Here is a 230,686-nt window from a genome sequence, read left to right on the forward strand (position 1 = left end):
CCGCGGACTTCGACCTGCGGCGGCAGTACGTGGTCACGCGCAACACGATGCGGCTGCGGCCGGGCCGATCGGGCAGCGACGAGGTGGTGAGCCGGGTCCTCGACCACCTCGGCACCGACCTCCTGGTGGTGGCGTTCTACATCAGCGCGCACCACACGAGCCGTGCCGTCCTGCTGGACCTCGCCACCGGTGGAGCCGACGACCTGTTCCTCGGTGAGGTGGACCAACCGTTGCGGGCGGCGTACGGCGACTACGTCTCCGCGCTCGCCGTCGCGGCCGAGGTGCCGGGATATCCACCACTGGCGGCGCGCAAAGCCTTGGACGAGTTCCTGGCGGTCGTCGAGACGCTCCTGCGGCCCGTCCTGACGCTGTTGTCCGGGTACGGCCGCGGACGCCCGCTCGTGGTCGTGCCGCAGATGCACCTGAACGCCGTCCCGTTCGCGGCACTGAGGGTGGAAGGCACGCACCTCGTCGACGTCGTGCCCAGCATCAGCGTCGTGCCGAGTGTGGGACTGCTCGCCGACCTGTTGGAGGACGGTCGTTCGTTCGGCGGGTCAGGGCTGGTGGCCCTGCACGAGACCGGCGGCACCCCGTTCTTCAGCGGCACACTGCGTCACCTCGCGGCCCGCCGTTCCGTGGCCACGTCCGACAACCCCACGCGACCCCAGGCGCTGTCCGCGTTGGCCGGAGCGGGCCCCGACCTGTTCCTCGCCTGCCACGGCCGGTTCGACAACGACGACCCCGCGGCAAGCTCCCTGCGCGTCGCACCCGGTGTGGAACTGTCCCTTTCGGACCTCTGGGCCGGCGTCGCCGGATCGGATCTCCGATCGGTGGTGCTGGGCGCGTGTGAGAGCGGATTGGCCCGTGCGGAGATCGGCAGCGAGCACATCGGCTGGGCGGGCGCGTTGTTGTCGGCGGGCGTGCGTTCCGTCGTGGGCAGCCTGTGGAAGGTGAACCAACTCGCCACGGCGGTGCTGCTCGCGGACTGCCTGGCTGACGCCGCAGACATGCCTGTGGCGCTCGCTGCGGCACAACGCGCGCTCCGTGCGACCGAACGTGACGATCTGAGCCACTGGATCGCCACGCACCTGCCCGAACTCGCCCGTCCCATCGCACCGATGATCGATTCGATGGCGGACCGACCGTTCGCGCACCCCGACGACTGGGCCGGATTCTTCGCGGCAGGTCTCTAATAGACCACACAGCGGTTCCGATTCTCTTGTCACGGACAAAAGCCATGCATCCGACGACTGCGGTGTGGTCCCCTAGTGATCGGTCGGGAACACCGTTGTGGGGGGCTTGGATGAGCGAAGACAGATCGAAGGCACAGCCACCGGCGGCGGAACCGCCGGACGAAGCGCTAGTGTCACAGCCTGTTGCCGAAGCGGCACAGCCTGAAACCACGGTCGTGGAACTGCCGACGGAGCCGACTTCGGCGGAGCAGGAAGCGACTGCGGAGCACGAAGCAACGGCGGAGCAGGAAGCAACGGCGGAGCAGGAAGCACCGACCACGGAAGCGGCAACCGCTGAACCGCCGGCCGCTGAACCGCCGGCCGCTGGACAACCAGCCGCCGAACCGCTGGCGGAACCCGCACCGGCCGAATCGGAAGCACCGCAAGCCATCGAGGCGATGGCGGCGGACTCGCTGGCCGCCGGATCGGATCCCGCTGGACCGCTGGCCGCCGAAGCGTCGGCCCCTGAACCGCTGGCCGCCGAAGCGTCGGCTGCTGAACCACCGGCTGCTGAATCGGCCGCTGGACAACCTGCCGCTGAACCGGCGACCCCCCACTCCTCCGACCCCACGGCGGCTTACCCCACCGTGGCGGCGAATCCGTGGGCGCGGCCGGGTGGGCCGGAGCAGCCGGCCGAGTGGGTCGACCCGACGCCGACCGACCCGATCCTGCGGATCCCGCCAACGCCGCCGACGCCGCCCGAGCCGAAGTCCACCGCGGCCGCCGTGCTGTTGAACCTGACCGGGGTCGGCGCCGGCTACTTCTACCTTCGCCGACGCTGGCAGGCGTGGACGGCCACCGTCCTCACCGTCGCGCTCGTCGTCGTCGCGTTCATCACCAACGCGGCGGCCAACCCGTGGTTGTGGCGGATCCTGGCCGCTGTCTGGCTCGTGATCCTCGTCCTCGACGCGCGGCGGATCGCGGTCAAGCACCCGCCGATCGCGAACCGGCGGCCCGTGGTGATCGGCGCGATCGCGGTGGTCGCTGTGGTCGGCGCGTACATCGGGTACGGCGTGCTGGGCCGTGGCACTTACGACGACGGGCTCGCCGCTCAAGGCCGCGGTGACTGCGCGGTGGCGACCGACCAGTTCAAGGCGGTGACCGGGCCCTACGAGCTGACGCTCAGCTCGGACATTTCCGCGGCGAATCGCGGCCTGGTCGAGTGCGCCGACTTCACCCACGCGGCCGACTCCGACGACGAAGCCACCGTCGTGCAGCGCTACGGCCAATTCCGCGTCGACCACCCGGACAGCCCGCTGCGCCCGTTCGTCCGCGACAAGCTCGTCGAGACCTACACGACGTGGGCCCGCGGGCTGCGCGACGAGGGCAAGTTGGCCGATTCGATCAAGGTCTACCGCGACCTGCTCTCCGAGGACGAGTCGTTCGCCCCGGAGGTCGCCGACGCCTACATGCGACTGGCGAAGAAGCTCACCTCCGAAACGCCGGTCAGCGCCAGCGCGGCGGCCACCGCCCTTGAGGCGATCGCCGACGAGTTCGGTGACACGCCGACCGCCAAGGAGGTGCCCGCGGCGTTCGACGCGCTGTACGCGGCGGCCATCGCGCCGATCGCCGCCGGCCAGCCGTGCAAGGCGGTGGACGTCCTCGCCTTCTTCGCGGGCCTGACCAACAAGGTCGCCGCGAAGGTGGCGGGCGAGGCGAAGAACCAGTACCCGCGCGCCATGCTCGACTGCGGGCTGAACGAGCTGCGCGACGGCCAGGCGGCGATCGCGGTCGGCACGCTGGACCGGTTCATCAAGACCTTCCCGGATCACGGCGACCTGCCGCAGGCCAAGTCGGCGCAGATCGCCGCCAAGGTGGCCATCGGCACCGGCGCGCGGGTGCCGGTGCCAGCACCCCTCGGCACGGGCGGCCCGATCACGATCACCTTCTACAACGTCGTCAACAGCTCGATCGACATCAAGTTGGCGGGCTCCACCGCGCACGAGTTCACCCTGCCTGCGTGTACGACCTGCCCGGAGGTTTACGCGCCCGGTGCCGGCGCCGCCGCCTGCGACTCGCCCATCGGGAAGCCTTTGTTCGCGGTCGGTCTGGGTGAGGGCGCCCACCACCTGCTCGCCGACTTCGAGCGCAGCGGAGACCTGGTCAAGCAGTTCGACGCCAGTGGCGGCGGGTTCGACATGTACTGCCTGTATTCGGAGCGCAACAGCTGATCCGGGGCGCGCCGCCGGACCCGGCAACAGGTCCGGCGGCGCGCCTTCACGGGATCACCGCACGACGCCGTCGATCTGGAAGGTCTGCACCTGGCCTTCGGCGAACGGGACGCGGAGGGTCTTGCCGCTGAGAGCGGCGCCCTCGCGTTGGGTGTAGCGGTCGCCGCTGCTTGCGGTCTCGGTGGACCAGCGGGGTACCGCGCCGTTGGTTCCGCCGGTGACCTGGGTGAAGCCGGACAGGTCGAAGGTGAGGGTCTGGGCGGTTCCGGTGTTGGCGGCGACGATGACGAGTCGGCGGGCGCCGGAGTCGTAGGCGGCGACGGCCAGGTCGCTGCCGGTGTCGAGGATGCGCATGCCGGGCCGGATGTGGCGGGTGAACTGGGCCAGCACGTAGTACTTGGTCTCCACCGCGCCCGACCGGAGGGTGCTGCCGTCGTAGCGGATGGCGCCCCAACCCGCGGTGGTGTCCATGACCTGCCAGTAGCACCACGCGGTGGGGTGCAGCCAGCGGAAGTCGAGCAGCAGGCAGCGGGCCGTCTGCAGGCCGGAGCCGGTGCCGTCGCCGTGCTCGGAGTTCCACAGCACCTTGCCCGCCGCGCGCACGTCGTTGAACAGCAGGTCACGGCGACCGCCGGTGCCCTGGTAGCCGTGCACGTTGACCTGGTTGACCAGGCCCTTGGTGGTCGAGTCGAAGCCGTTCCAGGTGGTGCGGGCCAAGTCGTAGCTGGTCTCGTCGGACGCCGAGATCCTCGTGCCGCTCAGGCCCTGCCGGTTCAGCTCGGCGCGCATGTGGGCCAGGACGCTGCGCTGGGTGGTGGCGTCGATCTTGCAGCCCTCTTGGGTGCCGTTGGCGTGCCAGTAGTTCGAAGACGGCTCGTTGAACGGGTCCACGGTGCGGAAGTTGACGCCCCACTGGTCGCGGGCACGTCGGGCGGTGACGGCGAGGTGGTGGGCGTGCTGGCGGTGGTTCCACGACTGGAGGTTGGTGACGGAGGCGTCGGCCGCGCCGGAGGGGTTGTGGTTGTTGCACATCCACCACATCGGAGAGTTCGCGAACAGCTCGCTCATCGCGCCGCGTTCAGTGGCCTTGACCAGCATCGCGCGCTGCTTGGCGTCGGCGTTCCAGTTCCACGCGGACGACGTCGGGTCCTCGTTGTTCCAGTCCTGCCAGAAGCCCTCGATCTGCTTGAACCGGGGGATGTTCGGCGAGGCCACCATGCGCGCGTTGCCGATGGCGTTCCAGCTGGACGCGCCTAGGTTGTAGCGGGCGATGTTCATGCCCAGACCCGGCAGGGCGACGCCGTTGTACGTCACCGTCTTGGTGGTGAAGAACAGGTCGGCGAAGTCGTCCCGATCGCCGAACACGTTGGCCCACCACGCGAGCGACGTGCCCCAGCCCTCCCATGCGCCGTAGTCGACATCGGGGTCGACTCCGATGGTCGCGTCGCCGCGCGCGACACCCGTGCCCAGCGCGCCGGCAGCGGCTGCGACGCCGGCCGCGGCCAGCACCGTTCTGCGATTGATCATGAGTTCTCCTTGTCGGAAGCCGCCGACGTGCCGCACTCGGGGGGTCGGCGGGTGAACCGCGTGCACGGTCGCCGAACCCGCCGTGCGGAGGGCGAGCGGCACGGTGCGGGTTGGCGTCGAGCAGGGGCAGTGAGGTACGCGGAAGGCGTGAGGTCAGCCGGGTGAGCGCTGACCGATCAGGCCGGTCCGGGCGCCCGCCGGCGTGTGCCGTTCCGGAGCCCTGGCCACAGTCTTGTGGAGCGCGGGGCCGTAGGCAGACCGCGACCGGTCACCTCATGGGTGCGCGAAAGGTGGAGCAGAGGCATGACAGCTTTCCTTCACCACGGTGTGAGAGGGGCTGGGCCGGGCTGCGAGCACCGGTGGGACCGGGTGCTCCAGGCGGAACGGAGGGCGTCGTGTTTGCGCAAACATCGGTGGCATGACCGTAACCCGGTGGACATGCGTGTGTCCAGTGCCGGTCAACGTTGTCAACGCGGGACCGGTGGCGATGTCGTTGCTGCGGCCCATCCCAGGGGAGCGCTGAGGCGATCTACCCGACCGACCTTCACATACCTCCGCGCAACGACTACAAGTTTAGGCTCGGCACCCGGTGACGTCCGGGTCGGTGCGCCTGGGAGGTGTGGTGATGCGTCGAAGTGATGTGTCTTCGGCGTGGCACGGTCGTTGGTTCCGGACCAGCTCACCCGTCCTCATCGGTCGCGGCGGGCACCTGGCCGCGTTGCGTGAGCTCGTCGTGCGCCGTCCCGCGGTCGTCCTGCTCGAAGGCGAGGCGGGGGTGGGCAAGAGCAGGTTGGTGTCCGAGCTGCTCGCCGGGGACCTCGGCGCGATGCCGCCGTTGGTCGGCTACTGCAGGCAGGTCGGCGAGCCGTTCTCCTACGGCGCGCTGTTGGAGGCGCTGCGGGGTGCGGGGCCGAGGCTGGCCGGGCGGCGGGAGCTGAATCCCGTGATCGGCGCGCTGGCCCCGTTGCTACCCGAGATCGCCACCGAGCTGCCCGCCCCGTTACCGCCGCTCGGCGATCCGCGGGCCGAGCGACACCGGCTTTTCCGTGCTGTGCGGGAACTCCTGGCCGCGCTTGGTCCGGTGCTGCTTGTGGTCGAGGACCTGCACTGGGCCGACGACGGCACCCGCCGGCTGCTGCGTTTCCTGGCCGACGGACCGCCGGCCAACCTCAGCATGGTCCTCACCTACCGGCGGGAAGACCTGCACGGTGGCAGTCCGTTGGGTGCGGAGTTCCGGTCCGCCATCGGCGGTACCGTTGCGGTGCTGGAGATCGAACCGCTCGACGTCGACGGGGTGCGCGGGCTGACCGAGGCCATCCTCGGCGCGGAACAGGTCTCGGCGGAGTTCGCGGCCCGGCTGCACGAGCGGACCGCGGGCATTCCGTTCGTGGTCGAGGAAACGCTGCGCGCCCTGCGTGACCCTGAAGGTGCCGTGTACGCGGGCAGCGTGCGTGCCAAACGGTTGCTCGACGCGGTCAAGGTTCCCGTGTTGCTGCGCGACGCGATGGCCGATCGCCTCGCCACGCTGCCTACCGCCACGGTTCGCCTGGTCGAGGCGGCTGCGGTGCTCGGCGCGCCCGCGCCCGCCGAGTTGCTTGCCGAGGTGGGCGGCGTCCCGGCGGACCAGGTGAGCGCGGCGCTCTCGCACGCCGTGAACGGGCACGTCCTGCACGAGGTGGACGGGTTGCGGTACGGCTTTCGGCACATGTTGGCCCGTCAGGCTGTCTACGACACGATCAGCGCTCCGGAGCGTGCCGCCTTGCACGGCCGCGCCGTGGACGCGTTGGAGCACGTGGAGCCGAAGCCTTTGGTGCAGTTGGCCGGGCACAGCGAGCGGGCGGGCCGGACGGCGGACTGGTTGACCTACGGGGAGGCGGCGGCGGACCGGGCGATCGACTCCGGTGACGCGGCGACGGCGACCACGCTGCTGCAACGGTTGCTCGCCGTGCCGGTGCTGCCCGCCAACGCGGTAGACCGGCTGGCGATCAAGCTCGGGCGCATCGCCAACACCGGGCTCGACCAGCGCGACCCGACCGAGACCCTGGAACGCCTGCTGACCGACCCGCGCCTGGCCACTCCGGTACGCGGCGAAGTGCGCCTGCAGCGGGCTTTCTTGCTGCTTCGCCTGATCGGCCGTATCCGGGAGGGGCGGGCCGAGCTCGAACGTGCTGTCGACGAGTTGGCGGGCAGGCCCGACCTCGTCGCCCGCGCCGCCGCGGGACTCGCCGTACCGTGCAACGGCACGGTCCCTCCAGAAGGGTTGCGGCGGTGGCAGGATCTCGCCAAGTCACACCGGATGGCCGCGACGGGCGAGCTGCGGATCCATCTACTGGCCAGCGAAGTCGGGTCCGCCATGTACCAGGGCCACCTCGAATGGCTGGACGAGGTGCCAGAGCACGCGGACACGCCCGGCGGGCAAATGCACCTCGCCCGGCTCCGGTGCAACGTCGCCGATGTATGCGTGTGGCTCGGCCACCTCGGCCTGGGCGCCCGGTTCCTGCGCGACGGGTTGCGGCTCGCGACCGAGAGCAGCGCGCCGTGGGTGGTCAGCACCGGCAGGACCACCGAGGCGCGACTCGACTGGATCACCGGCCGGTGGCCGGGCCTGGAGGAGCGGGCGAACAGGTTGATCGAGGAGTACCGCGACATCACCGTCAACACCGGTGAGCTGGATCTGGTGCTCGGCTGGCTCGCCGCGACCCGTGGCGACTGGGCGGTGGCGGAGGAGCACTTCGGCCGGACCGGGGCCCACGACCCGGACGACGCCATCGTTCCCGTGGCGATCAGCGGGATCGCGGGTCTGGCCTCGATCCTGCTGGAGCGGAAGGAGGCAGCCGCGGCAGCGGCGGAGGTCGACCGCGGGCTGACCGCCGTGCGGAAGTGTGACGGCTGGTCCTGGGTCGGCTCGTTGGCCCCGGTCGCGGTCGCCGGCTACTCGGCCACCGGACGGACCGCAGAGGCCGAACGGCTGGTGGACGAGGTCGCCGAAGGCATCGCCGACCGCGACGTGCCCGTCGTACTCGCTGCCCTCGCGCAGTGCCGGGGCGCGCTCGCCGAGGCGCGGGGTGAACCCACCGAGGCCATCGAGCACTTCCGGGAGGCCATCTCGCGCTACGAGGCGATGCCGGCGCCGTACTTCGCCGCCATCGCAAGGGAACGCGAGGCGACGGTGCTGGCGCCGTCCGATCCGGAGAAGGCCGTCGAGCTGCTCACCGAACTGGCGGCGTCCTTCGACGCGCTCGGTGCGTCGAAGGACGCCGCGCGCTGCCGCCACACCTTGCACACCCTCGGCAGCGCGAAACAGGCTCGGCGGGGACGGCGCGGGTACGGCAACGAGCTCTCGCCCCGGGAGGTCGAGATCGCGCGCATGGTCGCGGCCGGGAGGACCAATCGCGAGATCGCCGAGAAGCTGTTCCTGTCCTCGCGGACGGTCGAGCAGCACGTGGCTCGGCTGTTCCGCAAGCTCGGCATCAACTCGCGCGCTGAACTGCACGCCGACCGCCTCCACTGAGGTCGCATCGGGAACGAGCGGCGCTCCCGGATGGTTGCCGGAAGCGCCGCTCTACATGGGGGTGTGGCTCTAGAACATCAGCGGGATGCAGAAGGTCGGGAAGTTCGGGGACGGGGCGCCGTGGCACCGGATCTGCTTGCTGACGGTGCTCTTCTGGTCGAAGCTGTCGGTCACCGTGAGCTTGGCGGTGAAGGTGACCGTTTGCGACGTGGTCGAGTAGGTGTGGTCGGCCTTGACACCGGTGCCGGTCTTGCCGTTACCGAAGTCCCAGGCGTAGGAGACGATGTCGCCGTTGGGGTCGGTCGACCCGCTGCCGTCGAAGGAGCACAAGGCCTGCCGGCACATCACGCTGAACGACGCCCGCGGCGGCTGCGGACCCGCGACGGCCCTCCTCGACGTGGTGGCGGTCTTGCCGCTGTTGTCGGTCACCGTCAGCTTCACGGTGTACGTGCCGTTCTTGCTGTACTTGTGGGACGGCTTGACGCCGGTGCCGGTCGTGCCGTCGCCGAACTCCCAGGCGTACGAGGAGATCGAGCCGTCCGGGTCCGTCGAACCCGACGCGTCGAACGAGCAGTCCGGGGTCGTCGACGAGCACTTCGTGGCGAAGGAAGCCTTCGGAGCACCGGGATCACGGGCACCGAGGTCGTCCACGTACAGCAGCCGGTTCGGCGTGTCCGACGGGTCGGAGATCTTGTTGACGGTCGTCGTGTCGAGGACCAGGGCGTTGGCGTCGGCCACCGAGATGTCCGGGTCGGCGGCCAACACCAGCGCCAGGGCGCCGGCCACGTGCGGGGTGGCCATCGACGTGCCGTTCCACGCGGCGGTCTTGCCGTCCTGGGTGATGGAGGTGATGCTGCTGCCCGGCGCGAACAGTTCGACGCACTCGCCCCAGTTGGACCCGCCGTTGCCCCAACGGCTGCGACGGTCCTCGCTGTCCGACGCGCCGACGGTCAGCACGCCCGGCGCGGCGGCCGGACTGACTTCACAGGCATCCTTCGTGTCGTTGCCCGCCGCGACGGCCCACGCGACACCCGCCGCGACCGAGTTGGCCACGGCCTCATCGATCGAGGTGCTCCGGTTGCCACCGAGGCTCATGTTGCCCACCGCGGCTTGCGGGGCGTTCTTGGTCACCCACTCGATGCCCGCGATGACCTGGTCCCACGAGCCACTGCCGCCGCAGTTCAACACCCGTACCGCGACCATGTCCACGTTCTTCGCGATGCCGTAGGTCTTGCTGCCGATCGTGCCGGCCACGTGGGTTCCGTGGCCGTGGCAGTCACTCGCGTCGCTGTCGTTGTCGATGAAGTCGTAGCCGCTGACGGCCCGACCCTCCAGCTCGGGGTGGTCGAACGCGATGCCCGTGTCGACGACGTAAGCCGTGACGTTGGACCCGTCGTTCGGCGCCGCGTAGCTGTTGTCCAGCGGCAGGTCGCGCTGGTCGACGCGGTCCAGACCCCACGTCTCGGACGTGCGCACCACACCGTTCTGCTCGACGTAGCGCACCGCCGGGTCCGCGGCGAGCCGCTTCGCCTGCTGCTCGCTCATCCGCACCGAGAAGCCCCGCATCGCGGACGAGTACACGTGCGCGACCTGTCCGCCGTACTGACCGGCCAAGTCGGTCGCCCGCGCCGAGACCGCCGCCTGGGCGCTCACCGCCGTCGACGGCGCGCTGTTCAAGGCCACGATGTAGCTGCCCTCGACGGCATCCCGGGCGCCCGCGCCCAAGATCTGCCCCTCAGCCGCCTGCGCGACACCGACGACGCTCATCGTCAGCGCGATGGTCGAGACCACACCGGTACACAGCCCGGCCATGCGCTTGCCTGTCCTTTTTAACGTGGACATGCGTGATCAAACTCCTTCAGTCGTAGCAGGGAAACGACTCCAGGTAACGCCCCGTCACCCCGTCGGGCACCCCTCGCGTGCTGACCACGGGATGGCATGCAGGGACATCGCCTGCTTAGTGAGGATCGGCACTACGCAGCAGGCGAACAATCAGTATCGGAGTTCGTACGTATACGCAATTAATGGCTCCCTGCCACCGATCGTCCGCCTCGACGTCTGATGTACGGCCATTTACCGGATTTCATCCGAAAAGTTCCGTTGCTACGCTCCAAACCGGTTCCAGAGTGAACCTCCGATCGGCAGTGATCCCTCCCGCTCAATGCCTCCTTGCATGAGGGGTCACTCGCCGACCGCACGACTGGGAGCGCTCCCAGATCACAGGCCGGCCCTGACCGATGATGCGAAGGGATTACTGACGTGCGCTCTGCGTTTGTGGCCGCGATACTCCTGACGGCCTTGGCGCCACCGCTGCCGGCTGCGGCAGCCGATACCTGGCTCGAAGCCGAGACGGGTGTCCTGAATGGCACTGTGGTCGAGTCGAGCCTGGCGGGTTACTCCGGCACGGGATACGTGGCCGGATTCGACCAGGGTTCCGACTCGGTCACCATCACCATCCCGGACAGTCCCGGTGGATTGCACGACCTGGCCATTCGTTACGCCACCCCGTACGGTGCGAAGACTGCCTCGTTGTCGCTCAACGGCAGCGGTCTGGGTGACGTCTCGTTCCCCGAGAACCCGACGTTCACCACTATTCCCGCGGGCAAGGTGCTGCTGCGATCGGGTGACAACACGGTCACCGTGACCAACAACTGGGGTTGGTACCTGATCGACGCGATCAAGGTGACCCCCAGCGCGCCGCGACCGCCGCACCAGGTGACCGGCGAGCTGACCGACCCGGCCGCGACCGCGGAGGCCAAGGGCCTGATGCGGTACCTGACCGACAACTACGGCAAGAACATCTTGTCGGGACAACAGGATCAGGCGAGCATCGACTGGGTGGAGCAGAACATCGGCAAGGCGCCCGCGGTGGATGGCTACGACCTGATGGACTACTCGCCCAGCCGGGTCGAGCGCGGCACGACGGGTCGGGACGTGGACCACGCCCTGGCCTACGACGCCCGCGGCGGCATCATCACGATGGTGTGGCACTGGAACGCGCCGTCCGGCCTGATCGACCAGCCGGGCAAGGAGTGGTGGCGCGGCTTCTACACCTCCGCGACCACGTTCGACTTGGCCGCGGCACTGGCCGACACGTCCTCGACCGACTACAAGCTGTTGATCCGTGACATGGACGCGATCGCCGTGGAGCTCAAGCGGCTCGCGGACGCGAAGGTGCCGGTGCTGTTCCGGCCGTTGCATGAGGCCGAGGGCGGTTGGTTCTGGTGGGGCGCCAAGGGTTCCGGTCCGGCCAAGCAGTTGTGGCGGATCCTGCACGACCGGCTGGTCGGGCACCACGGGCTGCACAACCTGATCTGGGTGTGGAACTCGATCTCGCCGGACTGGTACCCCGGTGACGACGTGGTCGACGTGGTGAGCGCCGACGTCTACCTGCCGCAGGGCGACCACAGCGCGGCCGTGGGTCAGTACGACCGGTTGGTGCAGTTGGGCGGCGACGAGAAGTTGGTCGCGCTGGGCGAGGTCGGCTCCATCCCCGACCCCGACCTGGTCCGGGCCTACGAGGCTCGCTGGTCCTGGTTCGTCACTTGGAGCGGCTCGTTCATCCAGGACGGCGTGACCAACCCGCGCGACTTCGTGCAGCGCGTCTACAACCACGCCAACGTGATCACGCTGGACGAGCTGCCCGAGTTCAAGGACCCGGGTACCCAGCCGGAGCCCACGGACGGCTGTGCCGCGACCTTCCGCGTGACCAACCAGTGGGACAGCGGGTACCAGGCCGAGGTCACCGTGAAGAACCAGAAGACCACGGCCATCACCGGCTGGCAGGTCACCTGGACGCTCGCCGCCGGCCAGGGAATCCAGAACGCCTGGAACACCACCCTGTCCACCTCCGGCTCGACCGTGACGGCGAAGAACGCGTCCTGGAACGGGACCGTGAAGCCGGGGGAGAGCGCCTCGTTCGGCTTCATCGGCACCGGCACGCCGTCAGCGGCCGCGTTGGCCTGCACCACCGCCTGACCATTCCCGGTAGCGGCGGAAACGATCCAAGACTTGGACACCGACGTCCATCCCCGTCACTGGGAGCGCTCCCAGATGGTGGGTTCCTGGCAAGGAGAAGATGCATGAGTCTGCGCACGTTCGTACGTTCTCGGAAACTGGCCGGAGCGTTGGCGGTGACCACGGTGGCGGCGTTGTCCGTTGCCGGGGTGGTGGCTTCGACGGCCACCGCAAACGCGGCTCCCGGTTGCCGGGTGTCGTACCAGATCAAGACCAGTGGCAAGGGGGATTCGGCGCCAACGTCACGGTTACCAACCTCGGTGACGCCATCTCCGGCGGTTGGACGCTGGAGTGGGACTTCGCCGCCGGCCAGACGGTCCAGCAGGGTTGGAGCGGCGACTTCTCCCAGTCCGGGAGCCGCGTGACGGTCCGCAACTCCTCCTGGAGCGCCAACCTGGGCACCGGCGCGTCGGCGACGCCGGGCTTCAACGGCACGTGGAACGGGTCCAACCCGGTGCCCACGCAGTTCAAGCTGAACGGCACGGTGTGCACGGGGTCGGTCGACACGACGACCACGACCACGACCACCACCAGCAGCACGACGACCACAACGACGACCACCAGCGGCACCAACCCAGGTCCGAGGGTCGACAACCCGTACGTCGGAGCCGGCGTGTACGTGAACCCGCAGTGGTCGCGTCAGGCGGCTGCGGAGTCGGGTGGTTCGCGCATCGCGAACCAGCCGACCGGTGTGTGGATGGACCGGACCAGCGCGATCACCGGAAACGGCTCGCCGACCACCGGCTCCATGGGTCTGGTCGATCACCTGAACGAGGCCGAGAAGCAGCGCGCGGCGCGTGCGGACGGCCAGTTGGTCTTCCAGGTCGTCATCTACAACCTGCCCGGCCGCGACTGCGCCGCGCTGGCCTCCAACGGTGAGCTGAAGGCCGACGAGATCGGTCGCTACAAGACCGAGTACATCGACAAGATCGCCGAGATCGTGGCCCGGCCGGAGTACTCCAAGCTGCGCGTCGTCTCGGTGATCGAGATCGACTCGCTGCCGAACCTGGTCACCAACGTCTCGCCGCGCGTCACCGCGACGCCGGAGTGCGACACGATGAAGCAGAACGGCAACTACATCGAGGGCGTGTCCTACGCCCTGGGCAAGCTCGGTGCGATCTCGAACGTCTACAACTACATCGACGCCGGCCACCACGGCTGGATCGGCTGGGGCGACACGGATCCCCAGTACGACAACTTCTACGCCTCGGCGAAGCTGTTCGCGACGCTGCTGGGCAAGAACGGCGCCACCAAGGACAAGATCCACGGCTTCATCACCAACACGGCGAACTACTCCCCGCTGGAGGAGCCGTTCTGGAAGGTGGATGACAACGTCGGCGGCAAGCCGGTGAAGGAATCGGTGAAGTGGGTCGACTGGAACGACTTCAACGGTGAGGTGGGCTTCGCCACCGCGTTCCGCACCGAGCTGGTGAAGCAGGGCTTCGACAGCGGTATCGGCATGCTGATCGACACCTCGCGCAACGGCTGGGGCGGCCCGAACCGGCCCACCGCCAAGTCGACCTCGGGCGACCCGACCACCTACGTGAACGAGTCGCGCATCGACCGCCGTCACCAGAAGGGCAACTGGTGCAACCAGTCCGGCGCCGGTCTGGGCGAGCGTCCGAAGGCCGCTCCCAAGCCGGGTATCGACGCCTACGTCTGGATCAAGCCGCCGGGCGAGTCCGACGGCTCCAGCACCCTCATCCCCAACGACGAGGGCAAGGGCTTCGACCGCATGTGCGACCCGACCTACACCGGCAACATCCGCAACGGCAACAACATGTCCGGCGCGCTGCCCAACGCCCCGCTGTCGGGCCACTGGTTCTCGGCCCAGTTCCAGGAGCTCATGCGCAACGCCTACCCGGCGCTGTGACCATCAGCTGACCGGCACGACAACTGAATGATCTCTCCACACCTCGTAGGCGGCGTCCACCCTGGGCGCCGCCTACGAGGCGCTGCTGTCCGCGGTACGGGCGTCGAACCGTCGGCGGTACTCCGACGGCGAGGTGTCGAACGCCGCGGCGAAGAGCTGGCGCATGGTGACCGTGCTGCCGAAGCCGCAGGTGGCAGCGACCTGGTCGATCGGCAGGTCCGTCGACTCCAGCAGCCGGCGGGCCTCGTCGAGGCGCTGACGCCTGACCCACGCCGCCGGGGTGATGCCGGTGGAGGCCTGGAACGCCCGGATGAAGGTGCGTCGGCTCAGGTGTGCGACACCGGCCAGCCGCTCGACCGGCAGGGGTTCCGCCAGGTGCCGCAACGCCCACTCGCTGACGACGGCGATCGGATCGTTCACCGACTGAGGGGACAGCGGCCGTTCGATGTACTGCGCCTGCCCACCTTCGCGGTGCGGGGCCACCACGAGGCTGCGTGCGACCCGGTTTGCCGCCGCGGCGCCGAGCCTGCCGCGCACGAGGTGCAGGCAGGCGTCGATCGCCGAGGCGGTGCCCGCGGAGGTCAGCACGTCGCCGTGGTCGATGTACAACGCGGAGGCGTCCACGTCGATGTCGCGGTGGCGGGCGGCGAGCATGTCGGCGGCCTGCCAGTGGGTCACCGCGGTGCGCCGCGACAGCAGGCCCGCGTCCGCGACGGCGACGGCCCCGAGGCACAGCCCGGCGATCGTGGCGCCACGACCGTGGGCTTTCGTCAAGGTCCGTTGCAATGCCGGGCCGGCGACGCGATCGTCCTCGAACCAGGAGGGGACGACCACGATGTCGGCCTCCTCAGCCGCCGCGGGGCCCAGCACTTCGCCGATCGGGTGACCCTCGGCGGTGCGGATCGACCCGGCGCGGTCGGAGAAGAGCACCGTCGTCCAGTCGCCCAAGCCCTGCCGCGTGACCTCGTCGAAGACGAGCTGAGGCACGGACAGGTGGAACATCGTGACGCCGTCGAAGGCGTAGACGGCGACGCGCAGGGCTCCTGCGGAGGTTGGCACGATTTCATCGTAACATCGCACTTGTGCCAATGGCCCGCGGCGTGCCCAGCCCGCAGACTCGGTATGCCGCCCACACAGGCGGCGACACCGACATCAAGGAGCACACAGGTCATGACCACCCCGCGCCGCGCCCTCGTCGTCATCGACGTGCAGCAGGAGTACTTCGGCGGGCCGCTGGAGATCCAGTACCCGCCGCACGCCGACTCGCTGCCCCGGATCGCGCGGGCGATCGACGCGGCCACCGACGCGGGCATCCCCGTCGTCGCGGTACAGCACTCGGCGGGTGACGGCGCGCCCGTGTTCAATCCCACCCAGCAGGGTTTCCAGCTGCACCCGGAAGTCGCGAGCCGCCGCACGGACGAGTGGAAGTCGATCGTCAAGCAGTACGGCACGGTGTTCGCCGGCACCGACCTTCTCGCCTGGCTGCGGGAACGCGAGATCGACACCGTCACCCTCGTCGGCTACATGACGAACAACTGCGTGCTCGCCTCCGCCGCCGAAGCCGAGACCCACGGACTGGCAGCGGAGGTGCTCTCCGACGCCACCGGCGCGATCAGCATCGCCAATGAGGCGGGCTTCGTCGACGCGAAGACCGTCCACACCGCGCTGATGGCACTGTTCAACTCGAACTTCGCCGCCGTCACCGACACCGAGACCTGGTCCGACGCCGCCGCCGCCGGGCGGTCGCTGCCCAAGTCCGACCTCGGCACCTCCGCCGTGACGGGTGCGCAGCGCGCCTCGTCCACCTCGCGGTGAGGTGGCTCTTATGTGTCCTCTGTGTCCACGGTTGATCACGGGGAGTGTCGTAGCGGCTCGCGGGTGATGGCCTTGACGCTCCGGCACCGTGGGGAATGCGGGTATCAGTGGCGGCCCACGCGAGGTCGGCGACGCGAGGCGGCAGCGCACGATTCTTGATCGGACCAACTGTATCCGGGGTCACCCCGCGCTGATCTGTAGTGGTGACTGAGCCTGGGTGAGAAGGCTCTGACCGGATCGAGAGGACCGCTGAGCATGGGCGTGCACGTCATTGGCACCGGGGGATACCAGCCCGGGGAGCCCATCCCGACCAGCCGGATCGAGGAACTGGTCGGCCCGCTACCGCCGGAGGTGGCGGAAGGCCTGTCGATCCACACCAGGTACTGGATGATCGACCCGGTCACCGGTGAGCACAACGAGAACAACTCGGACATGGCGTACAAGGCCAGCAAGCAGGCGTTGGACACCGCCGGGGTCGATCCGGCCGAAGTGGACCTGATGATCCTGGCCACCGGCACCCCGGACTACCCGCTGCCCGGCGTGGTCAACATGGTGCAGGAGCGGCTCGGCCTCGTCCGCTGCGCCACCCTGGAGATCCGCTCCGGCGGCGCCGGCGTGGTGCAGGCACTCGACATCGCCAGGATGTACTTGGAAGCGGGCACCTACAGGACCGCGCTGATCGTCGGCAGCGAGACGATCTCGCCGGTGCTGGCGCCGGTGTTCCTCGGCAAGGACCCGGACAAGATCCGGATGCGCGAGCGGATGCCGGTCTACATGTTCGGCGACGGCGCCGGTGCGATGGTGCTGCGGGCCGATGACCAGCCCGGCGGACTGCTGCCCGGTGCGATGGCCGCGATCGGTGGCGACCGCAAGCCCGGCATCTGGTCGGTCGGCGGCGGCACGCACGCGCCCATCCACGAGCAGCTCAAGGCGAAGCGCCTGGTGGACCTGAAGGTCGACGTGGTCGGCGCCGGCGACTTCACCCCGCAGATGGTGATCGAGGCGATCGGCGAGACCATCCGGAACAGCAAGATCGACGTGCACAGCATCGACCTGTGCCTGGTGCCGGAGGGCAACGTCGGCTGGATGCTGGACTCGCTGATCGAGCAGGGACTCGACACCGAGGACTGGAAGGCGTTGGACGGCAAGGTGTTCGACGCGCTCAGCGAGATGGGCGCGGTCGGCTGCGCCGCGGTCCCGCTGTTCCTGGACGACGCCTGGCGCAGCGGCAAGATCACGCCGGGTCAGCGCGTGATGCTGGTCGGCGTCGAGAGCACCAAGTGGATCTACAGCGGCATCGTCGTGGACTGGACCACCCCGGCGCCGACCGGCGGTGCCTGATGAGCGGCGACAGTTACGACGTCATAGTCGTCGGCAGTGGCCTCGGTGGTGTGTCCTCGGCCGCGATCCTGGCCAAGGCGGGCTTCCGGGTGCTGGTGCTGGAGCAGGCGGACGGGTTCGGCGGCCTCGCGCACAGCTTCGAGCGTGACGGCAGGACGTTCGACTCGGCGATCCGGATCATGGCCGAGGGCGAGATGGTCATCGGCCTGCTCGACTTCCTCGGCGTCGGGGACGAGTGCGAGCTGACCCCGATCGACCACCTGTACCAGGCCGAGTTCCCCGGCATGAGCCTGTTCGCCCCGGCGGGCATCGACGGGTTCACCGAGGCGCACATCCGCGAGTTCCCGGCCGAGGCCGACGGTATCCGGACGCTGTTCGGGCTGCGGCGGCAGATGTTCCTGGAACTGGCCAGGATGCCGATGCGGGTGACCGACCCCCGGCTGATGGACCAACTGCCCGAGTTGGCCCCGACCCTGATGCGGTACCGGACGGCGACCTTGCAGCAGGTGCTCGACGAGCACCTGCGCGATCCTCGGCTCAAGGCGGCTTGCTCGGCGCTGTGGCCGTACATGGGCGCACCGCCGTCGCAGCTCTCGTTCTTCGCGTACTCGCAGTTCCTCGGCGTGCTGGTGGACGGCCCGTACTACTGCATGGGCAGCTTCCAGAAGCTGGTCGACGCGTTCCTCGCCGCGGTGCGCCGCAACGGTGGCGACGCGCTGACCAAGGCCGCGGTCGAGCGGATCGTGGTGACCGACGGCAAGGTCACCGGGGTGCGCACCGAGGACGGCCGCGAGTTCCAGGCGTCGGTGGTGATCTCCAACGCCGACGCGCGCCAGACGTTCGACACGCTCATCGGCGCCGAGCACCTGCCCGAGCGGTTCGTCAAGCGCGTCAACCGAATGGTGCCGTCCATGTCGGCCTGTTGCGTCTACGCCACCACGACCCAGGACGTCACCGAGTACCTGCACGCGCACGAGACGTTCAAGTACAACCACTGGGACCACGAGGACACGTGGCGCGACGTGCTCGGCGGCGCCCGCCCGGCCGGGATGTCGTTGAGCGTCATGACCATGATGGACGAGTCGCTGGCGAAGCCGGGCGAGCACATGCTGATCGCCACCGCGGTCGCGCCCTACCGGCGTGGTGACGGCAAGAACTGGTGGGAGGAAAGGGATCGCTACGCCGACGCGCTGCTCGGCGAGTTCGAGACGCTGGTACCCGGGCTGCGCGACAACCTGACGTCGTTGCAGGCCGGGACCCCGCTGACGATCGAGCGGTTCACCCGCAACTACCAGGGCGCGACCTACGGCTGGGCGTTGACGCCGAACCAGATCGGTGGCAAGCGCCTCGCGCACGAGGCGCCGGTGGACGGGTTGTTCCTGTGCGGGCACTGGACGGAGGAGGGCCCGGCGTCATTCCGGGTGGTGCTCTCCGGGATGAACGCCGCGCGTGAGGTGCTGGCCAGGTTCGGCTCGTCCCTCGAGGTGCCGACGTTCAAGCCGGACGACGTGCCGGCGCTCGCGCTCTAGCCAGGAATTGAGGGGAACGACATGTCGTCAACACTCGCCCCACCGAGTCCGCGCGGCGCGCCGATCATCGGCAACATCAGGGAGATCCAGCGGGACAACATCGGGGCGTTCATGTCCGCGTTCCGCGACCACGGCGACGTGATCCGGTTCAAGGGGCCGCTGAAGATCGACCTGTTCGCCCACCCCGACCACGTCAAGCGCGTGCTCCAGGACGAGCACCGCAACTACCCGCGCCCGGTCAAGGTGCAGGGCTGTCTCCAGACCATCGTCGGCACCGGGTTGGTGGCCGCCGAGGGCGGGTTCTGGCGGCGCTCGCGCAGGCTCGCCCAGCCCGCGTTCCACCGGGAGGTGCTGGAGCAGTTCGCGGACACGTTCGTGCAGGGCACCGCCGAGCTGATCGAGTCCTGGGAGCGCAAGGTCGACTCCGGGACGCCGATCGACGTCAAGTCGGCGATGATGAACCTGTCGCTGACCAACCTGGCCAGGGCGCTGTTCCGCACCGACTGGTCCACCGAGTTCGGGCAGATCGAGCCCGCGGTCGCGGAGGCGTTGCGGTACACGCACAAGCGGATGACCTCGCCGGTGGACCCGTACAAGATCCCCGGCCCGGCGCGTAACCGGTTCGACGGCGCGCTGAAGACGATCAACTCGGTGCTGTACCCGCTGATCGAGGAGCGCCGGCGCAACGGCGGCAGCGACGACCTGGTCAGCCTGCTGCTGAACGCCAAGGACGACGAGAGCGGCACGACGTTCACCGACGACCAGATCCGGGACGAGGTGAGCGGGTTCTTCGTCGCCGGGCACGAGACGGTGTCCTCGGCGTTCACCTGGACCTGGTACCTGCTCTCGCGCAACCCGGACGTGTGGCGCAAGGTCCGCGCCGAGGCGATCGAGGTGCTCGGCGACCGGACACCGACCGTCGCCGACCTGCCGAAGCTGACGTACACCACCATGGTGTTGCAGGAGTCCATGCGGCTGTACCCGCCGATCTTCGTCTACATGCGTTGCGCGGACCAGGACGACGAGGTGGGCGGGTTCCACATCCCCAAGGGCCGCTGGGTCGTCGTCTGCCCGTACGTCACGCACCGGCACCCCGACTTCTGGGAGAACCCGGACGGGTTCGACCCGGAGCGGTTCACCCCGGAGCGCATGGCGGCCCGGCACCGGATGGCGTACCTGCCGTTCGGCGCCGGTCCGCGCAAGTGCATCGGGGACAGCTTCGCCATGGTGCAGATGCCGTTGGCGGTGGCCATGATCGCCCGCCGGTTCCGGCTCGACCTCGTCGACGGGCAGACGGTGGTGCCGGAGCCCGCGATCTCGCTGCGTCCGCGTGACCCGCTCTACATGCGACTGCGATCCGCCGAGGAGGCGCACTGATGGCCAGGCAGGCACCGGGGCCCAGGGGCGAGCCGATCCTGGGCAACGCCCGCAGGTTCCAGAAGGACATCCTCACCGCGTTGCAGGAGGGCAGGCGCGAGCACGGCGACGTCGTCCGGTTCGTCGGGATCGGACCGCTGTTCCCGGTGTTCCTGGTCGCCGGGCCGGAGGGCATCAAGCACGTCCTCCAGGACAAGCACCAGATCTACCCGAAGACGCCGTTCGTCAGCGACCGCTGGCGGGCGCTGGTCGGCGACGGGCTGATCTGCAGCGAGGGCGACTTCTGGCGGCGGCAGCGGAGGCTGGCGCAGCCCGCGTTCCACCGGCAGTTGATCACCAGCTTCGGTCAGGTGATGGTCGACACCACCGAGGAGATGCTCGGCGAGTGGGACCGCTCGGAGCGTTCGGGCGCCACGGTCGACATCACCTCGGAGATGACCAGGCTGGCGCTCGGCGTGCTCGGGCAGGCGCTGTTCGCGGCGAACTGGCGGGCCGACGCCAAGGTGATGGAACACGCGGTGCACGTCGCGATCGGTGAGGCGTACCGCAAGTTCGAGAAGTTCGTCAGCTTGCCGGAGTGGGTGCCGACCCCGGCCAACCGCAAGTTCCGGGAGGCCAAGGCCGACCTGGACAAGATCATCTACCGGGTCATCCGGGACCGGCAGGCAGACAAGGGCGAGCACCCGAACGACCTGCTGGAGTCGCTGATGCTGGCGACTGAGGACGACGGCACCGGGATGACCGTCGAGCAGGTGCGCAACGAGGTCATGACGTTCATGTTCGGCGGCCACGAGACGGTCGCCTCCGGACTGACCTGGGCGCTGTTCCTGCTGTCCCGCCATCCCGAGGTGACGAGGAAGCTGATGTCCGAAGTGGACGCCGTGCTCGGTGATCGGCAGCCGACGGTCGACGACCTGGCGGCGATGCCGTACCTGGAGTGCGTGGTGCGGGAGTCGCTGCGCCTGTACCCGCCGGTGTCGCTGATCTCCCGCACGCCGACCGAGGACGACGAGATCGCCGGGTACCACGTGCCGAAGGGGTCGATGGTGCTGCTGTCGGCGTTCGTCACGCACCGGCACCCGGAGCACTGGCCGAACCCGGAGGGCTTCGACCCGGACCGCTGGGCCGACGGCAAGGCCGACGGCAGGCACCGGTACTCGTGGTGGCCGTTCTCCGGCGGCCCGCGCAAGTGCATCGGCGACGCGTTCGGGCTGATGGAGATGCAGCTGGTGATCGCGATGATCGTCAGCAGGTTCCAGGTGTCGCTGATCCCGGGGCAGCCGGTCCTGCCTCGACCAGGGCTCACCCTGGGACAGCAGGAGCCGGTGCTGGCCACGCTGACCAAGCGGTCGGTGCGGGCCGACGCCGTGCCCGCACCGGTCCCGGTCGAGCCCGTCGCGGCTCGCTGTCCGGTCATGCACGACTGACGTTCCCCCTGGCACGATCCGGCGGATCGAGCACGACGGTGACGACGTCCTACTGGCCAATGTGGACGGTGAGATCCTGGCCGTGGGCGGCGAGTGCAGCCACGACGGCGTGCCACTGCGGACCGGCTCGGTGCTCGAATCGCCTGCCGTCAGCGCCATCGAGTCCCATTCCGTCCGGGTGGACGGGGACGACATCCATCTCGCCTGACAGCTGTATCCGGTGGCCCGGCGCCGGGATCTGGACAGGTAGTACTGGCGGAAGGGGATCGTTGTGGAGCTGATCGGACGGTCGCCCCGGTGACCGGGGGATCGCGCGGGGCGATGACGGCGTCGGGGCTCGGGTGACCGACGTGGTGACTGAGATCGACACCGGGACCTCGGCGGTTCGTTGGGTCCGGGACGGGTTGAACGCCGGTCGACTCGACGTGCTTCACGAACTCATCGCCGACGGGTTCACCCTGCATCTGCCACCGCACATCACCAAGCGACCACTCGTCGGTGTCGCCGGGGCGACGCGGTTCATCGAGGACTTCCACCGGACCTGGTCGTCGCCGCACACGGTGATCGAGGAGATGCTGGTCGGCACGGGCAAGGTGGTGCTGCGCCTGCGTACCGCCGCCCGCCACCGGGGGCCGTTCCGCGGCGCACCACCGACCGGCCACGCGGTCGAGTTCACCCAGACCTGCGTGTTCGAGCTGGCTGAGGACGGGCGGCTGACCCGAGGTTGGGTCGAGACCGACCACCTCGGGATCGCGATCACCGTGGGCCTCGCCCCGCCGTACGGCGTCACCGGGCCGCGCAAGGCGTTCGCCTGGGCGGTGCGGACCGGGTTCCGCAGGGTCGGCCGGCGGTTGGTGGCACCGAAGCCCGGCGAGCCGCCGGTGGGTGCGCCGGACGTCGATGCCGAGGTCGTCGTCACCGACGCGGGCGTGACGGACAAGCGGCGCGAGGCCAACTCGGTCGCGTTGCGCAGGTGGATTGCGGAGTGCGTCAACCAGCAGGCGGTCCACATCTGTCCGGAGATCTTCCACGCGGACTACGAGGGCCACTCGCCGCCGCACGCCGAGCCTGAGCCGGTGTTCGGGCCGGACGGCTACGCCAAGTTCGTCACCGGCATCCTGACCGGTTTCCCGGACGCGGTCGCGTCGATCGAAGACCTGGTCGCGGTCGGCGATCGGGTGGTGTGCCGGGTCCGGATGTCCGGCACCCACCTCGGCGAGTACCGCGAGCTGGTGCCGACCGGGAAGCCGTTCGCGATCAGCCAGATCGTGGTGTGCCGGATGCGCGATGGCAAGATCGTCGAAAGTTGGCAGGAGATCGATGCGCTCGGCCTGCTGCTCCAGCTCGGCTACGTCCCCACCAAGGGCTTCAGCCCGCTCGGCATCGTGCGCTGGCTCGGCGCTCTCGGCGCGTCCATCCAGCGCACCGCACGGAAGGCGCACCGATGAGTGAGCTGCACCAGAAGGTGTCCGACGCCTACCTCGCCGAGCGTTTCGCACAGGCGAGCACCGTCGAGGCCACCCTGGACGCCGGCGGCCTGCTGTTCGGCTGGAAGCGCGGCCGTGCCGGGCGGTTCACCGGGCTGCGCGTCGTGGCCGACATCGCCGAGCAGCGGATCCGGTTCCGGGACTTCCACGACGGCAGGGACGGCCTGCTCGCCGGTCACGACGTCTGGTTGGAGCCGGTCGACGGGACGCCGGACGTGCGGCGGGACGCCAGGTCCCGGTTCCCGTACCGGGGTCGGCTGCTGCGCTGGGACGAACTCGACATGATGTACTTCCTGGGCTACGCCCTGTGGAACTACTTCACCTTCCCCGCGCTGCTGCACCGGCCCGGCGTCGACTGGACCCAGTCCGGCGACCACGAGCTGACCGCGGTCTTCCCCGCCGACCTGGCGACGCACTGTCGGGAGCAGCGGTTCCGGTTCGACCCGAGCACGTCGTTCGTGGTGGAGCACGACTACACTGCTGAAGTCTTCGGCAGCTCCTGGGCACACGCGTGCCACCTCACCCAGGACTACCAGGTGTCCGACGGATTCCCGTTCGCGTCCCGCCGACGGGTACACCCGAGTCACCCGGTCAAGGGTGGGGCCATGAAGACGCCCCTCCTGATCTGGGCGGACGTTCATGAGTTCAAAGTCGGCTGACGGCGCGGCCGTCTACTCGCGATTCATGCTGAGCTGGTACGACACCGTCGTGCTCGGCGCGGTCTCCAAGTTCGCCTGGCGCTGCTCGCGTGAGCGGATGCAAGACCAGTACGACCGCAACGTCGGCGCAAGCCACCTCGACCTCGGGCCGGGCACCGGCTACTTCCTGGACCACACCAGTTTTCCGGTGCCGGACCCGCGAGTCGTCCTGGTGGACCTGAACGTCAACAGCCTCGCCGCGACCGCGCGCAGGCTGGAGCGCTACCGGCCGGTGCAGCTCCAGCGCGATGTCCTCGAACCGCTCGACCTGGGCGACGAGCGGTTCGACTCGGTCGGCCTGAACTTCCTGCTGCACTGCCTGCCCGGGTCGTTCGACGGCGCGGACGGCGGCAAGGGCGTTGTGTTCGAACACCTGCTGCCATACCTCAACCCCGGCGCAACGGTGTTCGGCAGCACCGTGGTCGGCGACCGTGAGGCGCACGCGAACCCGTTGTCCCGGACGCAGTTCTGGTGGCTCAACAAGCAGCGCGTCTTCAGCAACACCGATGACCGGCTCTCGGACCTGGATTCCCTGCTGCGTAGGCACTTCCCGCACGTCCAGGTCACCAGGGTCGGCGCCGTCGCGTTGTTCGAGGCCACCGTGGACTGACGCACGGGTGTATCTGCACCATCACCGCTCGGATCTATCCAGTGAGGGCCGAAACCGGCTGCATCGGATAGAGCGGTAGGGAGCATCCATGGTGCGCGGACTGAACGTGGTGATCGCAGGCGGTGGCGTCGGCGGCCTCACCTTGGCAGGGATGCTCACCCAGCGCGGCGCGCACGTGACCATCCTGGAACGAGCGCCCGAGATGCGGCACGGTTTCGGGCTCACCATGTGGCCCAACGCTTTCCGGGCGCTGCGACTGGTCGGCGGTGACAAGCAGTACGACGCCGTCGTCGAGGTCAGCCAGAAGCTGGACAACCTGGTGTACCGGCTCGGCAACGGCCTCAAGGTCGCCGACATCGACCTGGTCGGCACGCTGGTGAAGAAGTACGGCGAGCCTGGGTACGCGGTGCTGCGGGTGGAGCTGCTGGAAGCGCTCGCCTCGGTCGCGGGCGCCGACGTCCGCTACGGCGCGGAGGTCACGCGCGCGACCGCCGACGGCAGGGTCACCCTGTCCACCGGCGAGATCATCAAGGGCGACATCGTGATCGGTGCGGACGGCGTCGGCTCGATGGTCCGCAAGTCGCTGCTGCCGCCGGGGTACGTGGAGCCGAAGAGCAGGCAGTTGCTCGGCTGGCAGGGCGTGGTGCCCAAGGCGCTCACGCCCGGTCCCGGGATCGCCGAGGTCTACTTCGGACCGACCGGCTCGTCCGGCATGTTCCCGCTGCCGGACGGTCGGACGTACTGGTTCTTCCTGGACCCCGGCAAGGACAAGCCGAACCTCACCGGCTGGAACCCGATCATCCAGGACATGATCAGGTCGACGCCGCCGGAGACCATGCACCGCGACGAGGCCAGGGACCGCCCGGCCGACCCGCAGTGGGGCACCGGCCGGGTCACCCTGCTCGGCGACGCCGCGCACCCGTTCCTGCCCACCGCCGGCCAGGGCGCGTGCATCGCGATCGAGGACGCCGCGGTGTTGACCAGGCGGTTGGAGAGCATCAACGACCCGGTCGCCGCGCTGCGCCAGTTCGAGTTGGACCGCTTCCGCCGGGTGCGCAGGGTCGTCGGCATCTCGCGGCGCCTGCAGTCGATGCAGCGGACGAAGCCGGAATTCATGCGCAACTTCGGCCTGTGGATGACCCCGGCGTGGGTGATCACCCGCATGTACGGCGAGCCGACCTTCCCCATCAAGGAATTCCTCTGAACCGCTCGGGAGTCTGGTCATGTTGGTGCGCATCGCCAAGGCGATCGTGGGGAAGCCGAAATGGTTCCTGATGGGGATCATCGCGTTCCTGGCGGTGGCCGGCCCGCTGGGCGGCTCGGTCGTGGACAAGCTGGTCAACGGTGGGTTCGAGGACGCCGCCGCCGAGTCGAGCGTGGCAAGGGAACGCTTGCAGGCCGACTTCGGCGTGGCGGAGCCGAACTTGGTGCTGCTCGTGACGAGCAAGGGCGAGATCGATTCGTCCGACGCGACGTCGGCGGGCACGGAGCTCACCAAGCGGTTGGCGGCCGAGCCGGGTATCGGCAACGTGCTGTCCTACTGGACGGCCAACAAGAACCCGGCGTTGAAGAGCCGGGACGGCACGTCCGCGTTGGTGCTGGCCCGGGTCGACGACAGCGCGGGTGATCCGACCAAGCGGATCACCGATCTGCGGTCCGAGTTCGGCGGCGAGCAGGACGGGTTGACGGTCGGGATCGGTGGCAGCGTCGCGGCCAGTTTCGACACCGACGACACGATCCAGAAGAACCTCCAGGCGATGGAGCTGATCGCGCTCCCCGTGATGTTCCTGGTGCTGTTGCTGGTGTTCGGCAGCCTGGTGTCGGCCACCTTGCCCTTGATCATGGTGTTGCCGATGGTCGTCGGAACGCTGTTCATCCTCCGGCTGATCGCGGGCGTCACCGATGTGTCGATCTTCGCGATGAACACGGCGACAGTGATCGGGTTGGGTCTGGCGGTCGACTACAGCCTGTTCATCGTCTCCCGCTATCGCGAGGAACTCCGCCATCGCGGCGGCGACATCACGAACAAGGCGGACCGGTCCGAGGCCATCGTGGCGGCGGTGCGGACGGCGGGCCGGACCGTGGTGTTCTCCGCGGTGACGGTCGCGCTCGCCTCGGCGGCGCTGGCCGTGTTCCCGTTGGTCTTCCTGCGGTCCATCGCGTACGCCGGGATCGCCGTGTCCGGGTTCGCGGCGCTCTCCGCCATCATCCTGATGCCGACCCTGCTCGCCCTGTTCGGGTCGAAGATCAACAGCCTCGATCTCCGCAAGGGGTTCCGCAAGCTTCTCGGCCGTCCGGCGAAGGTGTCCGCCGACACGCCGGACGAGGGCGTCTGGTACCGGATCGCGACCGCCGTCATGCGGTTCCCGATCCCGGTCGCGACGATCGTGGTAGCCGTCCTGCTGCTCCTCGGCTCGCCGTTCCTCGGTGCCAAGTTCTCCCTGCCCGACGACCGGCAGTTGCCGGCGTCCGCGGAGAGCCGCCAGGTGCAGACCACCGTGCGCGAGGGGTTCGACTCGCGCGAGGCGGACGTGCTGACCGTGGTCGCCGGCGGTGTGCGTGACGAGGCCGGCCGGGCGGCCCAGATCCAGTCCTACGCCGAGCAGCTGTCGCGGATCGACGGCGTCGCCTCGGTGACCTCGTCGGTCGGCACCTTCACCGACGGCCGCACGACAGCCCCGCCGAATCCCGGCGCCGCAGCCATGGCCAACGAGAACGGCACGTTCCTGAAGGTCGCGCCCGATGTCGAACCGTACTCGGCCGAGGGGGAGCGACTCGTCGCCGATCTGCGGGCTGCCCAGGCCCCGTGGCCGGTGCTGATCACCGGCACCGCCGCCGCGCTGGTGGACACCATGACCGCGCTCGACGACGGACTCCCGATCGCGTTGCTGTTCATCGGCCTGTCCACCTTCCTCCTGCTGTTCCTGTTCACCGGGAGCATCCTGCTGCCGTTCAAGGCATTGCTGCTCAACCTGCTCAGCCTCAGCGCGACCTTCGGCGCCATGGTGTGGATCTTCCAGGAAGGCAACCTGGCATCGCTGTTCGGTGTCGAGGTCACCGGGACGACGATCGCGATCACCCCGATCCTGATGTTCTGCCTGCTGTTCGGGCTGTCCATGGACTACGAGGTGTTCATGTTGTCCCGGATCAAGGAGGAGTACGAGCGCACCGGGGACACCAGGCTCGCGGTTGCCAGAGGGCTCGGCCGGACCGGTCGGATCGTCACCGCCGCGGCCGGGCTGATGATGGTGGTCACGATCTCGAACCTGATCACCACGGAGATCGGCTTCCAGGTGATGTTCGGCTTCGGCCTGACCCTCGCGCTGTTCATGGACGCGTTCGTGGTTCGCGGCCTGCTCCTACCCGCGTTCATGCAACTCGCGGGCCGAGCCAACTGGTGGGCGCCCGGCCCGTTGCGTCGCCTGCACCGCAGGTTCGGCCTGTCGGAGGAGCCCGCGGTCGTCGGGACTCCGGTCAAGGAGAAGAGCCTGGTGGGGTGAGTTCCCGGTGGGGCGACTCACTGTGCCCAGCTGTATCCGCGCCTGTGCCGCGCGGATCTACCAAGTGAATGGCCGGACCGACCCATGACTGGACGGAGTGCGCTGGTGGACAGGGATACCGTGTACAAGAACCGCTGGAAGATACTCGCGGTGCTATGCCTGAGCCTGACGGTCATCGGGTTGGACAACCTGATCCTGACGGTGGCGCTGCCCAGCATCCAGTCCACGCTCAGCGCGACGGCCAGCGAACTCCAGTGGACCATCGACGGCTACACCCTGCCGTTCGGTGGGTTGCTGCTGCTCACCGGCAGCCTGGCCGACCGGCTCGGCCGCAAGCGCGTGCTGCTCGTCGGGATGGTCGTGTTCCTCGGCTTCTCGTTGGCCGCGGCCTACGCGAACTCGGCCGACCTGCTGATCGCGGCCCGCGCCGGGATGGGCATCGGCGGCGCGATGATCATGCCTGCGACGCTGTCCATCATCAGGAACGTGTTCCCGGCCGAAGAGCAGGCCAAGGCGGTCGGCATCTGGGCCGCCGCGGGCGCCATCGGTGTCCCACTCGGCCCGATCGTCGGCGGCCTGCTGTTGGAGAACTACTGGTGGGGCTCGGTGTTCCTGGTCAACGTGCCACTGGTCGCGCTGGCCCTGATCGCGGGCTTCCTGATGATCCCGGAGTCACGGGCGAAGTTGGTCGGCAAGCTGGACCTGGTCGGTGTCGTGCTGTCCGCCGCGGGTCTGTTCGCACTGGTCTACGGCCTGATCAGCGCTCCGCACGAGGGCTGGGACGACCCGACCACGCTGGCCGTGCTGATCGGCGGCGCGGTGCTGCTCGGGGTGTTCGCGCTGTGGGAACGGCGCATCGAGCACCCGATGCTCTCCGGTGAGCTGTTCGGCAACCGCCAGTTCTCCGGCAGCGCCGCGACCGTGCTGATGGTCAACTTCGGGCTGTTCGCGATGCTGTTCGTGGTCACCCAGTTCCTCCAGTTGGTCCTGGGCTACGAGCCGTTCGCCACGGGCGTCCGCCTGCTGTCCGCCATCACCATCGTGGTGGGTGCGGGCATGGGCATCAAACTGGTCGAGAAGGCCGGTCTGAAGGGCACGGCGACGCTGGGCCTGACCCTCACCGGTGTGTCCATGGTCGTGCTCGCCGGGGTGGAGACGGACTCGAAGACCGCGCCGCTGATCGCGTTGGCACTCTTCGGGCTCGGCATGGGCCTGGCGATGCCGGCGTGCGCCAACGCCATCCTGGCCGCGACGCCACCGGCCCAGGCAGGCGTCGGCTCGGCGGTCACCGACGCCGCCATCCAGGTCGGCGGCACACTCGGTATCGCGGTCACCGGCAGCGTGCTGGCCACCACCTACCGGGCCGCGCTGCCGGCCGAGAGCCCGCTGCCCGCCGAGGTGGACGCGGTGGTCCGCGACTCCATCGGCGGCGCCAACCTGGTCGCCGAGAAGCTCGGTGGCGAGGGTGGCGAGCAGTTGCGCCGGTTGGCGTCGGACGCGTTCGTGTCCGGGCTGGCCGACGCCATGTACGTCGGCGCCGGGGTGGCCGCGGTCGGCGCGTTGATCGCGTTGGTCGTGCTGCCCAAGGTCGTGTCCGACCGGTCGCGCGAGGAGGAGCCCGAACCCGAGCAGCGGGCGGTCCCGCAGAAGACGTGAGTGGGCGCGACCGCGCTCGTTCCAGATGTCGATGAAAGAGGTTTCGTGAGAAGGACATTGACGATCGGGGCGGTCGCGGTCGTGCTGCTCTCCGGCAGTGCGGCGCTGGTGCCGGTGACGGCCATGGGCGCGCCGACGTTCACCGTCGGCGCCGCAGGCGAGCGGCCGAAGGTGGATCTGGTCGGCGAGGAGACCAAGCGGGTCCTGGACGAGTTCTACGACGAGGTGGTCGACAAGAACGACCTCTCCGCCGGACCGAAGTACATCCACGACTGGTACATCCAGCACTCGATCCTGATGGACCAGGGGCTGGCGGGCTTCAACAAGTTCTGGAACCTGCTGGAGGGCATGTTCCCGGACTTCCACGCCGACCGGCACAAGATCCTGGCGCAGGGTGACACCGCCGTCATGCTGAACACCTTCTCCGGGCACCACGGGGTCACCGGGCAGGAGATCCGCATCGAGGTGATGGACATCTACCGGGTGCAGGACGGCAAGATCGCGGAGCACTGGGACACGATCGACTACTCGGTCGCGATGAAGTTCGGCTTCCCCATCCCGGCGGTCGTGCAGCCCGCCGACCCGATCGACTGGACGGGCACTCGCAAGCAGACCAGGAACGTCGCGCTGGCGCAGGAGTACGCCAAGCGGTTGTTCGGTTCCGGCGACGCCGATCGCTGGTCCGCGTTGTACGTCAGCCGTGACCTGGTGAACCACCAGCCGGGCGTCGGCAACGGCAGGGAGGCCTTCGCGGCCAACTTGCGCAAGTACCACCAGGAGTTCCCGGACCTGACCGTCGAGGTCACCCAGGTGGTCGCCGCCGACGACGAGTTCTACATCCGTTCGGTGTGGCGCGGTCACCGGGCAAGCGACGGCAAGGCGTTGCAGTTCTCCCGGGGCGACATGTTCAAGGTGCGCGGCTTCCGCGCGGTGGAGCACTGGAGCGCGCTGGAGTACCACAGCCTGATCGGCTTCGAGGGACTCGAGAACCGGCCGATCTGAGACGGACCGATGAGTGACTGGTAGGGAACAAGGACGGCGCCCAGGGAACGCGGGCGCCGTCCGTTTTTTTGGGGCCTTCCAGGTGATGCGGACCGACTCAGACCGGCGTTGTGCCGGAACCGGTGACGGCCGTCGCCGGTTCACCGCCGGGCTTGCCCGATGTCGCCGGTGATCCGACATCACGCAGCAGGACCGCCGCGACGGGCACGACCACCAGCACTACTGCCGTGCACACCACCGCGGTGACCTGCAAGCCGTCGGTGAACGCCGCGCGCGCCACCGTCAGCAGGCTCGCGCCGAGATCAGCGGGCAGCGTGGCGGCCACAGCCGCCGTGGCGGCGAGGGAATCACCGGCCGCCGCGGAGTTCGCGCCGGCAGCCAGGGAATCACCCATGTTCGACCGGTAGACCGCCGTGCCGATGCTCCCGAGGAGCGCCAGCCCGAGAGCGCCGGCGAGTTCGTTGCTCGTCGCCGACACCGCCGAGGCCGCTCCGGCCTTCTCCGGCGGCGCGGACCGGACGATCAGGTCCGTGCCGAGCGCGGCGGGCGGCGCCAACCCGGCCGCCATCACGCTGCCGCCGACGATCAGGGCGGTGAACCCGGACGAACCGTCGACCTGCGTCATGATCGCGATACCCACCGCGGCGACGAACAGGCCACCGGCCATGACGAACCCCGGCCGCACCCGCGCCGCGACCAGCGGCCCGACGACGAGGCCTACCACCATCGCACCGGTGATCGGCAACACCCACAGCCCGGCGCGGAACGGCGAAAGCCCGTGCACCAGCTGGAGGTACTGCATGATGAACAGGTTCAGGCCGATCATCACGAACGACGCCGTCGTCACGACACCGATGGTCACGCCGTACGAGCGCTTCCGGAACAAGGTCAGGTCGAGCAGTGGGTGGCGCAGCGTCCGCTGCCGCCGGACGAACAGCACACCGCTCCCGACGCCGACCACGACGGCGACGACCAGCGGCCAGCCGACCCCGTTCTCGACCGTCTTCTTGATCCCGTAGACCATCGGCAGGACCGCCGCCAGCAACAGCACCGAACTCAGCATGTCCAACCGGCCCGCGTTCGGGTCGCGGAACTCCGGCAGCAATACCGGTCCGGCGACCAGCAGCAGCACCATCACCGGCACGCCGACCAGGAAGACCGAGCCCCACCAGAACACCTCGAGCAACGCGCCGCCGACGAGCGGCCCGACCGACGCGCCGACCATGAAGCTCATCATCCACAACGAGACCGCGAGGGTGCGCTGCCGGTCGTCGTGGAACATGTTCCGGATCAGCGACAGCGTCGACGGCTTCAGCGTCGCGCCGGCGAACCCCATCAGCGCCCGCGCCGCGATCAGCATCTCGGGGCTGGTCGCGTACGCCGACAGCACCGATGCCACGCCGAACCCGGCGGCGCCGATGAGCAGCAGCCTGCGGCGTCCGATCCGGTCACCCAGCGATCCCATCGGGATGAGGAAGCCCGCGATCACGAAGCCGTAGATGTCGGTGATCCACAGCAGTTGCGACGCGGACGGCATCAGGTCGGCGCTCAGGTGCGGCACCGCGAGGTGCAGGACCGTCAGGTCCATCACCACGATCATCGCCGGGAGGGTCAACACGGCCAGCGCGATCCACTCCCTCGCGCCGGCGCGGGGCCGATGGTCGGTTGTCATACCCTGTGACTTCCCCTTCATCATGGACCGCCTCGATCGGCGAAAGCGCCCGGCGTGGTGCCTGGCCTATTTCGGAGCGGGGACCCGCAGCCCGTCCCACAGCAGCCGGCGTTCCCGGCGCGGGTCTGCCTCGACCCGTGACGGGTGGTCGATGACGCGGGTGTTCCGTTGCGCCGCCGTGTATTCCGGCCACGAGGAGCGCGGCCTGCCGGTGCGGGCGAAAGCCAGCCAATCACCCTGCACCTCGTCCTGCACGGCGCGGAACCCCTGCCGCCCACCGGTCAGCGTCAGCAGCCGCGCGGGCAGGCTGTCGACGCGACCGAACACCGGCAACAACTCCAACCCGTGGATGGCGCCCACACCGGTCAGGCGCAACGCGCGGGGCGCGAAGTCGAAGCGGTAGCAGAACGTCGGCGCCCGGTCGCCGTGGGCTTCGGCCACCGCCACCGTCGGCCGCCAGTACACGAAATCGGTGCTGACCCGCACTGCCGCCGCCCGTTTCGGGTAACCGGGGTAGGCCGCGACGATCCGCTCGTAGTCGTCACCGCAGCGTTCCAGCGCGGCACGCAGCACGGGGGCGGAGGTCGGCGTGCCCTCGTCGAACTGGAACAGGGTGCACTCGTCGTGATTGGTGCCGATCATCAGCGGCACCGGCGCCGCCCGGCCCGCGGCGAAGGCGTCCAACGGGTGCAGCGGCAGGAAGTCGCCGTCCGCGACCGGCGCCAGGGGATAACTGCCCGGACAAGCGCGCTGCGTCTCCGACAACGCCAGCCCGGCAGCCCGGCAGAGGTCCTTCTCGGCCGCCGTGCTCAACGCCTGCGCCGCGGTGTCCGGGGTGGCGCCGAGCCCGGCGACGAAGCGCCGGGCGAACAGCCGGGCCGCTTCCGGGTCCGCGGACTTGTCCGCGTTCGCGCTCTGCGCGATCACCCGGTGGAACAACCCGGTCGCGCTCGGGGTCGTCATCAGCGTCAGCACCGCGTGCCCGCCCGCCGATTCACCGAAGATGGTGACGTTGCCCGGATCCCCACCGAAGGCGGCGATGTTGCGGTGCACCCACCGCAACGCCGCCACTTGATCCCGCAACCCCAGGTTCGACTCGAAAGGCCTGCCGGTGGTGGAGAACTCGGTGAAGTCGAAGTAGCCGAGCGCGCCGAGCCGGTAGTTGATCGTCACCACGACCACGTCGCCGCGCGCCGCCAGCGCGTCACCCTCGTATCGTGCGGCGGTGTCGAACATGTAGCTGCCGCCGTGGACGAAGACCAGCACCGGCCGCGGCCGGTCCGCGGGACCCAGGGGCGCCGTCACGTTCAGGGTCAAGCAGTCCTCGCCGGTCCGCCGCAACCCCACCATCGGGTTGCGGGGCTGCACCGCCGCGTTCCCGAACCGGGTGGCGTCGCGCACCCCCGCCCAGGGCTTCGTCGGTTGCGGCGCCCGTAGTCGCAACTGCCCGACCGGCGGGGCCGCGTACGGGATCGACTGCCACCGCAACGCGAGCCGGCCCCGGCGACCCCGCACCACCCCGTCGGCGGTCTCGACATCGGTCGTGAGCATGGTGACCTCCTTCGTCCGGCACGCCAAGCTACTCGCGTCGACCGACCGCGCTTCGACGGCGGCGACCGGCCCGCTGCGCGCCGTCATTCCTGCGCTGCCACCAGCGCGGCGGCCACCTCCGACCACAGCGAACCGACCGTGGCGAACGTGACCTCGGCGACGATGTCGTCGGACAGCGTCACGTTGTAGGTGGTCTCGAGGACGCTCATCAGCTGGACGCCCCCCATCGAGTCCAGGCCGAGAGCGCCCAGTTCGTCGTCGGCCTTCAACGTCCCCGACTCGTTGTAGGGCAGGTGCGGCAACACGACGTCGCAGAACTCCTGCGGCACCGGGGCGGTGGCAGTCGTGCCCGCGTTGACCGCGTTGTGCCCGGTGCCGATGGTGATGAGCTCGCGGATCCTCCGGTCGAGTCCGTTGAGGACGGACTCCGGCAAGGTCGAGTCGATGTGGAGCCTGCCCTCGAAGATGCTGACCGCGAACATCGGGTTGTCGACGCCGTGCGGGGTGATCAGCTGCTCGAAGCGGTGGTAGTCCACCAGTTCCACGCCCGCCGGCCGGGCCAGGCGGGGGATCGCGCCGACGTTCGTCGTGCCGACGATCCGGCCCACCGAAGTCATGAACAGCTCCTGAAGGCTCGGCGTCATGCCGATGAACTTCAGCGACCGGCCGGTCGTCAGGTCGTCCCTGACGGTCTCGGTGATCGCCCGTGCCAAGGTGAGGAGATCGGCATCGGGGTCCGCGTCGCAGTACACCGCCGCGGCGATGCCGTTGGTGCACTCGGCGGGAGCGATGGGCGGGGAGAACTGCTGCCGCAGGTCGACCGCGGCGACGTGCACCAAGTCCTGGACCGCGATGCCCGTGTCCTCGGCGGTCGACAGCATCAACGCCGCCGAGACCACGCCGTTGACGGTGGTCCGCCCGCCGCGCGCCACCGCGGCCAGCGCCTGCGTCTCGACGGACGTCAACACCACCCGCCGCCACACCGGGTGGCCATCCGCGTCTTCGGCCTGCGGTGACGCGGTGAACCGCGGCATCGTGACCTCCGCCGCCCCGGCGCCTTCCTGCGCGGCTTCGAGGTCGGCGTCCGCGGTGAGTTCCTCTTGGTGATCTTCTGGGATCTCGACGCCGCGCTCGGTCAGCAACTCCTCCAGCGGCCGGGGAATCCCGTGGCTGCGAGGCTGCAGCGTCCTGCCCGCGGCTGCTTCCGTGTAGAACGACCAGAGGTCCGCCAGGACCTTCAACATGTGCCGGCCGTCGACCATCGAGTGGTGCGTCATCAACGTCAACGACCAGGTCTCGGCGTCATGGCGCACGACGTGCACCGCGCCTACCCGGACGTCCAACGGCGGCATCCCAGCCGTCCGGTCTTCACTGCGTCCCTCGTAGTGGGACAAGCGGAAGTCGCTGCCCGACCCCTCGACGAGCACCGGCTGTCCTTCTTCGTCCCGCCCGATCCGGCACGACAGCACGGGGTGTGCCACACCCAACGCGCTTACCGCCGCCGACAGCGCTTCCAGGTCCAACGGACCCGCCGCACGTACCGCTCGGCCGCTGTAGAGGCCGTTCATGGAGTGGTACGCCTCGCTCTGGGCGAGCATGCGGATGAAGTTCGACATCAGGTCCCCCCCGGGATACTAATTGTCCGGAATTCGTACCGCCGTGTTCGGCGGATGTTTTTGTGCGGCCGAGGACGCGTTCGTCGTCCACGTGCCGTAAATGGACACGGATCCCAGATCGAGTGGAATACGTTCGTTAGCCTGGGCTTCCGGTGATGGTCGGTACCGGTACGGCCGATGCAAAGCCGCAAATCGGACACCCCGCTTGGGTGGGCGGTGTCCGATGCCCTCCAGTACCTGGCCGGCACAGCGCGTGAGCTGTGGCGATAGGGTTCAGTCAGAGGGCTTGGCTCGCACGTGCCGGGCCGTTGGCACGCGGGCGGCGCTCTCGCCGGACCCGGCCTCAAGCTGAGATATACGCTGTAAGTCATCCTCCTCACTATGTACTTACGGTGTACGTCTGTCAACCGGTGGTGAGGAACGCCTCGGTCCTCGCGCGGCCTGTCGGTTAACCCGGTCCGGTGCACTGACTAATTCGTCGAGTGGAACGCTCGTTGATCTGGACGTCGAACTGGCGGCAACCAGCTGGGATGATCGAGCGAGACGCTCCACCTCCACCAACGGCCTGCGGCTGGTTGCTCTACGAAAGGTGATCAAGCGTGGAGACGTGCGACGACGTACCGGGGGAACAGCCCCACGGCTCATGGCGGATCCGGATGCTCGAGCAACTTCGTGGTCCTGACCTGCTTCTGGCCTCGAATGCCCTCCTGTCGCTCACCTACCACGAGGACGACCGCGATTGGCTTCAAACGTTGCTGATCGACTGCGTTGCGAGGGGATCGGACCGCCAGCTCCGGGCGTTGTCGGTGACCTGCATGGGGCATGTCGCACGGCTTGATGGAGTGATCCGGGACGATGTCCTTCAGCTGCTGCGTGACTTGAGGTCAGATCCTGACCTCGGTGGAACCGCTGAAGATGCCCTGGATGATGTGACCTCCTTTGCCGACCGGCGGTAGCCGTGCGGTGTGGACGCGATGTCGGGCGGGTGCACGGCGTTGTGGCGGGCGGTGGCCGCGGATCGTTCGGACAACGCCCGCGTGCTGGTCGCTGCGGGCGCGGATCCATGGCGGGACTGGCTGTTGCACTCCCAGTCGGGGACGGGTCCCCGGTATCGGTCGTTACGGTGCCCGCCATGTTCCGGATGATGCGCCGCCGCACGTTGGTCGGTGTCGTGGCTGTGGTGCTGGGGTTGGCCAGTCTCGGTGCTTATCTGCTGTGGCCTGCCCCGACTCTCGACGCCGCCGACATCGATGCGGCGCTTCCGACTGAGCGCGACCTGCCCGGATTCGTCGCGCACGACGGGCTCACCGGTTCACTGTCGGTGCCGTCCTCCAACAAGGACGGGCGGTCCGTGCTGACCGGCGCAGCCTTGGACGATCAGTGCCGAAAGTGGCGTGAGGAAGGCGACGGCTGGGCTTGTGAGCACGTTCATGGGGTGGGCATGGTCGTGCTCGAGCTGTCGGAGAACGTGTTCTTCCGGGTTCTGTCCAACGTCCTCGCCTACGACGACGAGAACGCGGCGGAAGTCGGCTGGAACGGGCTGGTGACCGACATCCGCGATCGCCTCGAGGAGGAGGGCATCCCGAAGGTCAAGGAGGGCTCTCCCGGGTGGGGTGACGCGAGCCTGTCGTTCGAGGTCCCGGGTTCCACGGCCATGGCGATCCGAGTCGGCACGGTCGTTGTGGCCGCCACTGTGTGGGACGGCAGCGACCAGGTCAGCGAGAACGAAGAGCGCGACATGGTCCAGAGGTGGCCGGCGTTGCAGATCTCGAAGATCGAGCAGCTTGTGGGCTGATCACCGCCCGTTCGATCAGCGTCCGCAGTGTCTTGACGACTGGCCACTATTGCTTCAGTGAAAGGTAAAACAAGCACTGGGGCATTCCTAGGCCCGGAACAGTTCCCAGCGGGGCATTAGCGCGAAGACGAAGAGGCCCACCCAGACCACCCGGCCGGCGGTGACCAGGCCTGACACTTCGCCTGCCACCGATCCGACCAGTCCGACGACGACACTGATCAGAAGCAGTGACAGGCCCCACCGCTGCCACAGCCACAGCCCCGTCAAGCCGATCGCCTCACCCAGCAACCCCAGGATCAGCAGCGCCACCGGGATGGGCAGCGTCCGCCCGTTGTCCAGTTCCTGGATGGCATGAACGACCAACATCACCCCGACCGCGAGCGCCCCGATGCTGTAGACCACCAGCCACGCCGTCAGCACGAACCCGCGCCCGGAAGGCTTCTCGACCACGCTTCCGCCCATTGCCACCCTGTCCATCCGGATCTCCGACGCGCCTACGACGCACCCGGGACCGCAACAGGTTCCCCGACGAAACCCGAATTGCCCGGAACGGAGCAACACCGGTGACGACCACCAGGCCGGCGGGAACCTGAGGGCTCCCGCCGACCGAGGTGATCAGGCGGTGGTGCAGGTTGGTGTTATTCCGGTGCGATGGAAGTCGGACTTGACGGAGTGCCCGCCCGGTGGCTTTCCGGTGGGCCCAGGTAGCTGTACTTGAGGCCGCCGGTGTCGACCACGAGGTTCTGTAGCACCACGGTGGGGTCGACCACCCAGAACTTCAGGGTGTGCACGCCGGGGGACGTGACGTTGAACGTGGTGGCGGTGCGGTTGACCGCTTCCAGCGCGTTGACCTCCCAGCCCTTGTTCATGGTCGTGTCATCGGCACGGGTGGCGGTGGTGATGTTGACCGTCTGGGGTGCCTGGTCGTCGATGGACATGGCGTACTTGACGCCGTCACCGGGCCGCACGTTGTTGCGCGGTGAGAGGTAGGCCCACACGGTGACCGGTCCGGTCGTGGTCAGGTTGACCTTGTACTCCAACCGCGGCCCGTCACCGCCTGGGGTCTGGTTGGGGGCGGTCACGGGGTTGGGCTGCATGCCGGAACCGGTGCGGCCGATGTCGGGGATGTGCGACCACGAGACGCCGTTGGCGTTGACGGCTTGGGTGTAGTGGTCGGCTTCGATGGAGACGTAGCCGTTGGCCTCCACGAACCCGTCAGCGGGAACCTCGGTCGGCTTGTTCACCACGGCCTGCACGGTGACGGTGCGGCCGGCGCCGGTGACGGTGATGGGTACGGTGGTCTTGCCGGTGGGTGCCTTGGTCCAGTCGACCCGCAGGGTGGCGCGGGCCTGTTGCGTCACGGTGCCGGCGGTGTCGGTGGCGGTCAGCCACGGCACGGACGGCGTGATCCGGTAGTCGAACGGGGTGGTGCCCCGGTTGAACACCTCGATGTGTTGGGCGGGTGAGGTCTGGTAGGGGCTGAACTCGGGCAGCACGGGCTGGTCGGTGGTGTTGGGCCACCAGTTGAGCGAGCCGTCGATGGCCACGCCCATCTCCGCCGTGGTCGGGACGGTGATGCGTTGCAGGGCGGGGTAGATCTGGTCGGGTGCGGGTGGTTCCTGCCAGCTGGCGTTGTTGCCGTAGCGGGCCTTGTCGCCGTAGCCGAACTTGGTCTGGGTCTGCCAGCCGGTCCACTTACCGCCGGCGAGGGTGGTGTTGTAGTGGTTCGACATGGCCACGTCGTCGGCGAGGCGTGCTTCGGCCGTGGCGGCGAGGTCGTTGGTGGCGGCGCGTCCCTGGGTGGCGTACCAGCGGTTGACGAACTGCGCCCGGCGCAGTTCGTACATGTTGGCGGTGGCCTTGGTCGCGTACAGCACGAGTTGGTAGTAGGCGTCGCGGTCGGCGGTCGGCAGGGTCTGGTTCACCGCCTCGGCCTTCGCCGCGAGCTCCCGCCACTCGGCGGTGACCCGGTCGAGCTCGCCGTAGTTCTCGATGCTGTACGGCGTCATCGCGTCGTCGGTGCCGTAGGTGCCGTTGGCGTTGCGGTTGTAGCGCCGGTTGGTGGCCTCGGGCTTGCGCCGCGCCTGCAACTGCCCATAGGAGTGCAGGACCTCGGCGATCCCCGGCGCGGCCTGGTTGCCGAAGTTCTGGGCGGCGTACTTCCGGGTCCAGTCGTCGATGCCGTCGGCGGGGATGGAGGACGGGTTCCAGGCGTAGTCGAGGAAGAACTGGGTGGGTGCTTCCTCGTTCTTGAGGTCGCCGACGTTGACCACCCACAGCCGGTCGATGCCGGACTTGTAGGAGAGGTTGAGCTGTTCGCGGGTGTTGGCCAGGTTGATCGTGTCGACCCACTTGTAGTTGCGGCCGCCGCCGACGTAATCGAAGTGGTAGTACAGGCCGTAGCCGCCGGCGCGTGGCGGCAGGGAGGCGTCGGGGACCTTGCGCATGTTGCCCCAGTTGTCGTCCGCGAAGACCACGGTGACGTCGTCGGGCGGGCGCATGCCGGCGTCCCAGTACTGCTGGACTTCCTTGTAGAGCGTGAAGACCTGTGGGATCTCGGTGATCGGCTTGGTGGTCTCCTCGTCGAGGATGCGCCGTTGGTCGGCGATGATCTGTTCCATGACGTCGCGGCCGGCGTCGGGGTTGGGGCGGTCGCCGTCGCCGCGCATGCCGAGGGTGACCACGCCCTCGAAGTCCTCCTGCTCCATGCGCTTGACGCCGTCACGCCAGTACTGCTGGAGCGCTGCCTTGTTGGTGGTGTAGCTCCAGTCGCCGTTGCCGCCGTAGGGGTCGGTGTCGGGCTTGGCGTGCCGGACCCACTCCTCGATGCCGCGCATCATCGGCGCTTCGTGCGAGGTGCCCATCACGACGCCGTACCGGCTTGCGGTGGCGTGGTTCTGCGGGTCGTCCTCGGCGAAAGCCCTACCCCACACCGTCGGCCACAGGTAGTTGGCCTTGAGCCGCAACATGGCCTCGAAGACCTTCTCGTAGTACTTGTGGTTCAGGCCGTAGGGGAAACCGGGCGCCAGACCCGGGCCGAAGGTCCTGGGGGCCCAGTTGCCGGTGGAGGGGTTCTCGTCGTTGATGAACACGCCCCGGTACTTCACCGCCGGCGTGCCCTGGGTGTGACGGCCGGGTCGGACGTACACGGCGCTGTGCTTGCGCGCGGGCACGTCGTCGAAGTAGTGCCACGGGGACACGCCGATGCGGCGGGAGAGGTCGTAGACCCCGAAGATCGTGCCGCGCTGGTCGCTGCCGGCGATCACCAGGGCACGGCGCACGCCGGGCAGCGGGTTGTTCACCACCTGCTGCAGCGAGGTCTCCCACTTGCCTCGGATGCCCTCGACGTCCAGCTTGCCGTTGGACACCAGTCGGTCGATGAGCGCGCTGCGCCCGATCGTGCCGACCAGGACCGGTTCGCCGGAGGTGGGGACGGTGGTGGACACGGTCGGCTGGACGTCGGTGACGCGCTTGACGTCGTCACGCAGGTCGCCCACCACCCGCACGACACCGGCGTGGTCACCGCCGTCCACGAACAGCGGTGCCGCCTTGCCGTTCGCGGCGAGCGTGAAACCGCCGCCGACCGGGCTGAACGAGACGTACTCGCCGTCGGGGGCCGCCGCCGCCTCCGGTGCCTGCGCGGCGATGAGCACCGGCGGTATCACCGCTGTCAGGAGCGCGGCGGCCATGAAGACGGACCTGGTGCGTGTCGACCTGGACCATCGTCGCCGTCGTGACACGGCGTTGTTCGGGCTCGGCAGGGATTTCATGGAACCTCCGTAGCGGCGTTGCTTCGGTGCGGTGTGGGCGGAATCCGGGCCGTCGGTGACGGCGGTTGCCTTGGGCTGACCAGCTCTGGAACGTCCTGGAATCGTTTCCAGCGTGTGTTGCGGGCTTCTGGCCTGTCAAGACGCGCGAAACTGTTTCGAAGGATTGACAACTTCGGGAATGGATTCCAGACTCGGTGGCGTGGCGGTGACGATCAAGGACGTGGCGCGGCTGGCCGGGGTGTCGGCCTCGTCGGTTTGTCGCACCCTCGCCGCGCCGGACGACGTCCGCCCGGACACGCGGGAACGGGTGCAGCGTGCCGTCGCCGAGCTGGGCTATTACCCGAACCGGGCCGCACGGGGTCTCATCACGGGGCGTACCGGGAACCTCGGGTTGATCGTGCCCGATATCGCCAACCCGTTCTTCCCCGACATCATCAAGGCCGCCGAGGCGAGGGCCCGCGAACTCGATTACGCGGTGTTCCTGGCCGACACCGACGAGGACCCGGCGGCGGAGATGGGGTTGATCCGGGCGATGTCCAAGCAGGTGGACGGATTCCTGCTGGTGTCCGCGCGGTGCAGCGACGAGGAACTGCGTTCGGTGTACGACGACATGCCCGTGGTCGTGGTGCAGCGCTGCGTCCGCCACGTGCCCGCCGTGACTTTCGACGACCACGACGGCATCCGGCAGGCGGTGGGGCACCTGGCGACGCTGGGCCACCGCCGCGTCGCCTATGTCGCCGGTCCGCGCACGTCGTGGAGCAACAAGGAACGACAGCGCATTCTGCGTTCGACCACCTCGGCGGCGGGCATCGAACTGGTCGACACCGGCCACGCCGCGCCGACCCTCGACGGTGGCACGGCGGTGGCGGACCTGGTCCTGGCGACCCGTGCGACCGCGGTCATGGCCTTCAACGACATGATGGCGTTGGGCCTGCTCAGGCGGTTCCGGGCGTTGGGCGTGGACGTGCCCGGCGACATCAGCGTCGTCGGGTTCGACGACATCCCCCTCGCCGAACTGGTCGACCCACCGCTGACCACCATCAGCCTGGCCAAGCAGCGGGTCGGCCGGGCGGGCGTCGACATGCTGATCGGCCTGCTGGACGGCCGGCTGGACCGCGCACCGCGCACGATCCTGCCGACCCAGCTCACCGTGCGCGCCTCCACCGGTCCCGCGCGCCGCGACTGACTGCCACGCACGCGGACAACGGCGGGATCGTTCGCCGATCCCGCTGTTGTCCGCGTGCCTTCCGGAGCAGCCCAGGCGACCGAACCGCTAGGAGGACACGTCCTCGCCCCGTGACGCGGCGGGCACGTCGGCCGGGCGCGGTGTCAGGGCCGCTTTCTCCTCGGTGGTGAACGGGGGTTCGGTCAGGGCGGGGGAGGGCTTGGCCCGGCGCGCGTCCAGGAGGATTCCCGGTTTCACCAGGGCCGCCCGTGGTCACCGTTAACCGGTGTCCACTAATGGTCCATATCCAGGGACTTCCGCTGACGCTTACGTTAGTGGCTTTGGAGGGAGAAGATCATGACCTTCCCTGCTGTGCGTCGGATGGCGGTGGCCGTGCTGGCGGCCGGTCTCGTGTTCGCCTCGGCCGGGCCGGTGTCCGGGGAGCCGGACGGGGTCGGGTCGGCGGTCGCCAAGGAGCGGTTGGACCGGGGGGCTGCGACGCGGCCTCAGTCGGTCACCGCGTGGCACGTCGACGCCGCGGCCAAGGCGGTGGTGGTGTCCGTGCACGGCTCCGCCGCAGGTGTCGTCGAGTGGGCCGGCGGACTTGGTGCCGGCGCGGTCACCGTCGAGCACGTCGCCGAGGCGCCCCGTCCGGTGTGGGATCTCATTGCCGGGCAGTCGATCCACAGCGTCGGTGCGCGGTGCACGTTGGGGTTCAACGCCCGTTCGGGTTCCGCTCGCTTCATCGTGTCCGCCGGGCACTGCGTGAGCGTGGGCAGCGATTGGCACGGCGTCGGCGGCTACATCGGCCCGAGCGGCGGCTCGTCGTTCCCGGGCAACGACTACGGGCTCATCAGGGTGGCGTCGGCCGCCGCGGTGTCCACCCCGCTGGTCGATCGCTATGCCGTCGGCGCCGACGTCACCATCACCGGCGTCACGAACCCGTCCGTCGGCATGTCCGTGTGCTACTCCAGCCCGGTCACGGGGTGGCGGTGCGGCAGCATCACCGGCGTCAACCAGACGGTGTGCTACCCGCAAGGCTGCGTGAACCAGCTCGCCCGCACGACCATGTGCCCGGAGCCGGGCGCCTCCGGGGCGCCGGTGGTCACCAACCCCGGCTCGGGCGCCACGGTTCGGGCGGTCGGGTTGGTGTCGGGCGGATCAGGGAACTGCACGTCCGGCGGCACCACCTGGATCCAGCCGGTTTCCGAGCCCCTCGCGGCGTACGGGCTGACCCTGTACACCGGTTGACCCACGTGTCCAGGCAGCTGCGGCAGATCAGAGACGGAACGGCTTGGCGCCCACCGGGTCCGGCTCGTCGGGGACCTCCTCGTCGGGGACCTCCTCGTCGAGGAAGCCGCCGGACTGGTGGCGCCACAGCTTCGCGTACGCGCCGTCGAGGTCGAGCAGTTCGGCGTGCGTGCCCTGTTCGACTATCCGGCCTTGGTCGAGCACGATCAGCCGGTCCATCCGCACGACGGTGCTCAGCCGGTGTGCCACGACGAGCGCGGTGCGGCCTTCCATGAGCTGCCACAGCGCCTGCTGGACCAACACCTCGCTTTCCGAGTCCAACGCGCTGGTCGCCTCGTCGAGCAGCAGGATCGGCGCGTCGCGCACGATCGCGCGGGCCAGCGCGACCCGCTGCCGCTGACCGCCGGACAGCTTGACACCGCGTTCGCCGACCATCGTGTCGAACCCGTCGGGCAGCGCGTCCGCGAACTCCGTGACGTGGGCGGCTTGGGCGGCGCGGCGGATCTCGGCCTCGGTGGCGCCCGGCCGTGCGAACGCGATGTTCTCGCGCAGCGTGCGGTGGAACATGGCCGGGTCCTGCGGCACGTACGCGATCAGGCTGCGCAGGTCGGCTTGGCGCAGGCGCGAGATGTCCTGGCCGCCGATGAGGATGCGGCCTTCGTTGATGTCCATCAGCCGCAGCAACAACCGGGTGAGCGTGGTCTTGCCGCCTCCGGAGCGGCCGACCAGTCCGACCCGGGTGCCCGCCGGGATGTCGAGGTCGAGCCCGGTGAACAGCGGCCTGCCGCCGTTGTGCGCGAAGACCACTCGGTCGAACCTGATCCGGGAGTCCTTGACGCGCAACGGTTCCGGCTGCTCCGGGTCGACCACGGTCGGCTGGTCGAGCAGCAGTTCGGTGAACTGGGCGGCCTCGGTGAGCGCGCTCTCGAACTGCCGGTAGATTTGGTTGAACTCGAACATGATCCGTGTCGCGTTGGCGAAGTAGGTGAACGTCACCACGGTCGCCTCCACGCCGAGCCCGCCGCTGACGCCGACGGCGATCGCGAGGCCCAACGCGCTGGTGAGCACGGACATCGGCGCGATGATGGTGTCGATGCGCAGGTTGCCGTAGTCCCACGACCTCATCGCCAGCGTCCGGCTCTCGGCGGCGCGGCTCCGGTGCTCCGCGCCCTCGCGCTGCTCGGCGGCGAACGCCCGCACCGAGTCCATGTTCGTGAGCGCGTCGGAGACGTGGCCGGCTACCCGCGCGTAGGCGGCCTCACGCTGGTCGACCAGCTGCTGGCGGCGGCGGACGAGCGGCACGACACCGAATCCCGTGCCGAGGATCAGACCGAGCAGCACCACGACGAGCAGCGGGTTGTAGCTCCACAGCACGACGCACGCGAAGCCCAGCGGGAGGAGGTTGCCGACGACCTTGAACACCGCCGTGTCCACGAACTGCTCGAAGCGGGACGCGAAGCTCAGCACCCGTTTGGTGAGCGACCCCGCGAAGTTGTCGTGGAAGAACGCCGCGTCCTTGCCGAGCAGCGCGTCCATGCCGAAGACGGACAGGTGCTCGATCCCACGCGCGTCCACGCGGTTGAGGCAGTGGACGCCGATGCGCCACAGCAGTTCCGCGAACAGCATCACGCCGCCGAAGGTCAGCACGTACGGCAGCACGGTGGCGAGGCTCGTGTCGCCGCCCTCCGCGAGCCGCCCGATGAGCGCGCCCACGGCCAGCGGCGCGAGGTACATCTGGCACGTGACGCCCAGCGCGGGCAGGGTGAGCGCGCCGACGGCGATGAACCGGTGCCGCAGCAACTCCTTGGTGTACAGGCGCAGGGCGAGCAACACCGCCTTCTTGCCGGTGCCGTGGGGTTTTTCCGAGCTTGGCGCAGCCATTCGACTCCCTCCCCTGGCACCTTGGCCGTGTCGATGTTGCCCTAGCGGGCCGGGTGACGGCGACCGATTAACGCCCGCACGCCCCCGTCTGGAGTAAAAGATTATTGACATGATGTCTGCTGAGCTTTACAGTCGGCGATGTCAAACTTGCTTTACATTGCGGACGTTTCCAGTGCCCGGACGGGGAGAGATCATGAAGGCGATCGTGTACGACAGGTACGGCCCGGCCGACGTGTTGCGGCTCGCCGACATCGACAAGCCGGAGCCTGGCGACGACGAGGTGCTCGTGCGGGTCCACGCGGCCGGGGTGGACTACGGGGTGTGGCACGTCATGACCGGGCTGCCGCTCTTGGTCCGTGCGGCCTTGGGCTTGCGCAGACCCAGGAACCCCGTGCTGGGGCGGGATGTCGCGGGGACGGTCGAGGCGCTCGGCGCCAACGTGACGACGTTCCGGGTCGGTGACGAGGTGTTCGGCACGTGCGGCGGCTCGTTCGCCGAGTACGCGTGCGTGCCGGTGGCGAGATGCGTGCCGAAGCCGTCGAACCTGACGCTCGAACAGGCGGCTGCCGTCCCGGTCTCGGGCCTCACCGCGCTGCACAGCCTGCGTGACGCCGTGCGGACCGGCGACAAGGTCCTGGTCATCGGCGCGGGCGGCGGGGTGGGCACGTTCGCGGTGCAGCTGGCGAAGGCGTACGGCGCCTCGGTGACCGGCGTGTGCAGCACCGGCAAGGTCGACCTGGTCCGTTCGATCGGCGCGGACGACGTTGTCGACTACACCAAGGCGGATTTCGCCGACGGGACGCGGCACTGGGACCTGATCCTCGACACCGGCGGGATGCGACGGCTGTCCCACCTGCGCCGCGCCCTCACCCCACGTGGCCGGCTGATCCTCGTGGGCGGCGAGGGAGGCGGCCGGTGGCTCGGCGGAATGGACCGCGCTCTCCGGGCGATCCTGTTGTCCCCCTTCGTGAGCCAGCGCCTGGGCGGCGTGCTCTCCGTGGAGCGCGGCGAGGACATCGAGGAACTGCGCACGCTCGTCGAGGCCGGCAAGCTGACCCCGGTAATCGACCGCACGTTCCCTCTCGCCGACACCGCCCAAGCCATCCGCTACCTGGCGGAAGGCCGCGCTCGGGGCAAGATCGTCATCACCATCTGAGAACGCTTGCGGTGCGGCCACCGAGATCTCCTGCTGCTCGGTTGGTCGACGGCGCGGAGCTTCTCAACGATGGGTGACGGCCGGCGGTGTCCAGCGGCTCAGGAAGGGGTCTCCCAGGGCGGTGAGTGGGCTGCAGAGGGTCTGGCCGTGAAGGGTGAACAGGTCGTCGCGTGAGGCGAACCGGCCGAGGTCGGTGAGCACGGTCGCGGACAAGTCGCAGGCCGACGGCATCCCCGGCGAGCAGGTCTGGCCGTCCCAGTCCACCGCGGTTCGCGCTACGGCGTCGAACAGCGTCTCACCGCCCGCGTTGCTGAACCCGGACCCGCCGGAGGACTCCATCTCCGACAACGTCCCGAACAGTTCGCTGACCTGGACCCACTCCTGCTCCACCCGGAACTCCGGCCACGCCAGGAGAACCCGTGCCGGCACGAGGAACGGCACCTGGGGGAACCGCGGATACCAGAACCGCCCGTCGACAACGAGCCCCCGTACGCGCGTCGCGATCCCGTGAGTGCGCGCGAGACCTTCGAGAACCGCCATCCGCTGGCTGCACGACCCCCGCCCCCGACTGAGAGTGCGCGAAATCGGCTGCACGTCGTTCACCGCGTACACCGGTCGTACCGTGCTCGCGACGAGCTGGTGCGCCTCCTTCAACGCGGTGACGGGGTCGCTGTGCCAGAGCGGTGTGATCTGCTCTGCCATCGAACGGACCAGCGGGTGGTCCCAGTCGAGAATCGGTGTCGGGTCGACGCCGCCGTCCACCGCCTCGGAGTCCTCCCCGGGCAGATGCCGACGCCACCAGGGAGTGACAAGTAAACAGGTCATCTTGTCACTGTCCTCCGCCCTTGGGACACGGGCAACGACAGTTGACATACGCCTCAATCGTGCAGTCGCGCTGAGAGTCGTCCAGAACGATGCCGAGACGGCGGCTACCGGGCCGGTGTGGCTCGGTAGCCGCCGTGCGAAGCGCTGCTGTTAGCAGCTGCCGTTCGACTCCTTCATGCCGGTGTTGGCGCCTGCGGTCTGGGCGACGATGGTCGGGACGCAGGAGGCCTGGTCGAGCGTGAAGCTGTAGGGGATGTTGACGGTGGTGGTGGACTTGACGTCCGGTCCGGCGGGCTTGTTCTCGCTGCCGGGGGCGGACCAGGTGACGTTGTCGAAGATGTTGCCGCTGACCTGCCAGTAGCCGGCCATGTCGGTGTAGAACGTGCCGAGGACGTCGCGGGAGTTCTTGAAGTAGTTGTTGTCGACCTTGGCCTTGGCGCCGGCCCGGGAGTTGATGCCGGACTCGTTGAGGCTCACGTAGTGGTTGTTGTACATGTGGCCGACGCCGCCGCGCAGCAGGGGCGCCCGGGAGTCGATGTTCTCGTACAGGTTGTGGTGGTAGGTGACGAACCCGTTGGAGAGGTCGCTCTCGCTGGACCCGACCAGCCCGCCGCGGCCGGAGTTGCGCAGGGTGCTGTAGGACAGGGTCACGTACTGGGTGTTGTTCTTCATGTCGAACAGGCCGTCGTAGCCTTCGGACTCGCCGCCCGACGCGAGCAGGGTGGTGTGGTCGACCCAGACGTTGCGGACGTTGCTCTCCATGCCGATGGCGTCACCGCCGTTGGAGGTGGGAGAACCGGACTTCTTGACGTTCCGGACCGTCACGTTCCGGATGATGATGTTGCTGGACTCGCGGATGTGGATGCCCAGCTGGTCGAAGACCGCTCCGCTGCCGACGCCGATGATCGTGACGTTGCTGATCTGCTTGAGTTCGATCACGCCCGAGGCGGTCGAGCAGCTGCCGCCCGACACCTGACTGGTGTTGCCGTGGTTGATCGTGCCCTCGACCTCGATGATGATCGGGGTGGAGCGGCTGGCCCGGCCGCACAGGGCCGCGTGGATCTGCGTTCCCGTGGTGGCCCGGACCTTCGCACCGCCCTGGCCGCCGGTGGTCCCGCCGTTCTGGGTCGCGAAGCCGGTCGCGGCACCCGTGGGCGGCGGGTTCGACGTCGTGGTGGTCGAGGTCGTGGTCGACGTCGAAGTGGACGTCGAAGTCGAAGTCGAGGTCGACGTGGAAGTCGACGTTGAGGTGTCGGTGGGCGAACCGGTGCACGCCACGCCGTTGAGCTTGAAGGAGGTCGGGACGGGGTTGGAGCCGGTCCAGGACCCGTTGAAGCCCGGCGTCACCGACGCGCCCGTGCCCAGCGAGCCGTTGTAGCTCGCGTTGCGCACCCGCACCGCGCTGCCTGACTGGGTGAACTCACCGCCCCAGAGCTGCGTGACCTGCTGACCCGCGGCGAAGTTCCACTCCAGGGTCCAACCCGACACCGCGTCACCCAGGTTGGTCACCGTGACGTTGGCGCCGAACCCGCCCTGCCACTGGCTCGTCACGGTGTAGTCCACCCGGCACCCGACCGCCGCATTGGCATTGGTGCCGGCCGCCATTACCAAGCCCCCGGTCAAAGCCGCCACCGACACGGCCGCGGCAATACCTGCGGTCCGACTTCTCGCGCGGTTACCAATGCGCAGACTCATGCGTCGCCTCCTTGCGAACAGCACACCTGGACAGCGGTCCTCCAACGACACCGACCGCTGCCGACTGTGGCGGAATCAGCGGCGGTCACCAGGTCCTGGGAACGCTCCCAGGGAGCATTGCGCAAGTTTGCGGAGCGGGCAACAATATTCACGGTGGTGAACCATCACGTTAGACGCGTGAAGTGAGAATTTCTCGGTACCACCGGTTCGATTCACGGACGTGAACAAAACGGGAACGCCGGGAGCGACACGGCCATTTCGTTTGGCGGAGAACAAGGACGGGGCGGCGGCACGCGGTGCGCGGTGGGTTCGCGTGCCGCCGCCCCGTCCTCGGTCAGTTCAGCGACACCTCGACGTCGTGCACGCCCGGACCGAGCGCGACGACGTCCGACTGCCCGCTGACGTTGCGGTAGAGCGCGCGCACGGTCCACTTGCCCGGCGCGGCGAAGAACCGGAAGTCGCCCTCCGCGGACGACACGACCTCGGCCGTGAACTCACCGGACGCGTCGAGCAGGCGCACGAACGCGCCACCGACCGGAGCTCCCTCGGTGAGCACCTTGCCGCTCACCACCACCGCGTTGGACCCGACTTCGACGTGGGCGCCCTGTGGGGGCGCGCCGCAACCGTCCAGGCTCATGATCAGGCCTCCTTGCCGCTGCCGAGCTCGACCGGCACGCCGACCAGCGAGCCGTACTCGGTCCAGGAACCGTCGTAGTTCTTCACGTCGTCGTGGCCGAGCAGCTCGTGCAGCGCGAACCACGTGTGCGACGAGCGCTCGCCGATGCGGCAGTAGGCGATCGTCTTGCGCGAGCCGTCGAACCCGGCCTCGCCGTAGATCTCGGCCAGCTCCTCGTCCGACTTGAACGTGCCGTCCTCGTTGGCCGCCTTGCTCCACGGCACGTTGATCGCGCTGGGGATGTGGCCGCCGCGCTGCGCCTGCTCCTGCGGCAGGTGCGCGGGGGCCAGCAGCTTGCCGGAGAACTCGTCGGGGGACCGCACGTCGACCAGGTTCTTGTTGCCGATCGCGTCGACGACCTCGTCGCGGAACGCGCGGATCGCGAGGTTCTGCTCCTGTGCGGTGTAGCTGGTCGCGTCGCGCTCGACCGGCTCCTTGTCCAGCGGACGCCCGTCCAGTTCCCACTTCTTGCGGCCGCCGTCGAGCAGCTTCACGCTGTCGTGGCCGTACAGCTTGAAGTACCAGTACGCGTACGCGGCGAACCAGTTGTTGTTGCCGCCGTACAGGATGACGTTGTCGTCGTTGGCGATGCCCTTGGCGGACAGCAGCTTCTCGAAGCCCGCGCGGTCCACGAAGTCGCGGCGCACAGGGTCCTGCAATTCGGTCTTCCAGTCGATCCTCACCGCGCCCGGGATGTGGCCCCCGTCGTAGGCGGAGGTGTCCTCGTCCACCTCCACGAACACCACGCCGGGCGTGGCGAGGTTCTCCTCGGCCCAAGCGGCCGAGACCAGGACGTCTTCACGGCTCATCGAAGCTGCTCCATTGTTGTTGTCCAGCGCTGCGTTTCGTGCAGCGCTGCCTTGACCTGCAGCGCTGTGTTCATGCGGGTGCGTGTCGCCGTCAGCCGGCGGTGGCCAGCGCGCAGGTGGGCGCGACGGTCGCCAGCTCGGCGACCGGGTCGGAGAGGACCTCGACGGCGTGACGCACCACTGCCGTGAGGGTGGGGGAGTTCGTCATCTCGGCACGCCAGATCGCGCGGGCGTGCACGTGCGCGCTGGGGAAGTGCGACACGATGGACAGCTCACCGCGGTCGATCTTCTCCTTGACCGCGACGTACGGCACGAACGCGACGTTCGTGGTGTCGCGCAGGTTGTCCACGGCGCTCGCGATGGAGCCGACCTCCAGGCTCGGCAGCGGCCGGCCGAAGCGGCGGCGGAACTCGCGCGCCATCACCTGCTGTGCCACGCACTCGGGGTCGTCCACCAGCACCACGTCGTCCACCCGGACCCCGGTCTTGGTGGTGGACACGGCGACGAAGTCCACCGCGCACAGGGTTCGCCAGTGCAGCGGGCCGTCGCGGAACTGGTCGTCGCCGCAGTCCTCGGTCAGCACGAAGCCGAGGTCGACCTCGCCCGCGCGCACCGTCTTCTCGATGTCGGAAGGGCGCAGGGTGCGGGTGCTCAGTCGCAACTCCGGGTAGACCTGGTGGCACTTGCGCAGCAACGGACCGAGGTAGTAGCTGGTCAGGACCGCGGGACCACCGATGGCGACCCGGCCGCGGACCGGTTCGGACGAGCCGACGGACCGCACCATGTCGTCGATGACCTCGAACAGGCGCGACGCGTGGCCGATGACCGACTCGCCCTCGTCCGTGAGCCGGACGCCCTGCGAGTGGCGGTGGAACAAGCGAACGCCCAGCCTGCGTTCGAGGGTGCGGATGTGCACCGTGACGCTGGACTGGGCGTAGCCGAGGCGGCTGGCCGCCTTGGTGAGGTTGCCGGTTCGCGCGACTTCCAGGAACGTCCGTAATTGGTGGATCGACAAGTCGTACCAGTTAGCGCTCACGAGTCTTCCCCCCAGGCACACTAATGCTATTCGCTCGTCACGAGTATTAGCTAGCAGAAGCATGGCTGTTACATCCGACTGCGACAAGCGCCCAAACCGCCGTAACCCGTACCGGCCGAAAGGGGCTTCGGCTTGCCGTAAGGCGCCCAAATCCGCGCGCGAGGGACCGCCGAGCGTGTGCGCACACGCTCGGCCGGCCACCCCGTGTCGGCTCAGCTCAGCGGCTGCGCCTCGGGGAAGTCGATCGGCGTCTCCGAGACCTTGTTGACGAAGTTGGTCAACACGTTCAGCGCGGTGTAGGCGACCAGTTCCAGCACCTCGCCGTCGGTGAAGCCGGCCGCGCGGACCTTCGCCAGCTCCTCGTCCGACACGGTGCCGCGGGTCTCCAGGAGGCGGAGTGCGAACGCGATCGCGGCAGCCTGCTTCGGGTCGGACGAGGTGCCGCGGCGGGCGGCGGTGATCTCGTCCTCGCTCAGGCCGGCCTTGGCGCCCAACGTGGTGTGCGCCGACAGGCAGAGGGTGCAGCTGTTGGCCTCGCCGACGGCCAGGGCCACCCGCTCACCGGTCAGCCGCCCGACCGAGCTGTTGGCCAGCGCGCCGTTGAGCCCGAGGTACCCCTTGAGGACGGCGGGGGAGTTGGCCATGACCTGGGTCATGTTGATCACGCGCCCAAGCCGGTCCTTGATCGCGGTGAACATCTCCGCCACTTCGCCCTGGGCCGAGTCCGGCTCGACCAGCGGGATGCGAGACATTCAGGCTCCTCATGGTTAGAGAGTCTTGTAAGTGTTAGTAGCAACATGATTGTCGAGTGGTTGGACACATGCCGTCAAGGCCCTGCTAGCGTTAATTAAGGCGGTCGGAGGATGGGAGTCACGCCGTGGACACTCAACTGGCGCTCACCCTGGTGAACACGGTTCGGGTCATCCGGCGGACCCGCGGCCGGGTGCGGGACGTCCTGCGCAGCCCGGAAGGCCTGCGCGACTGGCTCGACCAGGTCCACGAGCGCTGGCCGATGTTCCCGACCGACGCGGTCCCCGCCGACACCGCCACCGCCGACCGGCTGGTCGAGGTCCGCCAGGCGTTGCGCGCGTTGTTCGCCCACGCCGTCGCCCCGGACCCGCCCAGCGCCCCGGACGCGCACGAGCTGCCCGACCTGGACGTCGCGCTCGCGACGGTGAACCAGGTGCTGCGCGAGGCCGAGGTGACGCCGCACCTCGTCTGGCCCGGCGACGGCGAACCCGACCTGCACTGGTCCGTGCCGGTCGACCTGGACGAACGGTCGCGCGCGATCGCCTCGCTGACGTGGGTCGCGACCCGGTTCCTGGCCGGCCCGGCACGCGAACAGCTGCGTGCCTGCCCTGCGCCGCTGTGCGTGCTGTATTTCGTCAAGGAGCATCACCGCCAGCAGTGGTGTTCCTCGGCGTGTGGCAACCGTGCGCGCGTGAGCCGCTACTACTACGGGCGGCGCGAGAGCGACACCGTCGAGGAACCCGTCTCGTAGACCACGCGGGCATCGGCGGCACGCAGCCGCGCCCGCTGGATCTTGCCGGACGCCGTGCGCGGCAGGACGTCCACGAACTCGATCTGCGCCACCGCCTTCTCGGGCGGCAGTTCCAGCGCCATGTGGTCGAACACGCCCGTCGCCACGTCGGCGTCGGGCGTCGCCGAGGGCTTGCGCACCAGGAACGCCTTGGGCACCCACATGCCGATCGGGTGCGGCACCGGCACCACGGCCGCGTCCACCACCTCGGGGTGCAGGCACAGCACGCGTTCCAGCTCGTGCGGCGAGATCCGGTGGTCGAACGACTTGAACACGTCGTCCACCCGGCCGAGGCAGGTGATCGTCCCGTCGGCGTGCCGCACGCCGAGGTCGCCGGTGCGGTAGTGGCCCTCGCCGGTCGGGATGCCCGCCGGCCGGTTCGCCAGGTCCACGCTGATCTCGCCCTCGTCGCCGGGCACGCCGTCCGGTCCGAGCAGGACGATGTCGTAGCCGGGCAGGGGGCGTCCGAGCACGCCGGGCCGGGCGCGGTCGCCGGGCGTGGTGCCGATCATGCCGGTGGCCTCGGTCTGCCCGTAGCCGTCGCGCAGCGCGATGCCCCAGCGGTCCCGGATCGCGTGGAACAGGTCCGGGTTCAGGGGCTCGCCCGCCGTGGTGGCCTCGCGCAGCGCGGCGGGCCGGTCGCCCAGGCCGTGCCGGATCAGACCGCGCCACACCGTCGGCGGCGCGCAGACCGACGTGGCGCGGTGCGCGTGCAGGGCGTCCAGCACCGCGGCGGGTTCCGGTGTCGGCACGGCGAGGACGGTCGCCTCCGCCGTCCACGGCACGAACAGCGAACTCCACGGGTGCTTGGCCCAGCCCGGCGACGCCACGTTCAGGTGCACGTCACCCGGCCGCACGCCGTTCCAGTACAGGCTGCTGAGGTGGCCGACGGGGTAGCTGGCGTGGGTGTGCCGGATCAGCTTGGGCTGCGACGTGGTGCCCGAGGTGAAGTAGAGGAACAGCGGGTCGTCGCGGTGGGTCGGACCGTCCGGCGCGAACTCTGTCGGCGCGAACTCCGCCGGCGCGTCCGCCGAGTCCGGATAGGACGTCCAGCCCGCATAGGACGTCCAGCCCGCGACCTCGTCGATCGACACCCGGATGCCGGGCACCCGGACGTCCGCGAACCGCTCGACCAGCCCCGCCTCGGCGACCACGTGCCGCACGCCCGCGCGGGCGAACCGGTCGGCGATCTCGGAGGGCGTCGCGGTGGGGTAGGTCGGCGTCAGGACCGCGCCCAGCTTCATCGCGGCCAGCGTCACCTCCCACAGCTCGGGCCGCGTGCCGCACATCAGCAGCACCACGTCGCCGCGCCGCACGCCGAGGTCGCGCAACCGGCAGGCGACCTGACTCGACCGGCGGGACAGTTCCGCGTAGGTGAGCGCGCCGAGGCCCACCACGCGCAGCGCCTCGCGGCCGTTGTCACGGGCCACCACGTCGAACCAGTCCAACGCCCAGTTGAACTCGGGCGCGCGGGGCCAGCGGAACTCCGCCCGTGCCCGGTCCAGGTCCCCGCGGTGGGTCAGCAGCACGTCCCGGGCCGCGCGGAACTCATCGGTCGCGTCGCTCATCTGCAACCTCCTGGGTCATCTGTGCGCTGAATCAAGCGGGTCACCTGGGCGCGAGCACGGGGAAGGGGATGAGCAGTCGTTCGGCGATGGCGTCGGCGTCGCGCAAGAACAGCGTGCGCATGCCGGGCCGGCTGCTGCCGACCTGCGTGAACCAGCGCGTGTGCTCGGTGGGCAGGCCGAGCGCGTGCGCGCCGGGCACCTCCTCGCCGTGCCGGTCCAGCAACGCGAACGGCGCCGGGGTGACGTCGACCCCGCCGGTCTCGAACACCTCGCCCGTCACCGGGTCGCGCTCCACGAACTGCGTCACCAGGCCGCGCGCGACCAGGTCCTCGTACAGCTGCGAGGTGTCCCGACGCAGGTCCGGCTGGGGGATGCGGGCGTCGACCAGCGCCGCCACCTCGGTCCGCGAGTCGGTGACGTCGACCGAGGACACCACGAACGTGTCACGTGCCGGGTCGCACTCGTAGCGGACCTGCGGACCGACCACGGTCACCACGCCCACCTCGATCAACGCGAGCAGCTGCTCCACCCGCTCCACCGGCGGCCCCGCGGACAGCAGCGCGTTCATCGGCACGTACCAGCCGAGGAAGTCGTCCCGGTGCGAACGGACGGTCAGGCCGCCGAAGTCCACCGCCACGCGGATGGTGTTGCGGATGTCGCGCAGCACGTCGAGCGCCGCCTTGACGGGACCGTCGACGTTGCCGCGCCTGGCCTCGTCGATGTCCTTGGCCATCAGGTCGAGCAGCGTCGCCCGGAACGCGGCGGGGTGCGTGAACCGCTCGCCCCCGAACGGCCGCGCGAGCCGTTCCAGGTCCAGCCCGGCGTCCGGGGCCAGGCCGTGCTCGGCCATGAGCGCGGCCTTCGGTCCACCGTGGCGCAGGACGCGGGCGTGCCGGTCGGCGAACCGGGCGGCGACCGCGTCACCCTGCCGGGAACGCACCAGGGTGGTGAGGTAGACGTGGTCCACCTCCTTCTGGATCAGCGGCATGATCTGGCCGGTGAAGTCCAGTCCGGCCGCGCCGGCCCGCGCCTTCGCCTCGCGCACCGCGTCCGTGGTGAACACGACCGGCTGGTGCACGTGATCGGGTCGCTTCTGGTTCGCGCCGCGCGCCAGGATCGGCATCCCGCTGCGCGACCCGGCGAAGATCAGCGGTTCACGACCGCTCGCCACGTACCGCATGGCGCCGGCGACGTCCCGCCGGAACACCCCGCCACGCCCCACCGTCAGCGACAGCAGGATGTCGTAGAACCCGAGGCCCATGCCGATCACGCCGACGGGTGTGCCGGGCGCGATGAGGTCGAGCGGCAGGTCCGCGGCGGAATCCCCGCTCAGGTACGTCAATCCCGGCCGGGTGGCGGCGAAGTCGGCCAGCGCCAGCTCGGACGCACCGGGTCGGGACACCGGGTGACCGGTGGCCAGCACCACCCGGTCGACCACCAGCGGCTCGGAGCGGTCCGACAACGTCAGCGCGAACCCGCCGTCGGGCAGCGGCGCCATCGTGGTGACGCGCGCGGTGACCGGTCGCACGACCATGCCGTCGGGCAGGTGGTCGACCACGCTGCGGTACACGTGCCGCAGGTAGTGCCCGTAGACGACGCGCGGCGCGTAGCCGTCCGGGCCGATCGACGCCTGCTCCGGGTCGGGGGAGCGGGCCAGCCACTGCGCCACGCTGGGTCCGGCGCCCGCGCGGTCCGGTCCGCCGTCGGGCTCGCCGGAGTACATGGTCACCTGGCCCGCGACCGTGTTCATGGTGAACCACGGCTGCTGGTCGGTGCGCCAGATCCGGCCGCAGCCCACTTGGACGGCGTCGATCGCGAACACCTCCGGCCCCGATCCGTGGTGGTCGTCGGCGCGGAGGGCGAGGCGTTCGAGCACCGAGATGCCACGGGGGCCCATGCCGATGATGGCGATCCTGGGCCCGTGCGACACCGGGTCGTCGGCTGAGGACACGATCACTCCCGTCAGTCGGTCAGGTGCGGGCGTGCGGGCGTGCGGGCGAGCACGTTGTCGTAGCGGTGCTCGACGTGCGTGAGCATCGCCAGCAGGGAACGGGCGGTGAGCGCTTCGGGCGGCAGGGCGCGGGTCAGGCCCTTGATCGGCATCGAGCCGATCGACACCCACCGCAACCGGCCACGCTCGTCCAGCGCGGCACGCGTCCGGCCCGCGTTGTCCGGGTGCAGGCAGTACGGGACGTCGAGCCAGCCGCGCTGGAACGCCAGTTCCAGCGTGCGGCCGAGGTCGTCGTCCAGGCCGAGCACGGCCTCCACGAGGGCCCGCGCCTCCGCGAGCACCCCGGTCTGCGCGGGCCGCAGCTCTTCGGTCGGTGGCCGCACGGCGTCGAGGGCGTGGCGCAGCGCGGCGACGTTCTCCGCGGGCGTCGGGATGCGGTGCGCCTCGACCTCCGTCTTGACGATCACCCGCTCCGCGCCCGAGCGGACCGCCAGCTCGACGCTGTCGCGCAGCAGCGTGGTCGCGCCCGTCGTGCTGCGCGGGTACACGCCCATGTAGGTGTAGAGCACTACGTGCCACCGCACGTCCGGCAGCAGTTCGCCGGCCAGGGTGCGCAACGCCGCGATGGCCTCCAGGTCTTGTGCCGCGTTGGTCTGCTGCGCGTAGCTGAGCGACACGCTCCGCAGGCCGTGCGCGCGGAAGAACAACGCTTCCAGCACGGACAACGCCACGAGGAGGCCGGGCGGGCACAGCTGGCCGAGCATGCACCCGCCGAACGTCTCCAGGTGCGCGTCCGGGCTGTGCCCTCCCATCAGCTCGCAGGTGCGCCGCCACTCCCGCACCGAATCGCGCAGCGGGGTCCGGCTGTAGGGCAGGCAGTAGGACACGGGCCCGCCCTCGGTGGCGTCGAGCCCGGCGTCCAGCAGGGTGCGCACGATGTCGTACGGCGCGGGGCTGCCGTGCCGCACTTGGACCGGGAAGTCCGCCGCCACAACGCCTTCGAGCATCCGGCGGGTGACGTCCGCACCGTGCACGACGAGGGGGAACCCGTTGAGCGGCGCCCCGTCACGCAGGGCTCGTCGTGCGGCGTCGTGCACGCCCACTCTGGTGTAGCTGTCCAGGGTGATCGTGCCGACGGTGCGTCCCGGCACGGCGCGCACCGCCAGCAGCCCTTCCCGCATCCGCGCGGGTTCGGCGAAGCCCATGCGGGGCTGCACCACCAGCTTGCCCCGGGCCGCCGCGTCGGCGACGAACGCGGAGAACGACGTCACGACGTGGTCCTGCCGCTGGGCAAAGCCGGTCGGCGCAACCCTTCGACGTAGCCGACCAGCCGCTGCGGATCGCTGTCCTCCACCACCATGTCGAACCCGGCGGCGATCAGCGCGTGCCGCGACTCCGCCCCGCCGCCCACACCGAGCTTGCCGCCGATGACCAGCCGCAGGTCGGCCGTGTCCGGGTCGGCGCGCAGCAGGCGGGCCAGCCGCACACCGTCCAGGTGGCCGTGACCGTTCACGGTGCTGATCACGACGAGGTCAGGGCGGTGGTCGCGGCAGTGCTCCAGGAGCAGTTCCTCGGGCACGCACGCGCCGAGGTTCGTCACCAGGCACCCGTGTTCCTCCAGCAGCAGTTGGAGGAACACGAGGTTCCAGGTGTGCGCGTCGGAGAACACGCTCGACAGCACGACCCGGACCGGTCGGACGGCGAGCGCGGTCGGGGCGTTGCTCACCGGGCGTCGTTGGGCCGGGCCTCGGCGGGCCTGGTCCGGATGGCCAGCACGGTGCACCCGGCGGCGCTGGACATCTGGTGCTTGCTGCCGGGGCCCTCGACCACGAGCGCGCCCTTCTTGAACGAGTGGCCGTCGCTGTGGTCGAGCGAGCCGTCGAGGACGAGCATCAGCTCCCAGCCGAGGTGCTCGTGGAAGTCGCCGTGCGCCCCCGGGGGGAAGCGCAGCAGCAGGCCGACGGACACGTCGCCGGTCTCGGGGTTCGGCGCCCACAGCACGTGGTGCTCGACGCCTTCGCGGCCGGGCTCGACCCACTTGGTCCACTCGATGTCGGTCAGGTCGAAGCCGTTCCGAATTACGTCCTCGATGATTTTCATGTCAGACACGGGCGCGCTCCCAGTAAATAGGCTCCGCTGCGGTTCGATCGATGCGCCACGATGGTGAAGTGTTGCGGCGTAAAGGTTCCAGCGGTTTCACGCTAGCCGGCGGACGAAGGATCCGCGCTGTCGTCCTGACGATGTGCGACCATCGGAAAAATCGATGCGGCGTGGTTCGGCGCGACGGGCGGGTGCGGGAATCCGAATTCTCACACGTGCGCCGACAGGTGCAGTCCGTGTACGGCGGCGACCACGGACGGGTGCGCGCCGAGCGGCGCGGCCACCACGACGTCGGGGTGGACCCGCCGTGCCGCGTTCACGATCCGGTCCGGCAGCCGTCCGGGGGCGAGGAACCAGGACGCCACGGCGATGCGGCGCGCGCCGAGGTCCTTCAGCTCGGCGATCGCGTCGGTGACGTCCGGCGCGCAGGTGGCGAACGCGGGCCGGACACCGGCCCAGCCGTGCTCGCGTGCCCACCGGTCGGCGAGGTCCGCGACCGCCGCGTTGGCCGCCGCGTGCGACGAACCCGCGCCGGCGAGCACCACGCCCAGCCGGTCGTCACCCGGCCGCACACCGACCTCGGCGAGCCGTGCGAGCGCCGCGTCGGCGACCCGCGGGTCCGTCCCGATCACGTCGGTGACCCGAACCGACAGCCACGGCGCGCGCGTGGTCGCCGCGTCGACCATCTCCGGGATGTCGACCAGCGCGTGGTACGCGCTGCCGAGCAGCAAAGGGACTACCACCGCCTCGTCGTGCGGGCTCACGTCCGCGAGGACATCGGCGAGCAGCGGTTCGGACAGGTCGAGGAAGGCGTGCCGGGCGCCGGGCAGGGCGGCGACCAGTTGCCGGACAGCCGCCGCGGAACGCGGGTCACGGCTGCCGTGCGCGACGGCGATGAGCACCTACAGCGCTCCGCCGAGGCCGCGTGCCCGGAGCACCGACCGCTCCAGCGGGCGGAACAGCACCAGCTCGATGCCGACACCCACGAAGAAGATCAGCACGATGGCGGCCATGACCAGCGACATGTCCGACAACGACATGCCGTTGTGCAGCACCTGACCGAGGCCGACGCCCAACTGCGGCGACGTGGCGATCAGCTCGGCGGCCATCAGCGACCGCCACGAGAACGCCCAGCCCTGCTTGAGCCCGGACAGGAAACCGGGCAGCGCGGCGGGCAGCAGCACGTGCCGGATCGCGGCCAGCCTCGACGCGCCGAGCACCACCCCGACCCGGTGGAAGATGGGCGGGATCTGGTCCACGCCCGACACCAGGCCGTTCGCGATGGACGGGACCGCTCCCAGCAGCACCACGAAGTAGATGGCGTAGTCCGTCAGGCCGAACCACAGCACGCCCGCGGGCACCCACGCCACCGACGGCAGGCTCTGCAACCCCGAGATCAACGGGCCGATGGCGCGTCGCACCGGTGAGACGTTGGCGATCAGCAGGCCGAGCGGCACCGCCACCACCACAGCCACGGCGAACCCGATCACCGCGCGGTGCACGGACACCCACAGGAAGCCGACGATGTCGCCGCTGCGGATCTGCTGCGCGATCTGGTCCAACACCGTGGCGGGCGCGGGCAGCTGGTACTCCGGCCAGATCGCCGATGCCCACAGCGCCTGCCACAGGCAGCCGATGACGACCAGCGCGACCACCGGCGGCAGCACGCGGCCCACGAACCGCGCCCGCCCGTTCGGCGGCGCGGAAGTCGGCGACGTCAGCGCGTCCAGCCCGGCCTCGACCGCCGCGTCGTCCTCCCGCTCGACGGAGCTACGCGAAGACATGGCTGCTGATCACCTCCCGGAGCCTGGTGTTGATCTCGTCGACGAGGTCGTCCTGGCCGGAAACGGACCACTCCTGCATGACCCGGCCAGGCCGGGACGACAGCAGCACCACGCGCTGGCCCAGCCGCACGGCCTCGCGCACGTCGTGCGTGACGAACACGACCGCGGTGCCCGTCTCGCGCCACACCCGCAGCAACTCCGCCTGGAGCACGTCACGCGTGATGGCGTCGAGCGCGGAGAACGGCTCGTCCATGAGCAGCAGGGCGTTGTCGTCACCGGTGCACGCCAGCGCGCGGGCCAGCGCGACCCGTTGCCGCATCCCGCCGGACAGCTCGTGCGGCCGCTTGCCGCCCGTCCCGGCCAACCGGACCAGGCCCAGCAACTGCTCGGTGCGTTCCCGGCGGGCCCGCCGGTCCATCCCGGCCAGCCGCAACGGCAGCTCGACGTTCTGCGCCGCCGTCAGCCACGGCAACAACGCCGCCTCCTGGAACATGACGGCGGGCCGCCCGGTGGTCAGCTCCACCCGGCCAGAGGTGGGTGCCTCCAGGGTGCCGATCAGGTTGAGCAGGGTCGACTTGCCGCAGCCGGACGCGCCGAGCAGGCAGACGAACTCGCCCGGACGCACGGTGAGGTCGACGCGGTCGACGGCCGTGACGGCGGACTCGCCGTGGCCGAACGTCTTGCTGACCGCCGTCAGCCGGACCGCGTAATCCGTCGCGGTGGACAGCGGTTCGAGGGTGCTGGTCATTGGTTCCCCTGTGCGGTGGTGGGCAGGCCGAGTTCGGACAGCACCGCGGTCAACGGGCCTGGCTCGACGAACCCGGCCAGGTCGATCGGTGCCTTGAGGACACCCGTGGCGTGGGCGTCACGAGCCAACTGGTCGAACGCCGCCGCGTTGGGATCGGTGGTGAGCCGGATGTTGGCGAAGGCGCGCTCGGTCGTGGCCTCGGGCAATGCACGGCCCGTCGCCTTTCGCAGGTGGGTGTTCAGGTCCTGCTTGGCCCGCGCCGGGTCCCGGGTGGCGGACTGCTCCGCCCGCACCAGCCCGCGCAGCACCGCCCGCACGGTCTCCGGGTGAGCTTCGAGGAACGGCGTCCGCACCACGACCACGGTGGACGGGAACTCGCCCCCCGGCCACAGGCTCTGCTCGTCCACGAGGACGTGCGCGCCCGCTTCCAGCACCAGCCGCGACGACCACGGCTCGGGCAGCCAGGCGCCGTCCAACTGCCCCTTGGCGAACCCGTCGAGCGCCCGCGCGCTCTCCACGTTGGTCACGTTCACCACGTCGGTGAGCTGCGAGGCGGCCAGCCACTTCTTCAACGCGATGTCCTGGGTGTTGCCCAGGGCGGGGCTGGCGATCGTGCGGCCGATCAGCTGCTGCGGCCGGTCGATCCCCGGCTTGACCACCAGCTGCGCGCCGCGCGACGTGGCGCCGGAGACCAGCCGGATCGCCTCGCCTTCGGACTTGGCGTAGGCGTTGATGGCCGGGCCGGGACCGAGGAACGCCATGTCCAGCGACCCGCCGAGCAACGCGTTCACCGCCGCGCCGCCGTCGTTGAAGGTGACCGGGACGAACCCGGTCTCGCCCAGTTCGGCGGTGAACAGCCCGCGCTCCACCCCCAACAGCGCCGACGCGTGGGTGATGTTGGGGAAGTAGCCGAGCCGGACCTCGACGGCCGGGCCCTGGTCGGCCATCGGGGTCCGTTCCCCGCGGTCGGCCCTGGTGCAGCCGACCAGGACCAGCAGGAGCGCGAGCAGCACTCGGATCACGGCACGCCCGCCAGCGCGACATCCCGGGTGATGGTGCTGAGGGGGTCGCCGACCAGGCCGGCGGCGAGCGTGCTGCCGTCGGCCGCGTCGATGACCAGGAAGCTGCCCATGTGACGGCTCTTGGTGTAGTCGTCCAGCGGGACGGCGGTGGTGGTGCGGACCGTCACCTGGCCGATCTCGTTGAGCGTCAACGTGCCCGGGTCTTCGACCGTGGTCAGGTTCTGCTCGTCGAACCGTGTGTGCAGGTGGGTGACGATGGCCTGCACGGTCCGTGTGCCGTGTTTGACCAGGACGCGGGCGCCGGGGGTCAGGGCCTTCTCGGACAGCCAGCACACGGTGGCGTCGAATTCGTCGGTCACTCTGGGGGGCACGGCCGCGCCGGCGATGAGGTCGCCGCGGGAGATGTCGAGGTCGTGTGCGAGGAGCAGGGTCACGGACTGGCCGGAGGCGGCTTGGTCCAGTGGGCCGTCGGCGGTGTCGATGCCGGTGACGGTGGAGCGCAGCCCGTCGGGCAGCACGGCGATCTCGTCGCCGACCCGCACGGTGCCGGCGGCGACCTGGCCGGCGTAGCCGCGGTAGTCGGGGTAGTCGGCGGTGCGGGGCCGGATCACGTACTGGACGGGGAAGCGGAACGGGGCGTCGTGCGGGTCGACGTCGACCGGCACCGTCTCCAGGTGCTCCAGCAGGGTGGGGCCGTCGTACCAGGGTGTCCGGTCGGAGCGTTCCACGACGTTGTCGCCCGCGAGCGCGGACACCGGGATCGTCACGACGGCGTCGTCGGGGTAGCCCAGGGCGGTGGCGTGGGCGGTGAATTCCTTGGCGATGCGGGAGAACGTCGCCTCGTCGTGGTCGACCAGGTCGATCTTGTTGACCGCGAGCACCAGGCGCGGCACCCCGAGCAGCGCCAGCACGGCGGCGTGGCGGCGGGTCTGCTCGATGACGCCCTTGCGCGCGTCCACGAGCAGCACGCCGAGCTGCGCGGTGGACGCGCCGGTGACGGTGTTGCGGGTGTACTGGACGTGGCCGGGGGTGTCGGCGAGCACGAACGACCGCTTGGGCGTGGCGAAGTAGCGGTAGGCCACGTCGATGGTGATGCCCTGCTCGCGCTCGGAGCGCAGGCCGTCGACGAGCAGGGACAGGTCGGGGGTGCTCAGGCCGCGGTCGGCGCTGGCGCGGTGCACCGCGTCGAGGGTGTCGGCCAGCACGGATTTGGTGTCGTACAGCAGCCTGCCGACCAGGGTGGACTTGCCGTCGTCCACACTGCCCGCGGTCGCCAGCCTCAACAGGTCGCTCATCTAGAAGTAGCCTTCCCGCTTGCGGTCTTCCATGGCGGCCTCGGAGAGGCGGTCGTCGGCGCGGGTCGCGCCACGCTCGGTGAGCCTGCTCGCGGCGACCTCGGCGATGACGGTGGCGATGTCGGCGGCGTCGGACTCGACCGCGCCGGTGCAGGATCCGTCGCCGACGGTGCGGTAGCGGACGGTCTTCTCGACCATCGTCTCGTTCTCCCGCGGCCCGCCCCACGGGCCTTCGGCGAGCCACATGCCGTCGCGCAGGTACACCTCGCGCCGGTGGGCGTAGTAGATGTCGGGCAGTTCGATGTTCTCGCGGGCGATGTAGTGCCACACGTCCAGCTCGGTCCAGTTGGACAGCGGGAACACCCGCACGTGCTCGCCGGGGCGGTGCCGGCCGTTGTAGAGGTTCCACAGCTCGGGGCGCTGCCGGCGGGGTTCCCACTGGCCGAAGGAGTTGCGCAGGCTGAAGATGCGTTCCTTGGCGCGGGCGCGTTCCTCGTCGCGTCGGCCGCCGCCGAACACGGCGTCGAACTTGTGGCCGGTGATCGCGTCCAACAGCGGCACGGTCTGCAACGGGTTGCGGGTGCCGTCGGGGCGTTCGGTCAGGCGTCCGTCGTCGATGTAGTCCTGCACCTTCGCGACCTCGAGGCGCAGGCCGTGTTGGGCGACGACCTTGTCGCGGAAGGCGATGACCTCGTCGAAGTTGTGCCCGGTGTCGACGTGCAGCAGCGGGAACGGCACCGGCGCGGGCCAGAACGCCTTGACGGCCAAGTGGAGCAGGAGGGTGGAGTCCTTGCCGCCGGAGAACAGGATCACCGGCCGGTCGAACTCGCCGGCGACCTCGCGGAAGATGTGGACGGCCTCGGACTCGAGGCGGCCCAACGCGTCCAAAGTGGTGGTGGTGGTGGTCATCCGTGCAACCCGCATTCGGTCTTGGTCTGGCCCGCCCACCGGCCGCTGCGCGGGTCGGCGCCCGGCAGTGGCTTCACGGTGCACGGCGCGCAGCCGATGGAGGGGTAACCGTCCTGCACCAGCGGGTTCTCCAGGATCCCGTGCGAGGCGATGTAGTCGTGGAACTCGTCGTCGGACCACGCCGCGATCGGGTTGATCTTCACCAGGCCGTTGCGGTCGTCCCACTGCACGATCGGCGTGCCCGCCCGGGTCGGCGCGTCCACCCGACGCACCCCGGTCACCCACGCGTCGTAGTTCTTCAGCGTGCGCTGCAACGGGATCACCTTGCGCAACCGGCAGCACTCCGACGGATTCGTCTTGTTCAGCAGACCGAATTCCTTTTCCTGGTCCATGACGGACTGTTCGGCGGCGGCGTTCACGATCCGGACCCCTGAGTAGACGAGGTCCACCGCGTCACGCGTGCCGATCGTCTCGGCGAAGTGGTAGCCGGTCTCCAGGAACAGCACGTCCACGTCCGGCTTCACCTTGGTGGCCAGGTCGATGAGGACGGCGTCCTGCATGTTCGACGCGACGATCCAGCTCTCGCCGAACGTCCGGGCGGTCCACGCGAGCGCCTCTTCGGCACTGGCATCGGCCAACGCCACGCTCGCCGTTTCGGCGATCGCCTTCAGTTCCTCGACCCTGGTCGGGGCGGTCATCGCTGCACCTCCTGAGGAAGGTTGAGACCCGCGTTCACTCACTTCAGGTCCGCTTCGGTGGCGCGGACGACCCACTGCGCGAACCTTTCGTGCTCCTGCCGGTTCGCCACGAAGTTCCGCACGACGCGCTCGACGTAGTCCGACAGCTCGACGGCGGTCACCTTGTGGCCGCGCAACTTCCGCCCGAACCCGGCGTCCAGCCCGAGCCCGCCGCCCAAGTGCACCTGGAAACCCTCGGCCTGCTGCCCGTCCGCGTCCGTGACGATCATGCCCTTGAGGCCGATGTCCGCGGTCTGGATGCGGGCGCACGAGTTGGGGCAGCCGTTGATGTGCACCGCGATCGGCTCCGTCACCCCGGCCACGATGTCCGCCAGCCGGGTCTCCAACGTGGACACCAACTCCACCGCACGGGCCTTGGTCTCCACGATCGCGAGCTTGCAGAACTCGATACCCGTGCACGCCATCACACCCCGCCGCCACGGCGACGGCTCCGTCTGCAACCCCAACTTCGCCAGATCCGCCTGCAGGTTCTTCACCTCGGCCTCCGGCACGTCCAACACCACCAGCTTCTGCTGCGGCGTCAACCGGACCCGCGCCGAACCCGCCCGCTCCACCACCTTGGCCACCTCGACCAACGTGGACCCCGACACCCGGCCCGCGATCGGCGCCGCGCCGATGTAGAACAAGCCGTCCTTCTGCCGGTGCACACCGATGTGGTCACGCGGCACCGCGGGCACCTCCGGCGCCGGACCGTCGACCAGCTTCCGGTTCAGGTACTCGTCCTCCAGGACCTGCCGGAACTTCTCCGGACCCCAGTCCGCCACCAAAAACTTGATCCGCGCCCGGTGCCGCAACCGCCGGTAGCCGTAATCACGGAAGACGCTGATCACGCCCTCCCACACATCCGGCACCTCGGCCTCCGGCACCCACGCGCCCAACCGCTTGCCGATCATCGGGTTCGTCGACAGACCACCGCCGACCCACACGTCGAACCCCGGACCGTGCTCCGGGTGATCCACACCGACGAACGCCACGTCGTGGATCTCGTGCGCCACATCCGGCAGACCCGAGATCGCCGTCTTGAACTTCCGCGGCAGGTTCGAGAACCGCGGATCCCCGATGTAGCGGCGCAGGATCTCGTCGATCGCCCCGGAACCGTCGACCACCTCGTCCTCGGCGATACCCGCCACCGGCGAACCCAACACCACCCGAGGGCTGTCGCCGCACGCCTCCATCGTGGTCAGGCCCGCGTCCTCCAGCTTGCGCCAGATCGTCGGCACGTCCTCGATCCGGATCCAGTGGTACTGGATGTTCTGCCGGTCGGTGATGTCCGCCGTGTCCCGCGCATACGTCTGCGACAACTCGCCCAACAACGCCAACTGCTGCGTCGACAACCGGCCACCGTCGATGCGGACCCGGAGCATGAAGTACTCGTCGTCCAGCTCCTCCGGCTCCAACGTCGCCGTCCGCCCGCCGTCAATCCCCGGCTTGCGCTGGGTATAGAGGCCGTACCAGCGGAAACGGCCACGCAGATCGGCCGGGTCGATCGACTCGAAACCACCGTGGGCGTAGATGTTCTCGATCCGCGAACGCACGTTGAGCGGATTGTCGTCCTTCTTGCTCCGCTCGTTCGGGTTCAGCGGCTCGCGGTAGCCCAGCGCCCACTGCCCCTCACCTCGGCGCTGCTTGTCCCGGACTGCCATGGTCGAAATCCTCCAGTGGTGCGGTTTGCTGCTGTGGCGAGTCCTATGAGGACGATGTGGTCCAGGTGTCCTTGCCGTGGAGCAAGGCGGTCAGATCGACAGGCTGCGTTTCCGTGGCGCGCTTGACTTGCGCCCGTGCTTCATCGTCGTAGGTGGTCCGTGCGGTGTTGCGGAATACGCCGGTGACGGTGTGTTGGAGGTCCTGGGTGGACAGCCGGGACAGTGCGAACGACAGGTTCAGGTCGGTCGCGTCGTGCACCACGATGTCCTCGGGCGAGACGTCGGTCGTCTTCGCCACGCCCAACCCGAAGCCCTCGCGCACGACGGCGTAGTCGCCGCCGCCGAAGGTGATGGGTTGTCCGTGGACGACGTTGATGATCCGCCGTGCGGCTTCGGCTTCGTCCTTGAGGACGTCGAACGCGCCGTCGTTGAAGATGGGGCAGTTCTGGTAGATCTCGACCAGCGCGGTGCCGCGGTGTTCGGCGGCTTGGCGCAGCACCTCGGTGAGCCCGACCCGGTCGGAGTCGACGGCGCGGCCGACGAACGTGGCTTCCGCGCCCAACGCCAGCGACACGGGGTTGAACGGGTGGTCCAGTGATCCGAGGGGGGTGGATTTGGTGACTTTGCCCTCTTCGGAGGTGGGCGAGTACTGGCCCTTGGTCAGCCCGTAGATCCGGTTGTTGAACAGCAGGATCTTGAGGTTGACGTTGCGGCGCAGGGTGTGGATGAGGTGGTTGCCGCCGATGGACAGCGCGTCGCCGTCGCCGGTGACGACCCACACCGACAGGTCCGGTCGGGCGACGGCGAGGCCGGTCGCGATGGCCGGGGCACGTCCGTGGATGGAGTGCATGCCGTAGGTGTTCATGTAGTACGGGAACCGGGAGGAGCAGCCGATCCCGGACACGAACACGATGTTCTCGCGTTTGAGGCCGAGGGTGGGCAGGAACGACTGCACGGCGTTGAGCACCACGTAGTCGCCGCAGCCGGGGCACCAGCGGACTTCCTGGTCGGACTTGTAGTCCTTGGCCTTCTGCGGTTCGTCCGCGGTGGGCACGCCGACCAGGCCGCCGAGGGCGGGCAGGCCCAGATCCGTCGCCGTCATTCCGACACTCCCTTGATCACGTCGGCGAGCACGTCCTGAAGCTCTTCGGCCTTGAACGGCAGGCCCTGCACCTTCGTGTAGCTGATCGCGTCGACCAGGTACTTCGCGCGCAGCAGCATGGCGAGTTGGCCGAGGTTCATCTCCGGCACCACGACCCGGTCATAGCGGCGCAGCACCTCGCCCAGATTGCGCGGGAACGGGTTGAGGTGCCGCAGGTGCGCGTGCGCGACCGGCATCCCGAGCTTGCGCACGCGGCGGGCGGCGGCGCCGATCGGCCCGTAGGAGGAGCCCCAGCCGACGACCAGCACGCGGGCGTCGCCGGTCGGGTCGTCCACCACCACGTCGGGCACCGTGATGCCGTCGACCTTGCGTTGGCGCAGCCGGACCATGTGGTCGTGGTTGGCGGGGTCGTAGGAGATGTTGCCGGTGCCGTCGGCCTTCTCCAGCCCGCCGATGCGGTGCTGCAACCCCGCGGTGCCCGGCACCGCCCACGGACGCGCCAGCGTCTCCGGGTCGCGCAGGTAGGGCCAGAACGTGCCGTCGGGGGCGTTGGGTTCGGTGGCGAACGTCACGGTCAGGTCGGGCAGGTCGGCGACGTCGGGGATCAGCCACGGCTCGGAGCCGTTCGCGATGGCCCCGTCCGACAGCAGCAGCACCGGCGTGCGGTAGACCAGCGCGATCCGGGCGGCCTCCATGGCGGCGTCGAAGCAGTCCGACGGTGAGCGGGGGGCGACGACCGGCACCGGGGACTCGCCGTTGCGGCCGAACATGGCCTGCAGCAGGTCGGCCTGCTCGGTCTTGGTCGGCAGACCCGTGGACGGGCCGCCGCGCTGCACGTCGATGATGATCAATGGCAGTTCGGTCATCACCGCGAGGCCGATGGTCTCGGACTTCAACGCCAACCCCGGACCGGACGTCGACGTGATCCCGAGCGCGCCGCCGTAGGAGGCGCCCAGCGCGGCGCCGATGCCGGCGATCTCGTCCTCGGCCTGCAGCGTGGTGATGCCGAACTGCTTGTGCCGCGACAACTCGTGCAGGATGTCGGAGGCCGGCGTGATGGGGTAGGTGCCCAGCACCACCGGCAGCCCGGACTGCTGACCCGCGGCGACGATCCCGTAGGCGAGGGCGGTGTTGCCGGTGATCTGCCGGTAGGTGCCCACGTTCAGCTTGGCGGGGGCGACTTCGTAGGTGACGGCGAAGGACTCGGTGGTCTCGCCGTAGTTCCAGCCCGCCCGGAACGCCAGCACGTTGGCCTCGGCGATGTCGGGCTTCTTCGCGAACTTCTCCCGCAGGAACCGCTCGGTGCCCTCGGTGGGGCGGTGGTACATCCAGGACAGCAGGCCCAGGGCGAACATGTTCTTCGCCCGTTCCGCGTCCTTCTTGCCCAGGCCGGTGTCCGCCAGGGCGCCGATGGTCAGCGTGGCCATGGCGACCTTGTGCACCTGGTAGGTCTCGGTGAGGGAGTGGTCCTCCAGCGGGTCGGCCGCGTAGCCGACCTTGGTCAGGTTCCGCTTGCTGAACTCGTCGGTGTTCACGATCAGGATCCCGCCCTTGGGCAGGTCCTCGATGTTCGCCTTCAACGCGGCCGGGTTCATCGCCACCAGCACGTCGGGCCGGTCGCCGGGAGTGAGGATGTCGTAGTCCGCGAAGTGCAGCTGGAAGCTGGACACACCCGGCAGCGTGCCCTGAGGCGCCCGGATCTCGGCCGGGAAGTTCGGCTGGGTGGCGAGGTCGTTGCCGAACGCGGCGGCCTCGGAGGTGAACCGGTCACCCGTGAGCTGCATGCCGTCACCGGAGTCCCCGGCGAACCGGATCACCACGCGATCCAGCTTGACCACGTCGTGCACGTGCTCCTCCGATCAGGGGGGTGCGGAGCGGTTCCCGGGCGGGAACCGCTCCGCGTCGGTCACGCGTGGCCGTTGATGTACAGGTTCGCGGTGTTCCAGGTGACCTGGCCGATCGAGCTGCCGAGCGCCCGGCCGTGGAGGTCGCCGTCGAGGAAGTGGATGCCGCCGTAGCGACGCGAGATGCCCACCTGCGCGGCTGCCTCGCTGAACGTCGGCCACGACAGGGTGATCGGCGAGCTGGGCAGGTTGTGCTCGAACGTCAGCTGACCCGGCTGGATGGTCGTCGACATGCCGAACTGGTCGCTGCCGGTGAACCGCCGGAACACCTCGGCCGCCGCGAAGCTGAACGTGCTGTGGCCGGACACGTACTCCGAGAACGGAGGCGTCGGGAACGTGTCCTCCTGGTACGGACGCCACTGGCTGCCGTCGATCGTGACGGTGCCCTGGTCAGGGCCGCCCCACGCGGCGATCTCCTGATCCTGGAACAGGTAGCGGACCGCGGTGATCGGCCGCACGTAGTCGTAGTGCCGCTTGACGTACCAGCACGCCACGGCGGCGTCGGCCTGGGCGTTGCCCATCGCGAAGAACAGCTTCGCGTCCTCGTCCAGCGTGTTGCCGTCCCTGCGCGACACGTCCTGCGTCAGCACCATCCAGTGGCCGGCGGGCGTCACGGTGCCCGCGCCGTCGGCCCAGTACTCCGCGATGGCCTTGTGCTCTTCGGTCAGGTTCGCGCTGATGTCGACGAGGTCCTGCGCCTGCTGCACGTACTCCGGGGAACCGTACGGGACCGGGCCGGGGGTGGTGGACCGGCGCAGCGCTTCGAGGATGCCCTTCTGCGCCGAGTCCTGCCACGCCTGCGGCAGACCCTGCACCGAGAGGAGCTTGATCTTGCCCCACTGCGCGCCGACGAAGCCGTCCGTGATGGTCGGGCCGTTCTTCGTCGGGTGGATCAGCGGCTGGTAGCCGTTCGGGTCACGCACCGTCGCCGGGTCGAAGGCGAAGATGTCCATCGGGTCGTTGCGCGGGACCCAACCGGTGTAGTCGCTGTACGGCGCTCCACCGTTGAGGTTGCCGAGCTGGTTGGCGCCGTCGTGGTGCCGGAAGTCCAGCACGGCCTGGCACGCCTTGGTGCCGATCGCCGCCGGCGACGTGACGCCGCCCGGCACGGTGGTCGGGTCGTAGCCGAGCTTCACCATCAGCTGGTCGAACGCCGGCTTGCTCGCGGGGTAGAGGTCCTTGAGCGCGAGGTAGCCCGCGTAGCTGATGGCCTTGCTCTTGTTGGCGAGCGTCCGCTCGGCCACGGGGCGGCGCAGCTGGGAGCCGTAGCGCGTGCCGGTGGCCTTGCCGTCGTACGCCGCCCAAGCGTCGTACGTGCAGGTGTGCAGGACGCCGATGGCGCGGGCCACGTGCGGCGGGCCCAGCTTGCCGACCTTGACGGCCTCCATCAGGGCTTGGTCCCACTGGATGATCACGTTGTCGCCGGCGGGCACGGCGCCGCTCTCGGCTCCGGCGACCGGCGTGAACACGCTCGCGGTGAGGGCGGCGGCCAGCGCCACCGGCGTCAGCGTCGAGCGCAGACGGCGCCGACGGTTGTCAGTGCTCACAGATGCTCCAGGTGGAAAAGAACCGGGTAAGACCTGCGGGATTACTTCAGAGGCCCCGTCACGCGAACGTCACGCGACCGTCAACCACCCAGTTCAGCGGCCCGCACATCGGAAATCTTCATGGCGGGCCCGCCAGTTGATCTTGATCCGGGACCGCGGCGCACCCAAGCTTCAGGGTGAAGGACGCGATCCGCCAACCAGGTCGTGCGGGTCGTCATTCACGAGAGGCGTACTCGATGACCAAGCCAGCCGCCGATCCCACGCCCGTCGAGACGACGGCCAGCCGGTGGCGGAGCAAGGCGCCCGCTCAACCGAAGCCCGCGGTGATCGCACGGGCCACGGTGATCACCGCGGTCATGCTCCTGCTGCTGGTGGGTATCGGCTCGGTGACCAACTCGGTGCTGTTCACCGCACCGCTGGCGGCGACCGCGATGCTGCTCGTGGCGATGCACGCGACACCGCCCGCACAGCCGCGCAACGTCGTGCTCGGCCACCTGGTGTCCGTGGTGATCGGCCTGCTCATGGTCACCGCGTTCGACCACCACCTGTGGGTGGCGGCGGTGGCCGCGGGCCTCGCGGTCGGCGGCATGCTCACGCTGCGAGCCGCGCACGCGCCCGCGGCGGCAACCGCCGCGGTGGTCGTGCTCCAGCCGGTCGCGCCGCTGACCGCCGTGCTCGTCTTCCTGATCGGCAGCGTGCTGCTGGTCGCCGTCGGGTGGGTCGTCGGCAAGTTGATCCCCGCGCTGCGCTACCCCACCTACTGGTGGTGACGGGCGTTCCCCATCGCAATGAACACCGTAGAGAGCTGAGGACATGTCGAAGCACCAACCGCTCGTCGACTCCGCATGGTTACTCGCCCACGTCGAGGATCCCTCGGTCGTGGTGGTGGAAATCGACAACGGCACCGCCAACTACGAGTCGGGCCACGTGCCCGGCGCCGTGAAGATCGACTGGGAGCGCGACCTGCTCGACCCGGTGGTGCGCGACGTGGTGCCGCGTGACCGGTTCGAGCGGCTGGTGTCCTCCCTGGGCATCGGCAACGACGACACGGTCGTGTTCTACAGCGCCCAGAGCAACTGGTGGGCGGCCGTCGCCTACTGGTACTTCCGCATGTACGGGCACACCGACGTGCGGCTGCTCGACGGCGGACGTCGGGCGTGGATCGTCGGCGGGCACCCCCTGAGCAAGCAGTCGGTCACCCGCGCGCGCACCGAGTACCAGGCGAAGGACCTCGACCTGGCCACCCGGGCCTACCGCGACGACGTGCTCGACGCCTCGTCCGCGCTGGTCGACGTCCGCTCGCCCGAGGAGTACACCGGGGAGCTGCTGGCCGCGCGCGGCATGTCGCAGGAACACCCGCAGCGCCGGGGTCACATCCCGGGCGCGGTGAACATCCCGTGGACCGCCACGGTCAACGAGGACGAGACGTTCAAATCGCCCGAAGAGATCGCCGAGGTGTACCGGGCGCACGGTGTCGCGCTGGAGGACGGCGTCACCCTGTACTGCCGCATGGGTTGGCGCTCCTCGCACTCGTGGTTCGCGCTCAGCGAGCTGATCGGCGTCGACGGCGTGCGCAACTACGACGGCAGCTGGAACGAGTACGGGATGCTCACCGGCGTGCCCATCGAGCGCACGTCCGCCTGATTCCCCGCACCGAGCCTGAACTGATCGCCGCCGGTGGGCAGGCGTTCGGGGATTCTCCGCGAGTCCCCGAACGCCTGCCCGTCGCTGTCCGTACTTCTCGCGTCGCCGGGTCTGAGGAGCGCTTGACCATGTCCGAAACCGTGTGGTCGCACTACCTGGTGGCCGCCGGGTCGCCGCAGGCCCGCGGTCGCACCAGCGTGCGGCTCCTCGGCGGCTTCGAGTTCCGCCACGACGGCCACCGCGTCCAACTCGGCGCGAGCGCGGAACGGTTGGTCGCGTTGCTGGCGCTGCGCGGCGCTCCGGTCGGTCGTGCCAGGGTGGCGGCCGTGCTGTGGCCCGACGCGTCGGCGACCCGTGCGGCGGCCAACCTGCGGTCCGTGCTGTGGCGGATGCCGCCGGGCACCGACGCCAGGGTGGTGTCCACGCGGGAGCAGCTCAGCCTGGCCGATGACGTCACGGTGGACCTGCACGCGGCCGACGACCTCGCGTTGCGGGTGCTCGACGGTGACGTGGCGCCGGTCGACGCGGACAACCTCGGCGTCGCCGTGCGGCAGTTGCTGTTCCACGACCTGCTGCCGGAGCACACCGAGGACGCGTGGCTGCTGGAGGAGCGCGAGCGGTTTCGGCAACTGCGGCTGCACGCGTTGGAGACGTTGTGCCGCATGCTGTCCGCCAGAGGGTTGGGCGGCCTCGCCATCGAGGTCGGCCTCGCGGCGTTGCACGCCGACCCGTACCGGGAGAGCGCTCATCGCGCGCTCATCGACGTGCACCTCGCCGAAGGCAACCGCCGCGAGGCCGCCCGCCAGTTCGAGGAGTGCAGGCGGCTGCTGCACGACGAACTGGGGATCTCACCGTCGGACGTGCTGACCCAGCTGATCCACCAGACCTGCCTCTCGATGGACGACCGCCTTTTCCGGAGCCTTGCGGAATACTCGTAGGGCGACGTTCAGCAAGGCGCACACCAGTATCGCGTTTTTCACCACATACTGGCCGTTCAGCGTCGGGACACCCCAGGTGGCCCAGATTTCGCCGGGCAGGATGAACACGGTCAGGAAAATCCCGGCCATGTGCCCCAAGGCCACGATCACGGTGATTCGCGGCAACTTTCCGCTGATCAGTCCGATCCCGATCAGAATTTCCGCCACGGCCAGCAGCGGCATCGACACCGATGGCTTGACCAGCCCCATCGTGATCACCGACATCGCGTGACCGGCCAGGTCGTCCACCGGGCTCAGGCCGGGGATGACCTTCAGCCCGCCGAACCACACGTACAGCACCCCGATCACCACCCGCTGCACCGCGACCTGGTCGCGCTGGTAGCGATCAATGATTTCGATGGTGATTCTCCGCAGGTTCTTCCGCATTCCGCCCCCATTCCGTCAGCGAGCGGGTCCGACGTTAGCGAACGGGCTGTCGCCAACCCGTTACCCATTCGTCACGGAAGATTTCCGGGTGGCGTCGCCGGAGGAAGAAGAATCTTTCCCGCGGTGGGTATTTCGCGCGCTTCTCCCCGAGCTGCACGGACTTTGCGGTCGACGGGTCGTCCGGACGAGTGATCTTTCGGTCCCGGCGTTCTTCGTGCTGATGGCCTCGCCCGAGGCCGCCGCGTCGCACTGGGTGCAGCGGGAGATCCGCTACTGGCAGGAGAACCGGGACCAGGCGACGTTGCTGATCGTGGTCACCTCGGGCGAGGTGTCGTGGTCGGGTGACGACTTCGACTGGGACCGCACGACCGCGTTGCCCCATCAGCTCGGCGGGTGGTTCCGGGAAGAGCCGCTCTGGATCGTGCTCGACAAGGACCGGTCCGACGACACCCGGCTCTCCCTGCGCGACGCGGAGTTCCGTTCGGCGGCGTGTCGGCTCGCCGCGCCCGTTCACGGTATGGCGCCCGATGAGTTGGACGGCGAGGACGTGCGTCAGTTCCGGGTGGCGACCCGGTTGCGGCGGGCCGCGGTGGCGGCGTTGAGCATGCTGCTGGTGGCGGCCACCGTGCTGGGCTTGGTGGCGGTGCGGCAGCGTGCCGTCGCCATCGAAGAACGTGACCGCGCGGAGCGGCAACTGCGGATCGCGTCGGCGCGGGCGCTCGCGGCGGAGTCGGACGGACTGGCGTCGCGGGACCCCGTGCTCGCCGCCCGCTGGCCGTGACCGCCTACCGGGTGGACCGCTCGCCTCAGGTGCTCTCGTCACTGATGCGTGCCATCGACCGCCACCGCCACGAGGTCAGGTTCCTCGAACTAGCTGAGCCAGGAGCGGCCGTTGGGGCAACTGCCGTCCACGAGCGGCTACGTCGATGTCAACCACGACGGGTCGCTCGCTGTGGTGTCGGACGCCGTCGGCAACGTCCTGCTGCTCCGCCCGCACGAGGACCGCCGCTTCGACGTGCTGCCCGGCACGAGCGGTCGCGTCGACCCGAACGGCGACGCCGAGGAGCAGCGGCTGATGCCGAGCCCGGACGGACGGTGGCTGCTCGTCCACCGGACTCGCTCCGTGGCGCTGTGGCGGCTCGACGACCGGCGGCTCGTCGCCGAGTACCTGACCGACAACGACCACGGCCTGCGCAGGACACCGGTGGCGTTCACCGCCGACAGCACCAGGTTCGCCGTGGCGAGTCAGGGACGGGTGGTGGCGCGCGAGGTCGAGACGCTGCGGGAGGTCGCCGCGGAGCCCGGGAACGCGGATCCCGTCCAGGAGGCAGCGGCGTTCGCCCGAGTGCTGGGGGAGGAGCGGGTTGTCGTGCGCACCATCGGCTTCGAACGCATCGAGGTCTTGGTCGTCGGTCCGGACGGCGAGCGCTCGTTGTTCGAGACGACCTACGCCGCCGCTTCGGGGCCGAGGGGCCACGTGACGGTTCTCGCGGACAGTGTCGGCCCCCAGCGCGTCCACGTCTGGGACCTCCGCGACGGCGTCGCCGGCGAGTCGGTCGGGTTCGACTACGGGAGCGAACCGGAGGTCGTCGCCGCGAGCCCGGACGCCGACCGGGTGGTGATCAGCGGTGACGGGCCGGAAGCGGACGTGGTCGACCTCGACACCGGAGCACGGACCCGGCTCGCGGGTGGCAGCGGACCCGCCGCGCCGCTGCTGACCGAGTACGGGTTCCTCGGCGACTCCGGCCTGCTGGTGCAGCACACCATTTCGCACCGCGACGGCAACGACCTCCGCAACCGGCTGCTGTTGTGGCACGTCGACACGGGCGCGCTGCTCGGCGAGTGGCCCGAGCCGACCCGCCTGCGCATACCGGGACAACAGCCCCACCACGTGGCGATCGCGGCCGACCACACCGCGTTGACCGTCAGAGCGGATGGCTCGATCGCCGCCTGGCACGTGCACCCGGACGCGTGGGCCCGGAGCCTTTGCGACGCCTTCGGTGATCTCGACGGTGACCAGCGGCAGCGCTACCAAGCGGAAAGCGACCGCGGACCGGTGTGCTGATCGCCGCTCGCGCTGGACGGCCGCCGGAGCGCCATCGCGACGAGCGCCGCTGCACGCCCCGCTGCACGCCCCGCCGCACGCCCCGGCGTCGCCTGTCCGCCGCTGCCGGGGATCTTCGGGTCCCGGTGCTGTGCGGGGGGCGCGGTTGCGTACAGTCCGCGCCGGATCTGTCGTGACCGTGGGGGTTGTCGTGCGTGGTGTGGTGACGGTGGCGTGTGCCGTCGTGCTGGTGGCGGGGTGTTCGGCGCAGGCGGATCCTCCTGCGGCGCCGACCGAGGACCCGGCGGCGGTCGCGATGCGAGCGGTGGAGAAGTTGGTGTTGCCGGACCAGGTGACGTCGTCGGCGGGTCTGACGCCGGTGGGTGGGCCTGAGGTCGGGGTGCAGCCGTTGGTGTCGTGCCCGGATCCGGCGGCGGTGCCGGAGTTGGCGGCGGCGACGCCGGCGATCGCGGGCCGGACCCAGCGGTGGCAGTGGACCGCTCCGGACGGCACGACGGTCCCCTACAGCCTCTACAGCGCGGTCTACGACGGGATCCCCGCTCGGGAAGCGATCAAACAGGCGCGAGCGGTCACCAAGTGCTACCCGAACCAGCAGGACCCGGTTCCGTGGCTGGATCGGCAGGTCTACCGCACTGACGGTCTTCCCTCGACCAAACCCTTCGTCGACGACCGTTTCGCCTACTGCGTGCGTCGAGGCGCGATCGACTACACCGAGACGGTCGACGAGCACTTGGCGTCCCGCGTCGAGGTCGTCTGGGACTGCGCCGCGTTCATGGCCGAAGGGCAGAAGCTGGTGCGGTTGAACAGCGTCCAACACAACCGGAAGGCCAGCCCGCTGAACGCCCCGACCGTGGACACGGTGGGGCAGGCCATGGTCGACGCGCTCGTGGCTCCCTGATCCCGACTCCGGCGTGGTGAGGTGTTCCGGCGGTCCTTCGACTGCCGGACCTCGCCACCGGGCTCAGAACCCGGAAGTGAGGCCTTCCTGCCTGCCGTCGTCGAGTCCGTAGACTGACCGCGCGTGCCGTCCCAGCACCCGCTGTGCCCCACCAACGCTGGCCCGCACCCGCAGCGTGTGTCCCGCCGCGCCGAGCCACTCCTGCACGTCCGCGGGCATCGAGGAGTCGACCTGTAGGTGCGGCGGCACGCCTGCCTCGGTCTTGTCCGCTCCGGGCAGGTACGTCCACCGTGGACGGTTCAGCGCCGCCAGCGGGCCCGCTCCGTCCACCAGCATCGCGGCGAGCAGCTGCGTGTTCCACTGGCACTGGCCGTCACCGCCGGGTGTGCCGCCGAGCCAGCGCACCTCCTCGGCGTCGGCCGCGCTCCACGCGAAGATGGTGTTGACCGGACGCCTGCCGGGCGCGACGCCGTTCGGCTCGGTGGGGGAGAGGGTCGCGCTGCGGCCCAGCCGGTTGCACAGCAGCAGCCCCAGCTCGCCGACGCCGACACCGGAACCGAAGCCCAGCCCGAGGCTCTGCGTCCAGCTCACGCTGTTGCCCACCTCGTCCACGATCGCGAAGTGCGTGGTGTCGCCGTCGTTGTAGTGCCCGGCGTAACGGGTGGCGCTGCGCTTGTCCGGGTCGACCTCGCCCGCCAGCTCCGCGAGCACCGCCTCCGCCAACGGATCGGCGGGCGGCGTGCACGCCGGATCGCCCAGGTGCTCGATCCGCCACGCGTAGGTCTGGTGGAAGATCTCCGACAGCAGGTGCACGCCCGCCGCCGAATCGGCGCTGTCCCCACCCCTCAGCCGTTCGTAGAGCGAGAGGTTCTGCAGCAGCAGCACACCCTGCGTCGGCGCCGGGTTCGTGGCGACCCGCGCGCCTGCCACCGACACGGTCGCGGCGGGCACGATCTCCCCGACCCGGACGCGGCAGTCACCGGGTGCGAAGAACCCGTCCAACCGGTCGCTGAGCTTCGTCACGCTCGCGTCGAGCTCGGCTTCCAGCCCATCGACCGAACTCGCCATCAGCCGGTACAGCGCGGCCAGTCCGGGGTTCGGCAGCAGGCCGCCCACGGCCGACTTCGCCGCGTGCGGCCCGTACAGCCCGGCGAACTCCGGCTGGCTGAGCACCGCCAGGTTGTCCTGGATCCAACGCGCGGTCTGCGTGGTGACGGGAGTGCCCTGCTCGGCCAGCGCGATGGCCGGTGCGAGCAGCCGGGACCACGGCATCGTTCCGTGCGCCTCGTGCAGGGCGCACCAGGCGCCCAGCAGACCCGGTGTGGTGGCCGACTCGATTCCCCGGCCGGGCACGGTCCGGTGGCCACGCGCGGTGAAGTTCGCCGCCGTGGCGTGCGTGGGCGCCCGGCCCAGCCCGGTCAACGACCAGGCCTGGGCCGAACCCTCGACGTGGAACACCGCCGCCGCGTCACCGGCGGGCCCCGACGCCATCGGCATCGCCACCGTCAGCACCGCCGACGCCGTGATGGCGGCGTCGAACGCCGTGCCGCCGTCACGGAGCACGTCCAGCGCCGCCAGCGTCGCGGCCGAGCTGCCGGTGGACACCATCGCCCGCGCCCCCCACTGCTGGCGGTCGCGCAACACGTCACGCATGCTCTTCCTTGCGCAGCCGCAGGAACACGCTGGCGTGCACCAGCTCCACCTCACCTTCGCCGAGCACCGAGCACAGCGCGTCGACGGCGTCCTGCACGGGCACCTGCGCCGCCGTCCACGGCCCGCCACTGGCCACCCACCAGCGGGCGCGGACCTCCGCCGGGACGGACACCGTTCGTTCCAGCAGGAAGGCGTCCTGCACCGCGAACCCCGCCGCGCCCGCCAGTTCCTCCGCCCCCGCCACCGTCAGCCTGCGCGCCTCGAACGGATCCGGCTCGGACAAGCCGGTCAGCCGGGACAGCGCCGCCTGGGACTGCTCGGCGAACCGGTCCGTCGCCGCCGTGCGGCCCGCTGTCGCCACACAGGCCAGCCCGCCGTCGACCAGCAGCGCGTTCATCGTCGTGAACACCTCGGCGAAGCGCGGGTGCATCCAGTGCAGCGCGGCGTTGGAGAACACCGCGTCGTAGCGCCGATCCGTTGTCACGTCCGGAAAAGCGCCCTGGGTGAAGCGAACCCGATCCGGCCAGTCCTTTCGCGCCGCCACCGCGAGCATGTCGTCCGACACGTCGACGGCGTCGATGCGGGCCGAGGGTAACCGGTGCACCAGCGCCTCGGTGAGAGCTCCGGTCCCGCAGCCGATCTCGTAGACGGTCCTGGGCTCGGTGGGCCGGGGGTGCAGCCCGGCCACCAGCTCCGCGTTGCGGAACTGGACGCGTCGGGCCAGCACGTCGTAGTCGGCGGCGCTGTTCCAGCGGTGGCCGGTGACCGTCACGTGCGCACCACCTGCGGCAGGCCGATGATCTCGCGGACCTGCCGCGGGGTGGCGGGCTCGCGGCCCATCTCCCGCGCGATGCGCACGATGCGCTCCACCAGCCGGGGGTTCGTGGTCGGCTCCTTGGCCTTCCAGTCCAGGTAGGGGTTGTCCTCGAGGCCGACCCGGACGTGCCCGCCGAGGCTGAGCGCCAGCGTGTTCGCGGCCAGCTGGAACCGGCCGATGCCCGCGAACGCCCACGTGGACGGCTGGGGCAGCGCGCCCAGCACGGCGGCGGCGTTGGCCGCGCTCACGTCGGCGGTGCCGATCGAGCCGAACAGGATGTTGAGGTAGTACGGCGGCTTGAGGATGCCGCGCGAGATCAGGTAGTTGGCGTAGTTCACCATGCCGATGTCGAAGATCTCCAACTCCGGCACGATGCCGCGTTCGTGCATCGCCCGCGCCAGACCCTCGATCGTCTCCGGCGAGTTCACCGACGGCCCGGACACGAAGTTCATCGAACCCAGCGTCAGCGACGCCATCTCCGGGCGGGCCAGGTTGTCCACCGTCAGCGCCGCGGCGCGCTTGTCCAGGTCGGACCAGTTGCGGCCGCTCGTGGTGACCACGAGCACGATGTCCGGCGTCAGCGTCACCACCGCGTCCACGATGTCGGTGAACCGCTGCGGGCTCCAGGTGGGCTCCTCGTCGTCCTCCCTGGCGTGCAGGTGGACCATGCCCGCACCCGCCTCGTAGCAGCGGCGGACGTCCTTGGCGATCTCGTCGGGGGTGATGGGCACGTCCGGCACCTTCGCCCGGCGCGGCACCATCCCGGTGGGACACAGGTTGATGATGACCTGGTCGGGAAGACTCATACCCCTCGCCTCTCCTCGGTCGCGGAAAGCCGCCACACACCGGTCCACTGCCCGGGTGCGGGCGTCTGCCCCGCGGGTCGGCAGCGCAGCGTCGCGCCACCGTCGATGTCGATCAGTCCGTGGTCGTCGGCGGTGGGTTCGCCCGCACCGAGGACCACGGCGGGCCCGGGGGACAGGTCGCGCTCCACCGCCGGTTCCCAGCGATAGCGGCGCACGTCCGGATCCTTGCGCCACAACGGTTTCGCGGACACCCAGAAGCCGGTCAGCGCGGCGGGCGGATCTGCCCAGACCGCCTCCCTGTCCGCGAAGTCCCGCCACAGCCAGTACACGCACAGCTCGGTCTCGTCGTCCGAACGCACCAGCACCTGGTACCTGAGCAGGCCGGGCACGCTCAACGCCTGGCCCAGGACGACGTTGAGGCGCAGCAGTTCCGCGCCCTCGCCAGGACGCGCGAACTGCCGGCCCAACACCGCGACGGCGGCGCCGCTCATCCGACGAGCCCGCTGCCCGACGAGTCCAAGTGTCCCATGAGGATGTCCTTGACCCTCAGGTACTCGGAGTTGTGCGGGCTGACGAAACCACCGTGCGGCACCCGTTCCACGGTCAGTCCCGCGTCGACCAGCGCCTCGATCTTGCTCGGGTTGTTCGTCGCAAGGCGGAGGCCGGACACACCCAGCTGGCGCAACGCGTCGGCGGCGGCGCGGTAGTCGCGGGCGTCGGCGGGCAGCCCGAGGTGGATGTTCGCCGCCACCGTGTCCATGCCCTGTTCCTGCAACGCATAGGCCTTGATCTTGTTGACCAGGCCGATGCCCCGGCCCTCGTGCCGGGGCAGGTACAGCAGGATTCCGTGCGGTTCCTGCGCCATCAGCCGCACCGCGGTGACCAGCTGTGGTCCGCAGTCGCACCGAAGCGAGGCCAGGATGTCGCCCGTGAAGCACGCGCTGTGCAGGCGCACCAACGGTCGATGGAGCGCGTCCGGTCCTCCGTGCACGAGGGCGATGACGTCCTCACGTCCGTCGGCGTCGCCGAAGACGTGCAAGGTGAAGTCGCCGTAGGACGTCGGTAACTCGCAGCTGGCGAGCAACGCCGTTGTCAGCACTTGTCGTTCTCCCCCAGTAGCAAGCGTGTCGCTCAGTCTCGATAGCGGTCGATGCGCCCGATCGCTCCTTCCGGCTGCCACGACAGCAGGGGGATGTGGGCGTTGACGGTCTGACCGTCGTTCAGCAACGCCGACGACGGGTGGTACAGGTGCAACATGGGGTCGGCGTACTGGTCGAACGCCGTCGCCAGCTGCACCCTCAGCACGAAGTCGAGGTCTTCGCGGCCCCACCCCTCGAACCGCTCGTCCATGCCACCCACCGCGTCGAACACGTCCCGCCGCAGCCACACGCACATTCCGGGCGCACGATGAACCCGGAAGGCGCGCAACCGATCCGGATCCGCCTCGGCCCGACCCGTCACGCAGCGGTCCGCGATCGCACGCACGGACGCCGGTTCGTCGAGGTACGACAAGTCCCGGAACGGCATGAACCCACCAGAGCCGTCCAGGTCGAACCGGGCCACGTTGCGTGCGATGAAATCCTTGTCGACCAGGGCATCCGCGTCAAGGACGCAGACGAGGGGCGCGGGTCGGGCGCTGTTCACCACGCCGACGTTGGTGGCCCAGCACTTGTTGAACGGCCCGTCATGCGGTGCGAAAATGTGCTCGTCGGCGTACTTCTCCGCCAGCTCCCGCCACCGCGGCTCGTCGTCGGCCTCGACCACCGTGACCTGGTAGTCGGCCCGATCGACGCTCTGGTCGGCCAGGGACCTCAGGCAGGCGGCCAGGTTCCGGCTCCGGTACTCGTCCTGGCTCCGGTTCCGGAACGTGATCACGACCTGCGCCAGCGGTTCCGCTGATCCGCCGGTCGCCCTCGCCGCCTCCCACCGCTTCCAGTCGCCGCTCTCCGTCGCCGTCCGGTCGTAGGCGCTGCCCACGTGATAGCCCAACCGGGACCGCCGCACCAGGTCCAACGCCGCCCGCGTCAGTTCCTCCGTCTTGCGGCCGGGATCGTCGATGGCGGCCTTCGCCAGCCCGCGAGCCCGTTCCCAGTGGGCGGCACTGCCCGGATCGGCGTCCAGTGCCGCGACGGCGGCGGACAGCTCCGCGTCACCACAGGACTCGACCGCGTCCATCACCCCCGCGAGCGGGTCCTGCGTCCGGTGCCAGTAATAGGGGTTCGCGCCTCGCGCCCCGTCGTCCGCCTTCAGCACCACGGCGTCGGCGACGGCGCGGGCAGACTTGTCGGAGTCCACTGGCGGCCTCATGCGTCCTCTTCTCATGCGTGTACCGGTTGCTTCGCGTTCGTGTCCCGCCGGGGGATCTTGTCATCGATCTCGGCGGGAAGCCGCTGGCGCAGCAGGAAGAACACGAGCGTGGCGCCCGCGGCGAACGCGGCGAACACCTGCCACACCGCGGTGGCCGACGTCGCGAGCAGGACTCCGACGATCGCGGGCCCGGTGATGTTCGGGATCGACCAGGACAGCTGGAAGACCGAGACGAAGCGGCCCCGCCACACGGGCGGTGCCGCCGCGACGGCCAGGCTGGTCGCGGCCGGACCGGCGGCGGTCTCGCCGAGCGCGAGGAACACGACCCCGGCGAACACCAGCGCGACCGCGGGCGCGGTGCTGTCCACTGCCGACGCGCACGCCAGCAACACGATCGCGACGAGGAAGAACCCGGCCCCTGCCATCACGGTCGTGGTTCTGCGCAACGTGCCCAGTCGCGCGGTGACCAACGTCTGGAGCAAAGCCGCCAGCACCATCTTCATCGTCAGCGCGGACGCGGCGACCCACACGGCCAGCACCGTGTACTTGGCCACGTACAGCGGAAGGATCAGCGACGGGATCAGCCAGGCGAACGTCAGCAGCGTGTTCGCGAGCGTCAGCGAGAGGTACCTGCCGTCGCGCAGGAGTGCGGGCCAGCCGCCCTTCGGCACCGCGGCACGTGTCGTGCGACCGCCGCGCACCGACAGGAACAGCGCACCGGCGATGAGCGACGACGCGACGTTCAAGGCCAGCATCACCCGCAGTCCGCCGGTGCCGCCGAAGGCCAACGCGGCGGCACCGAGCGCCCCACCGGCCGCGAGACTCGCGCTCTTGGCCACGTTGACCATGGAGTACCACCGGTCGAGTCCCTCGTCGCCGACGTGCTCGCCGACGAACACCGGCCAGGTGGCCCAGTACATCCGGTCTGCGAGCGTCACCAGCGCGACGCCGCAGACAAGCATGGCCGGTCCGGTAACGGTGAAGTAGAAGGAGTAACCGATCGCCGCCACAACCGTCTGCGCCACCAGCACGCGCTGGGCTCCGACGCGGTCCACGAGCTGACCGATCAGCGGCGTGACCGGCAGCCCGACCAGGCTCGCCACCGTGATCGTGAGACCGAGCTGGCCCAGAGGGATATCGGTGGTCTCGGACAGGTACAGGAAGGTGAGCGGGAAGAACGCGCCCGCACCGACGGTGTCCACAAGCACCGCGACGAACAGCCGGCGGCGGCCGGCTGAATCCGCGCTCACCACCCCACCGTGCATCGTCCACAAAGGGGAGATACGCAAATGGCGGATAACAGCACCACGAGCCCGTACCCCCCAGCACGCCGCCGGACGACCCTTCGGCCGTCATCTTCCCTGTATATCACCACGTGAGGGCGGGTGGTATTCCGTGTCCGTACCCGGTCATAAACGGACACGCTGTCGGTTCCCGGTTTAACGCACGTTGACGAAAAGCGCGGCTACGCTCGCCACGGTCTCACTCGCGCCGTCCGTTTACCGGGGTCATTGACGGCGATATGAGACGCAATCCATTAGCTCGAAAGGACATTGATGTCAAGGACAGATCGGGACATCCGGCAAGACCCGGACGAGATCGCTCGCCGAGTGCAGGACGGAAGCCTCAGCCGACGGGGCCTGCTCAAGTTGTTCGGTGTGTCGGCGGCGTCCGTCGCGTTCGCCTCGACCGCGGGAACGGCAGGCGCGGCAGCTCGTTGCTACGACTACGTCATCGTGGGCGCGGGGTCGGCCGGGTGCACGCTGGCCGCGCGATTACTGGCGGACTCACGGGCGAGCGTGCTGCTGATCGAGGCCGGCGGGACGAACGACCTGCCGGAGGTGCGGGACTTCACCAAGGCGGGCTCGCTGACGTGGGGCGGCTCGCCGCTCATCTGGCCGTACCAGTCGGAGCCGCAGCCGGAGCTGCTGAACGCGACGCAGTCGTTCGTGTGCGGGAAGCTGGGTGGCGGCAGCAGTTCGGTGAACGGGATGGTGTGGGTCAAGGGCAACCCGGCCGACTTCGACCACTGGGCCGCCCAAGGCGCTGTCGGCTGGGACTACGCGAGCGTGCGGCCGTCGCTGGACGCGATGACCGGGCCGATCAGGCCGTCGAGTGAGCTGACGCAGCGCAACCTGCTCTCCCAGGCCACGGTGAACGCGGCCGTCGGCATCGGCCACCCGTTCAACCCCGACTACAACGGCGCGACCCAGTTCGGTGTCGGCTACACGCAGCTCAACGTGGTGAACCAGATCCGCCAGGATGCGTTCACCGCGTTCCTGACCCCGTACCTCACCGACCCGCGCCTGACGATCATGACGGACGCGGAGGTCTCGCGGCTGACGTTCGACGGCCGGAAGGCGATCGACGGCGTCGTCATCAACGCGGCTGGTCGCCAGTTCACGGTCCGGGCCGACCGCGAGGTCGTCCTCAGCACGGGCACGATCAACACGCCCCGCCTGCTCCAGCTGTCCGGCATCGGCGCGGCGCGCGACCTGAGGCCGCTCGGCATCCCGGTCGTCGTCGACCTGCCCGGCGTCGGGGCGAACCTGCACGACCACCTGATCTCCGTGACGCTGAAGAAGCTCCGCGCGCCGGAGCCCGAGTCGCACCTGACCGCGATGGACGTCAGCGTCTTCACCGGCAGCGGTCGGGTGCCGGGTACGCCGAAGTTCCAGTTCCAGGTCTACTACACGCGTGACGGGTATCCGCCCTATCCGGGGAACTCGACGTCGGTCGGGGTGATCAACCTGCACCCGACCAGCCGCGGGTACGTCAAGCTGCGGTCGGCGGACCCCACCGTGCCGCCGGTCATCCAGCCGAACTTCCTGCGCACCGGGGAAGACCTCGAGAACCAGGTGGAGGGCTACCGGTTGGCCATGGACCTGATGAATTCGCCGGGACTGCGCGACTGGGTGGTGGACGACGAGTCCCTCCCCGGCCCGGGTTTCGACACCAGGGAGAAGCTGATCGAAGCGGTGCGCACGTACTCGCAGGCCGATTTCCACGCGGTCGGCACCTGTCGGATGGGCACCGACGCGAACGCCGTCGTGGATCCGAGGCTGCGCGTGCGCGGCGTCACCGGCCTGCGGCTGGCCAGTGCCGCGATCATGCCCAGCGTCACGTCGGGCAACACCAACGCGCCGTCGATGATGATCGGCGACCACTGCGGCCGGATCATGCTGGGCCGCGCCTGACACCGCTGTCCACGCGTGCCGAGCGGGCGGCTCTTCGCAGCCGTCCGCTCGGTTGGGGACGGGGTCGTGCGACTACCCGGCCAACCGCCGCTCCGTGGCCGCCAGGTACTCCCGCAGTGTCCGGCGGGACTGGGCGAGCGTGTCGATCTGCTCGTCCAGTCCGGTGATGCGCGCCCGCAACAGGTCCAGGGTCTCCGGACAGGGCTTCAGGTCGGGTTCCGTGCCGGTTACGCACGGTTGGAGGTAACCGATCTCCTGGGTCGACAGCCCGGCGTCGAGCAGTCTCCTGATCTGGGCCACGGTCAGGACAGCGTCGTCGCCGTACTCGCGGTAGCCGTTGCCGGCGCGGTCGGGCACCAGCAGGCCCTGCGCCTCGTAGTACCGCAGCTGGTGCGGGTTCACCCCGGTCCGCCGACTCAGTTCCCCGATCAGCAAGCGAATCCCCTTGACCTTCATACCGGTGTGAACGTTGACGATTGTGCCACCGATCAGAAGGAGCACTTGATGCACAGCGGCACACCCGTCACGGTTCTGGGTCTCGGGCTGATGGGCGGCGCCCTCGCCGGGGCGTTCCTGCGCGCGGGGCACCCGACGACCGTGTGGAACCGCACGACCGCCAAGGCCGACGACCTGGTGGCTCGCGGCGCGACCCTCGCGGAGTCCCCGGCGGCGGCGATCGCGGCGGCTCCGCTCGTGGTGGTCTGCGTGTCGGACTACGACGCGGTGGCGGACGTCCTCGACGGACCGCTCGACGGTCGGGTGGTGGTGAACCTGACCTCCGGCACGCCCTCGCGGGCCAGAGCGCTGGCCGAGGAGGTGGCGCGACGCGGTGGCGGCTATCTCGACGGCGGGGTCATGGCCGTCCCCGAGGTCGTCGGCACGGCCGACGCCGTGCTCGCCTACAGCGGGCCGCGACCGCTGTACGACGCCCACAAGTCCACCCTGGACAGCCTTGGCACCGGCCTCCACCTCGGCGACGACCCCGGGCTCTCGGCCACCCACGAGATGGCCACGCTCGTCCTCATGTGGGCCATGCTCGACGGGTTCCTCAACGGAGCCGCGATCCTCGGCACAGCCGGTGTGTCGGCCACGGCGTACCTCCCCATCGCACGGATGGCGATCGACACGGTGGCCGGTTGGCTGCCGGGCTACGCGCGGCAGGTCGACGACGGCGTCTACCCGGCTGACGACGGCACCCTCGACACCCACCTGGCGGCGATGGCGCACGTGGTCGAGGAGAGCGAGTCGCTCGGTGTCAACGCCGAGCTGCCGAGGCTCGTCAAGGCACTGGCCGAGCGAGCGGCAGCCGCAGGTCACGGCGCCGGCGGGTACGTCGCGCTGGTGGAGCAGTTCCGCGTGGCGTAGGCACGGGGGTGTTCGCGCACAGAATGCGACCATAAGCACATACTGCTTGTGCGAACGAACATTTTTTGCGACGGTTTCTCACGTGAAGAGCACCGACCGGCACCGGGTGATCGTCGATCGGCTCCGCTCCGGCGCGCAGGTCGCCGTGGTGGAGCTGGCGGCGGCCACCGGGGCGTCGGAGATGACCATCCGCCGCGACCTCGACCTGCTCGCGGCGAGCGGTGTGCTGCGCCGGATCCACGGCGGGGCCGTGCCGCTGAGCCCGGCGGGCGTCGAGCCGCCGTTCACCGCGCGTGCGGCCACCGCGACCGCCACGAAACGCGCCATCGCTGCAGCCACCGTCGAGCTGATCCGGGACGGCGAGACGATCGTGCTGGACAGCGGCACGACGGCGGTCGAGGTGGCCAAGCTGCTGCGCGGCCGTTCGGTCACCGTGATGCCGTTGTCCCTGCACGCGGTGCGCGAACTGCTGGACGCTCCGGAAGTGCGGCTGCTGCTGCCCGGCGGTGAGCCGAGGCCCGGTGAGCTGGCGATGGTCGGCCCGCTGGCGCTGGCCTCGCTGCGGGCGCTGCGCTTCGACGTCGCCGTGCTCAGCCCGTGCGCGTACGGCCTGGAGGCCGGGCTCACCGCGCACAACCTCGCCGACGCCGAGGTCAAGCAGCAGGCGATGGCCGTGTCCGGCCGGACGATCGTGATGGCCGACAGCACGAAGTTCGACCACACCGCACTGGCCCACGTCTGCCCCGCCGACCGGCCGGACGTGCTGGTCACCGATCAGAGCACCCCCGCCGACGTGCGCCGCGAACTGGCCGGACGCGGGGTGCTCGTGCACGTCGCCGAACCACTGGAGAACCTGTGACGACCGCCCTGCCGCGCGCCGCCCGCGTCGCGACGTGGATCTACTTCACCCTGAACGGGTTCGCCGTCGGCCTGTGGGTGGTGCACATCCCGAACGTCGAGCGCGCGACCGGCATCTCGCACAGCGCGCTGGGCGGGCTGCTGCTCGTGCTCGGCGCGGCGGCGTTCCTGGGGATGCAGGTCGCCGGTCCGCTCGCCGACCGGTTCGGCCAGCGCAAGCTCCTCCCGGCCGCGGGTGTGCTGCTCGGCGCCGCGCTGTTCCTCCCCGGCCTGGCCGAGTCCTGGTGGGCGCTGGGGCTGGCGCTGCTGTTCTTCGGCTTCGGCAACGGCACGATCGACGTGGCGATGAACTCGCACGCCGTGGTCGTGGAACGCGCCTACCCGCGGCCGATCATGGCGTCGTTCCACGCGATGTGGTCGATCGGCGGCGCGTTCGCGGCTGTGGTCGGCGCGGTCACGCTCGGGGCCGAGGTGCCGACGGCGGTGACGTTGAGCGTGTGCGGTGTGTTCACCATCGTGGTGTCACTGCTGACCGGTCGGTTCCTGATCGACGCCGACGTGCCGGAGCCGGAGGAGACCACGTCGTCCGCCCCGGCGGCGAAGCCGTCCAAGAAGCTGGTGTGGCTGCTGGGCGCGATCGCGTTCGCCATGATGCTCGCCGAGGGTGTCGCCAACGACTGGGCCGCCCTGCACGCCGAGGACGTCCTGGGCACGTCCACCAGCACGGCCGCCTTCGCTTACGGCTCGTTCGCGGTGGCGATGACGGTCGGCCGGTTCGCCACCGACCGGGTCGCCGCGATCGTCGGGCCGGTCGCGATCGTGCGCTACGGGGCGGCGCTGGCGGGGTTCGGGCTCACGCTCGTGGTGTTCTCGCCGTGGGTGTGGCTGGCGTTCACGGGGTGGGCGTTGTTCGGTCTCGGCCTGTCCGGCAGCGTCCCGCAGCTGTTCTCCGCCGCGGGCAACCTGGACAAGCGGTCGTCCGGCGCTTTGATGGCACGGGTCGTCGGGCTGGGTTACGTGGGTCTGCTCGCCGGTCCGGCGCTGATCGGCGGCCTGGCCCACTGGATCCCGCTGAACGTGGCGTTCCTCGTGCCGGTGGCGCTGTGCCTGCTGGGGGTGGTGTTCGCCAACGTCCTGGCGCCGCGCCCGGAACCCGCGGTGTCGGTGTCGGGCCGTTGACGCGCACGTGGCCGCGCCGGGTCAGGCGAAATATCGCCTAGCCCGGCGCGGCCACGTCACCACGCCTCATTTGGCCTGACGTGCCTGCCACCCGGTGCCGACCGTCTTGACCAGGTTCGGCGTCACGAAGATGCGCCGGAAGGGCAGGATCAACGGCATGTACACCTTGCCCAGCCAGTCCTTCTTCCGGACCAGCACGGCCATCTGGGCGTGATGGCGCCCGTTCCCGTCGTCGACCCAGCCGATGTGCATCGCCGTGTGCACCGTGCGATTGGCGAGCTCGGTCACCCACTCGTCGGAGGTCTGGTACACCGACTTCATCGGCACCACACGCATGTCCGGGCCACGCCGACCTTCGAGCAGGTCTTCGGGCAGCCGGTCGCGCAAGGACGGGTGGCGGGAAGAGCCGACACCGTTCTCTTCCGTGTCCCACTTGAGCAGTGCGCCGAGCTTCCACCGGACGGCGAAGAGGAGCTTGTACATCGGCGACGGGTTGAAATCCTTGCCGTCGCTGTCGAACTGGTCGACCAGCCGCGCCAGATCGTCAGGCCCACCGGGGGTCGAGAGGTCCCAAACGTCCTCGACCTCGAAATCCTTGACGAACTCGTGAATCCGCCATGGCCGCTCGGTGAACTCGGTGTTCGGGACCCTCATCCAAATCCTCCGGTATTCCTGGAACAGGTGGCTCGGGCTCAGTTCGTGGCCAACTCGGCGTTCACCTTACGTCGCCGGAAGATCACCCGGGAGCCGTTCTTCGGGATGTTGACGACGATGCGGCTGTGCGCGGGTTCCGGCTTCGGGTCGGCCCGCTCGACCACGCAGGTGGTGAAGATCGCCGTCAACGTGGCCTTCAGCTCGGTGAACGCGATCCGGTCGCCGAGGCAACGGGTGTGCCCGCCGCCGAACGGGATCCACGTGTGCGAGCCGGGCTTGGTGCCGAACCAGCGCTCGGGCTGGAACTCCTCCGGCTGCGAGTAGGTGTCCGCGTCCCGGTTGAGCAGGTAGGCGCTGGCCCACAGGCGGTCACCGGGCTGGTACTGCACGCCGCCGATCACGATCGGCTTGACGATCGCGCGGGGCACGATCTGGAGGATCGGCGAGCCGAGCCGCAGCACCTCGTGCACCACCGCGTCCAGGTACTTGTCGCTGGCGCCCTCGTCGATCTCGGCGATCAGCTTGTCGAGCGCGTCCGGGTTCCGGGTGAGGAACTCCAACGCCCAGCAGATGGCCGAGGCGGTCGTTTCCGTACCGGCCAGGAACTGCGTCATGATCTCGTCGCGCATCTCGATCCTGGTCGGCGACGAACCGTCCTTGTTGGTGATCGACAGCATCACCCCGAGCAGGTCGTCACCGGGCGCGCCGGACTTGATCCGCTCGTCGATCGCCTGGTCGACCATCTTGTGGAGCTGCTCACGCTGCTTGAGGAACGTGTTGATGCCGTTGGGGCGCATCGCCTTCAGCATCGCCATCCGCCAAGCGGGCAGCCGGTGGAACATCGTCATGGACGACGTGCGGGAGTTGAAGGTCAGCATCTTCATGACCAGTTCGAGCATCTCGTCCTGGCGGGACGGGCGGTGCTCCCCGAAGAGGACCTCCATGATCACCAAGGTGGTGTAGCGGTGTGCGTACGGGTGCACGGACACCGCCTCGTCGCGCGGCCAGGACGCGACGGTCTCGTTGGCCAGGTCGTAGACGGCCCGCTCGACGCGCTTCAGCGCCGAGCCGCGGAAACTCGGCATGACCGCGCGACGCCGCTCGAGGTGCGCTTCCTCCTCCAGGAAGGCGAGTCCGTTCTGGCCGGTCCACTTCTCGATCGGGCCGTTGCTGGAACCGGTGTGCACCTTGTCCCGGGGCGCGAGGAACATCTCCTTCACGTCCTGCGGCGCGGAGACCACGTGAATGCGGATGCCGGGGATGATCGTCACCCGGAACCGGTGGCCGTACTTGGCGCGGGACTCGCTGAAGAACTTCTCCGGGCGAGCCCAGATGCCGAGCACCTGGCGGATCCTCGATAGTTCCACCACCGGCAGCGCGGTGGAGGGGATGACGGCCTGGGGGGTCGGCGCGGTGTGGTCGACCGGGCACTTGCCCTCGGCCACGTCGGGCGCGTTGCTGGAGTGGTCCACTGTCTTTGCTTCCTTCATCTCGGTGACCGGGTGGTTCAATTGGCCCGACTTGCCGTTTCCGCAGGCGCCGCGGGCTCGTGCCCGGTCACCGCCGACGGTTTGCCCACTTCGGCCGGGGCCGGGCGGTTCACCGGGCCGACCGCGAGCAAGGCGAGCCCGCTGGCCAAGCCCGCGCCTGCCATGATCATGAACGCTACTTGGAACGAGGCGAGATCCGGGGCACCGGCGAGCACGGCCGCCACCACGGCGACACCGAGCGCCATGCCGATCTGGCGGGACATGGCCGACATGCCGGTGCCGGTCGCCATGCGCTCCGGCGGCAGCGACAGCGTGGCGGCGGCGGCCAGCGCGGGCAGGATGAGGCCGAACCCGATGCCGCCGATGATCGATCCGGGCAGGAAGCCGCCGCCGAAGTCCGGGGTGCCGTCCAGCACGAGTGCCCACCAGACGCCCGCGGCCGAGAAGAGGATGCCGCCGACCAGCCCGATCAGGCGCACTCCGTAGCGGACGGCCAGGATGCCGCTGGGAACGGCGAAGAAAGCGGCGGCCACCGGTCCCGGCGCGATCTCCATGGCGCCCCGCAGCGTCGAGTGCTGCCAGATCTGGGTCAGGAAGAGGATCGTGGACAAGGCCATCGCGCCGACGCCCATGAAGAACAAGGCGGTGGCGACGTTGCCCAGGGCCACGTTCCTGATCCTGAGGAGAGCGGGTTCGATGACCGGGGCGGGGTGCCGAAGCGCCCGCCGCACGGTGTAGACGAGACCAAGCGCGCCCACCACCGACAGGCCGATGACCTGGGCGCTGCCCCAGCCCCACGACTGCCCCTGGGAGATCGCCGCGACGAGCGCCGCGACCGTCGCCGCGAGCACGACGATGCCGAGCATGTCGGGGACGGGACCGGCTTCCTTCTCGGACTTCGGCAGCGCCCAGATGCCGATCGCCACGGCCACCACCCCGAGGGGGAGGTTCACGATGAAGATCGCGCGCCAGTCGGACTGGGCGAGCAGGCCACCCAGCGGCAGCGCGGCGGCGGAGCCGACCCCGCCCACCGCGGTCCACAGGCCGATCGCGATGCCGCGCCGGTGCGCGGGGAAGAGCCCGAGCAGCAGCCCCAGGGAGCTGGGCGCCATCAACGCGGCGCCGACGCCTTGCAGCGCCCGTGTCGCCACGAGCACTTCGAGCGAGGTCGCCGCGGCGCAGATCGCCGATGCCACGGTGAACAGCGCCAGGCCGAGCAGGAAGACCTGCTTGCGCCCCGACCGGTCCGCCCAGCGGCCACTGGGCAGCAGCAGCGCGGCGAACGTGATCGCGTAGGCGCTCATCACCCAGGACAGCGAGGTCAGGCTCGCGGACTGGAAGGTCTTCTGCATGCTCGGGAAGGCGATGTTCACGATCAGCATGTCGACCGCGGAGATGAACACCCCGATGAGGATGACCGTGATGGCCATACCCCGGCGGAGCGTGTCGTTGCTCATGCGTGGATCCAACTTTCGATTTCGTCAGCGGTGGTGGTGGCGGCGGCCTCGATGAGGGCGAAGTGGTCGGCCGCGACCACGGTGTGGACGTCGGTGGTCTCCCACCGCGTTCCGGCCCGGTCCGTTCCGCCGTCGAGCGGCTCGGCCGCCCGGATCATCAGGGTCTTGGCGGAAATCGGCGTCTGCCGGTGGTGCGCGAACAGGCGCAGGTAGGTGCCCATGGACAGCCAGTTCGCGTCGGAGATGGAGAGGTCGCGCCGCTCGTGCGCGATGATCTCCGTCATCATCGCCGCGAAGGCCTGCCCGACATGCTCACCGTCGACCTGCTCACCGTCGCCGTCGAGGGCCAACGTGTCGATCATGACGACCCCGGTCGGCGCGGCGCCCGAGGTTTCGAGGCGTTCGGCCAGGGCGTGCGCCACGATGCCGCCCATGGAGTAGCCGACCAGGACGAACGGCGCGTCGCCGACGGCCGTGCGGATCTCGCCTTCCAGAACTTCCAGGGCGACCTCCCTGGACTGCGGTGACAGCCCGGTGCCGAAGCCGGGCAGCGAGCAGACGTGCACATCCCGCACGCCCTCGAAGCGGTCGGCCAGCCGCATGAACTGCTCCTGGCCGGAGCCGACGACGTACACGTAGGACGGCACGCAGACGATCTTCACCCGGCCCGGCCCGGAGGCGAGCTGCGCGACCCGTCCGTCGGTGTCGGGCAGCTCGGCGGCCGAGGAGAAGACGGGCCCGCGGCCCGCGGCGTCCACGAGCTGCCGCAACGCCTCGGGCATGGTCCCGTTCTCGGCGGCGTGCTTGAGCCGCACGCTGATCATGTCCTCGGTCGGTGCGCCGGCGTCCGCCGTCCCGGTACCGACGAGCTTGAGCAGCTGCCGTGCGATCTCGGCCGGGGTGGGGTGCTCGAAGACGAACGACACGGGCAGGCGCAGGCCGGTCGCCTGGGCGAGCCGGTTGCGCAGCCCGACCGCGGTCATCGAGTCCATGCCGAGTTCGGTGAGCTTGCGCTCGACGTCGACCTGGTCGGCGGAGTGGTGGCCGAGCACGGCCGCCACCTGAGCCTTGACCAGGTCCAACGCGACGCCGTCCTGGTCCGCGTCGGACACCCCGGCCAGCCGCTGCGCGAGCGAGCCGCCCTCCGTCGCACGCTTGGCGGGCAGCCGGACCAGACCGCGCAACAGCGCGGGGAGGGACTCCTCACGGGCCTGCGCCCGCAACGCCGCCATGTCCAGTCGCACCGGCGCCAGCAGTGCGGCGTCCACGCCGACGGCGTGGTCGAACAGCGCCAGTCCGCTCTCCAGGGACAGGTCCGCGGTGCCCGCCGACCCGACGGCGTCGGGCGTTGCCCCCGCCCAGGCTCCCCACGCCAGCACGGTCCCGGCGAGTCCTGCCGAGCGGCGCCTGCGCACCAGCGCCTCCGCGCATGCCGCGTCCACGGACGCGACCGGGGCCACCTCCCGGCCGCCGCCGATGGCGGCGAACGAGGAGAACAGCACGAATGCGGAAAGGTCCAGTCGCTCGGTCGCCGCGTGCAGCTGCCAGGCCAGGTCCAGCCTGTCACCGTCGAGGTCGCCGCCGGTGTGCAGCACCGCCGTGAGCGGCTGCTCCAGGGACTCGATCAGCGGGGCCAGCCGGTCCGGGGCAGCGGTCTCGACGCGCGCCCGCGCGCCGAGACCTTCCAGTTCCCCGACCAGTTCTGCCACGCCGTGTCCATCGTGACCTTGCTCGGTGAGCAGGAGCAGGTTCCTGACGCCGTGCCGGGCCGCCAGGTGCTTCGCCAGCGCTGAGCCCGCGCGGGTCGAGCCGCCGGTGATCAGGACGGTGCCCTCGGGGTCCAGCGGCCTCGTCCGGTCCGCGGCTCCGGCGGACACACGGGCCAGTCTGGGAACCAGGACCTGCCCACCGCGCACGGCGAGCCGCGGTTCGTCCAGGTCGAGCAACGCGCTCCACTCCGGCTCGCCATCCGCGTCCACCACGACGAAACGACCGGGGTCCTGGGCCTGCGCGGCCCGGACCACACCCCACACCGCTGCCTGCGCGGCATCGGGGACTTCATCCCCGACACCCACTGCGGCACGCGTCGTCACCACGAGCGTGGCCGCGCCCAACCGCGTGCACGCCGACCACTGGCGCACCAGATCCGACGCCTCGGCCGCCGCGGCGCGCACGGCTGCCAGACCGTCCGAGGCAGAGGTGTCGATCGCGGCCAGCACGACCCGGGGGGCCGCGGCGCCACCGTCGACAGCCCGTTCGAGCGCGGCCAGGTCCTCGAACCGGTCCGCCGCACCCCCGACCCCACCCAGACCGGCCAACCGCACCGGCCGGGCAACCCCGACCGGGACCGGGACCCAGTCCACCCCGTACATCGAGTTCTGCTCCCGGCGCAGCGCCTCCAGGTGGGCCTGGTCGGGCTCGCGGAACACGACCCGATCCACCTGCGCCACCGGCGCGCCGTTGACGTCGAAGACGTCCAGCCGCAGGGTGTCGCCGTCGGCGGTGACGCGGGCCCGGCCCCGGGTGGCGCCGGTCGCGGCCAACCGCACTCCCGACCACGAGACCGGCAACTTCGCCGCGCCCTGCTCGCCGAAGCTCAGCTGCCCGATGTGCAGCGCGGACTCGAACAGGGCCGGGTGGATCCCGAAGCTGTCCACCTCGGTGCCGTCCGCGAGCGCGAGCTCGGCGTACGCCGCACCGTCCAGGGTCCACACCGCCCGCAGGCCTTGCAGCGCGGGGCCGCAGTCCAGGCCGAGTCCCGCCAAGGACGCGTACAACGCGTCGACCGACACGGACTCCGCACCCGCCGGCGGCCACTCGCCCTGCCAACCGGGCAGGGGCTCGGCGTCCGGCGCGAGCCAACCACGGCAGTGGCAGGTCGACTCGGCGTGCTTGTCGCCATCCGGCCGGGAGTAGACCGCCACCTCGCGGCGACCGTCCGCGCCGAGACCGCCGACGATCACCTGGATGTGCAGCGCCGAACCCTCCGACACCAGCAGCGGCGCCAGGAACATCATCTCGTCGAGCAGCGGGGCCTCGACCTCACGGCCCGCGGCCAGCGCCAGTTCGACCAGCGTCGTGCTGGGCGTGACCGGGAGGCCGAACGCGCCGTGGTCGCGGAGCCAGGGCTGGGAGTCCTGGGAGAGGCGACCGGTGAGCACCCACTCGTCCCGGTCGGCGAGCTGCACGGCCGCCGCCAGCACGGGGTGCCCGACGTCGCCGAGGCCGGCGGAGCCGCGGTCACCGACGTGCTGACTCGCGCTCGGCCAGTACCGCCTGCGCTGGAAGGCGTAGGTGGGCAGGGGGACCTGCCGCGCGCCGGAGTCGGCGAAGCAGGCGTCCCAGTCGACCTTGACGCCGGCGACGTGCGCCTCGCCGAGTGAGAGCAGGAAGCGGTTCAGGCCGCCCTGGTCCCGCCGCAGCGAGCCGAGCACGCCGACCCTGCCTTCGACCCGCGCGGCGGCGATGGTGTCCTCCACCGGCACGACCAGCATGGGGTGCGGGGAGATCTCCACGAAGCAACTCGCGCCGTTGTCGATCAGCGCCCGGATCGCCGGCTCGAAGCCGACCGGGTTGCGCAGGTTGGCGTACCAGTAGTCCGCGTCCATCGTCGCGGTGTCGATGAACGCCCCGAGCGCCGTCGAGTACAGCGGGACGTTCCCGCGGCGTGGCGTGACCGGGGCGAAGGCCGCCAGCATCTCGTCGCGGGCCACCTCCACGTGCGCCGAGTGCGAGGCGAAGGTGGCGGCGAGCTTCTTCGCCCGGATCTCCTCGCGTTCACACCGCGCCACGAGCTCGTCGATCGAATCCGTGTCGCCCGCGATGATCACCGCCGCCGGACCGTTGATCGCCGCCACCGTCACGCGATCCCCGTACGACGCGATCAGCTGCCGGACCTGCTCGGCGGGCAACCCGACCGAGGCGATGCAGGTCGTTCCCACGAGCATGTCCCGGGCCACCTGGCTGCGTCGCGCCACGACCCTGGCCGCATCCCGCAGCGAGAGGGCGCCCGCGACGTACGCCGCGGCGATCTCGCCCTGCGAGTGCCCCACCACGGCCGACGGCTCGACGCCGTAGGACCGCCACAAGGCGGCCAGACCCGCCATCACGGCGAACAAGGCAGGCTGCACGACGTCGACCTGTTGCAGGGACGGCGCATCGGCCGCACCTCGCAGCACGTCCTCCAACCGCCAGTCGACGAACTCCGCCAGGGCTTCTCCACACGCGGCGATCTCGGCGGCGAAGACGGGGGAGGAGTCGAGCAGTTCGACCGCCATGCCCAGCCACTGGCCACCCTGACCCGGGAACACGAACACCGGCTTGACGGCGCCGGAGGGGCGGCCCGAGGCCGTCCGCTCCGTCGGGTCGCCCACGGCGAAGGCGGCCAGTTCGGCGGCCAGCTCGTCCCGGTCGCCCGCCACGAACACCGCCTGGTGGTCCAGCCGGGCTCGCGTCGCCAGCTGGGAGTACCCGAGGTCGGGCAAGGAGAGCCCGGGGTTCTCCAGCACGTGCAGGCGCAGCCGCTCGGCTTGGGCCCGCAGGGCGGGCTCGGTGCGCGCGGACAGCAGCACCGGCGTCGCGGGCGCCGGGGCGACGGCCTCGGGAACGACGGCCTCGGATCCGTCGACTTCGACGTCGGTGGGCGCCTCTTCGAGGATGATGTGCGCGTTGGTGCCGCTCACCCCGAAGGACGACACGCCCGCGCGGCGGGGACGGCCGTGGCCGTTCCACTCCCTGGCTTCGGTCAGCAGCTCGACCTCGCCGGAGTCCCAGTCGATGTGCGAGGACGGCGTCTCCGCGTGCAGGGTCCGGGGCAGGACCCCGTGCCGCATCGCCATCACCATCTTGATCACACCGGCGACACCGGCCGCACCCGAGGTGTGGCCGATGTTCGACTTGATCGAGCCGAGCCACAGGGGCCCGTTCGCGCGTTCCCGGCCGTACGTCGCCAACAGGGCGTGTGCCTCGATCGGATCACCGAGCGCGGTGCCCGTGCCGTGACCCTCGACCACGTCCACATCGGACGGGGTCAGTCCGGCGTTGGCCAGCGCCTGTCGGATGACCCGCTCCTGAGCGGGGCCGCTCGGCGCGGTCAGACCGTTGCTCGCGCCGTCCTGGTTGATCGCCGTGCCCCGGACGAGGCCGAGGATGCGCCGTCCGTTGCGCTGGGCGTCGGACAACCGCTCCAGCACCACAAGGCCGAGCCCGTCGGCGAAACCGGTGCCGTCGGCCGAAGCCGAGTAGGCGCGGCAGCGGCCGTCCGGGGAGTTCGCCCGTTGACGGGTGAACTCCGTGAACGTGATCGGCGTCGTCATGAACGTCACGCCGCCGACCAACGCGAGGGAGCACTCGCCGCTCCTCAGCGACTGCGCCGCCAGGTGCATCGCCACGCCCGAGGAGGAGCAGGCCGTCTCCACCGACACGGCGGGACCTTCCAACCCCAGGGTGTAGGCGATGCGGCCCGAGGCGACGCTGGACATGGTGCCGGTGAGGCGGTAGCCCTCGTACTCGCTCGGCACGAGCATCCCGTAGTCGGCGCCGGTGATGCCGAGGAAGACGCCGGTGTCGCTGCCCCGCAAGGAGGTCGGGTCGATACCGGAGCGCTCGAAAGCCTCCCAGGACGTCTCCAGCAGCAGGCGCTGCTGGGGGTCCATGGCCATGGACTCGCGGGGGCTGATCCCGAAGAACTCGGCGTCGAAGTCACCCATGCCGGAGATGAAGCCACCGCCGCGGGCGTCGGTCGTGCCGATCTTCTCGATGTCCGTGCTGTAGAGCCCTTCCAGGTCCCAGCCCCGGTCGGTCGGGAACGGGCCGATCACGTCGCGGCCCTCGGCCACCAGTTCCCACAGCTCTTCGGGGGAGGTGACGCCGCCGGGGTAGCGGCAGCCGATGCCGACGATCGCCAGCGGCTCGTCCACCGCCCCGTGCCGCTTCTGCGCGGCGGGCAGGGCAGTCCCCGCGGTGCCGTCGACCTCGGCGAGCAGCAGCCGGGCGATGGCCACCGGCGTGGGGTGGTCGAAGACAACGGTGGCCGCCAGCCGCACGCCGGTGCTGTGCGAGAGGCGGTTGCGCAGTTCGACCGCGCTGACGGAGTCGAAGCCGAGGTCCTTGAAGGCACGCTCGATGTCGACCTCGTCGGCGGAGTCGTGGCCGAGCACGGCGGCGACCTGCGCCCGCACCAGGTCGAGCACCACGCGTTCCCGCTCGGCTTCCGGCACCTCGGCCAGGCGTCGAGCCAGGCTCCCGCCCGCCGCGGTACGGCGGTTGGGCACCTGCACCAGTCCACGCAGCAGGGCAGGTAGCTGCCCTGCGCGGGCCTGGTCGCGCAGGATGGCCAGGTCCAGCTCGACCGGGACCAGCAGCGGCTCGTCGCCGGCGACGCAGCGGTCGAAGAGTTCGAGTCCGAACTCGGCCGAGAGCGTGCGGATACCGGCTTGCGCGAGGCGGGCGAGGCTGGCCTCGTCGAGTTCGGCGGCAATGCCACGGCCGTCGGCCCAGAAGCCCCAGGCGAGCACGGCGCCCACGAGTCCGGCCGAGCGGCGGCTGCGGGCCAAAGCCTGCACGGCCGCGTCCGCCGCGGACGACGCGGCTTGGCCAGGGCTGCCGATCAGCGCGGCGAAAGAGGAGAACAGCACGAAGGCGGCGAGGTCCGCGTCGGCGGTCAGCTCGTGCAGGTGCCACGCGGCGTCCGCGTTGACCCGCAAGACCTGCTCCAGCCGTTCCGCGGAGAGGGCCTCGATCAGACCCGCGTCGGGCAGGCCCGCCATGTGCACGACCGCGGTCAACGGGCGTTCCAGGGAACCGAGCAGCCCTGCCAGCTGGTCGCGATCGGTGACGTCACAGGCTTCGACCCGCACCTGCGCGCCGAGGGACTCCAGCGTGGCGACCAGGTCGGCGGCGCCGTCGGCGGCCGGCCCACGGCGACTGACCAGCAGCAGGTGGCGGGCGCCGTGGCGCTTGACGATGTGCTCGGCGAACAGGGCGCCCAACGCGCCGGTGCCGCCGGTGATCAGGACAGTGCCGTCGGGGTCCAGCGGCCTCGTCCGATCCGTGGAACCGGTGGGCACACGGGCCAACCTCGGCGCCAGGACCCGACCACCGCGCACCGCGAGCTGGGGCTCGTCCAGGTCCAGCAGCGCGCCCCACTCCGGTTCACCCGCCACCTCCACGTCCACCAGGAGGAAACGACCGGGATGCTCGGACTGCGCGGCCCGCACGACACCCGCCACGGCCGCCTGTGCCGAATCGGGAACCTCGTTCCCGACACCCACCGCACCGCGCGTGGTGACCACCAAGGTGGCCTCGCCCAGCTGCCTGCACGCCAGCCAGCGCTGCGCCAAGGCCAACGCCTCGGCAGCGGCGGCGCGCACGTCCGCGGCGGGAGTGTCGATCAGGGCCAGCACGACGTGAGGTGCCGCGGCACCACCGTCAACGGCCAGTTCGAGCCCGGCCAGGTCGTCGTACCGATCCCCGCCGCCCACGGCTCCGCCCAGAGCGGCGGTGCGCACAGTCCTGGACGCCTCGGCCTGGACCGGAACCCACTCCATCCGGAACAACGAGTTCTGCCTCCGGCGCAACTCTTCGAGGTGAACCGAATCGGCCTCACGGGCAGTGATCCGGTCCACGCACGCCACGGGCGTGCCCTCGGCGTCGAAGATGTCGAGCCGCAGCGCGTTGTCGCCCACGGGCGTGATGCGTGCCCGTGCCTGTGTCACGTCGGCACCCGCCAGCCGCACTCCCGCCCAGGTACCCGCGGACAGGGAAGCGTCGGGTTGCCGAGCGCCGTGCAGCGCGGACTCCAGCAGGGCCGGGTGGACGCTGAAGGCGCCTGCCGTGACGCCGTCGGGCAGCGCGAGTTCGGCGTACACCTCGGGACCGAGAGTCCACGCCGCCTGCACGCCCTGCAACACCGGACCGCAGTCCACGCCGAGTTCCGCCAAAGTGGCGTACAACGCGTCGACCGACACGGGCTCGGCACCTGCCGGCGGCCACTCGCCCTGCGTGCTGGTCAGCGGCTCGGCATCGGGGACGAGCCGGCCCCGCGCGTGGCAGGTGACCGCGGCGGACTGTTCCTCGTCCGCCTCCGGCCGCGAGTAGATCGCCACCTCGCGGTGGCCGTCGGCGTCGGCCTGACCGAGCGTGACCTGGACGCGGACGGCGTCATCGCCCAGGACCAGTGGCGCTTCCAGGTTCAATTCCGCGAGCTGGGCGCACCCCACGCGGTTGCCCGCGGACAGCGCCAGCTCCACGAACGCGGCGCCGGGAAGGGCGACCGCGCCGAACAGCGCGTGGTCGCGCGTCCACGGCTGCGACTCCTGGGAGACGCGGCCGGTGAGCACCCATTCGTCCTGGTCGCCGACCTTCACGGCCGCCGCCAGGATGGGGTGCTCGACGCGGCTCAGGCCCACCGCGGAGGCATCGGCCAGACCTGTGCCGGAGAGCCAGTAGCGCTTGTGCTGGAAGGCGTAGGTCGGCAGGGGGACCTGTCGCGCGCCGGAGTCGGCGAAGCGGGCGGCCCAGTCGACCTTGACGCCGGCGATGTGCGCCTCGCCGAGCGAGAGGGTGAAGCGGGCCAGGCCGCCTTCGTCACGGCGCAGGGAGCCGACCACTCCGATCCGGTCGACCGCGCCGTGAGCGGCGATCGTCTCCTCCACCGCCATGGTGAGGACCGGATGCGGAGACATTTCGATGAAGCAGCCGGTGCCGTGGTCGATGAGGGCGCGGATGGCGGGTTCGAAGTCCACCTGCCCGCGGAGGTTGGTGTACCAGTAGTCGGCGTTCATCGTGGTGGTGTCGATGAACCCGTTGGTGGCGGTGGAGTAGAAGGGGATCGTCGCGGTTTTGGGCTCGGTGGGCGCCAGTGCCTTGACCAGGTCGGTGCGGATTGCTTCGACGTAGTGGGAGTGGGAGGCGTAGTCGACGGCGATGCGGCGTGCGCGGATGTCGTCTTGCTGGCAGGTGGCGAGGATGGCGTCGAGTGCTGCGGGTTCGCCGGCGATGACGACGGTGGCGGGTCCGTTGACGGCGGCGATGGACACTCGGCCCGTGTGGGGTGCGATGAGTTTTTCGACGCGTTCGACGGGCAGGGAGATGGACATCATGCCGCCGTGTCCGGCGAGGTGGTCGCGGACGAGTTGGCTGCGCAGGGTGACGATCCTGGCGGCGTCCGTCAGTGACAGCGCACCGGCGACGTAAGCGGCGGCGATCTCGCCCTGGGAGTGGCCCACCACGGCGGAGGGTTCGATGCCGTGGGAGCGCCACAGTGCGGCCAGCCCTGCCATGACGGTGAACAGTGCGGGCTGGACGACGTCGACGCGTTCCAGGGACGGCGCGTCGGGGGCCGCGCGTAGGACGTCGTCGAGGTTCCAGTCCACGAACGGGGCCAGTGCTTCGCCGCAGGCGGCGATCTCGGCGGCGAACACGGGGGAGGAGTCCAACAACTCCACCGCCATGCCGACCCATTGCGCTCCCTGGCCCGGGAACACGAACACGGACTTGGCACCGGGCGTAACGCGGCCTTCGACCACCACGGGCGATGACCCGGAAGCGGACAGGGCGGCCAGCCCTGCCAGCAGTTGCGTGCGGTCGGAGGCCGCCACGAGACCGCGATGTTCCAAGTGGGCTCTTGTCGTGGCCGCGGAGAAGCCCACGTCGAGGAGCGACAGCTCCGGACGCGCCAGCAGGTGCGTGCGCAGCCTCTCGGCCTGGGCGCGCATCGCGGCTGCGGTGCGGCCTGAGACCGTCACGGGAACCGCGGGCATGACCCGGGGCTGGACGGCATCGGCAGCGGGTTCCGCGGCGGGGGCCTCTTCCAGGATGAGGTGGGCGTTGGTGCCGCTCACCCCGAAGGAAGACACGCCCGCGCGCCGGGGCCTGTCTCCCGTGGGCCATGGCCGGGCCTCGGTCAACAGCGCGACGTCGCCGGATTCCCAGTCGATGTGCGGTGACGGCGTGTCCGCGTGCAGGGTGGCGGGCAGCGTCTCGTGCTGCATGGCCATCACCATCTTGATCACACCGGCGACGCCCGCGGCGAGGGAGGTGTGCCCGATGTTCGACTTGATCGAGCCGAGCCACAGCGGCGCGTTCGCCCGTTCTTGGCCGTAGGTGGCCAGCAGTGCCTGGGCTTCGATGGGGTCGCCGAGCACCGTGCCGGTGCCGTGGCCTTCGACCGCGTCCACATCGGACGGGGTGAGTCCGGCGTTGGCCAGTGCCTGGCGGATGACCCGCTCCTGCGAGGGGCCGTTCGGCGCGGTCATGCCGTTGCTGGCGCCGTCCTGGTTGATCGCCGTGCCCCGGATCAGGCCGAGGATGCGTCGTCCGTTGCGCTGCGCGTCGGACAACCGCTCCAGCACCACCAGGCCGAGCCCGTCGGAGAAACCGGTGCCGTCGGCCGAAGCCGAGTACGCGCGGCAGCGGCCGTCCGGGGACACGGCCTGCTGCCGGCTGAACTCGGCCAGCAGGAAGGGGCCGGACATGATGGTCACGCCACCGACGAGGGCCATGGAGCATTCGCCGCCGCGCAAGGCTTGGGTGGCCATGTGCAGGGCGACCGCGGACGACGAGCAGGCGGTGTCCACGGAGACGGCGGGGCCCTCCAAGCCGAGGACGTAGGAGATGCGGCCCGAGGACACACTGGCCGCGCCACCGGTCAGCTGCAAACCCTCGATGTGCGGCAGGGTGCCTGCGGGCACCGCGCAGTAGTCGGTGGTGGCGACGCCGCAGAAGACGCCGGTGTCGCTACCGCGCAGCGAGGTCGGGTCGATCCCGGCGTGCTCGAACGCCTCCCACGACGCCTCCAGCAGCAGGCGTTGTTGCGGGTCCATGGCGAGCGCCTCGCGCGGGCTGATCCCGAAGAACTCGGCGTCGAAGTCGGCGATCTTGTCGAGGAAGCCGCCGCCGCTGGTGGACACGGCTCCGGGCTGCCTCATGCTCGGGTCGTAGATCCTGTCCAGGTCCCAGCCGCGATCGGTCGGTAGCCCGGTGGACGCGTCGCGACCGGAGGCCACGAGCTCCCACAGTTCCTCCGGGGAGGTGACACCGCCGGGGTAGCGGCAGCTCATACCGATGATCGCCAGCGGCTCACTGGCCTGCGCGAGCAGCCGCTTGTTGAGCTGACGGAGCCGGTCGGTTTCCTTGAGAGATTTCCGGAGCGCCTCGACGAGCTGTTTCGGGTCGGTGGCCATGTCTATTCCTTCGTCTCCAAGCCCGTAGCGGCGGCGGTGTTCTCTACCGGTGTCATGCGAGGTCCTCTTCGGCCATCCGGATCAGGGCCTCGGCGTCCATGTCGTCGATCCCGTCAATGCCCCCGTGGTCGACGAGGTCCACCGGCAAGTCGTTGTCCGCCAGTTCGCGCAGGGTGTCGAGCAGCCCTGCCCTGCGCAGCCGGTCGATGGGAACGGAGGCGAGCAGCGAACGGATCTCTTCCTCTTCCGACCGTGGTTTGGCGGCGGAGTCCGACACGAGCTCCGGCAGCAGGTGGCGGGCGACAGCCGCCGGGCTGGGGTAGTCGAAGACGAGCGTGGCGGGGAGTCGGACGCCGGTGGCCTGGGTGAGCCGGTTGCGGAGTTCGACGGCGCTGAGCGAGTCGAAGCCGAGCTCTTTGAAGGCGCGTTCGGGGTCGATGGCGGTGGCCGAGGCGTGGCCGAGCACGGCGGCCACCTGCGCCTGGACCAGCTCGAGCACGATCTGCTCGCGACCGGCCTCCGGCACGCCCGCCAAGCGCTGGGCCAGCGCCGCCGCGCTCGCCTCGACCACACGAGTCGGAACCCGGACCAGTCCGCGCAGCAACGGCGGCAACATGCCGATCCGGGCTTGGGCGCGCAGGGTGGCGTTGTCGAGGCGGACGAGGGCCATGACGGCGGCGTCGACGTCGAGGGACTGGTCGAAGAGTTCGAGACCGGTCTCGGCGGTGAGGGCGCCCATGCCCATCCGTTCGAGGCGGGTCAGGTCGGCTTCGCTGAGTTCTCCTGCCATGCCGGTGGTTTGTGACCAGAGGCCCCAGGCGAGTGAGGTGGCGGGCAGGCCTGCTGCGCGGCGTACGTCGGCGAGTGCGTCGAGGGATGCGTTGGCGGCGGCGTAGTTGCCTTGGCCGGGGCTGCCGATGAGTGCGGCGACCGAGGAGAACATGACGAAGGCGGCGAGGTTGGCGTCTTCGGTGAGTTCGTGCAGGTGCCATGCGGCGTCGAGCTTGGGTCGCATGACGTGTTCGATGCGGTCGGGGGTGAGCGATTCGATGATGCCGTCGTCGAGCACGCCGGCGGTGTGCAGGACTGCGGTCAGCGGGCGTTCCACAGTGGACAGGACGCCGGCCAGTTGGGTGCGGTCGGACACGTCGCAGGCGGCGACCCGGGCGGTGCAGCCCAGTTCTTGCAGTTCGGCGACGAGTTCGGCAGCGCCGTCGGCCTCAAGGCCGCGTCGGCTCAGCAGCAGCAGGTGTCGCGCACCGTGGGTGGTGGCGAGGTGGCGGGCGAACAACGCGCCCAGTCCGCCCGTGCCGCCGGTGATGACCACCGTGCCGTCGGGGTCAAGGGGAGCCGGAACCGTCAGCACGACCTTGCCGACGTTGAGGCCTTCCCGCAGGTGACGCAGAGCCGCCCGGCCCTGTCGCACATCCCAGGTCCGGATCGGTGCGAATCCGAGCACACCCTGCTTGAACAAGGCCACGATCTCGGACAACAACTGTCCCAGGCGCTCCGGCCCCGCCTGCCACAGGTCGAAAGCCCGATACGCCACGCCCGGGTGGTCCGCCGCGATCTTCTCCGCGTCGCGGATGTCGGCCTTGCCCATCTCCACGAAACGGCCGCCACGCGGCAGCAGGTCCGCGGAAGCGTCCACGAACTCGCCGGCCAGGGAGTTCAGCACCACGTCGACCCCGGCGCCCCCGGTGGTAGCCAGGAAAGCATCGCGGAACCCGAGGTCACGCGACGAAGCGATGTGGTCGTCAGCGACGCCCGAAGCCCGCACCACGGGCCATTTGGAGGGACCGGCCGTGGCGAACACCTCCGCGCCGAGGTGCCGCGCGATCTGCACCGCCGCCATGCCGACGCCGCCGGCTGCGGCGTGGACCAGCACCCGTTCGCCCGCACGCAACCCGGCCAGGTCCACGAGACCGTGATAGGCGGTCGCGTAGGCCACCGGCACAGATGCCGCCTGGGTGAAGGTCCACTCTTCCGGCACCGGGGCGAGCAGGCTCTGATGGGCGATCGCCACCGGGCCGAAAGACCCCATGACGATGCCGAAGACCCGGTCGCCGGGGGCGAAGGTGGTGACCTCCGAGCCGACCTCCAGCACCACACCGGCAGCCTCGGCGCCCAGGGGCACGTCCTCCGGGTACAGGCCGAGGGCGATCAGCACATCGCGGAAGTTCAACCCGGCGGCCCGAACCCCGATCCGCACTTCGTCGGCGGCCAGCGGCCGACGGGCGTCCGAGGGCGCGATCACCACGTCCTCGAGGGAGCCCTTGCGCTTGACGGACAGGTGCCACGCGTCATCGGCCGGGGCAGCAGTGGCCGCGCTCAAGCGCGGCGCGAGCACCCGGCCCTCGCGCACCGCGACCTGCGGTTCCTCCAGAGCGGCCAATCCGCCCCATTCGGGCTCGTCGCCGTCGAGGTCGACCAGGAGGAAACGTCCGGGGTGTTCGGATTGCGCGCTGCGCAGTAGTCCCCACGCGGCGGCTTGGGCGATGTCGGGGGTCTCGTCGCCGATGGCGACCGCGTGTCGGGTCGTCACGACCAGGGTGGCCTCGCCGAGCCATTCGCTGGCCAGCCAGTTCTGTGCCAGGGCCAGTGCCTCACCGGCGGTGGTCCTGGCGGCTTCGGCGATGTCGCCTTGCGGAGTGTCGATCGCGGCCAGCACCAACTCGGGCATCGGGGCACCGTCGGCCACGGCCCGTTCCAACGCCGCCAGATCCGCGAAACGGTCACCCGCAACGGAAAGGCCACCGATGACCGCGACGCGCGCCGACTTGCCCGTGGCAGGCGCGACCGGGCTCCAGTCCAGCTCGTACACGGGCTGCCGCCCACTGCGCTGCAACCGCCGCAACTGCGCCGGATCGACCGGGCGCATGTCCAGGCGGCCCAAACTCAACACCGGCACGCCCTGCTCGCTGACGACGTCGATGCCGAACGCGGTGTCATCGACCTGGCGCATGCGCACCCGCACCCGTGACAGGCCGCGTTCGCCGATGCGCACGTTCGACCAGGAGAACGGCAGGACGGCCGTGTCCCGTGGCCCTTGCTCAGGCAGACCCGCGTGCAGGGAGGCGTCGAAGAGCGCCGGGTGGATGCCGAAGTCCTCGCCGCCGGTGTCGCCGGGCAGCGCTACCTCGGCGTAGGAGTCGCCGCCGACCTTCCACGCCGCACGCACGCCCTGGAACATCGGCCCGTAGTCGAAACCCAGTTCCGCCATCCCCGTGTACAGCGCGTCCGCCGTGACCTCGACACCACCGGCGGGCGGCCACTGCGCGGGAATCCACGGCTCGACCGGCGCGGCATCCTCGACCGCCAACCAGCCCCGCGCGTGACAGGTCGCCTCGCCCTGTTCGTCGTCACCGGTCTCAGGTCGGGCGAAAACAGCCACCTCACGGCGACCGTGCTCACCGGCGGGACCCACGGTGATCTGCAAGTTCACCGTCGAGCCCTGCTCCAACAGCAGCGGGGACTCCATCACCAGCTCGTCAACGACCGGGGTGCCCGCGTGGCGACCGGCAGCCAATGCCAACTCGACCCACGCCGTGCCTGGCACGATCGTCACGCCCAGCACGACGTGATCGCTCACCCACGGCTGGGATTCCGCCGAGAACCGTCCGGTGAACACCCACTCGTCCCGGTCACCGACCTGCACCACCGCGGCCAGCACCGGATGACCCATCCGACCCAGACCCGCCGCCGTGACGTCACCCTGCGCCGACGGCATCAGCCAGTAGGTCTCGCGCTGGAACGCGTAGGTGGGCAGGTCGACGCGCTGGGCGCCGGTGCCGCCGTAGTAGGCGTTCCAGTCGATCTTGATGCCGGTGGTGGCCGCCTGGCCGACGAATCGGGCGAAGGTGGCGGTTTCGCTGTGCTTGGCGCGGAGGGCGGCGATGACGGCCGAGTCGCGCGCGGCGTCCCCGTTCTCCGTTTCTTCGAGGACCTGTCCGGTCATGGCCGTGAGGGTGGTGTCGGGTCCGAGTTCGAGGTATCGGCGGACGCCGAGGTCGTGCAGGGTGCGGATGCCGTCGGCGAAGCGGACGGCGTGGCGTACGTGCTGGACCCAGTAGTCGGCGTCGAACGCGGTCACGATCTGTCCGGTGAGGTTGGACATGATCGGGGTCGTCGGGGCCTTGTAGGCCAAACGTTGTGCCACAGCACGGAATTCGGCGAGCATCGGCTCCATGCGCGGGGAGTGGAACGCATGACTCACGCGCAGACGCGTGGTCTTGCGGCCTTCCCACGCGGGCAGCCATTCGTCGGCTGCGTCGGCGTCGCCGGAGACGACGACCGCTCGTGGCCCGTTGACCGCCGCGATTTCCAACCGGCCCTCAAAACCGACCAGAGACGCGGTGACTTCGGCTTCCTCGGCTTGGACCGCGACCATGGCACCGCCGGTGGGCAGCGCGCCCATCAGCCGGCCACGTGCCGCGACCAGCGCGCACGCGTCGGCGAGCGACAGCACGCCGGAGACGTGGGCTGCGGCCAGCTCACCGACGGAGTGACCGATGAGGTAGTCGGCGCGCACACCGAACGACTCGACCAGCCGGTAGAGAGCGACCTCGACCGCGAACAGCGCGGCCTGCGTGTACTCCGTCTGGTTCAGCGAGCCGTCCTCGACGGCCAGCAGTTCGCGCACCGGACGGCCGACCAGCGGGTCCAGTGCGGCGCACACCTCGTCCAGGGCGGCGGCGAACACCGGGAAGGCCTGCGCGAGTTCCAGGCCCATGCCCGGACGCTGTGAGCCCTGACCCGTGAACAGGAACGCGGTCTTGCCCAGGACGGCGCGGCCTTCGAGCACACCAGCCGAGGGCGTAGCCGCCGCCAGCGCGGTCAACCCGGCGAGCAGTTCCTCACGATCGGCGGCGACCACTACCCCACGCTGCTCCAGCAGCGCACGTGACGTGGCCGAGGTGAAGGCGACATCGACCACGGACAACCCGGAGTCGGCGACCACCAGTTCCCGCAGCCGCTCGGCCTGCGCCCGCAACGCGGCATCGCCACGACCGGACACCATGACCGGAACGGGACCGGCCGGACGCGGCGGCACGACCTCGACCGGCTGGTCGTCGTCCTCGTCGTCGGTCGGCGCCTCGTCGGTCGGGGCCTCCTCCAGGATGATGTGGGCGTTGGTGCCACTCACGCCGAAGGACGACACACCCGCACGACGCGGACGGCCGCCGGCGGGCCACTTGCGCGCTTCGGTCAGCAGTTCGATCTGACCGGATTCCCAGTCCACGTGCGGTGACGGCGTGCCCGCGTGCAGGGTGGCGGGCAGCGTCTCGTGACGCATGGCCATGACCATCTTGATCACACCGGCGACGCCGGCGGCGGCCGACGTGTGGCCGATGTTCGACTTGATCGACCCCAGCAGCAGCGGCCCGTTCTCGCGCTCCCGGCCGTAGGTCGCGAGCAACGCCCGAGCCTCGACGGGGTCGCCCAGCTGCGTGCCGGTTCCGTGACCCTCGACCGCGTCCACATCGGAGAGCCGCAAACCGGCGTTCTCCGCGGCCTTTCGGATCACCCGTTCCTGCGACGGACCGTTCGGCGCGGTCAGACCGTTGCTGGCGCCGTCCTGGTTGATCGCGGTGCCCCGGATCAGGCCGAGGATGCGCCGTCCGTTGCGCTGGGCGTCGGACAACCGCTCCAGCACCACCAGGCCGAGCCCGTCGGAGAAACCCGTGCCGTCAGCCGACGCCGAATACGCCTTGCACCGGCCATCCGGCGCCAGACCACGCTGTCGGCTGAACTCCCGCAGCATGAAGGGCCCCGGCATGAGAGCGACACCGCCCACGAGGACCAGTGAGCTTTCGCGCGCCCGCAGCGCTTGCGCGGCGAGGTGCAGGGCGACGGCGGAGGAGGAACACGCGGTGTCCACGGACACCGCCGGTCCCTCCAGACCGAACAGGTAGGAGATGCGACCGGACGAGACGCTGGCCGCGCCGCCGGTGAGCTGGAACCCCTCGACCTGGACCAGGCTGCCTTCCGGCACCAAGCTGTAGTCGGTGACGCCGAGGCCGCAGAAGACACCGGTGTCGCTGCCGCGCAGCGAGGTCGGGTCGATACCGGCGTGCTCGAAAGCCTCCCAGGACGTCTCCAGCAGCAGGCGCTGCTGGGGGTCCATGGCCAGTGCCTCGCGGGGGCTGATCCCGAAGAAGTCGGCGTCGAACTCCCCGATGCCCTCCAGGAAGCCGCCACCCTTGGTGTAGACCTTCCCCGACTGATCGGGGTCGGGGTCGTAGAGCCGCTCCAGGTCCCAGCCACGGTCGGTGGGCAGCCCGGTGATGGCGTCCTGCCCCCCGGCCACCAGTTCCCACAGCTCGTCAGGGGACGTCACGCCGCCGGGGTAGCGGCAGCTCATGCCGATGATCGCCAACGGTTCGGACGCCCGGGACTCGACCTCTTCCAGCTGCGCCCGGGTGTCGTTGAGTTCAACCGCCAGTTTCTTGAGGTAGCGGACGAGCTTTTCCTGCTGATCGATGTTTTCCGTCATGGCTGTACGCCCGTCACCCTTCACCGAACTCGGCATCGAGCATCTGCAAGATCTCGTCCGCGGAGGTCACCGCTTCGATCTGCTTCCTGGTGCTCTGCTTCTTAGTGGTCTGCGTGCTCTCGCTGAGGCTGGAAAGCAAGGAGCGCAAGCGCTTTGCCACCCGCTGCTGCTCTTCCGCCGAACTCCCGGCGAGCATGTCTTCGAGCTTGGCCACCTCTCGGTCGATGAGAGGCTCCGCCGGCTCCACACCACCGATCTCGGACAGCAGCAGTCCGGCGACCGCGGCCGGCGTGGGGTGCTCGAACACCAGCGTCGCGGGCAGGCGCACACCCGTGGCCTGGGCGAGCCGGTTGCGCAGTTCGACCGCGCTGAGCGAGTCGAACCCGATGTCCTTGAATGCGCGTTCGGGGTCGATGGCGGTGGCGGAGGCGTGGCCGAGCACTGCCGCCACCTGCGCCTGCACCAGTTCGAGCACGACAGCCCCGCGGTCGGCCTCCGGAACACCGGCCAAGCGCTGGACCAACGCCCCGGCGGCGGCGTCGACCACCCGTGCCGGAACCCGGACGAGACCACGCAACAACGGCGGCAACATGCCGGCCCTGGCCTGGGCGCGCAGCGCGGCGTTGTCCAACCGCACCAACGCCACCACGGCCGCGTCCACGTCCAGGGACTGGTCGAACAGTTCGAGACCGGTCTCGGGAGTCAGGGCGCCCATGCCCATCCGCTCCAGACGGGCCAACGCCGCCTCGTCCAGTCGTGCGCCCATGCCCGCGGCGTTCGACCAGACACCCCATGCCAGCGAGGTGGCGGGGAGCCCGGCTGCCCGGCGCACCCCCGACACCGCGTCGAGCGAGGCGTTCGCGGCGGCGTAGTTCGCCTGACCGGAGCTGCCCACCAAGGCGGCCATCGAGGAGAACATGACGAACGCCGACAGGTTGGCGTCCGCGGTGAGTTCGTGCAGGTGCCATGCGGCGTCGAGCTTGGGTCGCATGACCCGTTCGATGTGCTCGGGGGAGAGCGTTTCGATCAGGCCGTCGTCGAGCACACCTGCCGCGTGGACGACGGCGGTGAGCGGACGCTCCACAGCGGACAGAGCGGTCGCCAGTTGCGCCCGGTCGGACACGTCGCAGGCCGCGACGCGGGCCGTGCAGCCCAGCGCCTCCAGCTCGGCGACCAGTTCGTCCGCGCCGTCGGCTTCGAGGCCGCGTCGGCTCAGCAGCAGCAGGTGTCGAGCGCCGTGGGTGGTGGCGAGGTGGCGTGCGAACACGGCACCGAGGCCACCTGTGCCACCGGTGATCACGACGGTGCCCTCAGGGTCGATCGTGGCGGTGGTTTCCCCGGCTGAGGCGCGGTTCAGGCGCGGCGCGAGCACACGACCCGTCCGCACGGCGACCTGCGGCTCGTCCAGGGCGAGCAGCCCGCCCCACTCCAACCCGTCGACCGCCAGGTCGTTGCCGGAGTCGATGTCCACGAGCTGGAAGCGATCCGGGTGCTCGACCTGTGCCGCACGAACCAAACCCCACACCGCGGCCTGCGCCACATCGGGGGACTCGGCCTCGACGGCAACCGCACGACAGGTCACGACGACAAGCCTGGCTTCACCCAGCCAGTCGCCGGCCAACCGCCGCTGCACCAACTCCAAGGCCTGGGCGGCGGCAGTCCTGGCAGCCCCGGCCACGTCACCTTGAGGGGTGTCGATCGCGGCCAGCACCACCTCGGGCACCGGAGTGCCTTCGGCCACGGCCTGTTCCAACGCCGCCAGGTCGGTGAACCGGTCGCCCGCCGCGGACAGCCCGCCCAGCACCGCGACACGCACCGGCTTACCCGCGCTCACCGCGACCGGGGACCAGTCGAGCTGGTAGACGGACTTCCGGCTACCTCGCCGCATCCGTTCGAGCTGGGCCGGGTCGACCGGGCGCATGTCCAGCCGTTCCAGGGTCAGCACCGGCTCGCCCAGCTCCGACACCACGTCGATCCGCATCGCCGAATCACCCGCGGGCGAGATCCTCACCCGCACCCGGGACAGACCCGACTTGCCGGCACGCACCTTCGACCACGAGAACGGCAGGATCGTGGACCCGCCCGATCCCTTCTCCACGAACGCCCCGTGCAACGACGCGTCGAACAGCGCCGGGTGCAGCCCGAACTCCTCGCCACCCGTGTCGTCGGGCAGGGCCACCTCGGCGTAGACGACGTCACCGTCGAGCCACGCCGTGCGCACGCCCTGGAAGATCGGCCCGTAGTCGAAGCCGAGTTCGGCCATCCCGGAGTACAACGTGTCCCCGGTGACCTCGACATCGCTCGACGGCGGCCACTGCGCCGGAAGCCAGGACGACGCCGGCGCCGTGTCCTCACCGGCCAACAACCCCCGCGCGTGGCAGACCACTCCGGCCTGCTCATCGTCCCGGGACTCGGGGCGGGCGTAGATCACCAGCTCACGACGGCCGTCCTCGCCGGCCTGACCCACCGTGATCTGCAACTGGACGGAGGCGCCCTCCTCCAGCAGCAGAGGAGACTCCATCACCAGCTCGTCCACCACCGGGGTGCCGACCAGACGACCGGCGGCCAGCGCCAACTCGACCCACGCCGTCCCGGGCACGATCACCATGCCCAGCACCATGTGGTCACGCACCCACGGTTGGGACTTGGTGGAGAAGCGTCCGGTGAAGACCCACTCGTCGCGGTCGCCGACCTGCACGGCCGCCGCCAGGACCGGGTGCTGAACCCGGTCCAACCCCGCCGCCGCGACATCACCGTGCGTCGACGGCATCAACCAGAAGTTCTCCCGCTGGAAGGCGTAGGTGGGCAGGGACACCCGCTTGACGCCGGTGTCCGCGTAGCAGGCGGTCCAGTCGATCTTGACGCCGGCGACGTGGGCGTGGCCGAGGGAGAGGCGGAAGCGGTCGAGGTTGCCTTCGTCGCGGCGGAGGGATCCGATCACGGCGACCCGGCCGGTCGCGCCCTGCGCCTCGGCGGTCTCCTCGACCGCCATGGTCAGCACCGGGTGGGGTGAGACCTCGACGAAGCAACCCGTGCCGTTGTCGATCAGCGCGCGGATGGCGGGCTCGAAGTCCACCCGTCCACGCAGGTTGCGGTACCAGTAGCCGGCGTCCATCGTCGCCGTGTCGATGAATCCGCCGACCGCCGTGGAGTACAGCGGGATCGTCCCGGTCATGGGAGTCACCGGCGCGAGGACACGGAGGAGTTCGTCTTCCAGCGCCTCGACGTAGTGGGAGTGGGAGGCGTAGTCGACGGCGATGCGTCGTGCGCGGATGTCGTCTTGCTGGCAGGCCGCGAGGATGCTGTCGAGCGTGGTCGGTTCGCCGGCGATGACGACGGTGGCGGGTCCGTTGACCGCGGCGATGGACACTCGGCCCGTGTGGGGTGCGATGAGTGCTTCGACGCGTTCGACGGGCAGGGAGATGGACATCATGCCGCCGTGTCCGGCGAGGTGGTCGCGGACGACTTGGCTGCGCAGGGCGACGATTCTGGCGGCGTCCGTCAGTGACAGCGCACCGGCGACGTAGGCCGCAGCGATCTCACCCTGCGAGTGGCCGACGACGGCCGACGGCTCGATGCCGTAGGAACGCCACAGTGCGGCCAGACCCACCATGACGGCGAACAGCGCGGGCTGGACGACGTCGACACGTTCCAAGGACGGCGCGTCGGGGGCTGCCCGCAGCACGTCGTCCAGGTTCCAGTCCACGAACGGCGCCAAGGCTTCGCCGCACGCGGCGATCTCGGCGGCGAACACGGGGGAGGAGTCCAACAACTCCACCGCCATGCCGACCCACTGCGCTCCCTGACCCGGGAACACGAACACCGACTTCACGCCAGATCCGAGGGCCTGACCCTCCACCACGTTCATGGCAGGGGTTCCAGCGGCCAACGCCGTCAAACCGGCGAGCAGTTCGTCGCGGTCGGCGGCCACCACAGCCGCACGGCGCTCCAACGACGCACGCGAAGTGACCGAGGAGAACGCGATGTCCGCGACCGACGCCTCCGGATCGGCGGCGACCAGATCCCGCAGGCGCTCAGCCTGGGCTCGCAACGCTGCCTCGCCACGTGCTGACAACACAACCGGCACTGCACCGATGGGCCCGGGCTGTTCGGTCGCCGTGGGCTCCTCGGCCGGAGCTTCTTCCAGGATGATGTGGGCGTTGGTGCCGCTGACGCCGAAGGACGAGACGGCGGCGCGGCGCGGACGGCCGTTCGCCGACCACTCCCGTGCCTGCGTCAGCAGCTCGATACCGCCCGACTCCCAATCCACGTGCGACGACGGCGCGTCCACGTGCAAGGTGGCGGGCATGACACCGTGCTGCATCGCCATCGTCATCTTGATCACGCCGGCGACACCGGCGGCGGCCGACGTATGGCCGATGTTGGACTTGATCGAGCCCAACCACAGCGGACCGTTCGGCCGGTCCTGGCCGTAGGTCGCCAGCAGCGCCTGCGCCTCGATCGGGTCGCCCAGCGTGGTTCCGGTGCCGTGGCCTTCGACCGCGTCGACATCGGACGGGTTCAACCCGGCGTTGGCCAGTGCCTGCCGGATGACCCGCTCCTGCGAGGGACCGTTCGGCGCGGTGATGCCGTTGCTGGCGCCGTCCTGGTTGATGGCACTGCCGCGCAGCACGGCCAAGACCTTGTGGCCGTTGCGCTTGGCATCGGACAGCCGCTCCACCACCAGCACACCGACACCGTCGGCGAACCCGGTGCCGTCGGCCCCGGCGGCGTACGCCCGGCACCGCCCGTCCGGGGACAGGCCCCGCTGCCGGCTGAACTCGGTGAGCAGGAACGGGCCGGACATGATCGTCACGCCGCCGATGACCGCCATCTCGCACTCGCCGGCCTTGAGGGCCTGGGATGCGAAGTGCAGGGCGACAGCGGACGACGAACAGGCCGTGTCCACCGAGACCGCCGGACCCTCCAAGCCGAGGATGTAGGCGATCCGGCCGGACACGACACTGGTGCTGGAGCCGGTGAGCCGGAAGCCCTCGACCTGGGACGGGGCTCCGGCCGGCGTGACGCCGTAGTCGGAGGAGCTGACGCCGCAGAACACACCGATGTTGCGGCCCTTGAGCGACGTCGGGTCGATCCCGGCGTACTCGAACGCCTCCCACGACGCCTCAAGCAGCAGGCGCTGCTGCGGGTCCATGGCGGTCGCTTCGCGCGGGCTGATCCCGAAGAAGGCCGCGTCGAACTCGCCGGCGCGATCGATGAAACCGCCGCCACGGGTGTAGACCGTGCCCGGCTGGTCGGGGTCCGGGTCGTACAGGCGCTCCAGGTCCCAGCCGCGATCGGTCGGGAACGGGCCGATGCCGTCCTTCCCGGAGGCCACCAGCTCCCACAGGTCCTCGGGTGAGGTCACGCTGCCGGGGTAGCGGCAGCTCATGCCCACGATCGCCAAGGGCTCGCCCACGTCGACCTGCCGCGTTCGCGTGACACCCCGACCGCCGCTCGCGGTCGCCGAACCCACCGTCACCTGCGACATCAGGAAACGCGCCACGGCCACGGGGGAGGGGTGGTCGAAGACGAGTGTGGCGGGGAGGCGGACGCCGGTGGACTGGGTGAGCCGGTTGCGCAGTTCAACGGCGCTCAGGGAGTCGAAGCCGAGTTCCTTGAAAGCGCGTTCGGGGTCGACGGCGTTGGCCGAGGCGTGGCCGAGAACGTCGGCCACCTGGGCTTGGACCAGTTCGAGCACGACCCGTGCACGATCGGTTTCCGGCACGCCCGCCAACTGCCGGGCGAGGGAACCTCCGGCTTCCGCGCGCCGAGCGGCAGGCGCGAGTCCGCGCAGCAGGGCCGGAAGCATCCCGACCCTGGCCTGGGCGCGCAGGGTGGCGTTGTCGAGGCGGACGAGGGCCATGACGGCGGCGTCGACGTCGAGGGACTGGTCGAAGAGTTCGAGACCGGTCTCGGAGGTGAGGGCGCCCATGCCCATCCGCTCAAGGCGGGTCAATTCGGCCTCGCTGAGTTCTCCTGCCATGCCGGTGGCTTGTGACCACAGGCCCCACGCGAGTGAGGTGGCGGGCAGGCCGGCTGCGCGGCGTACGTCGGCCAGAGCGTCGAGGGATGCGTTGGCGGCGGCGTAGTTGCCTTGGCCAGGGCTGCCGATCAGCGACGCCATCGAGGAGAACATCACGAACGCCGACAGGTCGGTGCCGATGGTCAGTTCGTGCAGGTGCCATGCGGCGTCGAGCTTGGGTCGCATGACGTGTTCGATGCGGTCGGGGGTGAGCGATTCGATGATGCCGTCGTCGAGCACACCGGCCGTGTGCACGATCGCGGTCAGCGGGTACTCGATGGTGGACAAGACGCTGGCCAGCTGTGTCCGGTCGGACACATCGCAGGCGGCGACCCGGGCGGTGCAGCCGAGTTCTTGCAGTTCGGCGACGAGTTCGGCAGCGCCGTCGGCCTCAAGGCCGCGTCGGCTCAGCAGCAGCAGGTGTCGCGCATCGTGGGTGGTGGCGAGGTGGCGGGCGAACACCGCGCCCAGTCCGCCCGTGCCGCCGGTGATGACGACCGTGCCGTCGGGGTTGAGGGTGTGTGGCTGGGTGGTTGGTGTGGTGGTGGCGGGGGCGAGTCTGGGTGCGAGCAGGGTGCCGGCTCGGACTGCGAGTTGGGGTTCGTCGGTGTCGAGCACGGTGCCCCAGTCGGGCTCGTCGCCGTCGAGGTCGACGAGCAGGAAACGTCCGGGGTGTTCGGATTGCGCGCTGCGCAGTAGTCCCCACGCGGCGGCTTGGGCGATGTCGGGGGTCTCGTCGCCGATGGCGACGGCACCTCGGGTCGTCACGACCAGCCTTGCTCCGCCGAGCCATTCGCTGGCCAGCCAGCTCTGTGCCAGGGCCAGTGCCTCACCGGCGGTGGTCCTGGCGGCTTCGGCGACGTCACCTTGCGGAGTGTCGATCGCGGCCAGCACCAACTCGGGCATCGGAGCACCCTCGGCGACAGCCTGTTCCAACGCCGCCAGATCCGCGAAACGGTCACCCGCTCCGCCGACAGCACCAACAGCGGCCAGACTCACAGACTTAGCCGCACCCCACGGGACCGAAGTCCAGTCCACTTGGTACACCGACTGCCGGCTACCACGACGCATCCGCTCCAACTGTGCCGAGTCGACCGGGCGCATGTCCAGCCGGCCCAGGCTCAACACCAGCTCACCCAGTTCGCTGACGATGTCGACCCGCAGGGCCGAATCACCGACAGGCGCGATCCGCGCGCGCACCCTGGAAAGCCCCGACCTGCCCGCACGCACCTTCGACCACGAGAACGGCAGGACCGTCGAACCGCCGGATCCCTTCTCCATGAACGCCCCGTGCATCGACGCGTCGAACAGCGCCGGATGGAGGCCGAAGCCCTCGCCACCCGAATCACCGGGGAGGGACACTTCGGCGAAAATCTCGTCACCGGCGAGCCACGCCGTGCGCACGCCCTGGAACATCGGCCCGTAGTCGAAACCGAGTTCCGCCATCCCGGAGTACAGCGCGTCCGCCGTCATCTCCACACCATCTGCCGGCGGCCACTGCGCCGGAACCCACGACTCGACCGGCGTGGCATCCTCGACGGCCAACCAACCCCGCGCGTGACAAGTCAGGTCACCCTGCCCGGCATCCACCTCAGGCCGACCGAAGATCGCCACCTCACGGCGGCCGTCCTCACCGGCTCGGCCCAAGGTGATCTGCAATTGCACCACCGACTTCTCCTCCAACAGCAGAGGAGACTCCATCACCAGCTCGTCCAGCACCGGGCAACCCGCACGGCTACCGGCCGCCAGTGCCAACTCGACCCACGCCGTTCCCGGCACGATGGTCGCGCCCAGGACTACGTGGTCGGCGACCCAGGGTTGGGTTTCGGTGGAGACGCGGCCGGTGAAGAGCCATTCGTCGCTGTCACCGATGAGCGCGAGTCCGGCGAGGACGGGGTGGTCGACGGCGGCCAAGCCGGCGGCCGAGATGTCACCAACGCCCGTCTTGCGGGTCAACCAGTAGTTCTCCCGTTGGAAGGCGTAGGTCGGCAGGTCGACGCGTTGGGCGCCGGTGCCGGTGTAGTAGGCGTTCCAGTCCACGTCGATGCCCGCGGCGTGGGCGCGGCCGATGAACAGGGCGAAGGTGGCGGTTTCGCTGTGCTTGGCCCGCATGGCGGGCACCACGGCGACGTTTCCGGCGGTGTCGTCGTTCTCGATGTTGTCGAGGACCTGTCCCGCCATGGCGGTGAGGGTGGTGTCGGGTCCGAGTTCGAGGTAGCGGCGGACGCCGAGGTCGTGCAGGGTGCGGATACCGTCGGCGAACCGGACGGCGTGGCGGACGTGTCGCACCCAGTAGTCCGCGTCGAACGCCGTGACGACCTGTCCGGTGAGGTTGGACATGACCGGGGTCGACGGAGCCTCATAGGTCAGGCTCTCCGCGACGGCACGGAATTCGGCGAGCATGGGTTCCATGCGCGGGGAGTGGAACGCGTGGCTCACGCGCAGGCGCGTGGTCTTGTGGCCTTCCCACGCGGGCAGCCACGCATCCATCGCATCCGCGTCGCCGGAGACGACGACCGCTCGCGGCCCGTTGACCGCCGCGATCTCCAACCGGCCCTCGTAACCGATGAGGGACGCGGCGACGTCGGTCTCGTCGGCCTGAACGGCGACCATCGCACCACCAGCAGGCAACGCGCCCATGAGTCGACCACGGGCGGCGACCAGCGCGCACGCGTCGGCGAGGGACAGCACGCCGGAGACATGGGCGGCGGCGAGTTCACCGACGGAGTGCCCGATGAGGTAGTCGGCGCGGACACCGAACGACTCGACCAGCCGGTAGAGGGCGACCTCGACCGCGAACAACGCGGCCTGGGTGTACTCGGTTTGGTTCAGCGATCCGTCCTCTGTGGACAGAAGTTCGCGCACCGGACGGCCGACCAGCGGGTCCAGTACGACGCACACCTCGTCGAGGGCGGCGGCGAACACCGGGAAGGTCTCGGCCAGCTCCAGGCCCATGCCCGGACGCTGCGAACCCTGACCGGTGAACAGGAACGCCGTCCGGCCACCGACAGCCGGTTCCCCGCCGGTCACCTTGGCAAGTGCCGCCAGCAGTTCCTCACGGTCAGCGGCCACCACGACCGCGCGCCGCTCCAACAGTGCCCGGGTGGTGACGGAGGAGAAGCCGATGTCCGCGACCGACGCCTCCGGGTCGGCGGCGACCAGGTTCCGCAGCCGCTCGACCTGCGCCAACAGTGCAGCCTCGTTACGACCCGACACCACGACCGGAAGGGTGCCCGCAGGACGCAGCACGACCTCGACCGGCTGTTCGGTCGCCGTGGGCTCCTCGGCCGGAGCTTCTTCCAGGATGATGTGGGCGTTGGTGCCACTCACGCCGAAGGACGACACGGCGGCGCGGCGAGGACGGCCGTTCGCCGACCACTCCCGTACCCGGGTCAGCAGTTCGACCTGACCCGACTCCCAGTCCACGTGCGGTGACGGGGAGTCGACGTGCAGGGTCGGCGGCAGCGTCCCGTTGCGCATCGCCATGACCATTTTGATCACACCCGCCACGCCGGCGGCGGCCGACGTGTGGCCGATGTTCGACTTGATCGACCCCAGCAGCAGCGGCCCGTTCTGCCGATCCTGGCCGTAGGTCGCCAACAGCGCCTGGGCTTCGATGGGGTCGCCGAGCACCGTGCCGGTGCCGTGGCCTTCGACAGCGTCCACATCGGACGGCGCCAGTCCGGCGTTGGCCAAGGCCTGCCGGATGACCCGTTCCTGCGACGGGCCGTTCGGCGCGGTCAGGCCGTTGCTCGCGCCGTCCTGGTTGATCGCGCTGCCCCGCACCACGGCCAGCACCTTGTGGCCGTTGCGCCGGGCATCGGACAGCCGTTCCACCACGAGCACGCCGACACCGTCGGAGAAACCGGTGCCGTCAGCCGAAGCCGAATACGCCTTGCAACGCCCATCAGGAGACAGACCGCGCTGGCGGCTGAAGCCGATGAACAGGTCTGGCGTGGCCATCAGCGAGATGCCGCTGACCAGGGCCATTTCGCACTCGCCTGCCCGTAGGGCCTGGGATGCGAAGTGCAGGGCGACAGCGGAGGAGGAACAGGCGGTGTCCACGGAGACCGCCGGGCCCTCCAATCCGAGCGTGTAGGCGATCCGGCCGGACACCACGCTGGTCGTGGTCCCGGTCAGGTGGTAGCCCTCCAGTTCGGGCACCATCGTTCCGTGGTACCCCGAGGCGACGGTGCCGCAGAAGACGCCGGTGTTGCTGCCCTTCAACGAGGTCGGGTCGATGCCCGCGTCCTCCAGCGCCTCCCACGACGCCTCCAGCAGCAGGCGCTGCTGCGGGTCCATGGCCAGCGCCTCGCGCGGGCTGATCCCGAAGAACTCGGCGTCGAACTCCCCGATGCGCTCGACGAAGCCACCCACACGCGTGTACACCGTCCCGGCCTGATCGGGGTCCGGGTCGTACAGGTGCTCCAGGTCCCAGCCACGGTCGGTGGGGAAGGGGCCCATGGCGTCCTTCCCGGAGGCCACCAGCTCCCACAGCTCCTCAGGCGAGGACACGCTGCCGGGGAACCGGCAGCTCATACCCACGATCGCCAGGGGCTCACCCACGTCGATCCGGCGGGTCCGCGCCACGCGAGAACGACCGCCGGCAGAGGAGTCCACGGCGATCTGCGACACGAGGAAGCGCGCCACGGCGACAGGGGACGGGTGGTCGAACACCAGGGTCGACGGCAGGCGGACGCCGGTGGTCTGGGCGAGTCGGTTGCGGAGTTCGACGGCGCTGAGCGAGTCGAAGCCGATTTCCTGGAAGGCGCGTTCGGGGTCGATGGCGGCAGCCGAGGCGTGGCCGAGCACGATGGCCACCTGGGCCTGGACCAGTTCGAGCACGACCCGAGCGCGATCGGTTTCCGGCACGTCCGCCAACTGCCGGGCGAGGGAACCCCCGGCTTCCGCGCGCCGAGTGGTGGCAGGTACCAGTCCGCGCAACAGCGGCGGGATCATGCCGGTTCGGGCTTGGGCGCGCAGGGTGGTGTTGTCCAGGCGGACGAGGGCCATCACGGCGGCGTCGACGTCGAGGGACTGGTCGAAGAGTTCGAGACCGGTCTCGGCGGTGAGGGCGCCCATGCCCATCCGCTCGAGGCGGGTCAGTTCGTTCTGGTCCAGTCCGGCCGTCATGCCGGTGGTCTGGGACCAGAGGCCCCAGGCGAGTGCGGTGGCGGGTAGACCTGCGGCGCGGCGTAGGCCGGCGAGGGCGTCGAGGGATGCGTTGGCGGCGGCGTAGTTGCCCTGGCCGGGGCTGCCGATCAGCGACGCCATCGAGGAGAACATGACGAAGGCGGCCAGGTCGGTGCCAGTGGTGAGTTCGTGGAGGTGCCATGCGGCGTCGAGCTTGGGTCTCATGACCCGTTCGAGGTGATCCGGGGACAGCGATTCGATCATGCCGTCATCGACCACACCGGCGGTGTGCACGATCGCGGTCAGCGGCTGCTCGACGGTGGACAGGGCGTCGGCCAGTTGGGCGCGGTCGGAGACGTCGCAGGCGACGACCCGGGCCGTGCAGCCCAGTTCTTGCAGTTCGGCGACCAGTTCGGCAGCGCCGTCGGCTTCGAGGCCGCGTCGGCTCAGCAGCAACAGGTGCCGCACGCCGTGGGTGGTCACGAGGTGGCGGGCGAACAACGCGCCCAGGCCGCCTGTGCCGCCGGTGATGAGGACGGTTCCCGCTGGGTCGAGCGAGACGGTGGTCTCTCCGGCCGAGGCCCGGCTCAAACGCGGCGCGAACACACGACCAGCACGAACGGCGACCTGCGGCTCGTCCAGACCGAGCAGCCCGCCCCACTCCAACCCGTCAAGCGCGGGATCGTGATCGGGGCCGAGGTCGACGAGCTGGAAACGCCCCGGGTGCTCCGACTGCGCCGCGTGCACCAAACCCCACACCGCGGCCTGCGCCACATCCGGTGACTCACCACCCACCGCGACCGCGCCGCGGGTCACCACCGCCAGCCTGGTCTCACCCAGCCACTCACTGGCCAACCGCTGTTGCGCCAGCGCCAGCGCCGTGCCGACGGCAGCCCTGGCAGATTCGGCGACATCGCCTTCCGGGGTGTCGATCGAGGCCAGCACCAACCCGGGTACCGGAGCACCGTCGGCCACGGCCCGTTCGAGCGCCGCCAGGTCGGCGAAACGCGCACCCGCGGCGGGGAACCCACCCAGCACCGCGACATGGATCGACGGGTCCACGCCGACCGAGACCGGAGACCAGTCCAGCCGGTACAGCGAATCCCGGGTGCCGTGGGCCTGCTTCAGCTGAGCCTGGTCGACCGGGCGGAACACGAGCTTGTCCATGCTGAGCACCGGCTGGTCGTGCTCGTCGACCACGTCGATGCGGAAGGTGGACTCGCCGGTGAGGATCAGCCGCGCACGGGCGCGCGAGACACCGGTCTGGTCGAGCTGGACTCCGTTCCACGAGAACGGCATGACGAGGCTGTCGTCCGGCTTGCCCAGGAGGGAGCTCTGCACCGCGGAGTCGAAGAGTCCCGGGTGGATGCCGAAGCCGTGTTCGCCCACGTTGTCCGGCAAAGCCAGCTCGACGTAGACGGCATCGCCGTCCCGCCATGCTTCGATCACACCCTGGAACAGGGCGCCGTAGTCGTAGCCGATATCGGCCATGCGGGTGTAGAACGCCTCCGCGGAGACCGGCTCGGCGTTGTGCGGCGGCCATTCGACGTCCCACGCGGGCATGGCCTTCGCTTCGGACCCCAACCAGCCCCGCCCATGGCGAGTCACTTCGCGCTGGTCGTCCGAGCCCTCGTCCTCGGGACGGGAGCAGATGACGAATTCGCGGCGTCCGTGTTCGTCGGGGTGGCCGACGATGATCTGGATCTGGCGGGCGGCAGTGTCCTCCAGGGTCAACGGCGCTTCGATGATGAGCTCGTCGAGCACCGGGCAGTCGATCTCACGTCCGGCGGCCAGGCTCATCTCGACCAGCGCGACGCCCGGCACGATGGTCGCGCCCATGACGACGTGGTCGGCGACCCAGGGTTGGGTTTCGGTGGAGATGCGGCCGGTGAAGAGCCATTCGTCGCGGTCGCCGATGAGCGCGAGTCCGGCGAGGACGGGGTGGTCGACCGGGGCCAGTCCGGTCGCGGAGATGTCGCCGAAACCGGTGGTCGGGGCGAGCCAGTACCGTTCCCGTTGGAAGGCGTAGGTGGGCAGGTCGATCCGCTGGGCGCCGGTGCCGGTGTAGTAGGCGTTCCAGTTCACGTCGATGCCCGCGTTGTGGGCGCGGCCGATGAACAGGGCGAAGGTGGTGGATTCGCCGTGCTTGGCGCGCATCGCCGGTACGACGGCCACGTTTGCGGTGTCGTCGGTCTCGATCTGGTCGAGGACCTGGCCGGTCATGGCGGTGAGGGTGGCGTCGGGTCCGAGTTCGAGGTATCGGCGGACGCCGAGGTCGTGCAGGGTGCGGATGCCGTCGGCGAAGCGGACGGCATGGCGTACGTGCTGGACCCAGTAGTCGGCGTCGAACGCGGTGACGATCTGTCCGGTGAGGTTGGACATGACCGGAACCGCTGGGGCCGCGTAGGCCAAACGTTCTGCGGCAGCGCGGAACTCGGCGAGCATGGGTTCCATGCGGGGCGAGTGGAACGCGTGGCTCACGCGCAGACGCGTGGTCTTGCGGCCTTCCCACGCGGGCAGCCACTCGTCGATGGCGTCGGCGTCACCGGAGACGACGACGGCCCGTGGCCCGTTGACGGCGGCGATTTCCAAACGGCCTTCGAAACCGGTCAGCGACGCGGCGACCTCGGCTTCCTCGGCCTGGACGGCGACCATCGCACCACCAGCAGGCAACGCGCCCATCAGCCGGCCACGTGCGGCGACCAGCGCGCACGCGTCGGCGAGGGACAGCACCCCGGAGACGTGGGCTGCGGCCAGCTCACCCACGGAGTGACCGATGAGGTAGTCGGCCTTCATTCCGAAGGAGTCGACCAGCCGGTAGAGGGCGACCTCGACCGCGAACAGCGCGGCCTGGGTGTACTCGGTCTGGTTCAGCGACCCGTCCTCGGTGGCCAGCAACTCCCGCACGGGACGACCCACCAACGGGTCCAGCACCGCGCACACCTCGTCCAGGGCGGCGGCGAACACCGGGAACACGCCGGCGAGTTCGAGGCCCATGCCCGGACGCTGCGAGCCCTGACCGGTGAACAGGAACGCGGTCTTGCCCAGGACGGCCCGGTCCTCGACCACGTCGGCCAAGGGCGTACCTGCCGCCAGTGCGGCCAACCCGGCGAGCAGTTCCTCGCGGTCGGCGGCGACCACCACTCCGCGCCGTTCCAACAGGGCGCGTGAAGTGGCCGAGGTGAAGGCGACATCGACAAGGGACAATCCGGAGTCGGCAACCACCAGATCCCGCAGCCGCACCGCCTGCGCACGCAACGCGGCTTCGCCACGGCCGGACACGACGACCGGCACGACACCCGCAGGACGCGGCGGCACGACCTCGACCGGCTGGTCGGTAGCCGTGGGCTCTTCGGAGGGGGCTTCTTCCAGGATGATGTGGGCGTTGGTGCCGCTGACGCCGAAGGACGACACGGCAGCGCGGCGAGGACGGCCGTTCGCCGGCCACTTGCGTGCCTGGGTGAGCAGTTCGACCTGGCCGGACTTCCAGTCCACGTGCGGTGACGGCGCGTCCACGTGCAGGGTGGCGGGCAGCGTCTCATGACGCATGGCCATGACCATCTTGATCACACCGGCGACCCCGGAGGCCGTGGAGGTGTGGCCGATGTTCGACTTGATCGAGCCGAGCCACAGCGGCCCGTTCTCGCGCTCCTGGCCGTAGGTCGCCAGCAGTGCCTGGGCTTCGATGGGGTCGCCGAGCACCGTGCCGGTGCCGTGGCCTTCGACAGCGTCCACATCGGACGGTGCCAGTCCGGCGTTGGCCAACGCCTGCCGGATCACCCGCTCCTGGGACGGACCGTTGGGCGCGGTGAGGCCGTTGCTCGCGCCGTCCTGGTTCACGGCAGTGCCCCGCACCACGGCCAGCACCTTGTGCCCGTTGCGCCGGGCATCGGACAACCGCTCCAGCACGAGCACACCCAGGCCGTCGGAGAAGCCGGTGCCGTCAGCCGAAGCGGAGTACGCCTTGCAACGCCCATCGGGCGCCAGTCCACGCTGACGACTGAACTCGATGTGCAGCAAAGGCCCGGCCAGCACGGTGACGCCACCGGCGAGCGCGAGCGAGCATTCACCCGACCGCAGCGCTTGCGCGGCGAGGTGCAGGGCAACGGCGGAGGCGGAGCAGGCGGTGTCCACGGACACGGCCGGACCTTCCAGCCCGAGGCTGTAGGCGACCCGACCCGACACCACGCTGGTGGTGGAACCGGTCAGGCGGAAGCCTTCGATCTGGGGCAGGGCTCCTGCGGGCATGGCGGCGTAGTCGGACGGCCCGACGCCGCAGAAGACACCGGTGTCGCTGCCGCGCAGGGACACCGGGTCGATGCCGGCGTGCTCCAACGCCTCCCACGACGCCTCCAGCAGCAGGCGTTGTTGCGGGTCCATGGCGGTGGCCTCGCGCGGGCTGATCCCGAAGAAGGCCGCGTCGAACTCGGTGGCGCTGTCGATGAATCCACCTTCTCTGGTGGACGCGGTGCCAAGGTGGTCGGGGTCGGCGTTGTAGAGCCGCTCCAGGTCCCAGCCGCGGTCGGTCGGGAACGGGCCGATGCCGTCCTTCCCGGAGGCCACCAGCTCCCACAGCTCTTCCGGAGAAGTCACCCCACCCGGGTAGCGGCAGCTCATACCCACGATGGCAAGGGGTTCCCCATCGCGGGACTCGAACTCCCGCAGGCGCGCGCGGGCCTGGTTGAGGTCACCCGCCATCTTCTTGAGATAGCGGACGAGCTTGTCCTGCTGATCGGTGTTCTCTGCCATTTCCCCGCCCCTTGTCACGCTTCGCCGAACTCAGCGTCGATCATCTGGAAGATTTCGTCTGCGGTAGTGGCCGATTCAATGCGCTCGGCCGTGGTTCCCGTCTCCTCGTCGTCGGTGACGACGGCCAGCAGTCGGCGCAGATGCTCTGCCACGTGTCGTCGTTCAGTTTCGGCGACCGAGGCGAGCATGTGTTCCAGCTTCTCCAGTTCCTTCCCGATCGGTGGTTCGGTGGTGACGTTGCCGATCTCGGCGAGCAGCTTTTGGGCGATCTCCGTCGGGGTGGGGTAGTCGAATACGAGGGTGGCCGGCAACCGCATACCGGTGACCTGGGTCAACCTGTTCCGGAGGTCGACGGCGCTGAGCGAGTCGAATCCCATCTCCCGGAATGCGCGATCGGGGTCGATGGACGCAGCCGAGGAATGCCCGAGCACCGCCGCCACCTGGGTGCGCACCACGTCCAGGACGATCTGTTCCCGATCGGCCGCGTCGACGCCCGCCATCCGATCGAGCAAGGACACCACGACGGCTTCCCGCCGGTTCGGTGTGGTGACCAGTCCACGCAGCAGGGGCGGCAGCATCCCGGCCTTGGCCTGAACCCGCAACACGGCTGTGTCCAACCGGACCGGGGCCATTACCGCCGCGTCCAACCCAAGAGCCTGATCGAAAAGACCGAGACCCAACTCGGTGGTCAGCGCCTTGGCGCCCATCCGTTCGAGGCGGGTCAATTCGGTGTGGTCCAGTCCGGCCGTCATGCCGGTGGCTTCCGCCCACAGGCCCCAGGCCAGTGAGGTGGCGGGCAGGCCTGCTGCGCGGCGTACGTCGGCCAATGCGTCAAGAGAGGCGTTGGCGGCGGCGTAGTTGCCTTGGCCGGGGCTGCCGATCAGCGACGCCATCGAGGAGAACATGACGAAGGCGGCCAGGTCGGTGCCGATGGTGAGTTCGTGCAGGTGCCATGCGGCGTCGAGCTTGGGTCGCATGACGTGTTCGATGCGGTCGGGGGTGAGCGATTCGATGATGCCGTCGTCGAGCACACCGGCCGTGTGCAGGACTGCGGTCAGCGGGCGTTCCACAGTGGACAGGACACTGGCCAGTTGGGCGCGGTCCGAGACATCGCAGGCGGCGACCCGGGCCGTGCAGCCCAGTTCTTGCAGTTCGGCGACCAGTTCGGCAGCGCCGTCGGCCTCAAGGCCGCGTCGGCTCAGCAGCAGCAGGTGTCGCGCACCGTGGGTGGTGGCGAGGTGGCGGGCGAACACCGCGCCCAGTCCGCCCGTGCCGCCGGTGATGACGACCGTGCCGTCGGGGTTGATGGTGTGTGGCTGGGTGGCCGGTGTGGTGGTGGCGGGGGCGAGTCTGGGTGCGAGCAGGGTGCCGGCTCGGACTGCGAGTTGGGGTTCGTCGGTGTCGAGCACGGAGCCCCAGTCGGGCTCGTCGCCGTCGAGGTCGACGAGCAGGAAACGTCCGGGGTGTTCGGATTGCGCGCTGCGCAGTAGTCCCCACGCGGCGGCTTGGGCGATGTCGGGGGTCTCGTCGCCGATGGCGACCGCACCTCGGGTCGTCACGACCAGCCTTGCTCCGCCGAGCCATTCGCTGGCCAGCCAGCTCTGTGCCAGGGCCAGTGCCTCACCGGCGGTGGTCCTGGCGGCTTCGGCGACGTCACCTTGCGGAGTGTCGATCGCGGCCAGCACCAACTCGGGCATCGGAGCACCCTCGGCGACAGCCTGTTCCAACGCCGCCAGATCCGCGAAACGGTCACCCGCTCCGCCGACAGCACCAACAGCGGCCAGACTCACCGGGCGTGTCGCGTTGACCCGCGTGGCAACCCAGTCGATCTCGTAGAGGGAACGCTCGCCGTTGTGCCGCGCGGCTTCCAGGTGCGACTGCTCGACCGGACGGACGTCGAGCCGTCGCAGGCACGCGAGGGGCAGGCCGTCCTCTCCGGCGAGGTCGAGCCGTAGCGAGGTCGGGTCGGGCAAGCTGATCCGCACCCGCATCCGGGTGAGTCCGAAGCGTGCGAGTTGAACGCCGGACCACGAGAACGGCAGTCCGCTGGGGCTCTCCTCGCCCAGGTCGAGCTTGCCGAGTCCACCGTGCAGGGCGGAGTCGAACAGCGCCGGGTGGATCGCGAATCCGTCCGCGGAACCGGCGACCTCCGGCAGGGCCAAGTCGGCGAACACGTCATCACCAACACGCCAGGCGGACTGCACCGCGCGGAAGGCCGGGCCGTACTCGAACACCGTGTCCATGAAGTGGGCGTTCCGGTTGAGCAGAGCGTAGAGCTCGGACACGGCGACGGGCTCGGCATTCGCAGGCGGCCATTGAGCGGCGAAGTCCTCCAGGGGCTCGGCGTTGGCGGAGAGCCAGCCGCGCGCGTGGCAGGTCAGTTCGACGACTTCGTCCTCGCCGGCTTCGATCCGGGAGAAGAAGGCGATCTCTCGGCGGCCGTCGTCGCCAACAGGGCCCGCGGTGACTCGGATCTGCCGCGTGACGTTGTCCTCCAGGACCAGCGGCGCGGCGATGACCAGCTCGTCCACCACGTCACAGCCCAGCCGTCGGCCGATGGTCAGTGCCATCTCGACCAGTGCGACCCCGGGCACCAGCACGATCCCGAACACCTGGTGGTCCAGCGTCCACGGCTGGGTCTCCTGGGACATGCTTCCGGTGAAGACCCACTCGTCCCGGTCTCCGACCTGGACCGCGGCCACGAGGATGGGGTGGCTCATCCGGTCCTGACCGGCGGCCGAGGCGTCACCGACGCCCGTCTTCCGGGTCAGCCAGTAGTTCTCGCGCTGGAAGGCGTAGGTGGGGAGGGGGACCCGCTTGGCCTCGGTGTCGGTGTAGCAGGCTTCCCAGCCCACCTTGGCGCCGGCGACGTGCGCTTCGCCGAGCGAGAGGCGGAAGCGGTGGAGGTTGCCTTCGTCGCGGCGGAGCGATCCGATCGCGGTGACTCGGCCGGTGGTGCCTTGTGCTTCGACGGTTTCCTCGACGGCCATGGTGAGGACCGGGTGGGGCGAGATTTCGAGGAAGCAGCCGGTGCCGTTGTCGACGAGGGCGCGGATGGCGGGTTCGAAGCCGACGGGGTTGCGGAGGTTGGTGTACCAGTAGTCGGCGTCCATCGTGGCGGTGTCGATGAACCCGTTGGTGACGGTGGAGTAGAAGGGGATGCTGGCCGTTGCGGGTTGGACGGGCGCCAGTGCGTCCATCAGGTCGGTGCGGATTGCTTCGACGTAGTGGGAGTGGGAGGCGTAGTCGACGGCGATGCGTCGTGCCCTGATGTCGTCTTGCTGGCAGGTGGCGAGGATGGCGTCGAGTGCTGCGGGTTCGCCGGCGATGACGACGGTGGCGGGTCCGTTGACGGCGGCGATGGACACTCGGCCCGTGTGGGGTGCGATGAGTTTTTCGACGCGTTCGACCGGCAGGGAGACGGACATCATGCCGCCGTGTCCGGCGAGGTGGTCGCGGACGAGTTGGCTGCGCAGGGTGACGATCCTGGCGGCGTCCGTCAGTGACAGCGCACCGGCGACGTAAGCGGCGGCGATCTCGCCCTGGGAGTGGCCCACGACGGCGGAGGGTTCGATGCCGTGGGAGCGCCACAGTGCGGCCAGCCCTGCCATGACGGTGAACAGTGCGGGCTGGACGACGTCGACGCGTTCCAGGGACGGCGCGTCGGGGGCCGCGCGTAGGACGTCGTCGAGGTTCCAGTCCACGAACGGGGCCAGTGCTTCGCCGCAGGCGGCGATCTCGGCGGCGAACACGGGGGAGGAGTCCAACAACTCCACCGCCATGCCGACCCATTGCGCTCCCTGACCCGGGAACACGAACACCGACTTCACGCCAGAGCCGACGACCTGACCCTCCACCACGTTCACGGCAGGTTCGCCTGCCGCCAACGCGGACAACCCGGCCAGCAACTCCTCACGGTCGGCGGCCACCACGACCGCACGCCGCTCCAACAGCGCACGCGAAGTCGCCGAGGAGAAACCGATATCCGCGACCGACGCCTCCACATCGGCGGCGACCAGGTTCCGCAGCCGCTCCGCCTGCGCCCGCAACGCGGCCTCGCCACGACCCGACAAGACAACCGGAATGGCACCCGCAGGCTGCGGTGACCCGACCTTGACCGGCTGCTCGGCGGGGGCTTCTTCCAGGATGATGTGGGCGTTGGTGCCGCTGACGCCGAAGGACGACACGGCGGCGCGGCGCGGACGGTTGTCGGCAGGCCACTTGCGCGCCTCGGTCAGCAGCTCGACCTGACCGGACTCCCAGTCCACGTGCGGTGACGGCGCGTCCACGTGCAGGGTCGACGGCAGCGTCTCGTGACGCATCGCCATGACCATCTTGATCACACCGGCGACACCGGCGGCGGCCGACGTGTGCCCGATGTTCGACTTGATCGACCCCAACCACAGCGGGCCGTTCTCGCGCTCCTGGCCGTAGGTCGCCAGCAGTGCCTGGGCTTCGATCGGGTCGCCGAGCACCGTGCCGGTGCCGTGGCCTTCAACAGCGTCCACATCGGACGGTGCCAGTCCGGCGTTGGCCAACGCCTGCCGGATCACCCGCTCCTGGGACGGACCATTGGGCGCGGTGAGGCCGTTGCTCGCGCCGTCCTGGTTCACCGCAGTGCCCCGCACCACGGCCAGCACCTTGTGCCCGTTGCGCCGGGCATCGGACAACCGCTCCAGCACCAGCACACCGACACCATCGGAGAAACCGGTGCCGTCAGCCGAAGCCGAATACGCCCTGCAACGCCCATCAGGAGACACCGCACGCTGACGGCTGAACTCGGTCAGGAGGTAGGGACCGGCCAGCAAGGTGACGCCGCCGACCAGCGCCAGCGAGCAATCACCGGACCGCAGCGCTTGCGAAGCCAGGTGCAGAGCGACAGCCGACGACGAGCAGGCGGTGTCCACCGACAGCGCCGGACCCTCCAAACCGAACGTGTAGGCGATCCGGCCGGACACCACGCTGGTCGTGGTGCCGGTCAGGCGGTAGCCCTCCAGCTCCGAGGAGGCCATGCCGCCGTAGTCGGTGGTCACGACGCCGGCGAACACGCCGGTGTCACTGCCGCGCAGCGAGGTCGGGTCGATACCGGCGTGCTCGAACGCCTCCCACGACGCCTCCAGCAACAAGCGCTGCTGCGGGTCCATGGCCAGCGCCTCACGCGGACTGATCCCGAAGAACTCGGCATCGAACTCCCCGATGCGCCCGAGGAAGCCGCCGCCGCTGGTGCTGATCTTCCCGACCTGGTCGGGATCGGGGTCGTAGATGTTCTGGTCCCAGCCACGGTCAGTGGGCAGCCCGCCCACCGCGTCGCGGCCCGTGGCCACCAGATCCCACAACTCGTCCGGTGAGCTGACCCCACCGGGGTAGCGGCAGCTCATGCCGATGATCGCCAGAGGCTCGTCCAGCGTGACCGGCTTCGCCTTGACCACCTGCTTCGGCGCTTCTTCGACACCACCGAACTCGGCGAGCAGCAGTCGTGCGACCGCGGCCGGGGTCGGGTGGTCGAAGATCAGCGTGGCGGGGAGGCGGACGCCGGTGCTCTGGGTGAGCCGGTTGCGCAGTTCGACCGCGCTGAGCGAGTCGAAGCCGAGTTCCTTGAACGCGCGTTCGGTGTCGACCGCGGCGGCGGAGGCGTGGCCGAGGACTGCCGCGACCTGCTCCGCCACCACCTCCAGGAGGATTCGCGTCCGGTCGGCTTCCACGACGCCTGCAAGGCGTTGCGCCAGTGAACCGCCGGTGACGGCGCGCCGAGCCGGGGCGGGCGCCAGGCCGCGCAGCAACGCGGGCAACACGCCGGACCGGGCTTGGGTCCTCAGCGTGGCCGGATCGAGCTGGACGGGTGCCACCAGCGCCGCGTCCGTGCCGAGCGCCCAGTCGAAGAGCGCGAGCCCGTGCTCGTGGGACAGCGCACTGATACCCATGCGCTCCAGGCGTGCCAGGTCGGCTTCGCTGAGCTCTCCCGCCATGCCGGTGGTCTGCGACCAGAGGCCCCAGGCCAGTGAGGTGGCGGGGAGGCCTGCGGCGCGGCGTGCGCCGGCCAGAGCGTCGAGTGACGCGTTGGCGGCGGCGTAGTTGCCCTGGCCGGGGCTGCCGATCAACGCCGCCATCGAGGAGAACATCACGAAGGCGGACAGGTCGGCGGCGATCGTGAGTTCATGCAGGTGCCATGCGGCGTCGAGCTTGGGTCGCATGACCCGTTCCAGGTCGGCCGGGGACAGCGATTCGATCATGCCGTCATCGACCACACCGGCGGCGTGCACGATCGCGGTCAGCGGCTGCTCGACGGTGGACAGCACGTCGGTCAGCTGGACCCGGTCGGACACGTCGCAGGCGACGACCTGGGCCGCACAGCCCAGCGCCTCCAACTCGGCGACCAACTCGGCGGCGCCGTCGGCTTCGAGGCCGCGTCGGCTCAGCAGCAACAGGTGCCGCACGCCGTGCGTGGTCACGAGGTGGCGGGCGAACAACGCGCCCAGGCCACCCGTGCCGCCGGTGATCACCACCGTGCCGTTGGGGTTGATGGGGTCTGGCTGGGTGGTCGGTGCCGTGGCGGAGGCGAGCCTGGGTGCGAGCAGCGTGCCCGCCCGGACCGCGAGCTGAGGTTCGTCGGTGTCGAGCACGGCGGCCCAGTCGGGCTCGTCGCCGTCGACGTCTACCAGGACGAAACGCCCGGGGTGTTCCGACTGCGCACTGCGCAGCAGACCCCACACGGCGGCTTGGGCGATGTCGGGGGTCTCGTCACCCACGGCGACCGCGTGCCGGGTCGTCACGACCAGCCTGGTCTCGGCCGGCAACTCGCTGTCCAACCAGCTCTGCGCCAGTGCGAGCGCGTGGGCGGTCGTGGCGTGAGTGGACGCGAGGGTGCCCCCATCGGTGACGGAGACCGCGGCGAGCACCGCTTGAGGCGCGGGCTTTCCTTCGGCGAGCGCCTGTTCCAGGACGCCCAGGTCTGCGTAGACCTCTCCCGCGCCGATCCGGGCGATGTCGGGAGTTCCAGTGGACGGCCCGGCCTCGACACGGGTCCAGTCGAGGGTGTGCAGCGATTGCAGCGCGCCACTGTGCGCGCCGTCGATGCGCTCCTGCTCCACGGGCCGCACCACGAGGGAGCGCACGGACACCACGGGAGCGCCGTTCTCGTCAACGGCGTCCAGCCGGAGCGAGGTCTCGCCGGTCATCTTGGAGCGGACGCGCAGTCGTGAGACGCCTTGCCGCTGGAGCTGCACGCCGCTCCAGCTGAAGGGCATGAGGTGCGTCGCGGAAGAGTTCTCGGTCAGCAGGATGACGCCGCTCTGCAAGGCGGAGTCGAAGAGCGCGGGGTGGATGTCGAAGCCGTCGTGGCCTTCGGGCAGGGACACCTCGGCATACGTTTCGTCGGCGGTGCGCCAAACGGCGTGCACGCCTTGGAAGAGCGGGCCGTAGTCGTAGCCGATGTCCGCGAGACGGCCGTAGAGCTCGTCGACGAGCAGCGGTTCCGCGTCCTGTGGCGGCCACTGCGTCGGCCAGGCAGGGGTGAACTCGCTGTCCTCGCCGAGGGTGCCCCGGGCGTGGCAAGTCGACTCGGACTCGCCGATGCCGTTGTCCGGCCGCGAGTAGATGGTCACCTCACGGCGGCCGTCCCGGCCGGGCGCCCCAACGGCGACTTGCAGGTGCCGGGTGACGCCTTCCTGGATGAGGAGGGGAGCTTCGAGCACCAGTTCGTCCAGCACCGGGCAGCCGGCGTGGCGTCCCGCGGCGAGTGCCAGCTCGACCAGTCCCGTGCCCGGCACGACCATGGAGCCGAGCAGCAGGTGTTCGGCGACCCAGGGCTGGGTTTCGGTGGAGATGCGGCCGGTGAAGAGCCACTCGTCGCGGTCGCCGATGAGGGCGAGGCCGGCGAGGACGGGGTGGTCGATGGCGGCCAGGCCGGCGGCGGAGTTGTCGCCGAAGCCGGTGGTGGGGGCCAGCCAGTAGCGTTCGCGCTGGAAGGCGTAGGTGGGCAGGTCGACGCGCTGGGCGCCGGCGCCGGTGTAGTAGGCGTTCCAGTCGACCTCGACGCCGGCGGCGTGCGCGCGGCCGATGAACAGGGCGAAGGTGGCGGTTTCGCTGTGCTTCGCACGCAAGGCCGGTACGACCGCCACGTTTTCGGTGGTGTCGTTGTCGATCTGGTCGAGGACCTGCCCCGCCATGGCGGTCAGGGTGGCGTCCGGCCCCAGTTCGAGGTACCGGCGGACGCCGAGGTCGTGCAGGGTGCGGATGCCGTCGGCGAACCGGACGGCCAGGCGAACGTGCTGGACCCAGTAGTCGGCGTCGAACTCGGTGACGACCTGTCCGGTGAGGTTGGACATGATCGGGGTCGACGGGGCCTTGTAGACCAGACGTTGTGCCACAGCACGGAATTCGGCCAGCATGGGTTCCATCCGGGGGGAGTGGAACGCATGGCTCACCCGGAGCCTGGTGGTCTTGTGGCCGTCCCAAGCGGGTAACCACTGGTCCATGGCGTCGGTGTCGCCGGAGACGACGACCGCTCGCGGTCCGTTGACAGCGGCGATCTCCAACCGGCCCTCGTAACCGATGAGGGACGCGGCGACGTCGGTCTCGTCGGCCTGGACGGCGACCATCGCGCCACCAGCAGGCAACGCGCCCATGAGTCGACCGCGTGCGGCGACCAGCGCGCACGCGTCGGCGAGGGACAGCACGCCTGAGACGTGGGCGGCGGCCAGCTCGCCGACGGAGTGCCCGATCAGGTAGTCGGCCTTCATGCCGAACGAGTCGACCAGGCGGTACAGGGCGACTTCGACCGCGAACAGCGCGGCCTGCGTGTACTCGGTTTGGTTGAGTGATCCATCCTCAGTGGACAGAAGTTCGCGCACCGGACGGCCGACCAGCGGGTCCAGTGCGGCGCACACCTCGTCCAAAGCGGCGGCGAACACCGGGAAGGTCTCGGCCAGCTCCAAGCCCATGCCCGGACGCTGAGAACCCTGACCCGTGAACAAGAACGCCGTCCGGCCACCGACAGCGGGTTCCCCGCCGGTCACCTTGGCAAGGCCCGCCAGCAGCTCCTCACGATCGGCGGCCACCACGACCGCGCGCCGCTCCAACAGCGCGCGCGTCGTCAGGGTCGAGAACGCGACATCGGCCGCAGAGATGTCCGACTGTCGTTCCAGATGCGCCCGCAGCCGCTCCGCCTGCGCACGCAGCGCGTTCTCGGTGCGCGCCGACACCAGGACCGGCACCGGACGACGCTTCACGGACTCGACCGGCTGCTCGTCGTCGGCCGGCGTGTCGAGGCTCGTCGCCTCTTCCAGGATCAGGTGGGCGTTGGTGCCACTGACGCCGAAGGACGACACACCCGCCCGGCGCGGACGACCGGTCGCCGACCACTCGCGGGCCTCGGTCAGCAGCTCGACCTGACCGGACTTCCAGTCCACGTGCGGTGACGGCGCGTCCACGTGCAGGGTCGGCGGCAGCGTCCCGTTGCGCATCGCCATGACCATCTTGATCACACCGGCTACCCCGGCGGCGGCCGACGTGTGGCCGATGTTCGACTTGATCGAGCCGAGCCAGAGCGGACCGTTCTCGCGCTCCTGGCCGTAGGTCGCCAGCAGTGCCTGTGCCTCGATCGGGTCGCCCAACACCGTGCCGGTGCCATGACCCTCGACCACGTCGATCTCGGCGGGTCTCAGGCCGGCGTTCTCCAGCGCCTGCCGGATGACCCGTTCCTGCGACGGGCCGTTCGGCGCGGTCAGACCGTTGCTCGCGCCGTCCTGGTTCACCGCGCTGCCACGGACTACGGCCAGCACCTTGTGCCCGTTGCGCCGTGCGTCCGACAACCGCTCCAACACCACCAGGCCGAGCCCGTCGGAGAAGCCGGTGCCGTCAGCCGAAGCGGAGTAAGGCTTGCAACGCCCGTTGAGCGCCAGTCCGCGCTGGCGGCTGAACTCCACGAACAGGAACGGGCCGCCCAGCACGGTGACGCCACCGGCGAGCGCCAGCGAGCACTCGCCGGCGCGCAGCGCGTTCACCGCGAGGTGGATGGCGACGAGGGAAGCGGAGCAGGCCGTGTCGATCGTGATGGCCGGCCCTTCCAGCCCCAGACTGTAGGCGATGCGACCCGACATCACGCTGCTCTGGGTGCCGGTCAGTCGGAACCCCTCCGACTCGGGCAGCAGGGTGCCGCCGTAGTCGGAGCTGACGGTGCCCGCGTACACACCGGTGTCACTGCCACGCAAGGACATCGGGTCGATGCCCGCGTCCTCCAACGCCTCCCACGCCGCCTCCAGCGTCACCCGCTGGGTCGGGTCCATCGCGGTGGCCTCGCGCGGGCTGATCCCGAAGAAGCCGGCGTCGAACGTGGTGACGCTGTCGACGAACCCGCCCTCCCGGGCGTACGCGCGTCCGGTCCGGTCGGGGTCGGCGTCGTAGAGACCTTCCAGGTCCCAGCCGCGGTCCGTCGGGAACGGGCCGATGCCGTCACGACCGGACGACACCAGCTCCCACAGCTCTTCCGGTGAAGTCACGCCACCCGGGTAGCGGCAGCTCATACCCACGATCGCCACCGGCTCGACGGCCCGCTGCTGGAGCTCGTCCACCTTCCGGTTGGCCGTGCGCAACTCAGCGGTCACTCGACGCAGGTAAGTGCGGAGCTTCTGCTCGTCGCTCATCGATCCGCTCCGGTCGTCGGTCGTCTTTCCGGTCATACGGATCCGAGCTCCTTGTCGATCAGGTCGAACATCTCGCTGTCGGAGACGATGGTGAGGTCGTCTTCGAGGTCGTCGTCCAGGTCGCGCAGGTCGCCGTTCGCGGCGCTCAGGATGGTCAGCAACCGGTTGCTGAGCGAGCGCATGTGCGGCTTGGCCCCGACGAGTTGCTGCTCGTCGCCCGACAGGCTGATCAGGAGCGATTCGAGCCGGTGCAGCTCCTCCTCGAGCGGTGAGGGGCCCTGTTCGACGGGTCCTCCACCCACCTCGGCGAGGATCATCCGGGCGGCGTCGATCGGGGTGGGGTAGTCGAAGACCAGCGTTGCCGGCAGCCGCACGCCGGAAACCTGGGTGAGCCGGTTGCGCAACTCGACCGCGGCGAGCGAATCGAAGCCGAGGTCCTTGAAGGCGCGCGAGGGGTCGATCGCGGCGGGCGAGGCGTGCCCGAGCACGGACGCGACCTGGACCTGCACCAGTTCCAGCACGACCTGCTCGCGGTCGGCCTCGGCCACACCGGCGAGGCGCCGTTCGAGGGAACGGCCCTTGTCGGCGCGACGAGCCGGAGCGCGCACCAGTCCACGCAGCAGGACGGGCAGGACGCCGGACCGCGCCTGGTCGCGCAGTGCGGCCAGGTCCAGGTTCACCGGGGCCAGCAGAGCCGCCTCGGAGCTCAGAGCCTGGTCGAACGACTCCAGGCCGGACGCCGCGGAGATCGCGCCGATGCCGGTGCGCGCCATCCTGGCGAGGTCGGCTTCGTCCATCTCGCCGGTCATCCCCGTGGAGTCGGCCCACAGGCCCCACGCCAAGGAGAGAGCCGGCAGACCGGCCGCCCGCCGCAACGCCGCGAGCGCGTCGACGGCGGTGTTGGCGGCGGCGTAGTTGGCCTGACCGGGGTTGCCGAACAGGCCCGCGGCGGACGAGAACAGCACGAAGGCCGACAGGTCCATCCGCGAGGTCAGCTCGTGCAGGTGCCAGGCGGCGTCCAGCTTCGGCCGCATCACGTAACGGAGCTGCTCGTCGGACAGCGACTCGATGACGCCGTCGGACAGTACGCCGGCCGTGTGGACGACCGCGGTGAGCGGCCGGTCGAGCGAGGCGAGCAAACCGGCGAGCTGCTCACGGTCCGACACGTCGCAAGCGGCCACCTGTGCCTGCGCGCCGAGCGACTCCAGCTCGGCGACCAGCTCGGTGGCGCCCCCCGCGGCCAAGCCCCGCCGGCTGACCAGCAGCAGGCGGCGCATGCCGTGCTTCGTGACGAGGTGCTTGGCGAACAAGGCGCCGAGCCCACCGGTGCCACCGGTGATCAGCACGATGTCGTCGGGGTTCAGAGGAGCCGGGACGGTCAGCACGACCTTGCCGACGTTGCGGCCCTCGCGCAGGAAGCGGAACGCGTCCTGGCCCTGGCGCACGTCCCAGGAACGGATCGGCGACGGGGACAGCACCCGCCGGGTGAACAGCTCGGCGATCTCGACCAGCATCTGCTGGATGCGTTCGGGCCCGGCCTCCATCAGGTCGTAGGAGCGGTAGCGCACACCTGGGCATTCGCGTGCGATGGACTCCGGGTCGCGGAGGTCGGTCTTGCCCATCTCGATGAAGCGCCCGCCTCGCGGCAGCAGCTCCAGCGTCGCGTCCACGAACTCGCCGGCCAGCGAGTTCAGCACCACATCGACGCCTTCTCCACCGGTGGCATCGTGGAAAGCGCCGCGGAAGCCGAGGTCGCGCGAGGAGGCGATGCGCTCCTGCGGCACGCCCAGGGCGCGCACCGCGTCCCACTTGGACGGACTGGCGGTGGCGAAGACCGTGACGCCGAAGTGGCGGGCCAGCTGCACGGCGGCCATGCCGACACCACCGGCAGCCGCGTGCACCAACAACTTCTCGCCCGCGCGCAGGTCGGCCAGGTCGACCAGACCGTAGTAAGCGGTCAGGTAGACGACGGGGATCGCCGCCGCCTCCGCGAAGGTGAGGTGCTCGGGCATCGGCGCGACGGTCCTGCGGTCGGCCACGGCGATCGGGCCGAAAGCGTCCGTCATCAGGCCGAACACGCGATCGCCCGGGACGAGGTCGGTGACACCGGAGCCGACCTCCAGCACGATGCCGGCCGCTTCACTGCCCAGGGGCGCGTCACCCGGGTACATCCCGAGGGCGATCAGCACGTCGCGGAAGTTGAGGCCCGCGGCCCGGACGGAGACGCGCACCTCGTGGACGCCGAGCGCGCGGTCCCCGTGGGAGCGCATGATGGAGAGGTTCTCCAGCGAGCCCTTCTTGGTGCTGGACAGCCGCCACGCCTGACCGGCCGGACCGGCCGACACTCGCGCGAGGCGTGGCGCCAGGAGAGCACCGCCGCGCACCGCCAACTGCGGTTCGTCCAGTCCCGCCAGCGAACTCCAGTCGGGCTGGACGCCACCATCGGTGTCGAGCAGGACGAAGCGGCCGGGGTGCTCGGTCTGCGCGCTGCGCAGCAAGCCCCATGCCGGCGCCTGGGCCAGGTCCGGGGACTCCGAGCCGACGGCGATCGCGCGCCGGGTCACGGTCACGAGCGTGGCGTGGTCGAGCCCCTCACCGGCCAGCCAGTGCTGGGCCAGGGCCAGTGTGCGCTCGGCGACCGCGTTCGCGGCGTGAGCGGGGCTGTCCGACTCGGGGGTCTCGATCGCGGTGAGCACCAGGTCCGGGGCTGCCGCGCCGCCGGCGACCGCTGCCTGCAAGGCGGCCAGGTCGGCGAAGCGGTCACCCGGCGCGTCCAGGTCGCCGAGCACCGCGACGCGGGCTTGCGACGACTTGCCCGTTACCGCGGTCCACTCCAGCTGGAACAGGGGGTTCTTCCCGCCCTCTTGGGCGTTCTCCAGCTGCCCAGGCTCCGCGGGGCGCACGGCGAGGCTGTCGACGGCCAGCACCATGTCGCCGTTCTCGTCGGCGATGGCGAGGCTGAAGGAGGACTCGCCGGAAAGGCGGATGCGCACGCGCACCTGCGCGGACGCCGGACGCCCGAGCCGCACTCCCGACCAGGAGAACGGCAAGTCCGGCGTCGACCCGGCAACCTTGCCCACCATGCTGGCGTGCAGCGCGGAGTCGAACAGCGCCGGGTGGATGGCGTACCCGTCGACGGAGATGTCCTCCGGCAGGGTCACCTCGGCGTACACGTCGTTCCCGCTGCGCCACACCGCTTGCACGCCCTGGAACACCGGGCCGTAGTCGAGCCCGATCTCGGCGAGCCGCTCGTACAGCGCGTCGGCCGAGGACTCGACGGCGGCGACCGGCGGCCAGTCGGCGGGGAACGCCGCCATGGGCTCGGCCTCGGCGGCCAACCGGCCGCGCGCGTGCCGGACGACCTGCCGCGCACCGTCCGAGTCGGCCGCGACCTCCGTGGTGGAGTAGAGGGCGATCTCGCGTCGTCCGTCCTCATCGGACTGACCGACGGTGACCTTGATGTGGCGCGCGGAGTCCTCGTCCAGGATCAGCGGCGCCTCGAAGACCAACTCGTCCAGGAGTTCGCAGCCGAGGTGGTTGGCGGCGGCGAGGACCAGCTCGACCAGCGCGGCGCCGGGCACGATCACCACGCCCAGCACCACGTGGTCGCGGACCCACGGCTGCGTCTCCGTGGAGAAGCGTCCGGTGAAGACCCACTCGTCGCGGTCCCCGACCTGCACGGCCGCCGCGAGCACCGGGTGCCGCATCCGGTCGAGACCGGCGGACGCGACGTCGCCGCCCCGCACCGATGCCGTCAACCAGTAGGTCTGCCGCTGGAAGGCGTAGGTGGGCAGGGGGACCCGCTTGGCGCCGATGTCGGCGTAGCAGGCGGCCCAGTCGATCCTGACACCGGCGACGTGTGCCTCGCCGAGCGAGAGCGTGAAGCGGGCCAGGCCACCTTCGTTGCGGCGCAGGGAACCGACCACGCCGATCTTGTCGACCGCGCCGTGGGCGGCGGTCGTCTCCTCCACGGCCATGGTCAGGACCGGGTGCGGCGAGACCTCGATGAAGCAGCCGGTGCCCTTGTCGGCAAGGGCGCGGATGGCGGGTTCGAAGTGCACCTGGCCGCGGAGGTTGGTGTACCAGTAGGCGGCGTCCATGGTGGCGGTGTCGATGTAGCCGCCGGTGGTGGTGGAGTACAGCGGGATCGTGCCGGTCACCGGAGTCACCGGCGCCAGGACGCGGAGGAGTTCGTCTTCCAGCGCCTCGACGTAGTGGGAGTGGGATGCGTAGTCGACGGCGATGCGTCGTGCCCTGATGTCGTCGCGCTGGCAGTCGGCGAGGATGGCGTCGAGTGCTGCGGGTTCGCCGGCGACGACGACGGTCGCGGGTCCGTTGACGGCGGCGATGGACACCCGACCGGCGTGGGGTGCGATGAGCGTTTCGACGCGGTCCACCGGCAGGGAGACGGACATCATGCCGCCGTGTCCGGCGAGGCGGTCGCGGACGAGCTGGCTGCGCAGGGCGACGATCCTTGCGGCGTCGCTGAGGGTGAGGGCTCCGGCGACGTAGGCCGCGGCGATCTCACCCTGCGAGTGGCCCACCACGGCCGACGGCTCGATGCCGTAGGAACGCCACAGTGCGGCCAAACCGACCATGACGGCGAACAGCGCGGGCTGGACGACGTCGACGCGCTCCAAGGACGGTGCGTCGGGGGCTGCCCGCAGCACGTCGTCGAGGTTCCAGTCCACGAACGGGGCCAAGGCTTCGCCGCACGCGGCGATCTCGGCGGCGAACACGGGGGAGGAGTCGAGCAGGTCCACCGCCATGCCGATCCACTGCGCGCCCTGACCCGGGAACACGAACACGGACTTCACGCCAGTGCCGAGGACATGGCCCTCCGCCACGTTCGCGGCCGGCTCGCCCGAGGTCAGATCGCTGAGGCTGGTCAGCAGGGCGCCTCGATCGGCCGCCACGATCACGGCGCGGTGCTCGAGGTGCGCTCGCGCGGTCGCCTGGGACAGGCCGATGTCCGCGTAGTCCAGCTCCGGGTGGGCGATCATGTGCGCCCTGAGGCGGTCGGACTGCTCGCGCAGCGCGGCCTCGCTGTGTGCCGAGAGCGGCACGAGAACCGGCGGTCGGACACCGGTCCTGTCCTCCGCGGCCTCCTCCGGCTCTTCCGCCGGAGCCTCTTCAAGGATGACGTGGGCGTTGGTGCCGCTCACGCCGAATGACGACACGCCCGCACGGCGCGGCCGGTCACCCGCGGGCCACGGCCGGGCCTCGGTCAACAGCTCGACCTCACCCGCCGTCCAGTCCACGTGCGGGGACGGCGCGTCCACGTGCAGCGTCGGCGGCAGCGTCTCGTGCCGCATCGCCATCACCATCTTGATCACGCCCGCCACCCCGGCCGCGGCCTGGGTGTGGCCGATGTTCGACTTGATCGAGCCCAACCACAGCGGACCGTTCCGCCGTTCCTGGCCGTAGGTCGCGAGCAGCGCTTCCGCCTCGATGGGGTCACCCAGCGGCGTTCCGGTGCCGTGCCCCTCGACCACGTCGACATCGGACGGTTCAAGTCCGGCGGCGGCCAAGGCCTGCCTGATGACGCGTTCCTGGGACGGGCCGTTCGGCGCGGTGAGGCCGTTGCTGGCCCCGTCCTGGTTGACGGCGCTGCCGCGCACGAGGGCGAGGACCGTGTGCCCGTTGCGCTTGGCGTCGGAAAGCCTCTCCAACACGAGCAGACCCATGCCCTCGGCCCAGCCGACGCCGTCGGCCGCTGCCGCGTACGCCTTGCAGCGCCCGTCCGCCGACAAGGCGCGCTGGCGGCTGAACTCCACGAACGCGCTGGGCCGCGCCAACGTCGTCACTCCGCCGACCACGGCCAGGGAGCACTCGCGAGCCCGCAGGGACTTGGCGGCCAAGTCGATGGCCACCAGGGAGGAGGAGCACACCGTGTCCACCGTGACCGCGGGGCCCTCGAAGCCGAAGGTGTAGCTGATGCGGCCGGAGGCCACGCTGGGCGACGACGCGATGGACAGGTAGCCCTCGATCTCGGGCCTGCGATCGCTGAGACCCGCGACGAACTGGTAGTCGGAGAACATAAGGCCGCAGAAGACGCCCGTGTCGCTGCCCTTGAGCGTCGTGGGATCGATCCCCGCGTCCTCCAGGGCTTCCCACGTCCCCTCCAGCAGCAACCGCTGCTGCGGGTCCATGGCGACTGCCTCACGGGGGCTGATCCCGAAGAACTCGGCGTCGAACTCCGCCATGCCGTCCAGGAAGCCGCCGTGGCGCGTGTACGCCGTGCCGGGGTGGTCCGGGTCCGGGTCGTACAGGTTGTCCAGGTCCCAGCCGCGATCGTCGGGGAACTCTCGGATCCCGACCCGCTTCTCGGCCACCAGCGACCACAGTTGTTCCGGCGAACCCACGCCGCCCGGGAAGCGCGAGCTCATGCCGACGATCGCCAGCGGCTCGCCCGCCCGGTCGAGCAGTTGGCGATTCTGGCGGCGTAAGCGCTCGGTCTCCTTCAACGACTTGCGCAACGCCCCGACGATGTCGTGCTTCTCCAGGGCCATGCTTCTTTCCTCCGCCTTCGGGTTCACGCCGGTATCCACGCCCAGTCGATTGTCAATCGCGCGGAGAGGCCATCGGATACAGGCCTTGTCCGATTCGTTACCCGGATTGGGCAGGAATCACAGCCGGTAGTTGCCCAAAAGCGGACCGTTCCGAGCCGATGAGCGTATTCACCGTCGGTAGTTGCTCAAAGGCGGACCGTTCCGAGTGGTCTCGCGCGTCATCGCCGAACGTCGCTACATCGGAACGTCCTGGCGGTGCGACTATAGCCCCGAACCCGAAGCCGCTTGTAGCGATCGGATGAACTCGTCCACGGTGTGAGCCACTCTCACGAATGGTCCTACCAATGACAATGGCATAGCGTGTCGCCGAGAACACGATGCGTGCCGGCCGGTCGTCCGGGGAAGACTAAAACCTCGTTTTAGAGGCGTTTCGGGCTTCCTGGAGTTCGCGATCCGCGTGGCGTATCTTCTGTCACTCAACGCGTTTCGACGCGGCGGCAAGAAGCGGCGTCTTCGCAGGTCTTAGGCCCACTGCGACGTGTATCGGTCCAATCGGCCGAACGCGCTGGTGTTTTCGGATCAGGTGTGTTCACCCGATTGCCCGATCGCGCGGATTGTGACCACGGCGCGGCGCGCGTGCGGCAAGCACGTCAAGCGCGGAAGAACGGGATGTGCCAATCGCCCGTCGGCGACGTTAATTTTCGACCTACCGGCTCCGAGCGCCCGCCGAATCGTGACCTGGAGTCGGTGGGAGGCGGCGCGGCGCGCTCACGAGGGTCCGTGGTCTTTGCCCGAAGGTTTGCGCGAAGGTTTGCCCGAAGGGGCACACTTATTACGTCCTGAGACAGCAACGGCAGGTGATCCCGTGTTCGGCGAGGTGTCGAACCTCTACCGAGTTCCCAGGATCACCTGCCGGGTGGCACATCAGCCGGCGACAGCGCCGGCCTGTTGTCCGGTCGGGACCTCATCGGTCTTCTCGTCCGACGCCTTCGGGGTGGGGAAGCGAATGAACATCGCGCAGGCCACCGCCCCCAGCAGCAGGAATGCGCCGGGCAGCAGGCCGGTCTCCGCCAATGCCATGCTGTACGGCTCCTTGATGAACTCGGGAACCTCGGTGATGCTGACCTCGGACTGACCTTCGCCGCCACCGCTCATCTGCGGCAGGTTCGAGGCGAGCCGGTCGACGAACAGCGCGCCGACCGCGGCGGCTCCGAGGACGGAGCCCATCTGCCGGTTGGTGTTGTAGATGCCCGAGCCCGCGCCGGACTGGTGCAAGGGGAGGTTGCGCGTGGCGATGGCGCCCAGCGGTCCCCAGGTCATCGCGTTGGCGATACCGCTCACGCCGGCCACGGCCGCGAACATCCACAGCTGCGAGTCAGGCTCCATCAGGCGGTTGTAGCCGACGATCGAGACGGCGAAGAGCACGAAACCGAGGGCGGTGAAGGTGCGCGGGTGTGCCTTGTCGGACAGCTTGCCGACGATCGGGGCGAACACGCCGGTCAGGATCGCGAGCGGCGAGAAGAGCAGCGCCGACTCCATAGAGGACAGACCGCGCACGCCCTGCAGGAAGAAGTAGGTGGGCACGGTCATCGCGGTGACCGCCGCGCCCATGGACGCGATGCCGATGTTCGCCAGCGCGAAGTTGCGGTCGCGGAAGAGGCTCAGCGGCAGCAACGGGTCCTGCTTGTTGCGCGCCTGCATCACGACGAACAGCGTCAGCACCGCGAGCCCCGCGCCGATCATCAGCCAGATGGTGGACGACCAGTCCTTGCTGTTGCCCTCCTGAAGGCCGTACACCAGCAGGAACAAGCCAAGGCAGGAAAGGATGACGCCGACCACGTCGAGCTTCAGCGGCCTGGTCTCCAGCGACGGCACCAGCACCCACGCCAGACCGAACGCGAGCACGCCGATGGGCAGGTTGATGAGGAAGATCCACTCCCAGCCGAAGCTGTCCACCAGCAAGCCGCCGATGACCGGACCCAGGAGCAGTGCGATGCCGGCGGTGGCCCCCCACGCGCCCATGGCCGCGCCGCGCTTCTCGGCCGGGAAGATCCGGGTGATCACCGACATGGTCTGGGGCGTCATGAGTGCGGCACCCAGGCCCTGCACGGCGCGAGCCACGATCAGCGAGTTGATGTCGCCGGCCAAGCCACACCACAAGGAGGACAGCGTGAACACGACCACGCCGACGAGGTAGAGGTTCTTGGGGCCGAAGCGGTCACCCAGGCGTCCGGTGAACAGGAGCGGCGCCGCGTACGCGAGCAGGTAGGCGCTGGTCACCCAGATCACCTGCGTGACACTCGCGTGCAGTTCGTCCATGATCACGGGGTTGGCGACCGCGATTACGCTCATGTCCAGGACGATGAGGGAGAAGCCGACGAGTAAGGCCCCGAGAGTCTGCCATGGATTCCGTTGAGCGGCCACGATTCACTATCCCTACTAGTCGGTGACTTGCGTGGCGAAGCGTAACGTACACGCGAATGCGAAAAGTGGCATCTGTGATCGCCGGCAGGAACATGCCAATCGCCACGAGGAAGATGCCACCGGTGGTCCGAGCTGTCAACTTCGGTACCGAAGTCATCTTGCAACCCGCTGGTCGGGGCCTCAGCAGTGCTGATCCGACGGCAGACCCGCCTGCTGCGACGGTGCCACGACGGTCGCGTCGCAGGTCTCCCGGGTGTGGCGGTGACGTCGTCGGTGGCCGGTCTGGCGTTACACATAAATACATAAGGCCCTCGAATGGGCCGAGAGGCCTGGCGGATTCGTGTGGCGCCGAACCGGCGTTCGCCCGCCTTTTGGTCGCTTCCGTGTGCGGCAGATCACCGCCGAGTCGGGGCCGGACGCGGTCGCGGTGTTCAGGAATGTGCCAAGTGGACTACAACGGGCAGGTTCTCCGCATGTCGTGACGCCCGGCTGCTGTCCCCGACCGTTCTGACGCCGGGGCTCACGCCCGGTGCGCTCCGGGGGTGAGCCCGAACGCGCGGCGGAAGACTTCGATGAACGCGCTCGCCGACGACCAGCCGCACAGGTGCGCCACCGTCGTCACGGGGAGGTCGTCGGCCAGCAGGACCAGGGAGTGGTGCAGCCGGAGCTGTGTGCGCCACTGCGGGAAGCTCATGCCGAGGTCGGACTTGAACAGCCGGGTCAGGGTGCGGTCGCCGGCGCCGACCTCCTTGCCCAACGCGGCCAGCGTGCGGCCGTCGGCCGGATCGGCGGTCAGGATCGCGCACAACGCCCGCAACCGGGGGTCGCGGGGAGCGGGCAGGTGCAGCGGCTGCTGGGGAGACGCACGGAGCTGGTCGAGCAGAACGCCCCGCAGCCGCTCGCGTTCCGGGCTGTCGTCGTGCGGGGGACGGGTGTAGGCGAGGATCAACTCGCGCAGCAGCGGGCCGACGGTCAGCACGGTGGGCCGGTCCAGGCCCAGCGGGTTCTCGGTCGCGGGCAGGCCGACCAGGTGCAGTTCGAGGCGGCCGTGCGCCTGGTGGGCGTGCACCGTGCCGGCGGGCACCCAGATGGCACGGGTGGCCGGCGCGACCCACGAGCCCGCGTCCGTCGTGATCGCCAGAACCCCGCGACCGGCGTAGACGATCTGGTGGTCGTCGTGCCGGTGCGCGTCGATGCCCGCGCCGGGCGCCAGCCATTGGGCGCGCGTCGGGGCCACCTGGACGTGGCGGATTTTCGTCATCACTTGGCAGGTTATCGAAAGCGTGACACGGCGTGGGGCGTGAGCATTGCCGTGTGCCGAGGAACAAGTCGATCATTCTCCTGTCCATCGGGCATGCCTGTGTGGACGTCTACCAGGGTGCGGTGGCCGCGCTCGTGCCGTTCTTCATCGCCGAGCGCGAGTACACCTACGCGGCGGCGTCCGGCATCGTGCTCGCCGCGTCGCTGCTGTCGTCGGTGGCGCAGCCGCTGTTCGGGGTGCTGACCGACCGGTGGTCGATGCCCTGGCTGCTGCCGGTGAGCACGATCCTGGGCGGGGTGGGCATCGGGCTGAGCGGCATCAGCGGCGACTACGCGGTGACGCTGGTGTTCGTGGCGATAGCCGGGATCGGGGTCGCCGCCTACCACCCGGAGTCCGCGCGCCTTGCCCGGATAGCCAGCCGGGGTAGCAATTCGGGGATGGGGTGGTTCTCACTCGGGGGCAACCTCGGCTTCGCCGCGGCGCCGATCATGGTCGCTGTGGTGGTGGCCAACGGAGGCTTGGCGTTCACGCCGTTGCTGGTCCTACCGGCTTTGGTGGGCAGCGTGTTGTGCCTGCCTGTGTTGCGTGCGTTGAACAAGCCCGTGTCCGGTGGCTCCAGTGCGTCGGGGAGGAAGGGCGTCGACGACAAGGTCTCGTTCCTGAAGCTGTCGCTGGCGGTGATCTGCCGGTCCGTCCTGTTCATCGGGCTGAGCACGTTCGTCTCGCTGCACGTCGAGCAGCGCCTCGGGGGCGGCACGGCGACGGGCACGGCGGCGCTGTTCGTGCTCTACCTCGGCGGCGCGGTGGGCACCGTGCTCGGCGGGAAGCTGGCCGACCGGTGGGACCGGGTCACCGTGGTGCGCTGGTCGTACCTGGTCACGGTGGCGTCGACGGCGGGTGTCGTGTTCATCCCCGGGCCGGTGTTGTACCTGTTCGTGGCGATGACCTCGGCGGGCCTCTACATCCCGTTCTCGCTCCAGGTCACCCTCGGCCAGGACTACCTGCCCACCCGCGTCGGCACGGCCAGCGGCATCACGCTTGGCCTGACCATCAGCATCGGCGGCCTGGCCACACCCGTGCTCGGCTCGATCGCCGACGCCACCTCGCTCCAGACCGCCCTGATCCCGTTGATCGCAATGCCCGCCCTGGCCTGGCTGCTGTTCCTGTCGCTGCCCGAGCCGGCCGTCTTCGGACAGGCCGACCAACCCGCGCCGCCCGCTGAACCGTCGTTGACACCCACCGACCAGGCTTGAAGGTCACCGTCTGAGCGCGCGGGCCGCTAGACGAGACCGGCCGCGATGAGCTGTTGCCAGATCACGCCCTGGTCGACCACCTCGACGTCCAGCTTCTCGGCCTTGGTGAGCTTGCTCGCGCCGACGTCGGCGCCGGTGATGAGCATGTCGGTGCTCGCCGAGACCGAGGACGCGGTGGTCGCGCCGGCCTTTTCGCACAGCCGCTGGAACGTGGGGCGGGGGACCTTCTCGCCGGAGCGCGGATCGCTGATCGCACCGGTGATCACCACTGTCTTGCCGGCCAGTGGCGCGTCGGACGCGACGACTGGCGGCAGATCCTCTTCCCTCACGTCCAGGGAGACACCGCGTTCGCGCAGCCGTTCCAGCTCGGGCCGCAGCCGGGTGAGGTGCTCGATCAGTGAGGAGGCGACCTTCGGCCCGATGTCGTCGACCGCCACGAGCCGTTCCTCGCCCGCGTCGGCGACCTCCTCCAGCGAGCCGAACCCCGCGCGGCACAGGCGGGTGGCGGTGCCCTCGGAGGCCATCGGGATGGCGAGGCCGATCAGCGCCCGGCGCAGTCCGACCTGGCGGCTGGCGGCGATCGACTCGATCATGCGGGTGGCCGAGACCTCGCCGATGCGGTCGAACTCCAGCAGCTTCTCCTTGGTGAGGCTGTACAAGTCCGACGGGTGTTCGAGGATCCCCGCTTCGGCGAGCCGTTCGATCCACACCGGACCGACGGCCTCGATGTCCGCCGCCGCGCGCGATGCCCAGTGGACCAACCTGCGCACGGTCTGCGCGGGGCAGGCGACGTTGGTGCAGAACAGTTCCCGGCTGTTGCCCTGCTCGGTCAACTCGTGCCCGCACGACGGACAGGCGTCGGGCGGCACGATCTCCCGCTCCGCGCCCGTGCGCTTCGACTCGTCGAGCACGCCGGCGACGAACGGGATCACGTCACCCGCGCGGCGGACCAGCACCGTGTCCCCGATCATGATGCCGCGCGCCCGGATGACCTCCTGGTTGGCCAGCGTCGCCCTGGTCACCGTCGTGCCGCCGACGAACACCGGCTCCAGCCAGGCGACCGGGGCGATCTTGCCCGTCTTGCCGACGTCCCAGACCACGTCGGTCAGCACCGTCGTCTTCTCCTCGGCGGCGAACTTGAACGCCAACGCGCCGCGGGGCGAGTTCGAACGGGTGCCGGCGGCGGCGTAGGCGTTCCGGTCGGCCAGCCGCAGCACGGCGCCGTCCAGGTCGTAGTCGAGTTCGTTGCGCTGTGCCTCGATCTCCCCGATCACCGCCTGCGCCTCGGCTGCGTCGACGCAGTGGCGCATGTCGGCGCCGGTGAACCCGAGCGCCCTCAGGCCGTTCTCCAGGTCGGTCCAGGCGTCGGCATCGGTGGACGTGTCGAGGTCGAAGGCGAAGAACTGGAGGCGCCGGCCGGCGACCGTGGCCGGGTCCTTGGCGCGCAGGGTGCCCGCGGCGGCGTTGCGCGGGTTGATCAGCGGCTTGTCCGGGTGGGCGGTGTTGTAGGCGGAGAACGTGGAGCGCAACATCACCGCCTCGCCCCGCACCTCGACCCGTCCGGACGCGCCGACCCGACCCGGCACCCCGTCGACCAGCGCCTTCACCAGCACCGTCACGTCGTCACCGGTGGTCCCGTCCCCGCGGGTGACGGCACGTGCCAGCCGCCCGTCCTCGTAGACAAGGGCCAGCGACAGCCCGTCCAGCTTCGGCATGACCACCACCGGCTGACCGGGGAAGCGGTCGAAGAAGGCGACGACCTGCTCCGCCCGGGTCGCCTTCTCCAACGACAACATCGGCCGCGAGTGCCGGACGGGCGCGTGCAGCACCCCCGGCGCGCCCACCTGCTCCAGCGGGTTGGGATCGGGCGCCAACTCCGGGTGGGCCTCGATCAGCCCCCGCAACTCATCCTCGACCGCGTCGTACTCGGCGTCCGCCACCAACGGCGAACCCCGGTAGTAAGCGTCACGCAGCACCACAACCTGGTCCGCGAGCTCCCGAATCCGTTCCCGAACGTCCACGGCGTACAAGTTACCGGCGACCACCGACACTGCACGGTGGTCAGCGTCCCCGGCGACGACATCGCGGAAGCGGTCGAGTGGCGTGCTCCGGGTCCTGGCCGGCGTGGAATCCGCTCGCCGCCGCGCTCTTCGGCGACTTCTCCGAATGGCCACCCGCGCGACGCGACATCGTTCGGCAGCGATTCCGCGGAACCGGCCCGTCCTCGATGGCGCTCACCCCCGGAAGACGACGACGCGACCGCCGCCGACTGCGTCGGGTATTTGCGAACCGCGCACGCCCGCTATCCCGAAGACCCCGATCTCAAGCGGCTCGTCGCCTACTCGCCCGCACCCGCGACGCCGGAATGCCGTGTGCCCGACGGACGATCCCGCCGGGCACACGGCCGTCCTGTCAGCCAGTCGTCAACGCGAGGTCGTCCAGGATGAACGAGGTCTGCACGTCCCAGTCCTCGCGGCTGATGAAGCTGACGGTCACGGTCTGGCCCGCGAAGGCGCCGACGTTGAACGACCGCAGCCGGTAGTCACCCTTGTCCACGTTGGAGAAGCGGCCGACGGTGGTGGTGCCGACCCGCACGGTCAGGGTGTCGTACGCCACCGGCAGGGTCTCCGCCGTGTCGATCTTCACGTGCACCGACAGCGTCGAGTTGACGCAGCCCGCGGGGATGGTGACGGTCTGGCGCAGCGACTCGACCGTGGGGGCGGCGGTACCGCCCAGCCACGCCGACCGGCTGCCCGAGCGGGGCGCGGCCGTCCCGGTCCAGGTGTGGATCGACCAGTTGGCGCCGTCCCAGCCGGTCTGGCCGCTCTCGAAGCCGGGGTTGACCAGCACCTGGCCGGGGTTCGCGCAGGCGGCCGGGCTGATCTCCGCCTGGGCGACGGCGGGTGACACGAGTGCGGCGGCAGCGGCGGCCAGCGCCACCCCGGCCATCGCGACCCGTCGGGGGGATCGGCGAACAGGTTCCATCACGTTCACTCCCTGATTCCAGCGTCAGGACCGGCGAGCGGGACAGGCCGCTCCGCCGGTCACGGCGTGCCGAACGTGTTCGCGCGAACGTGATCGAACGCTAGAGCAGCAAATCCTCAGGCGCCATTGCCGAATAGCCGGAAGACATTGGTGACTTCGGGTTTCCGGCGAATGATTTGAGACGCCACGTCGCACTTCGGTGGCTAATCGTTCACCGAACGGCCACCGTCTCAACCGGTCGCCACCAGAACGACCAGCGTCAGGTTCAGCGCGATGATCGCCACCACCGCGATCCACGCGCACACGGTGGTCGCACGCCGGTTGACGTGGTCGCCCATCGTGGCGACCGACGACGTCAGCCGGACCAGCGGCACCAGCGCGAACGGGATGCCCATCGACAGCACGACCTGCGAGAGCACCAGCGCGGCCGTCGGGTCGAAGCCGGAGGCGAGCAGCGCGAGAGCGGGGACGAGCGTGACGACCCGGCGGAGCATCAGCGGAACCCGGACGTGCAGGAGCCCGTCGAGCACCACCGCGCCGGAGTAGTTCCCCACCGCCGTGGACGCCAGGCCGGAGGCGAGCAGGCCGATCGCGAACAGGAAGGCGATCCCGCCGCCGAGAGTCGAGCCGATGGCGGCGTGCACGCCCGAGACCTCGTCGATGTTGTCCGCGCCCCGAAGCGCACTCGCGGCGACCAGGAGCAGCGCCAGGTTGACCGCGCCCGCCAGCACCATCGCCATGACGACGTCGACGCGCGTGGCGGCGAGGACGCGTCGGACCGCGGACCCCGTGACGTGACCATGGCGATCACGCGCCAGCGCCGAGTGCAGGTACACGGCGTGCGGCATGACGGTGGCGCCCAGCATCCCCGCGGCCAGCAGCACGCTGTCGGTGCCGTCGAAGCGGGGCACCAGCCCACCGAACACCTCGGCCGTCGGCGGTGACACGAGCAGTCCCGCCGCGAACCCGCACGCGATGACGACCAGGAACGTCGTGATCAGGCGTTCGAACGGCTTCTGCCCCCGCCGGTCCTGCACGAACAGCAGGGCGGTCGACACCACGCCGGTGATCAGGCCGCCCCACAGCAGCGGCAGGTCGAACAGGATGTTCAGCGCGATGGCCCCGCCCAGCACCTCGGCCAGGTCGGTCGCCATCGCGACGATCTCGGCCTGCCCCCAGTAGGCCAGCCGGGCGGGCCGGGGCAGCCGGTCCCGGACCGCCTCGGGCAGCGAACGCCCCGAGACCAGGCCGAGCTTCGCGGACAGGTACTGCACGAGACCCGCCACGACGTTCGCCGCGACGAGGACCCAGACGAGCAGGTACCCGTAACGCGCGCCGGCCGCCGTGTTCGTCGCCACGTTGCCGGGGTCGACGTAGGCGATGGCGGCCACGAAGGCGGGCCCCAACAAGGCGGCCCTTCCGCGTAAGTGGGCCGCTTTCCTGCGAACAGGTGTCGTCGTCACGCCTTCCTCCCTGGTGAGTGCTCGTGGTGACACCGCCGGTGGGGACGAGTGGCCCATCCCCACCGGCGAACCCGCGTGGAGACTCAGGCCGTCTCGGGGTCTTCCACCGGGGGCGTGCCGTAGGTGAAGTACGTCTCCTGGGGGAGGTTCGTGCCGCCGATGGCGGTGGCCGTGTCGATGTCCGCCATCGTCCACGTCCTGGTCTCGAAGTCCGGCTCCAGCTCCAGGATCCCCGGGTCGCCGAACAGCTCGATCCGGTTGCCCCCGGGCTCGAACACGTACAGGAACGCGCCCTGGGTGATGCCGTGGCGGTCCGGCCCGGCCTCGATCTTGATGTCGTAGTCCCGGAACATCTCCGCCGCGTCCACGGTGTGCTGCTGCACGCCGTAGTAGAACGCCACGTGGTGCAGTCGGCCCCGCGCGCCGCGGGCGTCGTGCATGATCGCGATCTCGTGCCCGAGGATGTTGCTGCTCAGCCAGGCGCCGATCTCCACCTCGCCGTCCACGACCCGCTCACGGGTCTGCATGCCCAGGTAGCGCTCGAACGACTGCTTCGTCGGGGTGACCTCGCTGGCGAGCAGGTTCAGGTGGTCGATGCGCTTGATCGGCAGGCCCTGCAACGGTTTCTTCGACGGCCGGGTGAGGATCTTGCTCTTCAGCTCCGCCGGCGCCTGGTACTTCTCGACCTCCCACAGCAGGTTCATCCGGTGGCCGTCGGGGGTGTCGAACTGGAACGTCTTGCCGTACCCGTAGTCACCGTCGTGCCAGTTGCCCTCGACGTTGCCGTCCCGGATCGCCTTGACCCGCCGTTCCAGCGCGTCCGGCGACGCGGTCCGCATGGCGAAGTGGTCCATCCGGGGCTGCGCGGCCTCGGTGACCTTCAGGCTCCACTGGTACGGGTCCTCGTAGCCGCGCAGGTAGACCGACTGCCCCTCGCGGTAGGTCTCGTACATGCCGAGCAGGTCCTTGAAGAACCACAGGGTGCCGTCGGGGTCGGGGGTGTGCAACTCCACCCGGGCCAGATGGGCGATCTCGTGCCGGCGGAACTCCGGGTCCAGGTCGGACATCGTCATTTCTCCTGTTCACTGTGCTCGGTGGTGGCCGCCGCGGCGGAATTCCGCTCGGCGATGGTGACGTCGCCGGCCGCCCAGTGCGCCGGCTCGACCTCTCTGATGACGACCCGGATGTTGGCCTTGGGCGCCCCGACGGCCCGGTGCGCCGCCTCGGTCAACTCGTGGATCAGGTCCCGGATCTGCTGCGGCGTGCGCCCGGTCCCGAGGGAAACGTCGATGAACGGCACGGTCAGCCTCCTGCGAGCGTGACGGTTCCGAGAGTGGTGAAGTGCGCGGCGACGCGGGCGCCGGGCGTGACGTGGACGGCGTCCGTCATGCCGCCGGTGAGCACCAGCCAGCCGGGTTCGATGGCGAGACCCCTGGCGCCCAGGAGGTTCGCCGCGAGCGCCAACGCCTCGGCCGGGTGACCCTGCACGGCGGCGCCGGTCGCGGCGTCCTCGACCTGACCGTCCACCTCTAACAGACACGCCTCGTGCGCGAGGTCCAGCCGTTCGGGCGCGACGGACAGCGGTCCGAGGACGAACAGTCCGGACGAACTGTTGTCGGCGACCGCGTCCTGCATGGTGAACTTGAAGTCCCGGTACCGGCTGTCGATGATCTCGATCCCGCCGTGCACGCTCGACACGGCGCGCAGTGCCGTGGCCGCGGTGACGCCGGGACCGGCCAGCCGGTCACCCATCACGAACACGATCTCGGGTTCCGCCCTCGGGTGGATCAGCCGTTCCCGGGGCAGCGGCGCACCGGCGGGCAGCACCATCGCGTCGGTCAGCCAGGCCAGGGACGGGTAGTCGATGCGCATCCGCCGCTGCTTGGCCCGCGAGGTCAGCCCGAGCTTCACGCCGATCAGCCGTTCACCCCGGTCCAGGCGGCGGCGCAGTGCCTCGAACTGGATCGTGTACGCGGTGGTCAGGTCCAGGTCCGGCCACAGCGCGGTGATCGGACCGCGTGCGGTCCGCGACCGCTCGGCGTCCAGCAGCACCTGGGCGGCGCGGGCGACGTCACCGGGGCGGATGTCGGTGGATCCGGTGATCTGCGTTCCCTCCATCGCCGTCACGCCCCCAGCACCGCGGTGACCGAGCCCAGGCCGGGGACGGAGACGACCGCCGCCGCACCCGCCGGCAGGGTGGCCGACCTGGTCATCGAGCACACGAGGACGACCTGGCCCGCCGCCAGGGTGAGCCCGTCGGCGAAGGCCTCGTTCGCCAGCCACACCAGGGCGTTGAGCGGTGAACCGAGCATCATCCCGCCGGCTCCCGTCTCGACGAGCTCGCCGTCGCGGTGCAGCAGGCAGCCCGCCAGCCTGAGGTCGATACCGTCCACACTGGACGGTCGGGTGCCCAGGACCACTACCCGGCGTGATGCCTCGGATTCCTGTGATTCACCGACTTCGGCGGCGAGCAGCACGTGGTCCACGGCACGCACGACGTCCACCATGGTCACGTTCGGACCGGCGAGTGGACGGTCGAGCACGAACGCCAGTCCGGTCTGGACGACGGGCGCGGTGAACCGGACGTCGATCGGCTGGTGCTCCGGCCGGAAGTCCGCGGCGGTCAGCTCCTCGAACACCGGCCTGTCGACGCCCAGGGCGCGTTGCGCCACCCGCGATGTCGCGGTGACCACGTAGCCGTACGGGCGCGTGGGGCGCTCGGGCGGGTGTTTACCCTGCTTCTCCTGGGCGATCTCGGTCGAGACCATTCCTACCCCTTCGTACGTGGGACGGGCCGACGGCACGGCTCGGCTCGGCATGGCGCGCAACTCGGTGGGGCCTCGGCTCGGCATGGCGCGCAACTCGGTGGGCCTCAGCCCGGCGGGTGGCCAGTTCGGCGGGTGGTCGGCTCGGCGGTTGGTCGGCTCGGCGGTTGGTCGGCTCGGGGGTTGGTCAGCGAACGCGCACCATCACCGCTCGCGGCTCGGTGAAGAACTCGCGCGAGTACTGGCCGCCCTCGCGGCCCACCCCGCTGGCGCCCTCACCGCCGAACGGCAGGCGCAGGTCGCGGTCGAAGTAGGTGTTGATCCACACGGTCCCGGCACGCCACCGGGCGGCCAGCCGGTGCGCCCGGTCCAGATCCCTGGTGAACAGGATCCCGGACAGCCCGTACCGGCTCGCGTTCGCCAGCGTTATCGCTTCCTCTTCGGTGTCGAAGGGGATGACCGATTCCACCGGTCCGAAGATCTCCTCTTGCGCGGTGCGGCTCTCGTTGGACAACCCGGTGATGATCGTCGGGCTGTAGTAGAAACCGTCGGCCAAACCCGCCGACGTCACCCGTGAACCGCCGGTCACGATTTTCCCGCCTTCATCGGCGGCCAGTTCCACATATCCGTGGACTTTGTCGAGGTGGCGTCGCTCGATCAGCGGACCCATGTCCGTCGCCGGGTCCTTCGGGTCACCGACCACGATCTTCGCCGCGGCTTCGGTGAACCGACTCAGGAATTCTTCCATTATGCCCCGCTGGACGAACAGCCGGGTTCCCGCGAAGCACACTTGACCGTTGCCGGCGAATGCCGCCTTGATCGACTCCGGCACGGCCACGTCCAGGTCCGCGTCGTCGAACACGATGTTCGCCGACTTGCCGCCCAATTCGGCCGAAACCGGTGTGAGGTTCGCCGCCGCCGCGGCCATGACTTTCACCCCGGTGGCGGTCGACCCGGTGAAGGTGATCCGGTCGACCCGCGGATCGCCGGTCAGCGGTCCGGCCACCTCGTCGCCACCGAAGCCGTGGACGATGTTGAGCACGCCTTCGGGCAGGCCCGCCGCCAGGGCGATCTCCCCGAACCTGGCCGCGGTCAGCGGTGACTGCGGCGCGGGCTTGAGGACCGTCGTGTTCCCGAAGGCCAGGGCCGGCGCGAGCTTCCACGTCGCCAGCATCAGCGGCGCGTTCCACGGGCTGATCGCGCTGACGACGCCCGCCGGTGGGTGCAGTGTGTAGGACAGCAGTGGCCCGTCCGGGTACGCCGAGTCTGCCGCGAAACTCGCGTAGTCGGCGAAGAACCGCAGGTTGTGGGCCACTCGCGGGATGTCGGCGTGCCGCGTCACGCGGATGACCTTGCCCGCGTCACGGGTCTCCAGCTGGGCCAGCTCCTCGCTGTGGGCGTCGACCGCGTCCGCGACGGCGTGCAGCACCCGGGCCCGTTCGCGCGGTGTCATCCGCGGCCACGGGCCCTCGTCGAACGCCGTGCGAGCCGCCGCCAGGGCCGCCCGCGCGTCTTCGGCGCCACCACGCGCGACGGTCGCCAGCACCCGGTTGTCGTGCGGGTCGCGGGTGTCGAACGTCGCCCCGTCGGCCGCCGGCACCGAGGCGCCGTTGATCAGGTGTCGCACTTCCGGCAGGACTTGCCCGGTTTGTCCGTCAAGTGCTGCGGACATAAATCTCCCCAACTCCGTCCGCATTGCGGACTACCGGCATCGAGAAATCTTATCGGCGCAGTTCTGGGACGTCGGCCGCGATTGGACTTCGCGGCGTGCGGGAACATCGCTCCGGGCTGGAGCGATGCTGGTGGGTGAGGGTGGAAGGTTAATCCGAAAGGGCGACTCCGCCGGCATCTCCTCGGCCGAACGGCTCAAGGTATGCCGCGAAGAACACGCCCCCGGTGACCTCGATCCATCTTCCACACAGGACCCCGACGGGTCAAGCAAGTGCGTTCGTAGCCGCACTGTGGAACCCGCCGTGGGTTGGTTGACCACGGGTATGCGGGGAGGTAGCGTCGAAGCGGGGGAGGGCGTTCTGGTAACTCGCCAGCCGCCCGCAGCCGATCTGGGGACTTTTCTCGGCTGCATTTCACCGCCCGGGTATCCCATTCTTTCCATTGACCAGTGGCGCGTTGGCACGCGCCTCCTTTTCGGCTGCCCTCCGAACCGGGGGGCAGTCGGTGTGCGCGTGCACGATCCAGGAGGGACTCAGGTGAGCTCGACGCCATGCGTAGCGACAGACGAATAGGGATCGTCGGCGGCGGCGCCTCGACCGTGTGCCTGCTCGACGCACTCGCCCGGTCGGACGTGGGCGGCGGGGCGATCACGGTGTTCGACCCCTCACCGCACCTCTGGCGGGGCAGGCCGTACCAACGGGACGTGACCGCGGTCCGGGTGAACATCGCGCCCGAGGGCATGACGATCCGCAGTGGGGACAAAGGGCATTTCAAGCGATGGCTCGCGGCGCGGTACCCGAAGGCGCCAGGCGAAGACGACTACACGGACCCGCTGTGCGGCATCAAGTTCATCCCGCGGGGCATGTACGGCGAGTACCTGGAGGACTCCGCCCGCGACGCTTTGGTCCACCTCGCCGAATCCGGTTGGCGGGTGGCGGTCGTGCGCAAACAGGTCGTCTCGGCGGACACATCGGATGATGGGGTGATACTGACGACGGCGGACGGCGATGTGTCCGTCGTGGACCGTGTCGTCCTCTGCACGGGTCGCGGCACGCCGCCCGACGACTACGGGCTCAAGGGCACGCCGGGGTACGTGGTCGACCCGTACCCGCTGACGAAGACCCTGCGCCAGGTCGACCCGGACGAGGACGTCGCGGTGCTCGGCAGTGGGCTCACCGGCGTGGACGTCGTGCTCGCGTTGGCGGCCAAGGGACACCGTGGGCGCATGCACATGCTGTCCCGCAGCGGGGTGCTGCCGACCGTGCGGCAGAAGCCGGTGTCGCACCAGCTGGTCCACTTCCGCCCGGACGAGTTGCGTGACGCCGCTTTGCGCGGCGAGACCGTTCGGCTCGGCCGGCTGGTGGCGATGATGCGGGCCGAGTTGATCTCCGCGGGGGAGAACCCGGCGACCGTGCTCGCGGAGCTCGACTCGCTCGACCGGGAGGACCCGACCACCCGCCTGCGCCGGCACCTCGCCGACGTCGACTCACCCGACCGCGCGCTGCGGATCCTCCAGTACGCCGTGCCCGCGACCGGACCGGACGTCTGGACGCTCCTCTCCGAGGAGACCAAGTCCGGCCTGATCCGCCGCCACTACCGCGCGATGATGAGCATCTGCTGCCCCATGACCGCGGCCGCCGCCCAAAGGCTCGTGGAGCTGGTCGACAGCGGGCAGCTGGAGATCGTCCCCGGCGTCCGGCACGTCGCCGCGGCGGGGGAGGGCTTCACCTTCACGGCCGCCGACCGCACCACCGCGGTCGACGTCGTCATCAACGCGGTGAACCCCGCGGTCCGCTCCACCTCGGCCATGGCCAAACCACTCGTGGACGGCCTGGTGGCGACCGGACTGGCCCAGGCGCACCCGCGCGGCGGGGTGCACGTCGACCGAGCCACCAGCAGGTTGACCGTGGACGGCGTGCCCGACCACCGCTTCCACGCGCTCGGCGACCTCGCCGGCGGCAGCCTGTTCTTCACCTTCGGCATGCCGTCACTGGTGGACCGCGCCAGGGACATCGTGGACGACCTGCTCCTGCTCGAACCCGCGAACGGACTGCCCGCGGCGAGCACCACCCTCCAGACCGCCTGACGCCGCGCCCACCCGAGACCGCAGTTCAGGAAAGGAAGCTATGACCACCGTCGCACCCGACCCCCGGTCGGCAGGCACCGCCAATGACGTCCGGCCGATGACCGGAGCGCAGTACCTCGATTCACTGCGCGACGACCGCGAGGTCTACATCTACGGCGAACGGGTGCGCGACGTCACCGCACACCCGGCGTTCTACAACAGCGCGCGCTCGATCGCCCGCCTCTACGACGCATTACACGAGCCCGAAGCCGAAGGCGTCCTGCGCGTGCCGACGGAGACGGGCAACGGCGGCTTCACCCACCCGTTCTTCAAGTCCGCGCACACCTCCGAGGACCTGGTGAAGTCGCGCGACGCGATCGTCGCCTGGCAGCGCCTGGTCTACGGGTGGATGGGTCGGACCCCCGATTACAAGGCCGCGTTCCTCGGCACGCTCGGCGTGAACTCGGAGTTCTACGGCGAATACCAGGCCAACGCGCTGCGGTGGTTCAAGGACGCGCAGGAGCGGTTGCTGTACTTCAACCACGCGATCGTGCACCCGCCGATCGACCGGCACAAGCCGGCCGACGAGACGGCCGACGTCTGCGTGCACGTGAAGCGGGAGACCGACAGCGGGCTCGTCGTGTCGGGCGCCAAAGTGGTCGCCACCGGGTCCGCGCTCACCAACGCGAATTTCGTCGCGCACTACGGATTGCCGTTGCGCGACAAGAAGTTCGGTCTGGTCTTCACCGTGCCGATGGACTCGCCCGGCCTCAAGCTGTTCTGCCGCGCCTCCTACGAGATGGCCGCGAAAGCGATGGGCACGCCCTTCGACTACCCGCTGTCGAGCCGGATGGACGAGAACGACGCCATCATGGTGTTCGACGAGGTCCTCGTGCCGTGGGAGAACGTCTTCATGTACGACGCCGAGTCCGCGAACGAGTTCGCCAACGGCTCGGGCTTCGTCAACCGCTTCACGTTCCACGGTTGCACGCGCCTCGCGGTGAAGCTCGACTTCATCGCCGGCTGCGCGATGAAGGCCGTCGAGATGACCGGCACGTCCGCCTTCCGCGGTGTGCAGGCGCAGATCGGCGAGATCCTCAACTGGCGCGACCTGTTCTGGGGCCTGTCCGACGCGATGGCGAAGTCGCCCGAGCCGTGGGTGGGCGACAGCGTCCAGCCGAACGGCCGGTTCGGCATGGCGTACCGGACGTTCATGGGCGTCGGCTACCCGCGGGTCAAGGAGATCCTCGAACAGACCCTGGGCAGCAGCCTCATCTACCTCAACTCGCACGCGTCCGACTGGAAGAACGGCGAGATCCGCCCGTACCTGGACCAGTACCTGCGCGGCTCCAACGGGGTCGAGGCCATCGACCGGGTCAAGCTGATGAAACTGCTGTGGGATTCGGTCGGCACCGAGTTCGGCGGGCGGCACGAGCTCTACGAGCGCAACTACGGCGGCGACCACGAAGCCGTGCGCTTCCAGACCGTGTGGGCGTACGAGGGTTCCGGCATGGCCGACGAGCTGAAGGGTTTCGTCGACAAGTGCATGTCCGAGTACGACCTCGACGGCTGGACCCAGCCGGGTCTCTACGACCCGTCGGACATCTCCGTCGTCGCCCGGGGCTGAAGCGGGCCAGGCCCGGCAAGGGGATGCCGATGACCGACAGCACGACCGAACGGCTGCTCGACACCGCCGGGGTGTCACCGGCCGACCTGCGCGGCGCGATGAGCCGCTTCGCCAGCGGCGTGACCGTGATCACCACCGCCACCGGTGGGCCGGCGGGTCCGGAGGCGCACGGGATGACGGTCAACGCCTTCCTGTCCGTCTCCCTGGCGCCGCCGCTGGTGCTGGTCTCGGTGGCGGCGCGGGCGAAGTCGAACCGGCGGATCACCGAAACCGGCCGCTACGGCGTCTCCGTGCTCCACGCGGGGCAGCACGCGCTGTCGCGGCACTTCGCGGGCATCGAGGCGATGGCCGACGCCGTGGACTTCACCTGGAACGACGGCATCCCGCTCATCACCGGGGCGCTCGTCCACCTGGTGTGCACGGTCCGCGCCTCGCACCCGGCCGGGGACCACGTGCTGCACGTGGCCGCGGTCGACCACCTTCGGACGCGTGACGGCGTGCCCTTGCTGCTCTACAACGGAGAACCACGCACGCTCACACCGGACTGGCGGGCGCGCGGGACGAGGAGGGGGAACGGCCAGTGACGACAACACCCAACGCGATCGGGCGACTGCCGTGGGAGCGGATGTTCGCCGGCCACGTCGCGGACGACAGCGGCGACGTGATCACCGCGATCCTGAAGCAGGCGGGCGGCGACGGCACCATCGCGTTCTCCGGCGGGTTCCCGCACCCCGCGACGTTCCCGAAGGACGCCCTGGCGGAGAGCTTCACCCGGATCCTCCAGGACCCGGCCAGCCTCCAGTACGGCCCGACGGCGGGTCTGCCCGGTCTGCGCGACTGGTTCGCCGGCTGGTTGGCCGACCACGACGGCCTCCGTCCCGCCGAGGACGAGCTGATGATCACCAGCGGCGGCATGGAAGGCCTCGGCCTGGTGGTGAAGTGCCTGGTCGACCCCGGTGACCGGGTGGTCGTCGAGGCGCCGACGTTCATGGGCGCACTGGTCAGCTTCCAGCGTGCCTCGGCCCGCACCGACACCGTCCCGGTCGACTCCGACGGCCTGGACGTGGACGCGCTCGAACGCCTGCTGACCGGCCCGGGGACGCCGCCGAAGCTGATCTACACGATCCCCGACCACCAGAACCCCACCGGCGTCAGCCTCTCGACCGAACGCCGGCACGCCCTCGTGGCGCTCGCCCGACGGCACGACCTGCTGATCGTCGAGGACGTCGCCTACCGCGAGCTGGGCTTCGGCGACGTCCGCAGCCCGAGCCTGTGGTCCCTCGCGCCGGACGTGGTGGCGCAGGTCGGCACGTTCTCCAAGACGTTCACGCCCGGCATGCGGATCGGGTGGATCTCCGCGCCCGCCGAGCTGGTCGGCCAGCTCGTCCGGGCCAAGCAGAACACCGACCAGTGCTCCTCCGGGCTCGGTCAGCTGCTGCTGGAGGACTACGGCCGGTCCGGGCGCTTCGACCAGGGCATCCTCGCGTCGAGGGCGTTCTACCGGGCGCGCAACCGGATCATGACGGACGCCCTGGCGGAGCACCTGCCCGAAGGGGTTCGCTTCACTCGTGCCGACGGTGGCTTCTTCACCTGGCTGACCGCGCCCGACACGGTCGACCCGGACGCGTTCCGGGAAGCCGCCCGTGCCGCCGGCGTCAGCTACGTGCCGGGCGCCGCCTTCTACCCGGACCAGCGCGGCGAGCACGAACTGCGCCTCTCCTACAGCCGCGTGGACGACGCGACGATCCCGGAGGGCGTCCGCCGACTCGCCTCGGCCCTGGCCTCCGCGGACCGGCGCTGACCAGGCACTCGGCCGACCTTCCCACGCATGAAAGGCAGACGATGAAAGCCGTCTACAACGATGTGGTCCGCCCGGACAAGGCGCAGGTGGAGGCGTTCAACGACATCCTGCGCTTCTACAGCCCCAGCTGCCTCGTCGCCGACGCGTCACCCGGAGTCGGGGCGATCGGTGGCTGGCAGACGGTCAAGCGGGAGCACAAGATCGCCGGGCCCGCGCTCACCGTCGACCTCCCCGCCGACCTGCTGGTCGACATCCTCCCGGTGCTGCCGCGCGCGCAGCCGGGCGACGTGGTCGTGCTGGCCTGCCAGGGCCGGGTGGACATGGCGATGTGGGGCGGCCTGATGACCACGTTGTCGCAGATGGCGGGTATCGCGGGGTGCGTGGTCGACGGCGCGGTCCGGGACGTGGACGAGGTGCGCGACCTGGACTTCCCGATGTGGTTCCGGTCCGTCGTGCCGCGCCGCTGCCCGCCCGCGGTGCCCGGTCAGAGCGAGCCCGTCCGGGTGAACGTGCCGATCGAGATCGGCGGCACGGTGATCAACCCGGGCGACATCGTGGTCGCCGACGAGAACGGCGTCGGCGTGGTGCCACCGGCGTTGGCCGACACCGTGCTGGCCGAGGTGCACGAGCTCCTGGAGAAGGAGGCCGTGGTGCGCGACCTCATCAACGGCGGCGCGACCCTCGCCGACCTGCTGGCCAGGTTCGGGCACATCTGACCTGGTCGACGCGGTACCCATCAGGCTGATCGCACCCACGCAACGGCTCGGCGTGGCGGTCCTCCCCAACGCGATAAGCTCGCTGGCGGCGAGACGAGGGCTCGCCCGAGGTGGGGGAACGACGCTCGGCCGGGTGACGAGGACGACCGTTTACGCCGTGCACGCGCCCTGCCGGAGTTTGTCAGTCAGACGCGACCCGGAGGAGAACTACGTGACGATCCAGCTGACCGCCGACAGTGGGGGCTCGGTGGCCGACTTCAAGGTCGCGGACCTGTCGTTGGCACCGTTCGGCCGGAAGGAGATCCAGCTCGCCGAGCAGGAGATGCCCGGTCTGATGGCGCTGCGCAGGGAATACGGCCCCCAGCAGCCCCTCGCGGGCAAGAAGATCGCCGGTTCGCTGCACATGACGATCCAGACCGCCGTGCTCATCGAGACGCTCGCCGCCCTCGGCGCCGACGTCCGGTGGGTGAGCTGCAACATCTTCTCGACCCAGGACCACGCCGCCGCGGCGGTCGTCGTCGGGCCCGAGGGCACCGTCGACAACCCCAAGGGCAGCTCCGTGTTCGCCTGGAAGGGCGAGACGCTGGAGGAGTACTGGTGGTGCACCGAGCAGCTGCTGACGTGGCCCGACGGCAGCGGCCCCGACTCGATCGTGGACGACGGCGGTGACGCCACGCTGCTGGTGCACATGGGCGTCGAGTACGAAGCCGCCGGCGCCGTGCCGTCGTCCGCCGAGGACGACTCCGACGACCACAAGCTGATCCTGGAGTCGCTGCGGCGTTCGCTGGCGTCCAGCCCGACCCGGTACACCGACATGGCGAAGTCCATCATCGGCGTGACCGAGGAGACCACGAACGGCGTCAACCGGCTCTACCAGCTGCACAAGGCCGGCAAGCTGCTGTTCGCGGGCATCAACGTCAACGACTCGGTGACGAAGAGCAAGTTCGACAACAAGTACGGCATCCGCCACTCCCTGATCGACGGCATCAACCGCGCCACGGACGTGATGATCGCGGGCAAGCTCGCGGTCGTGTGCGGCTACGGCGACGTCGGCAAGGGCGCGGTCGAGTCGCTGCGCGGTCAGGGCGCCCGCGTCGTGGTCACCGAGATCGACCCGATCTGCGCGCTCCAGGCCGCGATGGACGGCCTCAACGTCGTCCTGCTGGAGGACGTGATCGCCGACGGCGACATCTTCATCACGACCACCGGCAACCGCGACATCATCATGGCCGAGGACATGGCCAAGATGAAGCACAACGCGGTCGTCGGCAACGTGGGCCACTTCGACAACGAGATCGACATGGCCGGGCTCGCCAAGGTGCCCGGCATCGAGCGCATCGAGATCAAGCCGCAGGTCCACGAGTGGAAGTTCGCGGACGGGCACTCGATCATCGTGCTGTCCGAGGGCCGCCTGCTCAACCTGGGCAACGCCACGGGCCACCCGAGCTTCGTGATGTCCTCGTCGTTCTCGAACCAGACCATCGCGCAGATCGAGCTGTACACGAAGCGCGAGGAGTACGGCGTCGGGGTCTACATGCTCCCGAAGCACCTGGACGAGAAGGTCGCGCGGATGCACCTGAGCGCGGTCGGCGCCAAGCTGACGCCGCTCACGAAGGTCCAGGCCGAGTACCTCGGCGTGGACGAGAACGGCCCGTACAAGCCGGACCACTACCGCTACTGACAGCACTGCCGGTAGCGGGTAGCGCTACCGGCGAGCACCGCAACTGACACCACGCCGACCGGCTGTCACCCCCGTTTCCAACGAGGGGTGACAGCCGGTCGTCCTTTGCACCGGAGGAAACGCATGTTCAACATTTCCGCGGCGGCAGCCACCGGGGACCGGTACCTCCTGGTCCTCGGTGCGGACATCCTGTTACGCGAACGCGCGATCGTCTCCGCGTTGCGCACGTACCCCGGGCCCGTGCTGGGAATGAGCGCGTCGCCCGCGGCCAGTCAGTTGAACCGGTTCTTCGACCACGTCCTCGAAGCGGACTACTACAACGCCGAGCAGGCGCTGGACGCGGTCCGCGAGTTCGAGCAGCGGACCGGGCTGCGGCCCCAGGCCGTCGCGCCGATCATCGAGATGTGCGTGCACGTCTCGGTCGCCATCTCCAAGCACTACGGGCTGCGCACGCTGTCCGACGAGGCGCTGGCCCGCTCGCGGGACAAGCACACCATGAAGGTGGCGTTCGAGAACGCCGGTGTGCCGTGCGCGAAGCACCGGTTGTTCTCCACCCTGGACGAGTTGCGGGCCGGTGCCGCCGAACTGACGTTCCCCCTCGTGCTCAAGCCGCGTGACTTCGCGGGCAACGTCGGCACGATCAAGGTCGACCACCCCGACGAGCTGCCCGCCGCCTTCGACTACTGCCGCGACTCGCTGCTGGAGATCGCGCCGATCTACGACTTCGCCGACGGCCGCTTCCAGGCCGAGGAGTTCGTGGACGCGACCCACGAGGTGTCCGTGGAGGTGGCGAACTGGGACGACCACCGCGCGGTGCTCGCGGTGACGGACAAGTCCAAGGCCGGTCCGCCCTACTTCACCGAGCGCGGCCAGCTCGTGCCCAGCCAGGACAGCGACAACGCCGCGCTGCGGCAGGTGGCGCTGGACGCGTGCGCGGCGCTGGACATCACCCGCGGCCTGGCGCACGTCGAGGTGCTGGTGAACGGCGACCGGCTGAGCGTGGTCGAGGTCGCCGCGCGGCCCGGCGGCGACGGGATCATGGACCTGATCGACCGCGTGTACGGGTACAGCCCGTACGACGTGCACTACGCGTCCTACCTGCGGCCGTTCGACGGCTTCCCGGACTTCCCGCGCACCGCGCGCGGTGTCGGCGCCACCGCGTTCCTCAAGGCGCCTCCCGGCACGATCGGCGAGGTGCGCCCGGTGGAAGGGCTGACCCGCGACGAGCTGGGCCTCTACCTCACGGCCAAGGTCGGCGACACGTCCCGCCCGGCCACCTCGTACCTCGCGCGCGACGGCGTGCTGGAGGCGTTCAAGGCCGAGCCGACCGAGGACGAGGCCAAGCTGTTCCGGTCCTATGTGGACGATCTGGCGGCGCGGCGCACCGACGAGCTGTTCACGGTGACGCCCGCGGAATGAGCGGGTGGGTGCGCGGCGGTGGAGCCCACCGCCGCGCACCCGGATGTCAGCGCGGCGCGGTCTCCACCACGAGGGTCCGCCGGACTTCCGCCAGCGCGGCTTCCAGCTCGACCCGGTCGCCGGCGGCCAGCAGCACCTGGCCGACCCGCTGGTTCGAGGACCGCGCGGGTTCGACCACGGAGTCGACCGCCACGCTCAGGCCCGCCTCCACGACCGTCTTGTGCTCGCGCACGGCTTCCAGGCCGTGGATGGCGGTGACCGTGCCGGCGGTGGCCAGTGGCAGGTAGCTCGCCGCGTACCGGATCGGCCCGGTCGGGGGCGTCGGCAGCGCACGGCCGAGCGCGACCCTCGCCACCAGCTCGAACCAGTCGAGGCCGTAGGTCAGGCCCAGCAGCTCCATCAGGTGGTCGCCGGGGGTGCGGACGGCGATCTCCATCAGCACCGGCCCGGCGTCGGTGAGCCGGAACTCCAGGTGCACCAGACCGCTGCGCATCCCCATCGCCGCCAGGACGTCCGCGCCGAACCGGTCGATCGTGGCCCGCACTTCGTCGGTGACGTCGGCGGCCGACCGGTGCGCGACCTCGATGAAGTTCGGCGGCCCGGTGGTCTCCTTGGCGGTGACGTTGGCGAACCACACAGCGCCGCCGACGACCAGCGCCTCCCAGCTGTACTCGGGCCCTTCGATCGCACGCTCGACCAGGAGCCGGCCCTCGCCCGACCGCCGCGCGGCCACCTCCGCGAACGCCGCCGCGTCCGGCACCAGCTCGACACCCATGCTGCCCGCCATGGACAGCGGCTTGACCACCACCGGCAACCGTGCCAGTGCCCACTCGGCCGCACCGGCCAGGTCGTCCACGACGAGGTGCTCCGGCTGCGCGATGCCCGCCGCCGCGAACCGGCCGCGCTGGAGCGCCTTGTTGCGCGAGATGACGCTCGCGCGCAGCGAAGGCCCCGGAACGCCCAGTTCCTCCTGCACCATCGACGCGGCCAGGACCTGCGGCTCGCTGAACGCGATCACGCCGTCCGGCCGTTCGGCGGCGACCGCGGCGAACGCGCCCTCGGCCCACAGCTCGTCGGAAGCGCCGCGGGTGACCGTCAGCCGGTCCACGAGCCCCGCGATCGACTCCGCCTTCTGCGCCGTCTCCACGGCCACGACCCTGGCGCCCAGCGCACGTCCGGCCGCCAGGTACGGCAGCCCCATGCGCCCGACCCCAACCAACAACAGCGTCTGCACGCCGCCTACCCCCAGTTTCTCGGAACGATCCGTCAGTTGTGCGCCATCGCCGGTTCGTCCGCCGGCCGCGAGATCAGCGACACGGCGAAGCCCGTCAGCACGAACGCGGCGCCGAGGCCGAGCCAGCCGACCGGCCCGACGTCGATCACGGCGAAGGTGATCAGCGCGGGCCCGACCACGCTCGACCCCGTCAAACCCAGGTGGTACACCGACAGGTACGTCGACCGGCGGTGTTCCGGGCTCAGCGCGTAGGAGATGCCCCACGCGCCGATGGACTGCCAGATCTCGCCCAGCGTCATGGCGACCACGGCGGCCAGCACGAGCACGACCGCCCACGTCGCGCTCACGTTCGGCGTGAACGCGACGAGCACGCAGCACGCCCCGAGGAGCCACCCCGCCCACAACTGCCTGCGTGCCGAGGGGCGCAGACCTTCGACACCGCGGCTCAAGGGCACCTGGAGCACGATCACCATCACCGTGTTGACCACGACGACCACACCGACCACGGCGAGCGGTGTCGACGTCCGCGTGCTGATCCACAGCGGCAGTCCCACGGTCAGCAGGATCGAGTGCAGGTACAGGATTCCGTTGAGCCCGGTGAGCACGAGGAACCGCACGTCGCGCACCATGGCGACGGCGGCGGTCGCGGGCGTTTTCGCGCTCTCGCCGACCGGCGTCGCGGCGACCAAAGGCAGCCTCGCGAGCATCACGGCCGCGGCGAAGAACGTCAGCGCGTCGGCGAGGACCAGGAACGTGTAGAACCGCGGGTCTCCGGCCGCGACGGCTCCGGTGGCGAGGAGCGCGCCGCCGGTGAAGCCGGCGTTGCGGACCGAGCCGATGACCGCCATCGTCCGCACCCGCCGGTCACCGGTGGAGATCGTGCCGACCAGGGACTGCGTGAGGGGTCCGCTGCTCCACTCGGCGAAGCCGACCAGGAACGCGACCGCGTAGAACAACACCGGGGTGTCGGCGAACGGGTAGAGCACGAAACACGCGCCGCGCCAGCCGTACAACGCGACCAGGCCCCGCTTGGGTCCGATCCGGTCCGCGAGCCGGCCGATGATCGGCGTGCCGAGCAAGCCGGCGATGCCCGAGATGGTGAGGCCGATGCCGACCTCGCCGATGGTCAGGCCGAGGACCTTGGTGAAGAACAGCGCCGAGCCCGCGATGAACAGCCCGGTGCCGAGCGAGTCGATGAACGACGCGCCGACCAACCAGCGCGCGCCGCGCCCCTCGGGGAGCAAAGCCCGTGCGCGGGCACGCAGACCGCGCGCGGGCGGCGGTTCGGTGGCCGTCACGCCTCGGTCTCCGGCAGGGCGGGCCCGACCTTGACCGCGGCGAACATCTCGGCCATCAGCCGGGCCATGTCGTCGCTGCCCGCCGGACCCGTCACACCGGCCAGGGGAACGTGCGCGTCGGCGTAGGTGATCGTCTGGGACACCGGTTCGCCGTCGGCGCGCTGCACCCACCGCCACACCAGCGGGTGCTCCGCGTAGTCCTCGGCGCCGGACACGCGGCAGTGCGTAGTGCCGAGCGTGTGGCCGGGCCAGACGAACCAGCCGAACCTCGCGTCCGGCGCCGGCACCCGGTTCGGGATGTGGGCGCTCGCGCCTTCCACCAGCAGCCGCAACTGGGCCGACGGCAGCCGCACACCGGTCGCCAATTCGAAGGTGTCCACCACGTCCGCGCCGCCGAACCTCGCGCCGACCTCCAGGAACACGAGGCCGTCCGCGCCTTCGATGGCTTCGAGGTGGAACGGGCCGGTCGAGATGTTCACCGCGGCGAGGCAGCGCAATACCCAGTCCACGACTTCGGGATCGGTGTCGATCTGCACCGATCCGAGCGGTTCCCCTTCGGCGTAGGCGAGGCAGGTGTTCACGTACCGGCTCACCATCACGGTGACCGGCGCGCCGTCGGCGACCAGACCGTCCACGTGAATGATCGGCCCTTCGACGAACTCCTCGATCTCGTACTCGTCCGCGTCGACAGCCATGCCGCGCCCGGCTTCCAGCGCGCCATTGACGCTCGGGTGGCGGGTGACGCCCTCACTGGACGCGCCGGACTTCGGCTTGAGCACGGTCCCGCCGGTCCACGGCACGTCTTCGGGGGCGGCAAGCGCGGCCGTCAGCCCCGAGAAGCGTGGCGTGCGCAATCCCCGTGCGGCGACAGCGGCCTTCATGGCCACCTTGTCCCGGTAGGGCAGCACTTCGGCTTCGGTCGGGCCGGGAACGCCCAGGGCTTCCCGCACCTTGGCCGCCGTCAGCAAGTCGTACTCGGACAACGCGATCACCACGTCGGGCGCGGGTTCGCCGGCGAGCGCGGCGATGATCTCCTCGTGCGCCGGGCCCGTGCCGGGACGGCTGAGACGACGGGCCGGGACGTCGGCCGGCATGGTCTCCACGCGGTCGGGCACGCTGATGTAGGTGACCTCGTGCGCGTGGTGGTCGACACTCTCCGCATACCGGACCAGGGTGTCCGGAACGCGGTGCAGGACTAAAATTCGCATGGAAATCTTCCGGTCGCCGGTGCACCACCTGCAATGCCCCGCCGAACCGCGCGGCGAGGCGTGATCGAGGGTAGTCCAAGGTCCGATGGGCGACTGTGGGCCAAACGGATCAGCGTGCTGCCGGTGTCGTGCGGCGTCTCATTATCGCCTGTTATCCGTGAATTTCCCATCGAATTGCCCGCACTCGCCAATGCATTCGAACGGCACCGTCGCCACCCGACAAACCGGAGGTCCCGCGGTAATTCGGCAGCGCGAACGGGAGCAGGTCGTCCACACTCGACGCGTGCTGCTCACCCTGACCACGACCCACCGCCCGGCCACCGACCTCAGCCACCTCCTGCACAAGCATCCCGAGCGCGCGCAAACGTTCACCACCTCCTCTGGCACCGCACACGTCTTCTACCCACGTGCGGACGAGGAGGAGTGCACGGTCGCGCTCCTGCTGGAGGTCGACCCGGTCGCCTTGGTGCGCGGGCCCGGCAGCACGCTCACCCAGTACGTCAACGACCGCCCGTACGTCGCAGGCTCGCTGCTGACCGTCGCCCTCGGTTCGGTCTTCCGCACCGCGATGAACGGCCGCAGCAAGACCCACGAGGACGTCGCCACCACACCGATTCCGTTGACCGTCCGCATCCCGGTGCTGCCGCACCGGCTGGTGGAACGCCTCTTCACCCCGCTCGGCTGGACCACCCGGATCACCCCGATCCCGCTCGGTGACGGCGACGACGAGGATTCGCGGTACGCCGACGTGACCCTCACCGGCACCCTCACCCTGTCCGACGCGCTGAAGCACCTCTACGTCCTGCTTCCGGTCCTCGACGGCAACAAGCACTACTGGGTCGCCGAGGACGAGGTGGACAAGCTGCTGCGCGCGGGGGAGGGGTGGCTGGGCACGCACCCGGACCGCGAGCTGATCACCACCCGGTACCTCATGCGCCGGCGTCCGCTGGTGCAGTCCGCGCTGTCCCGCCTGGCCGACGTGGAGGAGGTCGAGCCGGAGGAGCTGGACAACGCGCTCACCGAACCCAAGATCTCGCTCGCCGTGCGGCGCCGGGAGGCGATCCTCGACCAGCTCAAGCAGGCCGGCGCGCGCACGGTCCTGGACCTCGGCTGCGGTGACGGCGCGTTGCTGCGGGCACTGCTCGAACAGCCCGAGTTCACCGGCATCCAGGGCGTGGACGTGTCCGCGCGCGCCCTTTCCACCGCCGCGCGCAAGCTCAAGCTGGACAAGATGTCGGACCGCCAGCGCGCCCGCCTCACGCTGCGCCAGTCCTCGCTGACCTACGCCGACCCGGAGCTGAAGGGGTACGACGCCGCCGTGCTGATGGAGGTGGTGGAACACCTCGACCCGGACCGCCTGCCCGCGTTGGAGCACTCGGTGTTCGTCGTCGCGCGTCCGCGCACGGTTCTGGTCACCACGCCGAACGTCGAGTACAACGCGCTGTTCGAGACTCTGCCGGAAGGTCAGCACCGGCATTCGGATCACCGGTTCGAGTGGACCAGGGCCGAGTTCGAGGACTGGACGACGGGCGTCGCGGCCAGGCACGGCTACACCGTGAGCCACCTGCCGATCGGGCCGGTGGACGCCGAACGCGGCGCGCCGACCCAGCTCGCCGTCTTCTGCCTGGCCGAGCACACCAGTACGGGGGAGGACAACTGATGGAGCTCAAGATCCCGGACCTGTGCCTGGTGGTGCTGGTCGGCGCGTCCGGCTCGGGCAAGTCCACGTTCGCGCGCAAGCACTTCCGGCACACGCAGGTGCTGTCCAGCGACTACTTCCGCGGTCTGGTCGCCGACGACGAGAACGACCAGTCGGCGTCCGCCGCCGCGTTCGAGGTGCTGCACTTCGTGGCGGGCAAGCGGCTGGACGCCGGCCGGACCACCGTGATCGACGCGACGAACGTGCAGCGGGCCGACCGCGCGCACCTGGTCGAGCTGGCCCGCGAGCACAACGTGCTTCCGGTCGCCATCGTGCTGGACACGCCGGAGGAGGTCTGCGTGGCGCGCAACGCCACCCGCCCGGACCGCGACTTCGGCGCGCACGTCGTGCGGCGGCACCGGATGGCGTTGCGGAAGTCGGTGAAGTTCCTCGGCAAGGAGGGCTTCAAGCGGGTGCACGTGCTGCGTGCGCAGTCCGAAGTGGACGAAGCCGTCATCGTGCCGGAGAAGCTGCTCAACGACCTGCGCCACGAGACCGGCCCGTTCGACGTGATCGGCGACGTGCACGGGTGCCGCGCGGAGCTGGAGGACCTGCTCGTCAAGCTCGGCTACGCGCTGGTGCGTGACGCGGACGGACGTCCGGTGGACGCGATTCCGCCCGAGGGCAGGCGCGCGGCGTTCGTCGGCGACCTGGTCGACCGCGGCCCGGACACGCCCGGCGTGCTGCGGCTGGTCATGGGCATGGTGGAAGCCGGGCACGCGTTCGCCGTGTGCGGTAACCACGAGCAGAAGCTGGTGCGCGCGCTGCGCGGCCGGAACGTGCAGGTCAAGCACGGTCTGGCGGAATCGCTGGCGCAGCTCGCGGCCGAGCCGGAGGAGTTCCGCGCGAAGGTCGAGCGGTTCTGCGACGGCCTGATCGCGCACTACGTGCTCGACGGCGGCGACTTGGTGATCGCGCACGCGGGCCTGCCGGAGCGCTTCCACGGCCGTGCGTCGGCGCGGGTGCGCAGCTTCGCGCTCTACGGCGACACCACCGGCGAGACCGACGAGTACGGCCTGCCGGTGCGCTACCCGTGGGCGACCGAGTACCGGGGCAAGGCGACCGTGCTCTACGGGCACACGCCGATGCCGGAGGTGGAGTGGGTCAACAACACCATGTGCCTGGACACGGGTGTGGTGTTCGGCGGCAGGCTGACCGCGTTGCGCTACCCGGAACGCGAGGTCGTTTCGGTTGACGCGCACGAGGTCTGGTACGAGCCGGTCCGCCCGCTCGTCGTGCCGGAAGCGGAACGTGAGCCGGACGTGCTGGCGTTGTCCGACGTCACGGGCAACAGGTTCGTGGAGACGGCTCACCGCGGCCGGGTGGCCGTGCGCCCGGAGCAGGCGGCGTCCGCGTTGGAGGTGATGAGCCGCTTCGCGATCGACCCGCACGCGCTGCTGTACCTGCCGCCGACGATGGCGCCCACGGCGACCTCGCAGCGGCCGGACGTGCTGGAGCACCCGGAGGACGCCTTCGCGGAGTACCGGAACGCGGGCGTGCGCGAGGTGATCTGCGAGGAGAAGCACATGGGCTCGCGCGCCGTGGTTCTGGTGCGCAAGGAGTCCGGAGGCGTGATCCACACGCGCACAGGTCGGGCGTTCTTCAACCGGCCGTTGGGCGACGAGCTGCTGACGCGTGTCCGTGAGGAGGTGACGAGGGCCGGTCTGTGGGAGGAGTTCGACACCGACTGGCTGCTGTTCGACGCGGAGCTGCTGCCGTGGAACGCCAAGGCGGCCGGGCTGATCAAGGAGCAGTACGCCTCGGTCGGCGCGGCGGCCACGGGTGCGCTCGGCCCGGCGGTCGACGTCCTGACGGTGGCCGCCAAGCGGGGCATCGACGTCACCGACCTCCTGCGCCGCACCGAGAGCAGGCTGGCGAACGCCGCCGGCTACCGCGACGCCTACCAGCGGTACTGCCGGCCGACCGACGGGCTGGCGGGCGTCAGCATCGCGCCGTTCCAGCTGCTCGCCGCACGCGGCCGGACGTTCCACGACCGGGACCACCTGTGGCACCTGGACGTGTTGGGGCGGCTCCAGGGCGACCTGTTCACCCGTACTCGGCACTTGGTGGTCGACACGACCGACGACGCACAGGTCGCGGCGGGCATCCGCTGGTGGGAGGACATGACGGCGGACGGCGGCGAGGGCATGGTCGTCAAGCCGCTGGCGAACCTGGCGCGCGGTGAGCGCGGCCTGGTGCAGCCGGGCGTGAAGGTGCGCGGGCGCGAGTACCTGCGGATCATCTACGGCCCGGACTACACCGAGCCGGAGAACCTGGAACGCCTGCGCAAGCGCGGTCTGGGGGCGAAGCGGTCGCTGGCGATCCGTGAGTACGCGCTGGGCTTGGAGGCGTTGGAGCGCGTCGCCCGTGACGAGCCGCTGTGGCGCGTGCACGAGTGCGTGTTCGCCGTACTCGCGCTGGAGTCCGAGCCGGTCGACCCACGGCTCTAGGCGGTGTTTGCTAGCGGGTGATCAACCGCTCCATCACCTCTACGGGGAGTGACGGGTTCGCGGCGGCGTGCCTTGCCAGGTCCGGGTCGTCCACGAGGGCGACCAGGACGTCGGTCGGCAGGTTCGGGTGCTCCGCCGCCCACCGTCGCGCGGCGTCGTCCCCGAGGCAGAGCAGCAGGGTCTCCGCGCGGGTGTTCGGGTGTTCGGCGACCGCGCGGTAGGTCCGGCGTGCGGTGGCGTTGCGCGCCATGTGGTGCAGCAACTCGGGGGTGCAGTGGGGATTCGTCGCGAGCATGCGGAACAGGCCCGGCCCGTGCCGCGCGGCGAGTGCCCGCACCCGGTCCGCCGACAGGGCCGGGTGCGGGGCGATCCCTTTGGCGACGCGGATGTCGTCGTCCGCCAAGAGCAGCTCGAAGACATCCGCCGGCAGCGCGGTGCGCTGGGCGACCAGCATGCGGACCCGTGCGGACGGTGACGCCGCGAGAAGGCGCAGTTCCTCGTCGGTCGCGGTCATCACGCGGGGCACCAGGCTCGGCCCGATCCGGGTCGACTCGGCCAGTCGCGTGAGCACGTCCAGCGGGACGGACGGGTTGTGCGCCACGCCCAGCCGCACGCCCGCGTACTCGTCGTCCGCCAGTTCGCGCAGGATCGACTCCGCCACACAGGGGTTGGCGGCGAGGTCCGCGCGGACACCGGGGATTCGATCGGCCGCCAGCCGTTCCTGGGCGTCGAGGGGCAGGTCCGGCCGGCCGGCGAGCGTCCACCGGATCGTGTCGCCGTGGTCCAGCAGGGCGGTCACCTCGGCCGGCGGTGTGGTCGGGTCGGCTGCCCGCCGGACGTCCGGCTCGTCGTGCCAGGCGGTGTCGCGCGGAGGTGCCGCCGGTCGGTCGGGCAGACGTGCTCGCAGGCGTGCGCGCAGGTGGTCGGGCAGCGACGGGTTCGCACTCAGACCGTGCAGGATGTCCCGCACTTGTTCATCCACTCCGTACTCCCCGGTAGGCCCCCGACTCTAGTGCCGTGCGAGCTTGCCCAGCCGCCACCCGGCCGTTGCCCAGCAAATGCCCCAGATCAAGAAGAAGGGCGACCACACGGCGTACCCGAGGAACAGCGCCGCCACCGCGTACGCCGGCCGGCGGCGGGTGCGACCGGAATGAACCATGGGCGGGACGCCACCCACCCCGAACTGAGAGTCCCGGCTTCACGAGGACCGACTCTCAGTCCACAAACGACCCCGCTGGTAGCCGCATCACGTGCGACTACCAGCGGAGCGGGAACTCAGACGCGGCAGGGGCTGCCACCGCGCTCGCGCGGCAACGGCTCCACGTTCGCCTTCGCCTCACCGAGCACCACGTCGGTCAGCAGGGTGTCCAACGCGAACGCCTGCTGCACGACGCTGTTCGGCGTGATCGTGGTGCTGTTCAGCTTCAGCGAGCCGATCACCAGCGGGATGGTCAACGGCGCGCTGCCCACGTCCACCGCGAGCCCGTTGATCCGCAGGCTCGCGATCCGCGACTTGCCCGCGAAGTGGGGGTTCATCGCCGCGTCGCACGTCACCGACGCGCTCGCCTCGATCACGCCGACCTCGATGTTCACCAGCAGGGTGGAGATGCGGGTGTACTCGATCCGGGCACTGGATGACGTGCCGTCACCGGGGGCCGGTGGCGTGGCGAGCAGGTCGTCCGGCGTCTGGTTCGTCTGCGCGGTCAGCGCACTCGCCCGCACGGTCAGGATGCCCGCGGACAGGTTGACGTTGGCCACCGCCTTGGCGTCGTCCACGCACGGCACGTCCGGCGGGTTGGCGCGGGCCACGATGATCCCGGCCAGGTTCAGCGCGGTCGCCTGGCAGGAGAACACGCCGGTCCGCTTCGACGTCTTGATCCGCAGGTCCGACAGCACCGGCGTGTCACCGGACGGGCTCGCGGTCAGCGTCGCCCGGACCTCGACGTAGCGGCCGACCCGGGCGAACTTCACCCCGTTCGACACGGGCGTGAACGTCTCGCCGGCCAGTCCGGCCTCGGTGTCGGACGTGCGCGCCTCCACCGTGATCGACGTGCCCGGCGGCACGCTGCCCTGGGCCTCGGTGTTCCAGGTGACGGTGCCCCAGGTCTGCCCCGCGACGCCGCCGTCCTGCACCACCGACCACGTGCCGACCGGCGCGGTGATCTCGCCGAGCACCGACCCGGTCATGTCGCTGTAGTTGTACGGCCCCGCGCCCGGACCGAGGTCGACGGTCAGGTCGACCGCGCCGACCGGGAAGCTGCCGCCGCCGATCGGACCGGCGTCCGGGTCGATGCGCTGGGCGTTGTTGGAGTTGATGTTGGTGACCCACACCTTGCCGTTGGTGTCGACCGCGACACCGGTGGGGCCGTTGCCGCCGGGCAGGACCACGTTGCCGACGAACGTGCCGTCGGTGCGCAGGTGACCCACGGTGTTCGTGCCGTTGTCCAGCGCGTGGGCGACCCAGACGTTTCCGTCCATGTCGACCGCGACGCCCTGTGCGCGCGGGTGGCCGTGCGGGAAGGAACCGAGGATGTTGCCCGCCGCGTCCATCTTGACCGTCCGGCCGGAGTTGACCTGGGTGTGCCAGATCTCGCCGGTCTGCGGGTCCATGCCGAGGCCGTAGTCGCCGTGCGTCGTGTCGAGGCACGCGCCCGTGCCGCTGCCCGGCTCGTACCGCAACAGGTTGGTGCCGTAGCGGGCGGACCACAGCGTGCCCGCCTTGTCGACCAACCCGCCGTAACCGCCGCAACCCAGGCTGAACGGAGCGGTCACCGGCGTGCCGTCCACGCCGGAGATCTTCTGGTGCTGGGTGTTGGACCCGCCGGTCCACAGGTCGTTGTTGGAGTCGACGGCGACCGTGCGGGTGTTCGTGCCCGCGACCCGGCTGTAGGTGATCAGGCACTCGTCGGCCGCGGTGGTCACGCCGCCGTTGCTGTCGGCGCCGCCCGCGTTGGTCCACGGCCGGATGTCGCCGAGCCCGCGCGAGGTGGCGATCAGGCCGTCGCTGTCGCGGTCGAGGCAGGTGTTGTAGCCGAACGGCCCCTTCAGGTAGTCGCCGGCCGGGTTGGCCGTGCCGTCGGAGTTCGTGCGGGTGCCGCCGCGGATCACGCCGACGCGGGTGACCGAGCCCTTGCCGCCGGAGGCCTCGTTCCGGTTGGACAGCCAGGTGTTGCCGAACTTGTCCACGGTGGTGCGGGACGGGTTGCGCCCCTGCCCGTCCGGCGCCGACAGCCACTCGCCGACGATCTCGCCGGTGTCCACGTCGATCCGGACCATCGTGCCGCGCGCGGAGGCGGCCACGTTGACGTACGGGAAGAACACGGTCTGGCGGTTCAGCTGGAGCTGATCGTTGTTCGGGGCGTCGTGGTTGACGTCCTGGAGCACCCCTTGGTCGAAGTCCGCGTCCAACGTGTAGAGGACGTCCTCGCCGGAGACGGGTGCGGCCGACGCCGACGGCACGCCGACGACGAAGGGGAGCAGCAGCGCGCCGACGGTGGCCAGCGCTAGGGATCTTCGTGGGTGACGCATGGATCTGCCCTTCTGATGGGTTCGGGGGAATTCGGGGCATTTCCGTCACGTGACAACCCCATGTCGAGCGCGGAACGGAACGCGTTACCCGGCCGGGAAATGCGGGTTGGCAATTCGGCAGAAATCGGGTCCGCCATTCAGCCATTTCCGAACGCGGCTCGTTCCATCGGCCCAGCCATGCGATCCGGACGGTCACCGTTGATGTTGCCGCGTGCGCCGTTCGGCCCAGACTTGTGGGCCGATCCGGGCCGATCCGGCCTGTTCGCCGCCGGCCCCGCGACAAGCGGCCCGGTGGGTGTGAAGGCATGATCCGGCACATGACGACGTGGTACCGGCGGATGAAGGCCCGGCGGGCGGACGAGGGCCACCGGGCGGCGACGCCGTTGGAGTTGCTGTTCGACCTGTGCTTCGTGGTGGCGGTCGCCTCGGCGGCGGCCAAGCTGCACCACGCGCTGTCGGAGAACCACATCGGCGCCGGCGTGCTCGGCTACCTGCTGGTGTTCTTCGCGATCTGGTGGGCGTGGCTCAACTTCACCTGGTTCGCCTCCGCCTACGACACCGACGACGTGCTGTACCGGCTCACCACGCTGGTGCAGATCGGGGGCGTGCTGGTGTTGGCGGCGGGCGTGCCGCGGGCGTTCGACGAGTCCGACTACAGCGTGATCACCCTTGGGTACGTGGTGATGCGGCTGGCGATGGTGGCGCAGTGGCTGCGTGCCGCGAAGTCCGACCCCGAGCGAAGGACGTGCGCCCGGCGGTACGCCCTGGGCATCACGCTGGTCCAGATCGGCTGGGTGGCCCGGCTGTTCCTGCCCGAGAACCTGTTCCTGGTCGGCTTCCTGGTGATGGCGGTGGCGGAGCTGGCGGTGCCGGTCTGGGCCGAGCGCGCCGGGCAGACGACCTGGCACCCGCACCACATCGTGGAGCGGTACGGTCTGTTCACGCTGATCGTGCTGGGCGAGTCGATCCTGGCCGCGACCGGCGCGATCGGCGCGGCGCTGGACGCGGGGCACGCGAGCTTCGCCCTGATCTCGCTCGCCGGGGCCGGGCTGGTGATCGTGTTCTCGATGTGGTGGCTGTACTTCGACTACCCGGCGCACGACCTGCTCGACACGTTGAAGCGCGCGATCACCTGGGGTTATGGGCACTACCTGGTGTTCGCGTCGGTGGCGGCGGTCGGCGCGGGGCTGGAGGTCGCGGTCGACTACGACCTGCACGTCGCCCACCTGCCGACGACGGCCGCCGGCCTGGCCACGACGGTGCCGGTGGCGGTGTTCCTGCTCGTGCTGTGGCTGCTCCAGGTGCGGCCCCGGCCCGGAACGGCCCGCTGGGCGTTCCCGGTCGCCGCCGCGCTGGTGCTGGCGGTGACGTTCACGCCCGCGCCGATCCACGCGGTGGCCGTCGTGCTGGCCGCGCTCGTCGTCCTGGTGCTCGCCGGCCGGCGTGGCATCAAGGACGACGAAGTTTCGTCAACCTGACCCGTTCCGCCTCGGACAACGCCGAATCCGTCAACACGCGCACACCGCGCGCGCCGATGGGCAGGCCGTTCACCGAAGTCACCCACCCCGTCGGCACATCGGTGAACAACGTGACTTCCGGCGTGCCCTCGAAATGGCCGTAGCCCAATACCGTCGACCGGTTCACGCTCGGTCCGTTCAGCACCACGTAATCCTGATCGGCCAGGGCCGGGTCGGTCACCCACGGCACCTCGTCGCCCAGCGTCCAGCCGCCGACGCCGCCGTAGCGCAGCAGGAACGTGCGCGCGTGGTTGATCGTGATCACGTAGTGGTGGTCGGACTCCGACTCGACCGCGATCGGCGTGCGGGCGAACGTCAGGCCGTAGGAGACGCCCGCAGTGCGCAGCGTCTGCGAGAACCCGGCCGGGCCTCCGCCGCCGGTGCTGATCGCCCGCGACAGCGCGGACCACGCGCCGGTGGCGGTCTGGTTCGGCAGGCGCGCGCCCGGCCACGGGTCCCGAATGGTCATACCGCCCCAGATGAGGCGTACGGCCGGAGCCGGCCAGACATTGTCACGCTCACCCCGGTAGAGGGTCATGTCCGGCATGGGAATACTCCTCGCGAGGAATTCGTGAAGAGGAATCGTCCCAGATCCTACGCGGGGCCGGTCAGAATGTGGACGGATTCACCGATTAGGAGTACCGATCCGCGTGAATACGATGTTAAAAGGGGGAATATGCAGTGTTCACACACCGCCATGTGGATGACGGGCGGACGAAGGGGCCCGCCGCTGGTGTGCGGCGGGCCCCCGTGGTGCGTCTGCTGTGCCGTGCCGACTACCTCGGGAACAGGTCGCGGTAGGCGCCCTGGGTCTGCACGTTCAACTCACCGACGCGGATGGCCTTCGCCGGCGCGGTCCGCGGGTCGCGGATCTCCAGCACGTCGAAGCCCTTGGCCATATCGGACGAGTAGATGTAGCCGTTGTAGTAGTACGCCGACCACGAGCCGCCGCCCTTGCCGTCGGGCAGCGGGCCGCGCTCGAACCAGCCGATCTCCTTGGGGTTGGCGGAGTCGGTGAAGTCCCAGATCGAGATACCGCCCTGGTACCACGCCTGCACCATGATGTCGCGCCCGTGCACCGGGATCAGCGAACCGTTGTGCGCCACGCAGTTCTCGGTGTCGCCCTGGGTCCGGGAGATCTTGTAGTACGAGCGGAACTCCAGCTCGCGGGCGTCACCTTCGCCGGTGACGTCGTAGATGCCGTCCGCACCGCGGGTCGGGCCGATCTTCTCGTTGCACGTCGCCGCGCCGCCGCCGCCGAGCTCGTCGGTGAAGACGACCTTGGTGCCGGCGTTGTTGAAGGTCGCCGAGTGCCAGAACGCGAAGTTCACGTCGTCCTGGACGCGGTCGATCTCGCGCGGGTTCTCCCGGTCGGAGATGTCCCACAGCACACCGTCGCCCATGCAGGCTCCGGCCGCGACGTCCTTCGCCGGGTACACGGTGATGTCGTGGCAGCCGGAGGTGGCGCGGACGTAGCCGGTCTCCACCGTGCCGTCACGACCGGCGTTGCCGCCGTCCGGGAACATGATCCGCTCGCTGAGCAGCGAGGCCGCCGCCGGGTTCGCCAGCGGCACCTTGACGATCGAGATCAGGTCGTGCGGCGGCTGGCAGTCCGGGAAGGTGGCGCTGGGCCCGTACGACGAGACGTACAGGTAGACGTCCTTGCCGGCCTTGTCCGGCACCAGCGTGTGCGTGTGCGAGCCGCACTTGGTCTCGACCGCGGCGACGTAGCGCGGGTTGGTCTTGTCGCTGATGTCGAAGACCTTGATGCCCTCCCACGCGTTCTTGTTCGTCGCGGCGAGCGTCGTGCTTGAGCAGGAGTTGTCCGAGCGCGAAGAGTCGGTCGACAGGAAGAGCAGGTTCCCGCTGACCGAGATGTCGTTCTGCGAGCCCGGGCACCACACGGAAGCCGCGATCTTCGGCTTGTGCGGCTTGCTGATGTCGTAGACGACGAACCCGTCGTAGTTGCCGTCGAACGCGTAGTTGCCCTGGAACGCCAGGTCGGACCACGTCGAGGAGGCGGTGAAGGGTGCCGGCTTCGGCAGGTTCGCCAAGTGCTTGATGTTGCGGGTGTGGCGGATCTCGTCGACGCCCGGGATGCCGGTGGCCGACTGCTCCTGGCTCGACAGTTGGGTCTCGGACAGTCCGGCGAGGTCGGCGTCGTCCGGTGCGGCGGCCGCTTGCGGCCCCCAGGTCAGGACGGACAGGCTGAGCGCGAACGCGCCCAAGGCCGCGACCGACGTTCTGCGCCGTCCGGTCGAATCGCGTACATCCATTCAGGTTCCCCTTCCAACCCATGCAGGGCCCGCAGTATTACCCGTTCGCAACGCTAAAGACCAGGGCTGATCGGAGGTAATTTTGTGGCTTCCCGCAGGTCGGATGGCCGGGTAGGTTGGCGGCCGACCGGAGGCATCAGGGGGTAACGGTATGCGGATCGTGTTCGTCGCGGTGTTGGTGGCCGTCCTGGCGGGCTGCACGTCCACGGCGGACGACCAGCCGTCGATCATCGTGCCGCAGGGTCCGGGCGAGCAGGCGCAGACGATGTCGCCCGAGGACTTCGGCACGGACAAGTGGGTCGCGCCGAGCGAGGCCGACCTGAAGTACGTGGCTCGGATGATCGTGCACCACAAGCAGGCGTTGGAGATGTCCGCGCTGGCTCCCGAACGCGCTCAGAACGAGACCGTGCGCGGCCTGGCGTCGCGCATCTACGACACGCAGGGGCCGGAGATCGGCGCGATGGAGCAGTGGCAGCGGCAGTACGCCGAGGCGGCTCCGGGGCACGGTCACAGCGCCGACCTGCCGGACGTCGGCCACGAGTCGATGCCCGGCATGGCCACGGCGGACCAGATGGCCGCGCTGAAAGCGGCCACCGGCGCGGACTTCGACCGGCTCTACCTCCAGCTCATGATCGCCCACCACGAGGGTGCGGTGCGGATGGCGGTAGAGGTGCTGTCCTCGGGCCGGGACGTGCGGGTCGAGGAGATGGCCAACGACGTGGCCGTGTCCCAGGCCGACGAGATGGAGCGGATGAAGGCGATCACCATCCCCTGATGTGCCGCCTGCCGGCGGGGCGTCTGGTCGGGCGGGGTGTCTGGTCGGGCAAGTGCTTGGTCAGCGGGGTGAGGTCGACTCGCGGACGACCAGTCGGCAGGGGTGGCGGATCACGCCGCTGGGGCGTTGGCCGTCCAGGGCGTCGAACAGGTAGCGGGCGGCCGTGGTGCCCAGGCGTTCCAGGTCCAGGTCGACGGTGGTCAGCGGCGGGCGGCAGTCGGCGGCGAACTCCTCCCAGTTGTCGTAGCCGACGATTGCCACGTCCTCGGGAATCCGCTTCCCCATGTCGGTGAGGGTGTCCGCGACGCCGGTGGCGATCTGGTCGTTGCCGCAGAACACCGCGTCCACGTCGGGATCCGTCGCGAGGAGCATCCGGGCCGCGTGCCTGCCCCACCGCTGCGACCACTCGCCGTACAGCGGCGCGCCGCCCGCGAGGGTCAGGCCGTGCTCGCCCAGCACCCGGTGCAGCGCGGTGACGCGGTCGCGCGCCGCGCGGTAGGTCTGCGGCCCGGTGATGTGGCCGATGTGCTTGCGCTGCAACGACACCAGGTGTTCGACGGCCAGGCGCGCGCCGCCCTCGTCGTCGGCGATCACCGACAGGTCGGTCGGATCGCTGGACTCGCAGTAGACGTAGACCACCGGCACCGGGATGTCGCGGGTCAGTGACGGCCGGATGTCGTTGTCGTCGCCCAGGATGATGAACCCGTCGACCTGCCGCGCCAGCAGCGTGCTGATGTAGTGCCGACGGCGGATGGCGTCACCACGCGCGTCGCACAGCAGCACCGACATCTGCTCGTTCGCCAACGCGTTCTCCGCGCCCAGGAGGATCGGGATGGCGAAACGTCCGCCGAGTTCGTCGGTGAGCAGCCCGATGGTGCGGGTCCGCCCGGAGATCAGCCCTCTGGCCAACGCGTTCGGCTGGAACGACAACTCGGCGGCGGCCCGCAGCACGCGGTCACGGGTCGCGGGCGCCACCTCGTCCCGGGCGTTGATCGCCTTCGACGCGGTGGAGATCGACACGCCGGCCAGCCGCGCCACGTCGCTCAAGGTCACCGCGTCCGACCGCCGTCTGCCCATCGAAAGCCTTTCGAAAAGTTTGTCGATTGCCGAACCGATTGTAGGCGCACTTCACGAGCGTGAACCAAGTGCTTCACGGTACCGGGGAAGACGATTGCCGAAAAGGTTTTCGGCTGCCACAGTCGGAACGAGCACCGGACCGCGGGAGGTTGGGATGACAGTGACGTCGCCGGACAGCACTGCCGTCGGAGGACGCCCCGTCGTCCCGGCACGCGGCGCGCTCCGACCGCTGGGGCAGGACGAAGTCCGGATCACCGGCGGCTTCTGGCACGCCCGCCAGGAGGTCAACGCCGCCGCCACCCTGCCGCACGCCCGGTCGTGGATGGACCGGCTCGGCTGGACGGGCAGCTTCACCGGGCCCGACGCCGCCCCGGTCGACCGTCGTGGCCGGGAGTTCACCGATTCCGAGGTCTACAAGCTGCTGGAGGCCATGTCCTGGGAGGTCGGCCGTGGCGGTGTCGCGCTGGAGGCGCGGATCGCCGAGCTGACCGGAATCGTCGCGGCGGCGCAGGCCTCGGACGGCTACCTGCACACCGCGTTCGGTCGCCCCGGCCAGCGCGACCGGTACAGCGACATGCTGTGGGGCCACGAGTTGTACTGCACCGGGCACCTGCTCCAGGCGGCCGTCGCGCGGGCTCGAACCGGTGGCGGTCAGGCGGATCCGTTGCTCGCGGTGGCCCGCCGTGCCGCGGACCACGTCTGCGACACGTTCGGCCCCGACGGCACGCCCGGCGTGTGCGGGCACCCCGAGATCGAACTCGGCCTGGTCGAACTGTTCCGGCTTACGGGGGAGCGGCGCTACCTGGACCAGGCCGCGTTGTTCGTCGACCGGCGAGGCCACCGGACGTTGCCGCGCCACCACTTCGGCTGGACCTACTTCAGCGACGACCAGCCGGTGCGGCAGACCACCGTGCTGCACGGCCACGCGGTGCGCGCGCTCTACCTGGCCGCCGGCGCGGTGGACGTGGCGGTGGAGACCGGTGACGACGAGCTGCTCCGGACCGTCGCGGCCCAGTTCGACCGGACGTGGGCCCGGCGCACCTACCTGACCGGCGGCATGGGCTCGCGGCACGCCGACGAGTCGTTCGGCGACGACTTCGTGCTGCCCGCCGACCGGGCGTACTCCGAGACGTGCGCCGGGGTGGCCGCGATCATGCTGGCCTGGCGGCTGCTGCTGGCCACCGGCGACGGGCGTTACGACGAGGTGATCGAGCGCATCCTCTACAACGTCGTCGCCACCGCGATCGGCGACGACGGCCGCTCCTTCTTCTACGCCCACACCCTGCACCAGCGCACGGCGGCCGAAGCGCTCCCGGACGACGAGGAGCAGTTGGGGTTCGGCGGCGGGCCGCGCGCGCCGTGGTTCGAGGTGTCGTGCTGCCTGCCGAACGCGGCACGGCTGCTGGCCGCCCTGTCGTGCTACCTCGTCACGGTCGACGACACCGGGCTCCGGCTGCACCAGTACGCCGACGCGGAGATCTCCACCTGCCTGGCCGACGGGCGTGAAGTCGGGTTGACCATGCGCACCGGCTTCCCGGACGACGGCGTGGTCACCGTGCGCGTGACAAAGACTGACGACCGACCGTGGTCGATCACGCTGCGTGTGCCGCAATGGGCGGAGGGCGCGGAACTCGTGACCACGTACGGGCGTCGTCACGTGTCGGCGGGCGACATCGTCGTGTACCGCAAGTTCGCGGTGGGCGAGGAGATCCGGCTGGAACTGCCGATGCGGCCGCGGTTCACCGCTCCCGACCCGCGGATCGACGCGACGCGCGGGTGCGTGGCGGTGGAACGCGGGCCGCTCGTGTACTGCGCCGAAGCGGTGGGCGACCTCGACCTGGACTCCCTGCGCGTGGACGAGTCCGTGCCGCCGGTCGACACGGCGGCGGGCGTCGCGGTGCGCGCCCGGTTCGACGTTCCAGGCGCGGAATCGTGGCCCTACGGCCGCGCCGAGCCCCGATCGGCCACCACACCGACCACCTCGCTCGACCTCGTGCCCTACCACCGCTGGGCCCGGCGCGGCCCGTCGACCATGCGGGTCTGGCTGCCCGCCACCTGACCCGTCCAGACCGCTTTCGACCGTGCTCAAAGGAGAGACCGGTGACGACAAGAGCTGTTGCCTCCGCCGTGATGGCGGCCGTGTTGGTCCTGGCCACGGCGTGTGGCGACCAGGGAACGGACAACGCGGACGACGGCGCGGTGCTGACCCTGTGGACCCGCGCCGCGACCGAATCGGTGTCCAAGGCCTACGCCGACGCCTACAACGCCACCCACCGCAACAAGGTGGAGGTCACGGCCTACCCGAACGAGGAGTACCCGGCCAAGCTGGCGTCGGCGGCGGGCGCGAAGGCCCTGCCGGACCTGTTCGCGTCGGACGTGGTGTTCGCGCCCCAGTACGCCTCGCAAGGGCTCTGGGTGGACCTCACCGACCGGCTCGCCGGGCTCGCGGTCAAGGACCGGATCGCGCCGTCGCACGTGCGGGCCGGAACATGGGAGGGCCAGAACTACGCGTTGCCGCACACCATCGACTTATCAGTGCTGCTCTACAACAAGGACCTGTACGCGCGGGCGGGCCTCGACCCCGAGAAGCCGCCGACCACTCTGCGCGAGTTCGCCGACCACGCCCGCAAGGTCGACCAGCTCGGCGGTGACGTGAACGGGACCTACTTCGGCGGCAACTGCGGCGGGTGCGTCGAGTTCACGCTCTGGCCGTCGGTGTGGGCCGCGAACGGCGACGTGCTGGACGCCGAGGGCGAGCAGGCGACGGTCGACTCGCCGGAGATGGCGGACGTGTTCGCCCTCTACCGCGCGCTGTACGAGGAGGGCGTGGCCGCGCCCGCGTCCAAGGACGAGGCCGGGCCGACCTGGCTGGGCGCGCTGCGCAGCGGCAACGTCGGCATCGCGCCCGCGCCGTCGGTCTGGCTCGACGCCCTCGAACAGCAGGGCCTGCGGCTGGGCGTGGCCCCGATCAGCGGGCTGACCGGCGGCGAGTCCACGTTCGTCGGCGGTGACGCGCTCGGCATCGGCGCGACCACGGAGAAGGTCGAGCAGGCGTGGGACTTCCTGGCCTGGACGACGTCCGACGAGGCGCAGGTGGAGGTCGTGGCCAAGAACAAGGGCGTGCCGACCCGCACCGACCTCGCGGCGAACAAGTACTCGTCGGCGGACCCGCGCACGGTGCTGATCAACGGCCTGGTGGCCAAGGGGCGGACTCCGTACGCGCGGAACTTCAACGTGTCGTTCAACGACCCGCAGAGCCCGTGGCTGCAAACCGTCCGCGGCGCGCTGTTCGGTGACGCGGGCAAGGCGTTGGCCGACGGCAACAGCGCCATCACCAAGTCGCTCCAGCAGGGCTGAGACCCGGATGTCCACGACTACGACGTCACGCCCGACGGTGCGCGACACACCACCTCGGCAGACCACGCCGCGGACCGGACGTCGGCTGCGCGCGCTGGTGGGCGCCGCGTACGCCGCGCCCACGGCCGTCATGGTGGGGCTGTTCTTCCTGGTGCCGTTGGCGCTCGTGGTCTGGATGTCGCTGAACCGCTGGCCGCTGCTGGGCAAGCCGAAGTTCAACGCGCCGGCCAACTACAGCGGCATCCCCGAAGACGAGCTGCTGCGCTCGGCGGCCTGGTTCACGGTCAAGTACACGGTGATCATCACGGTGCTGCTGTTCGTGGTCGCGTTCGGGTTGGCCCTGCTGGTGCAGCACCGGCGACCCGGCGTGGGCTTCTTCCGGACCGCGTTCTTCCTGCCCATGGCGGTCGGCTTCGCCAGCGCGTCACTGCTGTTCCTCGGTTTCCTCAGTGACGAGATCGGGCCGGTGACCGACCTGCTGTCGTGGCTGGGCCTGGTCGATGGCTACGTGTCGTGGACCAGCGGCAGCCCCGATTCCGCGCTCGCGTCCGCCGTGCTGCTCGTGCTGTGGAGGTTCGCGGGCTTCACCATGCTGATCCTGTTGACCGGCCTGCACGCCATCCCGCCGGACGTCTACGAGGCCGCACGGGTGGACGGCGCGAACCGGTGGCAGACGTTCGGCCGGATCACGCTGCCGCTGATGCGGCCGACGATCGCGCTGGTGCTCACCCTGATGACGACCGGCTCGCTGCTGGCGTTCGACCAGTTCTGGATCCTCACCCGCGGCGGCCCGGACAACAGCACCACCTCGCTGGTGATGGTGATCTACCGGGAGGCGTTCGTGCGGCTCGACCTCGGTTCGGCGGCGGGCATCTCGGTGGTCCTGCTGGCGGCGCTGCTCGTGTTCAACGCCATCCAGTTCCGCGTGCTGCGCCGGAGGTCGTCGTGACCGGCGTCGGAGTGAAGCAGAACGCCCGGTGGGGCTACTACGTCACCGGCACGGCGCTGGCGATCCTGTTCCTGTTCCCGTTGGTGTGGAGCGCTTTCGCGTCGGTGCGCACGGACACCGGGTTCGGGTTGGAGAACTACGACCGGCTGTTCAACTCCGCCAACGGCGTCGAGTTCCGGCACGTGCTCAACAGCGTGATCGTCAGCGCGCTCACCGTCGGCGGCACGCTGTTCATCGCCACGCTCGGTGGCTACGCGTTCGGCCGGTTCAAGTTCCCCGGCCGTGACGTGCTCTTCCTGCTCACGCTGGCGATCCTGATGGTGCCGTACGCGACGATCCTGATCGCCCTGTACGTGCTGCTCGGCCGGCTGGGGCTGGAGGACTCGCTGATCGGGCTGAGCCTGGTGCTCATCACGTTCCAGCTGCCGTTCTCGGTGTTCATGATGCGCAACTCGTTCGAGGCCGTGCCGGTGGAGCTGGAGGAGTCGGCCAAGGTCGACGGCTGCACCAGCGTCGGCACGCTCGTCCGGATCATGCTGCCCGCGGTGCGGCCCGGCCTGGTCACCGTGGGCCTGTTCGCGTTCCTGACCTCGTGGAGCGAGTTCTTCGCCCCGCTGATCCTGCTCAACTCGACCGACAAGTTCACCACCACGCTGGCCGTGGTCAACCTGCGCACCGCGAGCCACGGGTCGATCGACTACGCCGCGCTGGAGGCGGGCGTGGTGTTCATGGCAGTGCCCTGCCTCGTGCTCTTCGCCGCCATGCAACGCAGCTATGTCCGAGGGTTCACCTCCGGCGCAGTCAAGGGCTGAACCCGTTCCGGCACACCGGAAGGAGGATCGCAATGTCGCGATCCTGGAAGAGAACAGTGCTTTCCGTCATCGTGGGCGCGGTCGCCGTCAGCGGCGCGGTCTCGCCGACCACCGCCGTGGCCGCGCCCGGCGACAACCTCGCGTGGACCGCGACCGCGAGCGCGTCGTACACGTCGCCGTGGGAGAGCGTCGCCGCCGTCAAGGACGGCATAGACCCACCGCGCTCCAACGACACGCAGAACCCGCGCTGGGGCACCTGGCCGAACCAGGGCCAGCAGTGGGTCGACCTGACGTGGACGGCCACCCAGACGATCCGGGCGGCCGAGGTGTACTTCTTCGACGACGGCGGCGGCGTCCGCGTGCCCGCGTCGTGGAAGCTCCAGTCCTGGAACGGCAGCGCGTACGTCGACGTCACGGGTGCGAGCGGGTACCCGATCGCGGCGGACCGCTACAACCTGGTCACGTTCACCGCCGTCAACACCACCAGGCTGCGGGTCCTGCTGAACAGCGGCACGGCGTCCGTCGGCCTGCTGGAGATCAAGGCGCACACCAACGCGCCCGGCAACCCCGGCAACCCCGGCAGCTGGAACCCGCCGTCGAACCTGGTCACCCCGCTCAACGAGGTGTGGGCGCACCAGGAGAGCACTTACGGCGACCTGTACGGCTTCCGCAACTACGGCTGGGACCAGGTGTTCGCCAACGGCGGCTACCTGAACTTCTGCGTCCGCTGGGACTCGCCCGCCCCGGTGTCCGTCGCACTGCGCGACCAGATCCACGCCAAGCTCAGCCAGCAGTACAAGAAGTGGATGGACGTCATGGTGGGCCACAACAACTGGCCGTACGCCACCGTGCCGATCAAGGTCGTCGGCTGGGCCGTGCGCGACCGCGCCCAGTTGCAGTGGACGGACTCGTCGGTCGACATCTACGTCAACAACATCCGGGAGAACGCGCCGCAGTGCGCCGAGGCGTGCGGCCGGTTCTTCAACCGCAACGGCAGTTACCCCGACTGCCCCGGCGGCACCCCGCGGCACTACGACCAGTCGTTGTGGCTGACCACCGGGTTCGGCGGCGGCGCGGGCGGTGACTGGGGCCAGCGGATGGCCAGCGAGTACTTCGTGAACAACCTGAACAACGACAGCATGACGATCCTCCTGCACGAGATCGGCCACACGTTCGGGCTGGACGACTTCTACGACTGGACGCCGAGCGGAGTGGGCGGCTTCATCATGAAGGCGGGCAGCTCGTCGACGATCACCGAGTTCGACATCTGGATGCTGCGCGACTGGTGGCGGCACCTGAAGAACCGCTACGGAAGGTGACGCACATGCCCACGCCCTCTCGTCGGGCCGTGTTGCACGCGGGGGCGGTGGTCGCCGCGGCGGCCACCGCCCTGCCCGCCGCCACCGCGCACGCCTCAGCCCCGACCACTGCCGCCGCGCGACCCGACATCGGCGTCTCGGCGGAGCCCTTCCCGCTCGGCGCGGTGAGCCTGCTCGCCGGACCGTTCCAGTCCAACACCGGGCGCACCCACACGTACCTGAAGTTCCTGGACCCGGAACGCCTGCTGCACACGTTCCGGCTCAACGTCGGCCTGCCGTCCACGGCCGTCGCGTGCGGCGGGTGGGAGTCGCCGACCACCGAGCTGCGCGGCCACTCCACCGGTCACGTGCTGACGGCGCTCGCGCAGGCCTACGCCCGCACCGGCGACACCGCGTTCCGCACCAAGGGCGACCACCTCGTCGCCCAGCTCGCCGTGTGCCAGGACCGGGCGCAGGCCGCCGGGTACAACACCGGCTACCTGTCCGCGTTCCCGGAGAGCTTCATCACCAGGGTCGAGGAACGCCAAGCCGTCTGGGCGCCGTACTACACGTTGCACAAGATCATGGCCGGGTTGCTGGACATGCACCTGCTGGCGGGCAACGCCCAGGCGCTCACCGTGCTCACCCGGATGGCCGCCTGGGTCGGCTGGCGCAACGGCAGGCTCACCCTCGCCCAGCGGCAGGCGATGTTGAGGACCGAGTTCGGCGGCATGAACGAGGTGCTGGCGAACCTGTACCAGCTCACCGGCGACCCGGCGCACCTCACCGCCGCGCAGTACTTCGACCACGCCGAGATCTTCGACCCGTTGGCCGCCAACACCGACGCGCTCAACGGCTACCACGCCAACACTCAGATCCCCAAGGCGCTGGGCGCGATCCGCGAGTACCACGCCACCGGTCTGGCCCGGTACCGCGACATCGCCACCAACTTCTGGCACATCGTCGTCGGCGCGCACACCTACGCCATCGGCGGCAACTCCAACGGCGAGTACTTCAAGACGCCGGGCCGGATCGCGTCGGAGCTGTCGGACCACACGTGCGAGTGCTGCAACACCTACAACATGCTCAAGCTGACCCGGCAGCTGTTCCGCACCGACCAGCGCGCGCACTACTTCGACTTCTACGAGAAGGCCCTCTACAACCACCTGCTCGGCGCGCAGAACCCGGCGTCGGCGCACGGCCACCACAGCTACTACGTTCCGCTGAGGCCAGGCGGTCAGCGTACCTACAGCAACGACTACTACGACTTCACGTGCTGCCACGGCACCGGCATGGAGACCAACTCCAAGCACGGCGACAGCGTCTACTTCCACGCGGGCAACACGTTGTACGTCAACCTGTTCATCGCCTCCGTGCTCACCTGGCCCGGCCGGGGGATCACGGTGCGGCAGGACACCGGCTTCCCCGAGTCGCCCACGACCCGGCTCACCGTCACCGGTTCCGGCCCGATCGACCTGCGGGTGCGCATCCCGTCCTGGGCGGCCGGCTCCCAGCTCCGGCTCAACGGCGCGGTGCAGGACGTGCCGGTCGTGCCCGGCACCTACGCGCGGCTGAATCGGACCTGGGCGAGCGGTGACGTGGTGGAGGTCGGCCTGCCGATGACGTTGACCCGGGAGAGCACCCCGGACAACCCGGCCGTGCAGGCGGTCCGGCACGGCCCGATCGTGCTGGCGGGCGGGTACGGGACGACGAACCTGACGTCGATGCCGACCCTCCAACCGGCGACCCTGCGCGCCACCACCACCCCGTTGCGGTACACCGCGACCGCGAGCACCGGCCAGGTGACGCTGCTGCCGTTCTACCAGCTGCACGGGCAGCGCTACACGGTCTACTGGAACGTCACGGACACTCCCGCGCCACCGCCGTTCATCGCGCACTACCCGTTCGACGAGGCGGCGGGCTCGGTGGCGGCGGACGCCACCGGCAACGGCCGGACCGCGACGCTCGCCGGTGGCGCCAAGTGGACCACGGGCCGCAGCGGCTCGGCGGTCGACCTGGGCGGTTCCGGTGAGCACGTGCTGCTGCCCGCCGGTCTGCTCACCGGTGCGACGGCGTTCAGCGTGGCCACCTGGGTGTGGCTCGGATCGGTGACCACGTGGTCCCGGGTGTTCGACTTCGGCACCGGCCCGACCACGTGCCTGTTCCTCACCCCGCGCAGTTCGGCCGGCGGCCTCCGGTTCGCCATCACCACCGGCGGCGCGGGCGCGGAACAACGCATCGACGCGCCCGCCCCACTGCCGTCCGGTGCGTGGACGCACGTCGCGGTGACGCAGGTCGGCAACGTCGGCGTGCTCTACGTCAACGGCGTCGAGACGGCCCGGAACACGGCGCTGACCCTGCGGCCGTCCGCGCTCGGCAGCACCACGCAGAACTGGATCGGCCGATCCCAGTACGCGGGCGACCCGTACCTGGACGGCGCCGTGGACGGCTTCCGCGTCTACGGCCGCGCCCTCACCGCCTCCGAAGTGGCGGACCTTAACGCCACCGGCCGTTAACCCCCCAGAGGACAACCATGCGCATCCGACACCGCGCGGTGAAGGTCGGTGCGGCGCTCGCGCTCGTCGCCTCCGCCGTCGTCAGCCCGACCGCGTCAGCGGCCAACCCGATCGTCACCGGCTACTACACCGCCGATCCCGCACCCCTGGTCGTCGGCAACACGATGTACATCTACGCGGGCCGTGACGAAGCGGCCGTGGGGAACAACAACTTCGTCATGCGCGAGTGGCGGGTGCTGTCCTCCACGGACGCCGCCACGTGGACCGACCACGGCGCGCGGGCGAACGTCGCCACGTTCCCGTGGGCGGGCGCAGACGCGTGGGCGAGCGAGGTGGAGCCCCGCAACGGCAAGTACTACTGGTACACCTCGATCAACGGCAACGGGCCGGGCTGGATGGACATCGGCGTGGCGGTCGGGGACAGCCCCCTCGGCCCGTTCCGCGACGCCAAGGGCGGGCCGCTGATCAGCGACAGCACGCCCAACTCGTCCGGGCTGAACATCGACCCGACGGTGTTCACCGACGACGACGGCCAGGCCTACCTCTACTGGGGCGGCTACTGGGGCGCCCGCGCGGCGAAGCTCAAGCCGAACATGATCGAGCTGGACGGGCCGGTGGTCACGCCGCAAGGCCTGGCGAACTTCTGGGAAGCGCCCTGGATGTTCAAGCGCAACGGCCTGTACTACATGATGTACGCGGCCAACGACACCAACGGCTGCGTCACGTCGTCCAGCTACGCCTGCCAGCGGTACGCCACCGCCACCAGCCCGCTCGGGCCGTGGACACACCGCGGCGTGGTGCTTGACCAGGTCTCCTCGACCACCAACCACGCTGGCGTCGTGCAGTTCAACGGGCAGTGGTACATCGTCTACCACAACGCCAACGCGCCCGGCGGCGGCAACTTCCGCCGTTCCGTCGCGGTGGACCTGCTGCACTTCAACGCCGACGGCACCATGCGCAAGGTCGTGCAGACCACCGCCGGTCCGCCGCCGAACCCCTCCGGCGGCACGGGCACGAACCTGGGCCCGTCGGCCACCGCCTCCACCTCGTACGTCTCGCCGTGGGAGACGCTCGCCGCGGTCAACAACGGTGGCACGCCCGCGAACTCCGGGGACCGCTCGAACCTCGCCTACGGCAACTGGCCCGAGCGGGGCACGCAGTGGGTCGAGTACACCTGGCCCACCGCCAAGTCGGTAAACCGGGTGTCCACCTACTGGTTCGACGACGACCAGGGCATCGACCTGCCCGCGTCGTGCCAGGTGCAGTACTGGAACGGCAGCGCGTACGTCGACGTGCCCGGCCAGTCGACCTGCGGTGTCGCGGGCAACACCTTCAACACCACCACTTTCACCACGGTCGACACCACCCGGCTGCGGCTGAACGTGACCTCCAAGCCCGACTTCTCGACGGGAGTGTTGGAATGGCAAGTCTTCCAGGCGTGACCAGGTTGCTGGCGGCCGTCGTGGTGCTCGGCTCGCTCCTCGTGCCCGTGCAGTCCGCCTCCGCCGCGCAGACCATCGGCTATCCCACGTTCAACGGGCCGTCGGTGCCCGCGCCGCCCGTCGGCTACAACACCGGCAGCACCATGAAGGCCATCTACGACGCCGAGAGCGGCGGCACGGACTTCTGGATGGACCGCCTGCTCGCCCGACCCGGCAACGACCCGGCCGGGACGTGGCTGATGACCCGCGGCCGCGGCCTGTACATGAACACGCACAACACGGCCGTCCTCGGATTCGGCGGCAACACCGCCTACTGGGACAACATCAGCGGCCAGAACGCCTACGCCATCACCGTGGGCTCCGGGACGCTGACCGAGCAGGTGTCGAGCCGGTGGCAGGCTCCGAGCCACTGGAAGGGCGTCTACACGCGCACCGGCGTGCGGGTGGACGTCGCCAAGTTCATCACCCACAACAACGTGGCCGTCACCAACCTGACCGTCACCAACACCGGCTCGGCGTCCACGACCCTCGGGCTGCGGGTCACTTCCCCGTACGCGACGACGGCCAATGGCGCCGAGCTGACCGGCAGCCGACAGGTGAAGAACAACCTGACCACCATCCGGCCGAGGCTGGCCGGTGACGGGTTCTCGGTCGCCAACGGCGGGCTCGACCGCTCGGTGACGCTGGCCGCCGGTCAGGCCGTGACCACGAAGGTCGTCATGGGGTTCGTCACCGACGAGATCCCCGAGTCGCTGACCGAGTACAACGCCTACCGCGGCCACTCGCCGTCGGTCGCGTTCGCCACTCACGTGCGCGACTACAACCGCTGGTGGGCGGACAACATCCCGTACATCGACGTGCCCGACCCGGCCATCAAGAAGAACGTCTACTACCGCTGGTGGTTGATGCGGTTCAACTACCTCGACGTCGACATCCCCGGCCAGGACTTCCAGTTCCCGGTCTCGATCGAGGGCGTCACCGGCTACAACAACGCGATCGCGCTGACCCAGCCGATGCACATCGACGACCTGAAGTACCTGCGCGACCCGGTCTACTCGTACGGGCCGTGGCTGTCGGTCGGCCAGTCGTCCAAGGGCGGCCGGTTCATGGACAACCCGGGCGACCCGGAGAACTGGTCCAACTCCTACACCCAGTACATCTCCGAGGCGGCCTGGCGCAGCTACCAGATCCACGGCGGCCAGCCACCCGTCGCCGGGAACCTCGCCAAGTACGCCGAAGGTGACGCCAAGGGCCAACTGGCCACGTACGACACGAACAACAACGGCGTCATCGAGTACGACTGGGGCGCGATGACCGGCAACGACGCCGACGCGGTGTCGTTCGACTGGCGGGCGGGGAACCTCGACCGGGCCGAGACGGCGTACGTGTGGAGCGGCGCGATGGCCGCGCAGCAGGCGTACGCGCTGATCGGCGACACGGTGAAGGCGAACGAGATGCAGGCGCTCGCCGACCGCATCCGCAACGGCGTGGTGAACACGCTGTGGAACCCGTCGCGGCAGCTGCTGGAGCACAAGCACGTGGGCACGAACACCCACGTGCCGTGGAAGGAGATCAACAACTACTACCCGTACTCGGTCGGCCTGATGCCGAACACGGCCCAGTACCGCGAGGCGCTGCGGCTGTTCTCGGACCCGGCCGAGTACCCGGTGTTCCCGTTCTACACCGCCAACCAGCGGGACAAGGCCGCCGCCGCGGCAGCGGGCCACCCCGGTTCCAACAACTTCTCCACCATCAACTCGACGGTCCAGTTCCGGCTGTACTCGTCGGTGCTGCGCAACTACCCGAACCAGTGGATGACCGCCGAGGACTACAAGAAGCTGCTCTACTGGAACACCTGGGCGCAGTACATCGGCGGCAACACGCAGTGGCCGGACGCCAACGAGTTCTGGGCGAACTGGAACGCCGGCACCCGGAACATCGACTACCGGTCGTGGATCCACCACAACATCCTCGGCAGCAGCAACTGGACCGTGGTCGAGGACGTGGCCGGGTTGAGGCCCCGCACGGACAGCCGGATCGAGCTCTCGCCGATCAACATCGGCTGGTCGCACTTCGCGGTCAACAACCTGCGCTACCGCAACATGGACCTGAGCGTGGTGTGGGACGACCCGGCCGACGGCGTCACCCGCTACAACGGTGTGCCGCAAGGGTATTCGGTCTACCTGAACGGCACGCGCGCGTTCACCGTCGACCGCCTCACCCGCGTGGTCTACAACCCGGCGACCGGTGAGGTCACGTTCCCGTCCGGGGCCGGTGCGGTGAACTACAACGTCGCCGTCGCCGGGTTGCGCGCCCCGCAGGACGTGGCGCACAACAGCACGCGGATGGTGGACATCTTCGCCAAGGCGGGCGTCGACCTGACGTCCACCACGCCCAACCTGGCACAGGGCGCGGCCGTCACGGCGTCCTACACGGCCTCGGGCACTTCCACCGGCGCCGCGGTCGACGGGTTCCCGACCAACGAACCGCTGTGGGGCACTTCGGGATCGCCCAACGCCTCGGACTGGTACGAGATCGACTTCCGGCAACAGCGGACGACCGACGAGGTGCGGCTGCACTTCCGCGACGACCGGGCAGGCAACCGCTACCGCGCGCCGTCGTCGTACGAGGTCCAGTACTGGAACGGCAGTGCGTGGGTGAGCGCGGCGGCGCAGTCCAAGACCCCGGTGACGCCGCGGGCCAACTACAACCGGGTGAGGTTCACGCCGGTGGTCACGCAGCGGGTCCGGGTCCGGCTGACCCACGCGTCGGGGTTCAAGACCGGGCTGACCGAGGTGAAGGTCTACAACCGGGGCGGCGTCGATCCGCAGCCGCCGGCGAACCTGGCCTTGTCCGCGACACCGTCGGCCTCCTACACGTCACCGTGGGAGTCAGTGGCGGCGGTCAACGACGGCATCGACCCGCCGGCGTCCAACGACACCGTGAACCCGCGGTGGGGCACCTGGCCGAACACCGGCGAGCAGTGGGCCGAGCTGACGTGGGACGCGGCGAAGTCCGTGCGGTCCGCGCAGGTGTACTTCTTCGACGACAACGGGGGAGTGCGGGTGCCCGCGTCGTGGCGGTTGCAGTACTGGAACGGCTCGGCCTACGTCGACGTGACGGGGGCGAGCGGGTATCCGGTGGCCGCCGACCGCTATCACGAGGTGACGTTCACCGGGGTGAGCACGACCCGGTTGCGGGTGGTGCTCCAGAGCGGGGCCGGCTCGGTCGGGCTGCTGGAGGTGAAGGCCTTCGGCTGAGAGCCGGGAGTGGACGGGGGGATCGGTCGTGACGACCGATCCCCCCACCTCGGCGAGACGGCTCAGCAGCCGCCGCAGTTGTAGTAGGTGACGTCCCAGTGGTTGCTCTCCAGGTAGTAGATGTTCCCGGAGCCGGAACGCCACTTGTTGCCACCGATGTAGGCGAACGTGTTGCGGATGTAGTTGCCGAGGCAGCTGTAGAGGCTGTAGTCGAGCTTGTAGCCGTTCCAGTGGCTGTAGGTGCCGCTGGCGTGGCCGGTCTCGGTGCCACCGGTGATGTTCATCGCGCAGCCGGTCGCGCGCTTCAGGGTCTCGGCGCCTTGGACGGTGGTCAGGTTGATCTGGTCGAACGACGTGCAGGTCGAGTTGTAGCGGTTGCTGCAATTGCCGCTGGACGACCAGGTGATGCCCGCGGCGCGGAAACGGGCGGCGGCCTCGGAGTGCGACAGCTTCGTGACCAGTGCGGTGACCGGGGTCTCGGCGGCGGGCTGGAAGACGGCGTCCTGGTGGGACGGGCCGGGTGCGGCGGCGGCGCTGGTGGCGCCCGCGATGGTGAACAGGGCGGCGGCAGCGGCCACGACGGCGGTGCGGAATCGACCGGTACGCATGGGGGGACTGTCCTTTCGACGAGCAGCCCTCGTCGACCCGGGGTGACCGGGTGGGAGCAAGGGATGCGGCAGGGGTCGTCGGCCAGCCTAGGTCGCGGTGTCGTTGCCCCACAGCGGCCAAGTGGGAGATTTTCTGACATTGCTTTCCGTGGTATAGCGGTCACTCTTCGCATCTGCCTTGTGCTGCGCCGGGCGGTATCCCCCTGAGGTGCGGTTTTTCGCCCTCCTTGCCGGTGCCCGGCAAACAACCCGGTCGCAGAGCGGCCGATGTGCGGCGTTGTCCGCTCCGCCCGTGTCGATCACTATTAGTGCAGGTCAGCGAGGGTTGGGGAACCCCGCAGGCCGGTGCAGGTGAGATCGGGGAGCAAGGGGGCAGGGGGAGCGGGGGGTAAGGGGAACAAGGGGGGACAGGGGGAACGGTTCCACGTCGGTCGGGGGGCGGGAACTGAGTCGAAGCACCGGAGCACGGGCGGCACAAGGCCCTCGCTCCGGTGCTTCGAGCGTTTGGGACCTTCGTTCGGGGGTTCGTTCGGGGTTCGGGGTTCCACAGTCGTCGACCGGCCGTCCGACGAACGTCAGCGGTTCGTAATGCCGGATTTCGGGGTCCGGTGGGGGACGATCCAGGTGTGTCCCTCTGGAGGTGTGGTTGATGCTGTGGAAGTCCGCGTCCGTTGTCGCCCTGATGACCCTGGTGGTGAGCTGCGGGTCCGAGCCGATGTCGAGCGGTGGCTCGCCGTCCACGACCGCGGCGCCGACGACGTCCGGCACCGCCGCGACACCCGGTTCGACAGCTCCGAGCGAGCCCGTGCCCGCGCCGAGCGCGCCGGTGCCCGAGCAGCTGAAGTTCACCGCCAAGACGGTGGCCGGGGCCGACTTCTCGGGTGAGAGCCTTGCCGGCAAGCCCGCCGTGCTGTGGTTCTGGGCGCCGTGGTGCCCGAACTGCCAGCGCGAGGCGCCAGGTGTGGCGGCCACGGCGAAGGACAACGGCGGGGTCACGTTCCTCGGTGTCGCCGCGCTGGACGAGGTGCCCGCCATGGCGAAGTTCGTGGACCGGTTCAAGCTCGACGGCTTCGCGCACGTCGCCGACAAGGAAGCGGCGGTGTGGAAGCGGTTCGGCGTCACCGCGCAGCCCGCGTACGCGTTCGTCGGCCGGGACGGCAAGGTGGACGTGGTGACGACCCAGCTCTCCGAACAGGAGCTGCGTGACCGGGTTGCCGCGCTCGCGGGGTCGTGATGACCGAGGTCGTCCTGCTGGCGGCGTTGGCGGGCATGGTGGCGACGGTGAACCCGTGCGGGTTCGCCATGCTGCCCGCCTACCTCGCCTTCGTGGTGCACGGCGACGACGGTCGTGACCGGACGGCGGCGATCGGCCGGGCGTTGGCGGCCAGTGCCGTCATGACGGCCGGGTTCGTGGTGGTGTTCGGCGTCTTCGGCGTGGTGATCGCGCCGGTCGCCGCGTCGGTGCAGCGCTACCTGCCGTTCGTCACGGTCGTCATCGGCGCGGCCCTGGTGGTCACCGGCGCGCTGCTCGTCGCCGGGAAGACGCTGTCGCTGCTGCTGCCCAAGCCCACGAAGGGCGCGCCGACCAGGCGGCTGGGGTCGATGTTCGGCTACGGCGTGGCCTACGCGATCGCGTCGCTGTCCTGCACGATCGGGCCGTTCCTCGCGGTCGTCGGCACCGCGCTCGGCGGCGCGGACGTGGTCGAGGGCATCGTGGCGTTCCTCGCCTACGCGCTGGGCATGGGATTGGTGGTCGGAGTGCTCGCCGTCGCCGCCACCATGACCGACAGCACCCTCGCCACGCGCGCCAAGACGTTGCTGCCGCACATTTCGCGGATCGGCGGCATGCTGCTGGTCCTCGTAGGTGCGTACGTCGCCTACTACGGGATCTACGAGCTTCGGTTGTTCTTCGGTGAGGCCGATCCGGCCGATCCGGTGATCGAGGCGGCGGCCGCCGTCCAGGGCGCGTTGGTCGAGGCCGTCACCGCCGTCGGTCCCTGGCCGTTCCTCGGGGTGTTGGTGCTGCTCGTCGCGGGCGGCGTCGTGCTCGCCCGGCGCAAGGCGCGGCGCGGCTGAACGTCCGTTTTCCGGAACAGCAACCGGACATGTCTACCCAACTACTATCCGGCTACGTAGTGTGCGAGCGTCGTAAGGCGTAACGGCTCCGTTCCGGAGGTTTGGCAATGCGCGGTAGACGTGCACGACGTGTCCGCAGAATTTCGATGCTCGGCGTGGCGATCCTGACGCTGAGCCTGACCACCGTCGGGTCATCCGGCGCCCACCCCGACCACGGCGGCGCCCGGGAGGACTTCCCGGGTGAAGGCGTCGCCGACGGTTCCTACAAGCAGCACGACGGCGACGAGGGCCACCTGCCCGCCGTTACGCGGAACGTGACCCTGGTCGGCAAGGCCGCGGTCACCAACCCGTCCGGCGCGGGCAACACCGGACGCATCGCGGACGTGACCGCGTTCGGCGACTACGCCTACCTCACCGCGTTCCGCGAGCCGACGTGCGAGCGGACCGGCGTGCACGTCATGGACATCTCCGACCCCGCCCACCCGGCCGAGGTGACCGGTGCGTTCATCCCGACCAGCGACGGGTCGTACGCGGGTGAGGGCATCCAGGTCGAGCACATCGAGAACGCGTTCTTCCACGGCGACCTGCTGATCCACCAGAACGAGACCTGCACCGGCGCGGCGCCCACGCCGAACTCCGGCGGCATCTCGCTGTGGGACGTCACCGACCCGCGCGCCCCCAAGCCCGTCGCACTGCACACCGGCGACTTCACCAACCCGCAGGGCGGCCTCGACGCGGCGCCCAACCAGACCCACAGCATGCGGATGTGGACCGACGCGTTCACCAAGCGGACCTACGTCGTGCTGGTCGACGACGAAGAGGCCAACGACGTCGACATCATGGAGATCACCGACCCGTTCCACCCGGTGATGGTCAACGACGAGCTCGACCTCGGCGCGGTGTTCGGCGTCGACCAGGCGGACCCGGGCAACCTGACGTCGGTGTTCAGCCACGACATGATGATCACCAAGGTCGGTCGTCGGTACGTGATGAACATGAACTACTGGGACGGCGGGTACGTCCTGCTCGACGTCACCGACCCGCGTCCGGGCAAGGTCACGCTGGTCGCGGAGAGCGACTTCGCCGCCCTGGACGAGGAGCGGGCCGCCCGCGGGCACCAGATCAGCCCCGAGGGCAACGCGCACCAGTCCGAGCTGTCGCCGAACCGCAAGTTCATGATCGGCACGGACGAGGACTTCAGCCCGTTCCGGGTCGTCGCGACGATCGACTCCGGGCCGTACGCCGGCAGCGAGTACTCCGCCACGCCCGCGCCCGACACCAAGCAGATCGACGAGAACACCACGATCAGCGGTGCCGTCACCTACGTGGGTGACGCGTGCGGCACGCTGCCCGCGGGCTCCGGCACCGCGCTGATCGAGCGCGGCACGTGCAGCTTCCAGATCAAGCTGGACGCCGTCGTGGCCGCCGGCTACACCGCCGGCGTCGTGTTCCAGAACCACCGCGCCGACTGCCTGAGCGGCGTGTCGATGGCGGCCGCGGGCGAGATCCCGTTCGTGTTCGCGAACCGGTACGCCGGTCTGCGCCTGCTCGGCGTGCCCGGTGTCACCGAGGCCAACACGTGCACCACGACCACCCCGGCGAGCGGTGGCGAGTCGACCACCATCAGGGCGGTGTTCGACGGCTGGGGCTACGTGCGGCTGTTCGGCACCAACGTGCCGACCACGCCGGGCGCCACCGGTTCCATCCAGCAGATCGACACCTACGCCGTGCCGGAATCGCAGGACCCCGCGTACGCGCGCGGCTTCGGCGACCTCTCCGTGCACGAGGTGGCGATGGACCCGGAGAACAGCAACACCGCCTACCTGTCGTACTACGCCGCCGGGCTCCGGGTCGTGAAGTACGGCAAGAACGGCATCGAAGAGGTCGGCGCCTTCATCGACGAGGGCGGCAACAACTTCTGGGGTGTCGAGGTGTGGAAGGACGAGACCGGCGAGCAGTACGTGCTCGCCAGCGACCGTGACCACGGTCTGTACGTGTTCCACTTCGACGGCTGACAGCCGTTTTCCGGGCGGGGCCGCGTGGTGGCACACCGCGCGGCCCCGTTCCGTTTCGGGCGCCGGGTTATTCGCCGGCGGAGTCGGGGTGTTGCCCCTATGGTGGCTTGGTCGATCCCTTGAGGAGGTTTTGAGATGCGGCGACTCGTCGGTGTTGTCCGGCCCGGTGCCCCTTCCCACACCTTCGAGGACCGTCATCCCCACTCTCAACCTTGGCGTGCTCGCCCACGTCGACGCGGGTAAGACCAGCCTCACCGAGCGGCTGCTGTTCGACCACGGGACCATCCCGAGGCTCGGCAGCGTCGACGCCGGTGACACCCAGACCGACGCCGGCGACCTGGAACGGCGTCGCGGCATCACCATCCGTTCCGCCGTGGCGTGGTTCGCGCTGCGTGACCCCGTGTTGGGCGACCTCCGGGTGAACCTGGTGGACACACCCGGGCACCCGGACTTCATCGCCGAGGTGGAACGCGCCCTGTCCGTGCTCGACGCCGCCGTCCTGGTGATCTCGGCGGTCGAGGGCGTGCAGGCACAGACCAGGGTGCTGATGAGGTCGCTGCGCCGGCTGCGGCTGCCGACGCTGATCTTCGTCAACAAGATCGACCGGATGGGCGCCCGGCAGGACGACCTGCTCGCGGAGATCCGCCGGAGGCTCACCCCCGCCGTCGTGCCGATGGTGCGGGTCGACCGGCTCGGCACGCGCGACGCCGGTGTCGTCGCCCGGTCGTTCGAGGACGCCGCGTTCTCCTCGGAGGTGGCCGAACTCCTGGCCGACAACGACCTCTCGCTGCTGGCCCGCGTGGTGGACGGTGACGTGCCGGCGGACCTGCTCGGACCACTTCGGGACCAGACGTCCCGGGGAGTGGCGCACCCGGTGTTCTTCGGCTCGGCGATGTCGGGCGCGGGGGTGGTCGAGCTGACGGACGGGCTGCGGAACCTTCTGGCGCCGCGCCCGGTGCGGTCCGACGACCTGCGCGGGACGGTGTTCGCCGTCGAACGCACCGACAAAGGCGAGAAGGTCGCCTACCTGCGCCTGCTCTCCGGGACCTTGCGCGGACGGCAGCAGGTGACCTTCCGCCGGCGGGACACTTCCGGCGTCGTGGAGGAGTACCGGGGCCGCGTCGCCGGGCTTGAGGTCGTGGGCGACGCGTCGTCCCGCCGGCTCACCGCGGGCGACATCGGCAAGCTGCGCGGTCTGCCACAGGTGCGCGTCGGCGACCGGCTGGGCTTGGACGACGGGCTGCCGCAGGCACATTTCTCGCCGCCGATCCTGGAGTCGGTGGTCCGGCCCGTGTGCGACGGCAGGGAGGTCGAACTCCACGCCGCGCTCACCCGACTGGCGGACGAGGACCCGCTGATCCGGACCCGTGCGGCAGGCGGTGCGACATCGGTCCTGCTGTACGGGGCGGTGCAGCGGGAGGTGATCGCCGATCGGCTCCAGCGCGAGTACGGGATCGACGCGGTGTTCGAGCCGGTCCGGCCGGTGTACTTCGAACGGCCGCTGCGCAAGGGGGAGGCCGTGCACGAGTACGACCCGCGTGGCCCGAACGAGTTCTGGCAGACGGTGGGCCTGCGCGTGGAGCCGTTGCCGCCGGGCACCGGCAACACCCTGGCCAGGGAGGCCGAATCGGGCCTGTTGCCGAAGGCGTACCACCGTGCCATCGAGGAAGCCGTGCTGGCGACGCTCCAGCAGGGCCTGCACGGCTGGGAGGTGACCGACTGCGCGGTGACCGTCACGCACGTCGGCTACCTGGCTCCGGCGACCGTCGCCGCAGACTTCCGCAACCTGACCCCGTTGGTGCTGATGCGGGCGTTCGAACGGGCGGGCAACGCCGTCTACGAGCCCGGTTACGCGGTGGAGGTGGAGGCGCCGAACGACTCGCTGAGCGCGGTGACCGGCCTCCTGCTCTCACTCGGGGCCGACCTCGGTCCGGCGGTGGAGTCCGGCTCGACGTGGCTCGTGCCGGGCGCGATTCCGGCCAGGGCGCTGCAAGACCTGGCCGCGGCCCTGCCCGGCCTGACCCACGGCGAAGGTGCGATCCGGCACGAACCCGGCCCCGCCCGCCGTGTCCGCGGTCCAGCGCCGACGCGGGTCAGGACGGACGGCAACCCGCTCGACCACGACGAGTACATGCGATTCCTGTCCAACCGGAACCTGGGCGGCGGTTCTGGTGGCCGTCGGTGACCGTGGCCCGGTCGGGCGCTACGCGGGCCGTTCGAAGATCAGCTCCAGTCCGTCTTCCTCGTCCCACTGCTCGCCGACCTCCACGAACCCGAAGCCCGCGATGGTGGCCAGCGACGCGGCGTTGTCCGGACTGATGGTCGCGCGCACGGTTCGGACGTCCGGCTCGGCGGCGGCCCGGCGCAGCAACTCGACCAGCGTGGCGCGGGCGTAGCCGCGACGGCGGAAGGCGGGGTCGATGGCGTAGCCGATCTCGACCATGCCGGACTCGTCGGGCGGACCGTGGAACCCGCCGTGCCCGACCACCGTGCCGCCGTCCGTCAGGGTGTCGTCCACCACGGCTTGCCGCGCCATCCACCGGGCGTTGCCGGGGTCGGCGGCGATCTGGTCCAGCCGGTACCGCCACAGCCACCGCGCGCGGTCGGTGAGGAAGTACCCGGTCAACGGGACTTCGGCCGCGGTGAGGTCACCGTCGAGCAGGGCGGCCATGACACGGCCGTCCAGCTCGACGAAACGCACGTCGTCTGCTGTCACCGTGCGCATGGTCGTTGCTCGCGGGTCCGGCGTCCACCGGGTTTCCCTCCGGCCGCCTTGACAGGTGCTTGTCGATCTGACGAGCTCGCCGAGCCCTCCGGCCTGATGGCGGGTGCGCGGTCCGTGGTCGACCACGGACCGCGCACGATCGCCCAGGTGGCACCCGTACCCGGGTATGCGCCGGGAGCACGTCGAGTTGCACTTCAGCGGCATCGAGGGCTTCGACCCGGCCTCGTCCCCGCAGAACGTCGACGACATGGCGGGCTTCACCGTGATCGACTCGGGCGGCAACTGGATCCGCATCTTCCCGCCGCCGCACACCGCCAAGCCCGTCACAGTGCCCAGCAGGCTCGCCAAGGCCATGGAGAATGCCGCCGTGCAGTGGCCATGGAGAATGCCGTCGTGCAGTCGGCCGGCCGCGGCGCCGTGGCCGCCCAGGCCGGTTGTTCAGGGGCAGTCAGGTGTTCAGGGGTAGTCGCGCTCTTCGTACTGGTCGAGCGAGAGCTGCGCGCGGATGGTGGTGGCCGCCTCGCTGCGACCACCCGGGATCGCGGCCTTGACCGCCTCGATCACCGCGTCACGGTTCGGTGCGAGGGCGGCGCGGTCCCAGTGCGGCTGCGCCAGCTCCGATTCGCCGATCAGCGCAGTCATGGGCGACACCACGTCGGCGGGCCAGACGACGGCGCGGAGCGCGGCGACGTGGGCCTGGTTGGCCTTGGCGGTGGCGTCGGCCAGCGCGTGGACTTCGGCGAGCGGACGGCCTTCGTTGATGCCCTGCTCCAGGTGCTCCAGCGCGAGGTTGTAGGGCGTGACGATGTCCAGGTAACGCCGGGCCGCCTCGTCCTTGGCCAACGGGACCGGCGTCACCGAGGTCGTCGTCCGCGCCGTCGCAGTCGTGGTCGTAGCCGCTGTCGCGGAGTCTGTTGTGGAGCCTGTCGTGACCGCCGGCGCCGCGCCGTTGTCCGCCGTCGAGCAGCCGCTGACCGCCGACAGCACGATCGCCGACAGCAGAATCCGAGCGCCGGTAACGGCGTTGCGCATGGTTCCCCCCAGTGGATCATCTCGGCCACCCCGAGTCCGCTCGGCCACCCGACGACACGGCAGCTCGTGAAACCTCGCGGCGGCAATACGTTTGTCGACCTGATCTTCCAAATCTTCCAACGACCTGATCTTCAGCGGTCGATGGCGGCCAGACCGTGTTCGTAGGCGTAGATCACCGCGTGCACGCGGGTGCGGAAGCCGAGCTTGGTGAAGATGCGCGCCACGTGCGTCTTGACCGTGCCTTCCTCGATCGTCAACGCGGTGGCGATCTCGCCGTTGCTCAGGCCCTGGACGACGTGGGCCAGCACCTCGTGTTCGCGCGGGGTGAGCTGGTCGAGCTGACGGGGCACGGGGCGTGGTGACAGCTGCGCGAAGCGGGCGATGAGCCGCCCGGTGACCTTCGGGTCGATCAGCCCTCGGCCCTCGTGCAGGCTGCGCACCGCGTCCAGGACGTGGGCGGGATCGCTCTCCTTGAGCAGGTAACCGGAGGCTCCGGCGGCCAGTGCGCCGAAGAGGTACTCGTCCAGGTCGAACGTGGTCAGGGCGAGGATCTTGGGGGCGGGGTCGGTCGCGGTGAGACGGGTGATCGCGGCGATGCCGTCGCCGTGCGGCATCCGCAGGTCCATGACGACCACGTCGGGCCTGCGGGTCAACGCCAGGTGGACCGCCTCGGCGCCGTTGGCGGCTTCGCCGATCACCTCGATGTCGGCTTCGCCGTCGAGGACCATCCGCAGCGCTTCCCGCACCGGTTCCTGGTCGTCGGCGACGAGTACCCGGATCGTCACTACGCCGTCCTGTCCATCGCCACTACGTCCTGTCCATCGCCACTACGTCGTCCTGTTCGTCGGTGGTTCGGCGTCCGCGGGCAGTTCTGCGTGCACCCGCCACCCGCGCGACTCATCCGGGCCGATCGACAGGGTGCCACCGACCAGACGCACCCGTTCCCTCATGCCCCGGATGCCCTGGCCTTCGAGGTGAGGGGCCGCGAGGGGGTGAGGGGCCGCGAGGGGGTGAGGGGCCGCGAGGGCTTGGGCACGCCGGGGGCCGGAGCGCTGCGCCTTCATTTTTCCTGCAACACAATCGGCGTTTCCATTCATCCCCGGAGACCGTAACGCTTTTGGGGGATCTTGGTGTCCGGGTCCGTGTCCGGGTCCGGGTCCGTGTCCGTGTCCGTGTCCGGGTCGGGGTCCGTGTCCGTGTCCGGGTCCGGGTCCGGGTCCGGACCCATGTCCGTTGTCGGTGACCGTGACGACCAGCCGGTCCCGGTCGCGGTGCAGTCGAACGTCGACCTCGGTGGCGGCCGAGTGCCGTGCGGCGTTGGTCAGCGCCTCCTGCACCACCCGGTACGCGGTGTGGTCGATGGCGGGCGGCAGCGGTGTGGACAGGCCGGATCGCCGCACCGTGATGCGACGGTCCACGTCGGACAGCCGCTCGGCCAGGTGTTCCAGACCCACGAGGCCGACACCGGATGGCACCTCGCGCAACGTGGTCAGCAGCTCCCGCACCTCGCTCAGCGCCGACAGGGACAGTTCGGCGATCGTGCCGAGCGTCCGGTCGGCGATCGGCGGCGCGTCGACCAGCACCCGGCGGGCCGCGGTGGCCTGCATCCGGATGGCGGTGAGGTGGTGGCCGACGCTGTCGTGCACGTTCCGGGCCAGCTGGGCGCGTTCCTCGGCGAGCACCCGGTCGGCTTCCGCGCGCTGCACCCGCAACGTCTGCTCGGCTCGGTCCCGGTGCAGCCGCAACGCGTAGCCGGTCGCCACCGGCGCGATGCCCATGACGACCAGGTCGGTGATCGTGAAGACCTGGACCGGGCTGCCCGCGATCACGGCGCTGCCCAGGACCCAGCACCCGGACACCGTCAGCACCAGCCCCTGGCCACGCTCGCGGTGGTAGACGGCCGCGCAGAACGTGCCCATCGTGACCAGCATCCCCGGCCACGCGGGCAGGAAGCCGAGGCCGCCGAGCCCCACCACCGCGGACAGCACCGCGGCGGTCAACGGCAGCACGCGCCGCAGCAGCAACGGCAGGCTGACGCACAGGCTGGACCCGATCAGGAGGGGCAGCTCCTGCCGCGGTGAGTGCTGCCCCTCCCAGATCGTCAGGACCACCAGCAGCGCCGTGACACCCACGACGAGCAAGCCTTCCCGGACGTATCGCATGACCGCCATCATCTACGCGGTGCCGCAGGCCGTGCCTTCGGGTGGGAGCGCGCCGGTGGTCAGGTAGCGGTGCACGTGCTCCCGTACGCACGGATGGCCGCTGAGGTACAGGGCATGGCCGCCCTTCGCCGGGACATAACGGGCGTTGCCGAGCTGCGCCGCCACGCGACGTGCGTCCAGCGGTGGTGTCGTGCTGTCGTATTCGCCGCTGGCCACGAGGACCGGCGGCAGCCCGTGCACGTGCAACCGGTGTGGCGGGTAGGTCCGCGTCACCGGCAGGCCGGCGCAGTGGTAGGCCATCATCCACGTCACGGCCCACCCGATGCGGGGCGTGACCTCGCGCAGTTCCGTCTCCCACGACTTCAGCACCTGGTAGCGGGAGGGATACGGGTAATCGCCGCAGAACATGATCCGGGAGAGGTCGGGGTCCCGGCCGCCGATCGCCGGTTCGGCGAACCGCGTGGCGTCACCCGCGTGTGCTTCGGCGAGCGACCGGGCCAGGTCTGGCCACTCCAGGTCGAACGCCGGGTTCGTGCGGGACAGGATCCGCGCCGCGCTGACGGTGGTGCCCTCACCGGGCGCGGGGATCGGTTCACGAGTGGCCCGCGCGATCACCTCGTCCCAGACGGTGAGGACGTCACGGCCGTGCAGCGCGCAACCCGACTCACCGGCACACCACTCGGCGAACCGGCCGAGGTTGCGCTCCAGGGTCTCCGCGCGCGGACGGAGCCAGTCGGGCCAGGAGCGGGTGGTGTGGTCCACCACGCTGTCCAGGTACATCCGGCCGATCCGCCCGGGGAAGAACTCGGCGTAGGCCTGGCCGAAGACGGTGCCGTAGGAGTTGCCGTAGTAGTTCAGCTTCGCCTGGCCCAACGCGGCCCGGATGACGTCCATGTCGCGGGCGACCTGCCAGGAGTTGAGCTTGCCCGCCAGCGGTCCGGCGGCCCGGGTGCAGTCGATCCCGAACTGGCGGTTCACCGTGCGGTACTGCTCGTAGGCGGCCTGGTCCGGGAAGACCCACTCGGCGTTGTCGGGGATCGGAGCCTGGTACGGGCACTCGATGCCAGTGCTCGCCTCGAACCCGCGCGGGTCCGAGACGACGACGTCGAACCACTGGGTCAGGTCGGCGAACACCTCTTTCGCTTGGCGCAGCACCGAGATCTGCTGAGCGGGCCCGCCCATGTTGACCAGCAGCACGCCCTTCTTCGCGGCCTGGTCCCGGGCAGGCAGCATGGCGAGGCCGAGCTTGACGCGCGCACCGGCCGGGGCGGCCCAGTCCGCGGGCACGGTGACGTCACCGCACTGGAGCCCGTCGCCGCAGTCCACCCACGACACCGTGCCTCCAGTGGCCTGCGAGATGCCCGGCGCCACGTTGAGCGCGGTGAGCAGGCAGACCGCGCCCACCACGCCCTTGATCGTTTTTCTCATCGGGACAGCGTGCTTGCCGGGGGCACGGGAGCGCGTCTGTCTTTAGACAGATCTTGGCCGAACGGGTGCTCGGCGCATCACGCCCGGTCCTTTGCGATGGCGTCGACGAGCCGCTTGTCCAGCGTCACCCGGACCAGTCCGGCCGCCAGCCCGGCCAGCTCGTCCGGCGACACCAGGCGTGCCAACGCACGAGGGTTGTCGGGCAGGCCGACGCGACGGGCGCCGGTCAACGCCTTGTCGTCCAGGAACGGCCGCAGTTCCGGCCACACCTGCTGCGCCTCCCGGCAGAAGATGGCCGACCCCACCGGCCCCAGGCGCGGTGTCCGCTCCAGCGCCGCACGGGTCTTCGCCACGTCACCGCCCGCTTCCTCCCGGAGCCGGCGCAGATCACCCCGGTAGTCGTCCACGAGCAGTTGGGCGCCGTCGCCGAGAGCGGTCGAGGTGCTTTCGTCGTAGCGGACGTAGTGGGCGCGGCCTAGCGCGTCGACGCGTTGCTGCCACGTCGTCTTGAGCGTGCCGCGCGGTGTGGCGCAGCCTGTGCCGGCCAACTCGCGCGCCGCCGCCACGGCGATGTCGGCACGGATCCGCGTGGACAGCAGCACGCTGAGGACGAGCAGCCGGTACAGCGGTGACGGTTTGTCCGCGAGCCGGATGCCCGCCTGTTCCGCATAGGTCTGCCCGGCCTGGTCCAGCAGGCGCCGGGCGATGTCCTTGTGCTTGCTCATGCCTTCCGGCTACCCCGCCGCGTCCAAGGCCACGTCATCAACGCCCACACGAGCAGCACGGCCGCGCTCTCGGGCACGAGGTACCACGGCCAGTCGCCGAGGAGGTCCAGCACGGACCCGGTCGACGGCTTCCGGTTGAGGAACCCGTAGTTGGAGCCGAGCACCAGGTTGAGCGCGAACACCGACACCGCCCACAGCACCGTGATCAGCACGGCCATCCGGTAGCCGCGCCAGTCGGGCCGCAGGCCGAGCCCCCAGGTCAGGTAGACGGCCGCCCAGACGACGAACAGGTGCGTGGCCCAGAACAGCAGGAACCCGAGGTCGGGGAAGTTCACCCGCAAGACCGGCGTGACCAGGGCCTGGACGCTCAGCGTCAGCCCCCAATAGTAGGTGAGCGCGAACGCCCACCTGCGTTCCGACCACAACGCGTACGCCGCGACCGGGCCGGCGAGGTCGGACAGTTGCAGCGGCAGCGAGTACTGGACGTCCCAGCGCGGCGGCAGCATCAGGTAGGTGTGGATGGCCACTTCGAGGACCAGGACGACCGCCGCGAACCAGCGGGAGAAGCGACGTGACCGCCGCGTGCGTCCGACCGCCACCACGGCCGCGACACCTACCGCGAACAGCCCCAACACGATCCAGTGAGAGGTGCCGTACGCGGTGAACTCGTGGTCGATCGCTAACGACCCCACACGTCCGGCTACCCCGATGCCGCCCGGATACGCCGCCGGGATTCTTGGCCCGGATACGCCGCCCGGATTCGCGGCGGTCAGTTCGGTCGTTTCGGTCCGGTCAGCTCGGTCGGGCCGTGACCACGTCGTCCAGCGTCGGAACTACCTTGAGTAACCGGTCCACCTCGGTGAGGTGCAGCGGCCGGACCACGGAACGGCGGCTCGCCACGACCGTGAACGGCACGCCCGCCGCGACCGCGCGGTGGTGTGTCTCGAGGAGGGCCGCGATGCCCAGCGAGCCCAGCACCGTCACCCCGGACAGGTCCGCGACCAGCGCCGGAGGCCGTCGGTCCAGCTGGGCGTCCAGCTCGGCGCGGATCAGGTCGACGCCGACCACGTCGACATCACCGGTGACCCGCGTGACGGAAAGGCCTCGCACCTCGGTCGTCTCGACGGCGAGATCCTCGTCCGACGGGTGCAGATCGGTCATGGCAACGCTCCTCGGTGGACCCGGGCGGTGTGACAGTGGCGTCGCGCCGGCCGTGCCCGGCGTTACGTCCAGGCCCGCACCGGTTACCCCGTGCGTCCGCCGGGGTACTCCTCCGGTTCCCGGCGAACCGCGGAGGTGGTGCATGTCCAGCCCTGGGCACGGTGACGCGCGCGGCGCGGTGGTGGTCGGCTTCGACGGTTCGGAGCCGGCCCGGTTGGCCGCGTTCTGGGCGGCCCGTGAGGCGGCCAGTCGGCGGAGACGCCTGCTGGTCGTGAACGTGCTGCGCGGGCCGATGCCGGAGCTGGCCATGTCACCGCTGGCCGTGCCGCTGCCCGACGCGGTGACGGACGAGGCGGTCCGTGGGTACGCCGAGAAGGAACTGGCCGAGGTCGCCGCCGAGTGCGAACGGGTAAGTCCCGGTCTGGACGTGCGGACCTCGCTGGAGGACGGCTACGCGGCCGATGCGCTGAGCCGGGTGGCCCAAGGCGCGGACCTGCTCGCCGTGGGCTCGTCGGGGCGTTCCGGGCTGTCCCGCGCACTGCTCGGCTCGACCACCGCGGACCTGGTGCACGCCCATCCAGGCCCGATCGTGGTGGCCCGCGGTGACGGCGCGGAGGACGGCCGGGTGGTCGTCGGCGTGGACGGGTCCGAGACCAGCGTCCGGGCGGTCGCCTTCGCGTTCGAGTACGCCTCCCGTCGCGGCGGCGATCTGCTCGCGGTGCACGCGTGGGCCGACCTGCCGCTGGAAGCGCTGGCCCCGTTGCGCGAACAGGACGCCAACCGGCGTCAGGTGGAGGAGCAGGCGGCGGCGTTGATCGACCGAAGTCTGGCGCCGCACCGGCAGGACTACCCGGACGTGCGGGTGAGCCGGGTGGTGGCCTTCGACGGTCCCGCGCACGCGTTGCTGGACAACGCGCGGGAGGCCTCGTTGATCGTCGTGGGCAGCCACGGTCGTGGCGCGGTCCGCCGTGCGTTGCTCGGCTCGGTCGGCCACGCGGTGCTCTACCACGCGCCGTGCTCCGTGGCGGTGGTGCACCGCGACCAGGCGACATCAGGAGGGACGTCGTGACCGAACGTTCGTACTCGCTGGGCACGCGCCCGCGGCTGCACGAGCCCGATTCACCCGATCCGTTGACCCCGCCGGACCCCGGTCCACGCCGACCCCGGCCGTCCGGACCACAGCCGCCCGGACCCGAGCCGGTGCCACCGGAGCCGATTCCGCACCCGATGCCGCCGACGTCGGGTCGCTGACGCCGTGCTGACCGTCAGCGGACTCACGTGGGCGCTCACGATCGGCCTGGTCGTGCTGCTGCTCGCGGTGGACATGGTGCAGGCCGTGCTGCGCCCGCACCGGGTCGGGATCGGTGAGGCGACCGCCTGGTCGGTGTTCTACGTCGCCATCGCGGTGCTGTTCGGCGTGTGGTTCACGCTGGAACACGGCGGCGACCTGGGCACCCAGTACTTCGTCGGCTACCTGGTGGAGAAGAGCCTCTCGGTCGACAACCTGTTCGTGTTCGTGATCATCATGTCCACGTTCGCGGTGCCCGAGTCGCACCAGCACAAGGTGCTGACGTTCGGGATCGTGATGGCGCTGGCCCTGCGCGCGGTGTTCATCGCGCTCGGGGCGACGTTGCTGTCGTTGTTCTCGTTCGTGTTCCTGATCTTCGGTCTGCTGCTCATCTACACGGCCGTGCAGTTGTTCCGGCACCGGAACGAGAACCCGGACGTCGAGGACAACCTCGTGGTCAAGACCGCCCGTCGGGTGCTGCCGATCGCCGACGACTACGTGCGCGGGAAGCTGTTCACCCGGGACGACGGCAGGTTCGTCGCCACACCGCTGTTCCTCGTGTTGCTGGCGATCGGCAGCATCGACCTGTTGTTCGCGCTGGACTCGATCCCGGCGGTGTTCGGCATCACCCAGGAGCCGTACATCGTGTTCGTGGCCAACGCGTTCGCGCTGCTCGGACTGCGGGCGTTGTTCTTCCTGGTGAAGGGGCTGCTGGATCGGCTGGTGTACCTGTCGACCGGGTTGTCGCTGATCCTGGCGTTCATCGGGGTCAAGCTGATCCTGCACTGGGCGCACGTCGACATCGACCCGCGGGTGCCCGAGGTGCCGACGATGGTCAGCCTGGCCGTGATCGTCGTGGTGCTGGTGGTGGTGACGGTCGCGAGCCTGGTCAAGACCCGACACGACCCGTCGGCGAAGGCGCACCCCGGTTCCCTGCGCGCCCACCGGTCGCGTGACGAGGCGGGACAACGGCCGGAATCACCACCCCGAGAGCCTTCCTGACCGGCCGGGTGTCGGCGTTCCATCGCGGCAGCCACGTGCTCATGACCGCATTCCCCGGTACGAGGTGGCCCACGGGTCGGGGTGCGCGGCCAGGTAGTCCTCGAACGTCACCGTGCCGTCGGCGTGCTCGGGGGCGAGGTGGCCGCCGGCGCGGTAGGCGCGGAAGGTTCGGCCCGGCGCCCTGACCGGCAGCATCAGCCGTCGACGTCCGGTGGCGCGGAGGAACGCCCCGGCGAGGTCACGGGCGTCCCTGACCTGCGGCCCGGCGAAGTCGGTCGCGCGGCCCAGCGGTTCGCCGACGGCCAGGTCCGCGAGCCGGTGGGCCACGTCGCCCGCGTCGACGGGCTGGAAGCGGAGCGCGGGCACCGGCATCACCGGCGACCTCGCCGCACCGGCGAACAGCACGCGCAACAGGTCGTGGAACTGGGTGGCCCGCAGGATCGTGTGCGGCCGACCGGACCGCTCGATCAACCGCTCGGCCGCGAGTTTGCCCTGGTAGTAGGGCAGGGGCACGCGGTCGACGCCGACGATCGAGACGTACACGAGGTGGGCTCCCACTCGTTCCGCCGCGTCGACCACCCTGCCCGCGATAGCGGCCTCCGCACCCCGGCCGAACGCGGTCGCGCAGTGCACGATCACGTCCATCCCGGCCGCTGCCTCCCGGACTCCCCGCCCGGACCGCAGATCGGCGACCACCCAACCCGGTGACGGCTGCGAACGACGACTCATACCCCGCACCTCGTGCCCGTCGCGCTTCAGCCGTTCGACCACCTTGCAGCCGAGCAGACCCGTCCCACCGGTCACCAAGATCCCCATGGACTCCACCCCCGAATCCTCCCGCTCCTGCGCGAGTCCCGCGGCACGCCGGGGCGGTGCGTCTTGCATTGGCAGGCTCTGACAAGGTGAACCAGTGTTCTTAGCCTTGATCACCACGATTGGTGCGATCGCCGCTGTCACCTCGGCCGTCTTCGATGCGCTGGGCTACATCGACAGGCGGAGAGCACAAAGTGGCCGGGGAGCGGGCACGACATGGCTGCGTGATGTCATCGGCTCGATCCGCTGGCGGCGGATTCGTGCCGCGGTGTTCATGGTGGCCGTCCTGTTGATGTCTGCTACCGCCGACTCAGCCGGCTATTGGTCGATTGTGCGGGACCCGTTCTCCGATCTCGAGGGCTGACTAGATCGGCGCCGTCTTGCCGGATTTGCCGCTGGCGGCAGATGGGCGTCCACCTGCCGCTCGCACGCCCAGCTCTGCGGGGAGTCGGCGCAGGGCCTCGGTGGTGTTCTTGTCACTCACCTCCGCTTCGCCGTCCACAAAGGTCACGTTGAGGGCGTGGATCACGAGCTGCCTGTAGCGCGTGCTTGGCGAACTTCATGATCTCGGCGGCGGCCTCCCATGATCGTTTAGTCCTCCTCTCCGGTGTCGGGTTCGGGCAGGTCGACGCCCAGCGCCGACCCTGCGGCGCGGCCGTCGAGGTACTTGTCCCCGAGGTGGAGGAGCCCCGCGGCGTACAGGAAGGCGTCCTTCTCCTCGCGGGACTTGAAGCACAGGACGAACCAGGACTCCGAGTCCGTGGCGAGTCGGAACCGCTCGTCCTCGCGTGCGGTCCGTTCCCGATAGCCGCGGGCCAGGGGGTCGAGTTCGGCGGTGGAGTCGGCGGCATGTCGTACCTCGGGCTGATGTCGATCATGACCTGACGCGGTACGGCGATGTCGTGGGCCGATTCGTCACTGCCGCAGAGAATTGTCAAGATGTGGTCATGCGACTCCTGGTTCTCGGTGGCACGCACTTCCTCGGCCGTGCGGTCGTGTCGGCCGCACTCGACCGCAGTTGGGACGTGACGATCTTCCGTCGCGGTACATCGGGTGATGACCCGGCCGACGTGCACAGTGTTCGTGGCGACTACACCAACCCTCACGACGTCGCCCGTCTGGCCGAACACGGGCCGTGGGACGCGGTGATCGACCCGTTGGCGTTCGTGCCACGAGAAACCCTGTCAGTCGCGCGCGCATTGAAGGACCACGTGCAGCGCTACGTGGTGGTGTCAACGGTCTCTGCCTATGAGGGGTGGCCGGTCGAACCGCTTATCGAGTCCTCGACAGTGCTCGACTGCCCTTCCGACGCCGGTCCGGACTACGGGTACGACGGCGACCCCGGTCCGTCGACCTATGGATTCGGCAAGGCAGGGTGTGAGCGGGCTGTCGCGGGGACGTTCGGTGAGGATCGGACCACGATCCTGCGGCCCGGCGTGATCCTCGGACCGCACGAGTACGTCGGTCGTCTGCCGTGGTGGCTACGTCGACTGGAGGGTGGGGGGAGGGTTCTTGCCCCAGGCAACCCCGCCCGGACCATCCAGCCGGTCGACGTTCGGGACGTGGCGGACTTCGCGTTGCGCTGCGCTGAAGGCATTTCCGGTGTGTTCAACGTGACCGCGCCGGGGATTGAGACCTTCGGCGACTTCCTGGGCGCGTGCGCCGCCGTGGCCGCGCCCACCGGCACCGAACTCATATGGGCGCCGGACGAGTTCCTGGTCTCGAATGGCGTCCGCCAGTGGACCGAACTGCCCCTGTGGCGTACCTATGCGGGGACGTGGGACGTGGACTCCTCCCGCGCACGTGCCGCCGGACTCACCACACGACCGCTCGCCAAGACCGTGCGCGACACGTGGGAATGGGTGGTCGGGGAAGGACCTGAGCTGAGCAACGAACGGGCCGCTGAACTGGGTATCACCGCTGAACGGGAGGCCGCGTTGCTCGCCGAGTACGAGTCACGGCATCACTGGTGAGGATCGGTACCCGCCATTGGTGATCGCGGGCCGGGTGGAGGAGCGGGCCGGTGAGAGGGCGGCGAAGTCCTCGATCCTCTCGCCCAGCCGCCCGGCCTCGACCGCACCTCGGAAGCGCGTGCCGCCGAGCATGTGGCCGAGGTTGAGCAGCCGAAGGTTCAGCGCTTCGGTTCGGTACTCCGGGTCCAGGGCGAACACCTCGGCCAATGCGTCCTCGGCACCCGCGAGATCGCCTCGGATCGTGCGTGCCGCGCCGAGATCGACCCGTGCGCTGAGAGCGCCGGCCGCCCACTTCGACGCCGCCGGTGTTGTCACGAACAAGTTCAACGCGGCCGTGGCCTCAGCCTCTGCCCTCTCGCCATCGGCCAACGAGACGTATGCCGCGCCTGCGCATAGTGCCCGGCGGGAGCGGTCGAAGCCGAGTTCCCCTCCGGTCTCGTCGAGGAACGGATCCTGCCCGGCCCGGTCCAATTCCTCGTCCGCCAGTGCCAGAGCCACTGCAACCTCCTGCCGGGCGCCGAGTAGTGCCAAGGCGCGGGCGTGCACCGAATGCAACCGCGCACGCGCCGTGCCGTCGGGGGCGGTGTCCAGCGCCGCCGCGGCGAGCGCCGCGGCTTGGCGGGGACGACCAGACCAGAAGGTGATGGTGACCTGGAGGGCCCGTGCCCATGCCTGGAGAGACGAGTGCTCGATGACCGATCCGTAGGTGTGGGCCGCACGGGCTTGCTCCTCGGCCACATCCGGGTGGCCGAGGTCCCAACTCACCGAGGACAGCAGCCCGCATACCTGGCCGGCGATCAGGTACAGCTCGGCCTGCTGGCGCGGTTTGTGTGTGCGGTCAAGCTGGCGATAGACGGTGTTCCGTAGACGCACGAGGTCGCCGAGCAGGTGAAGTGGCGGCGTGACGTAATAAGCACGGGCCGCCCTCTGCGCCTCGGCGTGGAGCTGTTCAAGTGCGGACGGGTCCAGCGCGGAGGCTGCCTGGATCGCGTGTTCCACGGATTCGCGGCCGGCGGCCATGACCATCTCCTTCGGGTTCGTCGTAACGGACTCCACCTCAAGCGATGGCGGGCTCAACAGCGTGGCGACCGGCTCGCCCCACCAACGCTCCAGGACGCGGCGTGCGTCTGCGCGCGGAGCGTCCGAGGTGCCTGAGATCCACCGTTTCGCCTGGCGGTCACTGACATGCGTCGGCTTGCCGGCTCGCTTGCTGACCTCATGGAAGGTCGCGATGAACTCGCGCAGGGTCAGATGCTTCTCTTGCATCCTCTGCTCAAGCCGCGTGCGCGGCGGTTGCTGCGCCATGCCACACCTCCGTATGGCCACGGTACGAGTACGGCGCCTCTTCTCAGGTCGCTTGACGCCGGAATGTCCTCCGAATGGCCCCCAGTGGCCTCGCTATGACCTCGAAATGCACCCGTGCCGACGTCGATCTTGAGTGCATGACACCAGCGGTACTGGTCTTCGTCGCCTTGCTGGCAGGCGCGCTACTGGTCTTGGGCGGATGGTTGGCGCATCGCGTCTACCGGGAGGTCTTGCGCCGCCACCAGGTTGCCCGAGTGCTCGCTGTACTAGGGACTTGGCAGATCGATGGAGACCTCCAGCGAGGTCGCGTTAGCGACTCTTCCCCGCCCTTCCGAGCTTCGGCTGGGTCACGTGCCACCAACGCCCTCGTTCGGTCGGCGCAGCTCGTTCGTCGCTTCTGGTTTGTGCCGATGCCGTCAATGCGCGGACAGGTGAAGCCCGGATGGGAGGGACGATGATTGGTCAGATCACCGCCGCGTTGGCGGGTCGTCGGCTGTCGGTAGTCGATGTGGCGGATAACGGGAGCAGACCGCCGGAGATCGTCGGGATCGGCGTGTTGAACGTGAACGATTCGGTGGTTGACCTGCCGCTGCGCACTTGGCTGGTCCGGCCTGTGGTTCCGGTCAGCTCCGTGGCCGCGAATGTTCACGGCATCGGCAACGGCGATCTTGGGCGGTGTCCGCTGTGGCACGGCGTGGCGCGCGAGGTAGAGCCTGCGTTGACCGGTCGGGTGTTGGTCGCACACGACGCGCCGGCCGTGCACCGAGTCCTCGCCGCCCACCTCCCCGCGTGGCGCCCTCCGCTTGTGCTGGACACGACGGCGCTTGCCCAGCACGTCTGGCCCGAACTGATCCACTACGAACTGAGCGACCTTGTCGCGCACGCCGAGTTGGCCACAGTCGACGTCGATGGTCGGCGCCTGAACCGTGTCGGCCAGCACGCCTGGGACACCTGGTCGTTGCTGCTCGTGCTCGTCGCGGCTGGCTCGCTGACATGGGACGACCTGGTCGAGGCCGCCACCACGAAGGACTTTCGACCGGCCGCGATCGGTCGATGACCAGTCCGGCGATCAACTCGGTGATCGGTGATCCCGGTACCGACTCTGCCCGAACCGGTCATAGCAAACATGTCGCCGACCGAGGCTCTCGCCTTTCGCTCGCGGGGCATCTCGTGCGCCGCCGTCGACACGCTCAAGCCAAGAATCGAGGAGTTCCATGAACGACGAGGAGATGCCGCGGCCTGTCCGGCTGAGCAGCGCGCACAGCCGGGACCTTGGCGAGGAGCTACGCAGGGCTCGCCGCCGCGCCAAGATGCCCTCCAGCATCGCGGCCAGCGGTATGGAATGGTCGATCGGCAAGTTGTCGAAGCTCGAAACGGGCAGTCGCGGGACCGACGTATTGGACATCGCAGCCCTGTTGGGTCAGTACCGCACGGACAAGGCGACCCGCGAGCACATCCTGACCATCGCTGCCGAGCGGGACACGGGCAGCTTCGTGCGTCGCCACAATCGGTCGCCGGACACCCTGGCGGCGTTGAGGGTGCACGAACGGATCGCCCGGACGGTCACCGCCTATGAGCCCCTGACCGTCCCGGCTCTGGCGCAGACCGAGGACTACGCCCTAGCGCTGACCGGTGATCGAGCGGTCGCCTGGACCCGCATGGACCGGCAGCAGGAGCAGCAGTCGGCCCGCCGGGAGTTGGTCGTATACCTCCACGAGGCCGCGCTACGTGTGCGCGTCGGTACGCCGCAGATCATGCGGGACCAGCTGCTTCACCTGACGTTGATGGGCGGCTGGGCTGGCACCCGAGTCCGGATCGTCCCGCTCACCAGCGGTTTCGACGCGATGCTGCGCAATCCGGCTACCCTGCTGACCTTCGACGCCCCCGCCCGGCCTGTGGCCTACGCGGAGATCGACTCCGTGACCGTGTTCCACGACGATTCGGATGTCGTGGCCGCCTACCAGCGCAAGATGGATCACCTCGACAGAGTTGCCCTCGCCCTCGGTGAGTCGCGCAAGGTGCTGGCTCGCTGGGTCAACGCCTACGAGCGCGAGGCTGCCTGACTCCTGCCGCGGTTCAGGCTGCGAAGCGCAGCCGCAGAGACCGCCCAGCCGCCCGGACCAAGAGGTTCGCCCCGCCGCGCGCCACACCCTCCGACACAGCGAAGATGCTCGCCCCTACGGTGGAGGCCATGCAGGCCGCCGGATTCGAGGTGGATCCGACGCTGTGGGCGACCGGCTCCGGAGACTGCACCCAGTGCCACGCCGGGTGTACCAACTGCGGTCAGGGCGGTGACGGCGACGGGCAGTTCACGGGCCGGCAACTGGTGACGATCGGGTAGCACCCGAGAACGAGGAGAGATGACGAACCGTCGTGAATGGAACGACCTGCCCGAAGGCGTAAGGCACTCCGTAGAGCGCAAAGTCGGAGCGGTATTGACAGCGGAGTCGCCCAACGCCGGACGTAGCTCCGAATTGTCGGCGACGCTGTCAACTGCGTCCGGCCCTGTGTTCTGCAAGGGGATCACGGCGGATTCGCCATCGGCCTGGATGCACCGCAACGAGATCGTGGTGAGCCGGTTCCTGTCCGAACAGCTCGCCCCTCGGCTGCTGTGGGACATCGAGGTGGACGGTTGGCTGTTGCTCGGATTCGAGCACGTCTCCGGGCAACACGCCAACATGTCGCCGAACTCACCGGATCTGCCGCTCATCGCCGACGCGGTGGTCGAGATCAGCCGCACCCCCGCACCGCCGGAGTCCGTGGCGCGGCGCCCGATGGCCGCCCAGTGGAAGCGGATGGTCGAGGAGGAAAGCCGGGCCGCGCCGCCTGCCGGTGTCGACCCGTGGTCGGCGGAGAAAGCCGAACTGCTCGCCACCTGGGCCTCCCGCGCCCCCGAGTACATGGACGGGGATCGCCTGATCCACTCCGACTTGAACCCGCTGAACTTCCTCGTGTCGGATCGGGCGCGAGTGATCGACTGGGCATGGTGGCGAACCGGAGCCGCCTGGGTCGACCCCGCGTCGCTGGTGATCCGCCTCATCGCGGACGGGCACGACCCCGAAGCCGCGGAGAAGTGGGCGTTCCAGTTCGGCGGGTTCGCGGAGGCGAACCCGGACGCGATCACGGCCTACTGTGCGTCTCTGGTGCGGCTGTGGGGGCGCAAGTTCCCGGACACCTCCATCACGAACGCCGCTCGATCTTGGATCCAGTACCGACTGACCTAAATGGTCTCAGTCCACACTCGCGCTACCGTGCGAGCAGGTCGCGCAACGCCTTGACGACGTCGGCGGGGGCTTCCTCGGCCATGAAGTGACCGCACGACACGGTCTTGTGGTCCAGGTCGGACGCCCATTCACGCCACCGCGCGGCGGCGTCGAAGCCCAGGGCGGCGCCCCAGTCCTGCTGGAGCACGGTCACCGGCATCCGCAATCGGTTGCCGGCCACCTGATCGGCACGGTCGTGTTCGACGTCGACGGTGGCGGACGCCCGGTAGTCGGCGACGATCGACGGCACCGCCTCACGGGACGCCTTCAGATAGGCGGCACGGACGTCGGCCGGGATCGAGGTCGGGTCGTTCGCCCAGCGGTCGAGGAAGTGGCCGAAGAACGCGTCCGCCGAGGCCGCGATCATGGCTTCGGGCAGGCCCGGCGGCTGCGCCATCAGGTATAGGTGGAAACCCACGGCGGCGGTCGTGCCGTGCATGACGTCCCACATGTCGAGGGTCGGGAGCACGTCCAACGACGCCAGGTGGGTGACCACGTCCGGGTGATCCAGGCCCAGGCGGAACGCGACCAGGGCGCCCCGGTCGTGACCGGCCAACGCGAACCGGTCGTGGCCGAGGGCGTGGGCGACGGCGACCACGTCGGCGGCCATGGTCCGCTTGGAGTAGGCCTGACCGTCGTCGGCCGGCTTGTCGCTGTCACCGTAACCGCGCAGGTCAGGGCAGATGACGGTGTGGTCTGCGGCCAGGTCGGCGGCGACGTGCCGCCACATCAGGTGGGTCTGCGGGAAGCCGTGGAGGAGGACGATCGGGCTGCCCGAGCCGCCCACGGCGACGTTGAGCGACACACCGTCGGCGACGGGCACGCGCTGCCGGGTGAACGAGGTGATGTTCATTCGTGGCTCCTTGGACGAGGTACGGCCCACTCTGCGGTGCCGCGATCAGCGTTCGATCAGCGACGGATCAGCGGTGCCCGCACGGCCGGTCGGATACGTTGTCGGCGATGGTGCGTTTCGGCGTGTTGGGGCCGCTGGAGGCCGAGGACGAGCGCGGGCCGGTCGACCTCAAGGGCCTGCGGCACCGGGCCGTGCTGGCACGCCTGCTGGTGGCCAGGGGCCGCGTCGTCCCGGTCACGCGGCTGATCGACGACCTCTGGCACGTCCCGCCGGACGGGGCTCTCGGCGCCGTGCAGACGTTCGTCGGCACGCTCCGGAAGGCCCTGGAACCGGACCGTCCACCCCGTACTCCAGCCCGCCTGCTGGTCACCGTGCCGCCCGGTTACGCGTTGCGGGCGGAGGACGTGGACGCGTGGCGGTTCGAGGACGACGTCGCGGCGTCGGCCGGCTTGCTGGCACAAGGTCGCCCCGACGAAGCCCTCGTGCTGCTGGACAAGGCGCTGGCCCTGTGGCGAGGACCCGCCTACGCCGAGTTCGCCGACCACGACTGGGCACGCGGTGAGGCCGCCCGGCTGGACGAAGTGCGGCTGCTGGCCGTGGAACGGCGGGCCGAGGCGGCGTTGGCCCTCGGCAAGGCCGCCGAGACGGTGCCGGACCTGCGCGCCCACGTGGCAGGGCACCCGCTGCGCGAGGAGGGCCGACGGCTGCTCGCGCTCGCGCTGTACAAAGCGGGCCGACAGGGTGACGCGTTGGCGACCCTCCGCCAGGCACGTGAAGTGCTGCGCACCGAACTCGGCGTGGACCCCGGTGAAGGCCTGCGGCAGCTCGAGGCGGACGTCCTCGCCCAAGCCCCGCACCTCACGGTCCAAGCCCCACGACCACCCAGCGAGCACCCGTTCGTCGGTCGCGTCGAAGAGCTGACCGCCTTGGCACAAGCGAAGCGCCTGGCCCTGATCTCCGGAACCGCCGGCGCGGGCAAGACCGCGTTGGCCAGAACCCTCACCGAACGCCTGGCCGCCACCGGCTGGACCACCACCTGGAGCACATCCACCACTTGGGCGCAGATGAGCGAAACCGCATCAGGACATGCCGACCCCGTCACCGCGAGGTTCCACCGGCACCGGGCGATCGCCGCCCACCTCGCCACGATCGCCGCGAAGAACCCGGTCCTGCTGGTCTTCGACGACCTGCACTGGGCCGACGAGGAAACCCTCGCCCTCTTCACCGCGCTCGCCGACGCCAACGCCAACGCCAACACCGACGCCCACGCAGACGCAGACGTCGACACCAAACCAGTGCTGATCGTCGGCACGTACCGCTCGACCGACATCTCCGCCGGTCTGGCCGAAGCACTGGGCCGGGCCGCCCGCACCGAACCGACCCGGATCTACCTCGGCGGCCTGACCGAACCCCAGGTCCGGGAACTGGTAGACGCCATCACCGACCACCAGATGACGGCGGCCGACGCGCGCGCGATCCACGCCCGCAGCGCCGGCAACCCGTTCTTCGTCCGCGAACTCACCCGCCTCTGGCAGGCCGAAGGCGACGAAGCCCTCCGCACCGTCCCCGCCGGCGTCCGCGACGTCATCCGCCACCGCCTCACCAAGCTCACCGACACGGCCAGGACCCATCTGCGCCAGGCATCGGTCCTGGGCCGGGACGTCGACCTGGACGTGCTGATCCCGCTCGCCGGTGACGAGGACGCGGTGCTGGACTCCGTCGAAGCCGCTCTCCTGGCGGGCTTCCTGGTCGAGGAGAACGCCGACCGACTCACCTTCGCCCACGCGCTCGTCCACGAAACGCTGTACGAAGACATCCCGCGCGCCCGCCGCGCCCGTTGGCACGCCACAGCCGCCGACGTCATCGAGCAGATCCGGCCGGACGACGTGGAAGCCATCGCCCACCACCTCCTGCGAGCCGGAAACCGCGCCACTGCCGCACGAACCGCGCACTACACCGGTGCCGCGGCCGAACGTGCGGAACGCCGATTCGCACCGCACGAAGCCGCAGCCCTGTGGCGGGAGACGCTGGACCGCTCGGGTCCGGGGGAGAAGAGACTGGAAGCGTTGATGGGCGTGGTGCGGGCGCTGGCCGTGACCGGTGACCTGGCGCAGGCACGCCGTTATCGCGCCGAGGCCGTCACCGCGGCGGTGGGCGATCCTGTGACGGCCGCCCGCACGATCGGCTCGTTCGACGTGCCCGCGATCTGGACGACCAACGACGACGAGGCCCTGTCCGCCGAACTCGTCACGGCCGCCGAACGCACACTCGCCGACCTGCCTCCCGGCCACGAGACCGAACGCGCCCGCCTCCTGATCACCATCGCGATGGAACGACGTGCTGACGCGGGGGAGCGCGGACTGGCGGCGGCACGGGAAGCCGAGGTGATCGCCCGTGACCTGGACGACCCGTCGTTGCTCGCGTTGGCGCTCAACGGCCGTTTCCTCCAGACCTTCCACCGAGCCGGCCTGGCCCCCGACCGTGCCCGGATCGGCGAAGAACTCCTCACCCTCGCCCGCCGCCACGACCTGGTGACGTTCGAAGTGCTGGCCCACCTGATCCTCATCCAGTCCCACGCCGCGCTCGCCGACCTCCCGTCCGCCGACCGCCACGCCACCGACGCCGATGCGCTCGCCGAACGCCACAACCTGCCGCTGGTAGGCGTGTTCACGGCCTGGTACACCGCACTCCGACTCGCCGCGACCGGTCGCCAGGCCGAAGCCCGAGCCGCCTACCGCGCCGCCGCGACCAGGCTCACCGGCACCGGAATGTCGGGACTGGAGCAGGGAATCCTGCCGCTGGCACTGCTCAGCCTAGGCGAAGTGCAGGACACCGACTGGGGTCCGTACGAACGCTGGGCACGCCCACACGTCCTGCTGGCACAAGGCAAACGCGACGAAGCCCTCACCGCCGACGTCCCGGATTCACCGCACGACCTCCTGTTCGAAGCCCGGACCTGTCTGCACGCCAAGATCGCCATCGAAGCCGACGACCGTCCCACGATGGAACGCCTCTACACGCGATTGCTCCCGGCCGCCGGCGAACTGGCCGGAGCGGGCAGCGGACTGCTCACCTTCGGCCCCACCGCCCACCACCTGGGAAACCTGGCCACTGCCCTGGGTCGGCACGCCGAAGCCGCCGAGCACTACCGCCAAGCCGAGGCGATCACCGCCAGAACACAAGCTCCGCAATGGAGCGACGCCTAGCGTGCGGTAAGGAACGCCAACGTGCTCTCGGCCAGTCGGCCCTCGATCACGTCCGGCGCGGGGGCAGTGGCCCGGCGGAACCGCTGCGACGCCACCAGTGACAGCAGCCACCACGCGGCGGCCTCGGGGTCGAGGTCCGGCCGCAGGTCGCCGTCGGCCCGCCCGCGTTCCAGCACCGCGGTCAACGACCGGGCGAACCGCCGCGTCGAGTCACGGGCGGCGGCCTCGATCTCCGGTTCACCGGTGACGGTGGCCGCGTCGGAGAAGATCGCGCCCACGGTGCCGGCGCTGTGCACGTGGTTCAGGTGGTCTGGGTCGAGGATTGCCCGCAGCACGCCGTCGACCGGCACCGTGCTCGCGGCCATGTGGTCGAGCACCAGGCACACCTGGTCGGCGGCGCGGTCGACCACGGCGGCGAACAGGGCGGCTTTGGTGCCGAAGTTCTGGAAGACCACCGGCTCGCTCACGCCGACCCGCCGCGCCACCACCGACGTCTTCCCGCGCAGGTAGCCGACCTCGGCGAACACCTCGGTGGCCGCGGCCAGGATCGACTCACGGCGTTCCGGCGCGCTCATCCGGGTCCGGCGGGCTTGTTCGGTCACCGGCCCATCGTAGTGCCCTTGCCCTCTAACTTAGTGACGACTAAGCTCGCCCTCGGTCACATTGTGAGTCACCACTAAGTTAGGGGTTGGTATGAAACTGGGGCAGATGCTTCACGGCACACCGCACGCCGACGCGCCGGGCGCGATCCAGCACGCGCGGGCCTACGAGCTGCTGTCGAAGGTCGTGTACCTCGGGGACAGGCGGCGCATGTTCAGTCGGCTGGTGGACCTCGCCGGCGTCCGGCCCGGCGATCGGGTGCTGGACGTGGGCTGCGGACCCGGTTACCTGACCGCGCTCGCCGCCGAGGCCGCGTCACCAGGTGGGAGCGCCCTGGGCATCGACCCTTCCGAGCCGATGATCAAGGAGGGGCGGCGCACGCGGGCGAGCGCGAACTGTTCGTTCGAGGTGGACAAAGCCGAGTCGCTCACCGCGCCGGACGGGTCGTTCGACGTGGTCGTGTCGAGCCTGGCCGTGCACCACATCCCGGAAGACGCGCGAGGGCAGGCGTTCGCGCAGGTGTTCCGGGTGCTCAGGCCCGGCGGACGGGTGGTACTCGCCGACTTCCCGCCGCCACGCGGACGCTTCGGCAGGCTCCTGGTCGGCGCGACCGCTGGTGAGGTGATGCGCGACAACCCGGTAGACCGGATCGCGCCCATGTTCGTCGCGGCCGGGTTCGCCGGCCCGGTGGAGAGCCGGATCGGCCCGTTCCTGCACTGCGTCCGCGCGGTGAAGCCCGACTAGGTGTCGGATGACCCGGCAGAACCCGGTCATCCGACAGATGCCGGTGTCGTTCATGGCGACTTACCGTGGGACCTCCGAAGCCCGGCACACCAGGAGGAATCGACATGACACGCAGGCCCGCCGCGCTCACCACGCCGCTCGATGACGAGGACGTCGCCGCGCTGGCGGGACTCCTCGCCGATCTGGAGAACGGCTTCAACCAGAAGGCCGCGGCCGTGCTCGACCGGCCGTTCACCGCGGATGCCGTCGTCGTGGTTCCCGACGGCACGGTGATCCGCGGCTGGGACGACCTGTTCGCCTACCACACGGCCCGGCTCGCCACCGCCGTCGCGGCGTGGACGACGCGCGTGGTGATGCTGAGCGCCTCGTCACCCGGCCCCGACACGGCCCTGGTGCACTTCCGGCAGGAGACCACCACGCCGAGCGGCGGCTTCGCCAACCACGGGACGGTGCTCGCAGTGCGCCGTGAGGGCTCCTGGTGGATCAGCGCGCTGCACAACACCAATGTGGACGATGCCCGCGCGGGCACCACCACCTCTGCGACGCCCTCAAATGGTTCCTGACCTGCGAATATAGGTGCGAAGTCACTGGTCAGGGCTCCGAGCCGCTGGGGCTCACCAGCCCGGTCTCGTAGGCGACCACGACGGCCTGGACCCGGTCCCGCAGCCGGAGCTTGGCCAGGATCCGGGCGACATGGGTCTTGACCGTCGCCTCCGACAGGTGGAGCCGGTCGGCGAGTTCCGCGTTGCTCAACCCCTGCGCCAGCAGCCGCAAGACCTCCAGCTCACGAGGCGTCAACGCGGCCAGGTCGCGGTGCAGGGCGGCGGTGTCCGCACCCCGGTTCGCGAACCGCTCGACCAGCCGCCGCGTGATCGTCGGCGCCAGCAACGCGTCACCCGCGCGCACCATCCGGACGGAAGCGACGAGGTGTTCCGGCGTCACGTCCTTCAACAGGAACCCGCTGGCGCCGGCCGACAACGCGGCGTAGACGTAGTGGTCCAGGTCGAACGTGGTCAGGATGATCACGCGCGGTTCGCCGTCGGCGCCGGTCAGGATGCGCCGGGTCGCCTCCAGACCGTCCAGCTCCGGCATCCGGATGTCCATCAGCACCACGTCGGGGCGCGTGCGCCGGACCGCCTCCACGGCGTCCGCGCCGTTGACCGCCTCGGCCACCACGTCGATGCCGTCGGCGGTGAGGATCATCCGGAAACCGGTGCGGACCAGCGCCTGGTCGTCGGCGACCACCACGCGCAGCGAGCCGGTCACGGTGCCTCCAAGGGGATCTGCGCGGTGACGCGGTACCCGGCGCCGACACGCCGGGCGTTCAGTGTGCCGCCGTACACGGCCAGGCGTTCACGCAGGCCGATCAGCCCGTGCCCGGCCCCGGTGGACGCGCCGGGGCCAGGTGCGCCGCCGGTGTCGACCACGTCCACCCGCAGCTGCTCGGCGCCGTAGTCGATGGTCACGGCAGCCGGCGCGCCCGCCGCGTGCTTCACGGTGTTCGTCAACGCCTCCTGCACCACCCGGTACGCGGTCAGCTCGACCCCCGACGGCAGCGGGCGCGGTTCGCCGGTCACGGTCAGCTCGACCGGCAACCCGGCGTCGCGCACCCGGGCGACCAACGCCTCCAGCTGATCGAGGCCCGGCTGCGGCGCGAGCTCGGCCGGATCGGCGCCGTCCATCGTCAGCAGGCCCATGACGTGCCGCAACTCCGTCATCGCCGCCCGTCCGCCCGCCTCGACCGCGAGCAACGCCTCCTCCGCCTGGTCGGGCGCCGTCGCCATCACCTTGCGGGCCGCACCGGCCTGGATCGTCATCACGCTCACGTGGTGCGTCACCACGTCGTGCAGCTCGCGGGCGATCCGGGAACGTTCGTGCGCGACGGCCCGGTGCAACGCCTCCGCCTGCTCGCGTTCCAGCGCCGACACCTGCGCCAGGCCTTCGTCGGTCCGCACCTTCCACGTGCGAAGACCGTTCGCCGCGACGATCAGCGGCACGAGGATGAGCAGCGGGACGTACCGGTTCGGCACCACCGGCAGCTCCGAGTCCCGGAACACCGCGACCGTCAGCACCGCCACCGCCAGGCTCGCCAACGCCGGCGGCCGGTGCGGGCTGTAGGCGGCGGCCGAGTAGGCGGCGATGACGCACGCGTAGAACGTGAGCCTCGGCCACTCGGGCGGCGTCACGAGCGTCGCTTCGAGCACGATCCACAGCACGGCCAGCGGATACCGGCGACGCAGGGCCAAAGCGGCCGACGCGACGACCGCCACGATCACCGCGCCGACCTCACCGCCCGGCTCGGGGCGGAACACAGGCCCTCTCGGACCGGGGAGCTCGATCGGCGCCGGGAAGTCGCCCGCGTCAAGCGCGTAGTCCACCGACAGGATGCCGACCACCAGCGCCAGCACGATGTCGAAGACGTAGTTGCGCCGCGTGGGCCGGGGGAGCGGACCGGTCGGGAGCAGCACCAGGGTCGCCCAGTACCGCAGTCGGTCCGCCACCGGCGCGTTCGTCACCAGCCCATTCTCGCGGACGCCCGCACACCGAGGCATCCACCCGCGCGCCCTCTCATGTACATCGCTCGCCTACATCTCAGGGATGACAGGGATCGCCCTCATCCCGGTGGGGTACCGGAAATGCCTCCGCCGACCGACGCGCCCGGAACCGCCGCGCTCCTAGCGTCCACCGCGCCAGAAGTGACGACCCACCAGAAGAAGCGATCGAGGGAGACCAGAACCATGACCACGCCGGTGATCGAACTGCGTGACGTGAGCCGCAGGTACGACGAAGGGCCACCGGCGTTGCGGGACGTGTCGCTGACCGTGCACGCGGGGGAGGCCGTCGCGGTCCTCGGCCCGTCCGGCAGCGGCAAGTCCACGATGCTGAACCTGATCGCGGGCCTGGACCGACCGGACACCGGCACGGTCACGGTGGCCGGCAAGCGGGTGGACGGGCTGGGGGAGGCCGCGTCGGCGCGCTACCGGCGGGCCGAGATCGGCATGGTGTTCCAGTTCTTCAACCTGCTGGACGACCTCACCGTGACCGACAACATCGTGCTGCCCGCGCAGCTGGCGGGCATGGCACGGGGTGAGGCGAGCCGGCGTGCGGCGGAACTGCTCGACACGCTCGGCATCACCCGGCACGCCCGCGCCTACCCCGGTCGGCTGTCCGGCGGTGAACGGCAGCGCGTCGCGGTGGCCAGGGCGTTGATGAACCGGCCCGCGCTGCTGCTCGCCGACGAACCGACCGGTGCGCTGGACACCGCGTCCGGTGAGGACGTGAGCGCGCTGCTCACCGAGCTGAACGCCGACGGCCAGACCATCGTCGTGGTGACCCACGACCTCGCGCTGGCCCGGTCGTGCACGAGGCGCACGATCCAGCTGGTCGACGGCCGGATCGCCGGGGACGTCGTAGCGGAGCCGGAGCCCACCCGATGAGCGCCCTGGGCCGGGTGGTGCGGTCGGGCGTGGGACGCCGCCGCGTGCAGACCGTGGTGATCGGGCTCGCCACGACGATGGCGGTGACCGCGTCCGTGCTCGGCGGTTCGCTGCTGGTCGCGTCGACAGCGCCGTTCGACAAGGCGTTCGTCGAGCAGAACGGCGCGCACCTGGCCGCGGAGTTCGACGCGGGCAAGACGACGTCCGGCCAGTTGTCGGCCACCGCGTCGGCCTCCGGCGTCACCGCGTCGGCCGGACCGTTCCCGACCGTGACGATCACCCCGGACGCGGACGGCCCCGGTGACCTGCCGCCGATGTCGGTGGTGGGCCGGGCGGACCCGGGTGGTCCGGTGGACGCCGTGACGCTGACCGACGGCGCCTGGGCCGACGCGGCGGACGAGATCGTGGT

Annotated in this window: 157 protein-coding genes (2 of these 157 cut by a window edge); 73 read left to right on the forward strand and 84 right to left on the reverse strand. The window is 69.9% G+C overall.

All coding sequences use genetic code 11. The features are described 5' to 3' along the window. Positions 1 to 1,193, forward strand: the end of a protein-coding gene (locus F4560_RS45980; protein ID WP_184917095.1) for a CHAT domain-containing protein. 1,324 nt of this gene lie to the left of the window's left edge; only the last 1,193 of its 2,517 coding nucleotides appear in the window; its start codon lies off the left edge, out of view; it ends in the stop codon at positions 1,191 to 1,193. Positions 1,194 to 1,819: 626 nt separating this feature from the next. Continuing rightward, entirely contained in the window at positions 1,820 to 3,403 is a 1,584-nt protein-coding gene (locus tag F4560_RS05500; RefSeq protein ID WP_184917098.1) for a hypothetical protein, read from the forward strand. A 54-nt stretch (positions 3,404 to 3,457) separates the two neighbouring features. Here the strand turns inward: F4560_RS05500 and F4560_RS05505 are convergent, their stop codons facing one another. Continuing rightward, positions 3,458 to 4,930 (reverse strand): glycoside hydrolase, encoded by a 1,473-nt coding sequence (locus F4560_RS05505; RefSeq protein WP_184917101.1) that lies wholly within the window; start codon positions 4,928 to 4,930, stop codon positions 3,458 to 3,460. 625 nt (positions 4,931 to 5,555) lie between these two features. Between F4560_RS05505 and F4560_RS05510 the strand changes: the two genes are divergently transcribed. Then, positions 5,556 to 8,441 carry an ATP-binding protein gene (locus F4560_RS05510; protein ID WP_184917104.1) on the forward strand — a complete coding sequence of 962 codons (2,886 nt, stop codon included), beginning with the start codon at positions 5,556 to 5,558 and terminating at the stop codon, positions 8,439 to 8,441. Positions 8,442 to 8,510: 69 nt separating this feature from the next. Here the strand turns inward: F4560_RS05510 and F4560_RS45420 are convergent, their stop codons facing one another. Next, positions 8,511 to 10,283 carry a S8 family serine peptidase gene (locus F4560_RS45420; protein WP_184917106.1) on the reverse strand — a complete coding sequence of 591 codons (1,773 nt, stop codon included), beginning with the start codon at positions 10,281 to 10,283 and terminating at the stop codon, positions 8,511 to 8,513. A gap of 417 nt (positions 10,284 to 10,700) precedes the next feature. On the opposite strand from F4560_RS45420, the gene F4560_RS05520 reads away from it, so the two are divergent. Both F4560_RS05520 and F4560_RS05525 read left to right on the forward strand, forming a co-directional pair. After that, positions 10,701 to 12,419 (forward strand): glycosyl hydrolase, encoded by a 1,719-nt coding sequence (locus F4560_RS05520; RefSeq protein WP_221483351.1) that lies wholly within the window; start codon positions 10,701 to 10,703, stop codon positions 12,417 to 12,419. Positions 12,420 to 12,645: 226 nt separating this feature from the next. Beyond that, the gene (locus tag F4560_RS05525) at positions 12,646 to 14,331 is read left to right on the forward strand and encodes a glycoside hydrolase family 6 protein (RefSeq protein WP_281391881.1); all 1,686 of its coding nucleotides are present in this window, start codon (positions 12,646 to 12,648) and stop codon (positions 14,329 to 14,331) included. 72 nt (positions 14,332 to 14,403) lie between these two features. Here F4560_RS05525 and F4560_RS05530 read toward each other — a convergent pair whose 3' ends face one another. Further along, a complete protein-coding gene (locus F4560_RS05530; protein ID WP_312868529.1) occupies positions 14,404 to 15,390 on the reverse strand; it encodes a GlxA family transcriptional regulator in 987 nt (328 codons plus the stop codon). Between the two features lie 111 nt (positions 15,391 to 15,501). Here F4560_RS05530 and F4560_RS05535 point away from each other — a divergent pair, with 111 nt between their 5' ends. The 13 genes from F4560_RS05535 (at position 15,502) to F4560_RS05595 (ending at position 30,773) form a co-directional block, all read left to right on the forward strand. After that, the gene (locus F4560_RS05535) at positions 15,502 to 16,146 is read left to right on the forward strand and encodes an isochorismatase family protein (RefSeq protein ID WP_184917109.1); all 645 of its coding nucleotides are present in this window, start codon (positions 15,502 to 15,504) and stop codon (positions 16,144 to 16,146) included. 255 nt (positions 16,147 to 16,401) lie between these two features. Further along, positions 16,402 to 17,487 carry a 3-oxoacyl-ACP synthase III family protein gene (locus tag F4560_RS05540; protein WP_184917112.1) on the forward strand — a complete coding sequence of 362 codons (1,086 nt, stop codon included), beginning with the start codon at positions 16,402 to 16,404 and terminating at the stop codon, positions 17,485 to 17,487. Then, positions 17,487 to 19,016 (forward strand): phytoene desaturase family protein, encoded by a 1,530-nt coding sequence (locus tag F4560_RS05545; RefSeq protein ID WP_184917115.1) that lies wholly within the window; start codon positions 17,487 to 17,489, stop codon positions 19,014 to 19,016. Before F4560_RS05540 ends, F4560_RS05545 begins: the two co-directional genes overlap by 1 nt. Before the next feature lie 21 nt (positions 19,017 to 19,037). Then, the gene (locus F4560_RS05550; protein WP_184917118.1) at positions 19,038 to 20,393 is read left to right on the forward strand and encodes a cytochrome P450; all 1,356 of its coding nucleotides are present in this window, start codon (positions 19,038 to 19,040) and stop codon (positions 20,391 to 20,393) included. Further along, positions 20,393 to 21,820, forward strand: coding sequence for a cytochrome P450 (locus F4560_RS05555; RefSeq protein WP_184917121.1), 1,428 nt, complete (start codon positions 20,393 to 20,395; stop codon positions 21,818 to 21,820). Before F4560_RS05550 ends, F4560_RS05555 begins: the two co-directional genes overlap by 1 nt. Before the next feature lie 52 nt (positions 21,821 to 21,872). Then, positions 21,873 to 22,028 (forward strand): Rieske (2Fe-2S) protein, encoded by a 156-nt coding sequence (locus F4560_RS05560; RefSeq protein ID WP_246478139.1) that lies wholly within the window; start codon positions 21,873 to 21,875, stop codon positions 22,026 to 22,028. A 142-nt stretch (positions 22,029 to 22,170) separates the two neighbouring features. Then, positions 22,171 to 23,268, forward strand: coding sequence for an ester cyclase (locus F4560_RS45985; protein ID WP_184917124.1), 1,098 nt, complete (start codon positions 22,171 to 22,173; stop codon positions 23,266 to 23,268). Continuing rightward, positions 23,265 to 23,966, forward strand: coding sequence for a hypothetical protein (locus tag F4560_RS05570; protein WP_184917127.1), 702 nt, complete (start codon positions 23,265 to 23,267; stop codon positions 23,964 to 23,966). The genes F4560_RS45985 and F4560_RS05570 overlap by 4 nt, the downstream gene beginning before the upstream one ends. Next, positions 23,947 to 24,615, forward strand: coding sequence for a class I SAM-dependent methyltransferase (locus tag F4560_RS05575; protein ID WP_184917130.1), 669 nt, complete (start codon positions 23,947 to 23,949; stop codon positions 24,613 to 24,615). The genes F4560_RS05570 and F4560_RS05575 overlap by 20 nt, the downstream gene beginning before the upstream one ends. Before the next feature lie 88 nt (positions 24,616 to 24,703). Continuing rightward, positions 24,704 to 25,819, forward strand: coding sequence for an FAD-dependent oxidoreductase (locus F4560_RS05580; protein WP_184917133.1), 1,116 nt, complete (start codon positions 24,704 to 24,706; stop codon positions 25,817 to 25,819). Between the two features lie 19 nt (positions 25,820 to 25,838). Beyond that, positions 25,839 to 28,115: an MMPL family transporter gene (locus F4560_RS05585; protein WP_184917136.1), complete on the forward strand. Its 2,277-nt coding sequence runs from the start codon at positions 25,839 to 25,841 to the stop codon at positions 28,113 to 28,115. Positions 28,116 to 28,220: 105 nt separating this feature from the next. Continuing rightward, entirely contained in the window at positions 28,221 to 29,771 is a 1,551-nt protein-coding gene (locus F4560_RS05590) for an MFS transporter (protein ID WP_184917139.1), read from the forward strand. Positions 29,772 to 29,816: 45 nt separating this feature from the next. Next, on the forward strand, positions 29,817 to 30,773 hold the full coding sequence (locus F4560_RS05595) for a nuclear transport factor 2 family protein (RefSeq protein ID WP_184917141.1): 957 nt from the start codon (positions 29,817 to 29,819) through the stop codon (positions 30,771 to 30,773). A gap of 97 nt (positions 30,774 to 30,870) precedes the next feature. On the opposite strand, the gene F4560_RS05600 is transcribed toward F4560_RS05595, so the two are convergent. From F4560_RS05600 to F4560_RS44165, 3 genes are all read right to left on the reverse strand, one after another. Further along, on the reverse strand, positions 30,871 to 32,445 hold the full coding sequence (locus F4560_RS05600; RefSeq protein ID WP_184917144.1) for an MFS transporter: 1,575 nt from the start codon (positions 32,443 to 32,445) through the stop codon (positions 30,871 to 30,873). A 66-nt stretch (positions 32,446 to 32,511) separates the two neighbouring features. Then, the gene (locus F4560_RS05605) at positions 32,512 to 33,996 is read right to left on the reverse strand and encodes a carboxylesterase/lipase family protein (RefSeq protein WP_184917146.1); all 1,485 of its coding nucleotides are present in this window, start codon (positions 33,994 to 33,996) and stop codon (positions 32,512 to 32,514) included. An 83-nt stretch (positions 33,997 to 34,079) separates the two neighbouring features. Next, positions 34,080 to 35,612: a phthiocerol/phthiodiolone dimycocerosyl transferase family protein gene (locus tag F4560_RS44165; protein ID WP_246477738.1), complete on the reverse strand. Its 1,533-nt coding sequence runs from the start codon at positions 35,610 to 35,612 to the stop codon at positions 34,080 to 34,082. Positions 35,613 to 36,211: 599 nt separating this feature from the next. Here F4560_RS44165 and F4560_RS05615 point away from each other — a divergent pair. Together F4560_RS05615 and F4560_RS05620 are read left to right on the forward strand one after the other, a co-directional pair. Further along, a complete protein-coding gene (locus F4560_RS05615; RefSeq protein ID WP_184917149.1) occupies positions 36,212 to 36,568 on the forward strand; it encodes a hypothetical protein in 357 nt (118 codons plus the stop codon). A 176-nt stretch (positions 36,569 to 36,744) separates the two neighbouring features. After that, entirely contained in the window at positions 36,745 to 37,407 is a 663-nt protein-coding gene (locus tag F4560_RS05620) for a hypothetical protein (protein WP_184917152.1), read from the forward strand. An 87-nt stretch (positions 37,408 to 37,494) separates the two neighbouring features. Here the strand turns inward: F4560_RS05620 and F4560_RS05625 are convergent, their stop codons facing one another. Both F4560_RS05625 and F4560_RS45435 read right to left on the reverse strand, forming a co-directional pair. Then, positions 37,495 to 37,884 (reverse strand): hypothetical protein, encoded by a 390-nt coding sequence (locus F4560_RS05625; RefSeq protein ID WP_184917156.1) that lies wholly within the window; start codon positions 37,882 to 37,884, stop codon positions 37,495 to 37,497. Between the two features lie 161 nt (positions 37,885 to 38,045). Further along, entirely contained in the window at positions 38,046 to 41,096 is a 3,051-nt protein-coding gene (locus F4560_RS45435) for a glycosyl hydrolase 115 family protein (RefSeq protein WP_184917159.1), read from the reverse strand. A 259-nt stretch (positions 41,097 to 41,355) separates the two neighbouring features. Here F4560_RS45435 and F4560_RS05635 point away from each other — a divergent pair, with 259 nt between their 5' ends. Then, complete coding sequence (locus tag F4560_RS05635; RefSeq protein WP_221483352.1) at positions 41,356 to 42,363, forward strand: LacI family DNA-binding transcriptional regulator; 1,008 nt, start codon at positions 41,356 to 41,358, stop codon at positions 42,361 to 42,363. A gap of 87 nt (positions 42,364 to 42,450) precedes the next feature. Here the strand turns inward: F4560_RS05635 and F4560_RS05640 are convergent, their stop codons facing one another. After that, complete coding sequence (locus F4560_RS05640; RefSeq protein ID WP_184917162.1) at positions 42,451 to 42,600, reverse strand: hypothetical protein; 150 nt, start codon at positions 42,598 to 42,600, stop codon at positions 42,451 to 42,453. Positions 42,601 to 42,699: 99 nt separating this feature from the next. Here F4560_RS05640 and F4560_RS05645 point away from each other — a divergent pair, with 99 nt between their 5' ends. Further along, positions 42,700 to 43,593 (forward strand): S1 family peptidase, encoded by an 894-nt coding sequence (locus F4560_RS05645; RefSeq protein ID WP_184917165.1) that lies wholly within the window; start codon positions 42,700 to 42,702, stop codon positions 43,591 to 43,593. A 27-nt stretch (positions 43,594 to 43,620) separates the two neighbouring features. On the opposite strand, the gene F4560_RS05650 is transcribed toward F4560_RS05645, so the two are convergent. Next, the gene (locus F4560_RS05650; protein ID WP_184917167.1) at positions 43,621 to 45,474 is read right to left on the reverse strand and encodes an ABC transporter ATP-binding protein; all 1,854 of its coding nucleotides are present in this window, start codon (positions 45,472 to 45,474) and stop codon (positions 43,621 to 43,623) included. 193 nt (positions 45,475 to 45,667) lie between these two features. Here F4560_RS05650 and F4560_RS05655 point away from each other — a divergent pair, with 193 nt between their 5' ends. Then, complete coding sequence (locus F4560_RS05655; protein WP_184917170.1) at positions 45,668 to 46,630, forward strand: NAD(P)-dependent alcohol dehydrogenase; 963 nt, start codon at positions 45,668 to 45,670, stop codon at positions 46,628 to 46,630. Positions 46,631 to 46,693: 63 nt separating this feature from the next. Here F4560_RS05655 and F4560_RS05660 read toward each other — a convergent pair whose 3' ends face one another. From F4560_RS05660 to F4560_RS05685, 6 genes are all read right to left on the reverse strand, one after another. Next, complete coding sequence (locus tag F4560_RS05660; RefSeq protein ID WP_221483353.1) at positions 46,694 to 47,503, reverse strand: transglutaminase domain-containing protein; 810 nt, start codon at positions 47,501 to 47,503, stop codon at positions 46,694 to 46,696. A 102-nt stretch (positions 47,504 to 47,605) separates the two neighbouring features. Continuing rightward, a complete protein-coding gene (locus F4560_RS44180; RefSeq protein WP_184917173.1) occupies positions 47,606 to 49,018 on the reverse strand; it encodes a pectate lyase family protein in 1,413 nt (470 codons plus the stop codon). Positions 49,019 to 49,484: 466 nt separating this feature from the next. Continuing rightward, on the reverse strand, positions 49,485 to 49,787 hold the full coding sequence (locus F4560_RS05670) for a DUF1416 domain-containing protein (protein ID WP_184917176.1): 303 nt from the start codon (positions 49,785 to 49,787) through the stop codon (positions 49,485 to 49,487). 2 nt (positions 49,788 to 49,789) lie between these two features. Continuing rightward, positions 49,790 to 50,635, reverse strand: coding sequence for a sulfurtransferase (locus F4560_RS05675; protein WP_184917179.1), 846 nt, complete (start codon positions 50,633 to 50,635; stop codon positions 49,790 to 49,792). Between the two features lie 91 nt (positions 50,636 to 50,726). After that, positions 50,727 to 51,671 carry a LysR family transcriptional regulator gene (locus F4560_RS05680; RefSeq protein ID WP_184917181.1) on the reverse strand — a complete coding sequence of 315 codons (945 nt, stop codon included), beginning with the start codon at positions 51,669 to 51,671 and terminating at the stop codon, positions 50,727 to 50,729. A gap of 212 nt (positions 51,672 to 51,883) precedes the next feature. Next, complete coding sequence (locus F4560_RS05685) at positions 51,884 to 52,423, reverse strand: carboxymuconolactone decarboxylase family protein (protein WP_184917184.1); 540 nt, start codon at positions 52,421 to 52,423, stop codon at positions 51,884 to 51,886. 125 nt (positions 52,424 to 52,548) lie between these two features. Between F4560_RS05685 and F4560_RS05690 the strand changes: the two genes are divergently transcribed. Next, complete coding sequence (locus F4560_RS05690) at positions 52,549 to 53,172, forward strand: CGNR zinc finger domain-containing protein (protein ID WP_184917187.1); 624 nt, start codon at positions 52,549 to 52,551, stop codon at positions 53,170 to 53,172. On the opposite strand, the gene F4560_RS05695 is transcribed toward F4560_RS05690, so the two are convergent. The 16 genes from F4560_RS05695 to F4560_RS45995 all read right to left on the reverse strand — a co-directional run bounded on the left by F4560_RS05695 (position 53,127) and on the right by F4560_RS45995 (position 71,542). Then, on the reverse strand, positions 53,127 to 54,779 hold the full coding sequence (locus F4560_RS05695) for an AMP-binding protein (protein WP_221483354.1): 1,653 nt from the start codon (positions 54,777 to 54,779) through the stop codon (positions 53,127 to 53,129). The genes F4560_RS05690 and F4560_RS05695 overlap by 46 nt on opposite strands. Before the next feature lie 40 nt (positions 54,780 to 54,819). After that, entirely contained in the window at positions 54,820 to 56,730 is a 1,911-nt protein-coding gene (locus F4560_RS05700; RefSeq protein WP_184917193.1) for an FAD/NAD(P)-binding protein, read from the reverse strand. Positions 56,731 to 56,741: 11 nt separating this feature from the next. Continuing rightward, positions 56,742 to 58,001, reverse strand: coding sequence for a methylaspartate mutase (locus tag F4560_RS05705; protein ID WP_184917196.1), 1,260 nt, complete (start codon positions 57,999 to 58,001; stop codon positions 56,742 to 56,744). Next, on the reverse strand, positions 57,998 to 58,456 hold the full coding sequence (locus F4560_RS05710; RefSeq protein WP_312868543.1) for a cobalamin B12-binding domain-containing protein: 459 nt from the start codon (positions 58,454 to 58,456) through the stop codon (positions 57,998 to 58,000). The genes F4560_RS05705 and F4560_RS05710 overlap by 4 nt, the downstream gene beginning before the upstream one ends. After that, complete coding sequence (locus tag F4560_RS05715; protein WP_246478144.1) at positions 58,453 to 58,830, reverse strand: cupin domain-containing protein; 378 nt, start codon at positions 58,828 to 58,830, stop codon at positions 58,453 to 58,455. Before F4560_RS05715 ends, F4560_RS05710 begins: the two co-directional genes overlap by 4 nt. A 209-nt stretch (positions 58,831 to 59,039) precedes the next feature. Further along, positions 59,040 to 59,732: a sirohydrochlorin chelatase gene (locus tag F4560_RS45990; RefSeq protein ID WP_312868544.1), complete on the reverse strand. Its 693-nt coding sequence runs from the start codon at positions 59,730 to 59,732 to the stop codon at positions 59,040 to 59,042. Beyond that, complete coding sequence (locus F4560_RS05725) at positions 59,733 to 60,614, reverse strand: ABC transporter permease (protein ID WP_184917202.1); 882 nt, start codon at positions 60,612 to 60,614, stop codon at positions 59,733 to 59,735. Further along, a complete protein-coding gene (locus F4560_RS05730; RefSeq protein WP_184917205.1) occupies positions 60,601 to 61,362 on the reverse strand; it encodes an ABC transporter ATP-binding protein in 762 nt (253 codons plus the stop codon). The genes F4560_RS05725 and F4560_RS05730 overlap by 14 nt, the downstream gene beginning before the upstream one ends. Next, entirely contained in the window at positions 61,359 to 62,375 is a 1,017-nt protein-coding gene (locus F4560_RS05735; RefSeq protein WP_312868547.1) for an ABC transporter substrate-binding protein, read from the reverse strand. The genes F4560_RS05730 and F4560_RS05735 overlap by 4 nt, the downstream gene beginning before the upstream one ends. A 5-nt stretch (positions 62,376 to 62,380) precedes the next feature. Further along, entirely contained in the window at positions 62,381 to 63,679 is a 1,299-nt protein-coding gene (locus F4560_RS05740; protein WP_184917208.1) for a sulfate adenylyltransferase subunit 1, read from the reverse strand. After that, positions 63,680 to 64,588: a sulfate adenylyltransferase subunit CysD gene (cysD, locus tag F4560_RS05745; RefSeq protein ID WP_184917211.1), complete on the reverse strand. Its 909-nt coding sequence runs from the start codon at positions 64,586 to 64,588 to the stop codon at positions 63,680 to 63,682. It abuts the gene before it with no gap. Next, the gene (locus F4560_RS05750) at positions 64,585 to 65,286 is read right to left on the reverse strand and encodes a phosphoadenylyl-sulfate reductase (protein ID WP_184917215.1); all 702 of its coding nucleotides are present in this window, start codon (positions 65,284 to 65,286) and stop codon (positions 64,585 to 64,587) included. The genes cysD and F4560_RS05750 overlap by 4 nt, the downstream gene beginning before the upstream one ends. A gap of 38 nt (positions 65,287 to 65,324) precedes the next feature. After that, positions 65,325 to 66,989 (reverse strand): nitrite/sulfite reductase, encoded by a 1,665-nt coding sequence (locus F4560_RS05755; protein ID WP_184917218.1) that lies wholly within the window; start codon positions 66,987 to 66,989, stop codon positions 65,325 to 65,327. Between the two features lie 43 nt (positions 66,990 to 67,032). After that, the gene (locus F4560_RS05760) at positions 67,033 to 68,091 is read right to left on the reverse strand and encodes a 2-oxoacid:ferredoxin oxidoreductase subunit beta (RefSeq protein WP_184917221.1); all 1,059 of its coding nucleotides are present in this window, start codon (positions 68,089 to 68,091) and stop codon (positions 67,033 to 67,035) included. Next, positions 68,088 to 69,938, reverse strand: coding sequence for a 2-oxoacid:acceptor oxidoreductase subunit alpha (locus tag F4560_RS05765; RefSeq protein WP_184917224.1), 1,851 nt, complete (start codon positions 69,936 to 69,938; stop codon positions 68,088 to 68,090). The genes F4560_RS05760 and F4560_RS05765 overlap by 4 nt, the downstream gene beginning before the upstream one ends. A 59-nt stretch (positions 69,939 to 69,997) precedes the next feature. Further along, positions 69,998 to 71,542 carry a vanadium-dependent haloperoxidase gene (locus tag F4560_RS45995; protein ID WP_184917228.1) on the reverse strand — a complete coding sequence of 515 codons (1,545 nt, stop codon included), beginning with the start codon at positions 71,540 to 71,542 and terminating at the stop codon, positions 69,998 to 70,000. 236 nt (positions 71,543 to 71,778) lie between these two features. Between F4560_RS45995 and F4560_RS05775 the strand changes: the two genes are divergently transcribed. The 3 genes from F4560_RS05775 to F4560_RS05785 all read left to right on the forward strand — a co-directional run bounded on the left by F4560_RS05775 (position 71,779) and on the right by F4560_RS05785 (position 74,124). Next, a complete protein-coding gene (locus F4560_RS05775) occupies positions 71,779 to 72,312 on the forward strand; it encodes an HPP family protein (protein ID WP_184917231.1) in 534 nt (177 codons plus the stop codon). A gap of 43 nt (positions 72,313 to 72,355) precedes the next feature. Then, positions 72,356 to 73,186 (forward strand): sulfurtransferase, encoded by an 831-nt coding sequence (locus F4560_RS05780; RefSeq protein WP_184917234.1) that lies wholly within the window; start codon positions 72,356 to 72,358, stop codon positions 73,184 to 73,186. Between the two features lie 128 nt (positions 73,187 to 73,314). Beyond that, positions 73,315 to 74,124 carry an AfsR/SARP family transcriptional regulator gene (locus F4560_RS05785; protein ID WP_184917237.1) on the forward strand — a complete coding sequence of 270 codons (810 nt, stop codon included), beginning with the start codon at positions 73,315 to 73,317 and terminating at the stop codon, positions 74,122 to 74,124. Here the strand turns inward: F4560_RS05785 and F4560_RS05790 are convergent. Beyond that, positions 74,035 to 74,550 carry a DoxX family protein gene (locus tag F4560_RS05790; RefSeq protein ID WP_184917240.1) on the reverse strand — a complete coding sequence of 172 codons (516 nt, stop codon included), beginning with the start codon at positions 74,548 to 74,550 and terminating at the stop codon, positions 74,035 to 74,037. The genes F4560_RS05785 and F4560_RS05790 overlap by 90 nt on opposite strands. A 220-nt stretch (positions 74,551 to 74,770) precedes the next feature. Here F4560_RS05790 and F4560_RS05795 point away from each other — a divergent pair, with 220 nt between their 5' ends. The 3 genes from F4560_RS05795 to F4560_RS05805 all read left to right on the forward strand — a co-directional run bounded on the left by F4560_RS05795 (position 74,771) and on the right by F4560_RS05805 (position 77,513). Continuing rightward, a complete protein-coding gene (locus tag F4560_RS05795) occupies positions 74,771 to 75,331 on the forward strand; it encodes a hypothetical protein (protein WP_184917243.1) in 561 nt (186 codons plus the stop codon). Positions 75,332 to 75,442: 111 nt separating this feature from the next. Next, the gene (locus F4560_RS05800; protein WP_184917246.1) at positions 75,443 to 76,615 is read left to right on the forward strand and encodes a WD40 repeat domain-containing protein; all 1,173 of its coding nucleotides are present in this window, start codon (positions 75,443 to 75,445) and stop codon (positions 76,613 to 76,615) included. Between the two features lie 172 nt (positions 76,616 to 76,787). Beyond that, a complete protein-coding gene (locus F4560_RS05805; protein WP_184917249.1) occupies positions 76,788 to 77,513 on the forward strand; it encodes a hypothetical protein in 726 nt (241 codons plus the stop codon). A gap of 63 nt (positions 77,514 to 77,576) precedes the next feature. On the opposite strand, the gene F4560_RS05810 is transcribed toward F4560_RS05805, so the two are convergent. From F4560_RS05810 to F4560_RS05840, 7 genes are read right to left on the reverse strand one after another with little or no spacing between them, the layout of a single operon-like run. Continuing rightward, positions 77,577 to 79,166, reverse strand: coding sequence for a gamma-glutamyltransferase family protein (locus tag F4560_RS05810; protein WP_184917252.1), 1,590 nt, complete (start codon positions 79,164 to 79,166; stop codon positions 77,577 to 77,579). Then, positions 79,159 to 79,938 carry a class I SAM-dependent methyltransferase gene (locus F4560_RS05815; RefSeq protein WP_184917255.1) on the reverse strand — a complete coding sequence of 260 codons (780 nt, stop codon included), beginning with the start codon at positions 79,936 to 79,938 and terminating at the stop codon, positions 79,159 to 79,161. The genes F4560_RS05810 and F4560_RS05815 overlap by 8 nt, the downstream gene beginning before the upstream one ends. After that, positions 79,935 to 80,789, reverse strand: a complete 855-nt coding sequence (locus F4560_RS05820) for a beta-keto acid cleavage family enzyme (RefSeq protein WP_184917258.1) — start codon at positions 80,787 to 80,789, stop codon at positions 79,935 to 79,937. The genes F4560_RS05815 and F4560_RS05820 overlap by 4 nt, the downstream gene beginning before the upstream one ends. Continuing rightward, complete coding sequence (locus F4560_RS05825; RefSeq protein WP_184917260.1) at positions 80,786 to 81,280, reverse strand: putative quinol monooxygenase; 495 nt, start codon at positions 81,278 to 81,280, stop codon at positions 80,786 to 80,788. Before F4560_RS05825 ends, F4560_RS05820 begins: the two co-directional genes overlap by 4 nt. Further along, positions 81,277 to 81,888: a GTP cyclohydrolase II gene (gene ribA / locus F4560_RS05830; protein WP_221483355.1), complete on the reverse strand. Its 612-nt coding sequence runs from the start codon at positions 81,886 to 81,888 to the stop codon at positions 81,277 to 81,279. The genes F4560_RS05825 and ribA overlap by 4 nt, the downstream gene beginning before the upstream one ends. Before the next feature lie 32 nt (positions 81,889 to 81,920). After that, a complete protein-coding gene (locus F4560_RS05835; RefSeq protein WP_184917263.1) occupies positions 81,921 to 83,096 on the reverse strand; it encodes a glycosyltransferase family 2 protein in 1,176 nt (391 codons plus the stop codon). Between the two features lie 11 nt (positions 83,097 to 83,107). Beyond that, the gene (locus F4560_RS05840; RefSeq protein WP_184917266.1) at positions 83,108 to 84,346 is read right to left on the reverse strand and encodes an MFS transporter; all 1,239 of its coding nucleotides are present in this window, start codon (positions 84,344 to 84,346) and stop codon (positions 83,108 to 83,110) included. Between the two features lie 306 nt (positions 84,347 to 84,652). On the opposite strand from F4560_RS05840, the gene F4560_RS05845 reads away from it, so the two are divergent. Continuing rightward, positions 84,653 to 86,293 carry a GMC family oxidoreductase gene (locus F4560_RS05845; RefSeq protein ID WP_184917269.1) on the forward strand — a complete coding sequence of 547 codons (1,641 nt, stop codon included), beginning with the start codon at positions 84,653 to 84,655 and terminating at the stop codon, positions 86,291 to 86,293. Positions 86,294 to 86,365: 72 nt separating this feature from the next. On the opposite strand, the gene F4560_RS05850 is transcribed toward F4560_RS05845, so the two are convergent. Then, positions 86,366 to 86,728 carry a MerR family transcriptional regulator gene (locus F4560_RS05850; RefSeq protein WP_184917272.1) on the reverse strand — a complete coding sequence of 121 codons (363 nt, stop codon included), beginning with the start codon at positions 86,726 to 86,728 and terminating at the stop codon, positions 86,366 to 86,368. Positions 86,729 to 86,797: 69 nt separating this feature from the next. Between F4560_RS05850 and F4560_RS05855 the strand changes: the two genes are divergently transcribed. The 3 genes from F4560_RS05855 to F4560_RS05865 all read left to right on the forward strand — a co-directional run bounded on the left by F4560_RS05855 (position 86,798) and on the right by F4560_RS05865 (position 89,695). Further along, entirely contained in the window at positions 86,798 to 87,658 is an 861-nt protein-coding gene (locus tag F4560_RS05855; protein WP_184917276.1) for an NAD(P)-dependent oxidoreductase, read from the forward strand. Between the two features lie 82 nt (positions 87,659 to 87,740). Then, positions 87,741 to 88,517: a DeoR/GlpR family DNA-binding transcription regulator gene (locus F4560_RS05860; RefSeq protein ID WP_312868559.1), complete on the forward strand. Its 777-nt coding sequence runs from the start codon at positions 87,741 to 87,743 to the stop codon at positions 88,515 to 88,517. Next, positions 88,514 to 89,695, forward strand: coding sequence for an MFS transporter (locus F4560_RS05865; protein WP_184917279.1), 1,182 nt, complete (start codon positions 88,514 to 88,516; stop codon positions 89,693 to 89,695). Before F4560_RS05860 ends, F4560_RS05865 begins: the two co-directional genes overlap by 4 nt. A gap of 66 nt (positions 89,696 to 89,761) precedes the next feature. Here the strand turns inward: F4560_RS05865 and F4560_RS05870 are convergent, their stop codons facing one another. The 10 genes from F4560_RS05870 to F4560_RS05970 form a co-directional block, all read right to left on the reverse strand. Then, positions 89,762 to 90,349, reverse strand: coding sequence for a DUF2867 domain-containing protein (locus F4560_RS05870; RefSeq protein WP_184917281.1), 588 nt, complete (start codon positions 90,347 to 90,349; stop codon positions 89,762 to 89,764). Between the two features lie 38 nt (positions 90,350 to 90,387). Continuing rightward, the gene (locus tag F4560_RS05875) at positions 90,388 to 91,839 is read right to left on the reverse strand and encodes a cytochrome P450 (RefSeq protein WP_184917284.1); all 1,452 of its coding nucleotides are present in this window, start codon (positions 91,837 to 91,839) and stop codon (positions 90,388 to 90,390) included. Between the two features lie 17 nt (positions 91,840 to 91,856). Next, a complete protein-coding gene (locus tag F4560_RS05880) occupies positions 91,857 to 93,296 on the reverse strand; it encodes an MFS transporter (protein ID WP_184917287.1) in 1,440 nt (479 codons plus the stop codon). Next, positions 93,293 to 104,479 (reverse strand): type I polyketide synthase, encoded by an 11,187-nt coding sequence (locus F4560_RS05885; RefSeq protein WP_184917290.1) that lies wholly within the window; start codon positions 104,477 to 104,479, stop codon positions 93,293 to 93,295. Before F4560_RS05885 ends, F4560_RS05880 begins: the two co-directional genes overlap by 4 nt. Before the next feature lie 52 nt (positions 104,480 to 104,531). Beyond that, the gene (locus F4560_RS43405; protein ID WP_446692428.1) at positions 104,532 to 110,999 is read right to left on the reverse strand and encodes a type I polyketide synthase; all 6,468 of its coding nucleotides are present in this window, start codon (positions 110,997 to 110,999) and stop codon (positions 104,532 to 104,534) included. Further along, positions 110,989 to 126,900, reverse strand: coding sequence for an SDR family NAD(P)-dependent oxidoreductase (locus tag F4560_RS43410; RefSeq protein WP_446692297.1), 15,912 nt, complete (start codon positions 126,898 to 126,900; stop codon positions 110,989 to 110,991). Before F4560_RS43410 ends, F4560_RS43405 begins: the two co-directional genes overlap by 11 nt. After that, positions 126,897 to 137,558, reverse strand: coding sequence for a type I polyketide synthase (locus F4560_RS05955; RefSeq protein WP_246477742.1), 10,662 nt, complete (start codon positions 137,556 to 137,558; stop codon positions 126,897 to 126,899). The genes F4560_RS43410 and F4560_RS05955 overlap by 4 nt, the downstream gene beginning before the upstream one ends. Next, positions 137,555 to 144,034 carry an SDR family NAD(P)-dependent oxidoreductase gene (locus F4560_RS05960; protein WP_184917293.1) on the reverse strand — a complete coding sequence of 2,160 codons (6,480 nt, stop codon included), beginning with the start codon at positions 144,032 to 144,034 and terminating at the stop codon, positions 137,555 to 137,557. Before F4560_RS05960 ends, F4560_RS05955 begins: the two co-directional genes overlap by 4 nt. Positions 144,035 to 144,958: 924 nt before the next feature. After that, positions 144,959 to 146,458, reverse strand: a complete 1,500-nt coding sequence (locus tag F4560_RS05965; RefSeq protein WP_184917296.1) for a DHA2 family efflux MFS transporter permease subunit — start codon at positions 146,456 to 146,458, stop codon at positions 144,959 to 144,961. Between the two features lie 520 nt (positions 146,459 to 146,978). Then, a complete protein-coding gene (locus F4560_RS05970; RefSeq protein ID WP_184917299.1) occupies positions 146,979 to 147,719 on the reverse strand; it encodes an AraC family transcriptional regulator in 741 nt (246 codons plus the stop codon). A 53-nt stretch (positions 147,720 to 147,772) separates the two neighbouring features. Here F4560_RS05970 and F4560_RS05975 point away from each other — a divergent pair, with 53 nt between their 5' ends. Then, positions 147,773 to 148,972, forward strand: a complete 1,200-nt coding sequence (locus F4560_RS05975; RefSeq protein ID WP_184917302.1) for an MFS transporter — start codon at positions 147,773 to 147,775, stop codon at positions 148,970 to 148,972. Positions 148,973 to 148,998: 26 nt separating this feature from the next. Here the strand turns inward: F4560_RS05975 and ligA are convergent, their stop codons facing one another. The 8 genes from ligA to F4560_RS06015 all read right to left on the reverse strand — a co-directional run bounded on the left by ligA (position 148,999) and on the right by F4560_RS06015 (position 157,857). Next, positions 148,999 to 150,993 (reverse strand): NAD-dependent DNA ligase LigA, encoded by a 1,995-nt coding sequence (ligA, locus tag F4560_RS05980; protein WP_184917306.1) that lies wholly within the window; start codon positions 150,991 to 150,993, stop codon positions 148,999 to 149,001. A 391-nt stretch (positions 150,994 to 151,384) separates the two neighbouring features. Continuing rightward, positions 151,385 to 151,957, reverse strand: a complete 573-nt coding sequence (locus F4560_RS43415; RefSeq protein WP_221483359.1) for a hypothetical protein — start codon at positions 151,955 to 151,957, stop codon at positions 151,385 to 151,387. A 230-nt stretch (positions 151,958 to 152,187) separates the two neighbouring features. Then, entirely contained in the window at positions 152,188 to 153,477 is a 1,290-nt protein-coding gene (locus tag F4560_RS05990) for an Nramp family divalent metal transporter (protein ID WP_184928921.1), read from the reverse strand. A 26-nt stretch (positions 153,478 to 153,503) separates the two neighbouring features. After that, the gene (locus F4560_RS05995) at positions 153,504 to 154,487 is read right to left on the reverse strand and encodes a VOC family protein (RefSeq protein ID WP_184917310.1); all 984 of its coding nucleotides are present in this window, start codon (positions 154,485 to 154,487) and stop codon (positions 153,504 to 153,506) included. A gap of 2 nt (positions 154,488 to 154,489) precedes the next feature. Then, positions 154,490 to 154,720, reverse strand: coding sequence for a 2-hydroxymuconate tautomerase (thmT, locus tag F4560_RS06000; RefSeq protein WP_312868573.1), 231 nt, complete (start codon positions 154,718 to 154,720; stop codon positions 154,490 to 154,492). 2 nt (positions 154,721 to 154,722) lie between these two features. Continuing rightward, positions 154,723 to 155,538: a 2-keto-4-pentenoate hydratase gene (locus F4560_RS06005; RefSeq protein ID WP_184928923.1), complete on the reverse strand. Its 816-nt coding sequence runs from the start codon at positions 155,536 to 155,538 to the stop codon at positions 154,723 to 154,725. Between the two features lie 5 nt (positions 155,539 to 155,543). Further along, positions 155,544 to 156,188, reverse strand: a complete 645-nt coding sequence (locus F4560_RS06010; protein ID WP_184917312.1) for a 2-keto-4-pentenoate hydratase — start codon at positions 156,186 to 156,188, stop codon at positions 155,544 to 155,546. A 184-nt stretch (positions 156,189 to 156,372) separates the two neighbouring features. Continuing rightward, positions 156,373 to 157,857 carry an aldehyde dehydrogenase gene (locus tag F4560_RS06015; protein ID WP_184917314.1) on the reverse strand — a complete coding sequence of 495 codons (1,485 nt, stop codon included), beginning with the start codon at positions 157,855 to 157,857 and terminating at the stop codon, positions 156,373 to 156,375. Between the two features lie 549 nt (positions 157,858 to 158,406). On the opposite strand from F4560_RS06015, the gene F4560_RS06020 reads away from it, so the two are divergent. The 7 genes from F4560_RS06020 (at position 158,407) to F4560_RS06050 (ending at position 167,165) form a co-directional block, all read left to right on the forward strand. Beyond that, the gene (locus F4560_RS06020; RefSeq protein ID WP_184917316.1) at positions 158,407 to 159,942 is read left to right on the forward strand and encodes an FAD/NAD(P)-binding protein; all 1,536 of its coding nucleotides are present in this window, start codon (positions 158,407 to 158,409) and stop codon (positions 159,940 to 159,942) included. 40 nt (positions 159,943 to 159,982) lie between these two features. Then, positions 159,983 to 161,548: a 4-hydroxyphenylacetate 3-hydroxylase N-terminal domain-containing protein gene (locus tag F4560_RS06025; protein ID WP_184917318.1), complete on the forward strand. Its 1,566-nt coding sequence runs from the start codon at positions 159,983 to 159,985 to the stop codon at positions 161,546 to 161,548. A 29-nt stretch (positions 161,549 to 161,577) separates the two neighbouring features. Beyond that, the gene (locus F4560_RS06030; RefSeq protein WP_184917320.1) at positions 161,578 to 162,132 is read left to right on the forward strand and encodes a flavin reductase family protein; all 555 of its coding nucleotides are present in this window, start codon (positions 161,578 to 161,580) and stop codon (positions 162,130 to 162,132) included. Then, positions 162,129 to 163,349: an aminotransferase-like domain-containing protein gene (locus F4560_RS06035; RefSeq protein WP_184917322.1), complete on the forward strand. Its 1,221-nt coding sequence runs from the start codon at positions 162,129 to 162,131 to the stop codon at positions 163,347 to 163,349. The genes F4560_RS06030 and F4560_RS06035 overlap by 4 nt, the downstream gene beginning before the upstream one ends. A gap of 41 nt (positions 163,350 to 163,390) precedes the next feature. Next, positions 163,391 to 164,065: an RraA family protein gene (locus F4560_RS06040; RefSeq protein WP_184917325.1), complete on the forward strand. Its 675-nt coding sequence runs from the start codon at positions 163,391 to 163,393 to the stop codon at positions 164,063 to 164,065. 211 nt (positions 164,066 to 164,276) lie between these two features. After that, positions 164,277 to 165,746 carry an adenosylhomocysteinase gene (ahcY, locus tag F4560_RS06045; protein ID WP_312868577.1) on the forward strand — a complete coding sequence of 490 codons (1,470 nt, stop codon included), beginning with the start codon at positions 164,277 to 164,279 and terminating at the stop codon, positions 165,744 to 165,746. A gap of 123 nt (positions 165,747 to 165,869) precedes the next feature. Further along, positions 165,870 to 167,165 (forward strand): ATP-grasp domain-containing protein, encoded by a 1,296-nt coding sequence (locus F4560_RS06050; protein WP_184917328.1) that lies wholly within the window; start codon positions 165,870 to 165,872, stop codon positions 167,163 to 167,165. A 46-nt stretch (positions 167,166 to 167,211) separates the two neighbouring features. On the opposite strand, the gene F4560_RS06055 is transcribed toward F4560_RS06050, so the two are convergent. Genes F4560_RS06055 through F4560_RS44190 form a run of 3 tightly spaced genes read right to left on the reverse strand, consistent with a single transcriptional unit; the run spans position 167,212 to position 170,905 of the window. Beyond that, positions 167,212 to 168,399: an ATP-grasp domain-containing protein gene (locus tag F4560_RS06055; RefSeq protein ID WP_221483360.1), complete on the reverse strand. Its 1,188-nt coding sequence runs from the start codon at positions 168,397 to 168,399 to the stop codon at positions 167,212 to 167,214. A gap of 32 nt (positions 168,400 to 168,431) precedes the next feature. Beyond that, positions 168,432 to 169,697, reverse strand: a complete 1,266-nt coding sequence (locus tag F4560_RS06060; RefSeq protein ID WP_184917330.1) for an MFS transporter — start codon at positions 169,695 to 169,697, stop codon at positions 168,432 to 168,434. Beyond that, on the reverse strand, positions 169,694 to 170,905 hold the full coding sequence (locus tag F4560_RS44190; protein WP_246477745.1) for an ATP-grasp domain-containing protein: 1,212 nt from the start codon (positions 170,903 to 170,905) through the stop codon (positions 169,694 to 169,696). The genes F4560_RS06060 and F4560_RS44190 overlap by 4 nt, the downstream gene beginning before the upstream one ends. A gap of 283 nt (positions 170,906 to 171,188) precedes the next feature. Here F4560_RS44190 and F4560_RS06070 point away from each other — a divergent pair, with 283 nt between their 5' ends. Continuing rightward, entirely contained in the window at positions 171,189 to 172,565 is a 1,377-nt protein-coding gene (locus F4560_RS06070; RefSeq protein WP_184917334.1) for a 3' terminal RNA ribose 2'-O-methyltransferase Hen1, read from the forward strand. Beyond that, positions 172,565 to 175,054: a polynucleotide kinase-phosphatase gene (locus tag F4560_RS06075; protein WP_184917337.1), complete on the forward strand. Its 2,490-nt coding sequence runs from the start codon at positions 172,565 to 172,567 to the stop codon at positions 175,052 to 175,054. Before F4560_RS06070 ends, F4560_RS06075 begins: the two co-directional genes overlap by 1 nt. A gap of 10 nt (positions 175,055 to 175,064) precedes the next feature. On the opposite strand, the gene F4560_RS06080 is transcribed toward F4560_RS06075, so the two are convergent. The 3 genes from F4560_RS06080 to F4560_RS06090 form a co-directional block, all read right to left on the reverse strand. Next, positions 175,065 to 176,036, reverse strand: coding sequence for a hypothetical protein (locus F4560_RS06080; RefSeq protein WP_184917340.1), 972 nt, complete (start codon positions 176,034 to 176,036; stop codon positions 175,065 to 175,067). 27 nt (positions 176,037 to 176,063) lie between these two features. Continuing rightward, positions 176,064 to 176,213, reverse strand: a complete 150-nt coding sequence (locus tag F4560_RS06085; RefSeq protein ID WP_184917344.1) for a hypothetical protein — start codon at positions 176,211 to 176,213, stop codon at positions 176,064 to 176,066. Between the two features lie 116 nt (positions 176,214 to 176,329). Further along, positions 176,330 to 178,582, reverse strand: coding sequence for an NHL repeat-containing protein (locus F4560_RS06090; RefSeq protein ID WP_221483362.1), 2,253 nt, complete (start codon positions 178,580 to 178,582; stop codon positions 176,330 to 176,332). A gap of 317 nt (positions 178,583 to 178,899) precedes the next feature. On the opposite strand from F4560_RS06090, the gene F4560_RS06095 reads away from it, so the two are divergent. Further along, positions 178,900 to 180,060, forward strand: a complete 1,161-nt coding sequence (locus tag F4560_RS06095; protein ID WP_184917347.1) for a low temperature requirement protein A — start codon at positions 178,900 to 178,902, stop codon at positions 180,058 to 180,060. Here the strand turns inward: F4560_RS06095 and F4560_RS06100 are convergent. Together F4560_RS06100 and F4560_RS06105 are read right to left on the reverse strand one after the other, a co-directional pair. Next, a complete protein-coding gene (locus F4560_RS06100) occupies positions 180,032 to 180,646 on the reverse strand; it encodes a hypothetical protein (RefSeq protein ID WP_184917350.1) in 615 nt (204 codons plus the stop codon). The two genes, F4560_RS06095 and F4560_RS06100, sit on opposite strands and share 29 nt — an antisense overlap. 229 nt (positions 180,647 to 180,875) lie before the next feature. Continuing rightward, entirely contained in the window at positions 180,876 to 182,375 is a 1,500-nt protein-coding gene (locus tag F4560_RS06105; protein ID WP_184917352.1) for an LVIVD repeat-containing protein, read from the reverse strand. A 151-nt stretch (positions 182,376 to 182,526) separates the two neighbouring features. Here F4560_RS06105 and F4560_RS06110 point away from each other — a divergent pair, with 151 nt between their 5' ends. Then, positions 182,527 to 183,150, forward strand: coding sequence for a DUF305 domain-containing protein (locus tag F4560_RS06110; RefSeq protein ID WP_184917355.1), 624 nt, complete (start codon positions 182,527 to 182,529; stop codon positions 183,148 to 183,150). A gap of 60 nt (positions 183,151 to 183,210) precedes the next feature. Here F4560_RS06110 and F4560_RS06115 read toward each other — a convergent pair whose 3' ends face one another. Continuing rightward, positions 183,211 to 184,227 carry a LacI family DNA-binding transcriptional regulator gene (locus F4560_RS06115; protein WP_184917358.1) on the reverse strand — a complete coding sequence of 339 codons (1,017 nt, stop codon included), beginning with the start codon at positions 184,225 to 184,227 and terminating at the stop codon, positions 183,211 to 183,213. Between the two features lie 154 nt (positions 184,228 to 184,381). Between F4560_RS06115 and F4560_RS06120 the strand changes: the two genes are divergently transcribed. Genes F4560_RS06120 through F4560_RS06155 form a run of 8 tightly spaced genes read left to right on the forward strand, consistent with a single transcriptional unit; the run spans position 184,382 to position 197,861 of the window. After that, positions 184,382 to 186,286 carry a glycoside hydrolase family 127 protein gene (locus F4560_RS06120; RefSeq protein ID WP_184917361.1) on the forward strand — a complete coding sequence of 635 codons (1,905 nt, stop codon included), beginning with the start codon at positions 184,382 to 184,384 and terminating at the stop codon, positions 186,284 to 186,286. Positions 186,287 to 186,327: 41 nt separating this feature from the next. After that, positions 186,328 to 187,584 (forward strand): ABC transporter substrate-binding protein, encoded by a 1,257-nt coding sequence (locus F4560_RS06125; protein WP_312868584.1) that lies wholly within the window; start codon positions 186,328 to 186,330, stop codon positions 187,582 to 187,584. Positions 187,585 to 187,591: 7 nt separating this feature from the next. After that, a complete protein-coding gene (locus F4560_RS06130; RefSeq protein ID WP_184917364.1) occupies positions 187,592 to 188,533 on the forward strand; it encodes a carbohydrate ABC transporter permease in 942 nt (313 codons plus the stop codon). Then, complete coding sequence (locus tag F4560_RS06135) at positions 188,530 to 189,345, forward strand: carbohydrate ABC transporter permease (protein ID WP_312868587.1); 816 nt, start codon at positions 188,530 to 188,532, stop codon at positions 189,343 to 189,345. The genes F4560_RS06130 and F4560_RS06135 overlap by 4 nt, the downstream gene beginning before the upstream one ends. Before the next feature lie 32 nt (positions 189,346 to 189,377). Beyond that, on the forward strand, positions 189,378 to 190,664 hold the full coding sequence (locus F4560_RS44195; protein WP_246477746.1) for a hypothetical protein: 1,287 nt from the start codon (positions 189,378 to 189,380) through the stop codon (positions 190,662 to 190,664). A 5-nt stretch (positions 190,665 to 190,669) separates the two neighbouring features. After that, positions 190,670 to 193,159: a glycoside hydrolase family 127 protein gene (locus tag F4560_RS06145; RefSeq protein ID WP_184917367.1), complete on the forward strand. Its 2,490-nt coding sequence runs from the start codon at positions 190,670 to 190,672 to the stop codon at positions 193,157 to 193,159. 17 nt (positions 193,160 to 193,176) lie between these two features. Next, positions 193,177 to 194,601, forward strand: a complete 1,425-nt coding sequence (locus F4560_RS06150; protein ID WP_184917369.1) for a glycoside hydrolase family 43 protein — start codon at positions 193,177 to 193,179, stop codon at positions 194,599 to 194,601. After that, positions 194,598 to 197,861, forward strand: coding sequence for a discoidin domain-containing protein (locus F4560_RS06155; RefSeq protein WP_312868589.1), 3,264 nt, complete (start codon positions 194,598 to 194,600; stop codon positions 197,859 to 197,861). The genes F4560_RS06150 and F4560_RS06155 overlap by 4 nt, the downstream gene beginning before the upstream one ends. A gap of 62 nt (positions 197,862 to 197,923) precedes the next feature. On the opposite strand, the gene F4560_RS06160 is transcribed toward F4560_RS06155, so the two are convergent. Next, positions 197,924 to 198,469: a hypothetical protein gene (locus tag F4560_RS06160; protein ID WP_184917375.1), complete on the reverse strand. Its 546-nt coding sequence runs from the start codon at positions 198,467 to 198,469 to the stop codon at positions 197,924 to 197,926. A 649-nt stretch (positions 198,470 to 199,118) separates the two neighbouring features. On the opposite strand from F4560_RS06160, the gene F4560_RS06165 reads away from it, so the two are divergent. The 4 genes from F4560_RS06165 (at position 199,119) to F4560_RS06180 (ending at position 204,745) form a co-directional block, all read left to right on the forward strand. Next, positions 199,119 to 199,703 carry a redoxin domain-containing protein gene (locus tag F4560_RS06165; RefSeq protein ID WP_184917380.1) on the forward strand — a complete coding sequence of 195 codons (585 nt, stop codon included), beginning with the start codon at positions 199,119 to 199,121 and terminating at the stop codon, positions 199,701 to 199,703. Beyond that, positions 199,703 to 200,545, forward strand: coding sequence for a cytochrome c biogenesis CcdA family protein (locus F4560_RS06170; RefSeq protein ID WP_184917383.1), 843 nt, complete (start codon positions 199,703 to 199,705; stop codon positions 200,543 to 200,545). The genes F4560_RS06165 and F4560_RS06170 overlap by 1 nt, the downstream gene beginning before the upstream one ends. A gap of 107 nt (positions 200,546 to 200,652) precedes the next feature. Beyond that, positions 200,653 to 202,560 carry a PA domain-containing protein gene (locus F4560_RS06175; protein WP_221483363.1) on the forward strand — a complete coding sequence of 636 codons (1,908 nt, stop codon included), beginning with the start codon at positions 200,653 to 200,655 and terminating at the stop codon, positions 202,558 to 202,560. A 166-nt stretch (positions 202,561 to 202,726) separates the two neighbouring features. Beyond that, entirely contained in the window at positions 202,727 to 204,745 is a 2,019-nt protein-coding gene (locus tag F4560_RS06180) for a GTP-binding protein (RefSeq protein WP_312868594.1), read from the forward strand. An 18-nt stretch (positions 204,746 to 204,763) separates the two neighbouring features. On the opposite strand, the gene F4560_RS06185 is transcribed toward F4560_RS06180, so the two are convergent. Further along, positions 204,764 to 205,285 (reverse strand): GNAT family N-acetyltransferase, encoded by a 522-nt coding sequence (locus F4560_RS06185; protein ID WP_184917389.1) that lies wholly within the window; start codon positions 205,283 to 205,285, stop codon positions 204,764 to 204,766. 166 nt (positions 205,286 to 205,451) lie between these two features. Between F4560_RS06185 and F4560_RS06190 the strand changes: the two genes are divergently transcribed. Next, complete coding sequence (locus tag F4560_RS06190; RefSeq protein WP_184917392.1) at positions 205,452 to 205,751, forward strand: DUF8817 family protein; 300 nt, start codon at positions 205,452 to 205,454, stop codon at positions 205,749 to 205,751. Here F4560_RS06190 and F4560_RS06195 read toward each other — a convergent pair. From F4560_RS06195 to F4560_RS06225, 7 genes are all read right to left on the reverse strand, one after another. After that, complete coding sequence (locus tag F4560_RS06195; protein ID WP_184917395.1) at positions 205,742 to 206,317, reverse strand: hypothetical protein; 576 nt, start codon at positions 206,315 to 206,317, stop codon at positions 205,742 to 205,744. The genes F4560_RS06190 and F4560_RS06195 overlap by 10 nt on opposite strands. Positions 206,318 to 206,448: 131 nt before the next feature. Then, complete coding sequence (locus F4560_RS06200; RefSeq protein ID WP_184917398.1) at positions 206,449 to 207,102, reverse strand: response regulator; 654 nt, start codon at positions 207,100 to 207,102, stop codon at positions 206,449 to 206,451. Between the two features lie 42 nt (positions 207,103 to 207,144). Continuing rightward, positions 207,145 to 208,479 (reverse strand): sensor histidine kinase, encoded by a 1,335-nt coding sequence (locus F4560_RS06205; RefSeq protein ID WP_184917401.1) that lies wholly within the window; start codon positions 208,477 to 208,479, stop codon positions 207,145 to 207,147. Between the two features lie 12 nt (positions 208,480 to 208,491). Further along, a complete protein-coding gene (locus F4560_RS06210) occupies positions 208,492 to 209,907 on the reverse strand; it encodes an alpha/beta hydrolase (RefSeq protein ID WP_184917404.1) in 1,416 nt (471 codons plus the stop codon). A gap of 77 nt (positions 209,908 to 209,984) precedes the next feature. Then, the gene (locus F4560_RS06215) at positions 209,985 to 210,632 is read right to left on the reverse strand and encodes an endonuclease (RefSeq protein WP_184917407.1); all 648 of its coding nucleotides are present in this window, start codon (positions 210,630 to 210,632) and stop codon (positions 209,985 to 209,987) included. Further along, entirely contained in the window at positions 210,629 to 211,324 is a 696-nt protein-coding gene (locus F4560_RS06220; protein ID WP_184917410.1) for a YwaF family protein, read from the reverse strand. The genes F4560_RS06215 and F4560_RS06220 overlap by 4 nt, the downstream gene beginning before the upstream one ends. A gap of 100 nt (positions 211,325 to 211,424) precedes the next feature. Further along, a complete protein-coding gene (locus tag F4560_RS06225; RefSeq protein WP_184917413.1) occupies positions 211,425 to 211,793 on the reverse strand; it encodes an STAS domain-containing protein in 369 nt (122 codons plus the stop codon). A 142-nt stretch (positions 211,794 to 211,935) separates the two neighbouring features. On the opposite strand from F4560_RS06225, the gene F4560_RS06230 reads away from it, so the two are divergent. Continuing rightward, a complete protein-coding gene (locus tag F4560_RS06230; protein WP_184917416.1) occupies positions 211,936 to 212,862 on the forward strand; it encodes a universal stress protein in 927 nt (308 codons plus the stop codon). A gap of 186 nt (positions 212,863 to 213,048) precedes the next feature. Beyond that, positions 213,049 to 214,083 carry a TerC family protein gene (locus tag F4560_RS06235; protein WP_184917419.1) on the forward strand — a complete coding sequence of 345 codons (1,035 nt, stop codon included), beginning with the start codon at positions 213,049 to 213,051 and terminating at the stop codon, positions 214,081 to 214,083. Between the two features lie 39 nt (positions 214,084 to 214,122). Here F4560_RS06235 and F4560_RS06240 read toward each other — a convergent pair whose 3' ends face one another. Further along, complete coding sequence (locus F4560_RS06240) at positions 214,123 to 214,899, reverse strand: SDR family oxidoreductase (protein WP_184917422.1); 777 nt, start codon at positions 214,897 to 214,899, stop codon at positions 214,123 to 214,125. 94 nt (positions 214,900 to 214,993) lie between these two features. Here F4560_RS06240 and F4560_RS06245 point away from each other — a divergent pair, with 94 nt between their 5' ends. Beyond that, positions 214,994 to 215,260, forward strand: coding sequence for a hypothetical protein (locus F4560_RS06245; RefSeq protein ID WP_184917425.1), 267 nt, complete (start codon positions 214,994 to 214,996; stop codon positions 215,258 to 215,260). On the opposite strand, the gene F4560_RS06250 is transcribed toward F4560_RS06245, so the two are convergent. Continuing rightward, positions 215,261 to 215,425 carry a hypothetical protein gene (locus F4560_RS06250; protein WP_184917428.1) on the reverse strand — a complete coding sequence of 55 codons (165 nt, stop codon included), beginning with the start codon at positions 215,423 to 215,425 and terminating at the stop codon, positions 215,261 to 215,263. It lies immediately after the preceding gene. Positions 215,426 to 215,445: 20 nt separating this feature from the next. On the opposite strand from F4560_RS06250, the gene F4560_RS06255 reads away from it, so the two are divergent. Then, positions 215,446 to 215,781, forward strand: a complete 336-nt coding sequence (locus F4560_RS06255) for a hypothetical protein (RefSeq protein WP_184917430.1) — start codon at positions 215,446 to 215,448, stop codon at positions 215,779 to 215,781. Between the two features lie 62 nt (positions 215,782 to 215,843). Further along, entirely contained in the window at positions 215,844 to 216,869 is a 1,026-nt protein-coding gene (locus F4560_RS06260; protein ID WP_184917432.1) for an NAD-dependent epimerase/dehydratase family protein, read from the forward strand. On the opposite strand, the gene F4560_RS06265 is transcribed toward F4560_RS06260, so the two are convergent. After that, complete coding sequence (locus F4560_RS06265; protein ID WP_184917434.1) at positions 216,852 to 218,174, reverse strand: NsdA family TPR-like regulatory protein; 1,323 nt, start codon at positions 218,172 to 218,174, stop codon at positions 216,852 to 216,854. The two genes, F4560_RS06260 and F4560_RS06265, sit on opposite strands and share 18 nt — an antisense overlap. Positions 218,175 to 218,628: 454 nt before the next feature. On the opposite strand from F4560_RS06265, the gene F4560_RS06270 reads away from it, so the two are divergent. The 4 genes from F4560_RS06270 to F4560_RS06285 all read left to right on the forward strand — a co-directional run bounded on the left by F4560_RS06270 (position 218,629) and on the right by F4560_RS06285 (position 221,398). After that, positions 218,629 to 219,231: a 3'-5' exonuclease gene (locus F4560_RS06270; RefSeq protein ID WP_184917436.1), complete on the forward strand. Its 603-nt coding sequence runs from the start codon at positions 218,629 to 218,631 to the stop codon at positions 219,229 to 219,231. A gap of 157 nt (positions 219,232 to 219,388) precedes the next feature. After that, on the forward strand, positions 219,389 to 220,237 hold the full coding sequence (locus F4560_RS06275; RefSeq protein WP_184917439.1) for a DUF5753 domain-containing protein: 849 nt from the start codon (positions 219,389 to 219,391) through the stop codon (positions 220,235 to 220,237). A 128-nt stretch (positions 220,238 to 220,365) separates the two neighbouring features. Next, positions 220,366 to 220,515, forward strand: a complete 150-nt coding sequence (locus F4560_RS06280; protein ID WP_184917442.1) for a hypothetical protein — start codon at positions 220,366 to 220,368, stop codon at positions 220,513 to 220,515. A 208-nt stretch (positions 220,516 to 220,723) separates the two neighbouring features. Then, complete coding sequence (locus F4560_RS06285; protein ID WP_184917445.1) at positions 220,724 to 221,398, forward strand: phosphotransferase; 675 nt, start codon at positions 220,724 to 220,726, stop codon at positions 221,396 to 221,398. Between the two features lie 22 nt (positions 221,399 to 221,420). On the opposite strand, the gene F4560_RS06290 is transcribed toward F4560_RS06285, so the two are convergent. Next, a complete protein-coding gene (locus F4560_RS06290) occupies positions 221,421 to 222,290 on the reverse strand; it encodes an alpha/beta fold hydrolase (RefSeq protein WP_184917448.1) in 870 nt (289 codons plus the stop codon). A 107-nt stretch (positions 222,291 to 222,397) separates the two neighbouring features. Here F4560_RS06290 and F4560_RS06295 point away from each other — a divergent pair, with 107 nt between their 5' ends. Beyond that, the gene (locus F4560_RS06295) at positions 222,398 to 225,496 is read left to right on the forward strand and encodes an ATP-binding protein (RefSeq protein WP_184917451.1); all 3,099 of its coding nucleotides are present in this window, start codon (positions 222,398 to 222,400) and stop codon (positions 225,494 to 225,496) included. On the opposite strand, the gene F4560_RS06300 is transcribed toward F4560_RS06295, so the two are convergent. Then, a complete protein-coding gene (locus F4560_RS06300) occupies positions 225,493 to 226,098 on the reverse strand; it encodes a TetR/AcrR family transcriptional regulator (RefSeq protein ID WP_312868604.1) in 606 nt (201 codons plus the stop codon). The two genes, F4560_RS06295 and F4560_RS06300, sit on opposite strands and share 4 nt — an antisense overlap. Positions 226,099 to 226,204: 106 nt before the next feature. On the opposite strand from F4560_RS06300, the gene F4560_RS06305 reads away from it, so the two are divergent. Both F4560_RS06305 and F4560_RS06310 read left to right on the forward strand, forming a co-directional pair. Then, entirely contained in the window at positions 226,205 to 226,840 is a 636-nt protein-coding gene (locus tag F4560_RS06305; protein WP_184928933.1) for a class I SAM-dependent methyltransferase, read from the forward strand. A gap of 104 nt (positions 226,841 to 226,944) precedes the next feature. Continuing rightward, positions 226,945 to 227,403, forward strand: coding sequence for an SgcJ/EcaC family oxidoreductase (locus F4560_RS06310; RefSeq protein ID WP_184917454.1), 459 nt, complete (start codon positions 226,945 to 226,947; stop codon positions 227,401 to 227,403). Between the two features lie 28 nt (positions 227,404 to 227,431). Here F4560_RS06310 and F4560_RS06315 read toward each other — a convergent pair whose 3' ends face one another. Together F4560_RS06315 and F4560_RS06320 are read right to left on the reverse strand one after the other, a co-directional pair. Beyond that, positions 227,432 to 228,106, reverse strand: coding sequence for a response regulator (locus F4560_RS06315; RefSeq protein WP_184917457.1), 675 nt, complete (start codon positions 228,104 to 228,106; stop codon positions 227,432 to 227,434). Continuing rightward, positions 228,103 to 229,356 carry a sensor histidine kinase gene (locus F4560_RS06320; protein WP_312868608.1) on the reverse strand — a complete coding sequence of 418 codons (1,254 nt, stop codon included), beginning with the start codon at positions 229,354 to 229,356 and terminating at the stop codon, positions 228,103 to 228,105. Before F4560_RS06320 ends, F4560_RS06315 begins: the two co-directional genes overlap by 4 nt. Before the next feature lie 222 nt (positions 229,357 to 229,578). On the opposite strand from F4560_RS06320, the gene F4560_RS06325 reads away from it, so the two are divergent. Together F4560_RS06325 and F4560_RS06330 are read left to right on the forward strand one after the other, a co-directional pair. Further along, positions 229,579 to 230,277 carry an ABC transporter ATP-binding protein gene (locus tag F4560_RS06325; protein WP_184917463.1) on the forward strand — a complete coding sequence of 233 codons (699 nt, stop codon included), beginning with the start codon at positions 229,579 to 229,581 and terminating at the stop codon, positions 230,275 to 230,277. Next, on the forward strand, positions 230,274 to 230,686 hold the 5' end (the start) of the coding sequence (locus tag F4560_RS06330) for an ABC transporter permease (protein WP_184917466.1). Its footprint extends 1,927 nt past the window's final position; only the first 413 of its 2,340 coding nucleotides appear in the window; its start codon is at positions 230,274 to 230,276; its stop codon lies off the right edge, out of view. The genes F4560_RS06325 and F4560_RS06330 overlap by 4 nt, the downstream gene beginning before the upstream one ends.

Origin of the sequence: Saccharothrix ecbatanensis (assembly GCF_014205015.1) — a bacterium.
Lineage (GTDB): Bacteria > Actinomycetota > Actinomycetes > Mycobacteriales > Pseudonocardiaceae > Actinosynnema > Actinosynnema ecbatanense.

Excerpts from the sequence above, each read along its gene's own strand:
- F4560_RS05995 (WP_184917310.1), bottom strand. The coding sequence starts at position 154,487 with ATGTCCGACCTGGACCCGGAGTTCCGCCGGCACGAGATCGCCCATCTG.
- F4560_RS05655 (WP_184917170.1), top strand. The coding sequence starts at position 45,668 with ATGAAGGCGATCGTGTACGACAGGTACGGCCCGGCCGACGTGTTGCGG.
- F4560_RS05645 (WP_184917165.1), top strand. The coding sequence starts at position 42,700 with ATGACCTTCCCTGCTGTGCGTCGGATGGCGGTGGCCGTGCTGGCGGCC.
- F4560_RS06270 (WP_184917436.1), top strand. The coding sequence starts at position 218,629 with ATGATTGGTCAGATCACCGCCGCGTTGGCGGGTCGTCGGCTGTCGGTA.
- F4560_RS06170 (WP_184917383.1), top strand. The coding sequence starts at position 199,703 with ATGACCGAGGTCGTCCTGCTGGCGGCGTTGGCGGGCATGGTGGCGACG.
- F4560_RS05685 (WP_184917184.1), bottom strand. The coding sequence starts at position 52,423 with ATGTCTCGCATCCCGCTGGTCGAGCCGGACTCGGCCCAGGGCGAAGTG.
- F4560_RS06115 (WP_184917358.1), bottom strand. The coding sequence starts at position 184,227 with ATGGGCAGACGGCGGTCGGACGCGGTGACCTTGAGCGACGTGGCGCGG.
- F4560_RS06165 (WP_184917380.1), top strand. The coding sequence starts at position 199,119 with ATGCTGTGGAAGTCCGCGTCCGTTGTCGCCCTGATGACCCTGGTGGTG.
- F4560_RS05970 (WP_184917299.1), bottom strand. The coding sequence starts at position 147,719 with ATGACGAAAATCCGCCACGTCCAGGTGGCCCCGACGCGCGCCCAATGG.
- F4560_RS05715 (WP_246478144.1), bottom strand. The coding sequence starts at position 58,830 with ATGAAAATCATCGAGGACGTAATTCGGAACGGCTTCGACCTGACCGAC.
- F4560_RS06305 (WP_184928933.1), top strand. The coding sequence starts at position 226,205 with ATGCTTCACGGCACACCGCACGCCGACGCGCCGGGCGCGATCCAGCAC.
- F4560_RS05510 (WP_184917104.1), top strand. The coding sequence starts at position 5,556 with ATGCGTCGAAGTGATGTGTCTTCGGCGTGGCACGGTCGTTGGTTCCGG.
- F4560_RS06225 (WP_184917413.1), bottom strand. The coding sequence starts at position 211,793 with ATGACCGATCTGCACCCGTCGGACGAGGATCTCGCCGTCGAGACGACC.
- F4560_RS05570 (WP_184917127.1), top strand. The coding sequence starts at position 23,265 with ATGAGTGAGCTGCACCAGAAGGTGTCCGACGCCTACCTCGCCGAGCGT.
- F4560_RS05885 (WP_184917290.1), bottom strand. The coding sequence starts at position 104,479 with ATGGCCACCGACCCGAAACAGCTCGTCGAGGCGCTCCGGAAATCTCTC.
- F4560_RS06195 (WP_184917395.1), bottom strand. The coding sequence starts at position 206,317 with ATGCGCAACGCCGTTACCGGCGCTCGGATTCTGCTGTCGGCGATCGTG.
- F4560_RS05675 (WP_184917179.1), bottom strand. The coding sequence starts at position 50,635 with ATGAGCCGTGAAGACGTCCTGGTCTCGGCCGCTTGGGCCGAGGAGAAC.
- F4560_RS05780 (WP_184917234.1), top strand. The coding sequence starts at position 72,356 with ATGTCGAAGCACCAACCGCTCGTCGACTCCGCATGGTTACTCGCCCAC.
- F4560_RS05605 (WP_184917146.1), bottom strand. The coding sequence starts at position 33,996 with ATGCTCACGACCGATGTCGAGACCGCCGACGGGGTGGTGCGGGGTCGC.
- F4560_RS44165 (WP_246477738.1), bottom strand. The coding sequence starts at position 35,612 with ATGTCGAACTTCATCCGCATGCTCGCCCAGAGCGAGGCGTACCACTCC.
- F4560_RS05550 (WP_184917118.1), top strand. The coding sequence starts at position 19,038 with ATGTCGTCAACACTCGCCCCACCGAGTCCGCGCGGCGCGCCGATCATC.
- F4560_RS06100 (WP_184917350.1), bottom strand. The coding sequence starts at position 180,646 with ATGCCGGACATGACCCTCTACCGGGGTGAGCGTGACAATGTCTGGCCG.
- F4560_RS06280 (WP_184917442.1), top strand. The coding sequence starts at position 220,366 with ATGCAGGCCGCCGGATTCGAGGTGGATCCGACGCTGTGGGCGACCGGC.
- F4560_RS05825 (WP_184917260.1), bottom strand. The coding sequence starts at position 81,280 with ATGAGCGGCGCCGCCGTCGCGGTGTTGGGCCGGCAGTTCGCGCGTCCT.
- cysD (WP_184917211.1), bottom strand. The coding sequence starts at position 64,588 with ATGACCACCACCACCACCACTTTGGACGCGTTGGGCCGCCTCGAGTCC.
- F4560_RS06215 (WP_184917407.1), bottom strand. The coding sequence starts at position 210,632 with ATGAGCAAGCACAAGGACATCGCCCGGCGCCTGCTGGACCAGGCCGGG.
- F4560_RS05625 (WP_184917156.1), bottom strand. The coding sequence starts at position 37,884 with ATGGACAGGGTGGCAATGGGCGGAAGCGTGGTCGAGAAGCCTTCCGGG.
- F4560_RS05585 (WP_184917136.1), top strand. The coding sequence starts at position 25,839 with ATGTTGGTGCGCATCGCCAAGGCGATCGTGGGGAAGCCGAAATGGTTC.
- F4560_RS05955 (WP_246477742.1), bottom strand. The coding sequence starts at position 137,558 with ATGACCGGAAAGACGACCGACGACCGGAGCGGATCGATGAGCGACGAG.
- F4560_RS05990 (WP_184928921.1), bottom strand. The coding sequence starts at position 153,477 with ATGGGCCACTCGTCCCCACCGGCGGTGTCACCACGAGCACTCACCAGG.
- F4560_RS05575 (WP_184917130.1), top strand. The coding sequence starts at position 23,947 with ATGAGTTCAAAGTCGGCTGACGGCGCGGCCGTCTACTCGCGATTCATG.
- F4560_RS06120 (WP_184917361.1), top strand. The coding sequence starts at position 184,382 with ATGACAGTGACGTCGCCGGACAGCACTGCCGTCGGAGGACGCCCCGTC.
- F4560_RS05810 (WP_184917252.1), bottom strand. The coding sequence starts at position 79,166 with ATGCGTGACGTGTTGCGCGACCGCCAGCAGTGGGGGGCGCGGGCGATG.
- F4560_RS05670 (WP_184917176.1), bottom strand. The coding sequence starts at position 49,787 with ATGAGCCTGGACGGTTGCGGCGCGCCCCCACAGGGCGCCCACGTCGAA.
- F4560_RS05760 (WP_184917221.1), bottom strand. The coding sequence starts at position 68,091 with ATGACGGCGACGGATCTGGGCCTGCCCGCCCTCGGCGGCCTGGTCGGC.
- F4560_RS05835 (WP_184917263.1), bottom strand. The coding sequence starts at position 83,096 with ATGAGGCCGCCAGTGGACTCCGACAAGTCTGCCCGCGCCGTCGCCGAC.
- F4560_RS06325 (WP_184917463.1), top strand. The coding sequence starts at position 229,579 with ATGACCACGCCGGTGATCGAACTGCGTGACGTGAGCCGCAGGTACGAC.
- F4560_RS05540 (WP_184917112.1), top strand. The coding sequence starts at position 16,402 with ATGGGCGTGCACGTCATTGGCACCGGGGGATACCAGCCCGGGGAGCCC.
- F4560_RS05505 (WP_184917101.1), bottom strand. The coding sequence starts at position 4,930 with ATGATCAATCGCAGAACGGTGCTGGCCGCGGCCGGCGTCGCAGCCGCT.
- F4560_RS06015 (WP_184917314.1), bottom strand. The coding sequence starts at position 157,857 with ATGTCCGCAGCACTTGACGGACAAACCGGGCAAGTCCTGCCGGAAGTG.
- F4560_RS06130 (WP_184917364.1), top strand. The coding sequence starts at position 187,592 with ATGTCCACGACTACGACGTCACGCCCGACGGTGCGCGACACACCACCT.
- F4560_RS05635 (WP_221483352.1), top strand. The coding sequence starts at position 41,356 with ATGGATTCCAGACTCGGTGGCGTGGCGGTGACGATCAAGGACGTGGCG.
- F4560_RS05620 (WP_184917152.1), top strand. The coding sequence starts at position 36,745 with ATGTTCCGGATGATGCGCCGCCGCACGTTGGTCGGTGTCGTGGCTGTG.
- F4560_RS06050 (WP_184917328.1), top strand. The coding sequence starts at position 165,870 with ATGTTCAACATTTCCGCGGCGGCAGCCACCGGGGACCGGTACCTCCTG.
- F4560_RS44190 (WP_246477745.1), bottom strand. The coding sequence starts at position 170,905 with ATGCGAATTTTAGTCCTGCACCGCGTTCCGGACACCCTGGTCCGGTAT.
- F4560_RS05775 (WP_184917231.1), top strand. The coding sequence starts at position 71,779 with ATGACCAAGCCAGCCGCCGATCCCACGCCCGTCGAGACGACGGCCAGC.
- F4560_RS06290 (WP_184917448.1), bottom strand. The coding sequence starts at position 222,290 with ATGAACATCACCTCGTTCACCCGGCAGCGCGTGCCCGTCGCCGACGGT.
- F4560_RS05725 (WP_184917202.1), bottom strand. The coding sequence starts at position 60,614 with ATGTCTTCGCGTAGCTCCGTCGAGCGGGAGGACGACGCGGCGGTCGAG.
- F4560_RS43415 (WP_221483359.1), bottom strand. The coding sequence starts at position 151,957 with ATGGAACCTGTTCGCCGATCCCCCCGACGGGTCGCGATGGCCGGGGTG.
- F4560_RS06145 (WP_184917367.1), top strand. The coding sequence starts at position 190,670 with ATGCCCACGCCCTCTCGTCGGGCCGTGTTGCACGCGGGGGCGGTGGTC.
- F4560_RS06090 (WP_221483362.1), bottom strand. The coding sequence starts at position 178,582 with ATGCGTCACCCACGAAGATCCCTAGCGCTGGCCACCGTCGGCGCGCTG.
- F4560_RS06105 (WP_184917352.1), bottom strand. The coding sequence starts at position 182,375 with ATGGATGTACGCGATTCGACCGGACGGCGCAGAACGTCGGTCGCGGCC.
- F4560_RS06275 (WP_184917439.1), top strand. The coding sequence starts at position 219,389 with ATGAACGACGAGGAGATGCCGCGGCCTGTCCGGCTGAGCAGCGCGCAC.
- F4560_RS06040 (WP_184917325.1), top strand. The coding sequence starts at position 163,391 with ATGAAAGCCGTCTACAACGATGTGGTCCGCCCGGACAAGGCGCAGGTG.
- F4560_RS05875 (WP_184917284.1), bottom strand. The coding sequence starts at position 91,839 with ATGAAGGAAGCAAAGACAGTGGACCACTCCAGCAACGCGCCCGACGTG.
- F4560_RS06005 (WP_184928923.1), bottom strand. The coding sequence starts at position 155,538 with ATGGAGGGAACGCAGATCACCGGATCCACCGACATCCGCCCCGGTGAC.
- F4560_RS06010 (WP_184917312.1), bottom strand. The coding sequence starts at position 156,188 with ATGGTCTCGACCGAGATCGCCCAGGAGAAGCAGGGTAAACACCCGCCC.
- F4560_RS06260 (WP_184917432.1), top strand. The coding sequence starts at position 215,844 with ATGCGACTCCTGGTTCTCGGTGGCACGCACTTCCTCGGCCGTGCGGTC.
- F4560_RS06030 (WP_184917320.1), top strand. The coding sequence starts at position 161,578 with ATGACCGACAGCACGACCGAACGGCTGCTCGACACCGCCGGGGTGTCA.
- F4560_RS05820 (WP_184917258.1), bottom strand. The coding sequence starts at position 80,789 with ATGAGTCTTCCCGACCAGGTCATCATCAACCTGTGTCCCACCGGGATG.
- F4560_RS05960 (WP_184917293.1), bottom strand. The coding sequence starts at position 144,034 with ATGGCCCTGGAGAAGCACGACATCGTCGGGGCGTTGCGCAAGTCGTTG.
- F4560_RS06190 (WP_184917392.1), top strand. The coding sequence starts at position 205,452 with ATGCGCCGGGAGCACGTCGAGTTGCACTTCAGCGGCATCGAGGGCTTC.
- F4560_RS05740 (WP_184917208.1), bottom strand. The coding sequence starts at position 63,679 with ATGAGCGACCTGTTGAGGCTGGCGACCGCGGGCAGTGTGGACGACGGC.
- F4560_RS06265 (WP_184917434.1), bottom strand. The coding sequence starts at position 218,174 with ATGGCGCAGCAACCGCCGCGCACGCGGCTTGAGCAGAGGATGCAAGAG.
- F4560_RS05755 (WP_184917218.1), bottom strand. The coding sequence starts at position 66,989 with ATGGCAGTCCGGGACAAGCAGCGCCGAGGTGAGGGGCAGTGGGCGCTG.
- F4560_RS06075 (WP_184917337.1), top strand. The coding sequence starts at position 172,565 with ATGGAGCTCAAGATCCCGGACCTGTGCCTGGTGGTGCTGGTCGGCGCG.
- F4560_RS05855 (WP_184917276.1), top strand. The coding sequence starts at position 86,798 with ATGCACAGCGGCACACCCGTCACGGTTCTGGGTCTCGGGCTGATGGGC.
- F4560_RS05750 (WP_184917215.1), bottom strand. The coding sequence starts at position 65,286 with ATGACCGCCCCGACCAGGGTCGAGGAACTGAAGGCGATCGCCGAAACG.
- F4560_RS06025 (WP_184917318.1), top strand. The coding sequence starts at position 159,983 with ATGACCACCGTCGCACCCGACCCCCGGTCGGCAGGCACCGCCAATGAC.
- F4560_RS06185 (WP_184917389.1), bottom strand. The coding sequence starts at position 205,285 with ATGCGCACGGTGACAGCAGACGACGTGCGTTTCGTCGAGCTGGACGGC.
- F4560_RS06160 (WP_184917375.1), bottom strand. The coding sequence starts at position 198,469 with ATGCGTACCGGTCGATTCCGCACCGCCGTCGTGGCCGCTGCCGCCGCC.
- F4560_RS05880 (WP_184917287.1), bottom strand. The coding sequence starts at position 93,296 with ATGAGCAACGACACGCTCCGCCGGGGTATGGCCATCACGGTCATCCTC.
- F4560_RS06310 (WP_184917454.1), top strand. The coding sequence starts at position 226,945 with ATGACACGCAGGCCCGCCGCGCTCACCACGCCGCTCGATGACGAGGAC.
- F4560_RS05785 (WP_184917237.1), top strand. The coding sequence starts at position 73,315 with ATGTCCGAAACCGTGTGGTCGCACTACCTGGTGGCCGCCGGGTCGCCG.
- F4560_RS06150 (WP_184917369.1), top strand. The coding sequence starts at position 193,177 with ATGCGCATCCGACACCGCGCGGTGAAGGTCGGTGCGGCGCTCGCGCTC.
- F4560_RS06110 (WP_184917355.1), top strand. The coding sequence starts at position 182,527 with ATGCGGATCGTGTTCGTCGCGGTGTTGGTGGCCGTCCTGGCGGGCTGC.
- F4560_RS05660 (WP_221483353.1), bottom strand. The coding sequence starts at position 47,503 with ATGTCAACTGTCGTTGCCCGTGTCCCAAGGGCGGAGGACAGTGACAAG.
- F4560_RS05650 (WP_184917167.1), bottom strand. The coding sequence starts at position 45,474 with ATGGCTGCGCCAAGCTCGGAAAAACCCCACGGCACCGGCAAGAAGGCG.
- F4560_RS06295 (WP_184917451.1), top strand. The coding sequence starts at position 222,398 with ATGGTGCGTTTCGGCGTGTTGGGGCCGCTGGAGGCCGAGGACGAGCGC.
- F4560_RS05795 (WP_184917243.1), top strand. The coding sequence starts at position 74,771 with ATGGCCTCGCCCGAGGCCGCCGCGTCGCACTGGGTGCAGCGGGAGATC.
- F4560_RS06175 (WP_221483363.1), top strand. The coding sequence starts at position 200,653 with ATGCGCGGTAGACGTGCACGACGTGTCCGCAGAATTTCGATGCTCGGC.
- F4560_RS05555 (WP_184917121.1), top strand. The coding sequence starts at position 20,393 with ATGGCCAGGCAGGCACCGGGGCCCAGGGGCGAGCCGATCCTGGGCAAC.
- F4560_RS05730 (WP_184917205.1), bottom strand. The coding sequence starts at position 61,362 with ATGACCAGCACCCTCGAACCGCTGTCCACCGCGACGGATTACGCGGTC.
- F4560_RS05790 (WP_184917240.1), bottom strand. The coding sequence starts at position 74,550 with ATGCGGAAGAACCTGCGGAGAATCACCATCGAAATCATTGATCGCTAC.
- F4560_RS05870 (WP_184917281.1), bottom strand. The coding sequence starts at position 90,349 with ATGAGGGTCCCGAACACCGAGTTCACCGAGCGGCCATGGCGGATTCAC.
- F4560_RS06095 (WP_184917347.1), top strand. The coding sequence starts at position 178,900 with ATGACGACGTGGTACCGGCGGATGAAGGCCCGGCGGGCGGACGAGGGC.
- F4560_RS45420 (WP_184917106.1), bottom strand. The coding sequence starts at position 10,283 with ATGTCCACGTTAAAAAGGACAGGCAAGCGCATGGCCGGGCTGTGTACC.
- F4560_RS45435 (WP_184917159.1), bottom strand. The coding sequence starts at position 41,096 with ATGGCCGCCGCGCTCCTGACAGCGGTGATACCGCCGGTGCTCATCGCC.
- F4560_RS06285 (WP_184917445.1), top strand. The coding sequence starts at position 220,724 with ATGCACCGCAACGAGATCGTGGTGAGCCGGTTCCTGTCCGAACAGCTC.
- F4560_RS05580 (WP_184917133.1), top strand. The coding sequence starts at position 24,704 with ATGGTGCGCGGACTGAACGTGGTGATCGCAGGCGGTGGCGTCGGCGGC.
- F4560_RS06085 (WP_184917344.1), bottom strand. The coding sequence starts at position 176,213 with ATGGTTCATTCCGGTCGCACCCGCCGCCGGCCGGCGTACGCGGTGGCG.
- F4560_RS06210 (WP_184917404.1), bottom strand. The coding sequence starts at position 209,907 with ATGAGAAAAACGATCAAGGGCGTGGTGGGCGCGGTCTGCCTGCTCACC.
- F4560_RS06230 (WP_184917416.1), top strand. The coding sequence starts at position 211,936 with ATGTCCAGCCCTGGGCACGGTGACGCGCGCGGCGCGGTGGTGGTCGGC.
- F4560_RS05545 (WP_184917115.1), top strand. The coding sequence starts at position 17,487 with ATGAGCGGCGACAGTTACGACGTCATAGTCGTCGGCAGTGGCCTCGGT.
- F4560_RS05535 (WP_184917109.1), top strand. The coding sequence starts at position 15,502 with ATGACCACCCCGCGCCGCGCCCTCGTCGTCATCGACGTGCAGCAGGAG.
- F4560_RS06205 (WP_184917401.1), bottom strand. The coding sequence starts at position 208,479 with ATGCGATACGTCCGGGAAGGCTTGCTCGTCGTGGGTGTCACGGCGCTG.
- F4560_RS05845 (WP_184917269.1), top strand. The coding sequence starts at position 84,653 with ATGTCAAGGACAGATCGGGACATCCGGCAAGACCCGGACGAGATCGCT.
- F4560_RS05695 (WP_221483354.1), bottom strand. The coding sequence starts at position 54,779 with ATGAGCGACGCGACCGATGAGTTCCGCGCGGCCCGGGACGTGCTGCTG.
- F4560_RS06020 (WP_184917316.1), top strand. The coding sequence starts at position 158,407 with ATGCGTAGCGACAGACGAATAGGGATCGTCGGCGGCGGCGCCTCGACC.
- F4560_RS05600 (WP_184917144.1), bottom strand. The coding sequence starts at position 32,445 with ATGACAACCGACCATCGGCCCCGCGCCGGCGCGAGGGAGTGGATCGCG.
- F4560_RS06240 (WP_184917422.1), bottom strand. The coding sequence starts at position 214,899 with ATGGGGATCTTGGTGACCGGTGGGACGGGTCTGCTCGGCTGCAAGGTG.
- F4560_RS44195 (WP_246477746.1), top strand. The coding sequence starts at position 189,378 with ATGTCGCGATCCTGGAAGAGAACAGTGCTTTCCGTCATCGTGGGCGCG.